Genomic DNA, 230686 nt, shown 5'->3' with positions numbered 1-230686 from the left:
GCTGGCCGGAACCGCGCGTCATTGTGCGCTTCTGGATTATTTCGCTAATGCTGGTGCTGATTGGCCTGGCCACGCTGAAGGTGCGTTAATCATGGCTGACTATCGGGGTAGAAAAGTCGTCATCATCGGGCTGGGCCTCACCGGGCTCTCCTGTGTTGATTTCTTTTTAGCGCAGGGCGTAACGCCTCGCGTGATGGACACCCGTGTCTCGCCGCCGGGGCTGGATAAATTGCCCGGGCAGGTTGAACGCCATCTGGGCGGCATCAACGGTGACTGGCTGCTGGCGGCCGATCTGATTGTTGCCAGCCCTGGCGTCGCGCTGGCGCATCCGATTCTCAGCGAAGCTGTCGAAGCCGGCATCGAAATTGTCGGTGACATTGAGCTCTTTTGCCGCGAGGCGCAGGCGCCGATCGTGGCGATCACCGGCTCCAACGGTAAAAGCACGGTGACTACGCTGGTGGGTGAAATGGCGAAAGCCGCAGGCTGGCAGGTGGGCGTCGGCGGCAATATTGGTCTGCCCGCGCTGAGTCTGCTGCAGTCACCGGCGCAACTCTATGTACTGGAACTCTCCAGTTTTCAGCTGGAGACCACGCACAGTCTGAAAGCCGCGGCGGCAACCATACTTAACGTCAGCGAAGATCATATGGATCGCTATCCGCTGGGTATGCAGCAGTATCGCGCTGCTAAGCTGCGGGTCTATGAGAATGCACAGGTCTGCATCGTTAACGCCGATGATGCCCTGACGATGCCGGTACGCGGCGCGGACACCCGCTGCGTCAGCTTTGGTGTCGATTTCGGGGACTACCACCTTAACAAGCAGCAGGGCAGTATCTGGTTGCGGGTGAAAGGCGAGAAGGTCCTGAACACGGCTGAAATGAAGATGGTGGGACAGCACAACTACACCAATGCGCTGGCTGCGCTGGCGCTGGCCGATGCGGTGGGACTGCCGCGCGCCTCCAGCCTGGCTGCCTTAACGCACTTTAACGGTCTGGCGCATCGCTTCCAGCTGGTCCATGAGCATCAGGGCGTGCGCTGGATCAATGACTCCAAAGCGACCAACGTCGGCAGCACCGAAGCAGCGCTGAATGGCCTGCAGGTGAAGGGAACGCTGTGGCTGCTGATGGGCGGTGATGGCAAGTCGGCCGATTTTACGCCGCTGATCCCCTGGCTGCAGGGCGACAATGTGCGCCTTTACTGCTTTGGTCGCGATGGCGATGCGCTGGCGGTGCTGCGTCCGGAGATCGCCGTGCGCACTGAGACCATGCGCCAGGCGATGGAGCAGATTGCGCCGCAGGTTAAAGCAGGCGATATGGTTCTGCTGTCGCCAGCCTGTGCCAGCCTTGACCAGTTCCGAAACTTTGAGCAGCGCGGTGAGCAGTTCGCGCAACTGGCGAAGGAGCTGAGCTGATGCGTATTCCTGGCGCCGGACTGGCGGGATATTTCTCAGGACGCCTGAAAGACTGGGTCATGGGCGCACGCGAAAGTGATCACTCTTCGCTGGTGCTCTATGACCGCACACTGCTATGGCTGACGCTGGGCCTGGCGGTGATTGGTTTCGTGATGGTGACGTCGGCTTCAATGCCGGTGGGTCAGCGTCTGAATGACGATCTCTTTTATTTCGCCAAGCGCGATGCCTTCTACATCGTGCTGGCTGTATGTATGGCGCTGGTCACGCTGCGGGTGCCGATGGATTTCTGGCAGCGCTACAGCAACGTGATGCTGATGGTCACGGTCGCGATGCTGCTGATTGTTCTGGTAGTCGGTAGCTCGGTTAACGGTGCATCGCGCTGGATCGCGCTGGGTCCGCTGCGTATTCAGCCTGCAGAGCTGTCGAAGCTCTCTCTGTTCTGCTATCTCGCCAGTTATCTGGTGCGCAAAGTGGAAGAGGTGCGTAACAACTTCTGGGGCTTCTGTAAGCCGATGGGCGTGATGGTGGTGCTGGCCGTGTTACTGCTGGCGCAGCCGGATCTCGGTACGGTGGTTGTGCTGTTTGTGACGACCCTGGCGATGCTGTTCCTGGCGGGGGCCAAACTGTGGCAGTTTCTGGCAATCATCGGTTCCGGCATCTTTGCGGTGATCCTGCTGATTATTGCAGAACCCTACCGTATGCGCCGTGTGACCTCGTTCTGGAACCCGTGGGAAGATCCCTTTGGTAGCGGCTACCAGCTGACCCAGTCACTGATGGCATTTGGTCGCGGGGAATTCTGGGGCCAGGGGCTCGGTAACTCCGTGCAAAAGCTGGAATATCTGCCCGAAGCGCATACCGACTTTATTTTCGCCATCATCGGGGAAGAACTCGGCTACGTCGGTGTGGTAATGGCACTTTTAATGGTATTCTTCGTCGCTTTTCGTGCGATGTCGATTGGCCGTCGTGCTCTGGAACTGGATCAGCGTTTTTCCGGCTTTTTAGCCTGTTCAATCGGAGTCTGGTTCAGCTTCCAGGCGCTGGTTAACGTCGGTGCGGCAGCCGGTATGTTACCGACCAAAGGTCTGACCTTACCGCTGATCAGTTACGGTGGGTCAAGTCTGATCATTATGTCGACTGCCATCGTCTTTTTATTACGCATAGATTATGAAACGCGCCTGGCGAAAGCGCAGGCGTTTACCCGAGGTGGTCGATGAGCGGTAAGCGATTGATGGTGATGGCAGGTGGAACCGGCGGACATGTCTTTCCCGGTCTGGCTGTCGCCCATCATCTGATGGAACAGGGCTGGCAGGTCCGCTGGTTAGGCACTGCTGACCGTATGGAAGCCGATCTGGTGCCAAAGCACGGCATCGACATCGACTTCATCCGCATCAGCGGATTACGTGGTAAAGGCATGAAGGCGTTGCTGCTGGCACCGCTGCGCATCTTTAATGCATGGCGTCAGGCCCGTCGCATCATGAAAGCCTGGCAGCCGGATGTCGTGCTGGGCATGGGTGGCTACGTTTCCGGTCCTGGCGGCTTAGCGGCCTGGAGTTGCGGTATTCCGGTGGTGCTGCATGAGCAGAACGGTATTGCCGGGCTGACCAATAAATGGCTGGCGAAAATCGCTACGAAAGTATTGCAGGCGTTTCCGGGCGCGTTTCCCGCCGCCGATGTGGTGGGAAATCCGGTTCGCACTGATGTACTGGCACTGCCTTTACCCGCGCAACGTCTGGCAGATCGTCATGGCCCGATACGGGTGCTGGTGATCGGTGGCAGTCAGGGGGCGCGGATACTGAACCAGACGCTGCCGCAGGTTGCCGCGCTGGTGGGTGATGAGATCACCCTGTGGCATCAGACCGGTAAAGGGTCGTTGCCCGAAACAGAGAAAGCTTATCAGCAGGTCGGGCAGACGCAGCACAAGGTGACCGAGTTTATTGATGACATGGCTGCCGCCTACGCCTGGGCTGATGTGGTGGTGTGCCGCTCCGGCGCGTTAACCGTGAGCGAAGTCGCTGCCGCTGGCTTACCGGCGATTTTCGTGCCATTTCAGCACAAAGATCGCCAGCAGTACTGGAACGCGCTGCCGCTGGAGAAAGCGGGCGCCGCCAGAATTTTTGAGCAGCCGCAATTTACTGCGGAGGCTGTAGCGGATCAGCTACGCCACTGGGATCGCGCAACACTGCTGACGATGGCTGATCAGGCCCGTCAGGTGGCGATCCCCGATGCGACTGAACGGGTCGCTCAGGAAGTGGCTCGCGCCGCAAAGTAATCATTCCGGTCAGCGCGTCTGACCTGTACCCGGACTGGGTACGAACTGAAATAGCAGGTAACTGAGAGCGATGAATACACAACAATTGGCAAAACTGCGTTCTATCGTGCCCGAGATGCGTCGCGTCCGGCACATCCACTTTGTCGGCATCGGCGGTGCTGGCATGGGCGGTATTGCCGAAGTGTTAGCAAATGAAGGCTACCATATCAGCGGTTCAGATCTGGCCCCTAACCCGGTGACGCAGAACCTGATTGCGCTGGGTGCCACCATTTATTTTAACCATCGCCCCGAAAACGTGACCGATGCCAGCGTCGTGGTGGTTTCCAGCGCCGTTTCGCAGGATAACCCAGAACTGGTGGCGGCACGTGAACAGCGTATCCCGGTGATCCGTCGCGCGGAGATGCTGGCTGAGCTGATGCGTTTTCGTCACGGCATCGCCGTTGCGGGTACCCATGGCAAAACGACCACCACGGCGATGGTGTCGAGTATTTATGCGGAAGCGGGTCTCGATCCGACCTTTGTTAACGGCGGACTGGTCAAAGCTGCAGGCACTCATGCCCGTCTGGGCCACAGCCGGTATCTGATTGCTGAAGCGGATGAGAGCGATGCGTCGTTCCTGCATCTGCAGCCGATGGTGGCGATTGTGACCAACATTGAAGCTGACCATATGGACACTTATCAGGGCGATTTTGAGAACCTGAAGCAGACGTTTATTAACTTCCTGCACAACCTGCCGTTTTACGGCCGTGCGGTGATGTGTGTGGACGATGCGGTTATTCGTGACCTGATCCCACGCGTGGGACGCCATATCACCACGTACGGTTTCAGTGATGATGCTGACCTGCGCATTGAAAATTATGAACAGAGTGGCGCGCAGGGGCATTTCACCTTGATCCGTCAGGATAAAGCACCGCTGCAGATTACGCTGAACGCGCCGGGACGCCACAACGCCCTGAATGCGGCAGCCGCCGTCGCCGTCGCCAGTGAAGAGGGTATTGAAGACAATGCTATCCTGGCTGCGCTGGAGAGTTTCCAGGGCACGGGCCGTCGCTTTGATCTGCTGGGTGAATTCCCGACAGAGCCGGTCAACGGACAGCCGGGCACCGCGATGCTGGTTGATGATTACGGTCATCATCCCACCGAAGTGGACGCGACAATTAAAGCCGCGCGTGCAGGCTGGCCGGATAAAAAACTGGTGATGGTGTTTCAGCCGCACCGTTACAGCCGTACCCGCGATCTGTTTGATGATTTCGCCAACGTACTGTCGCATGTGGATGTGTTGCTGATGCTGGATGTTTACTCTGCCGGTGAAACCGCTATTCCGGGTGCTGACAGCCGGTCGCTGTGCCGTGCGATTCGTAATCGCGGCAAGGTGGATCCGATTCTGGTGCCGGAACATGACGCGCTGCCAGAGATGCTGGCACCGCTGCTGTCAGGCAATGACCTGATTCTGGTGCAGGGAGCCGGTAACGTCGGCAAGGTTGCCCGCAAGCTGGCTGACACTAAGCTCCAGCCGGAACGCAAAGCGGAGGATCGTCATGGCGGATAAAGTTGCAGTATTAATGGGTGGCACCTCGGCAGAGCGCGAGGTTTCGCTGAACTCAGGTCAGGCCGTGCTCGCCGGATTACGGGAAATGGGCATTGATGCGCATGGCATCGATACCCGTGATGTCTCTGTGCTGATGCTGAAAGAGCAGGGCTTTACCAAAGCCTTTATCGCACTGCATGGCCGGGGCGGAGAAGATGGCACGCTGCAGGCGGTGCTGGAGTTCCTGCAACTGCCGTACACCGGCAGCGGCGTGATGGCATCGGCCGTGACTATGGATAAGCTGCGCACCAAGCTGCTGTGGCAGGGACGTGGTTTACCGTCAGGAAAGTTTGTCTGGCTGACGCGTCAGCAGTTTGATGCCGGTCTGGACGCAGAAAACAACGCGGCAATTGCGGCACTTGGCCTGCCGTTGTTCGTCAAGCCAGCCTGTGAAGGCTCCAGCGTGGGCATCAGTCGGGTTAACGATCTGAGCGCGCTGCCGGCGGCACTGGACATGGCGTTTAAGCACGACAATGACGTGCTGGTCGAAGCGTTTCTCAGCGGCGCGGAGTACACCGTCGCGATTGTGGGCGATCGTATTCTGCCCTCGATTGAAATAAAGAGCGCCAGCGAGTTCTATGACTATGAAGCTAAATACATTTCTGACGATACTCAGTACGTCTGTCCGGCCGATTTAAGCGCTGAACGTGAAGCGGAATTACAGCAGCTGGTACTGGCGGCCTGGCGTGCGCTGGGATGTCGCGGCTGGGGACGGGTTGATGTAATGACCGATGGGGAAGGGCGCTTTCAGTTACTGGAAGCCAATACCTCACCGGGCATGACCAGCCACAGTCTGGTACCAATGGCAGCGAAACAGGCGGGCATGAGCTTCCCGCAGCTGGTTGCCCATATTCTGGAGCTGGCCGACTGATATGTCACAGGCGGCGATGAGAGTTCGAAACCGTGAACCGCAGGAGCGTATTCGCACCGGGCGCAGTAACGGTGCCCGACTGTTCGGCATTGTTTTTCTGCTGATCGTCATCGGGATTATGGTTGCCGGCGGGCTGGTGGTACTGAAGTGGATGAACGATGCGTCCCGGCTGCCCTTGTCAAAACTGGTGGTGACAGGACAGACGCACTACACCACACACGATGATATTCGTCAGGCGATTTTGTCGCTGGGTCCGCCTGGTACGTTTATGTCTCAGGACGTGGACATCCTGCAGCAGCAGATTGAGCGGCTGCCCTGGATTAAGCAGGTCAGCGTACGTAAGCAGTGGCCGGACGAACTGAAGATCCACCTTGTGGAGTACACACCGGTGGCGCGCTGGAACGATTTGCACATGGTGGATGCTGAGGGTGTCTCCTTCAGCGTACCCGCCAGTCATGTCGGCAAAGAGACAATGCCGATGTTGTACGGGCCGGAAGGGAGTGAGAAAGAGGTCCTGGCGGGCTATCACAGCATGGATGATGTGCTGAAAGCCCGGAAGTTTACTCTGAAGGTGGCGTCGATGACGGCGCGGCGTTCATGGCAGCTGGTCACCAGCGACGATGTTCGTATCGAACTGGGCCGCAGCGACACCATGAAACGACTGAATCGCTTTATTGAGCTCTACCCGGTGCTGCAACAGCAAGGTCAGAACGAGAGCAAACGTATCAGCTACGTGGATTTACGATACGACTCTGGCGCTTCTGTTGGCTGGACACCGATCGTGATGGAGCCACAGGACAGTAATCAGCAACAGAACCAGGCACAGGCTAAACAACAATGATCAAGGCAACGGACAGAAAACTGGTAGTTGGACTCGAAATCGGCACTGCGAAGGTTGCCGCCCTGGTTGGGGAAGTTCTGCCCGATGGTATGGTCAACATTATTGGGGTGGGCAGCTGCCCTTCCCGCGGTATGGATAAAGGTGGCGTAAACGATCTTGAGTCGGTGGTGAAATGCGTTCAGCGCGCCATCGATCAGGCTGAACTGATGGCAGATTGCCAGATCTCCTCCGTCTACCTTGCTTTATCGGGCAAACATATTAGTTGTCAGAACGAAATCGGGATGGTTCCGATTTCCGAAGAGGAAGTGACTCAGGATGATGTAGAGAACGTCGTACATACCGCCAAATCGGTGAGAGTACGTGACGAGCATCGCATCCTGCACGTCATTCCTCAGGAGTACGCCATTGACTATCAGGAAGGGATTAAAAATCCGGTCGGGCTTTCCGGCGTGCGTATGCAGGCGAAAGTGCATCTGATCACCTGCCACAACGACATGGCGAAAAACATCGTTAAAGCCGTTGAACGTTGCGGGCTGAAAGTGGATCAGCTGATTTTTGCCGGTCTCGCCTCCAGTTTTGCCGTTCTGACTGAAGACGAACGTGAGCTGGGCGTGTGTGTTGTCGATATTGGTGGCGGTACAATGGACATAGCCGTATATACCGGCGGCGCTTTACGGCACACTAAGGTTATTCCGTATGCAGGCAACGTCGTTACCAGCGACATCGCCTATGCGTTTGGCACACCACCAACGGATGCTGAGGCGATCAAAGTGCGCCATGGTTGCGCGCTGGGCTCGATTGTCGGCAAAGATGAGAACGTTGAGGTGCCGAGTGTGGGCGGACGTCCACCACGTAGCCTGCAACGTCAGACGCTGGCTGAAGTGATTGAGCCGCGTTACACCGAACTTTTGAATCTGGTCAATGACGAGATTCTGCAGTTACAGGAACAACTGCGTCAGCAGGGCGTGAAGCATCACTTAGCCGCAGGTATTGTCCTGACCGGTGGTGCAGCGCAAATCGAAGGACTGGCGGCCTGTGCGCAACGCGTATTCCATACGCAGGTGCGTATCGGACAGCCGCTGAATATTACCGGCCTGACTGACTATGCGCAGGAATCGTACTACTCCACTGCCGTGGGACTGTTGCATTACGGCAAAGAGTCGCACATGAACGGTGATGCAGAGATCGAAAAACGGGTCTCAGTAGGTAACTGGTTCAAGCGTATTAACAGTTGGTTAAAAAAAGAGTTTTAATTTTTGTGAAAGGGGATCATGCTGTTTTCTTTAGTGATCTCCAGGCGACAGGCACATAACGGAGAGAAATCATGTTTGAACCTATGGAATTAACCAACGACGCGGTGATTAAAGTCATCGGCGTCGGTGGCGGCGGCGGTAACGCCGTAGAGCACATGGTACGCGAGCGTATCGAAGGTGTGGAATTCTTTGCTGTGAATACCGACGCGCAAGCGCTGCGTAAAACAGCTGTCGGCCAGACCATTCAGATCGGTAATAACATTACCAAAGGTCTGGGTGCGGGTGCGAACCCGGAAGTGGGCCGTAACTCTGCAGAAGAAGATCGCGAAGCACTGCGTTCTGCGCTGGAAGGGGCAGACATGGTCTTCATCGCAGCAGGTATGGGCGGCGGTACCGGTACCGGTGCAGCGCCTGTCGTGGCTGAAGTGGCTAAGGAGTTGGGTATCCTGACGGTGGCGGTTGTCACCAAGCCGTTCAACTTCGAAGGCAAAAAGCGCATGGCGTTTGCCGAGCAGGGCATCGCCGAACTCTCTAAGCATGTCGATTCACTGATCACCATTCCAAACGACAAGCTGCTGAAAGTGCTGGGCCGTGGTATCTCTCTGCTGGATGCGTTTGGTGCAGCTAATGACGTGCTGAAAGGCGCCGTTCAGGGTATCGCTGAGCTGATTACCCGTCCTGGCCTGATGAACGTCGACTTTGCTGACGTGCGTACCGTCATGTCCGAAATGGGCTATGCGATGATGGGTTCAGGCGTCGCGTGCGGTGAAGATCGTGCGGAAGAAGCGGCTGAAATGGCGATCTCCAGCCCACTGCTGGAAGATATCGACCTTTCTGGTGCGCGTGGCGTGCTGGTCAACATTACGGCGGGCTTCGACCTGCGTCTGGATGAGTTCGAGACCGTGGGTAACACTATCCGCGCCTTCGCCTCTGACAACGCGACCGTCGTGATCGGTACTTCACTGGATCCGGAAATGAATGACGAACTGCGCGTCACCGTGGTGGCAACCGGTATCGGCATGGACAAGCGTCCTGAAATCACCCTGGTAACCAACAAGCCAGCCAGTCAGCCAGTGATGGATCATCGCTATCAGCAGCACGGTATGTCACCGCTGCCGCAGGAGCAGAAACCTGCTGCCAAAGTCGTTAACGACCAGGCTGCGCAGTCGAACAAAGAGCCCGATTATCTTGATATTCCGGCCTTTTTACGTAAGCAGGCCGATTAGGATTAACCCTATAATTGGGATTCTCCGCTCTTTGTGCTAAAGTCTCTGTCCGCTGGTAAAGTATACTGGCGGTCGGACAGGTGATATTGCGAGATAATACGATGATCAAACAAAGGACATTAAAACGTATTGTTCAGGCGACTGGTGTCGGTTTACATACCGGCAAAAAAGTCACCCTGACATTACGCCCTGCGTCGGCTAATACCGGGGTCATCTATCGTCGCACCGACTTGAATCCACCGGTAGATTTTCCGGCTGATGCAAAATACGTGCGCGACACCATGCTGAGTACCTGCCTGGTGAATGATGAAGGCGTGCGTATTTCCACGGTTGAACACCTCAATGCCGCCCTGGCGGGTCTGGGTATCGACAACATTATTGTTGAAGTCGATGCGCCAGAAATCCCGATCATGGATGGCAGCGCAGCACCGTTTATCTATCTGCTGATGGATGCGGGCATCGAGCAGCTCAACAGCGCGAAGAAATTTGTGCGTGTTAAGCAGACCGTGCGTGTGGAAGAGGGTGACAAATGGGCCGAGATCAAACCGTTTAACGGCTTCTCGCTTGATTTCACCATCGACTTCAAACACCCGGCTATCGATTCCAGCTCACAGCGTTATGCGATGAACTTCTCTGCTGACGCCTTTGTTCGTCAAATCAGCCGGGCGCGTACATTTGGCTTTATGCGTGAAATCGAATATCTGCAGTCTAAAGGCCTGTGCCTGGGCGGTAGCTTAGATTGTGCGATAGGTCTGGATGATTTCCGCGTACTGAATGAAGAAGGCCTGCGTTTTGAGGACGAGTTTGTCCGTCACAAAATGCTGGACGCGATTGGCGACTTGTTTATGTGTGGTCACAACATCATTGGCGCATTCACTGCGTTCAAATCGGGCCACGCGCTGAACAATAAGCTGCTGCAAGCGGTTCTGGCTAAGCAGGAAGCCTGGGAATGGGCAACCTTCGAAGACGAAGCTGAACTGCCGCTGGCATTCAAAGCACCGAATCTGGTTCTGGCTTAATTACCCCGGAACGTGAAACGGCTGGTTATGCTGACACCCTCTCCGGTCAGCGGCGCCAGCCGTTTTTTTATTGCCTCTTATCACACGCCTGATGACTGCGACCTCGCTCGCAAAGCGTTGTCTGTTCTGCTGATTTGCTGAACAATCACACGCGTTTTCTCTCGCCATCACTTTAATCCCAGGTGTGGATGCCCCACATTAATGATACTATCTGTTGCGCTTTTACAGGCCGAAATCCGTTGCGGCTCGCGGCGGGTACCAGAAAACAAGAGCGCAACAGAGCATGCGCGATGGAAAGGTTGTGATCGGGATTCTTCTGCGCTGGCGACAATTAGGTAGACGCTACTTCTGGCCTCATCTCCTGTTAGGGATGGTAGCGGCCAGCTTTGGCCTGCCAGCCTGTGCGCAAAGCTCCGAACTCAACGCGTCGTCTGAATCTCCGGCCAGCAGTCTCTTTCTTGGCAATGCCACACGCTTTGATCACCTGATCCGGCTGCAGGAAGCATCCCGACGCCCGAGCTTCAGCGTGGATTACTGGCATCAGCACGCCATCCGTACCGTTATTCGTCATCTCTCTTTCACGCTGGCGCCCCAGGCGCAGGCGGAGCAACAGACATTACCGCTGGCGGCACAAAAGCTGGCGCTGATCGACTCACTGCATAGTTTACTGACATCACATTCTGCGCTGCACACTGCACCGCAGCAGATCTCTACGCCGCCTCTTTTCACGGCCGTTACCCGTTCATGGGTAGAGTGGCATGCCAGCGTGCATGGCATTCGCGCCGGACCTGCCCGATTGTTCTGCTAATATTTTTGGTTTTATTCACTCTGTTAAGATTTCGCAGTCCGGAATGCTCCGGCTGAATTGAGAATATATTTACTATGTTAAGCAAAATTTTAACCAAGGTTTTTGGTAGCAGTAACGATCGTACCCTGCGTCGTATGCGTAAAGTGGTGGATGTCATCAATAAGATGGAGCCCGATTTTGAGAAGCTCTCTGATGATGAACTGAAAGCGAAAACTGATCTGTTCCGCGAACGCCTGAAAAAAGGTGAATCGCTGGAAAGCCTGATCCCGGAAGCGTTCGCAACCGTGCGTGAAGCGAGTAAACGCGTGTTCGGGATGCGTCACTTCGACGTGCAGCTGATCGGCGGTATGGTGCTGAACGATCGCTGCATTGCTGAGATGCGAACCGGTGAAGGTAAAACGCTGACCGCAACGCTGCCAGCCTACCTGAATGCGCTGTCCGGCAAAGGCGTTCACGTGGTTACCGTCAACGACTATCTGGCACAGCGTGATGCGGAAAACAACCGTCCGCTGTTTGAGTTCCTGGGTTTAACCATTGGTATCAACATGTCGGGCCTGCCGGCGGTGGCAAAGCGTGAAGCTTACGCAGCAGACATCACCTACGGCACCAACAACGAATATGGCTTCGACTACCTGCGCGACAACATGGCTTTCAGCCCGGAAGAGCGTGTACAGCGTAAACTGCACTATGCGCTGGTGGATGAGGTCGACTCCATCCTGATCGATGAAGCGCGTACGCCGCTGATCATCTCTGGTCCGGCAGAAGACAGTTCTGAGCTTTACACCAAAGTGAACAAGATCATCCCTCATCTGGTTCGCCAGGATAAAGAAGATACCGAAACCCATCAGGGTGAAGGCGACTTCTGGGTCGATGAAAAAGCGCGTCAGGCTCACATGTCTGAGCGCGGTCTGGTCAAAGTGGAAGAGTTGCTGGTCAGCGAGGGCATCATGGAAGCGGGCGAGTCACTCTACTCTCCGACCAACATCATGCTGATGCACCACGTCACTGCGGCGCTGCGTGCGCACGCACTCTTTACCCGCGATGTGGATTACATCGTGAAAGATGGCGAAGTGGTGATTGTTGATGAACACACCGGCCGTACCATGCAGGGTCGTCGCTGGTCTGATGGTCTGCATCAGGCGATTGAAGCGAAAGAAGGCGTGGAGATCCAGAACGAGAACCAGACGCTGGCCTCTATCACCTTCCAGAACTACTTCCGTATTTACGAGAAGCTGGCCGGTATGACAGGTACCGCAGATACCGAAGCATTTGAATTCAGCTCCATTTATAAGCTCGACACCATTGTCGTGCCGACTAACCGTCCGATGGTGCGTAAAGATCTGGCTGACCTGGTCTACATGACCGAGAAAGAGAAGATCGATGCCATTATCGAAGATATCCGTGAGCGCACCGCCAATGGTCAGCCGGTGCTGGTGGGAACCATCTCGATTGAGAAATCAGAAGTGGTCTCTAACGAACTGACCCGTGCCGGTATCAAACATAACGTTCTGAACGCCAAATTCCACGCCCGCGAAGCGGATATCGTTGCGCAGGCCGGTCAGCCGGGGGCGGTCACTATCGCCACCAACATGGCCGGACGTGGTACAGATATTATGCTGGGCGGCAGCTGGCACGCTGAAGTGGCCGAACTGGAAGAGCCAACTGAAGCGCAAATCGAAGAGATTAAAGCGGCATGGCAGATTCGTCATGATGCGGTTCTGGCGTCAGGTGGTTTACACATCGTCGGTACTGAGCGTCACGAATCGCGTCGTATCGACAACCAGCTGCGTGGTCGTGCAGGTCGTCAGGGTGACGCCGGTTCTTCTCGCTTCTACCTGTCGATGGAAGATGCGCTGATGCGTATTTTTGCCTCAGACCGCGTCTCGAATATGATGCGTAAACTGGGCATGAAGCCAGGCGAAGCGATTGAGCATCCGTGGGTCACCAAAGCGATTGCCAATGCACAGCGCAAAGTTGAAAGCCGTAACTTCGATATTCGTAAGCAGCTGCTGGAATATGATGATGTGGCTAATGACCAGCGTCGCGCGATCTACAGTCAGCGTAATGAGCTACTGGATGTGTCTGACGTTAGCGAAACCATCAACAGCATTCGCCATGATGTCTACAAAGTTACTATTGATACTTACATTCCGCCACAGTCGCTGGAGGAGATGTGGGATGTGCCAGGCCTGGAAGAGCGTCTGCGCACTGACTTCGATCTGAACCTGCCGATTGCAGAGTGGCTGGATAAAGAGCCTGACCTGCATGAAGAAGTGCTGCGTGAGCGCATCATGACCCATGCTATGGAAAGCTACGCTGAGAAAGAAGAGATCGTTGGCGCAGAAATGATGCGCAACTTCGAAAAAGGCGTGATGCTTCAGACGCTGGATTCGCTGTGGAAAGAGCATCTGGCAGCGATGGACTATCTGCGTCAGGGCATCCATCTGCGCGGCTATGCGCAGAAAGATCCGAAGCAGGAGTACAAACGTGAATCCTTCGCCATGTTTGCTGCGATGCTTGAATCACTGAAATATGAAGTGATCAGTACGCTGAGCAAAGTCCAGGTGCGCATGCCAGAAGAAGTTGAAGCGATGGAGCAACAACGTCGCGAAGAAGCTGAACGTCTGGCACAGCAACAGCAGCTGAGCCATGTTGAAGAGGATCTGCTGGCAGCAGCAGAGCCTGTGGCGGAGCAGAGTGGCGAACGCAAAGTCGGCCGCAACGATCCCTGCCCATGTGGTTCCGGTAAAAAGTACAAGCAGTGTCATGGCCGTATCGCCTGAGACTGAATGCTAATAAAAAAGGAGCCGCTGGCTCCTTTTTTTATGGTCTCTGCCACCCAGGCAACAGCGACTCCGCTGAGCTAAAGCGGTTAACATCCGCTACGGCATGCTCTAAAATCAGGCTTCATTCACCCATTACTACCGGATAGTCTCCATGAAGCACCTGCAGGTTGCAGTTGGCATCATTCGCAATGCCAGTAAACAAATTTTCCTTGCCCAGCGCGCGGCGACCTCTTACATGGCGAACAAGTGGGAGTTTCCTGGCGGTAAGATTGAAGCGGGCGAAAGCGCCGAACAGGGATTGATAAGGGAACTTCAGGAAGAGACCGGGATTGAGGTCACCGAGGCACGCCCGATTGGTCATGCAGACCACAGTTATGACGATCTGCGCGTGACGCTGCATTTCTTTCTGGTTGAAGGGTGGAAAGGAGAGCCGTGGGGCAAAGAGGGTCAGCCACAGCGTTGGGTTGATCAGCATGCATTGGTCGCGGAGGAGTTTCCGCCCGCGAATCATCAGCTGATTGCGCGTCTGATCGCCGGCGAACTCTGAGCGGATGGGGCAGCGCGCCCCATCCGGTTCGGCTGTCAGCGATCTTCTTCACTCCAGTTGTCACTGTCGTTCATATCGTCGCGGCTGGGAATGCGTTTCTCTTCTGCGGCCCACTCACCTAAATCAATGAGCTGGCAGCGCTTACTGCAAAAGGGGCGCCACGGGCTGAGTTCATCCCAGATCACATCTTTGCCGCACTGCGGACAGGCAACGGTCATCACTTCTTGCTGCATTTTTACCTCTAACAACAGGCCAGTTGAAAATTAAGGCGGGCCGGAACTTCACCACGCTCACTATCAAGCGGCATAAAACGAATGGCGTAGCGGCTTTTATGTCCGGACACCTGTGGATAGAGCGCATCCTCCAGCGACAATTGCAGCCGCAGCAGATCGGCGCCTTCGGCATTATCCTGATAAAAACCATTAAGGCTGGTCTGCACATGAAACGCGCCGGACTGGCGGATCAGATCCAGTACCATCGCCAGCGCATGATACAGTGGCTCCAGCGTCAGCATCCAGGCTTCGACCTGCGCATCGCGTGCTTCCTGCGGCAGATGGAGCCAGATGTGCAGGCCTGGCAAATCAAAGCTGCAGCATCCACCAGGGATGCTCAGGCGCTGCCGCACCAGGGCAATCAGACGATCCTCGCGGAGTTGCTGGCCCATACGTGGGGCATTCATCAACTGCGTCGACTGGATTTTAAGTTTATCGCGCAGGGCATTAACCAGCGTCATATCAACACCTGGCACATCAGCCCATGCACGTAACTTTTGCTGCTGACGCTCCAGCTCTTTTAACAATTCAGTACGCATATCGCCACGCTCAAAAATGTCGAGCAGTTCGCTAATCAGGCGAAAAAAGGTCAGCGCATTAACGGTTTTATCCAGTGGGACAATTTCATCTAACTGATTGATCAAAAACTCAACCCGTAACCAGGTTCGCATTTTTTCATTCAGAGGGTGTTCAAACAGAACGGGTGTGCTCATGGTATTAATCCTGTTTCGTTGCCGCCAGCCTGAGATAGCGCTGATGGAGTTCGGCAACCTGCGGCAAGGCGTCGTCGGGCTCGCCACTGTTATCAATAATGTCATCGGCACAGGCGAGGCGCTGCTGGCGCGTCGCCTGTGCGGCAAGAATGCGTTTCGCCTGCGCGACGGAAAGATGATCACGCTGCCGGGTGCGCGCTAACTGCGTTGCCTCATCAACATCCACCACCAGTACCCGATCAGCCTGGTGCTGTAACTGATTTTCCACCAGTAGCGGCACCACCCAGAGCACATAAGGTGTGGTGGCTTCGGCGATCAATTGACGCGTCCGGGCATTAATCAGTGGATGCAGCAGCGCGTTTAACCAGCTTTTTTCTTCCGGCTGCTGAAAAATAATGTCGCGAAGCCGGCTACGATCAAGCTTCCCCTCATCAGTCACTATCGACGTGCCATAGCGCGCCTGAATGGCCTGCAAAGCGGGTGTGCCGGGTTCGACAACTTCACGTGCTATCAGGTCAGCATCAATAATTTCCACACCAGACGCTGCGAATGCCTGGGCAATCGTACTTTTACCACTGCCGATCCCCCCTGTAAGCGCGACGATATAGGGCATGTTTCTCACCTGACTTCTCTTTTCGACAGGGCTTCAGGGTAATGATCTGAATTAAAAACGCAAAAATGCGCGTCAGATCACACCGATAAAGCACAATTAAATTTAACGGATTGTAGCGTAAATAAAGTGAAATTCGCAGTCTTGTCGCGCAGCGAGAGGCGCGTATCATAACGTCACTGGAGCTGTGCTTACTTCGTGAACGACGATTCATTGCCACTTACCAGGACACTGTTTATGCGTATTGAAGAAGATTTAAAACTGGGCTTTAAAGATGTCTTAATCCGCCCCAAACGCTCCACGCTGCAAAGTCGCTCACAGGTTGAGCTGGAACGCAGCTTTACCTTCAGACATTCGGGCCTGAGCTGGAGCGGCGTACCGATTATCGCCGCCAACATGGATACCGTCGGCACATTTTCAATGGCTGAGGCGCTGGCCAGCTTCAATATCCTTACAGCAGTCCATAAGCATTACAGCGTAGATGAGTGGCGCGCGTTTATTCAGCGCGTCCCCGCGACGGTATTGAAACATGTGATGGTTTCAACCGGCACCTCGGAGGCCGATCTCAATAAACTGGTCGCGATTATGGCGCTGTCAGACGATCTGCAGTTTATCTGTATCGACGTGGCCAACGGTTACTCTCAGCATTTTGTTGATTTTCTGCAGCGCGCCCGTGAAACCTTCCCGGCTAAAACCATCTGTGCCGGTAACGTGGTAACGGGCGAAATGGTGGAAGAGCTGATTCTCTCTGGCGCGGATATCGTTAAGGTCGGCATTGGCCCGGGTTCGGTCTGTACAACCCGGGTGAAAACCGGCGTGGGTTATCCGCAGCTTTCCGCTGTCATTGAATGTGCCGATGCGGCGCATGGCTTAAGCGGACAGATTGTCAGTGATGGCGGCTGTTCAGTGCCTGGCGATATTGCGAAAGCGTTTGGCGGCGGTGCCGACTTTGTGATGCTGGGTGGCATGCTGGCGGCACATGATGAGTGTGAAGGGCAGGTGGTCGAAGAGAATGGCGAAAGCTTTATGCTGTTTTACGGCATGAGTTCCGAATCGGCGATGAAGCGTCACGTTGGCGGTGTCGCGCAATATCGCGCAGCAGAAGGTAAAACGGTGAAGCTGCCATTACGTGGCCCGGTTGCTGACACCGCGCGCGATATCCTGGGTGGATTGCGTTCTGCCTGCACTTATGTGGGGGCGGAGCGGCTGAAAGAGCTGACCAAGCGCACCACCTTTATTCGGGTTAATGAGCAGGAAAACCGCGTTTTCAACCGATAGTCATCCGGGGCGCAGCCTGCGCCCCTTAATGCATCGCATCACCCAGCCCGAACACCGGCAGATACATCGCAATCACCAGCGTGCCGACAATGCCGCCAATCACCATCATCATCATCGGTTCCAGCGAAGCAGCCAGCGTGTCAGCGCGCTCACGGGTTTCTGCCTCATGCCATTCCGCCAGACGAGCCAGCATTAAATCCAGCGCGCCCGCCTCTTCGCCGACGCGAACCAGCTGACCGCATAATGGTGTGAACAGCGGATGATGCATCAGCGCCTGATGCAGAGGATTCCCCTGAGCAATGTGCTGCTGCAGTCCGGCCATTGCTTCCCGCCATAGCAATGATGAGAGCGTCACTTCAACGGCAGCCAGTCCCTGTAGCAAAGTTAACCCGGCACGCTGTGTCAGATTCAGAATGGTGTAGATCTGCGTCAGCTGCGTGCCACGCCATAACCCGGAAAGCAGCGGGATGCGCAGGAAAATCGCCTGCTCACGGCGCTGCCAGCCCGCAGAGCGTCGTCGTAACTGATGCCATGCCACCAGCATCAGCGATACGCCGATGGCTAACATCGCTCCCCACTCCTGAAGCGCGGCAGATAACTGCATTACCGCTGCCGTAAAGGCGGGCAGAGGGGCATCAAAGGAGTCATAGACGGCAACGAACTCTGGCAGAACGAACAGGAGCATGCCGCAGGTGACCGCAATCGCCACCAGCAGAATGAACAGAGGATAACGCAGCGCCTTCGTCACCTGATGCCATAACTGCTGTTGCCGGATCTGCTGCCGGGCCAGCTCACTGCAACAGGTATCCAGCTGACCTGTCAGTTCGCCCACCTCCATCAGGGCCGGATAGAGTGCCGGAAAAATCTGCGGCCATTCACGTAAAGCCTGAGAAAAAGGGGCGCCGCTGAGTACCCGATGATGCAGGACAAGCATCAGAGCACGCCAGCCTGCATGCGGATGGCCCTCAGCCAGTAAAGCCAGACTCTCTGCCAGCGGCAGTCCCGCTTTGAGCAGGGTTGCCAGCTGACGAATCAGATCGGTTTTGTGCTGCCACTTGCACTCCCTCTGACGCCACACTTTTTCTCGTTTCCAGCTCACCGGCAGAAGATCGCGCTGCGCCAGCATCAGCAGCAGGTTATCACTGTCGATAGCCAGTAGCTGGCCACTGACTAACTGGCCCTGGCTATCGACCGCCTGCCAGCGAAATAAAGACGCATCAGCCATCGTCCAGCCCAATCACCCGTTGCATCTCTTCCAGCGAGGTATCGCCCCGGCTTACCGCTTCCAGGCCAGAAACCAGCAGGGTGCGTAATCCCTGCTGTTTCGCCAGGCTGAGCAAATTCTCCAGCGGCATTTCGGCGGCGATCGCATTTTGCAGCCTGGCATTGATCGGCAGCAGTTCAAACAGCGCCAGCCGGCCAAAATAGCCGGAAAAACAGTGGTCGCAGCCGGGAGCTCGCCAGGTTTGCAAGGTACCGGGCCAGAGTTCCGCAGGATAGTGCGCCACCGCCTGAGCGGGCTGACGGCAGTGGGGACAGAGGCGTCGAACCAGGCGCTGAGCAACAATCAGTTTCAGCGCCGACCCCAGAAGATAACCGGGAATACCCATCTGTCGTAGCCGGGTCAGGGTCTCGGCGGTGGAGTTGGTGTGCAGCGTTGACAGCACCAGATGTCCGGTCTGTGCCGCTTTAACCGCAATCTCCGCCGTTTCAGCATCGCGGATCTCTCCTACCATGATTACATCCGGATCCTGTCTCAGCAGCGCCCGCAGCACGCGGTTAAAATCGAGGCCATTTTTAGCATGGATCTGCGTCTGATTAACGCCGGGCAGGGGGATCTCAATCGGATCTTCAACGCTGCACAGATTTTTTTCCGGCGTATTCAGGGCACTGAGTCCGCTATAGAGCGTAAACGTCTTGCCGCTGCCGGTAGGCCCGGTGACCAGAATCAGCCCCTGCGGCTGCGCCAGCGCGGCGCAGAACAGGCGCAACTGCGCGGCGGGTAAGCCGAGCTTATCCAGCGACAGCGCCGCGCTTTCACTCTGCAACAGCCGGACCACCGCTTTCTCACCACCGTAGATGGGTAAGGTGGCCAGGCGAAAAGAGGCGGGTTTACCGGCGATCTCCAGACTGAACTGACCATCCTGCGGTAACCGGCGTTCGGCGATATCCAGTCCGCCGAGGATCTTCAGTCGCGCCAGTAGCGCAGCAGGCTGGGTGACGGGCAGGGAAGATAGAGGGTGCAATACGCCATCGATACGCAAACGCACCCGCAGGCCATCACGGCCGGGTTCGATATGGACATCAGAGGCGCGACGCTCCAGCGCCTGACGCAGGATCAGCTGTGTCGCTTCGATCGCTGATTCTGTGGGCGCCTCTTCGCGCGCCACCAGCGGTGTGTCAGCGTGCTGAAGCTGGTCGAGCCGGGCCTGCGGCCAGCATTCAATTTCAATCTGACACTGGCTGGCAAAATGGAGGGCTTCAGCCAGCCCTGGCGGCACGCTCTCCGCGACGGCAACACGCAGCTGGCTGGCATCATGGTGCAAAACCAGGGCGCGATAGCGCTGACATAATGCCGCGATCGCCTCATCAGGCTTGCTCATCGCTGGCTCCTTTATCCGCAAAGCGGAACTGCTGCAGGCAATTGTCACGCAGGCTATTGTTGCTGCTGGTGCAGCTGCGTTGCCAGCTGATGCCGCCCTCGGTGCTGTCCCAGAGAGGCAGCATTTCAACGCTCAGCCCATTCAGGCTCTCCTGGCCGGTCAGCGTAATGACCCCGTTGGTCACGCTCAGTGCTGAGACATAGCGCGATCCCCTGGCAGCAGGAATACCCGCTTCTCCGGCCTGGCACTGCGTCGGGCCGCCGCGCTCCATGGCGCAAAGCTCAACAGCGGTTTTATAGGGCACCATGGTTTGCAGCATGTCGGTAAGGGCAGCACGCTGCAGATAATTTTGATAAGCGGGCAGGCCGATGGCACTTAAGATTGCCACAATACCCACCACAATCATCAGTTCAACCAGCGTAAATCCACGTTGATAATTCATCACATCGTCTCCGTATTAAGAAGGCGACAGGTTAAAAATCGGGGGCAGTAAAAGACAGGCAGAGATGGGCAAACTGGAAAGCGTGATGTGAACAGATTTCAGACTTACAGCGCAGTCGAAACTGCGCCGGAAGCAGGGTCGCAAAATCACCGTGTTGAGTGACGGCGAGGCAGGCTATTTTTGTTTAAAGCGCATCGAGAGATCCAGCGCCCGCACATGCTTGGTCAGCGCGCCAACCGAAACATAGTCCACGCCGGTCAGGGCGATCTGTGGCAGGGTGGTTTCGGTGACGTTACCGGAGACCTCCAGCAACGCCCGACCCTGATTAAGTTCGACGGCGGCACGCATCGCTTCCAGGCTGAAGTTATCCAGCATCACGATATCGGCTTCCGCTTCCAGCGCCTGACGTAACTCCTCCAGCGATTCCACCTCAACTTCAACCGGCACATCGGGCTGCAACCATTGCGCTCTTTCCACTGCCTGCCGAATCGAACCGCTGGCAATAATATGGTTCTCTTTGATGAGATAAGCGTCAGAGAGGCCCAGCCGATGATTACTGCCACCGCCGCACAACACGGCATATTTCAGCGCAGTCCGCAGTCCGGGCAGGGTTTTACGCGTGTCCAGCAGTTGCGTCTGGCTTCCCGCCAGCAGCGCGACATAGCGGCTGACTTCGGTAGCAACGCCTGAGAGCGTCTGCACAAAATTAAGCGCCGTTCGCTCGGCGGTCAGCAGTAGCCGGGCAGGTCCCTCGATTTCAAACAGCAGCTGGTCAGCCTCGATCTGATCACCATCTTCGACATGCCAGATCAGGGTCGCGTGTGAGCCGAGCTGAATGAACACCTCTTCAACCCAGCGTTTACCACAGAAAACACCGGCTTCGCGGGTGATGACCTGCGCATCGGCCTGGGTATCGGCGGGTAACAGCTGCGCGGTGATATCGCGGTCAGCGTCGATCTCGCCCCCGAGATCCTCTTTTAACGCCAGCGCAACACTATCCGGAATGTCACTTTCAATGCGTTTAATCAGCGCCTGACGACGGCTGTCGGGATCATAACCACGGGATGACATAGGCGTTTTACTCCTGAAAGGGGAAATGACAGAGGCGGTCACAATAGCCTGAACCGCCATTCGGTTCCAGCAACTGATAGTATTTTGTTTAGTATCCTTAACACGCAGTGCGTGAATGTCATCAGACCGGCACACTAAGAAGCAAGAATCCTTTATTATTCATGCTATTCTCAGCCAGGTGAAATAAGGAAAACCGCTATGAAAATCAAACAGGGCTGGCTGACCCGCGTGCGTCATGTGCCGTCGCCGCATTGCAACGAACGCCCTGATAATGAGGCACCTTCACTGCTGGTGATCCACAATATCAGCCTGCCACCCGGTGAATTTGGCGGGCCATGGATCGATAAACTGTTCACCGGCACCTTACCGCCCGATGCCCATCCCTATTTTGCGGATATCGCCGCGCTGAAAGTGGCGGCACACTGCCTGATTCGCCGTGACGGGGAGATCGTGCAGTATGTCCCCTTTGATAAACGCGCCTGGCATGCAGGCATTTCGCAGTTCGAAGGACGTGAGAACTGCAACGACTTCTCCATAGGCATCGAACTGGAAGGGACAGACAGTGAGCCTTATAGCGAGGCGCAATATCGGGCCTTGCAGCAGGTGACGCAATTACTGCTGCAACACTACCCGTTAACGCCTGCACGTATCACGGGGCACAGTGACATCGCACCGGTACGCAAAACCGATCCCGGACCTGCTTTTGACTGGGACTACTACAAACAGCTGTTAACGCAGCAAAAATCCTGATTTTTGCGGAGTCAGTATGACGTTGTTTACCTTGTTGTTGGTTTTAGGCTGGGAGCGCCTGTTTAAACTGGGCGAGCACTGGCAGCTCGAACACCGGCTGGAGCCGATCTTTCGCCAGCGCCACCATTTCTCAATGATGCGTACCCTGCTGATGACCGTGCTGGCGATGGCGCTGACCGCGCTGGTGATCTGGAGTCTGAAAGGGCTGCTGTTTGGCGTGCTGCAACTGCTCTTCTGGATTGTTGCCGGACTGCTCTGTATCGGTGCCGGGTCGGTGCGACAGCACTACCACAGCTACCTTAAAGCAGCCAGTCATGATGACGACGCTGCGCATCAGGCGATGGCGGCTGAACTGACGCTGATTCATGGCGTGCCGGTGGAATGCAGCGAGCGCGAGTTCCTGCGTGAGCTGCAGAATGCCCTGATCTGGATAAACTTCCGTTTCTACCTTGCGCCAATGTTCTGGCTGGTGGTAGGCGGTCCGTGGGGGCCGGTGCTGCTGGTGGGTTACGCTTTTCTGCGGGCCTGGCAAGGCTGGCTGGCAAAGCATGGAACACCGATGGCGCGTTCACAATCTGGCGTGGATGCCATTCTGCATCTTCTCGACTGGATCCCGGCGCGGCTGGCGGGTGTGGCTTACGCCCTGCTGGGTCATGGCGAGAAAGCGCTGCCCGCCTGGTTTGCTTCGCTGACCGATCGGCATCGTTCTCAGTATCAGGTGCTGACGACCCTGGCGCAGTTCTCACTGTCACGCGATCCGCACACCGATAAAGTCGAAACGCCACGGGTTGCCGTGGCGTTAGCGAAACGTACCTCACTGGTACTGGTGGTCGCTGTCGCGTTGCTGACGATTTACGGCACGCTGGTGTAATCGGCAGGCGGCACGCCGAAATCAGGCGTGCCATCTTCCCGCCAGCTGAAATATTTCAGTCGGGTATGGCGGTTCGGATCCCATAACGGATCGCCTTCAATTTCAGTGTAGTTACGCGCGTGGTATACCAGCACGTCGCGTCCCGCCTCATCCTGGGTAAAACTGTTGTGACCCGGTCCATACTGATGGTTGTCCCAGCTGGAGACAAATACCGGCCGTGCAGACTTTTGCCATGCGGCGACATCAAGCGGGTCGGCATCAACGTCAATCGACAGTATCCCCAGACAGTAATTCTCATCGGTGGCGCTGGCAGAGTAGGTCACAAACAGCCGATCCCCGTGACGAATAACCGCCGGTCCTTCATTAACGCTAAAGCCTGCGCACTCCCACTCATATTCTGGCCGGCTCAGCATCACCGGCGTGCCTTTCAGCGTCCAGGGATTAAGCAACTCAGCCAGATAGAGGTTAGAGTTGCCGGGAATCAATGGATCTTTCTGCGCCCAGAGATACCAGTTTTTACCCTGATGCACGAAGTGGGTGGCATCCAGTGAGAAGCTGTCGAACTGGCTGAAGACCCGGCGGCAGGGCTGCCATTCCCCCTGCAGCGGATCTTCCGCCTCACACACCAGCGCATACATCCGGTGCTGAAACAGTCCCTCTTTGATTTCACGCGTCGGTGCTGCCGCGAAATAGATGACCCACTGTCCGTCAATGTAGTGCAGCTCAGGTGCCCAGATTAACTCGCTAAAGGGGCCGCTCTCGGGCTTGCGCCAGACGACTACCGGCTCGGCGCTGCGCAGGCCAGCCAGCGTCGTGGCGCGACGGATCTCCAGCCGGTCATACTCTGGCACCGATGCTACAAAGTAATAGAACTGTTCATGGCGCAGGATAAAGGGGTCGGCACGCTGCTCGATAAAAGGATTCGGCAAGATTGCGGTCATTTAACATCTCCGGTTGGCGTGACAACACCGTCGCGCAGGCGAACGGTGTGTAACTCATGGAAGTTTTCGCGGCGCAGCGCGAGATCCTGCTGGATGGTAATCATCATTTTGCGGTCGACCTTCATCAGTCGTACCACACCGGCGGTAATCAGATAGCCGACACCCGGAATAATGGTGAACAGCAGCATGATGCCGTTAATCGCCTCAGGTGACTGCTGCTTAGCACCTGCATTGTAGCCATAGATCGACAGCAGAAAGCCGACCATCGCACCGGCAACCGCCAGTCCCACCTTGAGGAAGAACAGGTTGCCGGAGAAGCTGATGCCGGTGATGCGTTTGCCGGTTTTCCATTCGCCGTAGTCATCCACATCGGCCATCAGTGACCAGTGCAGCGGAGAGGGGATCTGATGCAGGATATTCAGCACAAAGTAGGCGACCACGACCATCACGGTGGCGTGGGGATCGATCCAGTAAAAACCGCTGGAGAAGAGTGCCAGCGCGACATTGGTCCAGAAGAAGACTTTGAGTTTGCACCAGCGATCGGTGAGTAGTTTCGCCAGCGTGCTGCCGACCATCATGCCAATCACACCCAGGCTGATAAACAGCGTGGCGAAGTGCGTCGACTGGCCCATGACCCAGGTCACGTAATACATGGTGGCCGCCATGCGGATGAAGCCGGGACAGACGTTACAGAAGGTCAGCAGCAGAATGCGTACCCACTGATCATTCTTCCAGACGTCACGCAGATCTTTTTTCAGGTCATCATTGCTCGGCACGGCAGGGCGGATACGTTCACGTACCGTGGCAAAGCAGAACAGAAACATCGCCAGGCCAATGGTTGCCAGTACCGCCATCGCCATCTGGTAGCCGCGCGCTTTGTCTTCGCCACCGAACCACTCTGCCATCGGCAGCAGGGACAGAGAGAGTATCAGCGTAGCGATGCCGACCATGACAAAGCGGTATGACTGGCAGGAGACGCGCTCACCGGGATCGTTAGTAATCACGCCGCCCAGAGAGCAGTAAGGAATGTTAATCGCCGTATAGGTCAGCGACATCAGGAAGTAGGTGACGAAGGCCCAGATCACCTTGTTGTGATAGGTCCAGTCTGGCGTGGTGAACATCAATACGCTGAACACGACGTAAGGTACGGAAACCCACAGCAGCCAGGGACGAAAACGACCCCAGCGACTCTGGGTGCGATCGGCGATCGCGCCCATAATCGGATCGGTTACCGCATCGAGCACTCTGACCGAGAGCAGCAGGGTCCCCACCAGCGCCGGGGCCAGGCCGAAAACGTCGGTATAGAAGTAGTTCAGGAACAGCATGATGGCACCGCCAATCATGTTGCATCCGGCATCGCCTATGCCATATCCCAGTTTTTCCCGAAACGGGAGGGCTGTACCTTTCATGGTTTTCTCCTGCGCATCCAGTGTGAACAGGAATTATTGGCAGGAAATCAGCGAGATGAACGGGAGTAATTCGTTATGAAGATGGACAAAACAGTTGCGGGGAGAGAAGTGTGAACTGGATCGGGACAGTTGAGACGGTCAGAGAGGCGCGGGTGACGTGCTGCAACCCCGCAGGAGGTCGCAGCACGTGGTAAAGCATCAGGCTTTCTGTGTCTGGTTCTTGATAAAGTAACCCACGCCCAGAATCACCAGCCAGACCGGAATCAGCCAGACAGAGATCGCCATGCCCGGCGTGGTCGCCATCAGTACCAGAATCGCCGCCAGGAAAATCAGGCAAATCCAGTTACCGGCCGGATAGAGCAGCGCTTTAAAGCGCGTGGTTACGCCCTGCTTATCTTTCTTACGACGGAACTTAAGGTGCGCCAGGCTGATCATCGCCCAGTTGATCACCAGCGCAGAGACGACCAGCGACATCAGCAGACCAAACGCTTCACCCGGCATCAGATAGTTGATCAGCACACAGAGCGCAGTGGCGACAGCAGAGACCAGAATCGTTAACACCGGCACACCGCGACGATCGACTTTCAGCAGCGCTTTTGGCGCATTACCCTGCTGTGCCAGACCAAACAGCATACGGCTGTTACAGTAAACGCAGCTGTTATAGACCGACAGCGCCGCTGTCAGGATGACCACGTTGAGCGCATTCGCTACCATGGCATCGCCCAGCTCGTGGAAGATAAAGACAAACGGGCTGACTTCTGACGTGACACGCGTCCACGGCATCAGTGACAGCAGCACCGCCAGCGAACCAATATAGAAAATCAGAATACGCCACAGCACCTGGTTGGTCGCTTTTGGAATGCTCACTTCCGGGTTATCGGCTTCAGCGGCGGTGATACCCACCAGCTCCAGGCCACCAAAGGAGAACATGATAATCGCCATGACCATCACCAGACCGCCGATGCCATGCGGGAAAAATCCGCCCTGTTCCCACAGGTTGCGCACGGTAGCCTGCGGACCCGCGTGACCGCTGAACAGCAACCAGCCTCCGAACAGGATCATGCCAATCACCGCAACCACTTTAACGATGGCGAACCAGAACTCCATCTCACCAAACACTTTCACGTTGGTCAGGTTGATAGCGTTAATCATCACGAAGAAGATGGCAGCCGAAGCCCAGGTCGGAAAGTCTGGCCACCAGAACTGGACATATTTGCCAACGGCGGTGAGTTCCGCCATGGCGACCAGCACATAGAGCACCCAGTAGTTCCAGCCCGAAGCGAAGCCTGCAAAGTTGCCCCAGTATTTATACGCGAAGTGGCTGAAGCTGCCGGCGACCGGCTCTTCCACGACCATTTCGCCTAACTGACGCATGATTAAAAAGGCAATAAAACCGGCAATCGCATAGCCCAGAATTACGGCCGGTCCGGCGGATTCAATGACCGATGCACTGCCCAGAAACAGGCCGGTTCCCACTGCACCACCCAGCGCGATGAGCTGAATATGGCGGTTCTTGAGACCACGTTTCAGCGCTTCGCCTTGCTGTTGTTCCATACAAACCTCGTGATGTTTTTATTCTTCGTTCGCAGCGCAGGACGCTGTAATGAAGTAGTTACAATAACGTATTGATTATTTTACGGTATCTGGCGTGCTGAATAGTGCCATCTGCTACCCTGGCGACAAGAATAGTGATAAGCGAATCGCTTTGCACCTGCTTTCGCCTTTCGTGCTGAGAGTTGACTGAAAAAACGCCGTCCTGGTCACGTCTGTCCACAGCAACTTCTGCCATGAAATTCCGTTAATGACGAATAGCTTTCACTTATGTCTGCCGCTGCGCTAACGCGCTAAGCGGGTGTAAGGTTTGGTAAAAGTGAAATTATTTAACATTTGCGGTAACGCGAATTTTTCATTTTTTTAACCGCAAGTTAGCGCCAGCACAGGCTTTGGGGGCAGGTGAATGTCGCAGACACCATATAGACACAAGGTGAATACTTTGTTACTTTACCGGCACCTCTTTGCAATTGGTATTACCAATTTACTCCGGACGATTGGCTTAATAAGAAGGGATGATGGCTTACAGTAAGATTCGCCAACCTAAGCTCTCCGACGCTATCGAGCAACAGCTCGAATCGCTGATTATGGAAGGGACCCTGCGTCCGGGAGAGAAGCTGCTGCCTGAGCGCGAACTCGCCAAACAATTCGATGTCTCACGTCCGTCTCTCCGCGAAGCGATCCAGCGCTTAGAAGCCAAAGGATTATTGCTGCGCCGACAGGGTGGCGGAACGTTCGTGCAGGAGAATCTCTGGCAAAGCTTAAGCGATCCACTCGTTGAGCTTCTCGCCGACCATCCGGAATCACAGTTTGATCTGCTGGAAACGCGCCATGCCTTAGAAGGCATCGCCGCCTATTACGCGGCGCTGCGCGGCACAGAGGAAGACCTGCTGCGCATTCGCGACTGCCATGTGAATATCCAGCAGGCGCAGGACAGCGGCGATTTAGACGCCGAAGCGGACGCAGTGATGCAGTATCAGATTGCTGTCACAGAAGCGGCCCATAATGTTGTGCTTTTACATTTGCTACGCTCAATGGGCCCTATGCTGGAACAAAACGTTCGCCAGAATTTCGAATTGCTCTACTCGCGCCGGGAAATGCTGGCAAAAGTGAGCGGTCACCGCGCCAGAATCTTTGAGGCGATTGTGGCTCGTGAGCCAGAAAAAGCGCGCGAGGCTTCACACCGTCACCTGGCGTTCATAGAGGAAATCTTGCTGGACAGAAGTCGGGAGCAGAGCCGTCGAGAACGCTCCCTGCGTCGTTTACAGCAACGTAAGGAATAACGTGCGACAAAGATCGTACGGACATGTGCGACGAGCCTGCCTGCATCTGCTTTAACAGGCTCCCGATTATTCAACGTATTAGACACAGATAAGGAACACACCCATGTCAGAACGTTTACACAATGACGTGGATCCGATTGAAACTCGTGACTGGCTACAGGCGATCGAATCGGTCATCCGTGAAGAAGGTGTTGAACGTGCACAGTATCTGATTGATCAGGTACTGGGTGCAGCCCGCAAAGGCGGCGTAAACGTGGCTGCAGGATCTTCTGCAATCAGCAACTACATCAACTCTATTGCCGTTGAAGATGAACCCGATTATCCGGGCAATACCTCTCTTGAACGTCGTATCCGTTCCGCAATTCGCTGGAACGCCATCATGTCGGTGCTGCGCGCATCGAAGAAAGATCTGGAACTCGGCGGCCACATGTCCTCCTTCCAGTCTTCTGCGACGATTTATGAAGTGTGCTTCAACCACTTCTTCCGCGCGCGCAGTGAGAAGGATGGCGGCGATCTGGTCTATTTCCAGGGCCACATCTCTCCCGGCATTTATGCCCGTGCGTTCCTTGAAGGTCGTCTGACCGAAGACCAGATGAATAACTTCCGTCAGGAAGTTGACGGTAAAGGCCTCTCTTCTTATCCGCACCCGAAATTAATGCCGGAATTCTGGCAGTTCCCGACCGTATCAATGGGTCTGGGTCCGCTGTCGGCTATCTACCAGGCGAAGTTCCTGAAGTATCTGGAACACCGTGGCCTGAAAGATACCTCTGCTCAGACCGTTTACGCCTTCCTGGGTGACGGTGAGATGGATGAGCCAGAATCCAAAGGCGCGATCACCATCGCGACCCGTGAAAAACTGGATAACCTGGTCTTCATCATCAACTGCAACCTGCAGCGTCTGGATGGCCCGGTGACCGGTAATGGCAAGATCATCAACGAGCTGGAAGGCATCTTTGCCGGCGCTGGCTGGGAAGTGATCAAGGTCATCTGGGGCGGTCGCTGGGATGAGCTGCTGCGCAAAGATACCAGCGGCAAGCTGATTCAGCTGATGAACGAAACCGTCGACGGCGATTACCAGACCTTCAAATCCCGTGATGGTGCCTATGTGCGTGAGCACTTCTTTGGTAAATATCCGGAAACCGCCGCGCTGGTTAAAGATCTGTCCGATGATGAAATCTGGGCATTGAACCGTGGCGGCCACGATCCGAAGAAAATCTACGCGGCACTGAAAAAAGCGCAGGACACCAAAGGCAAGCCAGTACTGATCCTGGCGCATACCATCAAAGGTTATGGTATGGGCGACACCGCGGAAGGCAAAAACATTGCCCACCAGGTGAAGAAGATGAACATGGATGGCGTGCGCTATATCCGTGATCGCTTCAACGTGCCAGTTGCAGATGACAAAATTGAATCACTGCCGTACGTGACCTTTGAAAAGGGCTCTGAAGAGCACACGTATCTGCACGGTCAGCGTGAGAAGTTAGGCGGCTACCTGCCAACACGTCAGCCGAAGTTCACTGAAAAGCTGGAAATGCCAGCACTCGAAGAGTTCAGTGCGCTGCTGGATGAGCAGAACAAAGAGATCTCAACCACCATCGCCTTTGTACGTGCCCTGAACGTGATGCTGAAGAACAAGTCGATCAAAGATCGCCTGGTTCCGATCCTCGCCGATGAAGCGCGCACCTTTGGTATGGAAGGTCTGTTCCGTCAGATTGGTATCTACAGCCCGAACGGTCAGCAGTACACCCCGCAGGACCGCGAGCAGGTTGCTTACTACAAAGAAGACGAGAAAGGCCAGATTCTGCAGGAAGGGATCAACGAGCTGGGCGCAGGTTCATCCTGGCTGGCTGCGGCGACCTCTTACAGCACCAACAACCTGCCGATGATCCCGTTCTACATCTATTACTCGATGTTCGGCTTCCAGCGTATCGGCGATCTGATGTGGCTGGCGGGCGACCAACAGGCGCGCGGCTTCCTGGTCGGCGGCACCTCAGGTCGTACTACCCTGAACGGCGAAGGTCTGCAGCATGAAGATGGTCACAGCCACATTCAGTCGCTGACTATCCCGAACTGTATCTCCTACGATCCTTCTTACGCCTATGAAGTGGCTGTCATCATGCATGACGGTCTGGTGCGTATGTATGGCGAAGCGCAGGAGAACGTTTACTACTACATCACCACGCTGAACGAAAACTACCATATGCCAGCAATGCCCGCTGGTGCAGAAGAGGGTATCCGTAAGGGTATCTACAAACTGGAAACGGTAGACGGCAGCAAAGGCAAAGTGCAGCTGCTGGGCTCAGGTTCTATCCTGCGTCATGTGCGTGAAGCTGCGCAGATCCTGGCGAAAGATTACGGTATCGGCTCTGATGTCTACAGCGTCACCTCGTTCACTGAACTGGCACGTGATGGCCAGGATTGTGAGCGCTGGAACATGCTGCATCCGACAGAAGAAGCGCGCGTACCTTACATCGCTCAGGTGATGAACGACGCACCTGCTGTCGCCTCAACCGACTACATGAAACTGTTCGCTGAGCAGGTTCGTAGCTATGTCCCGGCCAGCGATTATCGCGTGCTGGGTACCGATGGCTTTGGTCGCTCTGACAGCCGTGAGAACCTGCGTCATCACTTTGAAGTTGATGCATCTTATGTGGTGGTTGCCGCGCTGGGTGAGCTGGCTAAACGCGGCGAGATCGAGAAGAAAGTGGTGGCCGACGCGATCACCCGATTCAATATCGATGCCGATAAAGTTAACCCGCGTCTGGCTTAAGAGGTAATAGAGTAATGGCTATCGAAATTAAGGTACCGGATATCGGGTCTGACGAAGTTGAAGTCACCGAGATTCTGGTGAAAGTTGGCGACAAGGTGGAAGCCGAGCAGTCGCTGATCACCGTGGAAGGCGACAAAGCCTCAATGGAAGTGCCGTCGCCGCAGGCTGGCGTAGTGAAAGAGATCAAAATCTCTACCGGTGACAAAGTTGAAACCGGCTCACTGATCATGGTGTTTGATGCTGAAGGCGCTGCGGAAGCAGCACCTGCCGCCGCCGAAGAGAAAAAAGCGGACGCGGCGCCAGCGCCAGCCGCTGCTGCGGCCACTGCCAGCAAAGAAGTGGCTGTGCCGGATATCGGCAGTGACGAAGTTGAAGTCACTGAGATTCTGGTTAAGGTTGGCGACAAAGTCGAAGCCGAGCAGTCACTGATTGTGGTGGAAGGCGATAAAGCGTCGATGGAAGTCCCGGCTCCGTTCGCGGGCGTGGTCAAAGAGATCACTATTTCCACCGGCGACAAAGTCAGCACCGGTTCAGCCATCATGGTCTTTGAAGCAGAAGGCGCAGCACCGGCCTCTGACGCGAAGCCAGAAGTGAAAGAAGAAGCGGCATCGGCACCTGCCGCGGCTGCAGGCGCCAAAGACGTTAACGTTCCGGATATCGGCGGTGATGAAGTTGAAGTTACCGAGATCCTGGTCAAAGTTGGCGACAAAGTTGAAGCTGAGCAGTCACTGATTGTGGTTGAAGGCGACAAAGCCTCTATGGAAGTGCCTGCGCCGTTTGCAGGTATCGTCAAAGAGCTGAAAGTGGCGACCGGCGATAAAGTCAGCACCGGCTCACTGATCATGGTGTTCGAAGTCGAAGGTGCTGCTCCGGCTGCCCCTGCGGCCGCGAAACAGGAAGCTGCACCGGCTCCTGCTGCCAAATCTGACGCTAAAGCCGCGGCACCCGCTCCAGCTAAAGCGGAAAGCAAAGGTGAGTTCGCAGAGAACGACGCTTACGTTCACGCTACCCCGGTGATCCGTCGCCTGGCGCGCGAGTTCGGTGTTAACCTGGCGAAAGTCAAAGGCACCGGCCGTAAAGGTCGCATTCTGAAAGAAGACGTGCAGGCTTACGTGAAAGAGGCCGTGAAACGCGCTGAAGCGGCACCAGCTGCGGCCAGCGGCGGCGGTCTGCCAGGCATGCTGCCATGGCCGAAAGTTGATTTCAGTAAATTTGGCGAAATCGAAGAAGTCGAACTGGGTCGTATTCAGAAAATTTCTGGCGCGAATCTGAGCCGTAACTGGGTAATGATCCCGCACGTTACGCATTTCGACAAAACCGATATCACCGATCTGGAAGCCTTCCGTAAGCAGCAGAATGCTGAAGCAGAGAAGCGTAAGCTGGATGTGAAGTACACCCCGGTGGTGTTCATCATGAAAGCGGTCGCGGCGGCGCTTGAGCAGATGCCACGCTTCAACAGCTCGCTGTCTGAAGATGCGCAGAAACTGACGCTGAAAAAATATATCAACATCGGTGTGGCGGTTGATACGCCAAATGGCCTGGTAGTTCCGGTCTTTAAAGACGTGAACAAGAAAGGCATCACCGAGCTGTCGCGTGAACTGATGGCGATTTCGAAGAAAGCGCGTGACGGTAAGCTGACAGCGGGCGACATGCAGGGCGGATGTTTCACCATCTCCAGCCTGGGCGGCCTGGGCACTACGCACTTCGCGCCGATCGTGAACGCGCCGGAAGTTGCTATCCTGGGTGTCTCTAAATCGGCGATGGAGCCGGTGTGGAACGGTAAAGAGTTTACTCCGCGTCTGATGATGCCGATTTCTCTCTCCTTCGACCACCGCGTAATCGACGGTGCTGATGGTGCGCGATTCATCACCATCATCGGCAATATGTTGTCTGACATTCGTCGTTTAGTTATGTAAATGTAAAGAAGGCCGGCGGAAGCCGGCCTTCCTGTAACGATTCGTCGCGCCGCGGTTGGCAGTTTGTTAACAATTCTGTAAACTCTTGCGGTGAAAGTCCCGGTGGAACAAGGGCATTATAAGAAAGTCTGACCCGCCGGATATCAATTAAGAGGTCATGATGAGTACAGAGATTAAAACCCAGGTCGTAGTACTTGGGGCAGGTCCTGCAGGTTACTCTGCAGCCTTCCGTTGTGCGGATTTAGGTCTGGAAACCGTACTGGTAGAGCGTTACAGCACCTTGGGTGGTGTTTGTCTGAACGTCGGTTGTATCCCATCTAAAGCGCTGCTGCACGTTGCTAAAGTGATTGAAGAGGCGAAAGCCCTTGAAGAGCACGGCATTGTGTTTGGCCAGCCATCTACTGATATCAACAAGATTCGCAGCTGGAAAGAGAAGGTTATCAACCAGTTGACTGGCGGCCTGTCAGGAATGGCAAAAGGTCGTAAAGTCACCGTGGTTAACGGCCTTGGCAAATTCACCGGTGCTAACACCCTGGTGGTTGAAGGAGAAGGCGGCGCGACCACCATCAACTTCGATAATGCCATTATCGCTGCGGGTTCACGTCCAATCGAACTGCCATTCATTCCACATGAAGATCCACGCGTCTGGGACTCTACCGATGCGCTGGAACTGAAAGAAGTGCCGAAGCGCTTGCTGGTCATGGGCGGCGGCATCATCGGTCTGGAAATGGCGACGGTTTATCATGCGCTGGGTTCAGAGATTGATGTGGTTGAGATGTTCGACCAGGTTATCCCGGCTGCGGATAAAGACGTGGTGAAAGTCTTTACCAAGAAAATCAGCAAGAAATTTAACCTGATGCTGGAAACCAAAGTGACCGCCGTTGAAGCAAAAGACGATGGCATTTACGTTTCAATGGAAGGTAAAAAAGCACCAGGCGAAGCGCAGCGTTACGACGCAGTGCTGGTGGCGATCGGCCGTGTGCCGAACGGTAAAGGTCTGGATGCCGGTAAAGCGGGCGTGGAAGTGGACGATCGCGGCTTCATTCGCGTCGACAAGCAGATGCGCACCAACGTGCCACACATCTATGCTATCGGCGACATCGTCGGTCAGCCAATGCTGGCGCACAAAGGCGTGCACGAAGGCCACGTGGCGGCAGAAGTGATCTCTGGTCTGAAGCACTACTTCGATCCGAAAGTGATCCCTTCAATTGCCTATACTGAGCCAGAAGTTGCCTGGGTCGGTCTGACCGAGAAAGAAGCGAAAGAGAAGGGCATCAGCTACGAGACCTCCACCTTCCCGTGGGCAGCCTCAGGCCGTGCTATCGCTTCTGATTGTGCAGACGGTATGACCAAACTGATTTTCGACAAAGAGACGCACCGGATTATTGGTGGCGCGATTGTCGGTACTAACGGCGGCGAGCTGTTAGGCGAAATCGGTCTGGCGATTGAGATGGGTTGTGATGCGGAAGATATTGCGCTGACCATCCACGCTCACCCGACCCTGCATGAGTCAGTCGGTCTGGCGGCAGAAATCTTCGAAGGCAGCATCACCGATCTGCCTAACGCGAAAGCGAAGAAGAAATAAGTTTCTGCTACTAAAGAAGAAAGCTCCCGTTATGGGGGCTTTTTTTTCGCCTGGATTCTGGTGCTGTATGGCAAGAATCGATTTGGGTTAAGACTAAAGGTAACCCCAATAACCCTGAAAACGTTGCCTGTGAGAGTTATTAGAGTTATCGTGCTTTCATCGGGACGCGACAGGACACAGGGATGGATAGCAGCACGTTAATTTCCGAAATGAAGGCTGATGGCTGGGTTCTGACAGGGATAGACGGTAGCCATCACCATTTCACACATCCGACAAAACCGGGGCTGGTTACAGTACCCCATCCTAAAAAAGACTTACCGATCGGTACGGTAAAGAGCATCAGGAAACAAGCGAGAATTTAATCCCGCTTGCCCGTAGAGGTATAAATATGTTTTATCCAATCGCGATTGAAGCGGGTGATCACGAACACGCATACGGCGTAATCGTTCCCGATTTACCAGGGTGTTTCTCTGCCGGGGATACTCTTGATGAAGCCATTAAAAACGCCAAAGAGGCTATCACAGGGCATATCGAATTATGTGTAGAGCTCGGTCATGAGATCCCTGCCGTGTCCACCATTGAGACTCTGGCCACGAATCCTGACTATCAGGGTTATATCTGGGCATTGGTTGATGTAGATGTCATTCGTTTGCTGGGCGGCTCTGAAAAAATCAATGTCACTTTACCCAGGTCGTTAATTGATCGGATTGATCGTTGTGTGGCTTCACACCCCGAATACAAAAGTCGCTCGGGCTTTCTGGCTCAGGTAGCGCTTGAGCGTATTACTGCTCCGATTAACAGGCCTCAAAAGTAAGTCCGCGTGATAGCTAAATTTATTGGTGGCAGAGGAATCAAAAGGCACCGTTTATGAGTTTTTACCCCTTAAGCCGTTGCCATGATCTTTCTCACGTATGGTCAGGTTGATGTCTTTGATGATGCTTTTATCCAGATTGATAAAACCGGCGTAAGAATGCATATTCCGGTGAATCTGGATGGACTGCAGCTGATTCTCTTCCTGACTCTTACAAATCAGTGAGTTACTGATCTTTAAATACGTGAATTTAGTGGTGATTTTTTTATGAGGGTAAAATCATCATATTTTACAGCCACATACATTAAGAGTGTTCCCCGCGCTAGCGGGGATAAACCGCATTGATGATGGAGGTGGCCAGACATCTGGCCTGTAATCCCCTACGAATGTGAATATCAGAGTCAGGCCCGATGAAAAAAAAGAACAGCACTCCCACACCTCACGATGCCACTTTCCGGCAGTTTCTCTCACAGCCGGACATTGCCCGCGACTTCATGGAACTGCATCTGCCCGCCGAACTGCGCGCTATATGCGACCTCAGCACCCTGAAACTTGAATCCGGTTCGTTCGTTGAAGACGATCTTCGCCAGTATTTCAGCGATATCCTCTACAGCCTGAAGACCAGTAACGGGGATGGGTACATACACGTCCTGGTTGAGCATCAGTCTACGCCGGACAGGCATATGGCATTCAGGCTGATGCGATACGCTGTGGCGGCTATGCACCGCCACCTTGAAGCGGGCCATAAGCAGCTGCCGCTGGTTATACCGGTACTGTTCTATACCGGCAAACGCAGCCCTTATCCGTATTCAACACGCTGGCTCGACGAATTTGAAGACCCTTCGCTGGCGGAAAACCTCTATGGCAGTACCTTTCCACTGGTGGATGTCACGGTGATCCCGGATGAGGAAATCATGGAGCACCGCAGCATGGCGGCGCTGACGCTGTTACAGAAGCACATACATCAGCGTGACATTGCGACTCTTACCGATCGGCTGGCCACGTTACTGATGGCCGATTATCTTTCTTCACCCCAGGTAACAGCGCTGATACACTATTTACTGCAGGCAGGCGAGTCGGCTGACTCCGAAGCCTTCGTGCGCGAACTGGCACAGCGTGTGCCGCAACACGGAGACGCACTTATGACCATCGCACAGCAGCTGGAGCAGAAGGGCATCGAGAAAGGTATTCAGCTTGGTGAACAGCGTGGAATCGAGAAAGGCCGAAATGAAGGCAAACTCGAGGTTGCCCGCACTATGCTGCAGAACGGCATTGACCGTAACACTGTCATGAAAATGACCGGTCTCTCAGAAGATGAACTTTCACAGATCCGTCACTGATTTTGCTGTCAGAAAACGGCTCGGCAACGTAAAGCCCTGCACTACAGGGCTTAACAAATTTAATGGAACGCAGGCGCTGCTCATCAGACAGTGCGCTGAAGCAGTCTCCCGGGTTAACTGACTATAAGTTCGAGCGTGCTTTTCTGCCATTCCCGAAACTCATCACAAAGCAATTCGACTGTTATGACAAAATTACCGGGTCTCTCAGGTATCACATAGATATTGGATATGAGCCTTTCGGTTGTAGCTTGCCGTACTGAATGCTTTCGTCCGGATATTGAACCATCTTTTGCTATCCACAGTTCTGAGGACGGGGCATTCAATTGGAGAGCGCTAAACATCCGCGGCTGGCTTACCGAAAGGTTGCGCAAATCGGAGAGGATTCCAAAATCACTCAACCTGGGCATAGTCAGGTTTGCAGTCCTTTTAGCTTCAATTATATTGACAGGAACTTTCAGATAAGGCTTTTCAAGCTTTTCGAATTCGTACTCAGACATCAACCTGATGCCAGGTGGTAACACAATCCGGACAGATACATTATTCGCTTTCACAGCAGAAGCATTCTTTATGGAAAACTCCATCTTTCCATTTAGTCCTGCATAGTAAAATCGCAGTTTTTCATTATGCTCATCAACCTGCTCCGCGGTGGGCTTCGAAGCGTTAAATTCTTGCAGTTCCTGAGCACTTATCCTTCCTTTAAGAAATAAAGGAATCTCATCTATATGTATATCAGGCGTATAGGTGACCAGCTCTTCTGGCTCTGGTAAGTCAATTACTAATGGATCTGAGCCTATCTCGTGGCCGTTAATGAGCAGAGACAGTAAGGGTGACTCTTTTTTGTTCAGTTCTTCCAAGCGCTGAATGTTTTTTCTGAGCTGATTATTCTCTTCCATTACGTGAACAAGCTTCGTTAATGCTTCGGGATCAGCTGAATTACCCCGTATCCATCCCGTTCCTGGCTCTTCAGTAAATATTTTGTAAAGCGCAGCAGAAACCTTACTCACCAGCTCATCAGGACTTTCCCAGAAATCGCACAACTGAAGTTTGACTTTATGTTTGAATGCTTCAAGTTTCTCGGTAAATACAGGGCTCGTTTCACGATGTTCACGACTTGTAGAAAAATTCCTACCAGGAAGAAAACATAAAGTTGGAATCTTTTTTGATACAGCGTAATTAAATTCTTTTTCGGTATAGCTGATCCCATCCTCCTCAGAAATGCTGCCGTAGCGTTCACCAACAATCAGAACATAGTAGTCACTATTGTCGATAGCTTTCTGTATGGTATTCCATTGCTGCCGCCCACTGGCACTGAACATTTCCATGCCGGCGGGTATATGATTCATACTAAGAATATGTTCAGTAACCTTTCTACGTACCGGGTAAAGATCGTCATAAGTTGAACTGACAAAAATTTGGTAACGCACGTCTCTAGCCATCTTTACTCCTATATGATCCACTGACACTATCCGGCAGGGTGGGGAATACGGAATATATTATCATCTGCATAAAAGATTGGCATTTTCAGAAAATCCTTTACACAAGAACCATTAATCTACAAATGATAAAATTTATCATTATCGTAATTCTGTTTTGATTAAGTTGCTGAAGGAAATGGGTCAGAATGAACAGGAAACGGGTTAAAGCCGCGGTGATAGTTTTAGCTGTCGTCATTTGTCTGCTGGTTGTCGGCATTTGGGCTTTGGCCTACTTAAAAACGGGCAGGCAGTTTTACGATACTAAAAATCTGGATAAGTGCCTGCACTACAGTAACGAACAGGCTAAGGAAAAAGTTTTACAGGCATGGCTGAAACATCAGGATAGGTGGCGTTCCTGGGAGGAAGCGAAGAGGGCTGCAGATCAGCAGGGCATAACCTTCATGGATGCTAAAATTCAGGGGCCGGCTAAGGTCTGGCTTATCCCTTTCACTGTTTCCAGTAAACCCGATAAAACACAATATGGGATGCTGGACTGTGGCACTGTGGCAGTCGAATTCTCAGAAGATTAGGCAGCAAGCTACTCCTTCATCTAACCACGCATCTCCCATGCAGCCACCCGTTCAATAAACATCTGTGCCAGTGCAGCAATGGCGCTGTTGCCGGGCAGTCTCTCTTCATTGATATACATCACCAGCGAACTATTGCGTCGGCGGCCCTGAAGCAGCGGCAGGGGACGGAGCTCACCGCTCTCTAAGAGCGCGGCAATATTCTGTTCCGGCAGCCAGCCATAACCTAACTGATGCTGGACCGCTTCAATGGCTGCCGACAGCGTCGTGAATGACCAGTTCTCCGCCTGATCGCCATTGACCTCTGACTGCTGCTGTTGCTGACGATCCAGAATGGTAATGCAGGGCCAGCGTGCCAGCGTAGCAGCATTAAGCGGGGCGGATTCGCGGTGCAGCGGGTGGTCGCGATGGGCGACGGCGACGAAATCGACACTCATCAGGCTTTCGCCTGCTAAAGGCGTGTCGCCATATTGCGCCACCAGCCAGAGATCAGCCTGATGCTCCGCCAGTCTGTCCGGCGTCTCGCTTCGGACGATTTCGCTGAACCAGATGCGGACATGCGGATAGCGTTGCTGAAAGGTCTGAAGCACATCGAACAGCAAGGGTTTGGGCAGCGTCGCATCGACCATCAGATCGATGCGCGAACGCTCGCCGCGTTGCAGTGCACTGGCCTGCGCCTCAAGCGCGCCGAATCCCTCCAGCAGCGGACGCACCTGCGCGAGCAACTGATGTCCCTCTGCACTCAGGACAGCGCGGCGGCCCTCCTGCTGTAGCAGAGTCAAACCCAGCCGCTGCTGTAACAGGCTCAGTTGATAACTCAGTGAGGACTGGCTGCGATTGTTCTTCTCCGCTGCCAGCGCAAAACTCCCCTCATTCACTACTGCATCAAGCAGATACCACTGTTCTAGTGTTGTCTTGTACATGATAACTCATCTAAAAATTAAATGATTTAGTGCTAAAAATAGCGTTATTAATCGGTTTTGTAACGCGCAATAATCTCCTCAAGGAAAACAAATGAGGAATTAACCATGAGCACTTTCGATAAACATGACCTGTCTGGCATCGTCGGCAAACATCTGGTTTACACCTATGACAACGGCTGGAATTACGAGCTCTACATTAAAAATGCCAGCACCATCGACTATCGCATTCACAGCGGTATGGTCGGTAATCGCTGGGTTAAAAATCAGCATGTCTATGTCGTTCGTCTGGCGCAGGATGTCTATAAAGTTTCCTGGACTGAACCAACAGGTACCGATGTCAGCCTGGCCGTTAATCTGGCTGATAAAATTTTCCACGGCACCATCTTCTTCCCTCGCTGGGTAATGAACAACCCGGAAAAAACCGTCTGCTTCCAGAATGATCATCTGGAAGAGATGGCAAAATTCCGCGAAGCGGGACCGGCTTATCCAACCGAAGTGATTGATGAGTTCGCGACGCTGACCGTAATCCGCGATGTGGGTGAAAATAACGAAAGCGTGATCGACTGTCCGCCAGACCAGCTGCCCGCCAATTTTCCGGACAATCTGAAAAATTAAGCATGCACAGAAGAGGTCATGACGACCTCTTCTGAATAGCAGTTTCTGTCTTGTAGCTTCTGACGTGTAACTTGCGAGGACGAAAAATGGATTTATCGACGAAGGTTTTTATCAGTAGTGACCAGCACGACGGTTTCGGTGTCAGTTCCACCCTCATCATGGGCGAGAAAGAGGCGATGTTAGTTGATGCCCAGTTTACGCTGGCGAATGCGCATCGGTTAGTCGCTGAAATTATCGAAACTGGTCTCGACCTGAAACGCATTTTTATTACGCATCTGCACCCCGATCATTTTCTGGGTCTTGAAGTGATTAAATCCGTCTTTCCGGATGCCGAAATTTTCTCTTATAAGCAGGTCGCCGAAGACGTTAATGATGCCTTCGACTTCAAAATTGATTACTGGGGTAAGCAGGTATTAAAAGAGAATGGTGCCCGCACTACCTTTCCGATTACTGAACTGGAGGAGGACACAATCTGGCTGGAAGGGCAGCAGATTAAAATTCTGAGCGATCTCAGCGGTGATTGTATCCGGGTTACACCGCTCTGGATCCCCTCGACTAAAACGCTGATTGCCTCAGATGTGGTCTTCGCTGACGCACACGTCTGGATTGCCGATATGCGTACGCCGGAGCGTATGGCGAAATGGATGGAAAGTCTGGATACGCTCGAAGCGCTGGAGCCGAAAGTGCTGATCCCCGGGCACTCGCGAACCACGCCAACCCTTAGCCCGTCGGCGATAGGCTTTACCCGCACCTATATCAAAGATTTCATTAAGACGCTGCATAAGGTCAACAACAGCGAAGAGCTGGTGCAGGAGATGGAGCGAATTTATCCCAACCTGCCAGTGAAAATCTGTCTCGACTACAGCGCCCGGATTCTGAAAGATCACTACGTCTGGCCGGGTGACTGGCCGGAATCCCTGCGGGAAATGAAAACGACGCTGTAATCCTCTTAAGCGCAAAACAGACCAGGCTGATTTCCGGCCTGGTGTTGTTATCCTTCTGAGCTCACCTCCGCTGTATCCCATAAACACGCCGGCTTCTATTCCTGCCAGTTATCTATTTCCTTGAATCACTTCGCTAAAGCCACGGCAAAACTGACATAAACCTGCAGCCATTTGTGTGGAATGCGGTACGCTGCAGAGAGACCCATTCAGCCGACTCAGCTGGCTGATGCGGGAAGTGAAGCGGGCAGAATGGCCGTAGTGGATTATGTTGTATTTTTGTAAACAGATTAACAAACAGACGAAATACTGCTATTCTGCCCTCCGCGAAACCGGGCACCTCAACCTGGACGAGAAAGGGAAGATTGTTCTCCATAAGTGAGCAAGGTGGTCGGAAAGCCCTACATAATGAGAGCGAGGATAACGTCGTGCTAGAAGAATACCGTAAGCACGTTGCCGAGCGTGCTGCCCAGGGAATTGTACCTAAGCCTTTAGAGGCTTCCCAAATGGCCGCGCTGGTTGAACTGCTAAAAAATCCACCTGCGGGTGAAGAAGAATTTTTGATCGATTTATTGGTCAACCGCGTCCCACCTGGCGTCGATGAAGCGGCGTATGTCAAAGCTGGTTTCCTGGCGGCTGTCGCCAAAGGCGAAGCAACCTCTCCTCTGATATCTTCTGAAAAAGCGGTTGAACTGCTTGGCACCATGCAGGGCGGTTACAATATTCATCCGCTGATTGAGGCGCTGGACAATAGCAAACTGGCTCCGATTGCCGCGAAAGCCCTTTCACACACGCTGCTGATGTTCGACAACTTCTATGATGTCGAAGAGAAAGCGAAAGCGGGTAATGAATACGCGAAGCAGGTGATGCAATCCTGGGCAGATGCGGAATGGTATCTGTCACGGCCTGAACTGGCAGAGAAGATCACGGTTACCGTGTTTAAAGTCACTGGCGAAACCAACACCGACGATCTCTCTCCGGCCCAGGATGCCTGGTCACGTCCAGACATTCCTCTGCACGCCCTGGCGATGCTGAAAAATGCCCGTGAAGGCATTGAGCCTGATGAAGCGGGCAATATCGGCCCTATTAAACAGATCGAAGCTTTGAAGACCAAAGGCTTCCCGCTGGCGTATGTCGGTGATGTTGTCGGAACCGGTTCTTCACGTAAATCCGCCACCAACTCGGTGCTGTGGTTTATGGGCGACGACATCCCGAACGTGCCAAATAAAAAAGGCGGCGGCGTGGTGCTGGGCAGCAAAATTGCACCCATCTTCTTCAACACCATGGAAGATGCGGGCGCACTGCCCATTGAAGTGGACGTAAATAACCTGAACATGGGCGAAGTGATCGACATCTATCCATTCAAAGGCGAAGTCCGCAACCACGAAACCAATGAGCTGCTGGCCAGCTTCGAGCTCAAAACCGAAGTAGTGATTGACGAAGTGCGCGCCGGTGGCCGTATTCCACTGATCATCGGTCGCGGTCTGACCACCAAAGCGCGCGAGTCGCTGGGTCTGCCGCACAGCACCGTATTCCGTCAGGCGAAAGATGTCGCGGAGAGCACCCGTGGTTTCTCGCTGGCGCAGAAAATGGTTGGCCGCGCCTGTGGCGTAACCGGCGTTCGTCCGGGTGCCTATTGCGAACCTAAAATGACCTCGGTTGGCTCGCAGGATACCACCGGCCCGATGACCCGTGACGAGCTGAAAGATCTGGCTTGCCTGGGCTTCTCTACCGATCTGGTGATGCAGTCGTTCTGCCACACCGCCGCGTATCCGAAGCCGGTGGATGTGAGCACGCACCATACGCTGCCAGACTTCATCATGAACCGCGGTGGTGTGTCACTGCGTCCGGGTGACGGCATTATCCACAGCTGGCTGAACCGTATGCTGCTGCCGGATACCGTCGGTACCGGTGGTGACTCGCACACCCGTTTCCCTATCGGCATCTCTTTCCCGGCGGGTTCAGGCCTGGTGGCGTTTGCCGCCGCGACTGGCGTAATGCCGCTCGACATGCCGGAATCGGTTCTGGTGCGCTTCAAAGGTAAGATGGAGCCAGGCATTACCCTGCGCGATCTGGTTCACGCCATTCCGCTATATGCCATCAAACAGGGTCTGCTGACCGTTGAGAAGAAAGGTAAGAAAAACATCTTCTCTGGTCGCATCCTGGAGATTGAAGGTCTGCCGGATCTGAAAGTCGAGCAGGCGTTTGAGCTGTCCGATGCGTCAGCAGAACGTTCCGCTGCGGGCTGTACTATCAAGCTGGATAAAGCGCCGATTATCGAATACCTCAGCTCTAACATCGTGCTGCTGAAGTGGATGATCGCAGAAGGCTACGGCGATCGTCGTACGCTGGAGCGTCGCATTGAAGGTATGGAGAAATGGCTGGCCGATCCTCAGTTGCTTGAGCCGGATGCCGATGCTGAATATGCCGCCGTGATCGAAATCGATCTGGCTGAAATCAAAGAGCCAATCCTCTGTGCGCCAAACGATCCGGACGATGCACGTCTGCTCTCTGACGTTCAGGGTGAGAAGATCGACGAAGTGTTTATCGGCTCATGCATGACCAACATTGGTCACTTCCGTGCTGCGGGTAAACTGCTGGATAGCCACAAAGGCCAGCTGCCAACCCGTCTGTGGGTGGCACCGCCAACCAAGATGGATGCGGCACAGCTGACCGAAGAAGGCTACTACAGCGTATTCGGCAAAAGCGGTGCGCGTATCGAGATCCCGGGCTGTTCACTCTGCATGGGTAACCAGGCACGTGTTGCAGATGGTTCGACGGTGGTCTCTACCTCGACCCGTAACTTCCCGAACCGTCTGGGTAACGGCGCTAACGTCTACCTGGCGTCAGCGGAGCTGGCTGCGGTCGCGTCTCTGCTTGGCAAACTGCCAACGCCGGATGAGTATCAGCAATTCATGGCGCAGGTCGATAAAACGGCCAGCGACACGTATCGCTATCTCAACTTCGACCAGCTGACGCAGTACACCGACAAAGCTGATGGTGTGATTTTCCAGACCGCGGTCTGATTCTTCACCTTGCAGGCATGAATAAGGGGCGATGATTCGCCCCTTTTTTTCGTCTCAGCATGGGGTAGAGAGACGATCAAAAGCTGGCTTTCGGCAGACAGCCTGTAATAATGCGCGACGTGTCACACTTTGCCGCGAGAGCAGCACGGACACTTACCAGGTGAGACGACGACGTTGAGAGGAACGGGCGATGGAATATGAATTTTTACGCGATGTGACCGGACAGATTAAGGTTCGCATGTCGATGGATCATGAAGCGGTCGGCCACTGGTTCAACGAAGAGGTCAAAAACGATCCGGGATTGCTGGATGAAGTTGAAGCCGCCATTGAAGATGTCAAAGGCAGCGTACGTCAGTGGCAGCGGATCGGCAGCGAGTACACCATTCTGCTGGATGAAGAGGAGGTGATGATCCGCGCCAACCTGCTGGCTCTGGAAGATGACGGTATGGAAGAGGGGATGAACTACTACGACGAAGAGAGCCTCTCGTTCTGCGGCATTGAAGATTTTCAGCTGGTGATCGCTGCTTATCGCCAGTTTATGAACCAGTACGGCAAACCCGTACGGTAATACAGAAAGGCAATCTTTTACGGTTATAAGGCCGGGCGAACTCAGCAGCCCGGCCTGTTAACTAACTCAGCGATGCACCGCCACACATTACCAGCTGCTGGCCGGTGATCGCCGCCGCCGCAGGGGAGAGCAGGAAATCGACCAGCCCGGCCACTTCCTGCGGCTGAATATAGCGGCCAATGGGAGGCAGACGGGGCGGTGAACTGGCACGGCCCGGCTGTTGCAGCATCGGCGTTTCGGTGGCGCCTGGCGCCACAATATTGGCGGTAATGCCGCGCGGAGCGAGTTCCGCCGCCCAGCTGCGCACCATACCGATCATCGCCGATTTGGTGGCGACATACTGACTGCGGCCCGCCGCACCGCCTGATGTCCGGCTGCCCAGCAGCACAATTCTGCCGCCCACAAGCATCCGCGGTGCAAAATGATTCGCCAGCTGCTCAGCAGCGGCAACGTGCAGTTGCCATAAGCGTGTACTGGCTCTCAGATCCAGCTCCCCAAGCGGCGCGGCCTGCATCATACCGGCTGCATGGATCACCGCCTGCGGCACCGGTAGCGCGTCCAGTAAAGCCTGCAATGCCGCGCTGTCGCTGATATCGATCTGATGACTCTGCCAGCCCGCTTCTGCCCGGCTTATCGCCGAGCGGCTCAGGCCGATAACCTGCCAGCCCTCATCGAGTAAACGGTCAGCAATCGCCTGACCGATACCGGAGCTGGCCCCGGTCACCAGCGCCATCCGTTCAATCACGCATCACCTCCCTTCACCCATGACTCCGCGACCCGCACATACTTAATCGCCTGACGATACCAGGTGTAGGCGATATGCAGTTCGCCATCCAGGCCCTGTTTAATGCTGGGATAGGAGAACTCACGGTTTAATTTCTGCTGGGAGTTATTGGTCATGCAGTAGCCATCGCCCTCGTCCAGATTGCGCTGCAGCGGCCAGCTTTTACCGCCATCCGTTGAGATAGCTAGCGTCATCGGCGCACGTGGCGCACCCCAGAAAGCGGTGCGACTACTGTGCATCACCGGCTCAGCGGCGACGGCAACATCACTTTCCTCTTCATCATCTTCAATTTCGTCATACAGCGACAACCGGCGTTCGCTGGCACCTTCGGCGCTCATGGCATTGAACACCAGCGCCAGATGACCATTGCGCAGCGTCGTGACCTGAATTGAGGAGTTATTGTTGGGCAGCGACAACGGCTGTGGCGCGCTCCAGCTTTCACCCTGATCAAGTGAGCGGCTCTGATAGATGTGGTCGGCCCAGCGGCTGCGGTAGAGCGCCAGCAGCGAGCCATCATCCAGCAGGGTTACGTTCATATGGACGCAGCCGGTGCTGTCAGGCACGCTGACGTCGCGCCAGCTCTGGCCTTTATCTTCTGAGATTTTTACCGCGCTCACGTCATAGCTGCCGACCCACTTTTCGCCAGGCTGCGTCAGGCAGTAAAACACCGGCAGCAACCAGTTACCGTTGGGCAGCACCACAATCGGCTGGCGAATAAAGGTGCCAGGCTTATCCAGCAGCGTTTTGATCTCCCCCCAGCTCTGGCCCAGATCGTGAGACTGGCGATAGCGAACAATCGCGGTGTCCTGATTGCCCGATTTCTGCGCCGTCCACAGCAGCCACAGTACCTGGTCGGGATCGAGAAACAGCACCGGATTCTGTTCTGAACGGCCCGGATCGTCAGAGAGTTTTTGTGCTTCACTCCAGCGATCGCTGCCTTTTCGCAGCCGTGAACACCAGACAGAGATATCGGCAATCCCTTCCTGCGTGCCGCCAAACCAGACGCAAAGCAGATCGCCATCGGGCAGCGGCAGCAGGTTAGCCGCGTGGTTTTGCGGGCAGGAGGAGGGCAGCATCGCAACCTGCTGCGCGCTATCCTGCGGGTGAGGCGCAAGCAGGCCGGTGCGTTCTGCGGTGACGGTTTCCTGAGTCATTTTAGGCTCCACTGTTTTGTGCATTGTGTTGCGATTGAGGCTGAGACTGGCGTGACGGGATACAGCGGTCAATCACCATAATAATTGCCGGGGTGATCAGCGCCACGTACATATTGTCGATACCAAACGGGTTACCCATCAGGAACCAGACGGAAGTGACAACGCAGGCGCCAATCAGACCGGCATTGGCGCCGCGTGTGCTCTTAAACCACGGCAGGTAGAACGCCATGATCGCCACAACGGTAATCGACAGACGAATCGCACGGGTAAAGAACGAGAGCTTCAGCACTTCCGGGAAGAACAGAACAAACAGCAGCGGGAAGAAGCCGATGCCAATCGAGATCCAGCGTGTCATTTTAAATTCGCGCTCTGGCGTAGGATTACGATAAGGCACGTAAAAGTCCTTCACCACCAGCGAGGCGATGGCCAGCGCCACGGTACCGACACTGACGAAAATCGAGGCCACCAGCGAGGTGGTGACAATGCCCGCCAGCCACGGCGACATATCCTGCAGAAACACCGGCAGCGCATAGAGGCTCTTGATATCCGGGTGAGCAAACTTCGCTGCCACGCCAATCAGCGCCATCGCCAGACCAATCGGCAGGCAGAAGAAGAAGGCGACCCAGGTGGCGCGCTTCGCTGACTTCACATCTTTGGTGGAGGAGATCGCCTGAATCACAAACTGGGTACAGAAGATCGAACCCACGGTCCCGATCAGCCAGGCCACAATGGTACTGGCACCGACGTGACCATCCCATGTCCAGTAGAATGCCGGCATTTTCTCCATCATCGGGGCGACGCCGCCGGTCATTTTCAGCGCCACATAGAGGATAATCAGGATCCCCATATACTTGATGGCGCTGTGCAGCAGCGTGACCCAGGCCACGCCTTTCATGCCGCCAAACGCAAAGTAGAAGGTGCTGACCACCGCAGTGATAAAAGCCGCCTGGGTCAGGTCGATCTTGAGTACGGTGGAGATTGCCGCCGCGCCGCTGATGTAGTTACCGACGTTCACCAGCAGCAGCGCATAGATCATGATCAGCGAGATAATATTTTTGGTCGAACTGCCATATTTCTCGGCGATAGCACCGGAGATAGTGATCTTTCCGGTGTTGTAGATGCGCTTAACCAGAATCAGGCCAAACAGCGGGAAGCCAATTGCCGCACCAATCACCGACCATGAGGCGGCGAAGCCATCTTCAAAGGCCGCCTGCGCGGTGCCGATGGTGGATTTTGCCCCGATATATTCAGACATCAGCATAATGCCGACGATAAAAGCAGGCATGGCGCGCGAGCCTTCCATAAAGTCGCCGCTGGTTTTACTGCGCAGCCGCCAGGTGAGCCAGGTGGTGAACAGGATATAGGCGACCACCATGCCGACGATCAGTAAGGTGCTCTCAGTTGAAAATGCTTTCATCATGACCTCGATTGTTCTGGCAGATGGCGACCATCAGGTTCGTTCTCATCTGACCGGTAGGGTGCAAAGGTGATGGACGTTATTGCAGGTAGTGGTTCACGATTTGGCGAATCTGCTGCTGCTCTTCGGCGCTGAACTGCACCGCATAGCGGCTTTCACCCACCTCAAAGCCCTGCAGGCTGACCGCTTTTTTCACGGCGGCCGGTGAGAAACCGATGCTGTAAAGCGCGGTGCGCAGGCCGGTGACGTTCTCCTGTGCCTGATGCGAACCGGCAATATCGCCCGCATGGAAGCGCGCCCAGATGGCGTTAATCGCCTCCGGTGCCACGTTTGCCAGCCCGGAAATTGAGGCGGAGCAGCCATCCACAAAACCCTGGTGGATCAGCGAATCCGGGCCGTTCAGCACAGCAAAGTCCTGACAGTCGGCGGTAGCCTGCAGAAAGCCGCTCAGACTTTCATAGCTGCCTGCTGAATCTTTAATGCCGATGATGTTCGGATGCGCGGCCAGCGTACGAACGGTCTCTGGCTGCAAAGTATTGCCGGTACGCGCCGGGATGTTGTAGAGGAACAGCGGTACCGTAAGCGCATCAGCCACGCGCTGATAGTGGTCGATCAGCTCCTGCTGCTTAAGCGGAACAAACCACGGCGTGATCGCGGAAACAGCATCTACGCCAAGGCGGGCAATCTGTTTGCCGAGCCGGATAGTTTCACGGGTCGAAATCTCCCCGATATGCGCCACCACCGATGCCCGGCCGTTAACTTCATCGACGCAGGTGGTGGTAACCGCGATCTTCTCCTGCTCGTTCAGCACAAAGAATTCGCCGTTGGTTCCGCCGCAGAAGATGCCGTTACCAGCGTTGATCTGGCGTCTGACCTGTTCGCGCTGCCTTTCTGGATCAAAGGCACCTTCCCGGTCAAAAGTGGTGACGATGGCGGTCAGTACGCCGTTTATTTTCTTATTCATGACAATCCTCATTACGCCTGGCAGGAAGGGAAAAGCGTCAGGTAGACGGCGCGCACATCGTCGGCGGTGACCGCCATCGGCACGTTGTTCATCAGACGCTGGACGTCGAGCGCGGCTTCCACTAACCAGGGCAGGTGATCCGGGCTGATGCCCAGGGCTTCCAGGCTGGCAGGCAGCTGCAGCCGCGCCACCAGCGCGGTGAAGTAGTCGACCAGCGCGTGTGATTTCTCTTCATCGCTTAAACGGACGTCGGCGTCGGGCAGCAGATCATAGGCCTGAGCGAATTTGCTCACCGCCGCCGGACGGACAAAGCGCATGCAGGGAGCCAGCAGGATGGCGTTGGCAACGCCGTGTGGCAGATGATATCTGCCCCCGAGCGGGTAAGAGAGGGCATGCACCAGATGTGTCCCGGCATGGGCAATCGATGCACCGCCATAATAAGAGGCCCAGAGCATCTCCAGGCGTGCCTGCAAATTTTCTGGCTCGCGCAGGGTGGTTTCGAGATTAGCGAACAGTTTCTTCATCCCAATCAGCGCATAGTTGTCGCTGACCGGGTTGGCGACATTGGCGGTAAAGCACTCAATCAGATGGCAGAGGGCGTCAATACCGGTTGAAGAGGCAATATGTGGCGGCATGCTGGTGGTCAGTTCCGGCACCAGGGCCACCACATCGGGCAGCATCACCGGTGAAATAATGCCGACTTTGGTCTCTTTCTCCGGGATCGCCAGGATCGCATTGGGCGTCGCCTCAGAACCCGTGCCTGCGGTGGTAGGGATCAGTATTGAACGGGTACGGCGCTGCGGTTTTTCGCCTGCCAGCAGGGCGTCCAGCGAAGGCGCGGCGTCAATGCACAGCACTGAGAGTAGCTTCGCCACATCCAGCACGCTGCCGCCGCCGATGCCAATCACCATATCGACATGGGACCGGGAGAGCGTCGCGATAATCGCTGCCACATCATGCTGGCTTGGTTCTGGCGGGACGCTGTTGACCACGCTGATACCCGGAATCTGATCCCGAAGTTGACCCATCAGCGCCTGCACTGCCGGAATCGCCTCAATGTTCCGGTCAGTGACCACGACTGCTGTCGATATCCCCTTCAGCAGATAGCGCATGTCGTTTAACGCCTGATAACCGCTAATCACCGTGCTGTTAATGTTCATTTCATACCCTTATTTCTGTCCTGTCTGAGCGGATGATTAATCTTGCTCAGCGCAATGCGAAGTCAGTCACTCTCTGTGGCTAATTTTATAAGGCATATCGATTTCGATTAATTTGAACTTGCTCACATATAATCAATCATGATTGAATATAATCAAATGCAGCGGCAATCGCCTGACAGGAGTGAGGATGGGCTCATCATTATGGAAAACCCCGGTGCTGGTCATCGCCGATGACTTTACCGGTGCCAACGATGCGGGTAGCGGACTGGCGCAGGCTGGCGCCCGCGTACATGTGCTGTTTGGTACTGAGGCGCCGTTGCCAGAGGACGCTGCGGATGTGCTGGTTATCAGCACCGACAGCCGGGCAGTCAGCGCCAGCCAGGCCGCAGAGCGCGTCGCTCAGGTGGTGCAGCACTTCGCCGCACAGCTTCGGCAGGGCTGGCTGTTTAAAAAGATCGACTCCACGCTGCGCGGCAACGTCGGTGCTGAAACCGCGGCTGCGCTGCGAGCCAGCGGCAAAAGGCTGGCGCTGGTTGCGCCGGCCGTGCCACGACTGGGCCGCACCACACGCGAAGGTAAAGTGTGGGTCAATCAGCGGTTACTGACAGACACCGAATTTGCCAGCGATCCTAAAACCCCGATCCTCAGCGCCCGCGTACTCGATCAGATGCAGATCGACGGCACGGAGATCGATCTCCCGACGCTGCGCAGCGATCGGCTTGATGCGGTGTTAGCGGCGGCGCACGGCGTGGTGGTGGTGGATGCCGAAAATGAAGCCGATCTGGCGCGACTGATAATCGCTGCGGCGCGGCTGACAGAGAAGCCGCTGCTGGTGGGAGCAGCCGGGTTAAGCGATGCGCTGGGCGCAGCGCTCTCTGTTCGCCCGTCGCGGCCCGTGCTGGCGGTAGTGGGATCGATGAGCAGCAGCGCGCAGCAGCAGATCGCCACGCTGCTTAACCAGCGGGCAGTTGAGATCGTAGATGTCGATATCCGCCAGCTGTTTCAGCAGCCCGCCTGGCCCGACCGGAATCGCTGGATCGAACAGGCTGCCGCCGCACTGCGTGCCGGTCGCCATACGGTGATCCGCACCTGCCAGCATGAATCCCAGCGTCACGACATTGAGCATCTCAGCCAGCAGCACAGCGTGACCCGCCAGCAGCTGGGCGAAGCGATCAGTCTGTTGCTGGGCGAAATGACTCACAGCCTGTGCCGGACACAGCTGCCGCATGCGCTCTATCTGTCGGGAGGCGACGTGGCGATTGCCGTTGCCCAGGCACTGGGGGCCAGCGGCTTTAAAATTCAGGGTCTGGTGGCGGGCTGTGTGCCGCACGGGGTTCTGCTTAACAGTGAATTTACTCTGCCGGTGATGACCAAAGCGGGTGGCTTTGGTGATGAAAATACCCTGGTAGCAGCCATTGGTTTTATTGAGGAGAAGTCGAGTGAGTAAAATTATTGCGATCACCATGGGCGATCCAGCGGGCATCAGCCCGGAAATCATCATTAAGTCACTCTCTGAAGGTGAGCTGAATGGCATCCCTGCGGTGGTGATTGGCTGTGCCAGTACGCTGCGCCGCATTATGGCAATGAACATTACGCCACAGGCCGAGCTGCGGGTGCTGGACCGGGTGCAGGATGCGCGGTTTGCGCCCGGCATCATCAACGTCATCGATGAGCCTCTGGCCGATCCCGACGCGCTGAAACCTGGCGTGGTGCAGAAAGAGGCGGGAGATCTGGCGTGGCGTTGCGTGAAGCGTGCTACAGAGCTGGCACTGGCGGGCGACGTGCATGCCATTGCCACCGCGCCGCTGAACAAAGAGGCGCTGCATGCGGCGGGCCATCTGTATCCTGGTCACACCGAACTGCTGGCGCATCTTACCGGGACCAAAGATTACGCCATGGTCCTCTACACCGATAAGCTGAAAGTGATTCATGTCACGACCCACATTGCGCTGCGTAAGTTCCTCGATACGCTGAACCAGACGCGCATCAAAACCGTGATTGGTATGGCGGACACTTTCCTGCGTCGTGTCGGTTACAACGCCCCGCGTATCGCCGTGGCGGGCGTTAATCCGCACGCCGGAGAGAACGGCCTGTTTGGCGATGAGGAGATCACCACCGTGGCGCCCGCTATTGAGGCGATGAAAGCGCAGGGGATTGATGTCTACGGGCCTTGTCCGCCGGACACGGTGTTCCTGCAGTGCCAGGATGGACGGTATGACATGGTGGTCGCGATGTACCACGATCAGGGGCATATTCCGCTTAAACTGCTGGGCTTTTATGATGGCGTCAACATCACCGCAGGCCTGCCGTTTATCCGTACCTCTGCTGACCATGGCACCGCATTTGATATCGCCTGGACAGGTAAAGCGAAGTCTGACAGCATGGCGATCTCTATTAAACTCGCGATGCAGCTCGCATAGGGATATATGAAGGGACAGAGCCGTCTTGACCAGATTATGGATTACCTGAAAAGCCATAATCTGGTGACTGTTGAGCAACTGGTCAGTGCGATTTCCGCCTCACCCGCCACGATTCGCCGTGATTTGATTAAGCTGGATAAAGAGGGCGTGATCAGCCGCAGTCATGGCGGCGTTACCCTGAATCGTTTTATTCCTGCCCAGCCGACCACGCTGGAGAAGATGCAGCGTAACCTGGCCGAGAAGCAGGCGATTGCAGAATGTGCCGCCAGCTTTGTCCGGGCGGGCGATGCGGTCGTGCTGGATGCGGGCACCACTATGCTGGAGCTGGCGCGGCAGCTCACGCATCTGCCGCTGCGGGTGATCACTGCCGATCTGCACATTGCACTGTTTTTGTCTGAGTTTAAGCAGATCGAAGTGACGATTATTGGCGGACGTATCGACGACTCCAGTCAGTCCTGTGTGGGCGAACATGGACGGCGGTTGCTGCGCAGCATCAATCCCGATATCGCCTTTGTCAGCTGTAACTCCTGGAGCCTTGAGCGCGGCATTACCACGCCGACTGAGGAGAAAGCGGGGCTGAAACACGATCTTCTGGCCAATGCGGCTCGCCGGGTCTTGCTGGCGGACAGCAGTAAATATGGCTCCTGGTCGCTATTCTGCGCTTCTCCGGTGGATGACCTGACGGATGTGGTGACCGACAGCCGGTTAGATGAGGCTGTCTGCCGCACGCTGCGCGAGCGCGGGATTACGCTGGCGCTGACCTCCGCCTGAACAGAATGCGCCGTGTTGCTCTGACCTGATCAGCAGGACGAGAGCAGCACCGCGCGTTTATTTTTATCTCTCGCCGTTAAAACGCGCCGTTAACGCGCGTACGCATCATTCTCTTCGCGCGTAGTCGCGGGTGCGTCCACCGAAACCCGCTCAAACCTCATTCCGGCGGTTGCCGTGATGAAAAAGCAGGGGGAACAAGGAGGGCAGACGCGCAGGTTATGGGCTATAACGCTGCGCGCCTGATAATCAGAGGGTCTTCAGGCCCACTGAGGGGATATTTCTGCCGTAGTAGATCTCGCGCATCTCTTTCCAGAGCAGATCGGTAATGCGCTTGTGCTCCTGCGGAGTGAGATCTTCCGGGCGGGTGTTAAACAGGTAGTGTTTAAGGTCGAACTCTTTCAGCAACATCTTGGTATGGAAGATGTTTTCCTGATAGACATTCACATCCACCATGTCATACATCGCTTTCATATCTTCAGACATGAAGTTCTGAATCGAATTGATCTCGTGATCGATGAAGTGCTTCATCCCTTTCACGTCACGGGTAAAACCGCGCACCCGGTAATCGACGGTGACAATATCTGACTCCAGCTGGTGGATCAGATAGTTCAGCGCTTTCAGTGGCGAAATGACGCCACAGGTTGAGACTTCAATGTCCGCACGGAAGGTGCACAGGCCGCCCGCCGGATGGCTCTCCGGATAGGTGTGCACGCAGATATGACTTTTATCGAGATGAGCCACCACCGAGTTGGGCAGCGGACCGGGGTGCTCTGAGTTATCGATATCTTTCGGATCGATCGGCTCCTCGCTGACCAGAATCGTGACGCTGGCCCCCTGCGGTTCATAATCCTGGCGCGCAATGTTGAGCACGTTAGCCCCGATAATCGAGCAGGTCTCAGTCAGAATTTCCGTCAGACGGTTAGCGTTATATTGTTCGTCAATGTAGGCGATGTAACCATCGCGTTCAGCTTCAGTATTCGCATAGCAAATATCGTAAATACAAAAACTCAGGCTTTTCGTCAGGTTGTTGAAGCCATGTAGTTTTAGCTTTTGCAATTTCGTTCACCCCCTTAGAAATGCACTATCAGCACGCGGCGGATAACGCATTCAACAGATATTGCGGCAGGGCAAAGCTGCCGGTATGGATTGCTGGCGTGTAATAACGGCAGGTCAGGCCAGCGGCCTCGAAACGCGCCTTTAAGGTCGCGGTGTCGAGCTGGCGCAGCGCCGGATTATCACTCGCCCAGGCAAAGGTCATAATGCCGCCGTAGTAGGTCGGAATCGCCGCCTGATAGAAACTGACGTCCGCAAAGTAATGTCCCAGCTTGCGATGGCTGTTAACGGCCTCATCCTGCTGCAGGAAGCAGACGCCATTCTGCGCCACAAAGATGCCATTTTCATTAAGGGCCGCTTTGCATCCGGCATAAAATTCCGAGGTAAACAGACTCTCGCCCGGACCAATCGGATCGGTGCAGTCGGAGATAATGACATCAAACTTTTCCTGCGTCTGATTAACGAAGTTCACCCCGTCATCAATTACCAGCGTAAAGCGCGGATCGTCATAGGCACCCGCGCTGTGGTTCGGCAGATACTGGCGACAAAAGGTCACCACGCCTGCATCGATCTCCACCATGGTAATCTTTTCGATCCCGGGATGACGTGACACTTCACGCAGCATTGCGCCGTCACCGCCGCCGATAATCAGAACGCTCTTCGCCGCGCCGTGCGCCAGCAGCGGAACGTGGGTCATCATTTCATGGTAGATAAATTCGTCGCGTTCGGTGGTCTGAACGACGCCGTCCAGCGCCATTACGCGGCCCATCGCGGCATTTTCGAAAATGATTAAATCCTGATGCGCAGTCTTCTCACGGTACAGCTCTTTATCAACCGTGAAATACTGGCCAAAACCGGCATGAAGGGTTTCATACCACGTTTCATTGTGGGCCATGGTGCTCTCCTCTGATGACATCGCCATGAAGATGGGCGGCATATGATAGCTAACACTGACCGTGGTTGCACGGTCAATGTCCGGCTGCAGAGGGAAGAATCGTTACCTGACGTAGGCCAGCAGGCTCAGCGAATCGCGGGCCAGTGACTTGCACTTTTTATCGTTGGTGATGGCGATGCCGCTGAGATCGCGATAGCTATCTTCACCCAGCGCTTTCATGTTGTAGTTGCTGTAGTTGCTTAAATCCCAGCTGTTCTGCTGAGCAAAAAAGACCAGCGCTTTGCGAATCTGCGCGTCCGGTAAATCCTGATAGCCACAATCATTTTTCAGATAGACGAAAACCGCCGTGAGATCGGCCAGATCTTCCGCTTCGGATTCGCTCAGGGCAAAACTGGTGGAGGAGAAGCCAAGGAGTCCCGTCAGCAGCAGGATCCTGATACTTTGCTTCATAGTCGTTCTCTTCAATGGATATTGCTAATGACGTTAGCACAGTTGCTCTCAGGTTTTCGATTAATTTGCCGCTGTGGGCTGCTGCACCGCCTTTTTTCGTCAGATTCGCACGGGTAAGACTTGACCTTCCCATAAGGTCAGGGTTTAGGCTGTGCGCTCTGATGCCACAAGGATGATCACCATGCAACGTCGCCATTTCCTGAAACTCACTGCCGCACTGAGTGCAGCCGGAGCATTACCGCTCTGGAGCCGTTCGCTGATGGCAGCCACCCGTCCGCTGCTGCCGATTCCGTCTCTGCTGGAACCCGATGCCAGGGGCAGCTACAGCCTCACCGCGATGCAGGGTACCACCCAGTGGAACGGCAAAGCGGTGCCGACCTGGGGCTATAACGGCAGCCTGCTGGGGCCGGTGCTGAAGATGCAGAGTGGCAAACCGGTGACGGTGAACATTCATAACCGGCTCAGCGAAGCGACCACACTGCACTGGCACGGGCTGGAAATCCCCGGTGCAGTGGATGGCGGCCCGCAGGCGGTGATTGCGCCTGGCGGCTCGCGTCAGGTCTCTTTTACGCCCGATCAACCCGCCGCAACCTGCTGGTATCACCCGCATCTGCATGGCAAAACCGGGCATCAGGTGGCTCAGGGGCTGGCGGGACTGATCCTGCTGGAAGATAAAGAGAGCGGAACGCTGCGATTGCCCTCGCAGTGGGGGGTGGATGATGTGCCGCTGATTTTTCAGGATAAGCAACTGACCAAAGAGGGCAGCCGCATTGATTATCAGCTCGACGTGATGCGCGCCGCGGTGGGCTGGTTTGGCGACATGATGCTGACCAACGGCGTGCACTATCCGCAGCATGCGGTGCCGCGCGGCTGGCTGCGTCTGCGCCTGCTCAACGGCTGCAATGCCCGTTCGCTGCATGTTGCCGCCAGTGATAAACGTCCTCTCTACGTGATCGCCAGCGATGGTGGCCTGCTGGCCGAGCCGGTAAAGCTCGACTCGCTGCCGATCCTGCCGGGCGAGCGTTTTGAGGTGATGATCGATACTTCTGACGGTAACAGCTTCGATCTGGTGACGCTGCCGACAGAGCAGATGGGCATGACGCTGCCGCCGTTTGACCAGCCGCTGCCGCTGGTGCAGATCCTGCCGCTGCGGGTGATGGCCAGCGCCACGCTGCCGGATCAGCTGGCGACGCTGCCAGCGCTACCCTCAACCGACGGCCTGACGACACGCTGGCTGCAGTTGATGATGGACCCGCAGCTGGACCAGCAGGGCATGCAGGCGCTGATGCAGCGCTACGGCGAGAAAGCGATGGGCAAGGGCGGTCATCACACGATGTCGCAGACGCCGGAGGAGAAAACGACGGCAGAGCCGATGCCGCCTATGGAAAGCATGGATCACAGCATGCACGGCAATACGCCGCCCGCCGGTTACGATTTCCGCAACGGCAATAAGATTAATGGCCAGGCCTTTGATATGACGAAGCCGTCGTTTGCGGTGAAGCTGGGTGATTACGAGAAGTGGACGATTTCAGGTGAAGGCGATGCGATGCTGCACCCGTTCCACATTCACGGCACCCAGTTCCGTATTCTTTCAGAAAACGGCAAACCGCCAGCCCCGCACCGGCAGGGCTGGAAAGATATGGTGAATGTCGACGGCTGGCGCAGTGAAGTGCTGGTACGCTTCAACTATGTCGCCGCCGCAGAACACGCTTACATGGCCCACTGCCATCTGCTGGAGCATGAAGACACCGGCATGATGCTGGGCTTTACCGTCAGTTGATTACGCCTGATCCAGCGCCAGCTTCACATCTTCAATCAGGTCGCCGGCGTTTTCGATGCCAATCGACAGCCGCACCGTGGCGTCAGTGATCCCAATACGCTGACGCACCGCCTGCGGCACGCCGGAGTGGGTGGTGCTGCCAGGATGGCTGGCCAGCGACTCGGTCCCGCCCAGGCTTACCGCCTGCTTAAACAGTGACAGCGCATTAAGAAAACGGAACGCAGCGGGCTGATCGCCGACGATATCAAATGAGAAGGTCGAACCGGCACCGCTGCACTGCTCGCGATAGGTTTTCCCTTCGGCGCTCTCCGCATCCAGATAGGGCAGCCAGTGCAGCTTCGCCACTTTCGGGTGATCGCGCAGAAACGCCGCGACCGCTTCCGCATTCTGCCAGGCTTTCTCCATGCGTAGCGACAGCGTTTCCAGCGAGCGGCTGAGCATCCAGCTGGAGTGTGGATCCAGCTGCGTGCCGATTGCGCTGCGCAGGGCGCGCACTTTCGCCATCAGCGCTTTACTGCCCATCGCCGCGCCTGCAATCAGGTCAGAGTGACCGCCAACATACTTGGTCAGCGAGTAGAGCGACAGATCAGCGCCCAGCGTCAGCGGCTGCTGGAACAGCGGGCCGAGCAGCGTGTTGTCACAGGCGATAATCGGTCGTGAACCCTGCTGCTGATCAATCTCATCAGCGATACGCGCCATCAGACGGATATTGACCAGGCTGTTGGTGGGATTCGCTGGCGTTTCAATCAGGATCACCGCTACCCGGCCCTGGGCCATCGCCTGCTGAGCGGCTTCACGCACTTTGACTTCATCATTGCCGTCGCTGAAACCCACTGCTTTGATGTCCAGATTGTGCAGCGTCTTGCTAAGCAGGGTTTCGGTGCCGCCATACAGCGGCTGGGAATGCAGGATCACCTCGCCCGGACGGGCAAACGTCAGCAGGGCAGTGGAGATGGCGGCCATACCGGAAGAGAAGAGCGAACAGCTCTCCGCCTGCTCATAGACCGCCAGCCGATCTTCTACAATTTCGCTGTTAGGGTGGTTAAAGCGGGAATAGACCAGCCCACCCGATTTGCCTTCCGGCGGCTCACGTCGGCCAGAGACGTAATCAAAGAAATCCCGTCCCTCTTCGGCGCTGTCAAAGACAAAGGTCGAGGTCAGAAACACCGGCGGCTTCACCGCACCTTCAGAGAGGCGGGGATCATAGCCATAGTTCAGCATCTGGGTTTCAGGGTGCAGCGGCCTGTCGCCGATATGCGTTTTTTTGCTTGAAGATGAAGTCATTGTGATCTCCGGCCAGCGGCGCGAGTAGGGTAACGATCTGTTGGATAAAGGCTACCATGCAGCGAATCATGCTGGTAAATGCCAGAATGTTCTAAGGTAATGCGCATTTCAGCGAGCCGCAGGCGGCGGGTAATAATTTTCGCGACGTAATCGTTTGCTTATAGGGCCGCGCAGCCGTCGCTGCTGCGTCTGTGATAGACTCCGGGGCTTTTCTGACGTAACCGGGCTGAACGCAATGAAACACACTGTTGAAGTGATGATCCCTGAACAGGCAATCGCCACGCGCATCGCTGAACTGGGCAAAGAGATTAACGACCACTACCGCGACAGCGGCAGCGATATGGTGCTGGTGGGGCTGCTGCGCGGCTCCTTTATGTTCATGGCTGATCTCTGTCGCGCCATCGATGTGCCGCATGAAGTCGACTTTATGACGGCTTCCAGTTACGGCAGCGGGATGTCCAGCACGCGTGATGTGAAAATCCTGAAAGATCTGGATGAAGACATCCGTGGCAAGGATGTGCTGATCGTCGAAGATATCATCGACTCCGGCAACACCCTGAGCAAAGTGCGTGAGATTCTGCAACTGCGTCAGCCAAAATCCCTGGCGATCTGTACGCTGCTGGATAAGCCAGAGCGCCGTGAAGTCGAAGTGAACGTCGAATATGTCGGCTTTGCGATTCCGGACGAGTTCGTGGTGGGCTTTGGTATCGACTATGCTCAGCACTATCGCCATCTGCCTTATATTGGCAAAGTGGTGCCGCTGGAATCCTGATACCGCTCTACCGCACATTCTTCCAAGGCCTGCACCTGTTGCCTGGTGTAGGCTATGCCGCGCTTTACGCTGCGATCGGCTCAGGCCTCGCCGTTCTTCCGCAGATTTGCAATGCCGTGGCGGTAGCGCTGTTCGAGGATCTCCCGGCTGTTTGCCGTCACATCAAGGTTACGCAGACAGCCGTCCTGAATGCCGTATACCCAGCCGTGCAGGGAGACATCCTTTCCGCGTTTCCAGGCAGATTGCAGTACGGTGGAGTGCCCCAGGTTATAGACTTGTTCAATAACGTTGATTTCGCACAGTTTGTCCAGGCGCTTATCCGGCGGGAGTTCCCCCAGCAACACGCTATGCTTGTACCAGAGGTCGCGGATGTGCAGCAGCCAGTTATCGATTAATCCCAGTTCCGGGTTATCCATCGCCGCCTGCACGCCGCCGCAGCCGTAATGGCCGCAGACGATAACGTGTTCCACTTCCAGCACTTCGATAGCGTACTGCACCACGGACAGACAGTTCAGGTCGGTGTGGATTACCAGATTGGCCACGTTGCGGTGAACGAAGAGTTCGCCGGGTTCGAGCCCGGTCAGACGTTCGGCAGGAACCCGGCTGTCAGAACAGCCAATCCACAGGAAGCGCGGTTTTTGTGCCTGGGCGAGCCGCTCAAAAAAGCTGGGATCTTCTTCAACCAGTAATTTTGACCATTTGCGGTTGTTTCTGATCAGGGTGTTGATGTCTGTCATGGTGTTGAGCGACCGGTTACTGCGCAGAGTGCGCGCGCGTACTATATGACAGGGCCTGATAAATTTAAACGGCATTGCAATGCCATCAAAACAGGGTATGGATGCAGAATGACTTATGCACTGGAACTTTCCCGGCTGACCAAGACCTATCCCGGCGGCGTGCAGGCGCTGAAGGGCATCGATCTTAACGTTGAAGCGGGTGACTTTTATGCGCTGCTGGGGCCAAACGGTGCCGGTAAATCGACCACCATCGGAATTATCAGTTCGCTGGTTAACAAATCCGAGGGCAGCGTGCGGGTGTTTGGCTACGATCTCGAAAAAGATGTGGTGAATGCCAAGCGCCAGCTCGGCCTGGTGCCGCAGGAGTTTAACTTCAACCCGTTTGAGACGGTGATGCAAATCGTTGTTAATCAGGCGGGTTACTACGGCGTTGAGCGTCGTGAAGCCAATGAGCGGGCAGAAAAGTATCTGAAGCAGCTCGATCTGTGGGGAAAACGCGCTGAACGTGCACGCATGCTTTCCGGCGGGATGAAGCGTCGCCTGATGATCGCCCGTGCGCTGATGCATGAGCCTAAGCTGCTGATTCTGGATGAACCCACCGCTGGCGTGGATATCGAACTGCGACGCTCAATGTGGGTGTTCCTGAAAGATCTCAATGCCAAAGGCACGACCATTATTCTCACTACCCACTATCTGGAAGAGGCGGAGATGCTGTGCCGCAACATCGGCATCATCCAGAGCGGTGAGCTGGTGGAGAACACCTCAATGAAAGGGCTGCTCTCCAAGCTCAAATCAGAAACCTTTATCCTGGATCTGGCACCCCGCAGTCCGCTGCCCACGCTGGAAGGGTTCCAGTACCGGCTGACCGATACCTCAACGCTCGAAGTGGAAGTGCTGCGTGAGCAGGGGCTCAACAGCGTCTTCAGCCAGCTTAGCGCGCAGGGTGTGCAGGTGCTGAGTATGCGCAATAAAGCCAACCGTCTTGAAGAGCTGTTTGTGGGTCTGACGACGCAGGGAAAAACAGGAGCAAAAGCATGACACATCTCTACTGGGTGGCGCTGAAGAGCATCTGGGCCAAAGAGGTTAACCGTTTCGCCCGCATCTGGATCCAGACGCTGGTACCGCCGGTCATCACCATGACGCTCTATTTCATCATTTTTGGCAACCTGATCGGGTCGCGCATCGGTGAAATGCACGGCTTCAGCTATATGCAGTTCATCGTGCCGGGATTGATCATGATGGCGGTCATCACTAACGCCTATGCCAACGTGGCGTCGTCGTTCTTCAGCGCCAAGTTCCAGCGCAACATTGAAGAGCTGCTGGTCGCGCCGGTGCCGACCCACATCATCATTGCCGGCTATGTTGGCGGCGGCGTGGCGCGTGGTGTCTGCGTGGGTATTCTGGTGACGGCCATCTCGCTGTTCTTTGTGCCGTTCCACGTGCATTCCTGGACGATGGTGGCGGTCACGCTGCTGCTGACCGCGATTCTGTTTTCACTGGCAGGTCTGCTGAACGCTGTCTTTGCGCGCACGTTTGACGATATCAGCCTGATCCCGACCTTTGTGCTGACGCCACTGACTTATCTGGGCGGCGTATTCTATTCACTGAGTTTGCTGCCGCCGATCTGGCAGGCTGTCTCTAAACTCAATCCAATCGTTTATATGATTAGCGGATTCCGTTATGGCTTCCTCGGCATTAATGATGTGCCGCTGGTGTTTACCCTCTCGGTGCTGGTGGCCTTTATTCTGGTGTTCTACTGGCTGGTCTATGCGCTGATACAGCGCGGACGCGGATTACGCACCTGACGTTAAGCTGAATGGTAAGGGCCACGCTGCGATAAGGGCGTGGCTTTTTTTTGGGTGGAGAGCAAATCACGCTGACTACGGTTCTGCCTGGCCTTAAAAATCACCTTAAAACCCGCCTCATTCGTTATATTTTGTCTCTGAAGCCGCCCGACGCCTCGCTTACATCCTTACTCACAAAAAATAACCCTAAGTATTATCTGATAATACTCTGACATCTTTCGCTATCTGAATGATTTTTAACTATTAAATATTTTTTAAGAATAGCCTTAAAGTCTGGCTGTTGTTTATTTGATTATGAATTATCAGAATAGCGCCGGAATAAGGTTATTCCTCTGCTCAGGGACGAATGAGTAGGCTAAGAGTCTTCTTAATAAGAAAAATGGCAACCGAATCAGGGCCAGTTTTTAATCAAAGGCAGGAAAAGATGAATCGTATAACGTGGATCGATAATCTGCGGGGATTGAGTATTCTCGCAATCATTTTTTTGCACAGCACTATTGCCGTACATAATAACGCCGGACATTTTACCGCCTTCAGCGGCCTGTTAAATGAGATGCTGGCACCGGTAAGGCTGGGGCTGATGTTCTTTGTTTCAGGTTTATTTGTCGATGCCGGGTTAAGAAAAGGCCTGGGTCCTTTTTTTAATAACAAGGTGCGCAGTATTCTCTATCCATTTGTGGTCTGGGTTGCCGTCTACGGCGGGTTGAAAATCCTGTTCAGCTCAATGGCTAATACGCCGCAATCACCGATGAATATTATTCTCTCCCACCTGACCGGTGGCGGTGATATGACCTGGTTCCTGCATTCGCTGTTTATCTTCTTTATTGTGATTATCTTTGCCCGTCACTTGCCGTTCCTGCTGGTGTTTGCCATCTGTATGACGCTGAGCTGGGCGCTGCCAGCGATTGAGGCGGATGGCGTGTTTGCCAGCTTCGACAATACCCACATCAATAAATCGCTTTATCTGTTTGTATTCTTCTATCTCGGCGATTACGTCGTGAGGAAGCAGGTGGATATCGCAGAGAAAGTGCAGCATGGCCCGACGCTGTTTATCTCGGTAATTAGTTTTGTGCTGCTCTCCTGCCTGAATATCTTTGTACTGGAACGTCATTCCCAGGCGTTATTGTCACCGCTGGCACTATTATCGGTTCCGTTCTTTGTCTGGATTGCGCTGAAACTGAAGTCTGAACTGGTTTACTACATAGGCGTCAATTCTATCGTCTTCTACCTGTCGCATTATCTGGCGATTCAGTTCTTCAGTAAGATTGTGAAGTTTGAAAGCCCGTCAGCCTGGGTAAATGACCTGAAGTTTATTTCGGCGTTCCTGGTGGCGCTGGCGTTACCGTGGACATTATGTCTGATGAGAAAACGCGGCTGGTTTAATTTCCTCTTTACGATGAAAAAGTCATCGAAGCCGATGACAACCAAACCGGTTTAATTACTGCAGCAGAAATAAAAAGGGCCGCCCGTTTTAACGGCGGCCCTTTTTTAATCAGGTTTTAATCAGGCAATCTGCACCGGCAGCGCTTTCGCCAGACGCTTCATCTGGTTGTCACCTTCAAAATAGGCGACCTTAGGCTGCCACTGACGCGCCTCGGCATCGTCTACCTGCACATAGGAGCAGATAATTAAAATATCGCCTTCGCAGGCGCAGCGGGCGGCCGCACCGTTGACCGAGATGATTTTCGAGCCACGCTCAGCCGCGATAGCGTAGGTGGAAAAGCGCTGACCGTTGGTGACGTTATAAATATCGATCGCTTCATATTGCAGAATGCCGGAAGCATCCAGGAAATCCTGATCGATAGCGCAGGAACCTTCATAATTGAGGTCCGCCTGCGTCACCTTCACGCGGTGCAATTTGCCTTGCAGAACTGTGCGAATCATAGCCAGAAACCTTGTCAGAGAAATAAAATAACCTGCAGCGGGATGAATTACTGCGTCAGGTCAACGGTTTGATTATCAATCAGGCGGGCCTTGCCCAGCCAGGCGGCCATCAGCACCACCGCGCGCTGGCTGTCCACCGTCAGCGGTTGCAGCGTTTCCGCATCACAGATCGCCAGGCCATCAGGACGCAATCCCTGCGCCAGCAGTGCCTCACTGGCTGCCTCAATGATCTCGTCAACATGACGCTCGCCATTCTCCAGCTGCGTCGCCATCTGATGCATCACCTGGCTCAGGACCGGTGCCAGCTTACGCTCATCTGCCGTCAGGTAGCCGTTGCGCGAACTCAGCGCCAGGCCATCTTTAGCGCGCACCGTAGGCACACCAACAATCTCAATGTCGAAGCCCATATCGGCCACCATCTTACGAATGATAGCCAGCTGCTGAAAATCCTTTTCACCGAAACAGGCAATATCGGGCTGTACCAGATTAAACAGTTTGCTGACGATAGTGGCCACACCGCGAAAATGACCTGGACGTGTGGCCCCTTCCAGCAGGGAAGAGAGCACCGGCACCTCAACAAAGGTCTGATTCTGCGCGCCCTGCGGATAGACTTCAGCAGGTGAGGGGGCGAAGACCACGTCAACCTGGTGGCGATTCAGCTTTTCACAATCTTCCTGCAGCGTGCGCGGGTAGCGCGCTAAATCATCGGCGCGATCGAACTGCATCGGATTGACAAAGATCGAGACAATCACGATGTCGCCGCGCGCCCGTGCTTCATCCACCAGTGTCAGATGGCCTTCATGCAGGTTGCCCATGGTCGGCACCAGCGCAATGCGTTTACCCTGCTGGCGCCAGCGACGGACTTCCTGGCGCAGCATCAGCAGCGTTTCAATGATCAACACGGTGACTCTCCTGGATTACTGGAAACTGTGCTCTGCCGCCGGATAGGTTCCGGCCTCGACTTCGGCGATATAGTGGCGAATCGCCGCGCGAACATCGCCGGTCTCCGCCAGGAAATTTTTGGCAAACTTGGGAATGTGGCCGCCGGTTACGCCCAGCGCGTCATGCATCACCAGAATCTGACCATCGGTGACATTGCCGGCACCGATGCCGATCACCGGGATGGTGAGCGCGTCGGTAATCCGCTGCGCTACCGACACCGGCACACACTCCAGCACCATCAGCTGTGCGCCTGCGGCTTCCAGCGCCAGCGCATCGGCCAGCAGCTGCTCTGCACCGGCTTCATCCCGGCCCTGTACTTTATAGCCGCCAAAGATATTGACCGACTGCGGTGTCAGGCCCAGATGACCACACACCGGAACGGCGCGCTCGGTCAGCATCTGCACGGTCTCAGCCAGCCAGCTGCCGCCTTCCAGTTTCACCATGTTAGCACCGGCACGCATCAGCTGCGCGGCGTTGTCAAAGGTCTGCTGTGGTGTGGCATAACTCATAAACGGCAGGTCGGCGAGCAGCAGTGCCTGTGGTGCGCCACGGCGCACGGCGGCGGTGTGATAGGCGATGTCGCTGACCGTGACCGGCAGGGTGGAATCATGCCCCTGCACCGTCATCCCTAAAGAATCACCAACCAGCAGCACCTGAATGCCTTCATCGGCAAACAAGCGGGCAAAACTGAAATCGTAGGCGGTCAGGGTCGCGAATTTTTTACCGCTGGCTTTCGCCTGACGCAGATGTGAAATCGTGGTGGGTTTCATGGCGCTCTCAACTCAGGAATTCTGATGGGCGCAGTTTACTGGATAGCGTGAAAGAGCGGAATCAGAGATGTGCGTTTGTCTGCTCAGCCGTGCCACAGCACGATGCTGCTGCTGTCGAGGTTAGCCAGGATTGTGCTGAGTGCGCGGCCGTCGGGCAGGCGGGCGTCTGGCGCAATCGCCAGCAGGGGCACCAGCATAAACGCACGATTCAGCAGATCATAGTGCGGCACAATCAGCCGCTCCGTGTTGATGTGCGCCTCGCCAAACAGCATCAGATCGATATCCAGCGTGCGCGGACCCCAGCGTTCTGCCTTGCGCACCCGGCCATGCTCCCGCTCGATCCGCTGGGTATGGTCAAGCAGCGCTTCGGCACTGAGATCGGTCTCCAGCGCCACGGCGGCATTGAGAAAATCGGGCTGATCGGGCGGGCCATAAGGCGGCGTGCGGTAGAACGGCGAGGTAGCGATGCGTTGCGTCTGCGGCAACGCATCCAGTGCGGTCAGCGCTGCATCAACCTGATGCAGCGGATCGGCCAGGTTACTGCCTAACGCGAGGTAAACCCGTGTCATGAGACGTTCTGGTTGTCACGACGCGGTGCGGAAGGACGGCGGCGCGGACGACGCGATTTATTACGCGGCACCGGATCGTCACCCAGGTTATTGAGCATGTTTTTCTGATGCGGCGGCGCAGCCACCTGGAATTCACCCCACCACTGGCTCAGGCGCAGCAGTTCCGGGTTATTTTCCACTTCTGCACGCAGTGCCAGCAGATCGTAAGCGGCGCGGAATTTCGGATGCTCCATCAGTTTCCAGGCGCGTTTACCGTGACGGCGGGACATACGTAACTGCAGCAGCCAGATATCGCGAATTAGCGACGTAATACGTTTCGGAATCGCCAGCGCACGGCAGGCTTCGTCCAGCGTATCGTTCATCGCCATCGCAAAAGCTTCGAAGTAGGTCAGGCCACTCTCCTGCGCAATGCGTTCTGCCGTTTCAAGCTGCGGATACCAGAACATCGCGGCAAACAGGAACGCCGGATTAACGCGCATGTCGTTGTGAATGCGGTTATCGGTGTTTTTCAGCACCTGCGCCAGCATCCGCTCCATGTGGCTGTCGCTGTTTTCGGTGAAGTTGCGCGCCAGCGTCGGGAACAGGGGCTGGAACAGCTGATATTCACACAGCTTGAGATATGTGCTGTAGCCGTAGCCAGCCTGCAACATCTTCAGCGACTCTTCAAACAGGCGAGCAGGCGGAATATCACGCAACAGCGAGGCCAGACGTGGAATCGGCTCGGCGGTTTCCGGCGCAATGCTCATATTGAGTTTGGCAGCAAAGCGTGCGACGCGCAGCATGCGGACCGGATCTTCGCGGTAGCGGGTTTCCGGATCGCCAATCAGGCGAATGATGCCCTGTTCGAGATCGCTGATGCCGCCGACATAGTCACGCACGCTGAAATCAGCCACGCTGTAGTAGAGGCTGTTGATGGTGAGATCGCGTCGCTGGGCATCATCTTCGATTGAGCCGAAGATGTTGTCGCGCAGCAGCATACCGCTCTGGGCACGCTGCGAGCTGTTGCGATCCTCTTCCGGCTCTTCCGCCTGATGATGTCCACGGAAGGTGGCGACTTCGATCACTTCCGGGCCAAACATCACGTGCGCCAGACGGAAACGACGGCCAACCAGGCGACAGTTGCGGAACAACTTACGCATCTGCTCAGGCGTGGCATTGGTGGTCACGTCGAAATCTTTGGGTTTTTGCCCCAGTAGCAAATCGCGCACGCCACCGCCTACCAGATAGGCTTCATAACCGGCTTTGTTCAGGCGATAGAGCACTTTGAGGGCATTTTCGCTGATGTCTTTACGTGAGATGGTATGGCTTTCACGAGGAATGATGGTCATCAGACGCTCTGGTTCAACCTCTGCTGGGGCTTCCTCTTCATCACGCTTCAGGACTTTCCGGCAAAAATTAGCTACTCGGGTAAAAATGGGACACCTCGACAGTGGCAATTAGGGTGTAGGTAAAATCAGCGGCTAATCATAGCCTGTTGAGAACCGTTTGAGAATGCTGTTGTCTATGCATCCGGTTTCAGGGCGTTCTCTTGCGGCATCAAAGCGATATTCCACTGCGCCACCGCATCAGACAGCAGTTTGTCCTGCGTTAAGTCCTGCCAGCCGCCTGAAACCGGCTGTCCGAGGAAGCGTAACGCCGCCACCAACAGGGGTCTGGCATCGCCATTCGGCAGCGCAGGTGCATGATTCTGCTTCGACAACTTATGGCCATCGTGGTTAAGCGCCAGCGGCAGATGCAGCCAGTCAGGCACCGGCCAGCCAAATTGCTGGTAGAGCGCAATCTGTCGCACCGTCGGCTCAATCAAATCTGCGCCGCGAACCACTTCGGTAATGCCCTGAAAATGATCATCGACAACGACCGCCAGGTTATAGGCAAACAGGCCATCACGGCGGTGAATAATAAAATCTTCCTGTGCCAGACGCCTGTCCGCCTCCACACGGCCACGCAGACGATCGTCAAACGCAAAGACCGGCGCATGCTGGCGTAAACGCAGCGCGGCATTCTCCGGTCCGCGTTGCCGTTCACGGCAGTAACCATCATAGAAACCGCCAATCTGCTGAATGCGACGCCGGGGGCAGGTGCAGTAATAGCTTTGACGATGCTGCTGCAGCCAGGCCAGCGCGTCACGGTAGGCCTCATGACGTTGTGACTGCCACAGAACCTCGCCATCCCACTCTAAACCGTAGTGCTCCAGCTGATGCAGGATACGGCTGGCGGCACCCGGCACTTCCCGTGGCGGATCGATATCTTCAATCCTCACCCGCCAGACGCCGTTTTGCGCACGCGCGCTCAGGTAACTGCCCAGGGCAGCAATCAGCGATCCGAAGTGGAGTTCACCAGAGGGAGAAGGGGCGAAGCGACCGATACAGGAGGATGACATAGGTTTCAGAAGTGACCACGCAGCGGACAAAACAGCAGTTGTTCCACTGCGTGGTAACAGGCTGGACGCGGCATCAGCCGGCCATTTGTTTCTCACGAATTTCTGCTAACGTCTTACAGTCGATGCAGAGATCGGCAGTAGGACGGGCTTCGAGACGGCGGATACCAATCTCAACGCCACAGGAATCGCAATAGCCGAAGTCGTCATCTTCAACTTTCTTCAGCGTCTTCTCGATCTTTTTGATCAGTTTACGTTCGCGATCGCGGTTACGCAGCTCCAGGCTGAACTCCTCTTCCTGCGCGGCACGGTCAACCGGGTCCGGGAAGTTAGCGGCTTCATCCTGCATATGAGAAACGGTACGATCGACTTCGTCCCGTAATTGATTACGCCAGGCTTCCAGAATCTTGCGAAAATGGGTCAGCTGCGCATCATTCATATACTCTTCGCCAGGCTTCACCTGATAAGGTTCGACGCCAGCAATAGAGAGAATACTCAGGGACGATGTTTTACGGTTTTGACCTTCTTGCATGTTGCTTCTCCTGGATAACACGCACTATACCCTTCGAATTTCGTCTCGCAGGGGCCTTGCTGCCAGCCTGCATTTGACGTCTGCGGGGTACATCGATCCCCCATTGGGGAAAAAAACAGGCCGCTATAAATAACAGAAGCAGTCAGGGTTGGCAATTCTTCATGAACACACCTTGACAAGCCTGTGAGGAACAGCGTAATTGGCCCTTAGCTCAGAACATTCTTAACACATAAAATTGCAAAAGATATTACAAGGTTACGTTGATCGGCGATTTAAGAAACATTCCCTCCGCCGATAAGTCTGCCTGATACGCTAAAACCTCTACGCCCTCCTGCTGCGCCTGAGCCAGTTGTTCTGCATACGCCACATCAATGTGACGTGCCGGAGAAACGTCCTCAATCCCCGAGTGCAAAACGGCAAACAACAAAACGGCCCGATGACCCTCTGCCGCAACTGTTGCCAGTTCACGCAGGTGTTTCTGTCCTCGAATCGTCACCGCATCCGGAAAATACCCTTTTCCTTCATGTAGAAGGGTTACGGATTTCACCTCAATATAGCAGTTGCGCCGGGCCTCTGCTTTGAGCAGGAAATCAATTCTGCTTTTTTCAGTGCCATATCTCACTTCCGCCTGACGATGCGTATAACCGGCCAGCGCCGGCAGCCGATCCTGCTCCAGCGCCTCAGCCACCAGCTGGTTGGCGCGCAGCGTATTCACGCAGATCCAGTGGCCCTGTTGTGTTTCGGTCAGTTCCCAGCTGTGGGGGTATTTGCGCGTCAGGCTGTCGGACGTCGAGTACCAGACCCGATCGCCCGGCGTGGCGCAGCCGGTCATGGCGCCGGTATTGGCGCAGTGAATTGTCAGAACGTCGCCCTCTGGCGTCACCACATCGGCCAAAAAACGTTTGTAACGGACGATCAGACGGGCGGGTTTAAGGGGCGGAGAGAAGTGCATGTGGATCCTGAGAATGTAATGGCCAGCTAGCCAGGGCGCGATAGCGGGTGCGGCCCCGGGCATATTCAGAGGCGAACAGAGAAAAGGTGGAGACGCGAAAACGCCAGTGAAAGCCGCGCGGCGGTAACGTCACCGGCTGCGTGGCGTGGCGTAACAGCGTGATGTGCGGATGAAACGGCTGGGGGCTCTGGTAACAGCCATGCCGGGCGGCCTGGGCCCGCAGCAGGCTGGCGAGCTGCAACAGACCGCGTGGTGCGCGCTGGCAGCCGAGCCAGACCACGCCGGGGCGCGGCCAGTGTCCGGCATCATCCAGGTCGAGATCAAAACCGGGCTGTACAATACGCGAGGCCAGCGTCTGCAGGCGCTGTGAGGTTTCCGGCGCAACTTCACCCAGAAACGCCAGCGTCAGGTGCAGATTCGCCGCGACCACCGGCTGGCCCGCCTCCGCAGGAAAGGTATCGGCCCGCCAGTGCACCAGCTCTTGCTGCATCTCGTCAGGCAGGCTGATGGCAAAAAATAAGCGTTGTGTCGCCATGGCGCTCTCCGGCAAATATCACGGATGGATGCTACAATGCGCGCCATCTTAGCACAGGCAGAAGCGGAGTTTGCTGTGAGCGATTTACCGGTCAGCGCGGTGCTGCCTGACATCCTGGCGGCGCTGAGTGACGCCCCACAAATCCTGCTGGCCGCACCAACCGGCGCGGGCAAATCGACCTGGCTGCCGCTGCAGTTGTTACAGCAGGCGGCGCTGCCGGGACGGATCATCATGCTGGAGCCACGTCGGCTGGCGGCGCGTAATGTGGCGCAGCGGCTGGCGGAGCAACTCGGCGAGCAGCCGGGTGGCACGGTGGGATTCCGGATGCGTGGCGAAAGCTGCGTCGGGCCACAGACCCGGCTGGAAGTGGTGACCGAAGGCATGCTCACGCGCATGCTTCAGCACGACCCGATGCTGGAAGGCGTGTCGCTGGTGATCCTCGATGAATTTCACGAGCGCAGCCTGCAGGCCGATCTGGCGCTGGCGCTGCTGCTTGATGTGCAGCAGGGGCTGCGCGACGACCTTAAAATCATGCTGATGTCCGCCACGCTGGACAATGCCCGGCTGGCGGCGCTGCTGCCGGATGCGCCACTGATCGTCTCAGAAGGGCGCAGCTATCCGGTTGAGCGACGTTACGCGTCACTGAATCAGAATGTGCGTTTTGAAGAGGCGGTCGCGCGTGAAGTCGCCCAGCTGCTGCGGGATGAGAGCGGTTCGCTGCTGCTGTTTCTGCCGGGTGTGGCGGAGATCGAACGGGTGAAGCGCGAGCTGGAATCACGCATCAGTGACGACGTTGATCTGACGCCGCTCTATGGCGCACTGCCGCTGGCGGCGCAGCGCCGGGCAATTCTGCCTGCCGCCGACGGCCGCCGCAAAGTGGTGCTTGCCACCAATATCGCCGAAACCAGCCTGACCATTGAGGGGATTCGGCTGGTGGTCGACAGTGCGCTGGAACGCTGCGCGCTGTTTGACGCCCGCAGCGGCGTGACGCGTCTGCAGACCCAGCGAATCAGCCAGGCATCGATGATCCAGCGAGCGGGTCGCGCCGGGCGACTGATGCCGGGGCTCTGCCTGCATCTGGTGCCGCAGGAGCAGGCATCACGAGCGGCGGCGCAGAGTGAACCGGAAATCGTTAACAGCGATCTCTCGTCGCTGTGGCTGGATCTGCTGCAGTGGGGCTGTACCCAGCCGCAACAGCTGCAGTGGCTGGATCTGCCGCCCGCCAGAAATCTGGATGCGGCGCAGCAGCAGCTGACCCGACTGGGAGCACTGGACAACAACGGCCTGCTCAACACGCTGGGACGGCGCATGGCGCAGCTGGGATGCGATCCCCGACTCGCCGCCATACTGTGTGCCGCAGGCGATGAGCCGGATGCGGTCGCCAGCGCCGCGCTGCTGGTGGCGATTCTGGAAGATCCTCCCCGCAGCGGCAGCGCCGACCTGCGTGATGCGCTGCATCGGCCGCAGGCGCAATGGCAGCGGCGGGCGCAGCAGTGGCAGCAGCGGCTTAAAATCCGTGGCGGGCGCATCGATGAAGATCGTTTCGCCGGATTGCTGGCGGTGGGCTTTGGCGATCGGCTGGCGCGGCGACGCGATCAGAGCGGTCGCTATCAGCTGGCCAACGGGCTGGGGGCCAGACTCGATGAGCAGGATGGCCTGACGCGTAATGAGTGGCTGATTGCGCCTGCTCTGTTGCAGGGCAGTGCCACACCGGATGCCCGGATGTTGCTGGCACTGCCGGTCGATATTGAAACGCTGTGCCAGCAGCAGCCCGCCCTGATTGAGCGCCGGACCGAAGTGGAATGGGACGAAGAGAAAGGCACGTTGCGTGCTTTCAGACGTGAGCAGATTGGCGCGCTGATACTGAAAACCCAGCCGATGGCGCGCCCGGAACCAGAGGTGCTGCACGCGGCCATGCTGCGCTGGATCGCCGAAAAAGGTCTGTCGGTACTGGGCTGGACGCCGGAGGCCGAACAGCTGCGTCTGCGCATCCAGTGTGCGGCCCGGTGGCTGCCGGAAGAGAGCTGGCCCGCGACCGACGATGAAACCCTGCTTGAGAGCCTGCCGCAGTGGCTGTTGCCGCAGATGTCAGCGGTACGCGATCTCCGCAGCCTGCAGGCGGTGAACCTGACCACGGCACTCTTACATTTACTCACATGGTCACAGCGTCAGCGGCTGGATACTGTGCTGCCAACTCATTACACTGTGCCCACCGGAAGCCGGCTGCCAATCCGCTACGATGCGGAGAAGCCGCCCGCGCTGGCGGTAAGGATTCAGGAGATGTTTGGCGAAGCGCAGAATCCCACCGTAGCGGAAGGACGTATTCCGCTGGTGCTGGAGCTGTTATCGCCCGCCCAGCGCCCGTTGCAGATCACCCGCGATCTGGCGGCGTTCTGGCGCGGTGCCTGGCCGGAGGTCAGGAAAGAGATGAAGGGACGTTATCCTAAACATCCCTGGCCCGAGGATCCGGCCACCGCCTTGCCAACAAGGCGAACCAAAAAAATGTCCCCGCAGGGTTGAGTCCGCTGGATCGAATTCAGAGGGTTCTGCCATGCGGCACGCGAGAAAGCAGTTAGAGTAGCGGCGCTGCCGTAAGCACTGCCTGGAGAAGAAAAGTAATGTCTGGGAACGATCGCGAACCAATAGGGCGCAAAGGTAAACCGTTGCCGCCGCGCAGCAGTGCGGGCCGGGGACGACGCAGGGATATCGAACAGGATATCGATCAGGACGATTTTAATGATGACGAGGAGGAAGCGCCGGTGCCACGTAAAGGTAAAGGTGGAAAACCGCCGCGCGGCAAACGCCGTTGGCTGGGATGGGTAATCAAACTGTTCCTGGTGTTTGTGGTGGTCATGGCCGCGTGGGGCATCTACCTCGACTCGGAAATTCGCAGCCGGATTGACGGTAAAGTGTGGCAACTGCCCGCCACCGTCTATGGCCGCATGGTCAGCCTGGAACCCGGCATGGCCTACAACAAAAGTGAAATGGTGGCGCTGCTGGAAGGTACTCAGTATCGCGAAGTCTCCCGTATTACCCGCCCTGGCGAGTTTTCGGTGAAGGGCAACACCATCGATCTGCTGCGTCGCCCGTTTGATTTCCCCGACAGTAAAGAGGGGCAGATCCACGCGCGCATGAGCTTCAGTAAAGATGAGCTGAGCGAGATTAAAAACCTTGAAACCGGTCGTGATTTTGGCTTTTTCCGCCTCGATCCTCGCCTGATCACCATGCTGCAGTCGCCGAACGGTGAACAGCGACTCTTCGTACCGCGCGCCGGTTTCCCGGATCTGCTGGTCGATACGCTGATCGCCACCGAAGATCGCCATTTCTATGAGCATGATGGCATCAGCCCTTACTCCATTGGCCGCGCCTTCCTGGCGAACATCACGGCCGGGAAAGCGGTGCAGGGCGGCAGTACGCTGACGCAGCAGCTGGTGAAGAACCTGTTCCTCACCAACGAGCGTTCGCTGTGGCGTAAAGCGCGTGAAGCCTACATGGCGGTGATCATGGATGCGCGCTACAGCAAAGATCGCATCCTGGAGCTCTACCTGAACGAGGTCTATCTCGGTCAGGCTGGCAGCGATCAGATCCGCGGTTTCCCGCTGGCCAGCCTCTACTACTTTGGCCGTCCGGTTGATGAGCTGAGTCTGGATCAGCAGGCGATGCTGGTCGGCATGGTGAAAGGCGCGTCGCTCTATAATCCGTGGCGTAACCCGAAACTGGCGCTGGAACGACGCAACCTCGTGCTGCGCCTGTTGCAGCAGCAGAAAGTGATCGACCAGGAGCTGTATGACATGCTGTCGGCCCGTCCGCTGGGCGTGCAGCCGAAAGGCGGCGTGATTACGCCGCAGCCGGCCTTTATGCAGATGGTGCGTAACGAGCTTCAGGCAAAACTGGGCGACAAGGTGAAAGATCTCTCAGGGGTGAAAATCTTCACCACGCTGGATCCGGTGTCGCAGGATGCGGCCGAAAAAGCGGTGATCGATGGCATTCCGACGCTGAAAAAACAGCGTGGTCTGAAAGATCTGGAAACCGCGATGGTGGTGGTTGACCGTTTCAGCGGCGAAGTCCGCGCTATGGTCGGCGGTGCCGATCCGCAGTATGCCGGTTACAACCGTGCGCTGCAGGCACGCCGCTCTATCGGCTCACTGGCGAAACCGGCGACTTACCTGACCGCGCTGAGTCAGCCAAACAGCTACCGGCTGAACAGCTGGATCGCCGATGAGCCGATTGCGCTGAAGCAGCCAAACGGCAGCATCTGGAAACCGATGAACGACGATCGTCGCTTCAGCGGCAAAGTGATGCTGGTGGATGCGCTGACCAACTCAATGAACGTGCCGACCGTAAACCTCGGCATGACGCTGGGGCTGGATGCGGTAGTGGATACCTGGAATAAGCTGGGCGTGCCGAAAGAGCAGCTGCATCCGGTGCCATCGATGCTGCTGGGTGCCTTAAACCTGACGCCGGTTGAAGTGGCTCAGGCGTTCCAGTCGATTGCCAGCGGCGGCAACCGCGCGTCGCTGTCAGCGGTGCGTTCGGTGATTGCGGAAGATGGCAGCGTGCTCTATCAGAGCTATCCGCAGGCGCAGCGTGTTGAGCCGGCGCAGGCCGCTTATCTGACGCTCTACACCATGCAACAGGTGGCTGACCACGGTACCGCCCGTGCGCTGGGCGCGCGTTTCCCGAATGCGCATCTGGCGGGCAAAACCGGTACCACCAACGATCTGGTGGACAGCTGGTTTGCCGGTATTGATGGCAAAGAAGTGGCGATCACCTGGGTGGGACGCGATAACAACCAGCCGACCAAACTCTATGGTGCCAGCGGCGCGATGCAGCTCTACCGTCGCTACCTGGACATTCAGGCCCCGATGCCGTTACAGCTGACGCCGCCGGAAGATGTGTCGCTGATGAATGTGGATTCTGCCGGTAACTTTGTCTGCGGCACGGGCAGCAGTACCTGGCGTTCTCTGCCGGTGTGGGCGCTGGATCCGAATGCGCTGTGTCAGCAACAGCAGCAGCAGGTTCAGCAGCAACAACAGCTCTTCGATCAGCAGCAGCAACAACAGCAGCAGCCGCAACAACCGGCCCAGCAGCAACAGCAGGAGCAGAAAGATAGCGACGGCGTAGCAGGGTGGATAAAAGATATGTTTGGCAAATAAATCAGTCAGACAGGTTAAAAAGGGCGCTTCGGCGCCCTTTTTTTGTTCCTGATCAATACGCGTCAATCGGCCTGCAAACGGCGTCACTACTGGGATTTCTTCTTGCAGTACCTGCTGAATTTCGCATATTATCTAAGCGTTATAATAATCATAATCGTTTCGATTCGCCTGCCTGAGCCTATTGTTAAGAGACACTTTTATGAATGCGCGAACGACTTTTTCTGACAACACCAAAAAAACATTTTCCCGACCGCTTCTGGGCATCATGATCTCACTGAGCCTGAGCTCCTCTCTTTACGCCGCGCAGACGGAGACGATGGTCGTCTCGGCTGATGGCGGCAGCGGCGTCGAGGCGGAAAGCGCCTGGGGACCAGCACCCACCGTGGCAGCGAAACGCAGCGCCACCGGGACCAAAACTGATACCCCCATTGAAAAAAATCCGCAGTCCATCTCCGTGGTCACCCGTGAAGAGATGGAGATGCGTAACGTAACCAGTGTGAAAGGGGCGTTTAACTACACGCCTGGCGTGCTGACCGGTAACCGGGGCAGCTCAGACGTGATTGATGCGTTGTCGATTCGCGGTTTCAGCGAAACCAACACCAATCAGTATCTGGATGGTCTGAAACTGCAGGGTGACAACTACTCTGAGTTTGCCATCGATCCTTACTTCCTGGAACGCGCTGAACTGCTGCGCGGCCCGGTTTCGGTGCTTTACGGTAAGAGCAATCCCGGCGGCGTGGTCTCGCTGGTGAGTAAGCGTCCGACCCAGGAAACCCTGCGCGAAGTGCAGTTCCAGATGGGTAACGACAACCTCTTCTCGACCGGCTTTGACTTTGGCGGCGCGCTGGACGACGACGGCGTCTACAGCTATCGCCTGACCGGCCAGGCGCGCAGTCAGGATGCGCAGCAGGCGATGAACAAAGAGAAGCGCTACACCATCGCACCGGCTTTCAGCTGGCGTCCCGACGATCGCACCCGCATTGACCTGCTGACCTATTTCCAGAACGAGCCAGAAACCGGTTATTACGGCTGGCTGCCGCGTCAGGGCACGGTGGTACCGATCACCCGCGCCGATGGCAGCCAGTACAAACTGCCAACCAACTTTGATGAAGGCGAGCAGAGCAACAAGATTTCACGCAACACCAAAATGGTCGGTTATAACGCCGAGCACAGCTTTAACGACACCTGGACGCTGCGCCAGAACCTGCGTTATGCCGACCTGCGCACCGATTACCGCAGCATTTATGGCAATGGTTTCCTGCCGGCGACTCAGGAAATCACGCGCGGTTCGGCGGTTTCAGAAGAGAAACTCAACCAACTGGCGGTCGATACCCAGGCGCAGGCGAAATTCGCCACCGGCCAGGTTGATCATACGCTGCTGCTGGGCGTGGACTTCCAGCGTACCCGCAATGATATCGACGCACAGTTTGGCACTGCCTCCAGCCTGAATGCGGTTAATCCGCAATATGGCGATAACAGCGTAACGCCATTTGCCGATTCCTATCAGCATCTCAACAAACAGCGTCAGACCGGCCTCTATGCTCAGGACCAGATGGAGTGGAACCGCTGGGTGCTGACGCTGGGTGGCCGCTACGACTATGCCATGAACTCGGTTTACGATCGGGTAGCGGATAGCGTTGATCGCCAGAACGATCAGGCCTTTACCTGGCGCGGCGGCCTGAACTATGTGTTTGATAATGGCATCGCGCCTTACTTCAGCTACAGCGAAGCCTTTATTCCGAATGCAGGTTCGACCTATGACGGTCAGGCATTTGATCCGTCACGCGCTAAGCAGTATGAAGCGGGCGTGAAATATGTACCGAAAGATCGTCCGGTGGTGCTCACCGCAGCGCTTTATCAGCTGACCAAAACCAAAAACCTGACTGCGGACCCTGATACGTTTAATCATCCGTTTGCCAGCGTGCAGAGCGGTGAAATCCGGTCACGGGGCGTAGAGCTGGAAGCTAAAGCGGCGCTGAATGCCAACGTTAACCTGACGGCGTCCTACACCTACACCGATGCGGAATATACCGAAGACACCCAGCTCAAAGGCAAAACGCCGGTACAGGTGCCGAAACACATGGCCTCACTGTGGAGCGACTACACCTTCCACGAAACCGCTTTGTCAGGCGTGACGATCGGCGCGGGTGTGCGTTATGTCGGTGAGAGCCAGGGGCTTTACAGCACTGGCACTGAGCAGAACCAGAACTTTAAAGTTGCCGGTTACACCACGGTGGATGCGGCGCTGAAATATGATCTGGGTCGTTTCGGTTTGCCGGGTTCGACAGTGGGCGTCAACGTCAACAATCTGTTTGACCGCGACTACGTCGCCAGCTGCTACCGTGAATACGCCTGCTACTGGGGTGCGGAACGCCAGATTGTCGGCACCGCGACCTTCAGATTCTGATTTAACCGGGCGCTTCGGCGCCCGTTCACAGGGATAACCATGCCGCATCCGCACGCAGAAGAGGCGACCTTTACGCTGAAAAACGCCAGTTTTGAAGTGCCGGGCCGGGCTCTCCTTCAGCCACTGTCGCTGACCTTTCCGCCGGGAAAAGTGACCGGGCTGATCGGTCACAACGGCTCGGGCAAATCAACACTGTTAAAAATGCTGGGTCGTCACCACGCGGCCAGCAGCGGAGAGGTGCTGTTGAATCAGCGGCCCGTCGGGCGCTGGAACAGCAAAGCCTTTGCCCGTCAGGTAGCCTATCTTCCGCAGCAGTTACCGGCAGCCGAAGGGATGACGGTGCGTGAACTGGTGGCGATTGGCCGCTATCCCTGGCACGGCGCGCTGGGGCGCTTTGGTCAGGAAGATCGCGACCGGGTAGAGGATGCGATTGCCCAGGTCGGACTTAACGCCTTTGCCGGACGGCTGGTAGATAGCCTCTCGGGCGGCGAGCGTCAGCGCGCCTGGCTGGCGATGATGGTGGCGCAGAACAGCCGCTGTCTGCTGCTGGATGAACCGACGTCGGCGCTGGATATTGCCCATCAGGTTGAGGTGCTGGCGCTGATAAAAGCGCTGAGCCAGCAGCGCGGCTTAACCGTGATTGCGGTGCTGCACGATATTAATATGGCAGCACGCTACTGCGATCATCTGGTGGCGCTGCGTCAGGGCGCGATGATTGCCGAAGGTGACGCAGAGGCGATTATGCAGCCTGAGGTGCTCGGTGCGATTTATGGCATTCCGATGGGCATTTTACCGCACCCGCAGGGCGGCGCGCCGGTCAGTTTTGTCTGTTAAGGAGAGGATGATGCCCGATCTTAATCGCCGCCGACTGATGCTGGCGCTGGCAGTCTCTCCGCTGTTTTGTGCGCTTCCCCTGCGTGCCGCCACGCCAAATCCGGGTCGGATTATTGCACTGGAGTGGTTACCCACCGAACTGCTGATAGCACTAGGCGTCACGCCCTGGGGCGTGGCCGATCTGCACAACTACAATATCTGGGTAGGGGAGCCGCCGCTTCCTCAGGGTGTGATCGATGTAGGTCTGCGCACCGAACCCAATCTTGAGCTGATGGCGCAAATGCAGCCGTCGCTGATCCTCTGCTCCAACGGCTACGGCCCGCCTAAAGAGAAACTGACGCGCATCGCGCCCATTATGGGCTTCGACCTCCACAGCGGCGACGGGAAACCTCTCACTGCCGCGCGCGCATCGCTGCGTCAGCTGGCGGCGCGCCTTGGATTAAGCGCGCGAGCGGAACAGCATCTGCGCGAGGTCGATGATCAGCTGGCGGCGGCGCGCCAGCGGCTGGCGCCCTATGCCGGACGCACTATCCTGCTGATGTCGCTGCTCGACAGTCGTCACGCCATTACCTTCGGCAAAAACAGTCTGTTTCTGGAAGTGATGACTCTGCTGGGCCTGAAAAATGGCTGGCAGGGCGAAACAAATTTCTGGGGCAGCGCGGTGATCGGCATTGAAAAGCTGGCGCAGGTCGGGGATGTGGATGTCATCTGCTTTGATCATGATAACGATGCGGAGATGCAGCAACTGATGCGCAGCCCGCTGTGGCAGTCGCTGCCGTTTGTACGCACCGGACGCTTTCAGCGCGTCCCGGCCGTCTGGTATTACGGTGCGACGCTCTCGGCGCTGCACTTTGTTCGCGTGCTGGAACGCGCGCTGGAGACGCACTGATGCGCCATGCTCTGTTTCCCGCAGGCCTCCTCAGCCTGCTGTTTCTGCTGGCGCTCAGCCTGACGCTGGTCAATCTGCATCAGGCGTTGCCACAGACTGAATGGTGGCAGGCACTCTGGTCACCGGTGGTCGATAGCCTGCCGCAGATGGTGTTTCACTACAGCCTGCTGCCGCGCACGGTACTGGCGCTGCTGGTGGGTGCCGGGCTGGGCTTAGCCGGTCTGCTGTTTCAGCAGATATTGCGTAATCCGCTGGCGGAGCCAACCACGCTGGGCGTCTCTTCCGGTGCACAGCTGGGCATTACCGTGGCAACACTGTGGCATCTGCCGGGCGGGGCGCTGACACAGCAGTTTGCCGCGCTCAGTGGCGCGCTGCTGGTGGGCGCGCTGGTGTTTGGTGTGGCCTGGGGCAAACGTCTGTCGCCGGTAACGCTGATTCTGGCCGGGCTGGTGCTGAGCCTCTACAGCGGCGCGGTGAATCAAATCTTCGCTATCTTCAATCACGATCAGCTGCAGAGCATGTTTCTGTGGAGCACCGGCGCGCTGAATCAGATGAGCTGGGAAAATGTGCAGCAACTCTGGCCGCGCCTGCTGCTGGCGTTTGTGCTGGCGCTGGCGCTGCTGCGTCCGCTGACGCTGATGGGGCTGGATGATGGCGTAGCGAAAAACCTTGGCCTTGCGCTTTCCGTGGCGCGTGTCGGTGGCCTCGGGCTGGCGATCCTGCTCAGCGCGCAGCTGGTCAACGTCGCCGGTATCATCGGCTTTATCGGGCTGTTTGCGCCGCTGCTGGCGAAGCTGCTGGGTGGACGACGGCTCATCACCCGGATGCTGCTGGCTCCGCTGACTGGCGCGCTGCTGCTGTGGCTGGCGGACAGTTGCGTGTTGTGGCTCAGCACCCACTGGCGCGATATCCCGACCGGCACCGCCACGGCGCTGCTCGGCGTCCCGATTCTGCTGTGGCTGCTGCCGCGACTGCGCACCGGTTCGGTGCCGCCCGCGCTGAATCAGGGTGATAAGGTGCCCGCCGAGCGACAGAACCTGCTGCGCTGGGCGCTGACCGGACTTGCCATCCTGGCGCTGCTGGGGTGGGGTGGTCTGGCGTTTGGCCGTGATGCGCAGGGCTGGGTCTGGTCTGCGGGTGAGATGCTGCAATCGCTGCTGCCATGGCGCGCACCGCGCGTGCTGGCCGCGCTGGTGACCGGCCTGATGCTGGGCGTGGCGGGGAGTCTGATTCAGCGGCTGACCGGCAATCCCATGGCCAGCCCGGAAGTGCTGGGCATCAGTTCGGGTGCCGCTTTTGGCGTGGTGATGATGATGTTCTTTGTGCCGGGCGATGCGCTGGCCTGGCTGCTGCCCGCCGGTGCGCTGGGCGCGGCGCTGACGTTGCTGGTGATCATGGCGGTAGCCAGTCGGGGCGGCTTTTCGCCGGAACGAATGCTGCTGGCGGGCATGGCGCTTAACAGCGCCTTTGTCACCCTGCTGATGCTACTGCTGGCGAGTGGCGATCCGCGTATGGGCGGGCTGCTGAGCTGGATCTCCGGCTCGACCTATAACATCAGCGGCACTCAGGCGATTCAGAGCGCAGTCTGCGCGCTGGTGCTGGTGTCGCTGGCACCGCTGGCCAGTCGCTGGCTGACGTTGCTGCCGCTGGGAAGCGCTACCGCACGCTCGGCCGGTATGGCGTTGACGCCTGCGCGGCTGAGTCTGCTGCTGCTGGCGGCCGCGCTGACCGCCAGCGCGACACTGACTATCGGTCCGCTGAGTTTTGTCGGACTAATGGCACCCCATATGGCGCGCATGCTGGGATTCCGGCGGGCGTTACCGCAACTGCTGCTGTCAGGATTACTGGGGGCGGGATTGATGGTGCTGGCTGACTGGTGCGGACGAATGCTGGCATTCCCGGATCAGATCCCAGCCGGGCTGATGGCGACCTTTTTAGGCGCGCCTTACTTTATCTGGCTGCTGCGGCGTTCAGGTTAAGAGGAAAAAGCAGGCTGGTTTCAGACGCCGGCCAGATCCAAAGTAGGGTGAATCTGACAACAACGAAGAAGCTCAATGCGCAGGAAATTGGGTCAGAGGAGGAAAGCGTCCCGCGGCAGGGACAAAAACGCCGGGAGCGTTTTTGAACAACGCGAAGCGTTGGCCCGGCAACGGGCGCACCTCATGGATGAGGTGCGTAATCGCGCGGGCCGAGCGAGTCAAGGATGACGGCTTTCGCGCCTTTCCGATCTGACCCTGTTTCCTGTGCGTGCACCCTCTCACAACAGAGCGGGGCAAGCCTCATCAATAACAAAAGACCGGCTGCTGCCGGTCTTTGCCTCTAACGCTGCCGCAATTACAGCTTCGCGAAACAACGACGCGCGGCGTCGACAGTGCGCTGAATATCCTCTTCGCTGTGCGCCAGCGACATAAAGCCCGCTTCATAGGCTGAAGGCGCAAAGTAAACGCCCTCTTCAAGCATCAGGTGGAAGAAGGTTTTAAAGCGCTCCACATCGCAGCGGGTCACATCGGCGTAACAGGTCACACTGTCAGCATCGGTGAAGAAGAGACCGAACATCCCGCCAACATGGTTAATCACCAGCGGGATATTTTGCTGTTGTGCTGCTTCGCGCAGACCCTCTGCCAGCTTGCGGGTCAGGGCATCAAGCTTCTCATGGGTGCCCGGCTGCGCGATCTGCGTCAGGCAGGCGAAACCCGCCGCCATGGCGATCGGGTTACCAGAGAGCGTTCCTGCCTGATAAACCGGACCGGTCGGGGCCAGCGCTGCCATCACTTCGCGACGGCCACCGAACGCACCGACGGGCATGCCGCCACCAATGATTTTCCCAAGGCAGGTCAAATCAGGGCGCACATTGTAATGAGCCTGCGCGCCACCCAGCGCGACACGGAAACCGGTCATCACTTCATCAATAATCAGCAGTGCGCCGAACTCATCACACAGTGAACGCAGACCCGGCAGGAACTCCGGCTGCGGTGGGATGCAGTTCATGTTGCCAGCCACCGGCTCAACGATGATGGCCGCAATCGACTCGGGATATTGCTCAAAAGCGCTGCGCACTGAGTCGAGATCGTTAAAGGTGCAGGTCAGAGTATGTTTAGCGAAATCGGCCGGTACGCCCGGCGAGTTCGGCTGACCCAGTGTTAACGCACCGGAGCCGGCTTTCACCAGCAGATGATCGGCGTGGCCGTGGTAGCAGCCTTCAAACTTGATGATTTTATCGCGGCCGGTAAAGCCACGCGCCAGACGGATAGCGCTCATGGTCGCTTCGGTGCCGGAGTTGACCATCCGCACCATCTCCATGCTCGGCACCAGCTCACACACCAGCTGTGCCATGGTCACTTCCATTTCGGTCGGTGCGCCAAAACTTAAGCCGCGCTGTGCCGCTTCAATCACGGCGTTACGAATCGCCGCGTTGTTATGACCCAGCACCATCGGACCCCATGAGCCGACATAGTCGATATAGGCTTTGCCGTCAGCGTCATAGAGATAGGCGCCATCAGCGTGTTCAATAAACAGCGGAACGCCGCCCACACCGGTAAATGCGCGTACTGGCGAGTTTACCCCACCCGGGATCAGGCGTTGTGCCTCGGCAAACAGTTGTTCGGACTTACTCATTTTCGGCTCCAGCGGTTCATAAAAATATTGCGCCATTCTACGGAAGAGGGGCAGCAGACGAAAGGTGGATTCGCCCCCTGTGCCCTTAACAGGAGTGAAAGCGGCACAGAGTGCGAAGGGCAGAGCTTGATTGCGCTGAGGTGCTGGCTGATAATAGTGTAATTAAGGTCGTTTTCTGACCTGGGCGTTTACCGGAGTAAAACATGAGTGATGAAGTAGTAGCACTGCCGTTGCAGTTTACCGACGCCGCAGCCACCAAGGTGAAGAACCTGATTGCCGACGAAGAGAACCCGGCGCTGAAACTTCGCGTCTATATCACCGGTGGCGGTTGCAGTGGTTTCCAGTACGGCTTCACCTTTGATGACCAGATGAATGATGGCGACATGACGATTGAAAAGCAGGGCGTCTCACTGGTGGTTGATCCGATGAGCCTGCAATATCTGGTGGGCGGTTCAGTGGATTACACGGAAGGTCTGGAAGGCTCACGCTTTATCGTGACCAACCCGAATGCCAAAACCACCTGTGGCTGTGGCTCTTCCTTCAGTATCTGATAATGCAGGCCGTCATACAGACGGCCTCGTTTACCATTCTATTGTGACCAGCCGGTTACTTTGCTTCACACTTCCCTGCGATTGAATCTGGCCGTTTGTTACGCGCGGCTGCGCGCTTGCCTGTCTGCCGCAGTTGATCTGCGGCGCGGGCTGGCCGTTAGCCGTGTTGATTTCACAGCGTGAATAGATGACAAGTCTGGCGCCAATAGAGCCATTTATCGATCCTGCAAAGGCAGAACCGGCGATCGACAGCCCTATGGCCAGCAGCAGTGCTCTGGTCATATAAGGTTCCTGGTGTTTTAAAAAAGCGCCGGAGCGCTAAAAGGACGGCGAGCATACGTGGCGCGTTCGTCTCTGGTATTGATCAACGGCAAAAATCGCAGTGACTTTAATCAATTCGCTGATTTATTCATCGGGATGCAGGGCCGCACAGAGTTGCTGCGCGGCCAGCAGCAGTCGCGGGCCTGGCCGGCTAAGCCAGTCCTCGTTGATGGCAATCACCGGTACATCCAGCTGCGGTCGCCAGAACACCCGGATGTTTTCCGCCTGCTGCGCACTGCCACCCGTCACAACGGCCTGAGGATGGCGCATCAGCACCTGCTCACGGCTGACCTGCGGCCAGCTGACGCGGCTGTCAGCAAAGATGTTCCTGCCGCCACATAACGTAATAATTTCATTCTGCAGCGTGGCTCTGGCGGCGGTAAACAGGGGCTGCTGACCAAATTGCAAAAAAAGCGGAACCGCAGTCAGATGAGCATAGCGCTGACGCAGCGCGGCTTCCTGCTGACGTAACTGGCGGGCAGCGCGAGTTGCCTGCTCCGGTCTGGGACTCCAGTGGCCCAGATCGGCCAGCGCCGTGAACATCTCATCCAGCGTCAGCGGATCAATCCATTTAACCGGCACGCCGAGCTGCTGTAGCTGGTTAATCTGCCGCTGCGGATTACCGCCTCGCCAGGCTAATACCAGATTCGGCTTAAGCTGCAGAATACGTTCAGCCTTGATGCCCTGCCAGTTTGCGACCTGCTCAATCTGTTTCGCCTGCGGCGGATAGTCGGACCAGGCGCTGACCGCAATCGGGGTAATCCCGGCAGCAAAGGCGAGTTCGGTAAGATGGGGGGAGAGGGTAATCACGCGTGGCGGTGAAGCCAGCAGGCTGCCGCTTAACAGCAGCAGCCAGCAGAGGAGTAGCGTTTTAGCCACGCGCCAGATGCGCCAGCAGGTTCTCCACCATCAGCGAAGATTGCTTCGCCGCAACGCTTAAGAACTCATCAAAGCTGAGGTGAGATTGCTTATCGGCCACGTCGGAAATGGCGCGGACTACTACAAAAGGCACCTGGAATTGATGACAGACATGGCCGATAGCGGTGGCTTCCATCTCAACGGCAATCGCCTGCGGGAACAGATTACGAATGCGCGCCAGCGGTTCGGCACCATTGATAAAGGCATCACCGCTGACTACCAGACCGCGTACGGCTTTCAGATCCAGCTGCTGAATACAGGCTTCTGCAGCGGCGATAAGCTTGCTGTCTGCCACAAACGCGGCCGGACAACCCGCCATCTGACCCGGCTCATAACCAAAAGCGGTGACGTCAGCATCGTGATAACGCACTTCTTCTGACACCACGATATCGCCGACGCTGAGCGACGGCGCTAAACCGCCAGCCGAACCGGTGTTGATCACCACATCCGGCTTGCAGAGCTGCAGCAGCAGCGTGGTACCCAGCGCGGCAGAGGTTTTACCAATGCCCGATTTCAGCAGAGCCACCTCAACGCCCTGCAGGGTGCCGGTATAAATTTCACAACCCGCCAGCGACAGCGTTTGACGGTTTTCAATTTTGTCGCGCAGCAGTGTGACTTCCTGCTCCATCGCGCCAATAATGCCTGCTTTCATAGTGAGTCCCGCTAATGTAAAGAATCAAAATTTAGGGCATAGTCTACCATGGCATTCAGGGGATTAATTCACGAAAAAATAAGGGGTAATCCATGTCAGCGATCAATTTCAGGAAGAAGATCAGCTTCTCGCGCCCTTATAACAGCCGCAAGGAACCGGAAGGCGAATATTACATTACGCGCCATTTTGAGAGCGATCGCGGACGGATTATAAACTCCGCCGCTATCCGGCGTTTGCAGCAAAAAACGCAGGTGTTTCCGCTGGAGCGTAACGCTGCCGTTCGTTCCCGCCTGACGCATTCGCTGGAGGTGCAGCAGACCGGGCGTTACATCACCAAAGAGATCCTGCAAACCCTGAAGATGCAGGGCGGGCTGGCGCAGTATGGTCTTGATGAGCTGGAAGGCGCGTTTGAAAGTCTGATTGAGATGGCCTGTCTGATGCATGATGTCGGTAATCCACCTTTTGGCCATTTTGGCGAGGCGGCGATTAACGACTGGTTTGAAGAGAACCTCTCAGCCGAGCTGGTGGATCCGCTGGTGGCCGGCGTGGAAGGAGAAGCACAGCGTAAAGCCTTTGATCAACTCAATGCCATGATCCGCCAGGATCTCTGTCACTTTGAAGGCAATGCGCAGGCGATCCGGATGGTGCATACGCTGCTGCAACTGAATCTCAGTTATTCTCAGGTCGCCTGCATCCTGAAATATACCGCGCCTGCCTGGTGGCAGGGGGAAAAGCCCGCCGAATTTAGCGTACTCATGAAGAAGCCTGGGTTTTATCTCTCTGAGCAGGATTATATTGCCGACCTGCGTGCTGCCACCAATATGGAAGAACACCACCGTTTTCCGCTGACTTATATAATGGAAGCTGCGGATGATATCTCCTATTGTATTGCCGATTTGGACGACGCTGTAGAAAAAGATATCTTTAATGTTGAAAGTTTGTATGAGTTTCTCAATAAAGCCTGGGGGCCGGTTAAAAATAATGACGCTTTCAGCCGGACTATTGGCGAAGCCTGGCGTGAAGCCTGCAGTAAAAAACGCCGAAGCCGCAGCGATCAATTTTTTATGTCACTCCGCGTAAATGTTCAGAGCGTGCTGGTAAGCTATGCGGTGAAACGTTTTGTTGATAATCTTCCTGCTATATTCGATGGAAGTTTTAACCATGCGCTACTGGAAGATGAGGGTGAAGAGGGCCGCTTACTGCAATTGTTTAAAACCGTTGCGCGCCAGCAGGTCTTTAATCATTCTGAAGTAGAGCAGCTGGAGTTGCAGGGTTACCGGGTGATTAAAGGGCTGCTGGAGATCTATCAGCCGCTGATGCGCCTTAATTACGAAGCCTTTACCACGCTGATAAATGAAGATTTCCTGCGTCAGCATCCGATCGAAACCCGGCTTTTTCATAAGCTCTCGGGTAAACACCGTAAAGCCTATTTGCATAAGATGCGTAATCTGGTTGTCGAACATAAATATCAGCGTCTGTTGTGGGAACGTTATTATCGCTTCCGGCTCATTCAGGATTATATCAGTGGTATGACCGATCTCTATGCCTGGGATGAGTACCGACGACTGATGGCGGTAGAATAAGCCGCCAATTGTAAAGAGCGCGAATAAATTTTTACTTTTGCCTTAAACTTTTAAAGGAACTTCGCGCTAAAACATTTATCTCACCTTTCGACCACAGCAATGGTCTGAACAGTAATCTTATTGAGAAACGAAAAATGAAAAAAAAGACCTTAATGTTAAGTGCGCTGGCGTTGAGCCTGAGCATGGCGCTCGCCCCTGTTACTGTTTCTGCTGCGCAAACGGCCTCTTCCGATAGCCTGCAACAGCCAAGTCTGGCACCGATGCTGGAGAAGGTGATGCCGTCTGTGGTCAGTATCAGCGTCGAGGGGACCACCACGGTGAAAACCCCGCGTATGCCGCAGCAATTTCAGCAATTCTTTGGCGACAATTCGCCATTCTGCCAGGATGGTTCCCCGTTCCAGGGTTCACCGATGTGCCAGAACGGCGACGGTGCAGGCGGTAACGGCGGCGCGCCAGTGCCTGATACACAGCAGGAAAAATTCCGTGCTCTGGGATCGGGTGTCATCATTAACGCTGACAAAGGCTATGTGGTAACTAATAACCACGTCGTGAATAATGCCACCAAAATTCAGGTACAGCTCAGCGACGGTCGTCGCTATGACGCCAAAGTCATCGGTAAAGATCCCAGCTCTGACATTGCCCTGATTCAGCTGCAGGAAGCCAAAAATCTTACCGCAGTCAAAATCGCTGACTCTGACAACCTGCGCGTCGGCGATTATACCGTGGCGATCGGCAACCCTTATGGTCTGGGTGAAACGGTCACCTCAGGTATCGTCTCCGCGCTGGGACGCAGTGGCCTGAACGTGGAAAACTACGAAAACTTTATCCAGACAGATGCGGCCATTAACCGGGGCAACTCCGGTGGTGCGCTGGTTAACCTCAACGGTGAACTGATTGGGATTAACACCGCCATTCTGGCGCCCGATGGCGGCAACATCGGTATCGGCTTTGCTATCCCCAGCAACATGGTGAAAAACCTGACGGCACAGATGGTCGAGTTTGGTCAGGTGAAACGCGGCGAGCTGGGCGTGCAGGGGACTGAGCTGAACTCTGAGCTGGCAAAAGCGATGAAGGTCGACGCACAACGTGGTGCCTTTGTCAGCCAGGTGCTGCCAGACTCAGCGGCCGCCAAAGCCGGTATTAAGGCGGGCGACGTCATTGTGTCGATGAACGGTAAACCGCTGAGCAGCTTTGCTTCGCTGCGTGCGGAAGTGGGCTCACTGCCGGTTGGCACCACCCTGAAACTGGGGCTGCTGCGTGACGGCAAACCGGTCGATGTCTCTGTTAAGTTGCAGCAGAGCAGCCAGTCAAAAGTGCAGTCCGCGACCATCTACACTGGCATTGAAGGCGCCGATCTCAGCAATATCGAAGCGGGTACCAAAGGTGTCCGGGTTGATAACGTGAAACCGGGCAGTGCTGCGGCGCGTATCGGCCTGAAAAAGGGCGATGTGATCCAGGGCGTTAACCAGCAGGTAGTGACCAACCTGGGTGAGCTGCGCAAAGTTCTCGACAGCAAGCCGTCCGTTCTGGCGCTGAATGTGAAACGCGGCGACAGTAGTATCTATCTGCTGATGCAGTAAGCGAACAGCAACGGATGAAGAGGCGGACTGCGGTCCGCCTTTTTTATGTCCACTCTCTGCCTCCTCAGAGTGTGATGCTCACCGCAAATTCGGCAAATGACGGCCTGGCTCTGTGCAATTGCACAATGTTCTGCGTGCTGTGCATGCGTATTCTGTTTCTCCCCCTCTTTTTCAGGAGTAATGGATGGCTACCTATCACCTTGATGCCCGGCTGGCACAGGATATCGTGGCGCGCACCATGAAAATTATTGACAGCAATGTCAACGTGATGGATGCGCGGGGCCGGATTATCGGCAGCGGTGACCGGGAACGTATTGGGGAGTTGCACGAAGGTGCATTGCTGGTGCTCTCTCAGGGGCGCGTTGTCGACATCGATGAGGCCGTGGCTAAACATCTCCATGGCGTGCGGCCTGGCATTAACCTGCCGCTGCGCATTGATGGTGACATCGTCGGGGTGATCGGCCTGACCGGCGAGCCGCTGGCGCTGCGGCATTATGGCGAGCTGGTCTGCATGACCGCGGAGATGATGCTGGAGCAAGCCCGGCTGCTGCATATGCTGGCGCAGGACAGCCGTCTGCGTGAAGAGCTGGTGCTGAACCTGATCCGCAGCGATACCCTGTCGCCACAGCTGACCGAATGGGCGCAGCGGCTCGGGATCGATCTCAATCAGCCGCGTGTGGTCGCCGTGGTGGAAGTGGATAGTGGTCAGCTCGGTGTCGACAGCGCGATGTCAGAGCTACAGCAGCTGCAAACGCTGCTGACCACGCCGGAGCGGGACAATCTGATCGCGATTGTGTCACTGACCGAAATGGTGGTGCTGAAACCGGCCCTTAATGGGCATGGGCGTCACGATCAGGAAGATCATCGCCGCCGCGTAGAGCAGTTACTACAGCGGATGAAAGAGAGCGGTCATCTTCGGATGCGTATCGCGCTGGGCAACTTCTTTACCGGACCCGGCAGCATCGCACGCTCTTACCGGACGGCGCGCACCACGATGATGGTGGGCAAGCAACGTATGCCCGAGGTGCGCAGCTATTTTTATCAGGATCTGGTGCTGCCCGTGCTGCTCGACAGCCTGCGGGGTGGCTGGCAGGCCAATGAGCTCGCCCGGCCACTGGCGAAGCTCAAGAGCATGGATAACAACGGCTTGCTGCGCCGTACGCTGATCGCCTGGTTCACCCACAACGTCCAGCCGAGCGCCACCGCGCGTGCGCTGTTCATTCATCGTAATACGCTGGAATACCGGCTGAACCGGATTTCTGAACTGACCGGACTGAATCTTGGCCATTTTGATGACAGGCTGTTGCTCTATGTCGCTTTGCAACTGGATGAGCAGGGCTGAAGTGCAGATTTGCGGCATAAAAAAGGCCAGCAATGCTGGCCTCTCTGGTCGGGCAGGAAATTAACGACCGTTACGGGTTAATTTTTCCAGATCCGATTCAATTTCAGTGATCTTGTGAGAAACCACGCTTTCCAGGTGACGCAGGTCATCCAGAATTTTGCGTTTCAGATCCACTTCAACCTGATCGCGCTGGCAAATCTGGTCCAGTTCATCGATGACATAACGCAGATTCGGGCTGATTTCCTGAACTTCTTTGTAGCCCTGGGTCGCGTGATCGGCAACAACCGTTTTGCGCTGGCGCGGATATTTGAATTTGACGCTCTTCGCGAAAAACTCACCTTTATCTTTGCGGAAGTAGATTTTCAGAATGTCGTTATTGGCTTCCTGACGCAGGCTATAGCGGTCAATGTCGTCCGGGTTACTGATACCTAAGCTTTTCAGATTGTCATACATAGCGTTGTTTCCATCGAAAGTGAGAAGCGCGCAGACTTGTTCATGACGTCCGTCAACTGTAGACATAAATAAGCGGGATGAACATTGCGCGACAGGATTTAACTGGCGCGGATTATGACCTGGATAAAAACTAAACGCACCAGTTAATTCGCGACGCGAAGCATGTTATTTGGGAATCACTGTAAAGAAAAGATGACGGGCTGGAAACCAGCCCGTCGCTTAAATCATTCGATGGTGCGCAGCAGCTCGTTAATACCTGTTTTGCCAAGCGTTTTCGCATCCACTTTCTTCACGATCACGGCACAGTAGAGGCTGTAGCTGCCATCTTTAGAGGGCAGGTTACCTGAGACCACCACGGATCCCGCAGGAACACGGCCGTAATGCACTTCGCCGGTCTCGCGGTCATAGATTTTGGTGCTCTGACCGATGTAAACGCCCATTGAGATCACGGAACCTTCTTCAACAATCACGCCTTCAACGATTTCAGAGCGCGCGCCAATGAAGCAGTTATCTTCGATGATTGTCGGGTTCGCCTGCAGCGGCTCCAGCACGCCACCGATACCCACGCCGCCAGAAAGGTGAACGTTTTTACCAATCTGCGCACAGGAGCCAACGGTCGCCCAGGTGTCCACCATGGTGCCTTCATCCACAAAGGCGCCAATGTTGACGTAAGAAGGCATCAGCACCGTGTTGCGGGCGATATAGGCACCCTGACGCACAGCCGCAGGCGGCACGACGCGGAAACCGGCTTCTTTGAAACGTGCTTCATCCCAGCCAGCAAACTTCATCGGCACTTTGTCGTAAAAGCGGGTTTCTGCACCTTCCATCACCTGATTGTCATTGATGCGGAAAGAGAGCAGTACGGCTTTCTTCAGCCACTGATGCGTTACCCACTCGCCGTCGATCTTCTCAGAAACGCGCAGTGCACCGCTGTCCAGCAGGGCGATCACCTGGTTGATGGCATCACGGGTTTCGCTGTCGACGCTGGCGGGTGTGATGTCAGCGCGACGTTCGAAGGCGGATTCAATAACGCTCTGTAACTGTTGCATATTTTTTTCCTGATCTGTCATGTGCGATGCCGGGCAATACCCCGACACAAGTAAAGAGATTAATGTTTACAAATCGAGTCTGGTCACACTTTATCGTTTGGATTAAGGGCCTCTGTCAACCGTTGTCGCAACGCTTTTCGCATTTCTTCGTCCAGCGCCTGACGTTCACTGTTGGCCAGAATAAACAAATCTTCGACCCGCTCGCCGATAGTGCTGATGCGTGCGCCATGCAGTGAAACCCCGAGATCGGCAAAGACTTCACCGACCCGCGCCAGCAGGCCTGGCTGATCCAGCGCCACCAGTTCCAGATAGCTGCGACGATCGGTATGCGTCGGCAGGAAATTGACCTCGGTATCGACGCTGAAATGCCTGAGTTTGGCCGACGGACGGCGGGTACGCGGCGGCGCCCACTCTGACTGGGTTATCGCCTGCTCCAGCGCCTGAATGATCATCGGATGGCGATCCGGAGAGAGCGGGCTGCCATCCGGCTCCAGCACAATAAAGGTATCCATCGCCATGCCGTCGCGGCTGGTAAAGATTTGCGCATCGTGCACGCTGAGATTACGGCGATCGAGTTCACCCGCTACGGCGGCAAACAGGTGTGGGCGATCGGGACTCCAGATAAAGATTTCGGTCCCGCCGCGCGTGGCCTGCGGACTGACCAGCACCAGCGGTTTTTTCAGGTCGTGAACCAGCAGGTGGCGGGCATGCCAGGCGATCTGATTCGGCGTATGGCGCAGGAAGTAGTCAGCGCGGCAGCGATTCCAGATCTGGTGCAGACGCTCTTCATCGATGTTGTCCATCCGCAGCAGCGCCAGCGCCTGCAGGCGATGATGACGCACCCGCTCACGCAGATCCGGACTGTTTTCCATGCCGCGTCGCAACTGCTTCTCGGTGGCGAAAAAGAGCTCACGTAACAGGCTCTGCTTCCAGCTGTTCCACAGACTTTCATTGGTGGCGCAGATATCGGCTACGGTCAGGCAAACCAGATAGCGCAGCCGGTTCTCATTCTGCATCACCTCGGCGAACTGCTGTATCACCGTCGGGTCCTGAATATCGCGCCGCTGTGCTGTCACCGACATCAGCAGATGATGACGCACCAGCCAGGCCACCAGCTGGGTTTCACGTGAGTTGAGGCCGTGCATTTCAGCAAAGTCGAGCGCATCCTGCGCGCCGAGAATAGAGTGATCGCCGCCGCGCCCTTTGGCGATGTCATGCAGCAGCGCGGCCATCAGCAACAGCTCCTGCTGCGGCAGGCGCGGCCATAACTCGACGCACAGTGGATGCTGCGGACGAGTGCTTTCATTGGCAAAACTTTCCAGCTTCTGCAACACCCGAATGGTGTGCTCATCTACGGTGTAGGCGTGAAACAGATCGAACTGCATCTGTCCGACGATATGGCCCCACAGCGGCGTATAAGCCCACAGCACGCTGTAGCGATGCATCGGCACCAGCGCCCGGCTGACCGCGCCGGGATGGCGCAGAATCGACATAAAGGTGCGGCGCGCTTCCGGGATCTGACACAGCGGCTGTTTAAGATGACGACGCGCATGGCGCAGGTGACGCAGAGTGGTGGAGTAGATCCCTTTGATGCTGTCGTTACGCACCATGACGTAGAACATGCGCAGAATCGCCTGCGGCTCTCGCCGGAACAGCGTTTCGTCGCGCAGGTCGATCAAATCGCCACGCAGCTGAAAATCGTCATCGATAGGCCTGGGCTTTTCGCTGGTGGAGAGCGCCAGAATCGCCTCATCAAACAGCTGCAGCAGCATCTGATTCAGTTCGCCGATACGCCGCGTGACCCGATAGAAATCTTTCATCATCCGCTCGACCGGCTCATTGCCCTCGCCCTGATAATTCAGGCGTTGTGCCACGCTGAGCTGGCGATCAAACAGCAGGCGATTATCGTAGCGGGGCAGGGAGAGGTGCAGGGCAAAGCGGATGCGCCAGAGAAATGCCTGACATTCGTTGAGTTCGCTGCGCTCCGCGTCGGTGAGGAAACCAAAGCCGACCATCTCATCCAGCGTGGTGGCGCCAAAATGGCGTCGGGCGACCCACTGCAGCGTATGAATGTCCCGCAGGCCACCGGGGCTGCTTTTAATGTCCGGTTCAAGGTTATAGCTGGTGCCGTGGTAACGCTTGTGGCGCTCCTGCTGCTCTTCAATTTTGGCGGCGAAAAAGCAGGATGAGGGCCAGAAACCGTCGCTGAAGATGTTTTTCTGTAATTCCAGAAACAGCGCCACATCGCCGGTCAGCATGCGTGACTCAATCAGATTAGTGGCAACGGTCAGGTCAGATAACCCCTCCAGCAGGCACTCTTCCAGCGTGCGCACGCTGTGGCCCACTTCCAGCTTAAGGTCCCACATCAGCGTTAACAGGTCGCTGGTGCGCTGCGCAGCCTGTTCATCCAGCGGCTGGCGGCTCAGGATCAGGACATCAATATCAGAGAGCGGATGCAGTTCGGCACGGCCATAGCCGCCAACGGCGACCAGTGCGATAGCCGGCATCTCATCAAAGCCAAAGAAGCGCCACAGGCGACGCAGCAGCCGATCGATAAACAGCGTGCGGGCATCAATCAGCGGCTCAACGGGTTCACCGGCATCAAACGCGGCGGCCAGATGTTGCTGAAATTGCTCCAGCCGCGGCTTCAGAATGTCACGTGTCAGCTGGTCGTCACCCCATTCGCCTGGCGAATCGACCAGACCGTTTTTCACATCTTCTGACAGACTCACGCTCATGCAGCTCTTCTCTTTTTTAGCCAAAAAAAAGCCGGCTCAGCGCCGGCTTGATCTGTAATGGGGGAATTACCCTTCGGCGACAAGCATAGCGGGCAGCGTGTCGTCTTTGCGCAGGGTTAAAATCTCACAGCCGTTCTCCGTCACCACAATAGTATGCTCATACTGCGCGGACAAGCTGCGATCTTTGGTTTTTACCGTCCAGCCATCTTTCATGGTGCGGATGCGGTAATCCCCGGCATTGACCATCGGTTCTACCGTAAAGGTCATGCCCGCCTGGAGTACCACGCCGCCATCATCGGCATCGTAATGCAGCACCTGAGGCTCTTCATGGAAACCCTTGCCGATACCGTGGCCGCAATATTCGCGCACCACAGAGAAATCGTTGGCTTCAACATATTTCTGGATGGCGCGGCCCAGTTCGCGCAGGCGGATGCCGGGCTTGATCAGACGCAGTGAGAGATAGAGGCTCTCCTGCGTGACACGGCACAGGCGTTCGCCCTGAATGGTCGGCTTGCCGACGATAAACATCTTTGAGGTATCGCCGTGGTATTCATCTTTAATTACGGTGACATCGATATTCACTACATCGCCATCTTTTAACGGACGATCATCGCTGGGGATCCCGTGGCACACCACTTCATTCACCGAGATGCAGACCGACTTCGGAAAGCCGTGATAGCCGAGGCAGGCGGAGACAGCCTGTTGCTTTTGAGTAATGTGATCGTGGCAGATGCGGTCCAGTTCACCGGTGGTCACACCCGGTTTTACGTAAGGCTCGATCATCTCCAGCACTTCGGCGGCCAGTCGGCCCGCGACGCGCATTTTTTCGATTTCTTCAGGGGTTTTAATTGAAATTGCCATTAAATTAATCCGCAGTTGTCGAAATTTTCGACAATAATAAGTTCTGTGCTGTCATGTTAGCAGCCAGCAAATGGGCTGCCAAATAGAGAACGCGCTGACCTCCGTCAGCGATCATTTATTGGCGTCCCTGGGCTGGTTGTGGTATAAAGCGCGCCGACGATTCTCTGTATGGCCGTTTCGGTCAGCAGGAAACGCATAACTCTCATTATGTGTAATAAAACACACATGTATCGACACATACGCCGGGGTGCCTTGAAAGAGGTCGGTCGTATGGGATACATGGAGGCCCAACCCCAATCAAACTTTAGAGGTTTTATCATGGCAACTGTTTCCATGCGCGACATGCTCCAGGCTGGTGTTCACTTCGGTCACCAGACCCGTTACTGGAACCCAAAAATGAAGCCATTCATCTTTGGTGCTCGTAACAAGGTTCACATCATCAACCTGGAAAAAACTGTACCTATGTTCAACGAAGCTCTGGCTGAACTGAACAAGATCTCTTCCCGTAAAGGTAAGATCCTGATCGTAGGTACTAAGCGTGCTGCTGCTCAGGCGGTAAAAGAGTCTGCACTGAGCTGCGACCAGTTCTTCGTAAACCACCGCTGGTTGGGTGGCATGCTGACTAACTGGAAAACCGTGCGTCAGTCAATCAAGCGTCTGAAAGATCTGGAGATTCAGTCTCAGGATGGTACTTTCGACAAACTGACCAAAAAAGAAGCGCTGATGCGTGCGCGTGAGCTGGCCAAGCTGGAAAACAGCCTGGGCGGTATCAAAGATATGGGCGGTCTGCCAGACGCGCTGTTTGTTGTCGATGCTGACCACGAACACATCGCAATCAAAGAAGCAAACAACCTGGGTATCCCGGTATTTGCTATCGTTGATACCAACTCAGATCCAGATGGCGTTGATTTCGTTATCCCAGGTAACGACGATGCAATCCGTGCTGTAAACCTGTACCTGACTGCCGTTGCGACCACCGTTCGCGAAGGCCGCTCTCAGGACCTGGCTGAGCAAGCTGAAGAAGCGTCTTTAGAAAACGCTTAATAAGGTTTGCTCTGCATAAGAGCCCTTAGCATTCAGATGTGATCTGTAAGGGGCCTATACTGGCCCCTTTATTTTATCTAAGTCTGTCACGCCCCCAACCGGACGGCGGGACAGAGTAAATTTTCCGCAAATAAGTGTCTGCTGGTGCAAACGTACACAGGCACGAACCGAGGATTCTGGAATGGCTGACATTACCGCTGCATTGGTAAAAGAACTGCGTGAGCGTACTGGCGCTGGCATGATGGATTGCAAAAAAGCGCTGACTGAAGCGAACGGCGACATTGAGCTGGCGATTGAGAACATGCGTAAGTCTGGCGCAATCAAAGCAGCGAAAAAAGCAGGCAACGTTGCTGCTGATGGCGTAATCAAAACCAAGATCGTTGGCGACTACGGCGTGATTCTGGAAGTAAACTGCCAGACTGACTTCGTTGCAAAAGATGGCGGTTTCCAGGCGTTCGCAGACAAAGTTCTGGATGTGGCTGCAGCTGATCGCGTTACCGACGTTGAAGTTCTGAAAGCGCAGTTCGAAGAAGAGCGCGTTGCACTGGTTGCTAAAATCGGTGAGAACATCAACATCCGTCGCGTTGCTATCCTGGAAGGCGCAGAGCTGGGCAGCTACCTGCACGGCGCACGTATCGGCGTTCTGGTTTCAACCAAAGGCGCTAACGAAGATCTGATCAAACAGATCGCGATGCACGTTGCGGCAAGCAAGCCTGAATTCGTTAAGCCAGAAGACGTTTCTGCTGACGTGGTTGATAAAGAGTACCAGGTTCAGCTGGACATCGCGATGCAGTCTGGCAAGCCAAAAGAGATCGCAGAGAAGATGGTTGAAGGCCGTATGAAGAAATTCACCGGCGAAGTCTCTCTGACTGGTCAGGCTTTCGTTATCGACCCAAGCAAAACCGTTGGCCAGGCTCTGAAAGAGCAGGGCGCTGACGTTATCAACTTCATCCGCTTCGAAGTTGGTGAAGGCATCGAGAAAGTTGAGTCTGACTTCGCTGCAGAAGTTGCAGCAATGTCCAAACAGTCTTAATGCTCTGAAAGAACCGCCAGATGGCGGTTCTTTTTTGTCTGTGAATCGCAACAGATACGTTTTCAGTTTCATCCCAATAGCAATTTCATTGCGGTAAGCGGATGATCGATCAGAATTTACTTCTCCTTTACACCCAATCTTCCAGGAAGAACTGACCATGGCGACCAACGCAAAACCTGTTTATCAACGTATCCTGCTTAAACTCAGCGGCGAAGCCCTGCAAGGCGCTGAAGGTTTTGGTATCGACGCGAGTGTGCTTGACCGCATGGCACAAGAGGTAAAAGAGCTGGTTGAACTGGGCATCCAGGTTGGCGTGGTGATTGGCGGAGGGAACCTGTTCCGTGGAGCGAGCCTGCAGCAGGCCGGCATGAACCGCGTTGTGGGTGACCACATGGGTATGCTGGCAACCGTGATGAACGGCCTGGCGATGCGTGATGCACTGCACCGCGCCTATGTGAATGCACGCCTGATGTCAGCGATTCCACTGAATGGCGTCTGTGACAACTACAGCTGGGCAGAAGCAATCAGCCTGCTGCGTAACAACCGCGTGGTGATCTTCTCCGCCGGTACCGGTAACCCGTTCTTCACCACTGACTCTGCAGCGTGTCTGCGCGGCATTGAGATTGAAGCGGACGTCGTGCTGAAAGCGACCAAAGTGGACGGCGTCTACTCTGCGGATCCGGTGAAAAGCCCGGACGCAACGCTGTATGAGCAACTGACCTATGCTGAAGTGCTGGATCAGGAGCTGAAAGTGATGGATCTTGCGGCCTTTACCCTGGCGCGTGACCACAAATTACCTATCCGTGTTTTCAACATGAATAAGCCTGGCGCACTGCGTCGCGTAGTGATGGGTGAAAAAGAAGGCACCCTGATTACGCATTAATACCCGAGGCGAGATAAAATAAGGTATATTCTGTCAGCGCGATGATAATGCATCGCGCACCAGTCAGGATTATCGATGATTATCGATCCCGCTTCCGGTTACGCCGGAACTGGCCAGGTCAAACCGAATCCAAGGGTTTCAACGTGATTAACGACATCAAAAAAGATGCTGACACGCGCATGGAAAAATGCGTTGAAGCATTCAAAACCACCATCAGCAAAGTGCGCACCGGTCGTGCTTCACCTTCGCTGCTCGACGGCATCGTCGTCGAATATTACGGCACGCCGACGCCACTGCGTCAGCTGGCTTCTGTCACTGTGGAAGATTCACGCACGCTGAAAATCAACGTGTTTGATCGTTCACTGAGTCCGGCAGTCGAAAAAGCGATCATGAAGTCCGATCTCGGTCTGAACCCAAGTTCAGCCGGTACCGACATCCGTGTTCCGCTGCCTGCGCTGACAGAAGAGCGTCGTAAAGATCTGATTAAAATCGTGCGCGGCGAAGCCGAGCAGGGCCGTGTGTCGGTACGTAACGTCCGTCGCGATGCCAACGATAAAATCAAAGCGCTGCTGAAAGATAAAGAGATCAGCGAAGACGACGAACGTCGTGCGCAGGATGAAGTGCAAAAAATGACCGATGCGTACATCAAGAAAGTTGATGCTGCACTGTCAGAAAAAGAGACGGAGCTGATGGATTTCTAATCCCATCACTGCCGGACAAAACGCCGTACAGAGAGGTATTCGTATGAATGCGACATCTGGCGGCGTTTTACATTGTGCCTGTGGGCACGCTGACTTCACACGGATAGCTTCATGAAGCGATTAACTCTGCTGGGATCCACCGGATCAATCGGCACCAGTACGCTGGCGGTGGTGCGCGCCAACCCGGCGCTTTATCAGATTACGGCGCTGGTTGCCGGCCATAACGTGGCGCTGATGGCCGAGCAGTGTGCGGCCTTTACACCGCGCTACGCCTGCATGGCAGACGAGGCATCCGCCGCTGCGTTGCGTGAGCGACTGAGAGCAATCAGGGTCAATACTGAAGTGCTCTCCGGCGTTCAGGCAGCCTGTGAGCTGGCCGCGCTGGATGAGGTGGATCAGGTGATGGCGGCGATCGTTGGCGCATCGGGTTTGCTGCCGACGCTGGCGGCCATTCGCGCCGGAAAAACGGTGCTGCTGGCCAACAAAGAATCGCTTGTCACCTGCGGCCGTTTGTTTATGGAGGCCGTGCGTCATCATAACGCACAGTTACTACCGGTCGACAGCGAGCATAACGCCATTTTTCAGAGTTTACCGGCTACCATCCAGCATCAGTTAGGTTACGCTGACCTGCGGGATAATGGCATTGAGTCGATTATCCTTACGGGATCGGGTGGTCCTTTTCGTGACACAGATTTAGCGGATCTCAGCGCCATGTCGCCAGATCAGGCCTGTGCACATCCGAACTGGTCGATGGGGAGAAAAATCTCTGTCGATTCGGCCACCATGATGAATAAAGGTCTTGAGTACATTGAAGCCCGTTGGTTGTTTAATGCCAGCGCAGCGCAGATGGAAGTGATACTCCACCCACAGTCGGTGATTCACTCCATGGTGCGATACTGCGATGGCAGCGTGCTGGCTCAATTAGGTTCTCCTGATATGCGTACGCCGATTGCCCACAGCATGGCCTGGCCTTCGCGCATCAATGCAGGCGTGACGCCGCTGGATTTTACCCGCATGTCGGCGCTCTCCTTTGCAGAACCTGATTTTAGTCGCTACCCCTGTCTGAAACTGGCCATTGATGCCTGTGATGCAGGACAGGCGGCGACCACCACGCTGAATGCAGCCAACGAGGTTGCCGTCGCGGCTTTCCTGAATCACCAGATCCGCTTCACCGACATTGCCGCGCTAAATAGTGAGGTGATGGCGGCACAAGTGTGTCCGGAGCCGGATTCGGTGGACGCTGTCCTTGAAATCGATCGCACTGCGCGTGCGCTGGCGACAGAAATGTTGCCGCGTTTCACGTCGTGATGCCGATCGTTATGAGGCCATTTGTTCGCTTCAGGTGAAAATGATATAGTCGCTGGCTCGCGTTTCACGGTCTGTCACCGAATTCGGTGTGGCCCGGCACTGAGAGTGTGTCGGGATTTGAATCGGGCGCAATGTATTCAGAAACCACAGCATTTCTGATGAAAGGAATTGGTTAAGCGTTATGTCGTCTAACAATCACAACAACACTGATGACCAGCAGGGAAACGGTCCGCGCCACGTCGCTATCATCATGGATGGCAATGGCCGCTGGGCCAAAAATCAGGGAAAATTGCGCATTTCAGGCCACAAAGCTGGCGTTAAATCGGTACGCCGTGCCGTCAGCTTTGCGGTCAGTAACAATCTTGAAGCCCTGACGCTTTACGCCTTCAGCAGTGAAAACTGGAGTCGTCCGCCGCAGGAAGTCACCGCGTTAATGGAACTCTTTGTCTGGGCGCTTGATAGTGAAGTGAAGAGCCTGCACAAACACAATGTTCGCTTACGCGTCATTGGCGATACCAGCCGTTTCAGCCCGCGTATTCAGGAACGTATTCGCCGTTCTGAGACGCTGACCGCAAATAATAGTGGCCTGACGCTCAACATTGCTGCCAACTATGGCGGCCGTTGGGATATTATCGAAGGCGTGAAAAAACTGGCTGAACAGGTTCAGGAAGGATTACTGCGACCTGACCAGATTACCGAAGAGAGCCTGACGTCGCAGCTCTGTATGCAGGAGCTGGCGCCAGTGGATTTAGTGATAAGGACCGGGGGAGAGCATCGGATTAGCAACTTCCTGCTGTGGCAGATTGCCTATGCTGAATTCTATTTTACCGATGTGCTCTGGCCGGATTTCGATGAACACGTTTTTGAAGGTGCACTGAATGCATTCTCTCTGCGGGAGCGTCGTTTTGGCGGCGCTGCACCAGGCGGCGCCTGAGCAATCTGGGGGTAACCTTTGCTGAAGTCTCGTCTGATTACCGCGTTGATATTAATTCCGCTGGTAATAGCTGCACTGTTCTGGTTACCGCCTGTTGGCTTCGCCCTGACAACCATCGTTATCTGCATGCTGGCAGCCTGGGAATGGGGTCAGTTTGCAGGGATGGCATCACGGCAACAGCGCGTCTGGCTGGCTGTACTTTGTGGTCTGCTGCTGGCGCTGATGCAGTTTACGCTGCCACCTTATCAACACACGGTGCATCTGCCACAGATCGCGACATCGCTTTGGGCGTCGCTGGTGTGGTGGGTCGTTGCACTGCTGCTGGTGCTCTCCTATCCCGCTTCTGCGGCCTTCTGGCGCCATTCGCGTCCCCTTCGCTTACTGTTTGGCGTGTTAACGCTGGTCCCTTTTTTCTGGGGCATGGTGGCGCTGCGCCAGTATCACTATGACACCGACCACTTCGCCGGTGCCTGGTGGTTGCTGTTTGTGTTGCTGCTGGTATGGGGAGCGGATTCAGGTGCTTATATGTTTGGCAAGATGTTCGGCAAGCACAAGCTGGCGCCAAAGGTCTCACCAGGCAAAACCTGGGAAGGCTTCCTGGGCGGTCTGGTCACCTCGGCGCTGATTGCAGTGCTGTTTGCGACGCTGGCGCCACTGACGGTTTCCACCGGTACGCTGGTGATTTGCGCGATTATCGCGACGCTGGCCTCTGTGCTGGGCGACCTCACTGAGAGCATGTTTAAACGTGAAGCGGGCATCAAAGACAGTGGTAATCTGATTCCTGGTCACGGCGGCATTCTTGATCGTATTGATAGTCTGACTGCGGCGGTGCCGGTGTTTGCCTGTTTATTGCTGCTGGTGTTTCGCACCCTTTAAGGACAGGCAAAGATGTTGAGCATACTCTGGAGTTTCGTCGCCTTTATCGTTGCGCTGGGCGTATTAATTACCGTTCATGAGTTTGGCCATTTCTGGGTCGCTCGTCGCTGTGGCGTCAAAGTTGAGCGCTTTTCCATTGGTTTTGGTAAGTCGCTCTGGCAGCGCCGTGATCGCCACGGCACCGAATTTGTCATCGCGCTGATTCCCCTTGGCGGCTACGTTAAAATGCTCGACGAGCGTGTTGAAAGCGTGCCAGCCGAATTTCGTCATCAGGCTTTTAACAACAAAGCCGTCTGGCAACGCGCCTCCATCATTGCGGCAGGTCCTGTCGCTAATTTCATCTTTGCCATCTTTGCCTACTGGGTTGTGTTTATTCACGGCGTGCCCGGCGTGCGCCCGGTAATCGGTGAAATTTTAAACGGTTCGGTGGCTGCGGAAGCTCAAATTACGCCCGGCATGGAACTTAAGGCTGTTGACGGTATCGAAACGCCTGACTGGGATGCTGTGCGTATGGCGCTGGTGGGTAAAATCGGCGACAGCAGCACCACCTTAACGGTGGCTCGATTTGGCGAGGACGCGACCCAGCAGAAACAGCTGGATTTGCGTAACTGGCAGTTTGAGCCTGATAAGCAGGATCCGGTCGTCGCGTTAGGGATTCAGCCACGCGGTCCGCAGATTGAGACCACGCTGGCAGAAGTGCAGGCGAACTCGCCAGCCAGTGAAGCCGGTTTGCAAGCAGGCGACAGGATCGTTAAAGTCGATGGTCAGCCATTATCGCAGTGGCAGACTTTTGTCACGCAGGTCCGGGATAACCCCGGCAAAAGCATGGCGCTTGAGGTGGATCGCGGCGGTGAGTCTATTGCGCTGACGATGACGCCAGAAGCGAAATCTGGCAGTAAAGCGGGATTTGCGGGTGTCATTCCGCGCATTGTTCCTCTGCCAGAAGAGTACAAGACGGTAAGACAGTATGGCGCGTTTGCGGCTATCGGTGAGGCTAGTGTAAAAACCTGGCAACTGATGAAGCTCACCGTCTCCATGCTGGGCAAGTTAATAACCGGTGATGTGAAGCTGAACAACCTGAGCGGGCCAATTTCGATTGCGCAGGGTGCAGGGTTGTCAGCAGAGTATGGGTTGATTTACTACCTGATGTTCCTGGCGTTGATTAGCGTCAACCTGGGCATCATCAACCTGTTCCCTCTGCCGGTTTTAGATGGTGGGCACTTGCTCTTCCTGGCGATCGAAAAGATCAAGGGTGGACCGGTGTCCGAGCGAGTTCAGGACTTTAGTTATCGCATCGGTTCAATTTTACTGGTGCTGTTAATGGGGCTTGCACTTTTCAATGATTTCTCACGTTTGTAACCGCTGGAACGCGAACATTCGAGGGATGTGTTAGGAAAACGCATAACAACGATGGCGATGAAAAAGTTGCTCATAGCGTCGCTGCTGTTTAGCAGCGCCACCGTTTACGGTGCAGACGATTTCGTAGTGAAGGATATTCATTTCGAAGGGCTGCAGCGAGTCGCCGTCGGCGCGGCTCTGCTGAGCATGCCAGTACGGGTTGGCGATACGGTGAATGACGATGATGTCAGAAATACCATTCGCTCGCTGTTCGCTACTGGCAACTTTGAGGATGTTCAGGTCCTGCGAGACGGTACAACGCTGATTGTCCAGGTCAAAGAACGTCCTACCATTGCCAGCATTACCTTCACCGGTAACAAAGCGGTGAAAGAGGATCAGCTCAAACAAAATCTGGAAGCCTCAGGTGTCCGTGTCGGCGAAGCGCTGGACCGTACCACCATCTCCTCTATCGAGAAGGGACTTGAGGATTTCTACTACAGCGTAGGTAAATATACCGCCAACGTGAAAGCCGTGGTCACGCCACTGCCGCGTAATCGTGTGGATCTGAAGCTGGTCTTTACTGAAGGTGTCTCTGCAAAAATTCAGCAGATCAACATCGTCGGTAATAAAGCCTTTAGCTCCGATGAGCTGATTTCCCGCTTCCAGCTGCGCGATGAAGTGCCATGGTGGAACGTGGTCGGCGATCGTAAATATCAGAAGCAGAAACTGGCGGGTGACCTTGAAACCCTGCGCAGCTTCTATCTGGATCGTGGCTATGCACGCTTTAACATCGATTCAACGCAGGTCAGCCTGACGCCTGATAAAAAAGGCATCTACATCACGGTGAACATCACCGAAGGTGACCAGTACAAAATCGCAGGCGTGATCGTCAATGGCAGCATGGCGGGCCATTCAGCAGAAATTGAACATCTGACCAAGATTCCGGCGGGCGAGCTTTATAACGGCGCCAAAGTCACGAAAATGGAAGATGACATCAAGAAACTGCTGGGCCGCTACGGCTATGCTTATCCGCGCGTGGCAACACAGCCAGAAATCAACGACGCCGACAAAACCGTAAAACTGCATATCAATGTGGATGCGGGTAACCGTTATTATGTCCGTAACGTCCGTTTCGAAGGCAATGACACGTCGAAAGACTCCGTGTTACGTCGCGAAATGCGTCAGATGGAAGGCGCGTGGCTGGGCAGCGATCTGGTTGAACAGGGTAAAGAGCGTCTGAACCGTACCGGTTACTTTGAAACCGTTGATGTGGATACTCAGCGTGTGCCAGGTTCGCCAGACCAGGTTGACGTGGTCTACAAGGTTAAAGAGCGTAACACCGGTACCTTTAACTTCGGCGTCGGCTACGGCACCGAAAGTGGTGTGAGCTTCCAGGTCGGCGTCACGCAGGATAACTGGCTGGGCACCGGTAATACCGTGGGCATCAGCGGGACCAAGAACGATTACCAGACCTATGCTGAATTCTCGCTGACTGACCCTTACTTCACCGTTGATGGTGTCAGTCTGGGTGGTCGTCTGTTCTACAACGACTTTAAAGCAGATAACGCGGACCTTTCTGACTATACCAACAAAAGTTATGGTCTGGATGGCACGCTTGGCTTCCCGGTTAACGAAAACAACACCCTTCGTGTCGGTCTGGGCTATGTCCACAATGACCTGTCAAACATGCAGCCTCAGGTGGCGATGTGGCGTTATCTTGACTCGGTCGGCAAGCCGCAGCAGCTCAATGATGAAGGTGATTTCTCAGCAGATGACTTCACCTTTAACTACGGCTGGACTTATAACACCCTGGACCGCGGCTTCTTCCCGACGTCCGGTAACCGTACCAACCTGAACGGTAAGGTGACGATTCCGGGCTCGGATAACAGCTTCTATAAGGCCACGCTGGATACTCAGCAGTATGTGCCGATTAACCAGGATCGTACCTGGGTGCTGTTAGGCCGTGGTCGCGTAGGTTATGGCGATGGTCTCGACGGCAAAGAGATGCCGTTCTACGAGAACTTCTACGCCGGTGGTTCAAGCACCGTGCGCGGCTTCCAGTCCAACACCATTGGACCGAAAGCAGCCTACTTAAATAACAACTCGTCGAACTGCCGAATCGCCGATCCAAATGGCGTCTGTAAGTCTGACGATGCGGTGGGCGGTAACGCCATGGCGATTGCCAGCCTTGAGCTGATTACGCCAACGCCGTTCCTGAGCGAGAAGTATGCTAACTCGGTTCGTACCTCGGTGTTTGTCGATGCCGGTACAGCGTGGGATACCCATTGGGAAAATACCGCGGAAACGCGTGCGGCGGGCATTCCTGACTACAGCGATCCAAACAATATCCGTGTATCCAGCGGTGTTGCGCTACAGTGGATGTCACCGCTCGGCCCGCTGGTGTTCTCTTACGCCCAGCCGATGAAGAAAGTCGATGGAGACAAGTCAGAGCAGTTCCAGTTTAACATTGGTAAAACCTGGTAATGTTCTGAGCATGGATGCATAGCTGAAGTATTGCTGCCGGACAGCACCTGTTGCTGTTCCGGGGCAAACACTGTGTCGCTGACACAAACGTTGATGGTAAGGAGTTTATAGTGAAAAAGTTGTTGTGTGCCGCAGGTCTGGGTCTTGCTTTAGCGGTCTCCGCTGGTGTTCAGGCTGCCGACAAAATTGCAGTGGTAAACGTGTCCAGCATTTTCCAACAGTTACCGCAACGTGCGACTGTTGCTAAACAGCTGGAAAACGAGTTCAAAGGCCGTGCAACTGAGTTGCAGAGCCAGGAGCGCGATCTGCAAACCAAAATGCAGCGTCTGCAGCGTGACGGTTCTACCATGAAGGCGAGCGAACGCAGCCGTATGGAAAAAGATGTCATGTCTCAGCGTGAAGCTTTCTCTACAAAAGCCCAGTCTTTTGAGCAGGATAATCGCCGTCGTCAGATGGAAGAGCGTAACAAGCTGCTGAGCCGTATTCAGGATGCCGTGAAGAAAGTCGCTGACAGCGATGGTTACGACGTCGTGATCGACGCTAACGCGGTGGCTTATGCGTCAAACGCAAAAGACATCACTGCTGACGTGCTGAAACAGGTTAAATAATTCATGTCATCTATTCGACTGGCTGATTTAGCCCAGCAGTTGGATGCAGAATTGCACGGAGATGGCGATATCGTCATCTCCGGCATTGCTTCTATGCAATCCGCCACAACTGGCCAAATCACTTTTCTTGCAAACAGCCGTTACCGCGAGCAACTCGCCCTGATTAAGGCCTCAGCCGTGGTGCTGACGGAAGCGGATCTGGAGTGGTGCAATACCGCAGCGCTGGTGGTGAAAGATCCCTACCTGACCTATGCGCGTATGGCACAAATACTCGATACCACGCCACAGCCAGCGCAAAATATTGCCCCCAGTGCAGTGATCGATCCCTTAGCCCGACTCGGGAGCAACGTCGCCATTGGCGCCAATGCGGTGATCGAAGCGGATGTTGAGCTGGGCGATAACGTGGTCATTGGTGCAGGATGTTTTGTTGGCAAAAAAACCCGTATCGGCAGCGGTACCCGTCTCTGGGCCAACGTCTCTGTTTATCACGAAATTGAAATCGGTCAGGATTGCCTGATTCAGTCAGGTACCGTCATCGGTTCTGATGGTTTCGGCTATGCCAACGATCGTGGTAACTGGGTGAAAATCCCGCAGTTAGGCGCGGTGATAATCGGCGATCGCGTAGAAATAGGTGCCTGCACCACTATCGATCGCGGTGCGCTGGATAACACTCTGATCGGCAATGGTGTTATCATAGACAACCAGTGCCAGATCGCTCACAACGTAGTTATTGGCGACAATACTGCGGTTGCAGGCGGTGTGATCATGGCGGGTAGTTTGAAAATTGGGCGTTACTGTATGATTGGCGGTGCCAGCGTCATTAACGGCCATATGGAAATCTGTGACAAAGTAACGGTGACCGGTATGGGTATGGTCATGCGTCCTATCACAGAGCCTGGTGTCTATTCATCAGGCATTCCGCTGCAACCCAACAAAACCTGGCGCAAAACTGCAGCGCTGGTGATGAACATCGATGACATGAGCAAACGCTTAAAAGCCATCGAGCGCAAGGTCGGCAAAGACGACTAACCGCCATCCCAAAACTGACCGGCTTTCATAATAAAAATGTTAAGCAGGGAAGCCCGGCGCCACAGAACCTATTTGCGGCCTGCGGAAGATCATTTTGATCTGTGCAGGCCGTGTTATTGATGTCATCAGATTTTTAGGACAGGAAGAGTATTTTGACTACTGAAACTCATACTCTGAAAATTGAAGAGATTTTAGAGCTGCTGCCGCACCGCTATCCGTTTCTGCTGGTAGACCGCGTGCTGGAATTTGAAGAGCACAAATACCTGCGTGCAGTGAAGAACGTTTCTGTTAATGAACCGTTTTTCCAGGGGCATTTCCCTGGTAAACCGATTTTTCCTGGCGTTCTGATCCTGGAAGCGATGGCGCAGGCTACCGGTATTCTGGCGTTTAAAAGCGTAGGTAAACTGGAGCCAGGCGAACTCTACTACTTTGCCGGTATCGACAGTGCCCGTTTCAAGCGCCCTGTGGTACCTGGCGACCAAATGATCATGGAAGTCACTTTCGAGAAAACCCGCCGTGGTCTGACCCGCTTTAAAGGCGTGGCGACTGTCGACGGTAAAATCGTTTGTGAAGCGACCATGATGTGTGCCCGCAGCCGGGAGGCATAATTCGTGATTGATCCAACAGCCACTATCCATCCCAGTTCTGTCATCGAAGAGGGCGCTATTATTGGCGCCCGCGTTCACATTGGCCCGTTTTGCTTTATTGGTGCGAATGTTGAGATCGGTGAAGGAACGGTACTGAAGTCACATGTTGTGGTGAACGGCCACACGCGCATCGGTAAAGATAATCAGATTTATCAGTTCGCCTCAATTGGCGAAGTGAATCAGGATCTGAAATATGCCGGTGAGCCAACACGGGTTGAGATCGGTGATCGTAACCGTATCCGTGAAAGCGTGACGATTCATCGCGGCACCACGCAGGGTGGCCAGGTCACCACAGTGGGCAGCGATAATCTGCTGATGGTTAATGCTCACATCGCGCATGACTGCGTGATTGGCAACCGCTGTATCTTCGCCAACAACGCCACCCTGGGTGGTCACGTGACGGTCGATGATTTCGCCATTATTGGCGGCATGACAGCGGTACATCAGTGGTGCATCATCGGTGCTCACGTGATGGTTGGCGGCTGTTCGGGCGTGGCGCAGGATGTGCCGCCTTACGTTATTGCGCAGGGCAACCACGCTACGCCGTTCGGGATCAATATCGAAGGTCTCAAGCGTCGCGGCTTCAGCAAAGAGTCGTTGCACGCTATCCGCAACGCCTATAAGTTGCTCTATCGCAGCGGCAGAACGCTGGAGGAAGTGAAACCGGAGATCGAAGCCATCGCACAGCAGCACAGCGAAGTGCAACCTTTCTACGATTTCTTCACCCGTTCAACCCGTGGATTAATTCGTTAATCCATGTCAGCGCGTCCCTTAACGATTGCCCTGGTCGCCGGAGAAACCTCCGGCGATATTCTTGGTGCAGGTCTGATCCGTGCCCTGAAAGCCCGTCATCCGGATGCACGCTTTGTCGGCGTGGCGGGTCCTCTGATGCAGGCAGAAGGGTGTGAAGCCTGGTATGAGATGGAAGAGCTGGCGGTGATGGGCATTGTCGAGGTGCTCGGTCGCCTGCGACGCCTGCTGACAATCCGTCGCGATCTCACCCGGCGTTTTACCGAACTCAGACCCGATGTCTTTGTCGGGATTGATGCGCCCGATTTCAATATCACGCTGGAAGGCAATCTTAAACGCACTGGCATTCGCACTATCCACTATGTCAGCCCCTCGGTGTGGGCATGGCGGCAAAAGCGTGTCTTTAAGATTGGTCGTAACACCGATCTGGTGCTGGCGTTCCTGCCATTTGAAAAAGCTTTTTACGATCGCTATAACGTTCCCTGTCGTTTTATCGGTCACACCATGGCGGATGCCATGCCGCTGCAACCCGATAAGCTGGCTGCACGCCGTCATCTGGGCATTGCCGATGATGCGCTCTGCCTGGCCTTGCTGCCCGGCAGCCGGGGTGCGGAAGTGGAAATGCTCAGCGCCGATTTTCTGAAAACCGCTCAGTTGCTGCGTCGTCACTATCCGGCACTGGAAATCGTGGTGCCGCTGGTCAACGCCCGTCGCCGCGAACAGTTTGAGAAGATTAAAGCCGAAACCGCCCCCGAACTGCCGATGCATCTGCTTGATGGTCAGGGACGTGAGGCGATGATTGCGAGCGATGCCGCACTCCTGGCGTCAGGCACTGCCGCACTGGAGTGCATGCTGGCAAAATGCCCAATGGTCGTCGGTTATCGCATGAAGCCGGCCACCTTCTGGCTGGCGAAACGGCTGGTCAAAACCCCTTACGTCTCGCTGCCAAACCTGCTGGCAGGGCGTGAGCTGGTCAAAGAGTTACTGCAGGATGAGTGTCAGCCTGAAGCCCTGGCCGCAGCGTTAGCTCCGCTGCTGCATGCCGGGCCTGAGCGAGAAACACTCCTGCAGACGTTTCATGAATTACATCAACAGATCCGCTGGAACGCCGATGAGCAGGCAGCGGATGCGGTACTGGAGCTGGTGAATGCCTGATTTTATCTATCCTGTCGCCAGACTGATTGCCGGTGTGGACGAAGTGGGGCGCGGTCCGCTGGTTGGCGCGGTCGTTACTGCCGCGGTGATCCTCGATCCGGCAAACCCGATTACCGGCCTGGCCGACTCGAAGAAACTGTCTGAAAAGCGCCGCCTGGCGTTGTATGACGAAATCAAAGAGAAAGCGCTGGCATGGAGTCTGGGACGCGCAGAGCCTGAAGAGATCGATCAGCTCAACATTCTGCATGCCACTATGCTGGCGATGCAGCGCGCCGTAGCTGGCCTCGGCATTCAGCCCGATTATGTGCTGATTGATGGCAATCGTTGCCCTGCACTGCCAATGCCTTCACAGGCGGTAGTTAAAGGGGATAGTCTGGTTGCCGAAATCAGTGCAGCATCGATCATCGCCAAAGTGTCGCGTGACCAGGAGATGACCGAACTCGATCTGCTGTTCCCGCAGTATGGTTTTGCGCAGCACAAAGGTTATCCGACGGCGCTGCATATAGAAAAACTGACGCAGTATGGCGTCACGCCGCACCACCGTCGCAGTTTTGCGCCCGTACGCAATGCGCTGCTCGATGCTGAAGTACTGGCTGCACGCCAGACCCTTACGCTTTAATAGCCTGACGCTGTTTTAACCGGAAACTGATATGGCTGAACCCCGTTTTATACATCTGCGTGTCCACAGTGACTATTCGATGGTTGATGGCCTGGCGAAAACCGGGCCGTTAATCAAGAAGGCGGCTGCCCTTGGCATGCCGGCTATCGCGATTACCGACTTCACTAACCTCTGTGGCCTGGTGAAATTTTACGGTGGCGCACATAGCGCAGGGATAAAGCCGGTCATTGGTGCCGATTTCAACGTTGCCAGTGAGCTGATGGGGGATGAACTGACTCAGCTTACCGTGCTGGCGTCCAGTAATACCGGATACCAGAACCTGACGCTGCTGATCTCCCGTGCCTATCAGCGTGGGTATGGCGTGGACGGACCGATCATCGACCGCGACTGGCTGATTGAATTGCAGGAAGGATTAATCCTGCTGTCTGGCGGACGGCGTGGCGATGTGGGTCGCAGCCTGCTGCGCGGCAACAATGCCCTGGTTTCGCAATGCCTGTCGTTTTACCAGCAACATTTCCCCGATCGCTACTACCTGGAGCTGATTCGTACCGGCCGTCAGGACGAAGAGAGCTACCTGCATGCGGCAGTTGAACTGGCGATTGCAGAGGGAATACCGGTGGTTGCCACCAATGAAGTCTGCTTTATCAATGCAGAAGATTTCGATGCGCACGAAATTCGCGTTGCCATTCATGACGGCTATACGCTGGATGATCCCAAGCGTCCGCGCAACTACAGTCCTCAGCAATATATGCGCAGCGAAGAGGAGATGTGCGAGCTCTTCTCGGACATCCCGGAAGCGCTGGAAAACAGCGTAGAGATTGCTAAGCGTTGTAACGTCACGGTCCGGCTGGGCGAATACTTCCTGCCGCAGTTCCCGACCGGTGATATGACCACCGAAGATTATCTGGTGGTGAAATCCCGTGAGGGTCTGGAAGAGCGTCTTGAGTTCCTGTTCCCGGACGAAGCCGAACGCCTTGAGAAACGCCCGGAATATGATGAACGTCTGGAGATTGAACTCAACGTTATTAACCAGATGGGTTTCCCCGGCTACTTCCTGATCGTAATGGAGTTCATCCAGTGGTCCAAGGACAACGGCGTGCCGGTCGGGCCGGGGCGTGGTTCCGGTGCCGGTTCGCTGGTGGCCTATGCGCTGAAAATCACCGATATCGATCCGCTGGAATTTGACCTGCTGTTCGAACGCTTCCTGAACCCGGAACGCGTCTCGATGCCCGATTTCGACGTCGACTTCTGCATGGAGAAGCGCGATCAGGTGATCGAACACGTTGCAGATATGTACGGACGTGAAGCGGTTTCCCAGATTATTACCTTCGGCACCATGGCGGCGAAAGCGGTCATTCGCGATGTGGGCCGCGTGCTGGGACATCCTTACGGCTTCGTTGACCGCATTTCAAAACTGATCCCGCCCGATCCCGGCATGACGCTGGAAAAAGCTTTTATTGCTGAACCGCAGCTTCCCGCCATGTATGACGCGGACGAAGAGGTTAAAGCGCTGATCGACATGGCGCGCAAGCTGGAAGGGGTCACGCGTAACGCCGGTAAACATGCGGGCGGCGTGGTCATTGCGCCAACGAAGATCACCGATTTTGCGCCGCTCTATTGTGATGAGCATGGGCAGTTCCCGGTAACTCAGTTCGATAAAAATGATGTGGAATATGCCGGCCTGGTGAAGTTCGACTTCCTGGGTCTGCGTACGCTGACCATCATCGACTGGGCGCTGAAGATGATCAACCCGCGCCGGGAAAAGCAGGGGCTGGAGCCGATCGATATCGCCTCTATCCCGCTGGACGATAAGAAAAGCTTCGATATGCTGCAGCGCTCGGAAACCACTGCGGTGTTCCAGCTTGAATCGCGCGGCATGAAAGATCTGATTAAGCGTCTGAAGCCCGACTGCTTCGAAGATATGATCGCACTGGTGGCGCTGTTCCGTCCTGGCCCACTGCAGTCCGGCATGGTGGATAACTTCATTGACCGTAAGCATGGCCGTGAAGCGATCTCCTATCCCGACATTCAGTGGCAGCACGAAAGCCTGAAACCGGTGCTGGAACCGACCTACGGCATCATCCTCTATCAGGAACAGGTGATGCAGATCGCCCAGGTTCTCTCCGGTTACACGCTGGGCGGTGCGGATATGCTGCGTCGCGCCATGGGTAAAAAGAAACCCGAGGAGATGGCCAAACAGCGTTCTGTATTCCGCGACGGTGCCGAAAGTATGGGCATCGACGGGGAACTGTCGATGAAGATCTTCGATCTGGTAGAAAAATTTGCAGGTTATGGCTTTAACAAGTCACACTCTGCGGCCTACGCACTCGTCTCCTACCAGACGTTGTGGCTGAAGGCGCACTATCCGGCTGAGTTTATGGCTGCGGTCATGACCGCCGATATGGATAACACCGAGAAAGTGGTTGGCCTGGTCGATGAGTGCTGGCGGATGGGACTGAAAGTCCTGCCGCCTGATATCAACTCCGGTCTCTATCAGTTCCATGTTAATGACGCGGGCGAGATCGTTTACGGTATCGGCGCGATCAAAGGCGTCGGTGAAGGCCCGATCGAAGCGATCATCGACGCCCGTAACGAAGGCGGTTATTTCCGCGAGTTGTTTGATCTCTGCGCCCGTACCGACACCAAAAAGATCAACCGTCGGGTAATGGAAAAATTGATCATGTCCGGGGCCTTTGATCGCCTTGGACCGCATCGCGCTGCGCTGATGAGTTCACTCAGTGACGCGTTAAAAGCGGCCGATCAGCACGCGAAAGCGGAAGCGATTGGCCAGGCTGATATGTTTGGCGTACTGGCGGAAGAGCCGGAGCAGGTTGAGAAATCGTACGCCAGCGTCACGCCGTGGCCTGAGCAGGTGCAGCTGGATGGCGAACGGGAAACGCTGGGGCTTTACCTTACCGGCCACCCGATTAATCAGTACCTGAAAGAAATTGAGCGTTACGTTGGCGGGGTGCGGCTGAAAGATATGCATCCTACCGATCGGGGTAAAATTACCGTGGCGGCCGGTCTGGTGATCGCGGCACGGGTAATGGTCACCAAACGCGGCAACCGAATTGGTATCTGTACTCTGGACGATCGCTCCGGTCGTCTTGAGGTGATGTTATTTACCGATGCGTTAGATAAATACCAGCAGTTGCTGGAGAAAGACCGAATTCTGATCGTCAGCGGACAGGTCAGCTTTGATGACTTCAGTGGTGGCCTTAAAATGACCGCTCGTGAAGTCATGGACATCGACGAAGCTCGCGAAAAATACGCGCGCGGACTTGCTATCTCGCTGACGGACAGGCAAATTGATGACCAGCTATTAAACCGACTCCGTCAGTCTCTGGAACCTCATCGATCAGGGACTATTCCGGTGCATCTCTACTATCAGAGAGCCGACGCGCGAGCGAAGCTGCGCTTTGGTGCAGCGTGGCGAATTTCGCCCAGCGATCGTTTACTTAACGATCTGCGCTCGTTGATTGGATCGGAGCAGGTGGAACTGGAGTTTGACTAGAACAGGAACATTATGAGTCTTAATTACCTGGATTTTGAACAGCCAATTGCAGAACTGGAAGCGAAGATCGATTCGCTGACCTCAATTGGTCGTCAGGATGATAAACACGTTAATCTGGATGAAGAAGTTCAGCGTCTGCGTGAGAAAAGCGTTGAGCTGACCCGTAAGATCTTCGCCGATTTGGGCGCATGGCAAATCGCTCAGCTGGCGCGTCATCCTTTGCGTCCTTACACCTTTGACTACGTGCGCAACGCCTTCGACGATTTCGATGAGCTGGCGGGCGACCGTGCTTATGCCGATGACAAAGCGATTGTGGGCGGGATTGCACGTCTTGATGGACGTCCGGTGATGATCATCGGGCACCAGAAAGGCCGTGAAACCAAAGAGAAAATTCGCCGTAACTTCGGCATGCCAGCACCGGAAGGCTATCGCAAAGCGCTGCGCCTGATGGAGATGGCTGAGCGTTTCAAAATGCCAATCATCACCTTCATCGACACACCGGGTGCCTATCCGGGTGTGGGCGCGGAAGAGCGTGGGCAGTCTGAAGCGATTGCCCGCAACCTGCGTGAAATGTCTGGCCTGAAAGTGCCGGTGATCTGTACGGTCATCGGTGAGGGCGGTTCAGGCGGTGCGCTGGCGATTGGCGTGGGCGATAAAGTGAATATGCTGCAGTACAGCACCTATTCAGTGATATCGCCGGAAGGCTGTGCATCCATTCTGTGGAAAAGCGCTGACAAAGCGCCGCTGGCCGCTGAAGCGATGGGCATTACCGCTCACCGTCTGAAAGAGCTGAAGCTGATTGACTCCGTGATCCCTGAGCCACTGGGTGGCGCGCATCGCCGTCCGGTTGATATGGCGCAGTCACTGAAGCAGCAGCTGCTGGCCGATCTGGCCGATCTCGATGGATTTAGCACTGAAGAGCTGCTGGATCGTCGTTATCAGCGCCTGATGAGCTACGGCTACGCCTGATTTAGCCCCATCTGTAAAAGCGGACTCCGGTCCGCTTTTTTTATGCCGCCGGTTTATCTCCGCACGCTATTCCCCTCTCTTTCAGCGCCATCCGATAGCCGCCTTGCTACACCTTCCGCGGGTTAGCGGTTATGCTTGTCCGGTTCCACAATAATCAGGGAGATGGGCATTGAATATTCTGGCGATCATGGGCGCGCACGGCGTGTTTTATAAAGATGAACCGTTACGCGAACTCGACGCGGCGTTAAATCTGCAAGGCTTCAGGCTGCTTTACCCGAAAAACAGTGACGATCTGCTGAAACTGATCGAGCACAATCCGCGTATCAGCGGCGTCATCTTCGACTGGGACGCGCACAACAGTCCGGAACTCTGCCGTGAGATTAATCAGCTCAACGAATATCTGCCGCTGTACGCCTTTATCAACACCCACTCGCAGATGGACATCAGCGTCAATGAGATGCGCATGCCGCTGCACTTTTTTGAGTACGCGCTGAATGCCGCCGACGATATCGCGCTGCACATCCGGCAATATACCGATGACTATCTCGACCACATTACGCCGCCGCTGACTAAAGCGCTGTTCACCTATGTGAAAGAGGGCAAGTACACCTTCTGCACGCCGGGCCATATGGCGGGTACCGCGTTTCAGAAGAGCCCGGTGGGCTGCCTGTTCTACGATTTCTTCGGGGCCAATACCCTGAAATCGGACATCTCAATTTCCGTTACCGAACTGGGTTCGCTGCTTGATCACACCGGTCCGCACCTTGAAGCGGAGGAGTACATTGCACGCACTTTTGGTGCCGAGCAGAGTTACATGGTGACCAACGGGACCTCAACGTCGAACAAAATTGTCGGCATGTATGCCGCACCGGCGGGCAGCACCGTGCTGATCGATCGCAACTGCCACAAGTCACTGACCCATCTGCTGATGATGAGCGATCTTATCCCCATCTGGCTGAAGCCGACCCGCAATGCGTTGGGTATTCTCGGCGGTATCCCGAAGCAGGAGTTCACCCGCGAGAGTATTTCGCTCAAGGTGGCTGCCACCGACCGTGCCACGTGGCCGGTTCATGCGGTGATCACCAACTCCACCTATGATGGGCTGCTCTACAATACCCAGTACATCAAAGAGACACTGGATGTACCGTCGATTCATTTCGATTCAGCCTGGGTGCCTTACACTAATTTCCATCCGATCTACGCCGGTAAAAGTGGCATGAGTGGCGACCGCATCCCGGGAAAAGTGGTGTATGAGACGCAATCGACCCACAAACTGCTGGCGGCGTTTTCGCAGGCATCAATGATTCACATTAAGGGCGACTACGACGAACAGACGTTTAACGAAGCCTACATGATGCACACCACCACCTCGCCCAATTACGCCATCGTCTCCTCTATTGAAACTGCTGCTGCCATGCTGCGTGGCAATCCCGGTAAACGACTGATCAATCGCTCGGTGGAGCGCGCGCTGCACTTCCGTCGGGAGATCCAGCGCCTGCGCGAAGAGTCTGACAGCTGGTTCTTTGATATCTGGCAGCCGGAAGAAGTTGATGAAGCGCAATGCTGGCCGATCCAGCCCGGCGACGAAGAGTGGCACGGATTTACTCAGGCCGATCGCGATCACATGTACCTGGATCCGATCAAAGTCACCATTCTGACGCCGGGCATGAGCGAACTGGGGAAGATGGCGGAAGAGGGGATCCCGGCGGCGCTGGTGGCGAAGTTTCTGGATGAGCGCGGCATCGTGGTGGAGAAAACCGGTCCCTATAACCTGCTGTTCCTGTTCAGCATCGGTATCGACAAAACCAAAGCGATGAGCGTGCTGCGCGGACTGACCGAGTTCAAACGCGCCTACGATCTTAATCTGCGGGTGAAAAACATGCTGCCGGATCTCTATGCCGAAGATCCTGACTTCTATCGCAATATGCGCATCCAGACACTGGCGCAGGGGATCCATCAGCTGATCCGCCATCACGATCTGCCACGTCTGATGCTGCAGGCATTTGATGTCCTGCCCGAAATGAAGATGACGCCGCATCAGGCGTTTCAGCAGCAGGTGAAGGGCAACATCGAAACGGTGGATCTCAGCGAGCTGGTCGGGCGGGTGTCGGCCAATATGATTCTGCCTTATCCGCCAGGCGTTCCACTGGTGATGCCAGGCGAGATGATTACTGAGAAGAGCCGCGCGGTGCTCGATTTTCTGCTGATGCTGTGCAGCATTGGACGGCATTATCCGGGCTTCGAAACGGATATTCACGGTGCCAGCCTGACCGAAGAGGGCGAGTATCGCGTCCGCGTGCTGAAAAACGACCTCGCATAAAACTTTAAACAACTATCAGCGGCAGGGTGTCTGCGGACAGCCTGCCCGAATCAGGGAATTGAACATGTTGCAGTTAACCGCTATTCACCACATCGCCATCATCGCCTCTGACTATCAGCGCAGCAAAGCATTCTATTGTGACGTACTGGGTTTCCGTCTGATGGGCGAATATTACCGCGAAGCGCGGGACTCCTGGAAAGGCGACCTGGCCCTACAGGATCGCTATACCATTGAGCTGTTCTCTTTTCCTGAGCCGCCGGCGCGGGTCAGCCATCCCGAGGCGTGTGGCCTGCGTCATCTGGCCTTTACCGTGCCGGATGTTGCCGCTGCCGTCGCGACGCTGGCTGATAAAGGCGTTATCTGCGAGCCGATTCGCATTGATGACCTGACCGGTAAACAATGCACTTTCTTTGCCGATCCGGATGGTTTGCCGCTGGAGCTTTATCAGGCGTAAAATAGCGCGCTCAGCGGGCGACATTCAGTGGCCCGATTTTCTGGATTCTGCCATGTCTTTGCCCGCTTTTGACAACCTTTTGCAACCTGATGCCGCCCTGGTGGTCGCATTCAGCGGTGGACTGGATTCAACCGTGCTGCTGCATCAGCTTCGCGGCTGGCAGCAGCAGCATCCTCAGTTGCGCCTGCGGGCACTGCATGTTCACCATGGGCTTAGCCCGAATGCCGATCGCTGGGCAACCCATTGCCAGACGATTTGCGCGCAGTGGCAGCTGCCCTGTGAAGTGCTCCGCGTTAACGTTGATGGCCGGGAAAATGGCATTGAAGCGGCCGCCCGCACCGCCCGTTATCAGGCGCTGAGTGCGGCACTGCAGCCGGGCGAAGTGTTACTCACTGCGCAGCACCTCGACGATCAGTGCGAAACATTCCTGCTGGCGCTGAAGCGCGGCAGTGGTCCCGCCGGGCTGGCAGCGATGCCCGCTACACGCGCGCTGGGTTCTCATCAGCTGGTGCGTCCGCTGCTGAATCAGACGCGACAGTCGCTTGAAGCCTATGCCGACGCGCATCAGCTGGTGTGGATTGAAGATGAGAGCAATCAGGATCTTCGCTACGACCGCAACTTTCTGCGTCAGCGGCTGCTGCCTGAGCTTTACCAGCGCTGGCCCCATTTTGCCGGGGCAACGGCCCGTAGTGCGGCGTTATGCAGTGAGCAGGAGCAGTTGCTGGATGAACTGCTCGCCGGGCAACTGGCAGAGCTGATCCAGCCTGATGGCAGCCTGCACTTTCCACCCATAATGGCCATGAGTGAGCTGCGTGCTAATGCCTTATTGCGGCGCTGGATCGCCGGACAGGGTGGGGCGATGCCGTCCCGTGAAGCGCTGAAACGCATCCACGACGAAGTGATGGCGAGCCGGGAGGATGCGCAGCCCCGGCTGCGATTCGGTCAGGCTGAACTCCGTCGTTACCGTCAGCAGCTCTACTGGCTGCCGTTGTTCAGTTCACTGCGCGATACCGCGCTGGCATGGCCCGATCTCTGCCAGCCGCTGGCGTTACCGCAGAACCTTGGCACGCTGCGTGCCAGCCAGTCGCAGAGCCTGTTGCGCTATCCTGAGCCGGATGAGCAGGTCAGCGTGCGGTTTCACGCACAGGGTCATGTCCATCTGGTGGGCCGTCGTGGCGGAAGGGAAATGAAAAAACTGTGGCAGGAGTTGCAGATACCGCCGTGGCAGCGTGAACGGCTGCCGTTAATTTTTTATAACCAGACGCTGGTCTGCGTTCCGACTCTCTTTGTCACCCGTGATGGCGCGGCCCCTGATCAGCAGGGCTGGCAGATAGTCTGGGACGGGGCATCCGGCGCAGGAGAACAACAATAATGAAACAGTGGCTTATCGCCTGTTTAGCGGTCACCGTGTTACCGGCATGGGCAGCGGGTGATGCGCAGCGCGGCGCACAGAAAGCGGGCAGTTGCATGGCGTGTCATGGCGCAGCAGGAAAAGCGGCGGTGCCGCTCTATCCTGACCTGGCCGGGCAGCACGCACCTTATCTGGAACATGCGCTGCAGGCCTATAAAAAGGGCGAACGCAGTGGCGGTCAGGCTGAAGTCATGAAGGCGTTTGTGGCGGGATTGAGTGACAGCGATATGGCGGATTTAGCGGCGTACTACAGTTCGTTGCAGCCCTGAAGTTTAACAGGGCGGAAAGGTCCCGCCCTGAATGCGTAGGTTACTCTGCGCTGACAACCACCGTACCCAACTCGGGATGGGTGAAGCTGGCGATATGGTCGAGACGTAATTCGCGATGTTCACCGGAAAGATCGATAGCCAGATATTCAACGTTCTTACGTGAAAAGATCTCTTTGGCTTTTGCCTTAAGCTGCTCGCCATCTTTCATTTCCAGCGACAGCATCCAGTTGTTCTGGCAGGCGAGTTCCAGATTATCGTAATCATCGCAATTGATAGGTTGGTACGCTTCATTTATCAACATAGTCGCTCACCAATAAGTTAGCAGCGGCGTAGGCCGCCTGTTCCCTGACAGAAGAGTTTAGCTCAGTATTTGCGGCAACATCATTAAGTGCCTTCAATGCGCAGCCAATCGCATCCGGTATGTAACCTAAATCCCCGCTGCCGATTTCGGCATACTTCCGGCGAACTAACTCACAATAATTTTGCACGTGGCCCTCCTCGGCAGAGCGTAAATACTCTGGTTAACTGGCGACTATATCATAGCCATTTAGAGGAAATCAGCCTGCGTAAAGCAGGAACAGTGCGCGAATCACTGCTAAAGTGACAGATTCCGCTGTCTTAGGCGGAATAAATCAGAGCACAAAAGGTTAATTTGATGAACAGGTTATCGGAGGTCAACGTGGTTAAGGTGTGGGGAGCGAGCTTATGATTATGCTATCCCGTTCGGTTGAGATTCCGGAGAGTGAGATTGAGCTGACGGCGATTCGTGCTCAGGGCGCAGGCGGACAACATGTCAATAAAGCCAGCACCGCCATTCATCTGCGCTTCGATATCGCTGCCTCTTCACTGCCCGCGTTTTATAAAGAGCGGCTGCTCACCGCCACTCATCATTTGATTACCGGTGATGGCGTTGTGGTGATCAAGGCGCAGGAGTATCGCAGTCAGGAGATGAATCGTGAAGCGGCGCTGCAACGTCTGGTTAATCTGATCCAGGAGCTGAGTACCGTGGAAAAAGCCCGGCGCGCCACGCGGCCGACCCGCGCCTCAAAAGAGCGCCGTCTGGAAGGAAAAGCCCGCCGCAGTTCAACTAAATCGATGCGCGGCAAGGTGCAATAAAAAACGCCCCGCAGGCGGGGCGTTTGAGTACTTACAACGTCAGGGGCGAGCGGCGAAGAGATCGAGCCTGCTCAGGGAACGGGGTCAGATCGGAAAGTCGCTAAAGCCATCCATGGCCGCTCGGCCCGCACCGTCCCTGGCGCGGGACGCTTTCCTCTCCTGACCCGGTTCCCTTCGCGTTGAGCTCATCTGTTGCGGCCAGATTCAGCCCGCTATGATTAACGCTAAGAACTTACTTATTCAGAGCCTTCAGCAGGAATTCAACAATTTCATCCTGCTTAATCATCTGCTTCTCACCGGCACGACGTGATTTGTACTCAATCTCCTGATTATCGAGATTGCGATCACCAATGACGATGGTGTGTGGCACACCGATCAGTTCCATATCAGCGAACATCACGCCCGGACGCTCTTTACGGTCATCCAGAATAACCTCAACGCCTTTAGCACGCAGGGTGGCATACAGCTCTTCCGCCAGCTCTTTAACCCGGAACGATTTCTGCATATTCATTGGCAGAATCGCAACTTCGAAAGGTGCCAGTGCGGCGGGCCAGATAATGCCGCGGTCGTCATGGTTCTGCTCAATGGCTGCCGCAACAACGCGGGTGATGCCGATGCCGTAGCAGCCCATGCTCATCACCTGATTGCGGCCATCTTCGCCCTGAACAGACGCTTTCAGCGCGTCAGAATACTTGGTGCCGAGCTGGAAAATATGACCGACTTCGATGCCACGCTTAATCTGCAGCGTGCCTTTACCATCCGGGCTTAAATCGCCTTCGACCACGTTACGGATATCTGCAACGCTGGCCAGCGGCAGATCGCGCTCCCAGTTAATGCCGAAGTAGTGCTTACCATCGACGTTGGCACCGGCGCTGAAGTCGCTCATCTTCGCCACGGTACGGTCAGCAATCACAGGCATCTGCAGACCAACCGGGCCGATTGAACCCGGTCCGGCACCCACTGCGGCGCGAATCTCTTCTTCGGTCGCGAACACCAGCGGTGACGCAACGATCTCTGACTTCTCCGCTTTGATCTCATTAAGCTGATGATCGCCGCGTACCAGCAGGGCAACCAGCGCGTGGCCGCTCTCTTCGGCACCTTTAACAATCAGCGTTTTCACTGTTTTTTCAACAGGCACATTGAATTGCTCAACCAGCTCCGCGATGGTTTTTGCGTCTGGCGTCTCGACCAGTTGCATCTCCTGCGACGGCGCTGCGCGCTCACCGGCGGGTGCGACGGCTTCGGCCAGCTCAATATTGGCCGCGTAATCAGAATCGGTAGAGAAGATCACATCATCTTCACCGCTCTGCGCCAGAACCTGGAACTCATGGGAGGCGCTGCCGCCAATCGAGCCGGTGTCGGCCTGCACGGCGCGGAAATCCAGACCCATACGGCTGAAGATCTGGCTATAGGCGCGGTACATCGCGTCATACGTTTCCTGCAGCGACTCCTGCGAAACGTGGAACGAGTAAGCATCTTTCATGATGAATTCACGTGAACGCATCACGCCAAAGCGCGGACGGACTTCATCACGGAATTTGGTCTGGATCTGATAGAGGTTGAGCGGCAGTTGCTTATAAGAACTCAGCTCATTGCGGATCAGGTCAGTGACCACCTCTTCATGCGTCGGACCCAGCACGAACGGACGCTCGTGGCGATCTGCAATACGTAACAGTTCCGGGCCATACTCCTCCCAGCGACCGCTCTCCTGCCACAGGTCGGCGGGCTGCACAACCGGCATTAAAATCTCAACCGCGCCCGCGTTGTTCATCTCTTCGCGCACGATGTTTTCGACTTTTTTCAGCACGCGAACCCCGGTCGGTAACCAGGTGTACAAGCCAGAAGCCAGTTTGCGGATCATACCGGCGCGCAGCATCAGCTGGTGGCTGATCACTTCAGCGTCGGAAGGCGTCTCTTTCTGAGTAGAGAGCAGATATTGAGTAGTACGCATTGATTACGGTTCCAGTTGATCGGAAAGTCACAGACAGAATTTTGCTGGCGGCTAGTGTACCAGTGAGATCACCGGCTCAAAAGCGGGTTTTAACGCGGGTCGATAGCGATCACTTCAGTACCGGCATCATCAATGCGCCAGCGTACATTAAAATCCATCAGCCAGGCCGCATATTCCCGCGCCTGCGTTTCGCCCTGACGGTAAGCGGGACGGGGATCCTGTGCCAGCACTTCACTGATAAAGCGAGCCAGATTGGGGTAGCGCGACTGCTGGTGAAGCTGCTGTTGTGCCAGTGCGGAGAAGCGAACCGGCATATCAGCCGCAGGTGCCGCCTGAGCAAAACCCGCCTGGGCATGCGGCAATGCTTCGGCAAAAGGCAGATAAGGTTTGATATCCACCACCGGGGTGCCATCGACCAGATCCAGACTGCCAAGCTGCAGGATCACCTGCTGTTTTTCAATCCTGATACCTTTTAGCTCAACCAGCGACATGCCAATGGGATTGGGACGGAACGTTGAACGTGTCGCAAATACACCCATGCGCGCATTGCCGCCCAGCCGGGGAGGGCGAACCGTGGGACGCCAGCCGCCCTCCATCGTCTGATGGAAGACAAACAGCAGCCAGAGATGGCTGAACGCTTCCAGTCCACGCACCGCTTCCGGCTGATTGTAAGGTGGCTGCAGATGCAGTTCGCCGCCGCCATCCTGCACCAGCCCTGGCTGGCGCGGCACGGCAAACTTCTCCTTCCACGGTGAGCGGATTATCCCAATTTGCGCAAAGGCGAATTCACTCATTGATTGCTGACTTTCAGTGCCGAACCCTGACACACCGCCTGACGATAGCAGCCTGGCGTGCCGGTGACGATTTCACACTGATGCAGCAGCACTGCATTGGCTTTCATCTGTGACGCTTTGATCTGCAGACGTTTACGTGCAGTAGCGATGTTGGCTGGGGAGTTCTGATTACTCATCTGGCAATCTTCAGCGGAGACTTCACCCAGATCGCGGAATGGCTTGCTGACCAGATCGGCGGCATCGGTATAGAGCTTAACCGGTGCCGGTCGTGACACAGGCTTGCGGGTGGGTTCACTGGATTGCTGCGGCCGGGACGGTGCGCTGCTTATCGGGTGATACTCATGAACACACCCTGTCAGCATCAATGCTAACAAGCAGAGCGGTAAAAAACGCATGGCAACATCCTCAGGTTTCAAAAAGTGGCGTTATTGAAACAAGGACAAGAATAAATAACAAGTCGGGCAGGGCACCCAATAACAGAAAGGGCGGCATAGCGCCGCCCTTAAGGAGATGAACAGCTGAATTACCAGCCTTTAACCGCGCCGCCGTTAAAGACTTTGTTAGCGGCATCGTAGACTTCGTCAGACTGGTAAGCCTTGACAAATTTCTTCACGTTTTCCGCATCTTTATTATCTTCGCGCGCCACAATCAGGTTCACGTACGGTGAATCTTTATCTTCGACGAAAATGCCATCTTTGGCTGGTGTCAGGCCAATCTGGCTGGCGTAGGTGGTGTTGATAACCGCCAGCGCGATCTGCTGATCGTCCAGTGAGCGTGGCAGCTGCGGCGCTTCCAGCTCAACAATTTTCAGATGCTTAGGGTTTTCAGTGATATCCAGTGAGGTTGGCAGCAGGCCCACGCCATCTTTCAGCTTGATCAGACCCACTTTCTGCAGCAGCAGCAGCGTACGGCCCAGGTTGGTCGGGTCGTTTGGAATGGCAACCTGAGCGCCATCCTGCAGCTCATCCAGTGACTTGATCTTTTTCGAATAGCCCGCGATCGGGTAGACGAAGGAGTTACCCACTGAAACCAGCTTGTAGCCACGATCTTTGATCTGCTGATCCAGATACGGTTTGTGCTGGAAGGCGTTGACGTCGATATCGCCTTTGCTCAGCGCTTCATTCGGCAGTACGTAATCGTTGAAGGTGACCAGCTCAACGTCCAGACCATATTTCTCTTTGGCAACTTTCTGCGCTGCTTCAGCAACCTGCTGCTCAGCACCGACAATCACGCCCACTTTGATGTGGTTAGGGTCTTTCTCTTTTTGATCGCATCCTGCCAGCGCAATCGCGCCAATCAGTGCACCCACAGCGGCAATTTTCTTGAATCTGAAAGACATATCCTTTCCTTCTTAATAATGTGATATTGCTGGCTTATTTATGGGACACCGCATGCACGATGCGGTCGCCACAGAATTGAATGAGATACACCAAAACCACTAACAACACCAATACCGTATTCATCACAGTGGCGTTATATCCGATATAACCATACTGATAACCGATCTGGCCCAGACCACCGGCACCCACCGCGCCACCCATGGCGGAGTAACCAACCAGGGTAATCAGGGTGATGGTCGCAGCATTCACCAGGCCAGGCATCGCTTCCGGCAGCAGAACCTTACGGATGATCTGCATTGGCGTGGCGCCCATGGCACGTGATGCTTCAATCAGTCCGGTAGGCAGTTCCAGCAAGGCATTTTCAACCATACGTGCGATAAACGGCGCCGCGCCAACGGTCAATGGCACGATGGCCGCCTGCAGTCCGATTGAGGTGCCGACGATTACGCGAGTAAAAGGAATCATCCAGACCAGTAAGATAATGAAAGGAATGGAGCGGAAGATATTCACCAGCGCGGAGAGCACGCGATAAAGTCCCTGATTCTGCAGAATCTGGCCCGGACGGGTGACATAGAGTAAAACGCCGACCGGCAGACCCAGCACAAAACCGAAAAAGCCCGAGACGAAGGTCATCATCAGCGTTTCCCACACGCCCCGTCCCAGCAACCACATCATCGCTTCAGACATAACCTAACACCTCTACTTTCACATGATTCTCCTTCAGCCAGGCAATCGCCTCGCGGGTATCGCTTTCTGTGCCGTGCATTTCGGCCAGCATAATGCCGAACTTCACGCCACCGGCGTAATCCATCTGGGCACTGATAATGTTGTTATTCACGTTGTAACGGCGGGCAGCTTCAGACAGCAGCGGCGCATCAACCGATTTACCGGTGAATTCCAGCCGCAGCAGAGGCACGGTGCCTTCAGCGGCGGTGGCAGAAAGACGCTGCTGGTAATCATCCGGAATATCCAGATGCAGCGTAGACTGAATAAACTGCTGCGCCAGCGGTGTCTTAGGATGAGAGAAGACCTCACTGACGCTATCTTTCTCAATCAGCTCACCGTGACTGATGACCGCAACCTGATCGCAGATGCGTTTCACTACATCCATTTCATGGGTGATCAGCAGAATCGTCAGCCCAAGCCGGCGGTTAATGTCTTTAAGCAATTCCAGAATAGAGCGGGTCGTCGCGGGATCCAGTGCGCTGGTGGCTTCATCACAGAGCAGAACCTTGGGATTGCTGGCCAGGGCGCGGGCAATCGCGACACGCTGCTTCTGTCCGCCCGACAGATTGGCGGGCCAGGCATCATGCTTGTCTGATAATCCCACCAGTTCCAGCAGCTCAGTTACGCGAGCCGTGATCTGAGCGCGGGAGAGATTACCGAGTTCCAGTGGAAGAGAAACGTTGCCCGCGACGGTACGGGAGTTCATCAGATTAAAGTGCTGGAAGATCATGCCGATCTGGCGGCGCGCCTGAGTTAACTGACGTTCGTTGAGTGCGGTTAAATCAGCACCGTCTACCAGTACGCGGCCCGAAGTAGGGCGCTCCAGCAGGTTAACGCAACGAATCAACGTACTTTTACCGGCACCGGAAGCACCGATAACGCCATAAATCTGTCCGGCAGGCACGTGCAGGCTGACATCCGTTAACGCCGGAACAGACCGCGTGCCTTGCTGAAACACCTTGGTGATATTTTCTAGTTTAATCATTATGTTATTTATTATCGTGTTGCGTTGTCCGTGGTGTGGGAAGCCTCGTCGCTTTTATTCGGTATAAAAGCTGGATGGATGTTAAGGCATCCAGACGTCTAAATCAATGGAAGTGATTCAATCTGACATTCTCCCTTTTATAGCAATCATGCGATACTGATCGGCAATTTTTACAGCAGGAGTTTCTACGTGGCGAATAAAGTCCCCGCTATTTTTCTTGATCGTGATGGCACCCTTAATGTCGACAATGGCTATGTCCATGAGATCGATGACTTCCAGTTTATTGACGGCACGATTGAAGCGCTGCAACAACTAAAGGCAATGGGTTTTGCGCTGGTGGTCGTGACCAATCAGTCTGGCATCGCGCGCGGTATGTTTACTGAAGATACCTTTATGCGGCTGACAGAATGGATGGACTGGTCGCTGGCCGATCGCGATGTTGATCTTGATGGCATCTATTTCTGTCCTCACCATCCTGAAGCAACAGTAGCAGAGTTCCGTCAGGCCTGTGACTGCCGCAAGCCTCAGCCGGGTATGCTGCTGACGGCGCAGGAAGAACTGAATATTGATATGGCCGCTTCTTATATGGTAGGTGACAAGCTGGAAGACATGCTGGCAGGGCAGGCTGCCGGTGTCGGCAAGAAAGTACTGGTGCGCAGCGGCAAACCGGTCACTGCTGAAGGTGAAGCAGCAGCAGATTGGGTGATTAATAGCCTGGCAGAGCTTCCGGCGCGCATTAAAAAGGGGTAAAACGGCGCTTTTGTGCAAATTTCAGACGAACAGAAAAAAAGTCTCAATTTGCACTTGCGCTATCTGAGCCGTTCCCTATAATGCGCCTCCACTGACACGGCAAACCGGCAACGGAAAACGGGTCAGGAGGCACAGGAGACTGCGCCGCCGGAGAAAAACTTCTGAGAAAGAGGTTGACTCTGCAGGAGGAAAGCGTAATATACGCCACCTCGCGACAGGACGCTAACGCACTGTTCGCACTGCTCTTTAACAATTTATCAGACAATCTGTGTGGGCACTCGCAGGATTGATATCAGCGTCTCCGGACGTAAAAAATATCAAGCCTCACGAGTGAACACATAATGAAATTCATTATGACGTTTTACAGATGAGCACCGCTTAACTTGTTTAAGCAAATCAAACTTAAATTGAAGAGTTTGATCATGGCTCAGATTGAACGCTGGCGGCAGGCCTAACACATGCAAGTCGGACGGTAGCACAGAGAGCTTGCTCTTGGGTGACGAGTGGCGGACGGGTGAGTAATGTCTGGGGATCTGCCCGATAGAGGGGGATAACCACTGGAAACGGTGGCTAATACCGCATAACGTCGCAAGACCAAAGAGGGGGACCTTCGGGCCTCTCACTATCGGATGAACCCAGATGGGATTAGCTAGTAGGCGGGGTAATGGCCCACCTAGGCGACGATCCCTAGCTGGTCTGAGAGGATGACCAGCCACACTGGAACTGAGACACGGTCCAGACTCCTACGGGAGGCAGCAGTGGGGAATATTGCACAATGGGCGCAAGCCTGATGCAGCCATGCCGCGTGTATGAAGAAGGCCTTCGGGTTGTAAAGTACTTTCAGCGGGGAGGAAGGCGATGGGGTTAATAACCCTGTCGATTGACGTTACCCGCAGAAGAAGCACCGGCTAACTCCGTGCCAGCAGCCGCGGTAATACGGAGGGTGCAAGCGTTAATCGGAATTACTGGGCGTAAAGCGCACGCAGGCGGTCTGTTAAGTCAGATGTGAAATCCCCGGGCTTAACCTGGGAACTGCATTTGAAACTGGCAGGCTTGAGTCTTGTAGAGGGGGGTAGAATTCCAGGTGTAGCGGTGAAATGCGTAGAGATCTGGAGGAATACCGGTGGCGAAGGCGGCCCCCTGGACAAAGACTGACGCTCAGGTGCGAAAGCGTGGGGAGCAAACAGGATTAGATACCCTGGTAGTCCACGCCGTAAACGATGTCGACTTGGAGGTTGTTCCCTTGAGGAGTGGCTTCCGGAGCTAACGCGTTAAGTCGACCGCCTGGGGAGTACGGCCGCAAGGTTAAAACTCAAATGAATTGACGGGGGCCCGCACAAGCGGTGGAGCATGTGGTTTAATTCGATGCAACGCGAAGAACCTTACCTACTCTTGACATCCAGCGAACTTTCCAGAGATGGATTGGTGCCTTCGGGAACGCTGAGACAGGTGCTGCATGGCTGTCGTCAGCTCGTGTTGTGAAATGTTGGGTTAAGTCCCGCAACGAGCGCAACCCTTATCCTTTGTTGCCAGCGATTCGGTCGGGAACTCAAAGGAGACTGCCGGTGATAAACCGGAGGAAGGTGGGGATGACGTCAAGTCATCATGGCCCTTACGAGTAGGGCTACACACGTGCTACAATGGCGCATACAAAGAGAAGCAACCTCGCGAGAGCAAGCGGACCTCACAAAGTGCGTCGTAGTCCGGATCGGAGTCTGCAACTCGACTCCGTGAAGTCGGAATCGCTAGTAATCGTGGATCAGAATGCCACGGTGAATACGTTCCCGGGCCTTGTACACACCGCCCGTCACACCATGGGAGTGGGTTGCAAAAGAAGTAGGTAGCTTAACCTTCGGGAGGGCGCTTACCACTTTGTGATTCATGACTGGGGTGAAGTCGTAACAAGGTAACCGTAGGGGAACCTGCGGTTGGATCACCTCCTTACCTGAAGATACCTTCCCGCGCAGTGTCCACACAGATTGTCTGATAAAAAGTAATGAGCAGGACGGCTGCGAAGTCGTGACACTTTTGTGTCCCCTTCGTCTAGCGGTTAGGACTCCGCCCTTTCACGGCGGCAACAGGGGTTCGAATCCCCTAGGGGACGCCACCTGCTTGGTGACAGGTGAAAGGTGTCTCCATACAGTATCTCAAAACCGATTTGGTTGCGTAAGCAGCCGGGCCGCGTTTGAGATATTTGCTCTTTAACAATCCGGAACAAGCTGAAAATTGAAACGACGCAGCGCGTCATTCCTCCGTAATAAGGGATGACAAAGCGATGCGTTCGAGTCTCTCAAATGCTTGCAATACGCAGCGTTGAAAAACGCCTGTGGGTTGTGAGGTTAAGCGACTAAGCGTACACGGTGGATGCCCAGGCAGTCAGAGGCGATGAAGGACGTGCTAATCTGCGTAAAGCGACGGTAAGGTGATATGAACCGCTACAGCCGTCGATGTCCGAATGGGGAAACCCGGTGCACTCTGTGCATCATTGCAGCATGAATACATAGTGCTGCAAGGCGAACCGGGGGAACTGAAACATCTAAGTACCCCGAGGAAAAGAAATCAACCGAGATTCCCCCAGTAGCGGCGAGCGAACGGGGAGCAGCCCAGAGCCTGAATCAGCTTGTGTGTTAGTGGAAGCGTCTGGAAAGTCGCAGGGTACAGGGTGATACTCCCGTACACAAAAGCACACATGCTGTGAGCTCGATGAGTAAGGCGGGACACGTGGTATCCTGTCTGAATATGGGGGGACCATCCTCCAAGGCTAAATACTCCTGACTGACCGATAGTGAACCAGTACCGTGAGGGAAAGGCGAAAAGAACCCCGGCGAGGGGAGTGAAACAGAACCTGAAACCGTGTACGTACAAGCAGTGGGAGCCTTCTTTATGGGGGTGACTGCGTACCTTTTGTATAATGGGTCAGCGACTTATATTCTGTAGCAAGGTTAACCGTATAGGGGAGCCGCAGGGAAACCGAGTCTTAACTGGGCGTTAAGTTGCAGGGTATAGACCCGAAACCCGGTGATCTAGCCATGGGCAGGTTGAAGGTTGGGTAACACTAACTGGAGGACCGAACCGACTAATGTTGAAAAATTAGCGGATGACCTGTGGCTGGGGGTGAAAGGCCAATCAAACCGGGAGATAGCTGGTTCTCCCCGAAAGCTATTTAGGTAGCGCCTCGTGAACTCATCTTCGGGGGTAGAGCACTGTTTCGGCTAGGGGGCCATCCCGGCTTACCAACCCGATGCAAACTGCGAATACCGAAGAATGTTATCACGGGAGACACACGGCGGGTGCTAACGTCCGTCGTGAAGAGGGAAACAACCCAGACCGCCAGCTAAGGTCCCAAAGTCATGGTTAAGTGGGAAACGATGTGGGAAGGCACAGACAGCCAGGATGTTGGCTTAGAAGCAGCCATCATTTAAAGAAAGCGTAATAGCTCACTGGTCGAGTCGGCCTGCGCGGAAGATGTAACGGGGCTAAACCATGCACCGAAGCTGCGGCAGCGACACTATGTGTTGTTGGGTAGGGGAGCGTTCTGTAAGCCGTCGAAGGTGTGCTGTGAGGCATGCTGGAGGTATCAGAAGTGCGAATGCTGACATAAGTAACGATAAAGCGGGTGAAAAGCCCGCTCGCCGGAAGACTAAGGGTTCCTGTTCAACGTTAATCGGAGCAGGGTGAGTCGACCCCTAAGGCGAGGCCGAAAGGCGTAGTCGATGGGAAACAGGTTAATATTCCTGTACTCGGTGTTACTGCGAAGGGGGGACGGAGAAGGCTATATCGGCCGGGCGACGGTTGTCCCGGTTTAAGCGTGTAGGCGGAGTGTCCAGGTAAATCCGGACGCTTGTTAACGCTGAGGCGTGACGACGAGGCACTACGGTGCTGAAGTGATAAATGCCCAGCTTCCAGGAAAAGCCTCTAAGCATCAGGTAACACAGAATCGTACCCCAAACCGACACAGGTGGTCAGGTAGAGAATACCAAGGCGCTTGAGAGAACTCGGGTGAAGGAACTAGGCAAAATGGTGCCGTAACTTCGGGAGAAGGCACGCTGGCGCGTAGGTGGAGGGACTAGCTCCCCGAGCCGAAGCCAGTCGAAGATACCAGCTGGCTGCAACTGTTTATTAAAAACACAGCACTGTGCAAACACGAAAGTGGACGTATACGGTGTGACGCCTGCCCGGTGCCGGAAGGTTAATTGATGGGGTTATCCGCAAGGAGAAGCTCTTGATCGAAGCCCCGGTAAACGGCGGCCGTAACTATAACGGTCCTAAGGTAGCGAAATTCCTTGTCGGGTAAGTTCCGACCTGCACGAATGGCGTAATGATGGCCAGGCTGTCTCCACCCGAGACTCAGTGAAATTGAACTCGCTGTGAAGATGCAGTGTACCCGCGGCAAGACGGAAAGACCCCGTGAACCTTTACTACAGCTTGACACTGAACATTGAGCCTTGATGTGTAGGATAGGTGGGAGGCTTTGAAGCGCGGACGCCAGTCTGCGTGGAGCCAACCTTGAAATACCACCCTTTAATGTTTGATGTTCTAACGTAGGCCCGTAATCCGGGCTGCGGACAGTGTCTGGTGGGTAGTTTGACTGGGGCGGTCTCCTCCTAAAGAGTAACGGAGGAGCACGAAGGTCAGCTAATCACGGTCGGACATCGTGAGGTTAGTGCAATGGCATAAGCTGGCTTGACTGCGAGAGTGACGGCTCGAGCAGGTGCGAAAGCAGGTCATAGTGATCCGGTGGTTCTGAATGGAAGGGCCATCGCTCAACGGATAAAAGGTACTCCGGGGATAACAGGCTGATACCGCCCAAGAGTTCATATCGACGGCGGTGTTTGGCACCTCGATGTCGGCTCATCACATCCTGGGGCTGAAGTAGGTCCCAAGGGTACGGCTGTTCGCCGTTTAAAGTGGTACGCGAGCTGGGTTTAGAACGTCGTGAGACAGTTCGGTCCCTATCTGCCGTGGGCGCTGGAGAATTGAGGGGGGTTGCTCCTAGTACGAGAGGACCGGAGTGAACGCACCACTGGTGTTCGGGTTGTCATGCCAATGGCATTGCCCGGTAGCTAAGTGCGGAAAAGATAAGTGCTGAAAGCATCTAAGCACGAAACTTGCCCCGAGATGAGTTCTCCCTGACTCCTTGAGAGTCCTGAAGGGACGTTGAAGACTACGACGTTGATAGGCCGGGTGTGTAAGCGCAGCGATGCGTTGAGCTAACCGGTACTAATGACCCGTGAGGCTTAACCTTACAACGCCAGAGGCGTTTTTGAGAGACACGATTTTCAGCTTGTTACCGGATACAGTTGTGTCCTGCGGACTGAAGTCCGAAGGATTTTGCGCTGAGGCAAGGCGGCAACCGGGCGATACGAAGGAGCATACTGAAGTATGTGACGGAGTAGCGCGAGGGCGGCCAACGCAGCATCAGCACAAAAGACACAGGACAGAGCACAAAGAATTTGCCTGGCGGCTTTAGCGCGGTGGTCCCACCTGACCCCATGCCGAACTCAGAAGTGAAACGCCGTAGCGCCGATGGTAGTGTGGGGTCTCCCCATGCGAGAGTAGGGAACTGCCAGGCATTAAATTCGTTCCTTTTCCCCTGACAAGGAAAATAACAGGAACAGACGGCCATCAGCCCGTTGCTGACAGCTGTGAAAGAATCGGTGGAGCGGTAGTTCAGTTGGTTAGAATACCTGCCTGTCACGCAGGGGGTCGCGGGTTCGAGCCCCGTCCGTTCCGCCACTTAATTGGAAAGCCCTGACTTAACGGTCAGGGCTTTTTCCATTGCAGCAAATTCAACACGGAAAAATACACCGCGCTGATTCTCTTCGATCTCCCGGATCATTTTAACGATCGCTAATTCTTTGAATCTGAAGCGATAATCGCGTAATCGATCCCACCCCTTCCAAATTGTGTGCGGGCAGACCCCGATCAGACCTGCCCCTGTAGACTTCAGGTACGCCACGGCTGGTCAGCTGTCCACTCACTCAGAAAATCGATAAAAGCGCGCACACGCTGGCTTACGCCAATATCACTGTAGTAAACAGCATGGAAGGGCATCTCGACCGGCAGACGCTGATCGGCCAACACTTCCACCAGTTTTCCCTCAGCAACTTCACGATCGATCATATAGTCCGACAGGCAGGCAATACCATTACCGGTAAGACAGAGCTGCTTAATCGTCTCTCCGCTGTTAGAGGAGATAGCCCAGCTAATATCATAGAGTTCGCCGCTTTCACGGGAGACGGGCCAGCGATTGAGTCGTGGGGAATCATCAAAGCCGAGACAGTGGTGGTTATCCAGCTCAGCCACCGTTTGCGGTGTCCCATGCTCACGGAGATAGGCGGGTGAAGCAACCATCTTGCGAAAGCTCCTGAACAGCAGCCGGGCGCGCAGCGTTGAGTCGGTGAGATTGCCGGCGCGAATGGCGATATCCACTTTCCGCTCAATCAGATTGATAAAACTTTCTGAGGAGATCAAAGAAAGAGTCACGTCAGGATAGCGCAGACGAAAGGGTTTAATCATCGGCATCAGCAAATGCAGAATGACCGGCGTCGCGGCATCAACGCGCAGTAGTCCTTTAGGCGCCTGTAAACTCTCGATCAAATCGCTTTCTGCCGTGGTCATCTCCTGCAAAAAACGTTGAACATGGCGAAAATAGCGTTCGCCCTCCTGAGTAAGCGCCAGCTGCCGTGTTGTGCGGGTCAGCAGGGCAATACCCAGCTTGCTCTCCAGCTTTTTAACTGTCCTGCTGACGGCAGAGTTAGCCATCTTCAGCTGTTCAGCAGCGCGACTGAAACTTCCATTTTCTACTACGCTGACAAACACTTTTAGTTCATCAGAAGATGCCTTCATTCTTCCTCCCTGCAGTCACATGGCCATTAAGCCAGTTTATGACTGATAATGCTGTTATAACCAGTACAGGAGCCGTTAACGATGACATCGGGGATGTCACCGCCTGATCTGCCTCGTTTTGCTTAGCGAACGTAAAAGGGCTGCTTTATTCTGGAAAAGGTGATGAATTCTGACATTCACCTGCATCCATTGAAACCCCGGTCTAAAATCCCTATAACAGACAGGTGTTAACTGTATTTTGAATCATCAGCCAGGCGGGAAAGTGCGCAAAAAAACTTATGCAATGCGATATGTAGCAGGACAACCAGTGGAACAGATCTTTCCACCTGGCGCGATGCTCCATCTCGGTCAGGCACTGCCACCCGGCGCACCCTTGCCCGCGCACCCAAACCTCAAAGTTCTGGTATGGAACATCTTCAAGCAGCAACGCGCAGACTGGATGTCGGTACTGGAAGGATTTGGTAAAGATGCGCACCTGGTATTACTGCAGGAAGCGCAGACCACACCTGAACTGGTAGAGTTTGCCACCAGTAATTATCTCGCTGCCGATCAGGTACCTGCCTTTGTGCTGCCTCAGCATCCCTCTGGGGTGATGACGCTCGCCTCTGCGCACCCGGTCTATTGCTGCCCGTTGCGTGAGCGTGAGCCTCTGCTGAGGCTGTCAAAATCGGCACTGGTCACGGCGTATCCGCTGCCCACGGGTGAAATGCTGATGGTCGTGAACATCCATGCGGTAAATTTCAGCCTGGGCGTCGACGTCTACAGTAAACAGCTGGGGCCAATCGGGGAGCAGATCATGCATCACCAGGGGCCGGTGATTATGGCCGGGGATTTCAATGCCTGGAGCCGTCAGCGCATCAATGCCCTCTACCGTTTTGCACAGCGAATGAAGCTGGAAGAGGTGATGTTCACTGCCGATCACCGCCGTAAAGCCTTTGGTCGCCCGCTGGATTTCGTCTTCTATCGCGATCTCAGGGTGAGTGAGGCATCCGTACTGGTGACGCGCGCGTCCGACCATAACCCCTTACTGGTGGAGTTCAGTTCAGGAAGCTAGTCCGGTGCATTAAGCTTACCTGCAGAAGGGGGAGGGAAGTCCGGCAGATGAGTAAACGGTGGCGGATGAATAAAAGAAAAAGGCTGACAAATGTCAGCCTTTTCAACGTATCAGGTATCAGGTGTTGCGTTATTATTCACAAACAGCGTTAAGTTATCGCCGGGTTGAATATCTTTCGCACTGTCCAGCACACTGTTCCAGCGCATCACGTCTTTGATGTTAACGCCGTGATGACGGGCAATACTGTCAAGAGAATCACCCTTACGAACACGATAGGTGATGCTGTTGCCGTTATCAGCCAGTCGGGTGCCATTCGAACCAATGGTCAGAGTCTGACCCGGTCGGATATCAGCACCGCGCAGGTTGTTATCCTGCTTCAGTGTCGAGACGCTAACGCCAAGTTTTGAGGCGATACCAGAGAGCGTATCACCCCGTCGCACTTTGTACCCGCCACTCGCACTGGCTTTCGCAAGCTGAGTAGGCTGTACCGCTGCGATGTCACCGGAAGCCAGTGAGTTACGCAGTTTCGCGACGTTCGACTTCGGCACCATAATATAGTGTGGGCCGTTTGGCGCTGTTGCACCGCCTTTATAACCGGTATTGAAGCTCTTCAGTTTCGTGAGCGACATACCCGCCATTTCGGCAGCCTGCGTCAGCTGTATCTGCTGACCCACTTCCACTCGCGCCAGAGCACGACTTTCATTAGGTGTCGGCAGTTTGATACCGTAACGCTTGTTATTTTTGAGCAGTTCACTCAGAGCTAACATTTTAGGCACATACACGGTCGTTTCGCGTGGCAGCGATAAATGCCAGAAGTCAGTCGGCTTACCGCGCGCCTTGTTCTGCTTTATCGCTTTGAGTACACGTCCTTCACCACTGTTGTACGCTGCGATGGTTAATAACCAGTCGCCGTCAAACATGGTGTTAAGACGCTGCATCATATCCAGCGCAACTTTCGTGGATGCGACCACATCGCGTCGCCCATCGTAATACTGGTTCTGTTTCAAACCATAGTTTCGACCTGTTGCAGCAACAATCTGCCAGATACCAGCGGCATTGGCGGATGAAGTTGCCCGGGGGTCAAAAGCGCTCTCCACTATGGGTAGCAGTACCAGTTCCATCGGCATTTTACGTTTCTGTATCTGCTCGACTATCCAGTACATGTACGGCTCTGCCCGTAATGTTACATCGTGGAGATAGCTCTTATTTTTTAAAAATTTACTTTTTTGTTCGCGGATTGCCGGGTTTTCCGGAATCCCCATCTTCAACTCGTCACTAATGAAACTCCAGAGATCTGCGTCTGCTGCGAGGCCAGTTCCATCTTCCTGCCATCGCGGCGACAAAAACTCGTCTCCGTACTTTCCATTTTCACCTTGACCAGCTGAAGACAGACTCTGTGCATGCTGTACCGGGATATTGGCATCGTTCCTGGACGCCTGACATCCTACCAGCAAGACTGAGGCGAGTAAGATCGCTTTAGCCTTCATGTGTGTGTCAATAGTTCGCTTAAAAGACGAGCAACTATACGTGACGACTTTTCACAACACAACCCGAAAAATCAAAAAGCGTCTTTCTTCTCGCGTAGAACGGCAAATGAACGCCATACGGGTTCATCAGTAACGTTAACGTTTAATGCCCTTTGTAAATCAACGTCTTGCGTGCGAAGAAATAAATTTATTGTCCGTTCGTGCGCCAGTTTTGTGGGCAAACTAATGCCATTTTCAGCGCGTAAGTCCTTAATTTTCTGATATTCGGCCGTTATTTGTGGGTCATGGGGCAGAATAGCCGCAGCAAACTTCAGATTGGATAAAGTATATTCATGTGCGCAGCAGACTAATGTTTCACCTGGAAGCTGGTTAAGCTTTTGAAAGGAATCATACATCTGCTCTGCCGTGCCCTCAAAAAGGCGCCCGCAGCCGCCCGAAAAGAGTGTGTCACCACAGAAAAGATAAGGTGAGCTGTAATATGAGATATGTCCTAAAGTGTGACCAGGGGTGTGGATCACCTCAAACGTCAGGCCCAGTACCGTGACCTTATCGCCTTCGCTGACTATCGTTCTGGCCCCTTTAGCCGCGGTTTCCTGGGGACCATAGACCTCAAGCTGAGGGAAATGCTCGCACAGTGTTTTCACTCCGCCCGTGTGGTCGTTATGGTGGTGAGTCAGCAGAATAGCGACCGGCTGCCAGCCGTTGGAGGCCATTTTTTCTAACACCGGTTGGGCTTCGCCGGGATCGACAATCAGGCATTTACCGTCATCATCAGTCAGCGTCCAGATGTAGTTGTCCTGCAACGCAGGAATACTGGTAAGATTCATCATCACCTCTCGCAGGTCGTAGGAAAAGGAAGAGCGTAAAGCATGAAGCCCGCTAAATCACGCCAGATTCTGAACGCACCGCTGTCATGGCGCGATATGCCGTGGGGAGATTATTTCCGCGACGCGCTAACGCAGCAGCTTCAGCCTTACCTTGGAAAGCTTTATGGCTTTCATATGCTTAAGCTTGGCAACCTCAGCGCAGAAATCAACACCGAAAACTGTGCTATTTCACATCAGGTCAATGTTGGCAGGGAAGGTGAGCTGTTACAGGTGCTGGCTGACCCGATGCAACTGCCGTTTGAGTCGAAGTCGATCGATGCCTGTTTGCTGGCCCATACGCTCGCCTGGAGCCAGGATCCTCACCGGGTGTTACGTGAAGTAGATAGGGTGTTAATTGATGATGGCTGGATGATTATCAGCGGCTTCAATCCATTCAGCCTGCTCGGCGTGAGTAAGATGGTGCCGGGCCTGAACCGCAAAGCCCCCTGGAGCGGACGGATGTTCAGCCAGGTGCGGTTAGTCGACTGGCTGGGACTGTTGAATTATGAGGTAGTCTATCGCACCCGCTTTCAGGTGCTGCCGTGGCATCGGCAGGGCGGAAAACTGATCAGCGCCCACTTACCGGCGCTGGGCTGTCTGAATATTGTGGTGGCACGTAAACGCACCTTCCCGCTGCTGCCGACCCGGGCTAAGAAGAGTATGAGCACCAGCAAGATCCGCCAGACGGTCAATGCCACACGCCAGTTCCGGCAGGCAGAGGATCAGGATTCGGTTTTATAACCGATATCCTCAAAAGCGGGATTTTCAGCCGCGCTGCGGGCCAGCACGTCGCAGCGCTCATTTTCCGGATGTCCGGCATGGCCTTTAACCCACTCCCACTGAATCTTATGGGTGCTGAGTGCTAAGTCGAGACGCTGCCAGAGATCGACATTCTTCACCGGCTTTTTGTCGGCGGTTTTCCAGCCACGCTTTTTCCAGTTATGGATCCAGCTGGTAATTCCCTGACGCACATACTGACTGTCGGTACTGAGCACCACATCGCACGGCTGGGTCAGCGCTTCCAGTGAGACAATCGCCGCCATCAGCTCCATCCGGTTATTGGTGGTAAGGTGATAGCCCGCGCTGAAGGTTTTCTCATGCTGACCGTAGCGTAAAATCGCCCCATAACCGCCGGGACCAGGATTTCCAAGACAGGATCCATCGGTGAATATTTCTACCTGTTTGCGCATCTCTGGTAGACTTCCTCTCAAAAACGCTAAGTCTGACATAAAACGGGTCTTATGAGCACTGCAAATAACCGCCAGATCGTTCTCGATACTGAAACCACCGGCATGAACATGATCGGGGTACATTATGAGGGGCACCGCATCATTGAGATTGGTGCGGTAGAGGTGATTAACCGTCGCCTGACCGGTAACAATTTCCATATGTATCTCAAGCCCGATCGGCTGGTCGATCCCGAAGCCTTTGGCGTACACGGCATTGCCGATGAGTTCCTGGCCGACAAGCCTGCATTCAGCGAGATTGCCGATGAGTTTCTCGACTACATTCGCGGTGCTGAATTAGTGATCCATAACGCCCCGTTTGATATCGGCTTTATGGACTACGAGTTTGCAAAGCTGAACCGCGGCATTGAGAAAACCGAAACCTTCTGCAAAATCACCGACAGTCTGGCGCTGGCGCGCCGTATGTTTCCCGGCAAGCGCAACAGCCTTGATGCGCTTTGCTCGCGTTACGAAATAGATAACAGCAAACGAACCCTGCACGGCGCACTGCTCGATGCCGAGATTCTGGCTGAAGTCTTCCTGACGATGACCGGCGGACAGACGTCACTCTCCTTTTTATCGGAAAGTGAAAGCGCCCGACAGGCGCAGGGAGAGAGCATCCAGCGCATCGTGCGTCCCACCTCTGCACTGCGCGTGGTCACGGCCAGCGATGAAGAAGTGGTTGCCCATGAGTCACGTCTGGATCTGGTGATGAAAAAGGGTGGCAGCTGCCTGTGGCGCGGCTGAATTACGCATTTTTGTGGATAAAATCAACGGCAAGCTGAAAAAAACAGCAAACGATTTGTTCGCCTGGAAAAAGCGTTGACGTCGCAACAGGCTGCCATTACTATGCGCCTCGTTCCCGACGGGGAACAAAGCGCGGAGCGGTAGTTCAGTTGGTTAGAATACCTGCCTGTCACGCAGGGGGTCGCGGGTTCGAGCCCCGTCCGTTCCGCCAATCTCTTTAAAAAAGCCGATTCAGAAATGAATCGGCTTTTTGCTGTCTGCTATTCAGCGGTGGCCTGGTTCTTCTGCGGCATCACCTCGCCTTGCCAGCGGGCACCATCCTCCGCCTCACGATCTTCACGGGCGATAAAGCGATAGCAGCCTGCCGCCAGACCGGCGCCAATAAACCAGCTGAAATTCGCCACCTGATGCAGGGAAGGGATAAAGCTAATCACCAGGCAAATCGCCACCGATGGCAGCAGTGCGCCAATCGCTTTAGGGTTAAAGCCACCGCGATACCAGTAACGGCCTGCTGGCGTATCGTTAAAAAGATCGTCGACCGAGATACGTCCACGTTTAATCAGATAGAAATCAGTTAGCAGAATCCCGAACAGCGGCCCGATAAACGATCCCAGCACATCCAGCGTATAGTGAATCAGCTCAGGAGACTGGAACAGATTCCACGGCGTTAACAGCACCGACCCCACCGCGGCGATCATCCCGCCGGTACGGAAACTGATTTTCTGCGGTGAACAGTTGGAGAAGTCAAAAGCGGGCGAGACGAAGTTCGCCACGATATTGATACCGATGGTAGCGGTAATCATGGTCAGCAATCCAATCGCGACCGCCAGATCGTTGCCGACCATGCTTACGGTTTCGATGGGATCGGTAATCATTTTGCCAAACAGCGACTGGGTGCCCGACACAATCACTACGGTCACCACCGAGAACAGCAGAAAGTTAAACGGCAGTCCCCAGCGGTTGCCGCGACGGATCTCTGACATGCTTTTGCCGTAGCGTGAAAAGTCACCGAAGTTCAGCAGCGGTCCGGAGAAGTAAGAGACCACCAGCGCCGTCGCCGTAATCATCTGCCACGTCTGCTCGCCTGCGGTAAGCGATTTGCTGGCGAGGGTAAACGAGATCCCATCGAAGCCGGTCTTGTATACAATCCAGCCCGCCAGCGCCACCATCACCACATAGACCGCCGGTCCGGCGACATCAATAAACCGTTTGATGGCGTTCATGCCATGCCAGAACACCATCGCCTGCAGTAACCACATAATGCCGAAGCAGCACCAGCCCAGCAGCGACAGACCAAGCCAGTGTGGCACGGTCATCGACGTCAGCGACGGCGCGAACTTCAGCAGCACCAGCATCAGCGCATTCGCCGCCAGATAGGTCTGGATGCCATACCAGGCGAACGCGATCAGACCGCGTATCACTGCCGGGATATTGGCACCAAACACCCCAAACGCCTGACGGCAGATCACCGCATAGGGGACGCCCGCCATCTGGCTCGGTTTCGCCACCAGATTCGCACAGATCTGCACGATGCAGATCCCCGCCAGCAGGCAGAGCAGCACCTGCCAGCTGGCTAATCCCAGCGTGAAGAAGCTGGCGGCCACCACATAGCCGCCCATGCTGTGCACATCCGACATCCAGAAAGAAAAAATGTTGTACCACGACCAGTTCTGATCGCGAGTCGGTGCCAGGTCGTCGTTACAGAGTCGTGGGCTGTAACGGGCGTTGGCTTCAGAGGCCGTGCTGGCCACCGTTGATTGATTTGGCATGAAACCTGCTCCTCTACCCGAGAGTGGAATGAATAATCTGGTAAAGCGGTATTGCAGGATCCAGGCCAGATCTCTTTTCTTGTATACAATATTTATTTTTCACGTATACGATATGTGGCGTACAGCAAGCGACCGGAGCGTGTAATGACGAGTAAAACAGGACAGCGAGACGCCACCAGGCTGCAGGATAAAGATGAAGGGATTTACCAGGCATTGATGAACGCCATTGTTGAGCATCAGCTGCCGCCGGGCAGTAAACTGCCGGAAGAGGCCCTTTCCGGGGTCTTCGGTGTGAGCCGCACCGGCATCCGCAAAGTGCTGCAACGCCTCGCGGCGGTGCAAATGGTCACTCTGACGCCCAAACGTGGTGCGCAGGTCTCCACACCCGGCGTTGAAGAGGCGCGGGATATCTTCTCAACCCGCAGTTTAATGGAGTGCGCTAATCTGCCAGTGGTCCTGGCCCATTTGCAGCCCCCGCATCTGGTGGCGCTGGAGCAGCTCATCGCGCAGGAGAACCAGGCGCACGCCGATCATGATGGCCCGGCAGCCATCCGGCTGTCAGCGGCCTTTCATATTCAGTTACAGGCGATCTCCGGGAATCAGGTGCTCACCGGCATGGTGACCAGTCTGACGCAGCGATCATCGCTGGTGATCGCCGCCTATGGCGCACCCTGGCAGCGTGGCTGCCGCTGTGACGATCATGCGAATCTGCTTCAGTTACTGCGCGCGCGTGCGCTGCAGCCGCTGACGCAGGCGCTACAGCATCACTTCGAGCACATCGTCTCCAGCCTGCACTTTGAGCGCAGCGGGGAAACGCTGCCCGACTTTTCCCGACTGTTTGCCGCAGGCTCTGGAGCTGCCTCATGAGCCTGATTCAGGTTATTAACCCTAATACCAGCCTGGCGATGACCGAAACTATCGGTCAGGCCGCGCGTGCGGTCGCCGCACCGGGCACCGAAATTCTGGCTGTTTCGCCGTCGCAGGGCGTGCCTTCCATTGAAGGGCACTTCGATGAGGCGATCGCCGCCATCGGAGTACTGGAGCAGATTAAACTGGGCAGAGCGAAGGGCGTCAGCGGCCACGTCATTGCCTGCTTTGGCGATCCGGGTTTGCTGGCGGCACGCGAGCTGGCCAGCGGACCGGTGATCGGCATTGCGGAAGCGGCGATGCATACCGCCACGCTGCTGGCGACGCGTTTCTCCATTGTCACCACGCTGCCGCGCACCCTGGTGATTGCGCGTCATCTGCTGCAGCAGTATGGCTTTACCCATCACTGTGCCGCGCTGCATGCCATCGATCTGCCGGTACTGGCGCTGGAAGATGGCAGCGGCCTGGCGCAGGAAAAAGTGCGGCAGCGCTGCATTCAGGCGAAGCGGGAAGATGGCAGCGGGGCGATTGTGCTGGGCTGTGGCGGAATGGCGACGCTGGCCGGGGAGCTGACCCGGGAGCTCGGCCTGCCGGTGATCGATGGCGTCAGCGCGGCGGTGAAGATGGTGGAGTCGCTGGTGGCGCTTGGTTTTGGCACCAGCAAACATGGTGATCTGGCCTGGCCTTTGCAGAAACCTCTCTCAGGTGCGTTTCAGCATCTAAACTAACGGAACTTTCCCGAATCAAAACAGGTGGAGTGATGACTGACGCTGCAGAGAAGAAAGAGTACAGCTTTAACAAAAACTATCCGCGCGATTTAATCGGTTATGGCGCTCATCCGCCGCACGCCGCCTGGCCCAACAACGCCCGTGTGGCGGTGCAGTTTGTTCTGAACTACGAAGAGGGCGCAGAAAACAGCGTGCTGCACGGCGACACCAGCTCAGAGCAGTTCCTCTCCGACATCATCGGGGCAGCCAGCTATCCCGATCGCCACATGTCGATGGAGTCGCTGTATGAGTACGGCTCACGCGCCGGTTTCTGGCGTATCCACAACGAATTCCAGAAACGCGGTCTGCCGTTAACGGTTTTCGGCGTGGCGATGGCGCTGGCGCGTCATCCGGAAGTCGTCGAGGCGATTAAACAGGCTGACTACGATGTGGTCAGTCACGGCTGGCGCTGGATCCACTATCAGGGCATGGATGCAAAAACCGAACGCCAGCATATGCAGCAGGCGGTCGATGTGCTGGTTGATCTGTTTGGTAAAGCGCCGACCGGCTGGTACACCGGCCGCGACAGCCCGAATACCCGGCGGCTGGTGGTGGAGCAGGGCGGTTTTAGCTATGACAGTGACTACTACGGCGACGATCTGCCTTTCTGGACCCAGGTCACCTGTCAGGATGGAACGGTTAAACCGCACCTGATTATCCCCTATACCCTGGAGTGCAATGACATGCGCTTTGCCTCGCCGCAGGGATTTAATACCGCCGAACAGTTCTTTACCTATCTGCGCGACAGCTTCGATGTGCTGTATGAAGAGGGCGAAACCGCACCGAAGATGATGTCGATCGGTATGCATTGCCGCCTGCTGGGTCGTCCTGGCAAATTCCGCGCGCTGCAGAATTTTCTCGATCACATCCAGCAGCATGAGGATGTCTGGATCTGCACCCGTCAGCAGATCGCTGACCACTGGATCAACACGCACCCGGCACCTTAAGCCGGTTCCGGCGCTCGCCCCGCGTTGATCGGGCGAAGCGCCGGACGATGTCAGCTCATCAGGCTGACCTGCGCCGCCACGATGCACCAGCCGTGGGGCATGCGTACCCAGGTCTGCTGCTGACGGCCAATTTTATCGCTGCCGGTGCGGGTAAATTCGGTGCTGCAGACCGCATAATCCTCGCCAAAGGTGGTGATCACGGTGTTTTGCAGCGTCCGGTTCAGCCCGGCTGAAGGACGCGCGGCGCGGAAGGCCCGAATCTCATCAATGCCATACAGATTCTCACCTGCGCCGAGGCGCACGGTTCGCGGGTCGTGCCAGAACAACGCATCCAGTTCGGCCACGTCATTGCTGACCAGCGCCTGCTCGTAGCGGTAAAACTGCGCCGTCACCTCGGTGACGACCTGCGGTAAATTAATCTCTCTGCTCATCAGGCTCCAGCCATATTGATTTGCGGTATCGTGATGCCGCGTTGTTCCAGTGCCCAGGCGGCACGTAACACCGCCTCTTCATTAAACGGACGGGCGATAAGCTGTAATCCAATCGGCAGACCGCTTCGGGTCGCCAGCGGCACGGTACAGACCGGCAATCCCAGGAAGGAGATCGGCTGCGTCAGCATACCCATGCTCGCCTTAGCGGGCAGCGATTCCCCCTGAATTGACAGGGTCTGCTGACCGATGGTGATCGCGCTGCAGGGTGTCGCCGGTGCTATCAGCACATCAAACCGATCAAAAAGCGGCAACACCTGCTGCTGGAAATGGCGGCGGAAACGCTGCGCCTGCACGTACCAGGCACCTGGCATCATGGCACCGGCCAGCAGACGCTCGCGTGAATTGGGTTCAAACTGCTCAGGCGTCTGGCGCAGGGCGGGCAGATAGTGATTGCCGCCTTCTGCCGCGGTCATGATAAATGCCGCCGAGCGTGCCAGCTCAGCGTCCGGCATCAGCACCTCTTCCTGTGCATCAAGTGCTGCCGCGACCACCGCGACGGCAGCGCGGGCATCCTCATCGCACCAGCGGGCAAAAAAGCCACCCAGTACGCCGCAGCGCAAGCCTTCGCTGCCCTGTGACAGCCCCGGTAGCGTCGCGGTCAGCGGGTGAGCGGCCTGAAACGTATCGGTGTGGTCTGCGCCCTGCAACAGATCATATACCAGCGCCAGGTCTTCAACCCGCCGCGCCAGAGGACCGATGTGATCGAGGCTGGCGACAAACGGATGGCTGCCGCTGCGTGACAACCGGCCAAAGGTCGGCTTAAGACCAAAAATACCGCACAGCGACGCGGGCACCCGAATCGAGCCGTTGGTGTCGGTGCCCAGTGAAAAGTGGACCAGACCGGCGGCCACGGCAGCCGCCGAACCGCCTGACGAGCCGCCAGCCACGCGGCTGAGATCGCGCGGATTGTGCGTCGCGCCGTAGTGGCTGTTTTCGGTGGTAAAACCATACGCGTAGGCATCCATGTTCAGCATGCCAGACAGCAGCGCACCAGAGCGACGCAGTTTATCGACAGCAAACGCATCTGCACGTGCCGCCGGCCGGTCGCTGAACAGGCTGGCACCGGCCAGGGTAGTGTGACCCGCCACATCAAACAGGTTTTTTACCGCATACGGGATGCCCGCCAGCGGTGGCAGGGTTTCGCCGCGCTGCCGCTGCGCATCAACATCCGCCGCTTCTTTTAACATGCGCGGCCCGGTCACTTCCGTCCAGGCATTCAGCGCCGGATTGTGCTGCTCAACCGCCTGCAGCGTGCGCTTTGCCACTTCCAGCGCACTGATTTCACCCTGCTGGATCGCCCGCTGCAGGGTCTGAATCGAAACGTCACCTAATCTCATGCCTGGTATACTCCTGCCACTTCAAGCCGGTCATCCAGCGGAAACGTCATCAGCGGCGCGGCCATCTCCGCGATACGCGACAGCTGGATCAGCAGTTCAGCGCGGCGGGCGTCATCCAGTTCCAGTTGCAGTATCTGCTCCATATGGCCGATGTAGCTGGCCCAGTCGTGTTGATTCATGATTCGCTCCTGTTAAAAACCGGCGGCGCTGCCGTTACTGCGTGGATCGCTTGCGCCCTCAAACATGCCGTTGCTGTGGCGCACAATGGCGCCCGCATGGCCCACGGATTCGCTGAAGTCCGGCAGCAGCTCCACCTCATGTCCCCACAGACGCAGCATCAATACCGTTTCGTCGTCAAAACGACCTTCCAGTTTCAGCGAGTCTGATGATTGCCCCCAGGTCCGGCCCAGCAGCCAGCGCGGCGCACTGACCGCCTGTTGTAACGGCAAGCCCTGAATCACATGGCGGGTAAAAATCGCCGCCTGAGTCTGCGGCTGTCCATCCCCACCCATCGCGCCATACACCAGCGTCCGGCCATCTTTCAGCCGTGCGGCGGCGGGATTCAGGGTATGAAACGGTTGCTTACCGGGTGCCAGGGCCAGCAGATGGTCAGGATCGAGGCTGAAAGCGGCGCCGCGGTTCTGCCAGGTGATACCCGTGCCGGGCAGCACCACACCACTGCCAAATTCGTGATAAATGCTCTGAATAAAGGAGACGGCCAGGCCGCTGCTGTCCATCACGCCCATCCAGACCGTATCGCCCGGCCCGCGTCCGTTTCCCCATGCCGCCGCCTCTCCATCGGTGATCTGGCTGGCGAGTGTGGCAAGGTGATCGCTGTCCAGCAGCGCCTGCAAATCTTCCGTGACGTGACGCGGATCGGTGATGTGTTTGTCGCGCAGTGCAAACGCTTTTTTGGTGGCTTCCACGATACGGTGCACCGTCTGCGCATCGTCAGCCTCCGCCATCTCCAGCCGATCGGTGATGCCCAGGATCGCCAGCGACACCATGCCCTGCGTTGGCGGGGTGATATTCCAGATGTCACCTTCGCTGTGGGAGAGATGCAGCGGCGTCGTGCGGCGGGCGCGATGCTGCTGCAGATCGGCCAGCGTCACCGGCATGCCCAGCGTGGCCATCTCATCGGCCATATGGTGAGCCAGCGTGCCGCGATAAAAGCTGTCGAGCCCCTCTTCAGTAAGCTGGCTGAGGGTGTTTGCCAGGGCGGGCTGGGTAAAACGGCTGCCTGGCTGCGGCACGTTGCCGTCAGGCATAAAGGTGGCGCTGAAGCCGGGCTGATGCTGCAATTCACTGCGGAACGTCGCGGTGGCGGCGCTCTGTGAGGTGGTCACCGGAATACCGTCGGCGGCGTAGCGAATCGCATCGCGCAGCAGACGTGCCAGCGGCAGCGGCGGGGTGCCCATCTCAGCCGAGAGATTCAGTGCCTCCTGCCAGCCGCTGACCGTACCGGCCACGGTCAGCGCCGCTTTCGGCCCGCGATGCGGAATCTTAGGGTGATCGGCGTAGAAATCGTGATGAGCCAGCGAACCGGCTGCGCCGCTGGCGTCGATAGCGACAGGATCGCCGCCGGGCGGCAGAATCAGCCAGAAACCATCACCGCCCAGTCCATTCATATGCGGGTAGACCACGGCGATGGTCGCGGCAGCGGCTACCATCGCTTCAATGGCATTACCGCCATCACGCAGTACCGCGAGCGCGCTCTCACTCGCCAGATGGTGTGGCGTCACCGCCATCCCCTGCGGGGCCATATTGCTTTGAATCATCTTTTTCTCGTTATCCGGGTGACAGAACCGATAACAAAGCAAGAGCTGTTCCAGTTTTCACCCTGAGCTGACGATGCGCCGGTTAACCTGGCGCAAATTGTGCTAGCTTCTGCTGAAACAAAAGTTACAGGACGGGTTATGAAACAGCTTGATGAACGACTCAGGAGTCACTATCCCCAGCTCTCCCCGCAGGAGCAGCGTATTGCCGACTTCGTGTTTGACCACTTCGATGACCTGATCAGCTACAACAGTGCCGAGCTGGCGCGGCTCAGTGGCGTGTCGAAAGCCACGGTCAGCCGGCTGTTTAAGCGTCTGGGCTATGAAAAATACAAGGATATGCGTGATGAGTTACGCATCCTGCGCCAGAGCGGCATGCCGCTGACCGATAATCGTGATGCGGTGCAGGGCAATACGCTGCTGGCGCGACACTACAAGCAGGAGATGGCTAACCTGACGCAGTGGGTGAACAGTCTGGATGCCCGGCACTTTAATGAGGTTATCCAGCAGCTGGCGCAGGCAAAACGCGTCTTTATCATCGGCATGCGCAACGCCTATCCGGTGGCACTGCATCTGCGACAGCAGCTGGTGCAGGCGCGTTCGCAGGTACATATCCTGCCGCAGCCGGGCCAGACGCTGGCTGAGGAGCTGGTGGATATTACGCCGGAGGATATGGTGGTCGTGATGGCCTTCCGTCGTCGTCCCCGCATCATTCGCCCGCTGATGCAGCAGTTGCAGGCGGCCGGTATCCCGCTGCTGGCGCTGTGTGAGCCGCAGGCGCAGACGGTGATTGCGCTGGCGCGCTGGCAGCTCTGTACGCCGCTGGACAGCGTTTCCGCCTTCGACAGTTATGGCTCCGCCATGAGTCTGGTTAACCTGATTGCCAATGCACTGCTACATGAAATGCTGGCACAGGGACGTCAGCGCATTCATCAGATCGCCGACCTTTACCAGCAGTTTGACGAGCTGGAGCACCGCTAACAGGCACCATTTTGGTGCTTTGCCCCATTTCAGAACAGACCTTCCCCCGGCGTAGTCGTCCCGATTACGCCAGATTTCAGCTGAATGCTTTGCCGCTTAACCCTTTTTCTGTGGCCGTCCGGGTTGGCACATTAGTTGCAGATTGCATCTCAAAGAATCTTTTGTTTCACGTTAATCTCACCGGGGTGCATAATGAAAAAAGTTTTGATGGCGGTTGCGACAGCGGCATTACTGATGGCACAAGCGGGAAGCGCGCTGGCCGATCAACTGCAGGACATCCAGAAACGCGGCGTCATTCGCATCGCCGTGCCGCAGGATTTCCCGCCGTTTGGCTCGGTTGGCACCGATCTGCAGCCGCAGGGGTATGACATCGACACGGCCAGATACCTGGCAAAGCAGATGAAACTTAAGTTGCAGCTGGTGCCGGTCAGCAGTGCCAACCGCGTGCCTTATCTGCAAACCGACAAGGTCGACCTGGTCATCTCCAGCATGGGTAAAAATGCCGAGCGGGAAAAAGTGATCGACTTCACCCGCGCCTATGCGCCGTTCTTCCTGGGTGTATTCGGGCCGAAAGGCGATGAAATAAAAGCGGCGTCTGCCCTGAGCGGCAAATCGATTGGCGTAACACGTGGTGCAGTAGAGGACATGGTGCTCAGTGACGTTGCGCCGAAAGATGCACAGGTGAAACGCTACGAAGATAACAACACTACCTTGTCTGCGTATCTCTCCGGTCAGGTGCAGTATGTGGCGACCGGCAACCTGGTAGTCGCCGCCATTGCCCGTCAGAATCCGGCTAAAGCGCCGGTGGCGCAGTTTATGCTGAAAGATTCTCCCTGCTATATCGGCCTGAAGAAAGATCAGCCGGCACTGAAAGCGAAAGTGAATGCGCTGATTGAGCAGGGCATCAAAGATGGCACCCTGAATAAACTGTCAGAAGAGTGGCTGAAAGCGCCGCTGCCCGCCAACCTCGGCGCCTGAGGAAAGATTCATGACCGGGCAACTTAACTTTCCCGCCCTGTGGCCCTACTGGCCGGAGCTGCTCTCCGGTCTTTGGGTCACCATTCAGCTGACGGTGCTGGCGACTACCGGTGGTGTGGCGCTCGGCATTGCGGGCGCGGCGCTGCGCAGTGGCAGACCCAGCTGGATGAGCCGCCTGTGGGGCATCTATGTCGAGCTGATCCGCAACACGCCGTTTGTGGTGCAACTGTTCTTTATCGTTTTCGGTCTGCCTGCGCTGGGGCTGAAACTCACTGCTGGCGAGGCGGCGCTGTTGGCGATGCTGATCAACCTCGGGGCATATAGCACCGAGATTATTCGTGCCGGAATACAGGTGACACCCAAAGGGCAGTGGGAAGCGGGACGGGTGCTGGGATTAACCCGCAGCCAGACGTTTCTGCGGGTGGTGTTGCCGCCCGCGCTGCAGCGCATTTATCCGGCGCTGGTGAGTCAGTGCATCATCGTGATGCTGGGTTCGTCGGTGGTGTCGCAGGTCTCCTACGAGGAGCTGACCTTCGCCGCCAACCTGATCCAGTCGCGCACCTTCTTAAGTTTTGAGGTCTATCTGGTGACCACGCTGATCTACCTGGCGTTGTCGATTGCAATGCGCCATCTGCTGCTGGCGATTGGCCGTAAATGGTTTGGAGTGCAGCCATCATGATGACGACCTTTACCGACTGGGACATCCTGCGCAACCTGCTGCTGGCGGCACGCTGGACCCTGTTGCTGTCGCTGGTGGCCTTTGTCGGCGGCACGCTGGTGACGCTGCCGCTGCTGTTTATGCGCCTGCTGCAACGCAAATGGTTAACGCGGCTGGTACGCGGTTACACCGCGCTGTTTCAGGGCACGCCGCTGCTAATGCAGCTGTTCCTGGCGTTTTTCGGCGTCGGCCTGTTCGGCATTGATGTTGCACCCTGGACGGCGGCCTCGCTGGCGCTGACCTTCTACACCAGCGCCTTTCTGGTCGATATCTGGTACGGCAGCATCCGCGCCCTGCCAAAAGGCCAGTGGGAAGCGTCGCGCTGTCTCGGCCTGACCTTTGGTCAGACGCTGTGGCGGGTCATTGCGCCGCAGGCGATCCGCATCGGTATTGCCCCGACGGTGGGGTTTGCTGTCCAGGTGATCAAGGGCACCGCGCTGGCGTCAATTATCGGTTTTATCGAGCTGACCAAAGCGGGCACCATTCTGAACAACGTGACCTATCAGCCGTTTAAAGTCTTTGGGCTGGTGGCGCTGGGCTACTTCCTGATGTGTTATCCGCTGTCTCGCTACAGCCAGTATCTGGAGAAAAAATTCAATGCCGCTCATCACCATTAATCAGGTGCAAAAATATTACGGCGACAACCATGTGTTGAAAGGCGTGGATCTGGATATCGACATGGGCGAGGTGATCTCAATCATCGGTCGCAGCGGATCGGGCAAAAGCACGCTGCTGCGCTGCATGAACGGGCTGGAAGGCTATCAGGAGGGCAGCATCAAGCTCGGCGGTATGACGATTACCGATCGCGACTCGCAGGCGCGTGAAATCAGCCGCTCGGTCGGGATGGTGTTTCAGAGCTTCAATCTGTTCCCGCACATGACGGCACTGGAGAACGTGATGCTGGCGCCGCGCCGGGTGCTGAAAAAAAGCGAGGCCGAGTGCCGGGCGCTGGCGGCGCAGATGCTGGAGAAGGTCGGGCTGGGCGAGCGTCTCAACTACTATCCTGCCAGCCTCTCCGGCGGTCAGCAGCAGCGCGTGGCGATCGCCCGTGCACTGGCGATGACGCCGAAAGTTTTACTCTGTGATGAGATCACCTCCGCGCTCGATCCCGAGCTGGTGGGCGAAGTGCTCAAAGTTCTGGAGCAGCTGGCGTCAGAAGGGATGACGCTGATCCTCGTCACGCATGAAATGAGCTTCGCCCGCGACGTGGGCGATCGTGTGGTCTTTATGCATCAGGGGCGCGTCTGGGAGCAGGGCGACAGTAAGACGCTGTTCGCTCAGCCGCAGTCACCGGAGCTGAAGCAGTTTATCTCTTCGGTTCGCCTCTGATTCTGAAAAAGGAAATTACGATGGATATCAATCACTACCCGCAACTTAACCCGCCACAGCGTCTGCTAATGGGGCCAGGACCGATCAATGCCGATCCACGTGTGCTGCGCGCCATGTCGAGTCAGCTGCTGGGGCAGTACGATCCCGCGATGACCCACTACATGAATGAAGTGATGGCGCTCTATCGCGGCGTGTTTCGCACAGAGAACCGCTGGACGCTGCTGATTGACGGCACCTCCCGCGCCGGTATCGAATCGATTCTGCTGTCATCGATCCGGCCTGGCGACAAAGTGCTGGTACCGGTGTTTGGCCGCTTTGGTCATCTGCTGTGCGAAATTGCCCGCCGCTGTCGTGCGGAAGTGCACACCATTGAAGTGCCGTGGGGCGAAGTCTTTACTCCCGACCAGATCGAAGATGCGATCAAAAAAGTGCGGCCGCGCCTGCTGCTGACCGTGCAGGGCGACACCTCAACCACCATGCTGCAGCCGCTTGAGCAGCTGGGTGCGATCTGCAAACAGTATGGCGTACTGTTCTACACCGATGCCACCGCGTCGCTGGCGGGTAACGCGCTGGAAACGGACGCCTGGGGACTTGATGCCGTATCCGCGGGGATGCAGAAATGCCTGGGCGGTCCATCGGGTACCTCGCCGATCACGCTGAGCGCAGAGATGGAGGCGGTGATCCGCAAACGCAAATGCGTAGAGCAGGGGATCCGCACCGAGGCGCATCAGGATGGCGAAGAGGAGATGATCTACTCCAACTATTTTGATCTCGGCATGATCATGGATTACTGGGGGCCGGAGCGGCTCAACCACCATACCGAAGCGACCAGTGCGCTGTTTGGCGCGCGCGAGTGCGCCCGTCTGATCCTGCAGGAGGGGCTGGACAACGGCATCGCCCGCCACAAGCTGCACGGTGAAGCATTGCTGAAAGGCATTCAGGGGATGGGGCTGGAGACCTTCGGCGACCTGAAACACAAAATGAACAACGTGCTGGGCGTGATGATCCCGTCCGGCGTAAACGGCGATCAGGTGCGCAAACTGATGCTGGAAGATTTCGGCATTGAGATTGGCACCTCGTTTGGCCCGCTGCATGGCAAGGTGTGGCGCATCGGCACCATGGGTTATAACGCGCGCAAAGATTGCGTGATGCAGACTCTCTCCGCGCTGGAAACGGTGCTGACCTATGTCGGCTATCGCACGCCGCAGGGTGCCGCGGCGCAGGCCGCCTGGGATCACTACGGGAGCCACGCATGATGATGAGCGCCAGCGAAGCCCAGGCCGCTGCACAGCGCGTTATGGCGCGCTGCGACGCGCTGGCGGCGATCAGCGAAACGGCCGAGGGGCTGACCCGCGTCTACCTCTCACCCGAACATCTGCGCGCCAACGCCTGTGTCGGTGAGTGGATGCAGGCGGCGGGGATGCAGGTGTGGCAGGATGAAGTCGGCAATATCTGTGGGCGCTACGAGGCGGCAGAAGCGGGTGCACCCGCGTTACTGCTTGGCTCGCATCTCGACACGGTGCGCAACGCCGGTCGCTACGACGGCATGCTGGGCGTGCTCAGCGCGATTGAAACCGTACAGTGGCTTAACGTACATCAGCGCCGCTTACCGCTGGCGATTGAAGTCATTGGCTTTGGTGACGAAGAGGGCACCCGTTTTGGCATTACGCTGCTCGGCAGTCGTGGCATTACCGGCAGCTGGCCGCAAAGCTGGGTGACGCATCCTGACGGCAACGGCATTACCGTGGCGCAGGCGATGGCGGATGTCGGGCTCGACAGCGACAGGATCGCATCTGCGGCGCGGCGGGTTGAGGATATCGTCGGTTATCTTGAGCTGCACATCGAGCAGGGCCCCTGCCTGGAGCAGGAGGATCTGGCGCTCGGTGTGGTCACGGCCATCAACGGTGCGCGCCGCCTCAACTGCCGTTTCACCGGTGAAGCGGGCCATGCGGGCACGGTGCCGATGACCCACCGCAAAGATGCGCTGGCTGCTGCTGCCGAGTGGATGGTGTTTATTGAGCAGACCACCCGTGAGCAGGATCCGCAACTGGTGGCTACCGTCGGTACGATTAACTGCGCGCCGGGAGCGGTCAATGTAATCCCTGGCGAGGTATCGCTGTCGCTGGACGTGCGCGGTCCGCTGGATAACCCACTGGAGACACTGCTCTCCAGTCTGTTAACCCAGGCGGAGGCGATTGCGCTGCGGCGTGGACTCCGCTTTGAGTCGAACGAATATTATCGCATCGGTGCCACCGCCTGTGACTCCGCGCTGCAGCAGGCGCTGAGTCATGCGGTGGAAACGGTGCAGGGTCGCAGCCTGTCACTGCCGAGCGGTGCCGGGCACGACGCCATCGCTATCGCTGAACGCTGGCCGGTCGGCATGCTATTTGTGCGTAACCATCGCGGTATCAGCCACCATCCGGCGGAGTCTGTCGCGGTGGCTGATGTGGCGCCCGCGCTGCAGGCTTATTTACAGGCGGTCTCGCTGATTGCTGAACGGAGCTGAACATGGAATTAGCCGCATTTAATCAGCTGACAGCTGATGAGGCGCAGGCGGCCATCCGGCATTGTGTCGCTATCCCGCACTGGCAGCAGTCGCTGGTGGCAGCGCGGCCTTTTGACACCCTGGATGCGCTACGGGAAACCGCCGATGCGCTGGCCCGCCAGTGGCAGCAGCCTGAGCTGGAGGCCGCACTGTCGGCGCATCCCCGCATTGGCGAACGCGCGAACCGCACGGATAAAGAAGCGGCACTTTCACGCGGAGAGCAGTCCGCCATGCAGCAGGCCGACAGCGCTTTGCAGCAGGCGATGCAGCAGGGGAATCAGGCGTATGAAGCCCGTTTTGGACGGGTGTTTCTGATTCGCGCCAAAGGGCGCAGCGGCGAGCAGATGCTGGCAGAGTTGCAGCGTCGGTTGCAGAATAGCGATCCTGCCGAGCAGCAGGAGGCGCTGGATCAGCTGCGTGAAATTACCCTGTTACGCCTGAAGGAGACGATTCAATGAGTACTGTTACCACCCATATTCTGGACACGGCGCTGGGCAAACCGGCCAGCGGTGTAGCGATTTCACTTGAGCAGAACAGCCCGGAAGGGTGGTTTCCGATTTCACAGGGTGAAACCGACAGCGATGGGCGTCTGAAAGATCTCACGCCCGAGCCGCTGACGCCGGGCCACTACCGTTTAACGGCAGAAATCGGCGACTATTTTGCCGCCGCCGGTCGGGATGCACTCTACGTCAGCGCGCAGATCGATTTTATGATTGCCGAAGCGGGCAGCCATTTTCATCTGCCGTTTCTGATTTCGCCCTGGTCGTGGTCAACCTATCGCGGCAGTTAATGGGCGGTCTGACTTCCCGCCCGCCATTCACAGCGAAAAGCGATCCGCATCCTGCCAGGCCGGGAAGCGCTCGCGATAAGCATTCAGTGCGTTCAGCGACAGCTCTGCGTCCAGCCTGGCGCGCTGGTGCGGCTCAGCCGCGCTGAGGATCTCGCCCTGCGGTGAAATAATCTGGCTGTCGCCGCTGTATTCATGCTGATTGCCGTCACTGCCGACGCGGTTACAGCCTGCTACATAAGCCTGATTTTCAATTGCCCGCGCCAGCAGCAGTGCCTGCCAGTGCAGTGCACGCGGTGCAGGCCAATTGGCGACATAGAGCGCCAGATCGTAATCGTTGCGGTTGCGCGAGAAGACCGGGAAACGCAGGTCGTAACAGATTTGCGGCAGGATGCGCCAGCCGCGCCACTCAAACACCTGACGCTGTTCGCCAGGCAGATAGTGGTGATGCTCGTCCGCCATGCGGAACAGGTGGCGCTTGTCATACTGATGCAGCGTGCCGTCCGGCTCCACCAGCAGAAAGCGGTTTACCGCGCCGTGTTCGGTCTGAATCGCCGCGCTACCGCCGACCAGGGCATCGTTGCGACGGGCATGCTGATGCAGCCACTCCACCACCTGCGCCTGAGGCAGCGAGCTTTTCGCCGCTTCCATTGCAAAGCCGGTGGTAAACATCTCTGGCAGTAAAATCAGATCGCGCCCGGTGAGTCCATCCAGTTGCTCGTCAAAATGGCGCAGGTTGGCCTCGCCATCCATCCAGCTCAGCGTCTCCTGCAGTAACGTGATTTTTAAAGCTGACATAAGCGCTCCGCGGCGGCATCTAATGTCGCCGGCTGTTTGGCAAAACAGAGGCGGATCAGTTTATGAGGAAAGGCATCGGCGCAGAACACCGACAGAGGAATCGCGGCAACGCCCACTTCGCGGGTCAGCCACTGGCAGAAACTGACATCATCCAGATCGGAGATGGCGCTGTAATCGACCAGCAAAAAGTAGGTACCTTCGCAGGGAAGCACCTTAAAGCGGCTGCTGCTTAGCGCCGTTGCCAGCCGATCGCGGCGGTCACGATAAAACGCTGGCAGCTCAAGATAGTGCTCCGGATGCTCACGCAGCATATCGGCAATCGCCAGCTGCGCCGGCGTATTCACCGAGAAGGTCAGATACTGATGCACCTTGCGCAGTTCCGCGCTGATCGCGGCAGGGGCAATGCAGTAGCCCACTTTCCAGCCGGTCATATGGAAGGTCTTACCAAACGACGACACCGCGATAGCGCGCTGGCGCAGTTCGGGATGTGCCAGCACGCTGGCGTGGCCTGCCTGATCGAAGCAGATGTGCTCATAGACTTCGTCGCTCAGTACATAGACCGGTCGCGCAGCAATCGCCTGCCATAGCGCGGTGAAATCCTGCTGCTGCCAGACGGTGGCGGAAGGATTGTGCGGCGTATTCAGGATCACCAGCCGGGTTTTATCACTCAGCAGCGCAGCAAACGCCTGCCAGTCCACCCGGAAAGCGGGCGGCTGCAGCGTAATGCGTTTCATCACGCCGCCCGACAACTCTACTGCAGGCGCATAGCTGTCGTAGCTGGGATCAAAGCAGATCACTTCATCGCCTGGCCGCACCAGCGCGGTAATCGCCGCATAGAGCGCTTCGGTTGCGCCCGCCGTCACCGTAATCTCCGTTTCGACATCAGGACGATAGTCATAAAGCCGCGCGGTTTTCTCTGCTATCGCCTCACGTAACGGCAGCGCACCGGTCATCGGCGCATACTGGTTCGCGCCCTGGCTGACATGATACGCCAGCCGCTGCTGCAGATAGTCCGGGCCGCTAAAATCGGGAAAGCCCTGAGAGAGATTGATAGCGTTATGCTGCTGCGCCAGCGCACTCATCTGGCTGAAAATGGTGGTGCCGAGCAAAGGGAGTTTACTCTCGGGGATCAGGTTGTGCTGCGTCATGATGTCAGGCCTTAAGCGCGAAGATTGATGCGGTGTCACCCGGTGTTTGTGCCACTATAAACAGGATGATAGTATTTGGCAATCAAGACGCTTAGATGGCTAAATGCGTCATACTCCACACCTCAGCTTCGTTAGCTTCGTTTGCTTACCCCGGTCACTGACAAGTGTCAGCTCCCGGGGATGCGCGCACTTGCTGCCTTGCTGAGATGCGGATCATTTAGCATTTACATGCGTCATGCTCCGGGCGTCAGCGCCGTTGGTTGCACTTACTTACCCCGGTCACTGACGAGTGTCAGCTCCCGGCGATAAGCGTTTGCCGCCTTGCTGAGATGCGGATCATCTGGCAGGACCCGGAGAGTATGGTTCAGCAGTCGGGCACGTTTGCTAACTGTTTAAGATTTTCAAACTGTTGTAATTTTATAGCCATTACCGTTATCTGAGCCACCCGAGATCACATTTCACCGCAAGGAACTTTTATGTCGCAGAGTCTTCCATTAGATCAGCTGGTCGCCGCCTGTCACTGGATTGGCGCGAAAGGCTGGGCACCGGCCACCGGCGGAAATATGTCGGTGCGCCGCGATGAACATGTCTGCCTGCTGAGTGAATCGGGCAAAGATAAAGGCACGCTGACGCGGGATGACTTTATCGAGGTCGATATTGCTACCAGCCAGTCGCTCTCTGGCCGTAAGCCGTCGGCAGAAACCGGTCTGCACACGATGATCTATCGACTCTTTCCCGAGGCGGGCGCGGTGCTGCATACCCACACCGTGAATGCGACGGTGCTGTCGAGGGTGGAGCAGGGCGCGGCGCTGCTGCTGCACGGCTATGAGATGCAAAAATCATTGAGCGGCCAGCACACCCATCTGGATACGCTCGCCATTCCTGTGTTCGACAACAGCCAGGACATTGCGGCGCTGGCGTCAGAAATTGAAGATTACGCCGCCCGCTTTCCGCTGCGTTACGGCTTTCTGCTGCGCGGCCACGGCTTAACCTGCTGGGGCCGGGATGTCAGCGAAGCACGCCGTCATCTGGAAGGTCTGGAATTTTTATTTGAATGTGAACGTCAACGTCGCCTGCTGGAGAGAGCATGATTCGCGCCATTGTTACTGATATCGAAGGCACCACCAGCGATATCCGTTTTGTACATAACATCCTGTTTCCCTACGCCCGCCAGCATCTGGCGAGTTTTTTGCGTGAAAATGCGCATCAGCCCGAGGTCGCCGCAGCGCTGCAGTCGGTACGTGAGGAGGCCGGTCAGCCGCAGGCCGACCTGAATGCGGTGACAGAGATTCTGCTGGGGTTTATGGACCAGGATCGCAAATCAACCGGCCTGAAGGCGCTGCAGGGCATGATCTGGCGCGATGGTTATGTTAACGGCAGTTTTACCGGCCATCTCTATCCTGACGTCCTGCCAGCACTAAGCCGCTGGAAGGCACAGGGCATTGAACTGTATGTATATTCCTCCGGCTCGGTTGCGGCGCAGAAATTGTTATTTGGCTACAGCGACGAAGGTGATATTACTGACCTCTTCAGCGGCTATTTTGATACGCACGTGGGTGCCAAACGCGAAGTCGCAGCCTATCGCGCTATCGCCGCTGAAATTGGTCAGCCAGCGGAGCAGCTGCTGTTTCTCTCCGATATTCATCAGGAGCTGGATGCCGCCGCTGAGGCGGGCTGGCAGACGCTGCAACTACTGCGTGGCGATGCAGACGGCGAAAGCCGCCATCGTCAGGTGACGGATTTTTCCCAGATTAACCCGGAGTCAATTTAGGATGAGCGCACTGACTATTTTTACCGACCGCGAAGCCAGCCAGCCGGTGTGGCACAGCACCGACGCGAAAGAGATTCGTGAACGCCTGAGCACCAAAGGCGTCCGTTTTGAGCGCTGGGAAGCCGATCGCGATCTGGGTGAAAATCCGGATCCCGAAACGGTGATCAACGCCTATCAGCATGCGATCGATCGGCTGGTGGCAGAGAAGGGCTATCAGAGCTGGGATGTGATCAGCATGCGCGCCGATAATCCGCAGAAAACCGTGCTGCGCGAGAAGTTCCTCTCTGAACATACACACGGCGAAGATGAGGTGCGTTTCTTTGTTGAGGGGGCCGGACTCTTCTGTCTGCACCTGGATGGCGAGATCCTGCAGATCCTCTGCGAAAAAAACGATCTGATCTCGGTACCAGCGGGAACACCACACTGGTTTGATATGGGATCGTCACCGCACTTCACGGCTATCCGTATTTTCGATAATCAGGAAGGCTGGGTAGCGAACTTTACCGGCGATAAGATTGCGGATGCCTATCCGCGTCTGGCGTAAACCGCCCGTCGTTTTCGCAAGGCGTTTGCCGCTCACGGTAAACGCCTTGCAGACCGTTATTGTGGCTGGAAAATGCCACCCTGAACCTGGTCAGGCGTGACTACCCCGGTGTCCAGTACCCAGCCGCTGATCAGGGTGGCGGGCGTGACATCAAACGCCGGGTTATAGACCTTCGCCGCTTCCGGCGCCCACTGCACGCTGCCAAAACTGCCGGCAACGCCCGTCACTTCACTGGCGGCGCGCTGTTCAATAGGAATCGCTGCGCCGTCCGGACAGCTGCGATCCAGCGTGGTATGCGGGGCCGCCACGTAAAACGGAATCTGATGATAATGGGCCAGCACCGCCAGGCTGTAGGTGCCGATTTTATTCGCCACATCGCCGTTGGCGGCAATGCGGTCAGCGCCTACCCATACGGCATCGACCTCTCCACGGGCCATCAGGCTGGCGGCCATGGAATCGGTAATCAGGATGTAAGGAATCGCCAGCTCACCCAGCTCCCAGGCGGTTAACCGGCCGCCCTGTAACAGTGGACGGGTTTCATCAACCCAGACATTCTTAATCAGCCCCTGCTGATGGGCGCGGGCAATCACGCCAAGGGCGGTGCCCACACCGGCGGTGGCCAGTCCGCCGGTATTACAGTGGGTCAGCAGCTGGCTGCCGGGTTCCACCCGCGTACAACCCGCGTCAGCAATGGCGTCACACAGCTGCTTATCTTCCTGCACCAGCCGCCAGGCTTCTTCTGCCAGCGCGGAGGCAAAGTCCGGCTGCGCCAGCGCCAGTTTCATCCGGTCCAGATTGTTCATCAGATTGACAGCGGTAGGGCGGGCGGCGCGCAGGGTCTCCAGTGCCTGCGTCAGTTCAGCGCGCGTCTGCCCCTGTTCTGCCAGCAACGCCAGCAGCAGCGAGGCGGAAAGGCCGATCAGCGGCGCACCGCGCACCCGCAGCGCATGAATATGTTCAATCAGCTGGGGCACGCTGTGCGCGGGCAGCCAGTTCTTTTGCTGCGGCAGTGCCTGCTGATCCAGAATCCAGAGCTGATTGTCACGAACCTGTAAGCTGGTGGTTTGAAGTGTCTGCATTGTGGGTGAAATCCATGTTGCGTTAATGATACCTATTGTGCCAACATGCTGAACGGATGTATAGACGTCTGAACGGCTTGTTACACCCAGGTTATCCCCCTTCGATTGATGAGGAACAGGCAATGTCGCAATACCGTACCTTTACTGCTGCTGATGCTGTGGAATATGCCCGACAATTTGGCGGCGTGGACAATCCTGCCGCGCTGAGCAGCGCAGAAGAGATTGGTGATGGCAACCTCAACCTGGTGTTTAAAATTTATGACGATCAGGGCAACAGCCGGGTGGTGGTCAAGCAGGCGCTGCCCTATGTGCGCTGTGTGGGTGAGTCGTGGCCGCTGACGCTGGATCGGGCGCGGCTGGAAGCGCAGACCCTGGTCGAACACTACAAATATTGTCCGCAGCACACGGTGAAGATCACCCATTACGATGCGGAGCTGGCGGTGATGGTAATGGAAGATCTCTCCAGTCATCGCATCTGGCGCGGCGAGCTGGTGAAGGGCGCTTACTACCCGGAAGCGGCTCAGCAGTTAGGCGACTATCTGGCACAAACCCTGTTTCATACCTCCGATTTCATCCTGCATCCGCACCAGAAAAAAGCGGAAGTGGCGCGTTTTATTAATCCGGAAATGTGTGAAATCACCGAAGATCTTTTCTTTAACGATCCCTATACCGACCATGAGCGCAATAGCTATCCCGAAGCGCTTGAACCGCTGGTCGCCAGCCTGCGTAATGACGATGCACTGCGCATTGCGGTGGGCGGTCTCAAGCATCGTTTCTTTGCCCACGCTGAAGCGCTGCTGCATGGTGATATTCACAGCGGATCGATTTTCGTTGCTGATGGCAGCCTGAAAGCGATTGATGCGGAATTTGGTTATTTTGGCCCTATCGGTTTTGATGTCGGCACCGCCATCGGCAACCTGCTGATTAACTACTGCGGCGTGCCGGGTCTGCTGCCACCGCGTGAGGCCGCCGATGCACGCGAGCAGCGTCTCAGCGATGTGCACACCCTCTGGACCACCTTTGCCTCGGGCTTTCTGGCACTGGCGGCTGAGAAAACCCGTGATGAGGCGCTGGCTTATCCAGGCTATGCGGAGGCGTTTCTGCGTAAAGTATGGGCCGATACCATCGGTTACTGCGGCACCGAACTGATTCGCCGCACGGTGGGGATGTCACACGTGGCGGATATGAAGCTGATTGCCGATCCGGCGATGCGAACCGACTGCATCCGTAATGCAATTAATCTGGGACGCACGCTGATTCTGGCGGCCGATCATGTAGAAGATGTGGATGCGCTGATTGCCCGCATCCGTCAGGCAGGATAAAAAAGCCGAGGTGATGTTTGATGCCAGTCAGTTAAGCGACAGGTGATAACGCAGTCTGGTGCCGCTCAGGGACTGGCGGTCCTCGCGCCGCTGCGCGGTTCCTTCACTTCATTCGCCTGCCTGACGGACCGTCGGGGATGGCACTTCCTGTGCCGCCCCGCCTTTCGCCCGCGTCCTGCGGGCTCTCCTGGCAGACTCATTCTGTTCAGCGCTGCGGATTGCCTGCTCCTGATCGCCACCAGCCTGCCCTGAAGCTTCTGGTGCGTGCTGTTAAAAAGGGCACGAGAGTGGAGGCCAGCGCACCTCTGCTGCTGAAAGGGCTATCCGCAGCGCTGAGGCGTGACGGTGGGCCAGAAGTCCACGCCGGGAAGCGTGGACAGTTCGGGGCCGGCCAGGGAGGGCCGATCCCCGAACGGTTCGGCGTCTGCTCCCTGAGCCGGTGCTGCAGGCTAACGCTAAACCTATGCTGCCTCACTCGCCCGTGACGCAGCCTGAGGGGCTTTCTCTGGCACCGGCACTGCCAGCGCATCCGCCTCAAACTCATCGACGTTAATCGAACGCAGGCGGCTGGCCTCAGCACGCTGCAACACTTCAGCCTCTTTAGCATCAATCCAGCCCTGCTCCAGCGCGCGCTTCGCCAGCGCATCCAGCCGGGTAAAGGAGAGGTGCTGCTTCGTCTGTTTGCACAGCCTGTCATGGATCACTTCTGCCGCCATCACATCCTGCAACGCCTGTTCCAGCTGACCGGCAGGGTTGTGCTCGCTGGGCGTCAGGTACATGCCACGGCCCAGACGGCTGCGGGTAGCTGACGGCTGTTGCAGCAGTTTTGCCAGCTGATGGTCCAGACGGTCAGACGGAGCAGGGCAGTGATGACCGCCTGCAAAAATAGTCATCCGCAATGCGCCCGCGACCAGACGGTTCGGGAAGTTACGCAGCAGGTCGTCCATCGCGACTTCCGCCTGATGTAACGCATCCTGCACGCCCCAGTGCACCAGCGGCAGATCGGCTTCGTTGCGGCCTTCATCGTCATAGCGTTTCAGCGTCGCCGAAGCGAGATAGAGCTGGCTCAGCACATCGCCCAGACGCGCCGAGATACGCTCACGACGTTTCAGGCTGCCGCCCAGCACCGCCATCGACACATCAGAGAGCAACGCCAGGTTGGCACTGATGCGGTTCAGATGCTGATAGTAACGACGGGTGCCATCGCGGGTCGGGGTGGCGCTGGTGCGTCCGGCGGTTAAGCCCAGCCACAGGCTGCGCATGGTGCTGCTGCCGACATGACCGATGTGGCTGAACAGCGCCTGATCAAACGCGTTAACATCGTTGCTGGCTGCCGCCGCCATCTCCTGCAGTACGTAAGGATGGCAGCGAATCGCACCCTGTCCGAAGATAATCATGCTGCGGGTCAGAATATTAGCGCCTTCTACCGTGATGGCGATAGGCGCACCCTGATAGGCGCGGGCCAGGAAGTTGCTGTTACCCAGCATAATGCCTTTACCGCCGGCAATATCCATGGCGTCGATAATGGCGCGCTGACCGCGATGGGTGCAGTGATATTTCACAATCGCCGACAGCACTGCCGGTTTTTCACCCTGCATAATACCGGCGGTAATCAGCGTGGCCGCCGCATCCATCACGTAGGCGTTACCGGCAATGCGCGCCAGCGGCTCTTCAATTCCTTCCATCTTACCGATTGAGACGCGGAACTGACGACGGATATGGGCATAGGCGCCTGTCGCCAGCGCCACACTTTTCAGGCTGCCGGTTGAGTTCGATGGCAGCGTAATGCCGCGACCCACAGACAGACACTCCACCAGCATCCGCCAGCCCTGACCGGCCATTTGTGGGCCGCCGATAATATAGTCAATCGGTACAAAGATATTATTGCCGCGTGTCGGCCCGTTCTGGAACGGCACGTTAAGCGGGAAGTGGCGATGGCCAATCTCCACGCCGGGCGTGTTGGTCGGGATCAGCGCACAGGTAATGCCAGGATTTTCGTTATCGCTGAGCAGATGATCCGGGTCGGAGAGTTTAAATGCCAGCCCCAGCACGGTGGCGATCGGCGCCAGCGTAATATAGCGCTTGTTCCAGGTCAGCCGCATGCCCAGCACCTGCTGACCCTGCCACTCGCCCATGCAGACCACGCCGGTATCGGGGATGGCTCCGGCATCTGAGCCCGCTTCCGGACTGGTCAGCGCAAAGCAGGGGATCTCATCGCCGCGTGCCAGCCGGGGTAAATAGTGATTTTTCTGCTCTTCAGTGCCGTAGTGTTGCAGCAGTTCGCCCGGACCTAATGAGTTAGGCACGCCCACGGTAATCGCCAGAATCCCTGAGACGCCCGACAGTTTTTGCAGCACGCAGGCCTGCGCATAGGCTGAGAAATCGAGTCCGCCATACTCTTTTTTGATAATCATCGCGAAGAAACGATGCTCTTTCAGATAAGCCCACAGTTCCGGCGGCATATCGGCCAGCTCATGGGTGATCTGGAAATCGTTGGCCATGCGGCATGCTTCTTCAACCGGACCATTGAGAAAAGCCTGCTCGTCGGCAGTCAGGCGCGGCTGCGGATAGTTGTGCAGCTTCTGCCAGTCTGGTTTGCCCTGAAACAGATCGCCTTCCCACCAGGTGGTGCCCGCATCGATCGCTTCTTTTTCGGTGCGTGACATCGGCGGCATCACCTGCTGGAAGCGCTGAAACATCGGCTTTGAAAACAGGCTGCGGCGCAGTGACGGCAGGTTGAACGGCAGCAGGATGATCGCCAGCGGCAACAGTAACCATGGCGTCCAGAGGTGAGCAAAAGCCATCGCAGCAGTCCACAACAGCAGAATCGCGCTGCTGAGCCGCAACGACAGGCGGTGATAGAACAGGGCGCCAATCAGCGCCACCGTGGCAAGTATCGAGACAACCATCATAATGAACCGCTCCAAGTAGTAAGAGGTCTGACCTGTTATGTAGAGAGGTTTAGAGCAGTTGGGTTGATTTATCAATTTGTTTACATCGCAATTACAACCTGCCTCACAAAAACCGATTTCTGTCCATTTTTGCATCACCCGCTGCAGCGATAATCGCCGCCACTGCCTGGCCAGCCATGGCATGACGCTTTGCGCTGACCGGCCATTCCGTTAAACTTGCTGCGATTAACCTCTCCTAAAAAAGGACATCCCTATGTACCAGGACATTATCCGCTCTGAGCTTAATGAAGCTGCTGATACGCTGAATAAATTCCTCAGCGACGAGGCCAATATCCATGCGATCCAGCGTGCGGCGGTGCTGCTGGCTGACAGCTTTAAGGCGGGCGGCAAGGTGCTTTCCTGCGGTAACGGCGGTTCACATTGCGATGCGATGCATTTCGCTGAAGAGCTGACCGGTCGCTACCGCGAAAATCGTCCTGGCTATCCGGCGATTGCCATCTCTGATGTCAGCCATCTCTCCTGCGTCAGTAATGACTTTGGTTATGACTATGTCTTTTCACGCTATGTGGAAGCAGTAGGGCGTCCGGGCGATGTGCTGCTGGGCCTCTCAACTTCCGGTAACTCTGCCAATATCATTAAAGCAATTGAAGCTGCCCGTGCGCAGGGGATGAAAGTGATCACCCTGACCGGTAAAGATGGCGGTAAGATGGCAGGCAGTGCCGACATTGAAATCCGGGTGCCACACTTTGGTTATGCCGATCGCATCCAGGAGATCCACATTAAAGTGATCCATATCCTGATGCTGCTGATCGAAAAAGAGATGGTGAAGTAACTGCGCTGGCCTCCCGCCTGACGGGAGGCCGCTTACTCTAAGGCGGTGGCTATGTGCGAATTGCTCGGGATGAGCGCCAATGTTCCCACGGATATCTGTTTCAGCTTTACCGGTCTGGTTCAGCGTGGCGGTGGAACCGGGCCTCACAAAGATGGCTGGGGCATTACCTTCTACGAAGATAAAGGTTGTCGTACGTTTAAAGATCCGCTGCCGAGCTTTAACTCGCCGATCGCGCGTCTGGTGCAGGAGTATCCGATCAAATCGCATTCGGTGGTGGCGCACATCCGCCAGGCGAATCGCGGGCAGGTGTCGCTGGAAAATACCCACCCGTTTACCCGCGAATTGTGGGGCCGTAACTGGACCTATGCGCACAACGGGCAGCTCAGGGGCTATCGGCAGCTGGAGACTGGCACATTCCGGCCGGTGGGCGAAACGGACAGTGAGAAGGCGTTCTGCTGGATCCTGCATCAGCTGGCGACGCGCTATCCGCGCACGCCAGGCAACTGGCCTGCGGTATTTCGTTTTATCGGGGAGCTTGCCGGCACGTTGCGGCAGAAGGGCGTGTTTAACATGCTGCTGTCAGACGGCCGTTATCTGATGGCCTTTTGCTCCACCAATCTTTACTGGATCACCCGCCGCGCACCCTTTGGCCGGGCGCAGTTACTGGATCAGGATGTGGAGGTCGATTTTCAGCAGCACACCACGCCGCATGACGTGGTGACGGTGATTGCTACGCAGCCACTGACGGCCAATGAAACCTGGCAGCGGATTGTGCCAGGTGAATGGGCGTTATTCTGCCTTGGAGAGCGCCAGGAATGAACGTGAAGCGGCTTCGGGACTGGCTAAAACCGGTGCCGGGCTGCTGTTCATCACATATTTACCGCTGGCGACATTAACCATCGGCGGCTGATGATATTTAGCAAAGTAAGCGTATCCCGGCTGCAGCTGCTGCCAGAAACTGGCATAGGTGGAGTAGCGGTGACGCTGCATATTGCTGTCGGTCATGCGGAATGGATAGATGCTGATGCTGATATCCTGCTGGCCGTTACGCAGTGCGGCATTCACATAGGTAAAAATCTCATCCATATAGGCGTTAGTCATGGCATAGCAGCCAATCGACTTACAGTCGCCATGAATCATCAGGTAATTGCCGCTGTAGCCCTGATTACGATCGTACTGATTCGGAAAGCCGATGTTGATCGCGCGATAAAACCGGCTATCCGGCTTCAGCTGATTCAGCTTCACGTTGTAAAAACCTTCCGGGCTTTTGAAATCGCCTTCACGGCGTTTCGGGCCAAGGCCGCCAGAAAAGTTACAGATGCGGTAGGTGTCCAGCAGGCGGTATTCGTTACCGATTTTGCCGTAGAGTTCGAGCGTGCGTTCTTCCTTGAAGATCTGGATATAGACCGGGGTGCCGAGTAACTGCTTCTTTAATTCTTTGCTGACCGGTGCCGTTGAGACGGGTTCGGGTGTCATTGCCATGCTGAGGGCTGGCAGTAAAATCATCGCAAACAGGAGTGCGATTTTGCCCATGCTGTGTGTACCTTGAGGTGAAGAGAACATGACGCAAAATGTGCGTCTCTGTTTGCATTATCGGAACTGTCCGCTACCGCAGCGCAACATTAAACATTGTCTGTTTTTTTAGCAAGACGGCGTCAGCCAAATTCGCGATTTACTGAAGGATATTCGACCAGAAATTTGTAAACTTTAATCGTCAGCGCGACAAATATTGCAGTTACCCCTGCCAACTGTATACTTATCCAGTGCCGGAGGGGGTATGCGTAAAATCATTCATGTCGATATGGACTGCTTCTATGCCGCGGTGGAGATGCGTGATAATCCCCAGCTGCGCGACATCCCGATCGCCATTGGTGGCAGCCGCGAACGTCGCGGCGTGATCAGCACCGCCAACTATCCGGCGCGCAAATTTGGCGTGCGCAGCGCGATGCCAACCGGCATGGCCCTCAAGTTATGCCCGCATCTGCGTCTGCTGCCAGGACGCTTCGACGCCTATAAAGAAGCCTCCGCGCAGATCCGCGACATCTTTACCCGCTATACGCCGCTGATTGAACCGCTCTCCCTTGATGAAGCTTACCTGGATGTCACCGACAGCCCCCACTGTCACGGCTCTGCCACACTGATGGCGCAGGCGATCCGTGCCACCATCTACCGTGAAACCGGGCTTACCGCCTCAGCGGGCATCGCCCCGATTAAATTTCTGGCGAAGATCGCCTCTGACCTGAATAAGCCGGACGGCCAGTTCGTGATTACCCCGCCGGAGATGTCCGGTTTTCTGCTGACTCTGCCGCTGGCGAAGATCCCTGGCGTCGGCAAGGTCTCGGCCAAAAAGCTGGAAGAGATGGGGCTGGTAACCTGTGGCGACGTGCAGAAGGCGGACTTAGCGCTGCTGTTAAAGCGCTTTGGCAAGTTTGGCCGGGTGCTGTGGGAGCGCAGTAATGGCATTGATGACCGCAGCGTGATCGTTGAGCGCGAGCGTAAATCGCTGGGGGTTGAACGGACGCTGGCGGAAGATATCAGCGACTGGGATGCCTGCCTGGAAATTATCGATTTTCTCTACGCCGAACTGGATCGCCGGCTGACGCAGATCCGACCTGACAAGCAGGTGGCGCGTCAGGGCGTCAAACTGAAGTTCAGTGATTTTCAGCAGACGACCCAGGAGCATATCTGGCCGGTGCTGAATAAAGAGGACATGATTGCCATCGCCCGTAAAACCTGGGATGAGCGTCGTGCCGGGCGCGGCGTGCGGCTGGTGGGATTACATGTGACTATGGTGGATCCCCAGCTGGAGCGTCAGCTGCTGCTGGGTCTGTAACCGTCAGCCTCACCGACCGGCAAGGCTGACATCCGATTACTTCTTATATTTCGCCGCCAGGGTCGCAAACCACGGGGCAACGAAATCCTCATTGCTGCCCCAGCCCGGAATGATCTTGTTCAGTGACGCGACGTTCACCGCGCCAGGCTGGCTGTTAAGCTGCTGCTGAGAGATTGATGCCGCTTTAAACTGATAAGTCGCTGGCGTCTCTTCACCGGCAATTTTCTTCGCCACCAGACGCATATTCACCGCGCCAATAGTTTTAGGATCCACCGCTACCGTCTGCACCCACGGGCTGTTTTTCTCGCGCATCAGCTGCAAATCCTGGTTCGAGACATCAATGCTATAGAGCTTGATCTCGGTACGGCCATTCTCCTGCAGCGCTTTGTAAGCGCCCTGGCTGAAGGCATCCCAGGCGCCCCAGATGGCGTCGATTTTGCCTTTCGGGTATTTCGCCAGAATCGCGCCAATTTTATTGGCGGTGTCGCCCTGAACGTCAGTTGAAACCGCACCAATCGACTCAAGCTGATGAATGCCCGGATTCTCTTTCAGCAGTTTTTCATACACCACCTGACGACGTTCCATCGGCGGGAAACCGGCAACCCATAGCTTGACGATGTTCGCCTTGCCGTTGAAATCATGGATGAGCTGGCCCAGCGACAGCTGCGCCAGTGAAGCGTCATCCTGCGCGGTGACGGTGACGCCCGGGATCGGGCTATCCACCGGCGTATCAAACACCGACAGCTTAATGCCTGCATCGGCAATGCGCTTCACCAGTCCGCTGGCGTAGGGCGCTTTACCGTGCGACAGCACGATGCCGTCATATTTCTGGCTGATCGCCTGATTCACGAAATCCTGGAAGCGCGCATCGTCGCCATTGCTGAGGAAGGTGCTGACCTTGAAGCCAAGCTGGCGACCCTGCTGAATGGCACCGGCAACAAACTGGGTGGTGTTGTCATCGGAGCCGAGATTGCGGATCACCGCAATACGGATCGGGCCATCATGACTGGCGATAGCCGCTGGCACCGGCGTGACGGTATCCGCGAAGGCGGCGCTGGCGTTCAGCAGGCTCAGGGCCAGCAGCGAGAGTGTTATTTTTTGCATTGTTATCAACTCCGGTAAACGCGCCTCAGCGGCGCTGGATATAGGTGATCGCCAGTGCTAAAGCCAGCACCAGCCCTTTAATAATGTCCATGGCGTAGTAGGGAACAGAGAGCATCACCAGACCGTTCTGCAGCACGCCGAGGATCACCGCGCCGACCAGCGTGCCCAGCGCATTCGGCTTGCCGGAACCCGCCAGTGAGAAGCCGATCCACGCCGCCGCGACCGCGTCCATCAGGTAGCCGCTACCGGCGTTCACCTGCGAGGAGCCGATACGCGAGGCGAGCAGAATGCCGCCCAGGCCGGCCAGCAGTGAGGCGATCATATAAGCCAGCACCCGATAGCGGGTGGTGCGGATGCCGGAGAGGCGCGCCGCTTCCGGATTGCCGCCCAGCGCATACATCCGGCGACCATGTTTAGTCAGGGAGAGCGCCAGCTGCGCGGCGACGGTGACGACCAGCATGATGATGACGATGGTGGGCACCTGGCCGAGCAGGCCAAACGCCGCCGGAATGGTGCCTTCCGCCATATCACCGCTCGGCAGCACCATGTTCTCGGTGATCGATCCGCCAAAGCTGTAGGTCATCGCCACACCCTGAATCACGAACAGTGTCGCCAGCGTTGCCAGCATGTCGGGGATGCGCAGGATCACAATCAGAAAGGCGTTAAACAGCCCGACCAGGGTGCAGAGCGCCAGGGTGAGCAGAATGGCGGTGGTAGTGCCGAAGCCGTACCAGACAAACAGTGAAATCACCAGTGCATTGGCCAGCGAGGCGGTCGATCCGACCGACAGATCAAAGCCGCCAACGGTCAGCGAGATCGAGACGCCGATAGCAATCACCGTGACAATGGCAATTGAGCGCAGAATATTGATGATGTTGTTGGGTTCAAGGAAGCTGTCGGAGGCGAGACCAAAGGCGGCGATCAGGATCACCACCGTGAGCAACATGCCCCATTTATAGAGAAAGTCGAACAACTGGTGACGCCACGGCGAGGCTGTCAGATTCAGGCTGGTTTCTTTGCTGCTCACGCAGGGGTTCCTCCGGTGGAATAGAGCAAAAGCGTCTCTTCGGTGACGTCGCGTGCAGCCAGTTCGGCCACAATGCGTCCATCCCAGAGCACGCAAATCCGGTCGCATAAACCGACCAGTTCAGAAAACTCTCCCGACGCGTAAATGATGCCTTTCCCCTCGCGCGCCAGGTTATCGATCAGGGTGAAGAGTTCGGTTTTGGCTTTGATATCGACGCCTTTCGTCGGCTCATCGAAAATCAGCACGTCGGCGTTGTTGCGCAGCCATTTGCCTATCGCCACTTTCTGCTGATTGCCGCCGGAGAGACGGCGCAGCGTCTGTGCCGGACCGGTGGTGCGCACCTGCAACTGCTGGATAACCTGCTCCGCCCAGCGCCATGCCTGGCGATGACCAAACAGGCTCCAGCGCGAAAAGCTGTCGTCTGCGCTGACGCTGAGGTTCATTGCCACCGACTCATCAATAAAGATCCCCTCTTTGCGCCGCTCCTCCGGCACCAGCGCCATGCGGCGACTGACGGAGTCATGCGGCGAACGGGGCTGCCACGGCTGGCCATGCAGTTCACCGCGACTGACGCGGCTTTTGCTGGCACCAAACAGCGCCTTACAGAGTTCGGTTTTACCGGCACCGGCCAGGCCTGCAATGCCCAGAATTTCCCCTTTGTGCAATCGTAGCGAGATATCCTGCAGCAGTTGCTCATCATGAAGACCGTCAATCGCCAGCAGCAGCGGCTGAGTCTGCTGCGCACGACGGGCCGGGAAGATATCGGTGAGCTGATGCCCCAGCATCTTCTCCACGATCTGCTCACCGCTCAGTGCCGCCATCGGGCCGGTTTCGATCAACCGGCCATCACGCAGCACCGTCAGCTGGTCACAGATTGCTTTCAGTTCATGGATGCGGTGAGAGATAAACACCACGCCGATGCCGCTGGCCTGCAGGCGACGCACCACAGCAAACAGCCGCTCACTTTCATGCTGATCCAGCGGGGCGGTGGGTTCATCCAGAATCAGAAAGCGGCAGTGGTGTGACAGCGCGCGCGCCAGCAGAATTTGCTGCTTTTCAGCCAGGGTACAGCGCTCCACCAGCCGGTTGACGTCCAGCGCCACGTCGAGCTGAGCCAGCAGCGCCCGCGCCTGACGCCGAACCTCGCCCCAGCGATAGCGGTGGCCAGGCTCTGCCAGCCGATCCAGCAGAATGTTTTCTGCGACGCTGAGCTGCGGCACCAGCGCCACGTCCACTTCCTGCTGAACCAGATGAATACCCAGCCGTTTCGCATCACGCGGCGTACGGATGGAGACCGGCTCACCATCCAGCAGGATCTCGCCGCTGTAGTGGCTGTGCGCACCGGAAAGGATCGCCATCAGCGTTGACTTGCCCGCGCCGTTAGCGCCGGTCAGTGCATGTACTGAATGGCCGTCACTGCGGAAATCCACCGACGATAGCGCGGCAAACCCGCCAAAAGCGATGGAGATGTTACGCATCTCAAGGCAGTTTAACCCTGGCATGTCATTACTCTCCTGAAGAATCACTGGCCGCATTTTTTCCTGAACCTTCAGGCGCGGCAACAGCCGAAAGCGCATAAGCTAGCACGAAATCTTATTAGCCATCCAGACATCTGGACATAATGGCGGCTACAACCAGCGAAGCGCGGGAAAGCGGCGGAATAGCGGGGTAAAGGGCGGAAAAGGCAGCGAATTATGCTGGGGGAAAGTCACAGGCATAAAAAAACCAGGCCGGAGCCTGGTTTACTTTTTTTGTGACAGAATTACTTTTCTGGCACCACATTCAGCAGGGTGGTCAGCAGTTTCCAGTAAAGGCCAACGCTTTCGATGTGAACCTGCTCATCCGGCGAGTGCGGCCCGGTGATGGTCGGCCCAATCGATACCATATCCATCTCCGGATACGGTTTTTTGAACAGACCACACTCCAGACCGGCGTGGATCACCTGAATGTTCGGGGTCTTATCAAACAGCGCGATATAGGTCTGACGGGTCAGCGCCATAATGGCGGAGTCCGCATCAGGCTGCCAGCCTGGGTAGCCGCCTTTCGCTTTGGTCTGTGCACCGGCCAGCTGGCCCAGTGAGGTCAGCATCTGCACCACATAATCGCGGCCGGTGTCGATCAGCGAACGGATCAGGCAGTTGATCTCTGCATGATCGGCTTCCATGGTCACCACACCGATATTCAGTGAGGTTTCTACCACGCCTTTCGCCACGTCGGAGTTGCGGATCACACCGTTTGGCATGCTGTTGAGCAGGTTCAGGAAGCGATCGCGGCTGTCAGCGTTCAGAGCATTACCCTGATGCGCCAGCGGCTCAGTGACCAGTGCGATGTTCGGCTCTTTGATGCCGTGCTCATTTTTGATGGCGCTCAGGAAGTGCGCCGCCGCTGATTTCAGCGCATCCGCTTTGTGGCTCTCGACCGCCACGGTAGCGAAGGCTTCACGCGGGATCGCGTTGCGCAGCGTACCGCCGCTGAAGGCCAGCAGACGCAGATCCAGTTCAGCAGCGTGTGCCGCCAGGAAGCGCGCCAGTAGTTTGTTGGCATTGCCGAGGCCCATATGAATATCGGCACCGGAGTGACCGCCACGCAGGCCTTTCAGCGTCAGCTTCAGGGTCTGGAATTCAGCAGGCACCGCTTCACGGGTCAGTGGCAGGGTGGTGACGAAGTCGATACCGCCCGCGCAGCCCATGTAGATCTCACCTTCTTCTTCGGAGTCGGTGTTGATCAGGATTTCTGCCTGCAGCCAGTTGGGTTGCAGACCGAATGCGCCATCCATACCGGTCTCTTCAGTCATGGTCAGCAGCACTTCCAGCGGGCCATGCGTCAGGCTGTTGTCAGCCAGTACTGCCAGCGCAGAAGCCATACCGATGCCGTTGTCCGCGCCCAGCGTGGTGCCGCGCGCTTTCACCCACTCACCGTCAACCCAGGGCTGAATCGGATCTTTGGTGAAGTCATGAACGGTGTCATTATTTTTCTGCGGCACCATATCCAGATGCGCCTGCAGCGCAACTGGGGTACGGTTTTCCATGCCTGCGGTGGCGGGCTTACGAATCAGGATGTTGCCGACCTGATCGCGCTCACACCAGAAGCCTTGCTCTTTGGCCCAGCCGACGATGTAACTCGCCAGCGCTTCTTCGTGAAAAGAGGGATGGGGAATAGAGCAGATCTTAGCGAAAATATCCCACAGCGGCTGTGGAGAGAGTTGAGACAATTCAGACACGACAGGTCTCCTGTGTCAGTGTACCGGCGAGGCCGGACATCGCGAGTTTCCAGTGAAAAATCGCCGTCAGAGAATCTGACGAGCCAGGCCCGAGAATATCACTGTTTTCTACCGGGTGCGCTCTCAGACGCGCTAAAAAGCCGCAACCAGTGCGCGGGTGCTGGTTTTTAGTGCGTCAACTCCTTATAATCTCGCGCAACCTTTTCCCCGTTGCACATTTTTACGCCACCTCGGTTGGCTGGGATTTCTATTCTATGAGCGAAAAATACGTCGTTACCTGGGACATGCTTCAGATTCATGCCCGTAAACTGGCCCAGCGGCTGCTTCCTGTTGAACAGTGGAAAGGCATTATCGCGGTGAGCCGCGGCGGTCTGGTACCGGCTTCGCTGCTGGCACGTGAACTGGGTATCCGCTACGTCGATACCGTCTGCATCTCCAGCTATGACCACGATCATCAGCGCGAAATGAAAGTTCTGAAGCGCGCAGAAGGCGACGGCGAAGGCTTTATCGTGATCGATGACCTGGTGGATACCGGCGGCACCGCCCAGGCGATTCGCGAGATGTACCCGAAAGCGCGTTTCTGCACCATTTTCGCTAAACCGGCCGGTCGCTCACTGGTTGATGATTATATTGTCGATATTCCGCAGGATACCTGGATCGAGCAGCCGTGGGATATGGGCGTGGTCTACATCCCGCCGATTGTTAAAAGCTGATTGATATGCATCAGACAACGCCCGGTTTTCCGGGCGTTGTGCTTTCTGTGCCTCGCACCCCGAATTGCCGTACAGTACACTTAGCCATCGCCGTTTCTGTTGCAGGAGAAGTGAGTATGTCGAGCAAAAATCTCAGCGAGGAGTTGTTCAAACCGCGCTTTAAACATCCTGAAACCTCAACCCTGGTTCGCCGCCACCATCATGCTACTTCGGATGTCCACTCAGCCCTGGATGGTGACAGCCAGCGTGGCTGGTATCGTATGCTGAATAAGCTGATGTGGACATGGCGTGGCCTGACGCCGCAGGAGATCAGCGAAGTGCTGGCTCGGATTGCCATCAGCAATGTTGAACATACTGATGAGACGCTGCTCGACACTGTAATCGGTTTTCGCGGCGGCAACTGGCATTTCGAATGGTGTAAACAGGCGGGTATCTGGCAGCAGAAAGCGCTGGAGGCCACCGACGACAGCGAGGCGGGCGACTACTGGTTACACGCGGCGCATCTCTACAGCGTTGCGGCCTATCCCTATATAAAAGGGGATGAGCTGGCCGACCAGGCGCAGACGCTGGCGAACCGCGCCTATGAAGAGGCGACTCAACGCCTGCCGGGCGAGCTGAAACCGCTGACGTTCGCCATTCAGGGTGGCAGCCCGGTTAACGGCTTTCTGCACATGCCGCCTGACGTTGAAGCGCCTTATCCCACCGTGCTGTTCTGTGGCGCGCTCGACTCATTACAGAGCGATCACTATCGCCTGTTCCATGATTACCTTGCACCGCGCGGCATCGCCATGCTGACCATTGATGTGCCGTCGGTAGGCAACTCGGTGAAATGGACGCTGAGTCAGGACACCAGCTTTCTGCATCAGCAGGTGCTGCGCGATCTGAAAAACGTGCCCTGGATCGACCATACCCGCGTGGCGGCGTTTGGTTATCGCTTTGGCGCTAACGTGGCCGTGCGACTGGCCTATCTGGAATCGCAGCGGCTGCGTGGGGTCGCCTGTCTTGGCCCGATTGTGCATGCGCTGCTGACGCAGACAGCGTTGCAGGATGAGATCCCGGATATGTATATGGATATGCTGGCGAGCCGGCTGGGCATGGCAACCGCTTCTGACAGTGCGCTGCGTACCGAACTCAATCGATATTCGCTGAAAACTCAGGGATTGCTGGGCCGCCGGACGCCGACACCCATGCTGTCGGGCTACTGGCAAAACGATCTTTTCAGCCCGGAAGAGGAGAGCAAGCTGATCGCTAACTCTTCGTCAGATGGCAAAGCGTTGCTGATTCCGGTGAAGCCGATGATGGCCAGTTTCGACAAGGCGCTGAATGAAATTTGCGACTGGCTGGAGAAGCGTTTAAAAAGGTAACTGGCAAAATTTACAGTATTTGCTACAACTAGTAGCGGAATTCTTCCGGGCTGCCGTTAAGCGAAACATGACATCCCCTGGCCGTCCGGAAAATCAAGGCTGTATAGCGGTCAAAATCTATGGAGATTCAGCATGACGTTACCAAGTGGTCATCCCCGCAGTCGCCTGCTTAAGCGCTTTACGGAGCTTGGGCCTTATATTCGCGATGGGAAATGTGGCGAAACCCGGTTCTTTTTCGACTGCCTGGCTGCCTGCGTTAATGTGAAACCGGCACCGGAACTGCGTGAGTTCTGGGGCTGGTGGATGGAGCTGGAAGCGCAGGCTGACCACTTTACCTATGTCTACCATATCGGTCTGTTCGATAAAGAGGGTGACTGGTCGGTGGCAACCATCAAAGGCAAAGAGAATACGGCGCGCGTGGAAGAGACCTTACGGAATTTCCATACCCGTCTGAAAGCGATGCTGAAAGAGTTCGAGCTGGATCTGATTCCGGCCAGCGATTTCGATGAGAAACCGGTGAAGCTGAGCGCCTGATTGGGCGGTTCGCTTATACAACAAGCAAAGGGCGCGTTGAAAAACGTGCCCTTTTTCATGCTCACACATTCTGTAGCTTATGCTGTGCGGCATTAGCCTGAAATCAGAACTGGTAAGTCACACCCATCGCGACCACGTCATCGTTGTTAATCGACAGCGCGTTGTCATCATCCAGCTGGTTGATTTTGTAATCAACGAAGGCGGACATATTTTTGTTGAAGTAGTAGGTCGCGCCCACGTCGATATATTTCACCAGATCCGCATCGCCGATACCGTTTTCGATATCTTTGCCTTTGGTCTGTACATAGCCAATGGAAGGACGCAGGCCGAAATCAAACTGATACTGCGCCACCAGTTCGATGTTCTGCGCTTTGTTGGCTGCGCCCGCGACGGTAGCACCGGTGTTACGGTTGGTGCCGCTGATTGGTGTCATGTTGCGGGTATCGGTATAGATCGCCGCCAGGTAGACGCTGTTGGCATCATACTTCACGCCTGCACCCCAGGAATCCGCACGGTCACCGCCGCCATAGGCGCGTGCCTGCTGCTGGTTGGTACGGTCAGAAGAGGTGATGGCACTCATCAGGCTCACACCGGAATCACCCAGGGCATAGCCCAGTGAGGCACCGTAGCCGTCGCCATTCTGACGGTTGATGTCGGTGCGGGTGTTGGCGCTGGTGGCGTCGTTTTTACCCTGATACTGCAACGCAAACTTCAGCCCATCGACCAGACCAAAGAAGTTGTTGTTACGGTAAGTCGCCACACCGGTAGCGCGCTGAGTCATAAAGTTATCGGAACGGGCTGTACCGTCACCGCCGAATTCCGGGAACACGTCGGTCCAGGCCTCAACGTCATACAGCACACCGTAGTTACGACCGTAATCGACCGAACCATACTGCGAGAATTTCAGACCAGCAAACCCAAGGCGGGTTTTGTTGCCGTTGTTGGCGTCGCTGCCTTCGGAGTTATTGACGTTGTACTGATATTCCCACTGACCATAACCGGTCATCAGGTCGTTAATCTGTGTCTGACCCTTAAAGCCGATACGGGTATAGGACTTGTCTCCATCCTGGCTGGCATTATCGCTGATGTAGTGCTCAGCTTTAACTTTGCCGTATAAGTCCAGTTTGTTGCCATCTTTGTTATAGATTTCGGCAGCCTGCGCGGCAGATGCCAGCGTCAGCGTGGAGAGGATCATGGCCAGTGTGCTTTTCTTCATTTGCTATCAATCCCAATGTGAACGCCGTAAAAAAATGAAAGTTTTTGTAAAGCACGGACTTTTTACCCGTCGGCGATGAACTTTTTATGACACTTTTCATGATTTCTTGTTAACCCTGAACTTTTGGTCTACGTCCTTGTCCGCGTAAATTCGTGCTTTTCCCCTGCTGGCTGTTGGCTTCCTTATCGACTCCTGTTAAAACGTCCTTTCGTAAAAATTTTTCACTACGGCAGGAAATATGAGTGGCAGTCAGACCTTAGTGGTCAAATTGGGTACCAGCGTTCTCACCGGCGGCTCCCGCCGGCTGAATCGGGCGCACATGGTGGAACTGGTTCGTCAGTGTGCGCAGCAGCACGCGGCGGGCCACCGCATTGTGATTGTGACCTCTGGCGCGATGGCCGCCGGACGCGAACATCTGGGTTACCCCGAACTGCCACCCACCATCGCCTCAAAGCAGCTGCTGGCTGCGGTGGGGCAGAGCCGTCTGATTCAGCTGTGGGAACAGCTGTTCTCAATCTACGGTATCCATATTGGTCAGATGTTGCTGACCCGTGCCGACATGGAAGATCGCGAGCGCTTCCTGAATGCCCGCGACACGCTGCGCGCGCTGCTGGATAACCACATTGTGCCGGTGATCAATGAGAACGATGCCGTCGCCACCGCTGAAATCAAAGTGGGCGATAATGACAATCTCTCAGCGCTGGCGGCGATGCTCGGCGGTGCCGACAAGCTGCTGCTGCTGACCGACCAGCAGGGACTGTTCACCGCCGATCCGCGTAACAATCCTGAGGCTGAGCTGATCAGTGATGTCCATGTGATTGATGATGCGTTGCGTGCCCTTGCGGGCGACAGCGTATCGGGTCTTGGCACTGGTGGCATGTCGACCAAGCTTCAGGCGGCGGATGTCGCCTGCCGCGCCGGTATCGATGTGATCATCGCCTCAGGCAGTCGCAGCGGCGTAATCAGCGATGTTATTGACGGCAAGCCGGTCGGTACGCACTTTCATGCGCAGCAATCGCCGCTGGAAAATCGTAAACGCTGGATTTTCGGTGCGCCTCCGGCAGGTGAACTCACCGTCGATGATGGTGCGCTGGCAGCAATTATTGAACGCGGCAGTTCGCTGCTACCGAAAGGGATCCGTGCTATCCAGGGGAATTTCTCGCGTGGAGAAGTGATCCGTATCCGCAGTTTGCAGGGCAGGGATATCGCGCATGGTGTTTCACGCTACAACAGCGACGCGATGCGGATGATTGCCGGTCATCACAGCCAGCAGATCAGCGAAATCCTGGGCTATGAATATGGCCCGGTGGCGGTTCACCGCGACGACATGATCGTCAGTTAAGGAGCGGACAATGCTTGAAGAGATGGGAAAAGCGGCGCGCGCCGCAGCTTACACCGTGGCCGATCTGTCGACTGCAGAGAAAAATCAGGTTCTGATGACCATTGCCGACCGTCTGGAGGCGGAAAGCGCAGACATTCTGGCGGCCAATGAGCTGGATTTAGCCGATGCGCGTCAGAACGGCATGAGCGCCGCGCTGCTGGACCGGCTGACACTCAATCCGCAACGCCTCGGCAGCATCGCCAGCGATGTGCGCCAGGTCTGTCAGCTGGCCGATCCGGTGGGGCAATTAATTGACGGCGGTCAGCTCGACAGCGGGCTGCGCATTGAGCGTCGTCGCGTGCCGCTGGGCGTGGTGGCCGTGATCTACGAGGCGCGTCCCAATGTCACGGTGGACGTCGCCACTCTGTGCCTGAAAACCGGTAACGCCGCCATTCTGCGCGGCGGTAAAGAGACCTGGCGCACCAATGCGGCTACGGTACGAGTGATCCAGAACGCGCTGAAACAGCACGGTCTGCCTGCGGCGATCGTTCAGGCGATCGAAAATCCGGATCGCGAGCTGGTGAATCAGCTACTGAAGCTGGATCGCTACGTCGATATGCTGATCCCGCGTGGCGGAGCCGGGCTGCATAAGCTGTGCCGGGAAAACTCCACTATTCCGGTGATCACCGGCGGCATCGGCGTTTGTCATATCTATATTGATGAGACGATGGAGATCGAACCTGCACTTGATCTGATCGTCAACGCCAAGAAACAGCGTCCCAGCGCCTGTAACTCCCTGGAGACGCTGCTGGTGGATCAGGCGATTGCCGATCGCTTCCTGCCCGCCTTCAGCGCGCGTATGGCACAGGAAGCGATTGCGTTGCATGCTGACAGCAACGTGCTGGCGCAGCTGCAGCACGGCCCGGCATCGGTCACGCAGGTGAATCCGCAGCAGTACAATGATGAGTGGCTGTCGCTGGATCTTAACGTCAAATTAGTGGCGGATATGGATGAGGCGATCGATCACATCCGTACGCACGGCACGCAGCACTCGGATGCCATCCTGACCCGTAATACCCGCAACGCCGCGCGTTTTGTCCGTCAGGTCGACTCCTCAGCGGTCTATGTCAACGCAAGCACCCGCTTCACCGATGGCGGACAGTTTGGCCTGGGTGCCGAAGTGGCGGTCAGTACACAGAAACTGCATGCTCGTGGCCCGATGGGATTAGAGGCGCTGACGACCTATAAATGGATAGCATGGGGCGACGATACGCTCCGGCCATAACTGCCATAATTTTTAACAAAGCGGGAGTCTTTCAGAGACTCCCGTTTTTTTTAGCTCCATTTTCCGGTCCAGTGAAAGATAGAGTTTTCTGCGCATCAGCTTAATTTCCGTTCCGGTCTCGTCACTACTGGCCATTATTCTGGCTGATATTCACGCAATTTTTTACGGAACATTCCTGAAAGCCGGGGCTGTACGCGGCCTGAGGCAATATTTTTTGTCCAGCCGCGGGCTGAAGCGGATAATGATTATCAGGAATGCTTGATAAAGCGGTTAGGTAGTAAACGAGCGGTAATATAAAATGAACTGGTAGCAATAATGAAAATAACATCCAGTATCTCTTCTATGGCTGATTATTAACTAATGGTTAAAAAAGAAAGTACAAGACAAGCTTTCACCGCCAGGCTGATAGCGGCCTGTGAGAGTGCCGGCATTGCCGGACATGGACGAAACAAACAGGTTGCCAGGGCTCTGCAGCAGCAAGGCTGTAAGATTTCAACGCCGGGAGTGTGGAAGTGGTTTAACGCGCAGTCAGTGCCGGATGGCGGCAATTTACTGGCTCTCAGCCAGCTGCTGGGCGTCAGGGTTGAGTGGCTGCAATACGGTATGGAACAACCTGCTGAACCGGTGACGCTAAGTGCGCTCACCGGTCAGAAGAATGTGTTTCGGATTGATAGCCTCGACATTGGTCAGCGAAGTGCTGCAGGCCTGCCCGCGCGTGATGAGTTTGTCGAGACTATCCAGGCGATCGAATATGGTCTGGATGAGGCGCGGGTGCTGTTCAACGGGCGCCCGGCGGAAAACATCCGGTTAATCGCTATCAACAGTGACTCCATGGCTGACACCTTTGCGCCGCGCGATCAGCTGTTTGTGGATATCAGCGTGCGGATGTTCGACGGCGACGGCATCTATATTTTCACCCTCGATGAGCAGCTCTATCTCAAGCGCCTGCAGCTGCAGCATAAGAAAATCGCTGTAATATCAGATAATAAGCGCTATGAAACCTGGTATCTCAATCATGATGACGTCACCAGCCTGAAGGTACTGGCCAAAGTGATCATGAGCCAGGCGCGACATTATCAAATCCTCGGTTAAGGCCACTTCTGCCGGTTTTTTCAGGAAGGCTGAAAAAAAAATAATCGGCATAAATTCATAAATTTAACCAGCGGTAAATAAAAAATTAACCAACAGTGTTTGATAAAGCATAAGAACCTGTTAATAATTTGGATATGGATGAACGAAGCAGTTCTTTCAGGGACGAGCCGCTCTTAAACAATTGAGGCGCTGCACAAGCGCGAATCATACCACCACAAAGTTAGTGAACTTTGGGATGGGGTGGATGCGCAAAATGCAGCGTCGTCAGATGCCGTTTATTTCCCCTCGCTTACTTTCCACCTGACTGCTGATGCAGCCGGGCGGCAAGCGTGCGACCGTGATACGCGACATTCGGGCCCGTTCGGTTCGCCGAAAGCTCGCGCCTGCCACCCCATCGCCAAAGACTCATTCACAGGAGGAGTTATGGCGATAATTCACTATGGCAAAAGCGTTTTTATAGGCAACGCACGTACTCGTCGCCACCGGCGGCGCCAACCTCTCAGCAGCCTGACACAGAGCATCGACGAGGCCCTGAACTTCCCAACTGAAACACCCACCCTGAGACGTGCAGAGCAAATCTGCCAGCGTCAGGTCGCCCCGCGCGTTGACCGCGCAATTACTGCACCCCGCGTCACCAGTCAGGAAACACCCAGTTTCGACAATTGCTGTCTTCCGCACGTTCATCTCTACGCCGTGAGCTGAAACGCGCAGAAAACGCATTTTTCCGTTCCGGCTAACTCTTCGCTTTCTCCAGTTCTCACTGGGCGCAATTTGCTGAATTACTGTTCAGTTTTGCTGCAGGGTCAGTAAGGCCTTCTGCTGCGCCGTGCTGAGCAATGATCAGCGAGCGTTATGTATTTCTTTTCACAAGGCTGAGTTGCTTTAACCCGTCATTGAGGAGTCGTTATGAGCCAGATAATCGCAGTACTGAATTTTGAAGAGGGGTATGTCGACACGCCTTATCTCGACACGCTGGGCTTTCCCACGGTGGCCGGCGGCATTCGCATTGGACCCAAGGGGGCGTCTCTGAGTAATTATGCTTTCCGCGTGCCACGGCGCGTCGGTGATGTCTGGAAGCAGTGCATTCTTGAAAACAAAATTCAGGAGATGCAGGGCAGGGAGCTGCTGCGTAATGCGCTGGCGAAGTGCAACGACGCCCGCACCGACGTGCTGCTGAGCATGGCTTATCAGCTGGGCGTCGAGGGCGTCCTGCAGTTCAAAAACATGCTCAGCGCGATCGTGGCTGAACAGTTTAATGATGCGGCTGACGCGATGATGAACAGCCTCTGGGCCCGTCAGACGCCGGGCCGCGCCAGACGTCACGCGGAGATGATGCGCAGCGGAACCTATGTGGTTTACAGGGGGTTGCTATGAGATGGCTCATGTTTCTCACCGCCGTGCTGACGGCAATCATCATTCTGCTGCTGCTGCAGCGCTTTACCACCCTCCAGTTTGTCTCTCATGCCCGTCTGCTTTTCAAAACCTGGTCTGTCTGGCTTGCGTCGCTGGGTTCCATGCTCAGCGCCTGGGCGCAGTCGTTTCCTTCGGCCGCCGTTGATGCCTGGAGCGCACTGCCCGAAGACGTTAAAGCGATTCTGCCGCACAACTACCTCGGGCTGGTGGGCGCCTTCATGGTGGCGATGGGGGTGATTGCACAATTTGTTCGTCAGAAAAACCTGCTCAATGCGAAGGAGCAGTCTGAAGGAGCGAAGCCATGACTCTGATTACCACCTTACTGGGCGGCAGCTGGCACTGGATCGCCGCGCTGGCTGCGGTCATCGCGGCGCTGGGCGCCAGTTATTTCGGCGGCAAGAAAATCGGCAAAGTGCAGCAAAAAGCGCGTTCTGACGTCGATAACGCGCAACAGGAGGCGTCCCGCGTCACCGCGGTAGCGCAACAGCAACAACATAACCGCGAGGAGGCTAACCGTGTGGCGACTGACAACCATAGCCTTGATGACGCTGCTGCTCGCGACAAGCTGCAGCAGTCGAAATACCACAAACCCTGAGCCGGTGGCGATCACCGACTCTGCCTGCGTACTTTTTTCCCCTCTTTATACCTACGGCGATGACGCGCAAAAAATGGACGTTCGTACGGTGCGCGCCATCAACACCCACAACGACATGTGGGACTCCCTTTGCGGCCATCCGGCTGCGGCTAAGTAGTGCGCTGATTTCAGCGCGATATCTCTATGATCCTGAGGAGGATTCTATGATCGAAGTTAACTCTTTTGCTGAACTGCGTACCACTGTTCCACCAAAATCAGGTGAAGTCGCGAGCCTTAAACGCTATTACGATAAGGACTCCAGCTTCCGTGGCGGCGCAGACTTTGTCGGTTTTCTCAGCACCACTCCGCTGAAAGATGATGGCGGTACGGTGGCGGTGGGTAACGGTTTCTACTGGAAGCGCACCATCAACGATCCCGCCGAAGTGAACATTCTGCACTTTGGCGCGAAAGGGGATGGCGTGACCGATGACACTGAAGCCTTTAAGCGGATGCTGGCATGGACACAATCCTACAACGCCTACGCGAAAGCGATTCCGGTGCGTTTTCCGGGGGGCCGCTTCCTGATTTCACCCATCGATATCAGCGATACGGAGTTGTCGTTTTTTGGTCTGGCAGGCGATGATATCGAGCTCGGCTCGGCACCGCGTACCACCATTGTTTCTGATAAAAGCGCGAAAACCGTGTTTAAGGTTAATGCGCGTCGAATCGTCATTAAAGGCATCTGCTGGCATGGACAGGCTAACGCCGGGACTGTCGACACCACGGCCAAAGTCACCGTCACGCCTGAACAGTGCAGTAACACGCAGCCGTTCTTTGAAAATACCATTGTCGGAGGCCAGATCGTCAATATCTTCTGCTTCAAGGCGCAAAGTACCGGGGGAACCGTCTTTAAGCTGCAGGATACGCTCGACAGTAAGTTCGATCAGATTTACAGCTCCAATACCTTTTCACGGGTATTTGATGTCGGCTGGTCAAACACGCCGAAGGGGAACTGGGACCACTCAACCGCCATTGAGCTGTGTAATGCCAACTTCCAGTCGGGCTATGGCGACGCCACGCTCTATATGCCGCGCGTCACTCAGGGGCTCATGCGTAACGTCTGGATTGAGCACACGACTAACCCGGGGGATCTGTCGGATGGCGGCTGGAACATCGAAACGCTCAACATTGAAGATTGCGCCACGCCGCTCAATCTCAATAATGCCCGCGTGGTGATGCGTCATATCAACCTGCAGGCGGGGGCGAAAATCACCAATGATCTGGCCGGAAGTAAGTGGTTATCGACCTTCGAATATGGCTATCGTCGGGATGAGAACTACGGCACGTTCATGACCGGTTCGCTGCGTGCCGGCTACTACAGCGGCTATAAAGTGGTGAACAACACTGATACCGACAACTGGTATCGGCTGGGGCAGCTCTATTTCCCGGCGCCTAACCAGCAATGGGTAATGGAGCTGATCGGGAAAGCGGATGCGACCACGCCCTCCGGCACCGCCGGTTCGCCGGTTAATGTGGTGGGCACCGGTAAAACCCTGATCAACCTCCAGCGACTGGAGACGGTCTGGGCCGATGCTTACCATATGGGTCAGCCTTCCGTACTGGACATTCGTTATGGCCGGGTAGGGACCACCTATGCCGTAATCTGGGTCAAGCTGAGAGCGAACAGCGGCGAGACCATGTTCAACCTGAAGACGACCGGTCCGACCCGCTTCGATACCGGTTCCTGCTCGCTGTTCCAGGCTGATATGTCGGTGGTTACGGACATCACCAAAATCAGCAACCTGAAACCCGCTGCACGTTTTGGCATGCACAACGGGCTGGCGGGCATCGGGGCCAACGAAAAAGGGGTGGTTACGCTGGCTACTGCTGCGGGTACGCCGACCAATAAGACCGCTCCGACCGGTTTTGTGCTGATCAATATCAACGGCGTTGACCGTAAGGTTCCTTACTACGATTGATGATCGGCATGTTTTGGGCGAGGCTCCGGCCTCGCCCTTTTTTGATCTGACATTATCTCCGCTTCTTTTTACGTCGCCAGAAAAGTCACCGCTGCACTGTGAAGCCAGACAGTCTCCCTGACACAGCCTTTCGCCTTCATCCTCGTCAGCGGGCTGATTGCGATTAATTTGAATTACGGCTTGCGTCACTTTAAGAAGTGTGGCCTAATGAATCGTCGGTTTGATTAACAGACACTATCAAAGTAAGTAACCAAAGCAGTTCTCATCTCTAAGTTTGTCGCGAGACATCCCTTCTTTTTGAGTCTTCTCTTACGTTCTGATTAAAATCTGTTCTCAGGCCATTATGTATGCCGGAAGGCTCGATATATTAAGGATTTAAGCATGTCTAACAAAATTCGCGGTACCGTTAAATGGTTTAACGCAGAGAAAGGCTTCGGTTTCATTTCTCCTGCAGACGGCAGCAAAGATGTATTCGTACATTTCTCTGCAATCCAGGGCACCGATTTCCGTTCATTAGATGAAGGTCAGCAAGTTGAATTCACAGTAGAAAATGGCGCCAAAGGCCCAGCTGCTGCGAACGTTGTTGGTCTCTAAGGACTGAAAATTACTTTTAAATGTCCTCACTGTAGTGGCTCACAGTTTCGTACATCACATTTTGATGTTACAAGAGCCAACCCGCATGGAGCGAAATGCATTTTCTGCAAATCTGTCGTGGTTCAGGTGAACCTGGCAAGGATTGCAATTCAGAGTCAGCTTCGCGCTCTCTGATTAAGGCTAGTGAGCTTTATAGCGTTGTTGCATTTACAGTAATAAAAGGCTGCCTCTGGCAGCCTTTTTTGTTTCTGCGTTTCCTCCTTCTCAAACCTCACGCTTTATTCTTGTAACCTGCCTGTTTACTTTCACTTTCCCTGTATATTTGCAATTCCCTTGTATAACGCTTACCACTTACCACTTACCACTAACCGCTAACCGCTTCCCGCTCTGTTGCCTGTAACCTATCCGCCCTTATCGTCACCATTCTTAAACTGGCCCGCCGAAGCAGGCCGTTGAGAGGGATTAACGCAGTACGGGTTGCAGTGAGAGCTTGCCGGTATTAAATACGCTCATCGCCTGCGCCATACGCTCTGCCTGATCCTGCAGCGCTTGTGAGGCGGCTGACGCTTCCTGTACCAGCGCGGCGTTCTGCTGCGTCACCGCTTCCATCTGGGTAATCGCCTGATTGATTTCATTGATGCCGCTGCTCTGCTCGCTGCTGGCAATGGTGATTTCGCTCATGATGTTTGCCACGCTCTGCACGCTGTTCACCACTTCGCCGATAGTTGAACCGGCGTGTGTCACCAGCTTGCTGCCTTCATCGACTTTAGCGACGGAATCTTCAATCAGTACCTTAATCTCTTTGGCCGCTGAGGCTGAGCGCTGCGCCAGATTACGCACCTCACTCGCCACCACCGCAAAGCCACGACCCTGTTCACCCGCGCGTGCCGCTTCAACGGCGGCGTTCAGGGAGAGAATATTGGTCTGGAAGGCGATGGAGTCGATAACGCTGATGATATCGACAATTTTTCGTGAGGAGAGGGCGATCGCTTCCATCTTCTCAATGACCTGCTCCATTACCACGCCACCTTCACGCGCCACGCTGGAAGTGGTTGAAACCAGGTGATTGGCTTCACGCGCGTTGTCGGCATTGTGTTTCACGGTCGACGTCATCTGCTCCATGGCAGAGGCGGTCTCTTCCAGCGAACTGGCCTGCTGTTCGGTTCGGGTCGAAAGATCAAGGTTCCCGCTGGAGATCTGATTAGAGGCCACCGCAATAGTGTCGGAGCCGGTACGCACTTCGGTCACAATCGACAGCAGATTATCGTTCATTCGTTGCAGCGCCTGCATCAGGACGCCGGTTTCATCGCGTGAGGTCACCTGCATCTGTGAACTCAGATCGCCTGCGGCAACGCGTTCAGCAACGTCAACCGCTGCAACCAGCGGACGCACAATAGAACGGGTCAGGAAGTAGCCCAGCAGAATAGACGCCAGAATCGCCAGCGCGGAGAAAATTAGCGTAATGGAGATAGCCGACTGACCATTTTCCACAATACCCTGACCTTCACTGCGCAGCTGTGCGTCCTGAGAGTTGGCAAAATCCACGGCATCCTGAAGGAATTTGTTCTGGGTGGCGGTCATCGATTTCAGGACATAGGTGCTGGCAGCCTCAAAATCGCCCGCTTTCACCAGGGTGATCAGCTCTGCTTTAACTTTCTCAAAAGCCTGGGAAGAGGCCAGCAGACCGGCGATCTTTTTCTTGCCGACCGGCGTGACCTGAATATCTTCGATCCTTTTCATTGCGCTGTTGGTGCGTTGCGTGGCTTCATCCAGCTGACCATAACGCTTCACATTCATTTCCGGACGTGTCGTATCGATCACCATGCCGCGCAGGTATTTGATCTGATCGTTGACGCCATCGCGCACATCAAATGCCAGTCGTACTTTCACATAACGATCGTCAACGATCGAGGCGATCGCCGTATTAATGCTGTTAATCCTGGTTATGGATGTCACGCCAATCACTATCAGTAACGTCACAATAATACCGAAGGCTGCTGCGAGCCGCATTCCCACCTTCATATTCTTGATACTGAACATGTTCTCTTCCCCGTTTTATTATTAATCAATTTGTTAGCAAAACTCAGGTTTCCTGCTGTTGTGCGCAGTGCCTTGCTGATGTCTGTGGTCACAGCCTCAGGCAAAAAGGTGATCTCGCGCATACTGTTATCGGAGCACGAAGTTGTACCTTTAATAATTTTTAAGTAATAACGCCGGGTGAATAAATAGTCAGTAAAAATCATCAGAAAAGGTTAAGTAATAACCAGAGGAAATTCAGACAAAAAAAGGGCTGTCAGCAGTGATGCTGACAGCCCGATCCAGACAAGGATGAATGGATTCAGAAAACTAAGAAGTAGAGGCCTGTCCAGAACGCGACGCTTAACGTGACGGCGCTAATCCAGGCCAGCTGGCGTAAACGGCCACGCAGCACCTTTTGACGGGAAGGCGTAACAGGTGCAGGCGTAACGGGTAAAGTTTCAATGTGCATAGTCGGTTCCTGATCAGGTCAGCCATTCTGCTGGCTAAAAAGTAAAAGCGTGCCGGGCATTCTTAGCGGCCCGCATTCGCTTAGCGGGCAGTGTCGAGAACGTTGAAAATCACGTCTGACAGCTCATTCAACTCAAACTTTGCCACATAGCCATCGGCACCCACTTTGCGCACGTGATCTTCGTTGGCGCTGCCAGAGAGTGAGGAGTGAATGACGACCGGCAGAGCCTTGAGGATCGGGTCACGTTTGATGTTGCGGGTCAGCGTAAAACCATCCATCTCTGGCATTTCCAGATCGGTCAGCACCAGGGCGATTTTGTCGTGAATCGATTCGCCTGCAGCCTGCGCTTCCTGGCTCATCAATTTAATTTTTTCCCAGGCATCCAGACCGGTGTTAAACATCAGCGCCGGAATGCCCATACTCTTCAGACCCTGCTCCAGCAGCTGACGCGCGACTTTGGAATCTTCTGCCACAATCGCCACCGCACCTGGGCGGTAGTTGAAGGCACGCGGTCTGGCCGCTTCCGGTTCGACGCCGCGCACCGATGGGATGATGTCATACAGGATTTGCTCAACGTCCAGCACCATCGCCAGCTCGTTGCTCTGCTTGTCACTGTCCAGGCAGGCGATGCTGGTAATGTTGCGGCCGCCGATACCGGCTTCGGCGGTATGCACCTGGCTCCAGTCGAGACGCACAATGTTCTCGACTGACTCTACGGCAAACGCCTGGGTGTTACGGGCATACTCGGTAACCAGCAGCAGGTTAAGACCGGTTTCCGGCACACAACCCGCCACGGCAGGCAGGTCGATGACCGGAATGAACTGGCCACGAATACTTGCCATACCCAGCAGCGGCGAACGCATGCCTGCGGCTTTGGTGATAGTTGGCATCGGCACAATTTCACGCAGCTTGAAGACGTTAATGCCAAACAGTTCAGACTTGCCTTTCAGCTGATCGGAACCTAAGCGAAACAGCAGCAGCTCAAACTTGTTCGATAACGCGAGGTTCGCTCTCTCATCGATCTCTTTCTGAAAATTATCCATGGTTGCCTCTGCATTAACGCAGCTGGTGAAATAGGGTGTGAACAGGTTATCGGCAGCAAACGGAAAAAGGTGAGAAGAGAAGGGTGAAATAAAACGGACGCCAATTAATGTGCCAGGATTAACCCTGAAGGTTCAACATGGACACCTTTCCAATAAAGGAGTGTGAAATGAAAAAAGTGATTTTGGCGTCGTTGCTGGTGATGATGAGTGCGGGTGTTTCGGCCGAAGAGGGCGGATACAAAGCGGGCGATACGCCACCACCGCAACACAAGCAGGATGCCGGCTATAAAGGTTCAGAAGATACCGGTCAGACGCATATTGATCAGATCCGCGATTTCCGTCAGGGCGGATATGTGACGCTGGAAGGTTACATCGTGAAGAAAGAGCAGGGCGAACGGTATCAGTTCCGTGACAACACCGGCACCTTACCGATTATCGCGCCGAAGAAGACCTTTGATGGTAAAACCTACACCGCAGAAGACAAAGTACGCGTCAGTGGCAAGGTACAGGGCAAAGGGGATAAAACCACGCTGCATGTGACCCAAATCGAAGAGCCGTAACAAACCGGGCGAGATAATCTTCTCGCCCGTTTTATTTAATCCTTCAGCAGAATCGCCCGGCAGGTTTTGCCTTTGATTTTGCCCTGCTTGAGTTTCACCAGCGCATTTTTGGCCTGATTCGCCTCAATCGCCACGTAGGCGTGGGTCGGCGTCAGGACAATTTTGCCGATCTGCTCGGCACGATAACCCGCTTCACCCGTCAGCGCGCCCAGAATATCTCCCGGACGTATCTTGGCTTTACGGCCACCATCAATGCACAAAGTCATCATAGCTGCAGGCAGCGGCTTGCTGCTGCCCTTTTTCAGCGTGCTGGCAGAGACCCACGGCAGCTTCTGCTGCAGGAAATCTTCCAGCGCATGCGCGCGAGCCATCTCATCGGCAGCAACCAGGCTGACCGCAACGCCATGTTCGCCCGCACGCGCCGTACGACCAATGCGGTGCAGGTGGATTTCAGGATCCCAGGCGAGCTGATAGTTAACCACCATCGCCAGCGATTTGATGTCGAGTCCGCGTGCAGCGACGTCGGTGGCGACCAGCACGCGACCACTGCCGTTAGCGAAGCGGATCAACACGCGTTCGCGATCGCGCTGCTCCAGATCGCCATGCAAAGGCAGGGCGCTGATATCACGCGCGTTAAGTGCCGCGGCGACATCATCACATTCACGTTTGGTGTTGCAGAAGACCACACAGGATGAGGGCTGACGATCGCTGAGCAGGGCTATCAGCAGACCCAGTTTTTCATTGTGGCTGGCTTCGAAAAACTGCTGATCGATTGAAGGCAGTTCGCTGACATCTTCTGTCACCACGCTCAGCGCATCACGCTGAAAGCGGGTGCTGATAGCCGTAATGCCGTCTGGCCAGGTGGCGGAAAAGAGCAGCGTCTGGCGCGAAGCGGGCGTCGCTTCAATGATCGTTTCCATATCATTCAGGAAACCCATCTCCAGCATCCGATCGGCTTCATCCAGGACCAGCGTGCTGAGCTGGTCCAGCTTGAGGTTTTCGCGGTTAATGTGGTCGAGGATACGACCCGGCGTGCCGACCACGATATGGGGCGGATGCACCAGCGAATCACGCTGTGCGCTCATCGGCTGTCCGCCACACAGAGTGAGAACTTTGATGTTGCGGGTGAAGCGCGCCAGCTGGCGCAGCACATTGCCTACCTGATCCGCCAGTTCACGGGTCGGACAGAGAATCAGTGCCTGGGTCTGAAAGCGGGCGCTGTCGATATGGTGCAGTAAACCAATACCAAAGGCAGCCGTTTTACCGCTGCCGGTTTTCGCCTGCGCGCGCACGTCGCGTCCCTGCAGAATGGCGGGCAGCGTGGCGGCCTGCACGGGCGTCATGCTGGTGTAGCCCATCTCGCGCAGGTTTTCGAGCTGGCTGTCGGGAAGCGAATTGAGGGTAGAAAAAGCGGTCACGGGCGCGGCCTCTGAGGCTGAAAGTGTAGGGCATTATTGCGGGGCAAGTCTGGCAGAAAGCACGCCTGACAGCAACGGGAACCTCGATGGTTAGCAGTATGAAACTATATCTGTCAGAGGGCTTAGGAATAGACTGAAGTTTACGGGAAAAAGGTGGTTTATTTTTATAGATTAACCCCGACTCAATGTGATTGTTCCAGGATGAGGATCTTTTGAGACCAGCGATTATTTGATAAGTAGCCGTTTTTAAATATTTATTTCATTGTTAATCAGATAAATCCTTAACTACTACTCCAGTAATAGAATTAATCATTAAAAAATATCACCACTGGTGCCGATAAAAATCCTGAGCTAATTGCTTTATATTTAGCGCGCCATATTCCTGGTACAACGACCGGTAGAGGGTATTTGCATTGAGTAATCGCATCCAGGGACCACATGAAAATGTGCTTAAAATAGTAGGCCGCGCCGTACTGACACTGCATGTTCATGGAGAGAGCTTATCGGCTGATAAGATCGCTTCGATGATTGCGTGTTATGCGGAAGATGAGCCCTGTGATCAGGAAGATCGTCGCTTATACGCGCTGGCAATGGAACTAATGTCGAATGATAAATGGGCCAAAAGCGCGTAACCCGCACTCCGCTCAGGTAAATGCAGAGCCTCCCTTGTGGAGGCTCTGTTGTTTTTGGGGGAGTGGGTTTGCGTTGTGGGGCAGGTACTGGCTCCCGGCGCTTTAGGTAAGGTGGTCGTCTGTAACCGGGCCGGAGCCGGCTCGATCTCTCCGCATTTGCTGAGAAGGCTCAGCGCGGGCGATTACGCACCTCATCCCTGAGGTGCGCCCGTAGCCGGGCCAACGCGTTGCGTTGTTCAAAAACGCTCCCGGCGTTTTTAGTACGCACCTCATCCCTGAGGTGCGCTCGTAGCCGTGCCAACGCGTTGCGTTGTTCAAAAACGCTCCCGGCGTTTTTGTCCGTGGCCCGTGATGCTTTGCTACAGGCATATGCTCCCTTCGCTTCACGTCCGGCAGATGCTTCCCGTTTCAGGACCGTCGCTGCTGGTAAACCACGGGTACTGAGAATCTATCAGCAATAAACAAGCTTAAAGCGCAGGGAAGCCGGTCAGAAGAGGAAAGCGTCCCGCGCCAGGGACGGCGCGGGCCGAGCGGCCATGGATGGCTTAAGCGCCTTTCCGATCTGACCGGTTTCCCTGAGCCGGCTCGATCTCTCCGCATTTGCTGAGAAGGCTCAGCATGGTCGATTACACACCTCATCCCTGAGGTGCGCCCGTAGCCGGGCCAACGCGTTGCGTTGTTCAAAAACGCTCCCGGCGTTTTTGTCCGCAGCCCTGCTGTTTCAGGCCGGGGCCAGCGCAAACACTGGTTTACCGCGTGAGAAGGTCGCGACGACTGGCGAAATTCGTGCCACGGCTTCGGCGGAACAGCTCGCCGCCACCAGCATCATGCTCGCTTCATCGCCCGGTACTGGCCACTGGCGTTCACCCTGGGCTGTCAGCGGCAGCCGATCGTCAGTGGCGATCGCCAGCGCCCGCGACAGCGAGAACTCATCCGATCCCCGATAGAGCTGCGCATAGAGATTCGCTTTTTCCAGCATGCTGCCGGTGCCAAACGGTGACCAGTGATCGATAACGCTGTCGGTGCCGGTCATCACCTTCACGCCCGCTGCCTGTAATTGCGGAATCGGCATGGTCAGCTTGCCGATCGGCAGCGTAGAGGCGACGCTGAACTGCTGCTCCGCCAGCTCTGCGATCATCTTATCCAGCGTACTGCCGGACAGGGTCGCCAGCGCAAAACCGTGGCTCAGCGTCACTTTGCCCTTCAGCGCCGGATTCTTTGCCACGGTGTCAATCATGTACTGAATCGCCGCCACGCCAGCAGGTGAGGTTTCATGCAGATGTATATCCACGCCGCGCTGATAGTCGAGCGCAATCTGGAACATCGCATCCAGTGACTTCTCCATGGCACCATCGACATTGGTGGGGTCCAGGCCGCCGACATACTCAACGCCGTGCTGCATCGCCTCGCGCATCAGCCCATCAACCTGCGAGTGCAGCAGGCCATGTTGGGGAAAGGCCACAATCTCGCAGGGAAAGGCGGGGTGACGGGCTAATGCCGCCTGCAGATGCTCCAGACTTTGCAGGCCGCTGACCGGATCGATATTGCAATGGCTGCGGGCGCGGGTGGTGCCTTTGGCGTGCAGCAGAGCGATCAACCCTTCGGCGCGCGCCTGAGAGTGCGGCAGCAGTTGCGGAATCAGCACCTGTTCACGCGCAATCATGTCCATGATAGTTTTGCCCTGACGGGGACGCGGAGCCTGCCACGGGCCGCCGTAGAAGGTTTTATCAAGGTGGATATGCATATCCTGGGTGGCGGGCAGCAGCAGGGCATCCTGTGCATCCCACGACGGCAGGGTGCTGTCACCCTGACCGGCGGGTGTCAGCTGGTCAATTTTACCGTCGCGCACGCTGATGTCGTAACGCCCGGTGCGGGTCGCAACGATCTCATCATCCTCACGGATAAAGCCCTCCTCCAGCCGCACATTGCGCAGCAGATAGTGATCCTGCCGGGGCAGGGCGGCGGGCTGGTCGGGATTGATGGAGGACAAAGGTGATGGCGTGGCGGCACTGGCCTGGCCGAGACCGGCGGCCAGCAAGCCGCCTGCGGCGGTCCAGCGGACGCTCTGCCCAAGGAAATCACGGCGGCTCTGCCCAAGGAAATCACGGCGGCTCGGCGAAGAGGAAATAGGCATCAGAGGCTCCTGCAAAGTGAACAAGGTCTTAATCTGACAAACGACGCTCCACCCTGCTGCGTTATTTTCCACTGACGACTATTCGATATCTCACTGCCAGCGCAGCTGGCTGAAGGTTGCCAGGGATTCCGCCAGCTCGCGCTGCAGCGGATCCTGCGGATGACGACAGAACAGCGCCAGTTCGAAGGTATCAATCACCGGCAGACCCTGTTCCGGGCCCAGTACCCGATGTTGCGGCAGGCGGCAGCTGGCGGGCAGTAATGTCAGCCCCAGACCCTGCGCACTGGCGGCGGCCAGCGCGACCAGGCTGGCGCTGCTGTAACTAATGCGCCAGCTACGGCCCAGTGCGTCGAGCGTCTGACACACCTCATCGCGATAGAGCCCCTGCTGGGGAAACAGCACCAGCGGTACCGGCGTCTGCTCAAAGCAGGGCCACTCTGCGCTATCGAGCCACAGCAGGGGTTCAGGACGCGACGCCAGCGGACGCTCGCCAGCGGGCTGTTTAATCAGCATGATGTCGAGCTCTTCACGCTGCCAGGCGCGACGCAGCTCCACCTGCATGCCGCTCATCACGTCCAGCCGAAGTTGCGGATGGTCGCGACTGAAGTGCGCCAGCAAACCGGCCGTGGGCGCGGCGAAATCTTCCGGCACGCCAAGACGCAGCACACCGTCGCGCCACTGGTCACTCAGCACATCGTGCGCTTCCCCATTCAGGGCGATGATCCGCCGGGCGTAGCCTAAAAGCTTCTCGCCCTCTTCGGTGATCTGCACCTGATGCGAGGAGCGGTTCAGCAGCTCTTTGCCGACCATTTCCTCCAGCCGTCGCACCTGCTGGCTGACGGTGGACTGCGACAGGTGCACCCGGTCAGCGGCGCGGGTAAAGCTGGCGGTTTCGCACACCGCGACAAAGCTGAGCAGCTGCTGCGGAGTAAACATCGGCTGACGATTCATATTTCCACTACCTGGCAGAGTAATATTTCATTTCCAGATAGTAGCGACTGCTGCCAGGCTGGCAACTTTTAACTGTGTGGATCTCAGATGAAGAGAGAGAACAACCTGCTGCTGGCGGCGCTGGTGCTGGCCGGGCTCAATATGCGACCGCTGATGACCTCGGTCAGTCCGTTACTCGGCGAGCTGCGGCAGAGCATCGGTCTGTCGCCGCTGGCGGCATCGCTGTTGCCTGCGGTGCCGATGATGATGATGGGTGCCATTGCGTTAGTCAGCGCCCCGCTGATGCAGCGCTTTGCGGTACGTAAACTGCTGCTGGGTGGCCTGTTGCTGTTGCTGCTGGCGCTGGTGAGTCGGCTGTTTGTGGCTGACGGAGGCTGGCTGGTACTGAGTACTGTGCCGGGAGGGGCGGGCATTGGCATTGTGCAGATGGCGATGCCGGGATTGATCCGTCAGCGATTTGGCAGCCGCAGTGCCGGCGTGACCGGACTGTGGGCAGCGGCGCTGATGGGCGGCGGCGGGATTGGCGCGGCGATCTCGCCGTGGCTGAATGGGCAGCTTGGCTGGCAGGGCGCGCTGAGCAGCTGGGCGCTGCCGGTGGTGCTGGCCATCCTGCTCTGGCTGTTTATCACCACCCCACGTGCAACCCGGACAGAGGCCGCCGCTCTGCCTTCGCTGTGGCGGAAAACCCGCGCCTGGACGCTGGCGTTGAGCTTCGGTCTGGTGAACGGCGGATATGCCATCTGTGTCGCCTGGCTGCCCGATTTTTATCATCAACTCGGCTGGAGCGCACAGGCGGGCGGGTCACTGCTTGGCATGATGATCGGCTGTCAGGTCACAGGTGCGCTGCTGCTGCCCTTGCTGGCGCGGGGCCGCGATCGCCGTCCGCTGCTGCTGCTGACACTGGCGATGCAGTTCAGCGGCATGCTCGGTTTCCTGTTTGCGCCACAACTGGCACCGTGGCTCTGGGCGGGGATTGCGGGCTTCGGGCTGGGCGGGGCATTTCCGCTGGCGCTGGTGCTGGCGCTGGATCATCTGGAGCAGCCGCAGGCTGGCGCGCGGCTGGTGGCTTTTATGCAGGGCGCCGGCTTTATTATCGCGGGCAGCATGCCGTTTATCGCCGGGCAGTTGCATGCGCTCACCGGTCACTTCACCAGCGTCTGGTTATTGCAGGCGGCGGTCACGCTGCTGTTAATCGTGCTTAATCTGCGTTTCCATCCGCGCAGCTATCAGCACGCCTTTCCTGAGGTGAATCGCTGATTTTGGTCCGACCAATCCCGGCAATATTTTTCTCTGGTTCACACTCCGGGAAAATTCGCGCATCTTCTGTTGCCACAGGTTAACAATGCGTTAACTATCTGTTGCCATAAGCCCCGATACAGCGGTTTGGTCTGACCAATCCGGGGCAGATGGCACCAGCGCTGCGGCTGCGTGCCACGTCACCTTTTCCTCTGGAGATACTGGCATGCAGATCTGGCAACAAAACTACGATCCGCTGGGTAATATCTGGCTTTCAAGCCTGATCGCACTGATCCCGATTCTCTTTTTCTTCTTTGCGCTGATTAAGCTGAAGATGAAAGGCTACCTGGCGGCCACCACCACCGTGGTGCTGGCGCTGCTGGTGGCGCTGTTTCTCTATCAGATGCCGGTTGCACAGGCGCTGGCCGCCGTGGTGTATGGCTTTCTCTATGGCTTGTGGCCGATTGCCTGGATTATTGTCGCCGCGGTGTTCGTCTACAAAATTTCGGTCAAAACCGGCCAGTTCGACATTATCCGCGCCTCTATCCTGTCGATTACTCCCGATCAGCGTCTGCAGATGCTGATTGTCGGCTTCTCGTTCGGAGCGTTTCTGGAAGGGGCTGCGGGCTTTGGTGCGCCGGTGGCGATTACCGCCGCGCTGCTGGTGGGACTCGGCTTTAATCCGCTCTACGCCGCCGGGCTCTGCCTGATTGTAAACACCGCGCCGGTGGCCTTTGGCGCGATGGGCATCCCGATTATTGTGGCGGGGCAGGTGACCGGGCTGGACAGTTTTGCCATCGGCCAGATGGCCGGACGCCAGCTGCCGCTGCTGACCCTGATTGTGCTGTTCTGGATTATGGCGATCATGGATGGCTGGCGCGGAGTGAAAGAGACCTGGCCGGCGGTGGTCGTGGCAGGGGGATCGTTTGCCATTGCCCAGTTCCTCAGCTCCAACTTCCTGGGTCCGGAGCTGCCCGATATTATCTCGTCGCTCGCCTCGCTGATTTCGCTGACGCTGTTCCTGCGGGTATGGAAGCCGGTGCGCATCTTCCGCTTTTCCGATGCAGAGGCGAAACAGGGCGATCCGTTGCTGCCACCGCAGAAGTATCGGCTGGGACAGGTGATCCGCGCCTGGATGCCTTTCCTGTTTCTCACCGCCACCGTCACGCTCTGGAGTATCCCGCCGTTTAAAGCGCTGTTCGCCAAAGGCGGTGCGCTCTATGAGTGGGTGCTGGCTATGCCGGTGCCGATGCTGAATGAGCTGGTGGCGCGGATGCCGCCCGTGGTCGGCACTGCAACCCCTTATCCGGCCATCTTTAAGCTGGATCTGGTGTCCGCCACCGGCACCGCTATTTTAATTGCGGCGATCATGGCGATGATTTTCCTGCGCATGAAGCCAAAGGCAGCATTGCAGACTTTTGGTGAAACGCTGAAAGAGCTGGCGCTGCCGATCTACTCTATCGGGATGGTACTGGCCTTTGCCTTTATCTCGAATTACTCCGGGCTGTCTGCGACGCTGGCACTGGCGCTGGCGCAAACCGGCCACGCTTTTACCTTCTTCTCACCGTTCCTGGGCTGGCTGGGCGTCTTCCTGACCGGATCAGACACCTCATCGAATGCGCTGTTTGCTGCTTTACAGGCCACGACCGCGCAGCAGATTGGCGTCTCCGATATTCTGCTGGTGGCGGCCAACACCACCGGTGGCGTGACCGGTAAGATGATCTCGCCGCAGTCGATCGCTATCGCCTGTGCGGCGGTCGGGCTGGTGGGTAAAGAGTCCGACCTGTTCCGGTTTACCGTTAAACACAGCCTGATTTTCACCTGTATGGTCGGTGTGATAACCACACTTCAGGCCTACGTCTTCCCCTGGATGATCCCATGAGCAGCAATGCCGATCCGCTGGTGACGCGCCTGCGGGCCTACATCACCGAACATCAGCTCGAGCCGGGCATGCGCCTGCCCGCCGAGCGGCAGCTCTCTGCGGAGCTTGGCGTCTCGCGCTCCTCGCTGCGTGAAGCCATACAACAGTTGATCAGCAACGGCATGCTGATTAGCCGACGCGGCGGCGGCACCTGGATCCGTCAGCAGCTGGCGCCCTGGTCGGAACAGCGCATCGTCGAGCCGATTCGCCAGCTACTGCGCGACGATCTCGACTACCGCTACGACATTCTGGAAGCGCGCCATGCCATCGAGGCCAGCACCGCCTGGCACGCCGCACTGCGCGCCACCGACGCCGACAAAGAGAAGCTGCAGTACGCTTTCGACGCCACCCTGAAGCTGAAAGAGAGTGACGATCCCGATCTCGCCGCCCAGGCTGATGTGCGCTTCCATCTGGCGATTGCCGAGGCGTCGCACAACGTAGTGCTGCTGCAGACCATGCGTGGTTTTTTTGAGCTGCTGCAATCATCGGTAATGCAGAGCCGTCAGCGCATGTATACCCAGCCCGCGATTTTTGCCCGCCTGACTGAACAGCATCAGGCGCTGCTCGATGCGATCCTCACGGGCGATGCCGACGCTGCGCGCCAGGCGGCGATGCAGCATCTGGGATTCGTGCACACCACCATGAAAAGCCTGCATGAAGATGAAGCGCGTCAGGCGCGCATCACCCGCTTACCGGATAACGATACACGCAACCCAAAGGAATCTGACTGATGATTATCTCCGCTGCCAGTGACTATCGCGCGGCCGCGCAACGTATCCTGCCGCCGTTCCTGTTTCACTATCTTGATGGCGGTGCCTATGCCGAGCACACCCTGCGTCGCAACGTAGAGGATCTCTCGGATGTGGCGCTGCGCCAGCGCATTCTTAAAAATATGTCGGAACTGAGTCTTGAAACCAAACTGTTCAATGAAACCCTGTCGATGCCGGTTGCGCTGGCACCGGTCGGCCTGTGCGGCATGTATGCCCGCCGGGGTGAAGTACAGGCGGCGCGCGCGGCAGACCTGAAAGGCATTCCGTTTACCCTGTCGACCGTCTCGGTCTGCCCGATCGAAGAGGTGGCCCCGCAGATTAAGCGTCCCATGTGGTTCCAGCTCTATGTGCTGCGTGACCGCGGCTTTATGCGCAACGCGCTGGAGCGCGCCAAAGCCGCCGGTTGCTCTACGCTGGTGTTTACCGTGGATATGCCCACGCCGGGCGCGCGCTATCGCGATGCGCACTCCGGTATGAGCGGCAATCACGCGGCGCTGCGTCGTTACTGGCAGGCGGTCACCCATCCACAGTGGGCGCTGGATGTGGGTCTGCAGGGGCGTCCTCACGATCTGGGGAATATCTCCACGTATCTGGGCAAGCCTACCGGGCTGGAAGATTACATCGGCTGGCTGGCGAATAATTTCGATCCCTCTATCTCGTGGCGCGATCTGGAGTGGATCCGCGAGTTCTGGGATGGACCGATGGTGATCAAGGGCATTCTCGATCCGGAAGATGCGCGTGATGCGGTGCGCTTTGGCGCCGATGGCATCGTGGTCTCTAATCACGGCGGACGCCAGCTGGATGGCGTGCTCTCCTCGGCGCGTGCGCTACCGGCCATTGCCGATGCGGTAAAAGGTGACATCGCCATTCTGGCGGACAGTGGCATTCGCAACGGGCTGGATGTGGTGCGGATGATTGCGCTGGGCGCAGACAGCGTGCTGCTGGGACGGGCATTTATCTATGCGCTGGCAACCCACGGTCAGCGCGGCGTAGAAAACCTGCTGACGCTGATTGAAAAAGAGATGCGCGTTGCCATGACCCTCACCGGCGCGAAGTCGATCGGTGAAATTACCCGCGATTCGCTGGTGCAGGCGGAAGCGTTACTGGCACCGCAGAGCACACCGCCACGTCCCCGCGCGGTGAGTTGAGCCTGCGAAAATGAATGTATTGTCTATACTTAGCTTCTTTACCAACAGGAGGAACGACATGACCATTCATAAGAAAGGTTCAGCGCATTGGGAAGGCGATATCAAAGGCAAAGGCACCGTCAGCACCGAGAGCGGCGTACTAAGCCAGCAGCCTTATGGCTTTAACACCCGTTTTGAAGGCGGCAAAGGCACCAACCCGGAAGAACTGATTGGTGCAGCGCATGCAGCCTGTTTCTCTATGGCGCTGTCGCTGATGCTGGGCAACGCAGGTCATCCACCGGAAAGCATTGATACCACGGCCGACGTGTCGCTGGACAAAAAAGGCGATGGCTTTGCCATCACCAAAGTGGCACTGACCAGCACCATCTCTCTGCCAGGCATTGATGAGTCGACCTTCGACGAGATCATCAATAAAGCCAAAGCGGGCTGCCCGGTTTCTCAGGTACTGAATGCGGAAATTACGCTGGATTACACCCTGAACAACTGATGCCGGTAACGGGTCGCCTTTTGGCGGCCCGGGCGTTATGCTATGCCTCACCGGTCCTGTTGCTGACCGGAACAGATGCGCCTTCTGGCGCATCTTCGCTTTCTGACCAGAGGAAACTGAGGTGACGAGATACCGGGCAGCCAAAAAGTACTGGAAGATGGTGCTGGTTCTGTTGTGCATCTGTGGCGCGCTGCTGCTGATTCGCTGGGCTGCCATGATCTGGGCCTGAACAGATGAAGGGGATTGGCCGCCACACGCTGGGCATATTATTGATGGTGATTATTGTGCTGGAAGCGGTTCACTATCTGCTTACTGCCTCATGGCTGCCGTGGCGATAAACGCGCTCAGACAAAGGCATCCTCGCGCCTTTTAGCCCGCACATCGCTGCGCGCAATGCGATAAGCCTTGCGCGGATCGCCTACCACAAACTCAAAGGTTGGCGTGTAGTAAAATGGCAGCCAGCCGCCATAGCTGCTCTCCCACTCCCAACGGACGGGGCAGGGCCACAGAATGCCATCATACAAAAGATAGTAAACCCAGCGTCCACCAGGACGACGGGGGCGTGATGTTTTCATGGGATTCACAACGATAATGGTTAACAACAGCTTATATTTTGTACGCTAAAGCGTCAGCTTGCAACGTTACAGCCCTGCTTTATTGAACCTGGCCCTGAATTAGCGATGTACTTCACCGCACAGCAGTACCACATTCGGTCTGACTTTATGAATGCGGTTCGCCATCGTTTCACAGTCGACCTTCGTCGGATAGATGCGCTCTGATACCGGCAGCGCCTCGCAGGCATCGTAGCCGCATGCGCTCACTAACAACACAAATCCTATCAACATAGATCCTCTCCTTTACACGGTCTGGTGGTCCGGACTGTGGTGCTTTTTATCCCTTTTTAACATCCAGTATAGACAAACGTGCCGGGGCGGCATTGTCAGTGTGAGCTATGGTCCGCCAGCCAGGGTGTGATGCGGCGGCCTGTAAGGTGTGTCAGAAGGGGCGGGCCTGGCGCTAGCCTGCGAAATACCAGGCGGGCAGCAGCGCAATCAGGTTATTCAGCGTGTGCAGGAAGATGGGCAGCGCCAGACTATTACTCCGCAGCCGGGCGTAACAGAGCAGTAGCGAAAACAGCGTCAGGGCGATAAGGGTCTGCCAGTGCACATACTGCGTATGCATCACCGCAAACAGCAGTGAGGTCAGCAGCATACAGGCAAAGCGGCTCCGTGGCGCCCACAGCAGAAAGCCCTGCAACAGAAAACCGCGGAACAGCACCTCTTCAAACACCGGTGCGAGCAGCACGGCGGTGAGCAGCAGAATTAGCAGCGAATTACGTCCCTGCTGGGCCTGCATCACCAGCCATCCTTCCGGCTGCATGAACTGCATCTGTGCGGCCATCAGAACAAATAGCGCGCCAGTAAACAGCAGAGTTTGCAGCGTGCAGAGTTCACCCAGCGGCAGGTCTGTACGGCGCTGGCAGTAAAAGCGGTAAAGCGGATAGATAACAGCAAATTCAAACAGGCAGAGCACCGGCACCAGCAGGCCGTCATTACGCAGCACGCTGTAATTAGGGAACAGCGTGATCAGCATAGTAACCAGGTAATAGACCACAAAGCTGCCGACGTAGAACAGCGTCAGTGTCACTCTGTCGGAATTGGTATTCATAGGCGACTCTGCCAGCGAAGGTTAGCGCATAGTAGCAATGCACCAGATCGCTGTCGAGTCAGCCTGTAACACAATATTTAAGCGCAAAATGTTTACCGCAGACTAAACACCCGCGCGCGTGAGCCGATAACTGAGGAAACTAATCTGGTCAGCACTGCATGTTGTATTGCAGGCCCGTCATCTCAAACTCTGACTGTGTAGTGAGCACTCTTAATGACTTCTAACCCTCCGGCGCCACCCTCGCCTCCATTCAGTCATGCCGCTGAAGACCGCACTGTCCGCTTTACGCGGCGCAGCCTGCGCACGCTTTCGCTGCTGCTGTTTGGCGTGCTGGTGCTCTCGATGCTGATGGTGCTGACGATTGCGCAGCGGCAAAACAGCGTATCGGTTGAGCATGACCAGTTGCTGATGCAGCAGGCGTGGAAAAATCGTCAGGAGGCGATGGTCACGGATATCCGGGATTATGCGTTCTGGGGCGAAGCCTGGCGCAATCTCCATGTCAGGGTCAACAAAGTCTGGGCTTATGACGAAGAGAACTTTGGTCCGGGCCTCTACGAAGAGTATCACTATGAGGGCGTATTCGTGGTCGACGGCAACGGTCACACCACGTACAGCGTCATTAATGGGCAACTGGTGGATACGCCGCTGGAAGCCTGGCTGGGAAAAGAGGCTCCAGCGCTGATTGCGGCGGCACGTCAGCGCAACGACGCGGCGATAACCCGTGATGCGCTGATTAATCATCTGCCCGCCATTGTGGTTGCCGCCCCCATCGGCAGCGGCAAACTGACGAATATGCCGCCGATAGCGGGGCCAGCGTCAGTCATGGTGTTTGTGAATCTGTTCACCCCTGCCAAATTACAGGCGCTGGGCGCCACGCTGGATGTGCGCGAACTGCGCCTGCCCGTCAGTGCAGGGGATGCCCTGCGTGAACCGCGGATGGTGCAACCGTTACCCGGCGGCGATCTGATTGTGCTGCGCTGGACGCCAAAGATGCCTGGCATGGGCCTGGTCTGGTTTCTGTTGCCACTGCTGATGCTCATGGCGATCATCATTGGCATAATCACCCATCGCGTCAGCCGCCATGCGCTCTCTAATGCGATTCTTTCTGACCGGCGCTTTGCCCTGCTGGCGATCAGTCAGCAGGAGCTGGCCAACAGCGAAGCGCGGTTTCGCGATCTCGCTGAGGCAGCGTCAGACTGGATCTGGGAAACGGACGAAGAGGGTCGCCTCATCTACCTGTCAGCGCGCTTTCAAACCGTGACCGGCCACGATATTACACACTGGCTGGGCCGTCACATCGATCACCTGCTGACGCATCCCAGCCATTCGCTGGTCGCCTGGCTGCAGCGTCAGGAGGAGGAGGGGCAACGGATGCCACTGCGCTGTCAGTTTATGTCGGCGCACGGCAACCGCCGTATCGGCCAGCTGGTCGCGAAAACAATCTGGCATGATGCGCGACGTATCGGGTTTCGCGGCACGGTGTCGGACATCACTCAGAGCATGGAAGCCGAGGCGCGCATTCATTTTTTGTCGCGTCATGACGTCTTAACCGGCCTGTCGAACCGCGTACAGCTGCAGGAGTTTCTGACGCTACACCTTGAGCTGCCTGATGGCGCTGCGCCGCTGACGCTGATTACCCTCGATCTCGATCAGTTCAGGCCGATTAATGAAACCTGGGGCCATGCGGCGGGCGATGAAGTGCTGAGCCAGATAGCGCAGCGTCTGAAGCGCTGTATCGGCCCGCAGGAGCTGGTGGCGCGGCTGAGTGGCGATGAGTTTGTGCTGGTGTTGCGTGAAACGAACCGTGAGCGGGTCGATCAGCGTTGTGCTCAGCTGGTGCATGAGGTTCAGCAGCCCATCAGCACTGGCCAGCATGTCCACTATCTCACCGTCAGCATGGGGATTGCCTGTGTACCGCAGGATGCCAGCCATCCGGAAGCGCTGCTGCAAATGGCGGATATCGCGCTGAATGAAGCGCGCGAAGCGGGACGCAATCAGTGGGTCTGGTATGCCAATGAGATGGCCAGTCAGCGTGAGGATAAGCGTGAAATGGCGCGGCGGATTGAGAAAGCGCTGAAGAACAATGAATTTCGCCTGCACTACCAGCCCCGCTATCAACTGCTGACGGGTCAGCTGGCAGGTGCTGAGGCGCTGATTCGCTGGCAGATTGCGCCGGATGAGTGGATTACCCCCGATCACTTTATTCCGCTGGCGGAAGAGAGCGGTCTCATCGCCACCATCAGCGACTGGGTGCTGATGCGGGCGTGTGAGGATGCGCTGGGATGGGGGGGCGATCGCTATGTTTCGGTTAATATTTCGCCCATGGAGTTCCGCACCAGCGATTTAGTGCAGCGGGTTGCGGATGTGCTGGCGAAAAGTGGCCTGCCGGCTACCCGGCTGGAGCTGGAGATCACGGAGAACGTGACCTTTGAACATCCGCAGCATGCGCTGGAGGTGATGCAGGGTTTACGGTCACTCGGGGTAAGGTTAACCGTTGATGATTTCGGCACCGGCTATGCGGCCCTGGGCTACCTGAAGACCTTCCCATTTAATGGGCTGAAGATCGATCGCTCCTGGATGAAAGATTTCCCGGAGTCGCAGCAGGCACAATCGGTGGTCGCGGGGATTATTGCGCTGGCACGCGCCTTTGCCCTGACAATTACGGCTGAAGGGATTGAGACAGAAGCGCAGCTGAATCAGCTAAAAGAGCTCTCGTGCGAAGAGGGGCAAGGCTACTTCCTCGGTCGACCGATGCCGCTGGCTGCATTCAGTACGCTTCTGGAAAGAACCGCGCAGAACCAGGCTGAACCCGTTTAACGGACTTTAACCGCCACGGCGGTCATCAGCATTGCGCAGACGACAAAAATAATCAGTTCCATCATGACCTCCACAGGGCTAAGACTATTCTTAATATTGCAGTGGTCCGCTGTGCTTTTTTTAGGCAATGAGTGCGATTAATCTTAAAAGATGACCTGTGCTGCGACCCGTTTAATGCTGCTGTAACAACTTTACTTTTTAGGGGTTCAGGTCAGCAGGTGCGCTTTGCTACTCTTGGGGCAGGGTTTTACACGTCCAACAGGAGAATAAACGTGAAATTTTATGGAAAAGGGCTGCTGGTAGTGGGGCTGTTTGCATTAACCGCCTGTCAATCTGCCTCTAAGCCCGATACCGCCAGTGTGGCGCAGGATCCCGAAGCTGACCGCTGTGGTGCCTCTCAGTTTCAGAATTATGTCGGTAAACCGTTAACCGCGCTGCAGGGTCAGCACTTCGAACAGAAGGTCCGCGCCATTCCCTATAATTCTGCCGTCACCATGGACTTCAACCTTAACCGGCTGAACTTCCTGGCTGACAAAAATGGCAATATCAGCTCAGTTTATTGTGGTTAACGGCAAAGATGTCATAGGTTTGTCATAACGGCAGGCGAGGATAGCAGCGCGTTTAAGAAACTTCCTCGTCACACAATAGATAGTGCTCGTCTTGTTTATTCCCGCCCCGGCGGGAATTTTTTTAGCGGCTTCAGGCCGTAACAGGAGCAGAGAAGATGAAACGCATAATCGGGGCACTTCTGCCCGCATTGTTACTCAGCAGCACACTGGCGCAGGCTTCCAGTGAAGAGGCCTGGCAAAAGAGCCGTCAGGTGATGGTGCAGGCCTGCATTAACGCCAGTCATCTGAGCAAAGTAAAGGTGCTGGGCGAGGCGATCGAGTATGACGACAATACGGGCTACAGCGCACTGTTGCTGGAGGGACGCTACCCCCAGCCGCAGATGAAAAATAAGCGTGGACGGGAGCTGTGCCTGTTTCAGCGCAGCAGCGGACGGGCCAGCATCAGCGAAGCGGATAAATTGCGCTGGGTGAAGTAGGTGGTGGGTTTACGCCTCCGGCTGCGTGTCGATTAACTGCGCCAGCAGGGTGCGATAACGCTGCAATTGCGTCTCGTCGCCTTCCACTTCCAGTTTATCGATAACCCGCGCAATAAGGGCTTTATTGGTGGCGGGTTCTCCCGCTTCCATTATTTCACGCAGAATCACCGCCAGCAGATCGGACTCAGGCGGTATTCGCCAGTCCGGGCTGTTAAAATAGTCGCTGATAGCACGGCTGGCGCTGTCAGGTTGTACTCTCATTACCCACCTCCGCTAAAACAAGACCCCCTCCCTTACACCTGAGCATAAGGGCGTTTAACCATGAAATAAGCTGGTTCGCCTCAGCGTAGCCGGACGGTCTGCACCGTTTTTTGCGGAGGATGTCGCGCCGATTAAAAAGATTGCCACACCGCCGCGGCTGGCGGTTTTTTAAACATAGAAGCGGGGGGAAGAGTTGTCAGTAACAGAATGACATATTTTTCTATATTGACGGGGCGGGTCAGGGAAGATTGCGTCCGGCCAGACCATCGCCCGCGTGCTTCGCGCTAAAAACCCGGCGGGCTGGAAAATTTGCGCCGGTGATTGCGCTGAATCAAAGAGGAATCCGATCTTTTGCCATTTGTGCCATGTTTTGTCGGTCACGCTGAGAATAGCCGCGTTAGACTGAGCATTCCCTCTCTTTAAAATATCTGCTCATGCCACGCACTATAGAACCCTGGAAGATAAACCTGATCTCGGTCTGGTTTGGCTGCTTTTTTACCGGCCTGGCCATCAGTCAGATCATCCCGTTTCTGCCGCTCTACCTTGAGCAGCTTGGCGTAACCGGTGGCGAATCACTGAGCCTCTGGTCGGGTCTTACCTTCAGTATCACCTTTGTGGTTTCGGCGGCCGTAGCCCCGCTGTGGGGCAGTCTTGCCGATCGCAAAGGCCGTAAGCTGATGCTGCTGCGCGCCGCTTTTGGCATGGGCGTGGTAATTCTGCTACAGGCTTTTGTCACCGAAGCCTGGCAGTTGCTGCTGCTGCGTGCCCTGATGGGGCTGACCTCCGGATATATTCCCAACGCCATGGCGTTGGTGGCCGCTCAGGTGCCGCGTGAACGCAGCGGCTGGGCGCTGAGCTGTGTCTCAACCGGCCAGATTGGCGGGGTGATTCTGGGACCGATGCTGGGCGGGCTGCTGGCAGACTGGGTCGGTTTGCGTACGGTGTTTATTGTCACCGCAGCGCTGCTGATGGTCAGCTTTCTGGTGACGCTGTTCCTGATCAAGGAGACCGGTTACACCCCGGTGAGTAAAAAGGAGAAGCTCAGCGGACGCGAGGTTTTCCGCTCGCTGGATAATCCAAAACTGATGCTCTGCCTCTTTTTCACCACCATGGTGATCCAGATGTGCAACGGATCGGTGAACCCGATCCTGACGCTCTTTGTGCGGGAACTGGCACCCACCGCTGAGAATATCGCTTTTCTTAGCGGGGTCATTGCCGCGCTGCCTGGCGTCTCTGCACTGCTGGCCGCGCCTCGTCTGGGACGACTCGGCGATCGCATCGGCACGCAACGTATCCTGCTGGCAACGATGGTCATCTCGCTGCTGCTGTTTATCGCCATGTCGTTTGTCACCAGCACGACACAGCTGGGGGTATTACGTTTTCTGCTGGGCTTTGCCGATGGCGCGATGATGCCCGCGGTGCAGACGCTGCTGGTGCGTCACTCGCGTGACAACATCACCGGCCGGATCTTCGGCTACAACCAGTCCTTTATGTATCTCGGCAATGTCGCGGGTCCGCTGCTGGGCGCCGCGGTGTCGGCGGTGGCCGGTTTCCGCTGGGTCTTTTTTGCCACCGCCGTGGTCGTGCTGATTAACGTGCTGTTTCTGAAGCGCTTTTACCGGCGTCCGAAGACAGATCTGCCCGCGTCGGCTGACAAATCGTCAGTTCAGCCTGCCAGCGCTGCTGAGTCAGTAAAAACTCAGGACTGACGCTGGGGCTCCAGGAGTCATCGCCGCCGACACCCATGTGGCAGGCATCCAGATGCAGCCAGCAGCCCGCTTCCGGACGCAGATGGTGGCGGTGTGATGCCTCCCGCAACTGCTCCAGGCTGAAACGGCTCAGTGAGAAAGCGAAATCGCCGCTGACCTGCCAGCTGCCGCTGTCGAGCTGACGGGTGCCGCAGCGCAGACCGTTCTCACCCGGGAAAACATAAGGCGTTGAGAGCTGATCCAGCGGCAGCTCCCAGCGGGAAAACTGCGCGGCCAGCTGGCGATCGGGATAGTTTTCATGCGGACCCAGGCCGAGCCAGCTCACCTGTTGTGGTATCTGCGTCAGCTCACAGCGTAATCCGATGCGCGCGGGCGGCGGCAATCCACGCGACTGCTCAACGGAAAGCTGCAACTGCAACTCACCCTGCGCATTGATCAGATAACGTTTACGGCTGATAAAGGCGATCTGGCCATGGGCGAGCCAGCTGTGCAGCGTCTCAATCTGCACCGCCTGTGGCAACGCATTCGCCGTCATCGACACCAGCTGGCTGCTCATCTGGTCATAACCCGCTGCTTTCCAGCGCTCGACCCAGGCATTGGGATCAACCCGTTCCGCTTCGCTGGTGCCGATGTCATTGTCCAGCGGGGCGCGAATAAAGCAGTCCTGAAGCGGTGAAAGCAGTGTGGGCTGTTCATCCACAAACCACTGCGTCAGTTCGCCGCTGTGGCGTGAAAAATGCCAGCATTGCTGCTGATGGGTGATGACAATCTCACGGGTATCATCGTGCAGGCCCGGTGCGTGGCCGCTCTCCGGCTTTGATGGCAGCGCCAGCGATGAGGGCAGCGCCCATTGGTGCCAGGCGACACGCCAGCCAGCGGTGCTCCATTGGGTCGGTTGAATCTGATGAACCGCGACGTTCAGCCAGCATTCGCCCTGTAATGCTGGCGGTGACGGCAGCGTGATCCGCTGCTGGCCCTGTGGAACGATATCCAGCGGCACTTCTCCTTCCGCCACCACACGACCCGCCTGTTCGATGCGCCAGCGCAGCACTTCGTTGTCACTGTGGCGGAACAGATAGTCGCTGCTGACCGTAAAGCTCAGCGGATCGCCGGGATCGACGGCAAACTGCCAGAACTGCTGGGCGCACTGCGCCTCATAAAGTGCCGGATGCGGCGTGCGATCGGCAAATACCAGCCCGTTCATACAGAACTGACGATCGTTGGGTTTATCGCCAAAATCGCCGCCGTAGGCCTGCCACGGTTCGCCCTGATCGTCATAGCGGGTCAGGCTCTGATCAACCCAGTCCCAGACGAAGCCGCCCTGCAGACGCGGGAACTGGCGGAAGGCCTGCCAGTACTTAGCAAAACCGCCAAAGCTGTTGCCCATGGCATGCGCGTACTCACACAGGATCAGCGGACGCGTCTCACCCGGCAGACCGATCCACTTTTTCAGCGACCATTTCGGCACAGCCGGGAAGGGCTGATCTTCATCAACCCTGGCATACATCGGGCAGATGATATCGGTAGCAGCGGTATCCGCACCGCCGCCTTCATACTGAACCGGACGGGTTGGATCGCTGCTTTTTACCCAGCGGTAGAGCGCATCGTGTGTGGCACCATGTCCTGACTCATTGCCCAGCGACCAGATAATAATGCTGCAGTGATTACGATCGCGCTGCACCATGCGCGTCACGCGTTCGCTATAGGCGGCAAACCAGCGGGGATCATCGGAGAGCCGGTTCATCGGCTGCATGCCGTGGGTTTCGATATTGGCCTCATCCACCACATAAAGCCCATACTGATCGCATAACCGGTACCAGAGCGGATGATTAGGATAGTGTGAACAGCGCACCGCATTAAAATTGTGCTGCTTCATCAGCTCGATGTCGCGGCGCATCGTCGCCTCATCCACCACCTGACCGCGCTCCGGATGATGTTCATGACGGTTGGTGCCGCGGATCAGCAGCGGCTTGCCGTTCAGACAGAGCAGTCCGTTGTCGATGGTGACCTGACGGAAGCCGACATCATAGGCTTCCACCTCGATCAGCTGCTGATTCTCATCCAGCAGCGCCAGCGTGGCGCGATAGAGGTGGGGTGTTTCGGCACTCCACAGCGCAGGCTGTTCCACCGGCAGGCTGAGCAGGGCGCGTTCGGGATAGTGACCCCGCTCGTCAATAATGGCACTGCCCAGCGGCTGCTGACATTGAGCAATCTGCTGGTCACCCTGCCACAGCGTCAGGCGCAGCTGATAGCGCGAGCTGACGTCAGCTGGCAGAGCAACACGAACCCGGGCACGCAATTCGGCACGGTAAAACTCCGGGCTGAGCCGGGTTTCCAGCTGAACATCGGCCAGATGCACCTGCGGTTTATGCAATAACGTGACGTCACGGAAAATACCGCTCATTCGCCACATATCCTGATCTTCCAGATAACTGCCGTCGCTCCAGCGCAGCACCATTACTGCCAGCCGGTTTTTGCCCGGCCGCAGATAAGGCGTCAGGTCGAATTCAGCGGGCAGACGACTGTCCTGAGAGTAGCCAATCCAGTGTCCGTTGCACCACAGGTGAAAGGCCGAGTTTACGCCGTCAAAAATGATGCGTGTCTGCCCATTATCCAGCCAGGCTGCGTCAGCACTGAATGTGAGCGAGTAACATCCGGTTGGATTCTCTGCGGGGACAAGTGGAGGAGTAACCGGAATCGGATACCGCACGTTGGTATAAATGGGGGCATCGAAGCCGTGCATCTGCCAGTTGGCCGGAACCGGAAGGGTCGTGGTGTCCGGCAGATCCTGCAGTAACCAGCTGGCCGGGACCGCTTCAGGCTGCGTAAAATAACGGAAACCCCACTCTCCGTTGAGGCTCTGCAGTGACGCCGAGGGGCTGTCATCCCGCGCGGCTACTTCATCTCGCCAGCTGGCGAATGGCGGGTGCGCATCCAGCCGATGCAGCGAGGTCACGACCGGATTTTCCCAGTCGCGCCGGGAGAGGATGTCACTAAAAGCAGCCTGAGAGAGAGTCATGTTTATATCCTGTAAATGTAATGCGCTCACAATGCGTAAAATTACGCCGCCTGTAAAGTGTTCACCCTCCCGATTTGCACAAATAATTTGCGCTGTAATCCAGCCGGGATGTTGAGATTGTGCCGCCTTAATGGTGGTAAATCGTTAAGTCTGGTCAGCAAAGATGAATAGTCGCCGGATGCGGAAGAATCTCACTTGTCGCCATGCAGGTGGCTCCATACACTCAGCCCGATTTCATCACCCTGAGGTAGATATGGTACGAATCTTTAAGCTGGCTGCCGTTGTGGCATTGGTTACTGCATTAAGCGGATGTATTTTCCCGCCTCCAGGCGGCGGTGGCGGTGGCGGTGGCTGGGGCGGACACGGCGGCGGACCAGGCCGCGGATTTGTCGATCCTCGCTAAGCAAAAGACCGATTTCGGGCGGGCGAAACGTTTAACCATAGCGTTGATTGCAGGGAAAACGTTTCGCTCGCAAGGTTAGCCGGAATCGTCTGAGCAGACGGTGAGGAATGCGGGCTAACTCACTGAAAAAAGTAGCGGTTACCCTCTGTTTTTTTAGCCAGCGTGGTGATAATTTCAGCTTTTCTCCACCGCTGAGATAACAGCATGAAAAATCTGATTGCTGAATTGCTGGTAAAGCTGGCTGAAAAGAGGCGACAGCCAAAGAGCAGATGGCGCAAATCGAAGCGCTGGAGATTGTTGTTACCGCACTGGTTCGCAAGCTGGAGCCGCAACAACATCTGGCTATAACCACCAGTATTGAAACCGCAATAGACAATGTGGCCGATGCCGGAGATGAAAATGCGCAACTGCTGCGCAATTACATCGAAAAGTTACTCCGCCATCCTCGTCAGTAACAATCCCAGTGCCAGACTGGAATGGGATCTTCACATCACTTTGACCTGAAACATTTTCCGCTTTGCTTATTCGCTGCCAGAATAACAAAGGACAATCCACTGTGGAGATAACAAGATGAAAGTCGGTTTAATGGCGATGATGATGGCGGGCCTGCTGGTCAGTGGACTGGCCGGTGCGGCGGAAAAGACCCCGCAGCAGGAGAAGATGACGATGTGTAACCAGCATGCTAAATCACAGGATCTTAAAGGGGATGCGCGCAAAACCTTTATGAGTGAATGCCTGAAAAAGGACAGCAAGCTGTCGCAGATGTCACCGCAGCAGATGAAAATGAAAAGCTGTAACGGCGAAGCTGGTGATAAAAAACTGGCGGGCGATGCGCGTAAAACCTTTATGAGCCAGTGCCTGAAAAAAAGCTGATTATCCCCACGGCCACGCAGGTGGCCGCTTCTCCTTCCCGCGCAATGCTGATTAAATTCCCTTCTATAACAGCATGTTAACCTTCTGATAAGCATTCATCGCCAGGCTTCCCGGTTCTTTTGCCACACTTACTGTTTGTGGGGATTTGCGCAGCACTCTGTTTTGCCGCGCAGCACAAGACAAGAACCGTTAAAGGAGCCATGTCGTGAACTATCAATTTACCGTCGACCTGAACGATCTGCCCCAGCGCCAGCCGGTTAAAAAAACGCTCGGCGAGGTGGAAGTGTTGCTGATCCGCGAAGGCGACAATGTACGTGCTTATCAGGCGAAATGCCCACACGCAGGCGCGCCGCTGGAGCAGGGCGCGATTTGTGGCGATCGGCTGGTCTGTCCGTGGCACAAAGCCGCGTTTAATCTGGCCAGTGGAAAAATGTGTGAACCGCTGGCGTTAGCCGATCTCAAACAGTATCCGCTGCGCATTGAAGAGGGCCGGGTGCTGGTGAATCCGAAAGCGATGTCGCCCGCGGCGCCGATTGGCAGTGGGGCAGCCGCACCGGTCTATGTGGTGCTCGGTGGTGGGGCGGCGGGCAGCGCGGCGCTGTGGCGTCTGCGCCATGAAGGCTTCAAAGGCCGTGTGATTCTGGTTGAGCGGGAAGCGGATGCGCCTTACGACCGCACCGCGCTGACCAAATTTGTGCCGTCGGGCAAAATGGATATCAGCGAGGTGCCGCAGCTGCTGAAAGCGGATGTGATGGACCACGTTGAACGGCTTCAGGCTACCGTGAGCCGCCTGGATGCCCAGCAGCAACGGCTGATCTTTGAGGATGGCGAGACGCTCGCCTTCGACAAACTGCTGATCGCCAGCGGCGCGACGCCAGTCCGCCCCGATTTGCCGGGCAGCGATCTCAATGGGGTTCATCTGCTGCGCAGCAAAGCGCAGACCGATGAGCTGCTTCAGTCGGTGGATGCCAGCCATAAAATCGTGATTATCGGCAACAGTTTTATCGGCACCGAACTGGCGTCGGCGCTGCGTAATCGTGACATTGACGTGACGATAATCGCCCGACAGGCGTTGCCCTTTGCTAAACAGTTTGGCGATCAGATTGGCCGCTATTTCTATCAGCTGCATGAGCAGAACGGTGTGAAGTGGGTGCAGGGCGAGATCGAAGCCTTACAGGGCGACCAGCGGGTGAGTGGCGTGCAGCTCAAGGGCGGACGGTTGCTGGACGCGACGGTGGTGCTGTTTGCCACCGGGGTTAAACCGGCTACCGACTTTATCCACGATCTCCCGCTGGCAGAGGATGGCAGCCTGCAGGCGGATGAGCAGTTGCGGGTCGCTGACAATATCTGGGTGGCGGGAGATATCGCCACGTATCCGTCGGCACAGGAGCCGCTGCGCATTGAGCACTATCGCGTCGCGCATCAGCAGGGACAAACCGCCGCATGGAATATGCTGGACCAGACCGTCGCGTTTGATCGTGTGCCGTTCTTCTGGACTACGCAGTATGGCACCCGTTATGAGTATCTGGGCCATGCCAAAGAATGGGATTCATTCCAGCTGCTCGGCTCGCTGGAGGATAAAAAGTTTATGGCGTTTTATGGCCAGCAGGGGAGGCTGGCGGCAATCTGCTCATGCGGCATGTATACGCTGACCGCTGAGCTGGTGGAGCGGATGCAGCAGCCGATGACGTTTGCCGACGCGGTGGCGCTCTGTCAGGAACAGATCCGTTAATATCTGTTAAGCTGGAGGCAAGGCGGGCCAGCGTGCGGGGCCGCCTTGCACATCCTTTGTTGAGCGGTTAGCTGCGGCTCAGTTTCTCTGACTTCGCCATGCACTGCAGCATCGCTTCCATCACCGCCGAGCGCATGCCTTTCTCTTCCAGCACTTTCACCGCTTCGATGGTGGTGCCGCCCGGAGAGCAGACCATATCTTTGAGTTCAGCCGGATGTTTTCCGGTGGTCAGCACCATCTGCGCCGCCCCTTTCACCGCCTGTGCAGCAAACTGATAGGCCTGAGCGCGTGGCATGCCGCCCAGTACGGCCGCATCGGCCATCGCTTCGATAAACATAAACACGTAGGCCGGCGCAGAACCGCTGACGCCGACCACGGAGTGAATCAGATATTCATCCACCACCGCCGCTTTGCCGAAGCTCTCAAAAATCGCTACCACCTCGTCGATTTCCGCCTGCTCAACCAGCACGTTGGGCGTCACCGAGGTCATGCCTTCGCTGACCAGCGAGGGTGTATTCGGCATCGCACGGACAATTTTACGATCGTAACCCAGCACCGATGAGAGCGAATCGAGCGTCACCCCAGCCGCAATCGACACCACCAGCGCCTCTTTTTTCAGGCTGCCTGTCAGCTCTTTTAAGACTTTCAGAATGACATTGGGTTTGACCGCGCCGAACAGGATGTCCACTTCACGCGCCAGCGCTTCAGCGCTTTCGGCTGCGTTGATGCCATACTGCTCTGCCATCGCCTGGTTGGTCTCTGCTTTGCGATCGTAAACGAAGATATCAGACGGGGCGATTTTGCCGCTGTTGACCAGTCCGCCGATAATGGCTTTCGCCATATTTCCCCCGCCGATAAACCCGATTTTCTTTGCCAGCATCGCCATCTCCTTAGGACATTATTCGTTTTTCTCAGTGAGCTAGCTTACTTCAGCCAGCCTGAATAACAAGTCAGCCGGGCGCAGGCTGGAAAGCACGCCGCAAATAAAATTTGCCATTTAGGGGGAACCCGGCAAGATCTTACTCTTCTCTGACTGTAAGGAATCATGATGTTTATCTGGGTCGATGCCGATGCCTGTCCGAATGTAATCAAAGAGGTGCTCTACCGCGCAGCCGACCGCACCGCAACTACCATCACTTTTGTGGCGAACCAGTTTCTGCGTGTGCCGCCCTCACCGTATCTGCGCACCCTGCAGGTGCCTGCCGGATTTGATGTGGCGGACAATGAGATCGTCAGACGTTGTCAGCCAGGCGATCTGGTGATCACCGCCGATATCCCGCTGGCAGCAGAGGTGATTGAGAAGGGTGCGGCGGCGCTGAATCCGCGCGGCGAGCGTTACTCACCGGCGACGATACGTGAACGCCTGACGATGCGGGATTTTATGGATACCCTGCGGTCAAGTGGGGTGCAGACCGGCGGCCCCGCGGCGATGAGTCCGCGTGACCGCCAGCAGTTTGCAAATGAGCTGGATAGCTGGCTCACCCAGCAGAAACGCTGAAGTTAAACGAAGCTGTCGTCGTCGTAATCGTTGCCGCCAAAATCATTGAGATCGCTGTTGTCGGCATAATTACTGTCCCAGCCTGTATTCTGGTCGAGGAAGGCGTTGTCGTTACCGCCGTTAAAGGTATCGGCATTGTCATCGCCACCGTTGAAGGTGTTGAGATTGTCATTCACATCGGGCAGGGGTGGCTCATTGATGATATTCACAATCTCTTCCGGCTGTGAATGGTGGAACATGCTGGTCAGCATATCGGCCATCACCACACCGCCCGCCACACCCACAGCTGTCTGCAGTGCGCCGCCGAGGAAACCGGTGCCGCGTGGTGCAGGCGCTTGTGCAGGCGCATATTGCGGCTGAGCCGGTTGCTGTGGCGCACTGTTCCACGGTGACGATTGCTGTTGCTGCTGCACAGGCGGCTGCTGACGCGAACCGCTGCCAAACAGCCCGGACAGAAAGCCGCCGCTGCTCTGTGCAGGTTGCTGCTGTTGCTGGGCCAGCTGGCTTTCCAGCGCCGATACTTTCTCATTGAGTTTTTTCAGCGCCGCTTCCTGAATCAGGATCGCCTGTGCCATGTAGTAAGGCGCGCCCGGCTGCGCCTGCAGATGCTGGTTAATCAGTTGTTCGGCAGCGGCATCGCGTGCCACGGTCTGGCTTTCAGCCTGTTTCAGACGGCTGAACAGCCCTTCGATCAGTTGTTGTTCTTCGCGTTGCATGATGACTCTCCTGTGGCGATTGTTACCAGTATATGTGGGCGCCAGCGTGAAAAGTAAAATCGGGGCAGTAAGCAAATATTGCCGACGCATTTTAGCCGCTCTTTTGCGGAGTTTTTATCGCTCTGTTACGGCCCTGATGCACAAAACGTGCATGCATTTCCCCTTGAAAACACAAAGATTGTCGCTGTTCAGGGGACGAAAATGCGTAAATCGTGCCTGACAGGTAGAGGCCATAATAATTTCCAGTTATTATGCGTCGCATTAATAAGCTCACCATGCAGCCGCATCGCGCGGTCAGGCGGAGGAACGGCCCTGATGTCACTACCCATCTTTTTGATTGGCGCTCGCGGTTGCGGCAAAACCACGGTCGGCGAGGCGTTGTCGCGGGCGCTGGGCTACGCCTTTACGGATACCGATCACCATCTGCAACTCAGCACGCAGCGGAGCGTGACGGAGATTGTGGCGGAGGAAGGCTGGGAAGGTTTCCGCGCCCGTGAAACGGAATCGCTTAAAGCGGTAACGGCGCCCAAAACCGTCATTGCCACCGGCGGCGGCATGATTCTGGCTGAAGAGAACTGCCGTTTTATGCAGGAGCAGGGCCAGGTGATCTGGCTTAGCGCGTCCCCCGAGGTGCTGGCAGAGCGGCTGGAAAGTGAACCTGAAGCGGCCCAGCGTCCGACCTTAACCGGCCGTCCGATTGCTGATGAGATGAGTGATGTGCTGCGTGAACGTGCGCATCTCTATCAGGCTGCGGCCCATCATCAGGTGAATGCGATGCAATCGCCCGAGTGCGTGGTAGAGGAAATTCTGCTGTCACTCTCTCTGGCGCGCGCCAGCTAACCCTCAGATTTTTCCCGCTTTGATCCCGCTTCAGACGGCATTGTCTATACTTATCCTATGACAGGCAGCGGCCTGTCCTGTGGAATGTTATTCAGACAAGAGGGACACAGTATGCCGACCAGACCACCGTATCCACGTGAAGCGAAAGTTGTGCCTGTTGAAAAGGGCACTGAAGGTAATAAAGTAACCTCTTACGAATTGCGTGCTGATCATCCCAAACCGAATTCATTAATCAGTGAGCACGAAACGGAAGAAGAAGCGCGTGACGCTAAAGCGCGCTACGAAGACGTTGAAAAAGAGTAAAGCTTCACTGCTGGCAGGGACGCCAGCCTGTTACACCGGATAACTGCTTATTACTGACCCGCCTGACGCTGTGCCTGAACCACGCCTCTTTTTACTCCCACCTGAAGTCGATCGGGTTATTTAAGAAGCGAAATTGACGCAGATTTACTGTCGAATGCACTCTGCGTATGCTTCTGTTCTGCACTCTCCTTGTCTCACCAGATAAAGCCCCGCTAATCATTTTTATCCCCTTATTTTCTCTGCTGCCGATCTCTGTGTGAGTCAAATTGTCGCTTGACCGATTCAGCGCCACGTTTTATTTTCATCAAACCAACAGAGGAACTTAGTTCCATATAGTGGAACACGTAACATGACCACACTTGAAAATGCTGCCGCCGTACTTCGATTGTTTCAGCACAAAGGTGTGACGCAGGGGCATGTTGGTCTCTCATTCAGTGAGGTGGTTGAGGCGTTAAACCTGCCAAAAAGCACCGTTTCGCGTCTGCTGGCCACCATGGAAAGTCAGGGGCTGCTGGAGCGGAATGCGGATACGCGCGGTTATCACATTGGTCGCGTATTGCTGGCTGCCGCCGGACATTATCTTTCGGCACCGCTGGTTGACAGCGTTTCAGCGGCGATGGTCAGGCTGGCTGCGAAGACCGGCTGCATGGGTTACGTGTCGAAGCTCGACGGGCGGGAAGTATTAGTGATGCGTATGTTTCATGGGCGTCACTTTACGCAGATGGTCACGCCGCCGGGCAGTCGGATGCCGGCTGCCGCGACCTCAACCGGCCGGGCGCTGTTAGCGCAGTTAAGTGATGTAGAGGTGCTGGCGCGCTTCCATGATCAATGGCAGGTCGCATCAGCGAACTCGCCGCAAAGTCCTGAGGCACTCTGTGCCAGACTGGCTGAGATCCGCCAGCAGGGCTGGTCACTGGCCCGAAATGAATCGCTGCCAGGCATCAGTTCGCTGTCAGTTATTGTTCATAACAAACATCATGGCGAAACGGTGGCACTCTGCCTGTCGTTTCCGTCTATGGAGTCTGAACCGGGTTTCCCGTCAGAGCTCCTTGAAGCATTACGCGCAACGGCCACTGAGATGACCGAAAAATATGGCGCGTAACTTCACACCGTTTTTATCGGCGTAGTACTTTCGCCACACCAGGGAAAACAAAGGCCTTCGGGCCTTTTTCTTTCAATCTGATCGCCACGCTTTACGCAGCACTCCGGTTGCCTGTGTCCGTCTCTCATTGCCTCCTGTATCGGTTCAGCATGCGGAGGGACGACCATCTGCAGTGGCTGTTGCAATCTCTGTGCGCATCAGAGCAGTGAAACTGATAACCGGCGTAAACCGGCCAGCAGGCGGGTAGACGTTATTTCATTTCTTCTGGACAAGGACTGGCGGGGACATATGGAACGGGTAAATCCGATTAAGCACGTTGGCGTGGCACTGGTTTTAATTCTTCTCTCCATCGCGGGTGCCATTATTGGCATTCAGCTGATTACCACCATTGGCGTAACGCCTAACACCTCTATTATCGGCGCGCTGTTTGCCATGCTGCTGGCGCGTATTCCGCTGCAGGCATTTCGCCGTTATCGTTCGATTGAAATCCAGAACCTGGCGCAGACCGCCATCTCTTCAGCCACCTTTGGGGCGGCGAACAGTCTGTTGATGCCGATTGCCGTGCCCTGGGCGCTGGGTGAACCGCAACTGGTCCTGCCGCTGTTCTGTGGCGTCAGCGCCGCGATGCTGCTGGATGCCTGGCTGCTCTATCGGCTGTTTGATACCCGCGTCTTTCCGGCCAGTAATGCCTGGCCACCGGGCGTTGCGGCAGCAGAAGCGATCAAAGCGGGAGATAAAGGCGGACGCCAGGCGTGGCTGCTTGTGCTGGGTATCGTAGGTGGCGTCGTCGGTGCCATGCTGAAGATCCCGATGTCCGCCTTCGGCACCGCGTTTATCGGCAATATCTGGGCGCTGTCGATGCTCGGCATCGGTTTTCTGCTGCGTGCCTATGCGCAGCCGGTGGCCGGTATTGATATTAATGCGCTCTATATTCCACATGGCGTGATGGTCGGTGCCGGTCTGGTGGCGCTGATTCAGGTCGTGATGGTGATCCGCAGCCGCAAAAATGATGCGCTGGTGGTGAGCCGCAATGGCAATGAAGTGCAGCGGGCGCTGGGTTTCGGCAGCGTGGGTTACATCGTGATTTCGGCGCTGCTGGCGCTGGCGGGCGGCCTGTGGAGTGAGATGGGCATCGCGATGCTGCTGCTGTTTGTTCTTTATGCCGCGTTTGCTGCTTTCGCCCATGAACTGATTGTCGGCATTGCCGCTATGCACTCCGGCTGGTTCCCGGCCTTTGCCGTGGCGCTGATTACGCTGATTATCGGCATTCTGATCGGCTTCCCACCGCTGGCGCTCTGCCTGCTGTGCGGCTTTACTGCTGCCACCGGTCCGGCGTTCGCCGATATGGGTTATGACCTGAAGGCGGGCTTTATCCTGCGCGGCAACGGTGCCGATCTGCAGCAGGAGCTCTGGGGACGTCGCATTCAGCTCATCGCAGCTATGATCGCCTTTATTGTGTCGATTCCGCTGGTCTGGTACGCCCATACCTTCTTCTTTGCTGACAACCTGCTGCCGCCTGTAGCGCGGGTGTATGCCAAAACCATTCAGGCGGGTGCTGAGCCAGGTATCGCCGGTAATCTGCTGATGTGGGCGATTCCGGGTGCGATTATTCAGTTGATCGGCGGGCCGAAACGCCAGCTGGGCGTGCTGCTCGCCACCGGTTTATTAATTAATAACGCCATGGCGGGCTGGGCAGTGGTGGTGGGGATCGCCTTACGCATCGTAATCATCCGGATCTGGGGCGATCGGGGCCGGTCGCCTATGGAGGTGATGGCGGCAGGCTTTATTGCCGGTGATGCCCTCTACAGCTTCTTTCATTCGCTGTTTGCCAGCAGCAGCAAGAAATAAAGGATAAAGCATGAGTTTGCAGCAGACCCTGGCGGTTTTTGAGTTACTGGATAGCGCCCACATTGACGGACAGCAGGTGGTGGATCTCTTCGCGGCGTATCCTGATGTTGATGCCCGCTTTACCCGTGTCTCCGGTCCCAAAGGCCGCACCGATTTTGTGCGCATTGATATTCCGGGGACGCAGGGCAAATCAGGCGGCGGCAGTGCACCGACGCTGGGGATTATTGGTCGCCTTGGTGGCATCGGCGCTCGTCCTGGTCGTATCGGCATGGTGTCAGATGCGGATGGCGCGATCGCGGCCGTTGCCAGCGCGCTTAAACTGGCGCAGATGCAGAGCAAAGGCGACAGGCTCGATGGCGACGTCATCATTACCACCCATATCTGCCCGGATGCGCCAACGCGGCCGCATCTGCCGGTCGATTTCATGGACTCGCCGATTGACGATGTCACCATGAATAATAATGAAGTGGTGGCGGGTGTGGATGCGATTCTGTCAATCGACACCACCAAAGGTAACCGCATTATCAACCACAAAGGCTTTGCCCTGTCGCCGACGGTGAAAGAGGGCTACATCCTGCGGGTTTCGGAGGATCTGCTGCGCATCATGGAGATGACCAGCGGCCGTCCGGCGGTGACCTTTCCCATTACCACGCAGGATATTACGCCTTACGGCAATGGGGTTTATCACCTCAACAGCATTCTGCAACCTTCTACCGCCACGGATGTGCCGGTGGTGGGGGTGGCGATCACTGCCGAGTCGGTGGTGCCGGGCTGCGGAACCGGCGCCAGCCATGAAGTGGACATTGCGGCAGCGGCGAAGTTTGCCATTGAGGTGGCCAAGGAGTTTGGTCGTGGAACCTGTCACTTCTACGACGCCGAAGAGTATGCGCGGCTGATTTCACTCTATGGCAGCCTGGCGCATCTGCGTCACCGGAATCACTAAGATGACGAAACCACTGGTAACGCTGACTATCGGCCAGTCTCCGCGCAGCGATATTCTGCCGCTGCTGCGGCAGCATCTGCCGGATGCGCTGACCGATCACGCCGGTTTACTGGATGGACTCAGCGCGGCAGAGATTGCCGCACGCTTCGCGCCAGCAGCGGGCGACCGGGTTCTGGTGTCGCGGCTGCAGAGTGGTGAACAGGTGCGGCTGGCGGCCTCGAAAGTGGAGCAGGGATTGCAGCGCAAAATCAGTGCGCTGGAGCAGGCGGGCTATGCGACCATTCTGCTGCTCTGCACCGGTGAATTCAGCCGGCTCCGCACCCAGCGTGCGCTACTGCTGGAGCCGGATCGCCTCATTCCACCGCTCATCTGCGCCATGGTGCAGCAGCAGCAGCGGGTCGGCATTGTCGTGCCGGTTGAGGAGCAGATTGTTGAGCAGGCAGGTAAGTGGCAGCAACTGCCTGCGCAGCCCTGCTTTGCGGTCGCCAGTCCCTATCAGGGCGATCAGGCAACCTTCGCCGATGCCGCAAACAGTCTGAAAGCGCAGGGCGCAGCGCTGGTGGTGCTCGACTGTATGGGGTATCACCAGCAGCATCGGATAGGGTTACAGCAGCGGCTGGGCGTACCGGTTCTGCTCTCTAATCAGCTGGTGGCGCGCCTGGCGGCGGAGTTGCTTCCCTGAGTGAAGAGATCACAAACGGCCATCATTTCGCGTGACAGATCAGCGGGTTCCCTTCTACACTGCCAGACACACAACATGTGCTCTGGAGAACTATTATGCTCAACGTAAGTGAGTATTTTGACGGAAAAGTTAAGTCTATCGGTTTTGACAGTGCGAGCACCGGACGTGCCAGCGTGGGCGTAATGGCTGAAGGCGAATACACATTCGGTACCGGCCAGCCGGAGGAGATGACCGTGGTCAGCGGCTCGCTTAAGGTATTACTGCCAGGTGAAACCGAGTGGAAATGGTTTGAAGCGGGTTCGGTGTTTAACGTGCCGGGTCACAGCGAATTTCATCTGCAGGTTGGCGAGCCAAGTTCCTATCTCTGCCGTTACCTGAAAGATTAAAACATGGCCGCTTAGCGGTAATGCCAGTCAGTTAAGCGACAGGTGATAACGCAGTCTGGTGCCGGGCAGGGGCTGGCGGTCCTCGCGCCGCTGCGCGGTTCCTTCACTCCATTCCTCTGCCTGACGGACCGCCGGGGATGGCACATCCTGTGCCGCCCCGCCTTTCGCCCGCGTCCTGCGGGCTCTCCTGGCAGACTCATTCTGTTCAGCGCTGCGGATTGCCTGCCCCTGCCCGGCCCCGGCCTGCTCTGAAACTTCAGTGTGTATTGTTAAAAAGGGCACGAGAGTGGAGGCCTGAGCGCCTCTGCTGCTGAAAGGGCTATCCGCAGCGCTGAGGCGTGACGCCGGGCCAGAAGTCCACGCCGGGAAGCGTGGACAGTTCGGGGCCGGCCAGGGAGGGCCGATCCCCGAACGGTTCGTCGGCACGACGTCAAAGCCGAAGGTACCGCGTGAGCGGCGCGAGGACGGCCCGGCAGCAGCAGAGGCGCGCTGGCCCGCACTGCGGCTGGCTCGCCCGGAAAAAAAGCTGCCACGTTTGAACGTGGCAGCCTTTACAAATCTAATCTTAACTGAGCAGCATTAACGCTTAGCGGCCATTTTTTTGGCGAATATCGTCTGTCAGGATGATTCTGCCGGTGACTGATTAACGCTGGGCTTCGCCGCCCAACGCTTCTACCAGATTGCTGGTCAGTGCGGCCAGTTCGCTGGTCATCAGAATAAAATCCGCATCAAAGCGCTGTGCAAAATCTTCGCGGTCAATATCGTCGTTCTGGTCGCGCAGCGTGTCGCTGAACTTCAGACGCTTCACTGAACCATCATCGGCCAGCACGAACTGAATGCGCTCCTGCCAGTCGAGCGCCAGTTTGGTTACCAGCTTGCCCGCTTCGATGTGGTTGGCGATCTCATCGCACACCAGATCCTGTTTCTTGCAGCGGATAACGCCGCCATCTTCCAGCAGCGCTTTCAGCTCCGCTTCATCCATCAGGGCGAATCCGGCAGGCAGCTCGCCTGAACGTACCCATTCGGTCAGGGTCAGTTCAATCGGGCTTTCCAGCGTCAGCGGCACCACCGGCAGTGAGCCCAGGCTTTTGCGCAGTAGCGCCAGGGTATCTTCCGCTTTTTTTGCGCTGGCACAGTCAACCATAATCAGGTTGTTGACCGTGTCGATCCACAGGTAGGTCTGGCTGAAACGGCTGAAGGCGCGCGGCAGCAGGCTGTGCAGCACTTCATCTTTCAGCGAATCTTTTTCGGTCTTTTTGAGCTTGCGGCTCTGCTCAGATTCCAGCTTGTCGATTTTCGCTTCCAGCGCCTGTTTCACCACCGGCGAAGGCAGGATTTTCTCTTCTTTGCGGGCGCAAATCACAATCTGGCCTTTGTTTTCATGGGTCAGCGCATCGCTGCGGTTGCCCATCGGCGAGACCCAGCCGGTCTTGCTCATATCCTGACTGCCACACGGTGAAAACGTGAAGGCGTCGAGCTGCTTTTCCATCTCATCTGCGGACAGCGGAATGTCACGATTCAGACGATAAACCATCATATTTTTAAACCACAACATCGGGATTCCTTACCGTGGCGCGATCGGGCGCACAAGTCTGCGAGAGTCAGCGCGCATGATAGCGAAACATCGGAGTGGTTTCATTGCCTTTCCGGCAGACGCCTTTTACTGTATCTCTCACCTGAACGAATAACGAGGACGTAATCTTGCGCATAGGCATAGATCTGGGTGGCACCAAGACAGAAGTGATCGCATTGTCGGATAAGGGAGAGGAGCTGTTCCGCCACCGGGTGAATACCCCGCGTGATGACTATCAGGCAACGGTGCAGGCGATTGTCGATCTGGTCACGCTGGCGGAGCAGAAAACCGGCGCAACCGGCACGGTCGGCCTCGGTATTCCCGGCACGCTTTCGCCCTATAGTAAGCGGGTAAAAAATGCCAACTCCACCTGGCTCAACGGTCAGCCGCTGGATAAAGATCTGGCGCAGGCGCTGAACCGGGAAGTGCGTATCGCCAACGACGCCAACTGCCTGGCGGTGTCGGAAGCGATCGACGGTGCCGGTGCCGGACAGTCGCTGGTGTTTGCCGTGATCATCGGCACCGGATCGGGCGCCGGTGTGGCGATCAACGGTGAGTCGCGTATCGGGGGCAACGGCAATGCCGGTGAGTGGGGCCACAATCCGCTGCCGTGGATGGATGAGGATGAGCTGCGCTACCGTCAGGAAGTGCCCTGTTATTGCGGGCAGCAGGGCTGTATTGAGACCTTTGTTTCAGGCACCGGTTTTGGTATCGACTATCAGCGGCTGAGCGGCGTACATCGCAAAGGTGCGGAGATCGCCTCGCTGCTGGCGCAGCAGGATCCGATCGCCGAACTGGCGATGAGCCGCTATGAGCTGCGGCTGGCAAAATCGCTGGCGCAGGTGGTGAACCTGATCGATCCCGATGTGATTGTACTGGGCGGTGGGATGAGCAATGTGGATCGTCTCTATCAGACCGTGCCGGTGCTGATGAAGAAGTGGGTATTTGGCGGGGAGTGTGAAACGCCGGTGCTGAAGGCGCAGCATGGCGACTCCAGCGGCGTACGCGGTGCGGCGTGGCTCTGGCCGCTTAACGGCTGAGTTACCCGAGCATCCGCTGACGATTCAGCGCCAGAGAGACCCGGCGCTGAATCGTTAACCCACGGCACTCACCCGCGCCGCTTTTATTCGCCGACCAGCATACTGTCCTGCGGCGCCCGATCGCGCTGCGCTTTGGTGGCGAGGAAGTAGAGATAGCCTGCCAGCATGATGGCGAAAAACAGCGCGCCTATCACCGGATTAAACCACAGCATCGCCAGCAGACAGACCACCGACAGCAGCAGGGCGATGCCCGGAACAATCGGATAGCCCGGCGCGCGGAAACTGCGGACCATCTCCGGCGCGCTGCGGCGCAGTTTAAACAGGCTCAGCATACTCATGATGTACATCACAATCGCGCCAAATACCGCCATGGTGATCATCGCCGCCGTCAGCGTCATCCCCTGCAGATTAATCACACCATCGCTGTAAATTGCCGCGATACCCAGCACGCCGCCGAGAATAATCGCCCGATGCGGGGTCTGGAAACGCGAAAGTTTGGCCAGAGAAGGCGGCAGATAGCCCGCGCGTGCCAGGGCAAAAAACTGCCGCGAATAGCCGAGGATGATGCCGTGGAAGCTGGCAATCAGGCCAAACAGTCCAATCCACACCAGCATATGCATCCAGTTAGAGTCTTCGCCGACAATCATTTTCATCGCCTGCGGCAGCGGATCGTTAATATCGGCAAGTTTGCGCCAGTCGCCCGCGCCGCCCGCCATCAGCATCACACCTATCGCCAGCACCACCAGCGTCAGAATTCCGCTGATGTAGGCGCGGGGAATGGTCCGGGTCGGATCTTTCGCCTCTTCGGCCGCCATCGCCGCGCCTTCAATGGCCAGGAAAAACCAGATGGCAAAAGGAATGGCAGCGAAAATGCCGGAGAAGGCGGGCAGTCCGAAGCTGTCACTGCCTGCCCAGCCGTGTGCGGCGAAGTTCGCCAGGCTGAAGCCGGGTGAAACCACACCCATAAACACCAGCAGTTCAATCACCGCCAGCACCGTCACAACCAGTTCAAACATCGCCGCCAGTTTTACGCCGAGAATATTCAGCGTCATAAACAGCAGATAGGCGCCGACCGCCGCAGTCTTCGGGTTCAGTTCGGGATACTGCACGTTGAGATAAGCCCCAATCGCCATGGCAATCGCCGGTGGCGCAAAGACAAACTCAATCAGCGTCGCCAGACCGGCAATCAGTCCGCCGGTTTCGCCAAAGGCGCGGCGACTATAGGCAAATGGCCCGCCTGCATGGGGGATCGCGGTGGTCAGTTCGGTGAAGCTAAAAATAAAGCAGGTATAGAGCGTGGCGATTAACGCGGTGGTGACCAGAAATCCCAGCGTGCCCGCCACGGCCCAGCCGTAACTCCAGCCAAAATATTCGCCTGAAATGACCAGGCCAACCGCAATCCCCCACAGATGCAGGGTGCCCAGAGTGGGCTTGAGTCTGTTTGTCATTCTGTTATCCCCGTCGTTGTTGGTCTCACGCGGCGTTACACCGCCATTACGCTACAGTAAGGGGATAATGCCGTTGCATTACTCGCCACGACTTGACGCGGGCGCAGTGAATTCTGTCCTCCACGGTCAACTCACAGGCAACAACCGGGCCAGCTGCACGCTGCGGTCAACTTTGTCTCTTCCGGAGTCAAGCAGCTCACCTTCTGGCAACGCATGCTGAGATAACGCAAGTGACAAGGAGCCGGACTGATGAGCGCTAAACAATATGACAACCTGACTGATTCCCAACTCACCCTGATGGCGCAGCAGGCGCTGGCCTGTTATCCCGCCGCGCTGCAGGGCCAGCTCAGCCTGCTGTGCCGCTCAGAGAACGCCACGTTTCTGCTGCAGGCGGCAGGCCGGCGTTATGCGCTGCGGCTGCATCGCGGCGATTACCATCAAAAAGCCGACATCGTCAGCGAACTGCTGTGGCTCGATGCACTGCGCGAAACCGGCATTATGGTGCCGGAAGCGGTGCCGGACAAAGAGGGCGAAACCGTGCTGACGCTGCGGCTGCCGGAGGGCGGTGAACGCTACGTGGTGCTGTTTCACTGGATCGACGGAGAGATGCCGACCACCGACGTCGATCCCCGCGCTTTTCAGCAGCTCGGCCAGATCACCGCGCGGCTGCATCAGCACAGTAAACAGTGGCAGCCGCCTGCGGGTTTCCAGCGCATCATCTGGGATCACCACACCATGACCAGCGCAGAGAGTCACTGGGGACGCTGGCAGGATGCGCCGAATCTGAATCCTGCCGATCATGGCGTGGTAGAGCAGGCGATAAGCCAGGTCGGCGCGGCGATGACGCAGTTCGGTAAAGGATCGGATCGCTATGGCCTGATCCACGCCGATCTGCGGCTGACCAATCTGCTGCTGCACAAGGGCGAAACGCGGGTGATCGATTTCGATGACTGCGGGCTCGGCTGGTATCTGCACGATCTGGCGGCGGCGATCAGTTTTGTTGAGCATCATCCGCGCGCGCCAGAGTGGATCGATCACTGGATCCGCGGCTATGAGCAGGTGGCGCATATCAGCGATGCGGAGATGGCCATGCTGCCCGCGCTGTTGATCCAGCGTCGTATCCAGCTCACCGCGTGGGTGGGATCACATGCCGAAACCGAAATGGCGCGCAGCCTGGGATCGGCGTGGGCCAGCCACTCGGTTCGCCTCTGCCGCCGCTATCTGGAAGGTGAGCAGCTGCCGGTCGGCGTCTGATGCACCAGCGGCGGGCGTCGCTGCGCCGCCGCAGTGCCCTGCGCGTAGCCCGCGCGCCGCCCGGACAGCCCGCAGGCGGCGCGTCGGGCATCAGGGACCTGGTATGGAAATTGCTCGGATAGGAGTAACGGGTGATCCACCTGAATTCTGACTGAGGCGACCATGAATCCGACACTGATAAAGCCCGATGCGTTTGCGGCCTGCTCGGCAGCGGCGGGGGCAGGCAATCACGGCGTGCTGGCAGCGGCGGCGACCGGCTTAGGCGACTTTATTCATACCCAGGGCGGCGATGTTGATCGTATCTTCGGCATCAGCGGCATCGATCCGGAGCGCCTGGCCAGTCCGACGCTCAGCCTGGGGCTGGTTAACTACTGTCGGGTGCTGGAAGAGGCGGCGCGTCACTCCGGTTTTGATAACTTCGGTTTGCACTACGGCAGGCAGTTTAAACCGCAGTCATTAGGCCTGATCGGCTACATCGGTTTGTGCTCCGCCACGCTGGAACAGGCGCTGCATAATGTGGTCAACGCGTTTCCCTGGCATCAGCACGACACCTTAACCCGGCTGGTGGATAAGGGAGAGTGCTGGCGGCTGGATTATCAGGTGCGACATGGCGCGATCCTGTCGCGCCGACAGGATGCAGAGCTGACGCTGGGGATGTTTATGAATCTGATCCGCCACGTGGCAGGCAGACACTGGGCGCCGCGCGAAGTCCACTTTGAGCATCCGCGTCCCGGCCAGTGGCACGATCACTGCAAAGTGTTTGATGCGCCGGTCTGGTTCGATCAGCCGTTTAATTCACTGGTGATCCCCAAGCGCGATCTGCTGCGCGCCATGCCGGAGAGCGATCCGATCCTGTTGATGGTGATGCAGGATGCGATCCGGCGGCTTAACCGTGGGACGTCGCAGCAGAGCATGATTGAGCAGGCGCGTTCGCAGGTTAATTTATCGCTGATGCAGGGTGAGCCGGTGCTGGAAGAGGTGGCGGATAAGCTCGGACTGTCGAGCTGGTCACTGCAGCGGCGGCTGCGCGAAGAGGGCAGCAGCTTTACCGCGCTGGTCGATCAGGTGCGCTGCGAAATGGCGACACACTATCTGCAGCAGAAGCAGCTGCCCATCTCTGAGATGGCGCTGCTGCTGGGCTACTCGGAAGTCAGCGCGTTTTCACGCGCGTTTCGTCGCTGGTTTGGCATCAGTCCGCGCCAGTGGCGTCAGGAAGGTCTGGCCAGCTAACCGCGCGGCGCAAAGCCGAACCACGCCGGTTGTCCAGGCTCCGGCGGCGGCGGCAGATCGCGGGTCTGCGCGACCAGCTGCCAGGCGCGCAGGCAGAGCGCTTCATCACCCTGCGTCTGGGTCACCGCATAATGTCTGCTGTGTGGTTGCCACTCCATCCGTACCAGACATTGCTGACCGGCGTAACGCGCCGCATCGCTGAACTGCCGGTTCAGTACTGGCTGCATTTGATTAGTCCAGTGACAGGATTGGCTGTCTGGATCTTTCGACGGCTGACAAAGGTTTGCCACGCTATCCCGTTGCTTTGCCACAGGATGCTGACAGGCGCTGAGCGACATTGCAATAATCACCCCCGGCAACATTCTCATCGTTATATTAATTAAATTCATTTAACTGGCCAACTTTCCTTAAAGATCTTCCGGTCTGCTGCCGACAGTCTACAGACCGGCATCATGAATGCTATGGCATTACTCCGACTGTCGACAGAACCAGAATTTACCGCCATGGCGCGGGTTACATCTCTTTCACTTCATGGATTAGAAATGCAGAAAAAATATGCCTTTGCGGCACTCTCCCTGTTAACGGCCTCGCTCATCAGCGGCTGCGCCACCGAATCTTCCCGCGCTATTCAGGCCCCGCAGGTTCGCGCGGCCAGCCAGCCGGTTTATCAGGGCGTGCGCAGCCCGATTGCGGTGGGTCAGTTTGATAACCGCTCCTCCTATATGAACGGCATTTTCTCTGATGGTGTCGATCGGCTGGGCAATCAGTCAAAAACCATTCTGATTACCCATCTGCAGCAGACCAACCGGTTCAGCGTGCTGGATCGCAGCAACCTGAAAGAGCTGCAGCAGGAGTCGGACTTCAAACGCAGCCAGCAGAATATCAAAGGCGCGAACTTCATCATCACCGGTGATATCACCGAGTTTGGCCGCAAAGAAGTGGGCGATCAGCAGCTGTGGGGCATTCTGGGCCGCGGCAAAACGCAGATCGCCTATGCCAAAGTGAATCTGAACGTAGTGGATGTCACCACCTCAGAGGTGGTCTACAGCACCCAGGGCGCGGGCGAGTATCAGCTCTCCGCACGTGAGGTCATCGGCTTTGGTGGCACCAGCAGCTATGACTCAACGCTGAACGGCAAAGTGATGGATCTGGCGATTCGCGAAGCGGTCGATCATTTAGTGGATGGAATCAACAACGGCGCATGGCGTCCGGCTAAATAAGGAAGCAGTAAATGAAGATGATGACACTGAGCAGCCTGCTGATTGCAGCGGCGTTGCTGGCAGGCTGTGCGCCAAAAGCGCCGAAAACGATCTATTACTGGGGCGATTATCAGCAGCAGGTTTACAGTTACTATCAGCCGGGCAGCGATCCGCTGAAGCAGATCGATGCGCTGAATCTGGACATTGAAAAAGCCCGTGCCGTTAACCAGCCGGTTGCGCCTG

General features: G+C 56.2%; 214 protein-coding genes, 3 tRNA genes, 3 rRNA genes and 2 pseudogenes (2 of these 222 only partly in view). 139 read left to right on the top strand and 83 right to left on the bottom strand.

The annotated features are described in order from the left end of the window. From mraY to mutT, 13 genes are all read left to right on the top strand, one after another. Positions 1–89 carry the 3' portion of a phospho-N-acetylmuramoyl-pentapeptide-transferase gene (gene mraY / locus ACX8ZY_RS16535; protein ID WP_003854755.1) on the top strand. It extends 994 nt beyond the left edge of the window, so the window shows 89 of its 1083 coding nt (coding positions 995–1083); the start codon falls outside the window, past its left edge; the stop codon is at positions 87–89. A gap of 2 nt (positions 90–91) precedes the next feature. Beyond that, positions 92–1408 (top strand): UDP-N-acetylmuramoyl-L-alanine--D-glutamate ligase, encoded by a 1317-nt coding sequence (gene murD / locus ACX8ZY_RS16530; protein WP_459260346.1) that lies wholly within the window; start codon positions 92–94, stop codon positions 1406–1408. Then, positions 1408–2622, top strand: coding sequence for a cell division protein FtsW (ftsW, locus tag ACX8ZY_RS16525; RefSeq protein WP_459260344.1), 1215 nt, complete (start codon positions 1408–1410; stop codon positions 2620–2622). Before murD ends, ftsW begins: the two co-directional genes overlap by 1 nt. Beyond that, positions 2619–3677 carry an undecaprenyldiphospho-muramoylpentapeptide beta-N-acetylglucosaminyltransferase gene (gene murG / locus ACX8ZY_RS16520; protein ID WP_158132002.1) on the top strand — a complete coding sequence of 353 codons (1059 nt, stop codon included), beginning with the start codon at positions 2619–2621 and terminating at the stop codon, positions 3675–3677. The genes ftsW and murG overlap by 4 nt, the downstream gene beginning before the upstream one ends. Positions 3678–3747: 70 nt before the next feature. Beyond that, the gene (murC, locus tag ACX8ZY_RS16515) at positions 3748–5226 is read left to right on the top strand and encodes a UDP-N-acetylmuramate--L-alanine ligase (protein WP_010253883.1); all 1479 of its coding nucleotides are present in this window, start codon (positions 3748–3750) and stop codon (positions 5224–5226) included. Then, positions 5216–6136, top strand: coding sequence for a D-alanine--D-alanine ligase (locus ACX8ZY_RS16510; protein ID WP_158132001.1), 921 nt, complete (start codon positions 5216–5218; stop codon positions 6134–6136). Before murC ends, ACX8ZY_RS16510 begins: the two co-directional genes overlap by 11 nt. A 1-nt stretch (position 6137) precedes the next feature. Beyond that, positions 6138–6977, top strand: coding sequence for a cell division protein FtsQ (ftsQ, locus tag ACX8ZY_RS16505; RefSeq protein ID WP_039386502.1), 840 nt, complete (start codon positions 6138–6140; stop codon positions 6975–6977). Then, complete coding sequence (gene ftsA, locus ACX8ZY_RS16500) at positions 6974–8230, top strand: cell division protein FtsA (protein ID WP_158132000.1); 1257 nt, start codon at positions 6974–6976, stop codon at positions 8228–8230. Before ftsQ ends, ftsA begins: the two co-directional genes overlap by 4 nt. Positions 8231–8301: 71 nt before the next feature. After that, a complete protein-coding gene (ftsZ, locus tag ACX8ZY_RS16495) occupies positions 8302–9456 on the top strand; it encodes a cell division protein FtsZ (protein ID WP_010253892.1) in 1155 nt (384 codons plus the stop codon). Positions 9457–9557: 101 nt separating this feature from the next. Beyond that, on the top strand, positions 9558–10475 hold the full coding sequence (gene lpxC / locus ACX8ZY_RS16490) for a UDP-3-O-acyl-N-acetylglucosamine deacetylase (protein WP_010253894.1): 918 nt from the start codon (positions 9558–9560) through the stop codon (positions 10473–10475). A gap of 301 nt (positions 10476–10776) precedes the next feature. Continuing rightward, a complete protein-coding gene (secM, locus tag ACX8ZY_RS16485) occupies positions 10777–11283 on the top strand; it encodes a secA translation cis-regulator SecM (protein WP_323054595.1) in 507 nt (168 codons plus the stop codon). Positions 11284–11357: 74 nt separating this feature from the next. Beyond that, complete coding sequence (gene secA, locus ACX8ZY_RS16480) at positions 11358–14066, top strand: preprotein translocase subunit SecA (protein WP_010671827.1); 2709 nt, start codon at positions 11358–11360, stop codon at positions 14064–14066. A 154-nt stretch (positions 14067–14220) separates the two neighbouring features. Continuing rightward, positions 14221–14616 (top strand): 8-oxo-dGTP diphosphatase MutT, encoded by a 396-nt coding sequence (gene mutT / locus ACX8ZY_RS16475; RefSeq protein WP_010253900.1) that lies wholly within the window; start codon positions 14221–14223, stop codon positions 14614–14616. 35 nt (positions 14617–14651) lie between these two features. Here mutT and yacG read toward each other — a convergent pair whose 3' ends face one another. Genes yacG through coaE form a run of 3 tightly spaced genes read right to left on the bottom strand, consistent with a single transcriptional unit; the run spans position 14652 to position 16214 of the window. After that, positions 14652–14849, bottom strand: coding sequence for a DNA gyrase inhibitor YacG (gene yacG, locus ACX8ZY_RS16470; protein WP_010253903.1), 198 nt, complete (start codon positions 14847–14849; stop codon positions 14652–14654). Positions 14850–14857: 8 nt separating this feature from the next. Beyond that, positions 14858–15601, bottom strand: a complete 744-nt coding sequence (gene zapD, locus ACX8ZY_RS16465; protein WP_187515488.1) for a cell division protein ZapD — start codon at positions 15599–15601, stop codon at positions 14858–14860. Between the two features lie 4 nt (positions 15602–15605). Then, complete coding sequence (coaE, locus tag ACX8ZY_RS16460) at positions 15606–16214, bottom strand: dephospho-CoA kinase (RefSeq protein WP_010253911.1); 609 nt, start codon at positions 16212–16214, stop codon at positions 15606–15608. Between the two features lie 234 nt (positions 16215–16448). Here coaE and ACX8ZY_RS16455 point away from each other — a divergent pair, with 234 nt between their 5' ends. After that, complete coding sequence (locus ACX8ZY_RS16455; RefSeq protein WP_010671832.1) at positions 16449–17489, top strand: GMP reductase; 1041 nt, start codon at positions 16449–16451, stop codon at positions 17487–17489. A gap of 25 nt (positions 17490–17514) precedes the next feature. Here the strand turns inward: ACX8ZY_RS16455 and hofC are convergent, their stop codons facing one another. The 4 genes from hofC to nadC form a co-directional block, all read right to left on the bottom strand. Then, entirely contained in the window at positions 17515–18714 is a 1200-nt protein-coding gene (hofC, locus tag ACX8ZY_RS16450) for a protein transport protein HofC (protein ID WP_258992777.1), read from the bottom strand. Further along, on the bottom strand, positions 18707–20092 hold the full coding sequence (gspE, locus tag ACX8ZY_RS16445) for a type II secretion system protein GspE (protein WP_158149560.1): 1386 nt from the start codon (positions 20090–20092) through the stop codon (positions 18707–18709). Before gspE ends, hofC begins: the two co-directional genes overlap by 8 nt. Next, positions 20079–20534, bottom strand: a complete 456-nt coding sequence (ppdD, locus tag ACX8ZY_RS16440; protein ID WP_010253922.1) for a prepilin peptidase-dependent pilin — start codon at positions 20532–20534, stop codon at positions 20079–20081. Before ppdD ends, gspE begins: the two co-directional genes overlap by 14 nt. A 174-nt stretch (positions 20535–20708) precedes the next feature. Next, positions 20709–21605, bottom strand: coding sequence for a carboxylating nicotinate-nucleotide diphosphorylase (gene nadC / locus ACX8ZY_RS16435; RefSeq protein WP_010671835.1), 897 nt, complete (start codon positions 21603–21605; stop codon positions 20709–20711). Positions 21606–21803: 198 nt separating this feature from the next. Here nadC and ampD point away from each other — a divergent pair, with 198 nt between their 5' ends. Together ampD and ampE are read left to right on the top strand one after the other, a co-directional pair. Beyond that, on the top strand, positions 21804–22355 hold the full coding sequence (ampD, locus tag ACX8ZY_RS16430; protein WP_010671836.1) for a 1,6-anhydro-N-acetylmuramyl-L-alanine amidase AmpD: 552 nt from the start codon (positions 21804–21806) through the stop codon (positions 22353–22355). Between the two features lie 16 nt (positions 22356–22371). Further along, positions 22372–23226, top strand: coding sequence for a beta-lactamase regulator AmpE (gene ampE, locus ACX8ZY_RS16425; RefSeq protein ID WP_022625416.1), 855 nt, complete (start codon positions 22372–22374; stop codon positions 23224–23226). Here the strand turns inward: ampE and ACX8ZY_RS16420 are convergent. From ACX8ZY_RS16420 to aroP, 3 genes are all read right to left on the bottom strand, one after another. Continuing rightward, on the bottom strand, positions 23208–24167 hold the full coding sequence (locus ACX8ZY_RS16420) for a glycoside hydrolase family 43 protein (RefSeq protein ID WP_167433375.1): 960 nt from the start codon (positions 24165–24167) through the stop codon (positions 23208–23210). The genes ampE and ACX8ZY_RS16420 overlap by 19 nt on opposite strands. Next, a complete protein-coding gene (locus tag ACX8ZY_RS16415) occupies positions 24164–25576 on the bottom strand; it encodes a glycoside-pentoside-hexuronide (GPH):cation symporter (protein WP_459260334.1) in 1413 nt (470 codons plus the stop codon). Before ACX8ZY_RS16415 ends, ACX8ZY_RS16420 begins: the two co-directional genes overlap by 4 nt. Positions 25577–25774: 198 nt before the next feature. Continuing rightward, positions 25775–27130, bottom strand: a complete 1356-nt coding sequence (gene aroP / locus ACX8ZY_RS16410) for an aromatic amino acid transporter AroP (protein WP_033756570.1) — start codon at positions 27128–27130, stop codon at positions 25775–25777. A gap of 515 nt (positions 27131–27645) precedes the next feature. Here aroP and pdhR point away from each other — a divergent pair. The 8 genes and pseudogenes from pdhR (at position 27646) to ACX8ZY_RS16370 (ending at position 36832) form a co-directional block, all read left to right on the top strand. Then, on the top strand, positions 27646–28410 hold the full coding sequence (gene pdhR, locus ACX8ZY_RS16405; RefSeq protein WP_010253942.1) for a pyruvate dehydrogenase complex transcriptional repressor PdhR: 765 nt from the start codon (positions 27646–27648) through the stop codon (positions 28408–28410). Positions 28411–28513: 103 nt separating this feature from the next. Beyond that, positions 28514–31180, top strand: coding sequence for a pyruvate dehydrogenase (acetyl-transferring), homodimeric type (gene aceE / locus ACX8ZY_RS16400; RefSeq protein ID WP_010253944.1), 2667 nt, complete (start codon positions 28514–28516; stop codon positions 31178–31180). A 14-nt stretch (positions 31181–31194) separates the two neighbouring features. Then, on the top strand, positions 31195–33096 hold the full coding sequence (aceF, locus tag ACX8ZY_RS16395; RefSeq protein WP_060679460.1) for a pyruvate dehydrogenase complex dihydrolipoyllysine-residue acetyltransferase: 1902 nt from the start codon (positions 31195–31197) through the stop codon (positions 33094–33096). A 160-nt stretch (positions 33097–33256) separates the two neighbouring features. Then, positions 33257–34681 carry a dihydrolipoyl dehydrogenase gene (gene lpdA, locus ACX8ZY_RS16390; protein ID WP_010253950.1) on the top strand — a complete coding sequence of 475 codons (1425 nt, stop codon included), beginning with the start codon at positions 33257–33259 and terminating at the stop codon, positions 34679–34681. Positions 34682–34863: 182 nt separating this feature from the next. Continuing rightward, positions 34864–35043, top strand: coding sequence for a type II toxin-antitoxin system HicA family toxin (locus ACX8ZY_RS16385; protein WP_191924198.1), 180 nt, complete (start codon positions 34864–34866; stop codon positions 35041–35043). A gap of 26 nt (positions 35044–35069) precedes the next feature. Continuing rightward, the gene (locus ACX8ZY_RS16380) at positions 35070–35495 is read left to right on the top strand and encodes a type II toxin-antitoxin system HicB family antitoxin (protein WP_010253955.1); all 426 of its coding nucleotides are present in this window, start codon (positions 35070–35072) and stop codon (positions 35493–35495) included. Positions 35496–35576: 81 nt separating this feature from the next. Further along, positions 35577–35666: pseudogene (locus ACX8ZY_RS16375) on the top strand (CRISPR-associated protein Cas1); the annotation flags it as partial. Between the two features lie 236 nt (positions 35667–35902). Beyond that, on the top strand, positions 35903–36832 hold the full coding sequence (locus tag ACX8ZY_RS16370) for an Rpn family recombination-promoting nuclease/putative transposase (RefSeq protein ID WP_425021096.1): 930 nt from the start codon (positions 35903–35905) through the stop codon (positions 36830–36832). Between the two features lie 113 nt (positions 36833–36945). On the opposite strand, the gene ACX8ZY_RS16365 is transcribed toward ACX8ZY_RS16370, so the two are convergent. After that, complete coding sequence (locus tag ACX8ZY_RS16365) at positions 36946–38268, bottom strand: DUF4062 domain-containing protein (RefSeq protein ID WP_179256891.1); 1323 nt, start codon at positions 38266–38268, stop codon at positions 36946–36948. Between the two features lie 185 nt (positions 38269–38453). Here ACX8ZY_RS16365 and ACX8ZY_RS16360 point away from each other — a divergent pair, with 185 nt between their 5' ends. Beyond that, positions 38454–38837 (top strand): hypothetical protein, encoded by a 384-nt coding sequence (locus tag ACX8ZY_RS16360; protein WP_115764296.1) that lies wholly within the window; start codon positions 38454–38456, stop codon positions 38835–38837. A 20-nt stretch (positions 38838–38857) separates the two neighbouring features. On the opposite strand, the gene ACX8ZY_RS16355 is transcribed toward ACX8ZY_RS16360, so the two are convergent. After that, positions 38858–39757 carry a LysR family transcriptional regulator gene (locus ACX8ZY_RS16355; protein WP_158149554.1) on the bottom strand — a complete coding sequence of 300 codons (900 nt, stop codon included), beginning with the start codon at positions 39755–39757 and terminating at the stop codon, positions 38858–38860. Positions 39758–39862: 105 nt separating this feature from the next. On the opposite strand from ACX8ZY_RS16355, the gene ACX8ZY_RS16350 reads away from it, so the two are divergent. The 4 genes from ACX8ZY_RS16350 (at position 39863) to yacL (ending at position 44907) form a co-directional block, all read left to right on the top strand. Next, the gene (locus ACX8ZY_RS16350; RefSeq protein WP_039391324.1) at positions 39863–40372 is read left to right on the top strand and encodes a phenolic acid decarboxylase; all 510 of its coding nucleotides are present in this window, start codon (positions 39863–39865) and stop codon (positions 40370–40372) included. An 86-nt stretch (positions 40373–40458) separates the two neighbouring features. Beyond that, positions 40459–41316, top strand: coding sequence for an MBL fold metallo-hydrolase (locus ACX8ZY_RS16345; RefSeq protein WP_158149553.1), 858 nt, complete (start codon positions 40459–40461; stop codon positions 41314–41316). A gap of 425 nt (positions 41317–41741) precedes the next feature. Then, positions 41742–44339 (top strand): bifunctional aconitate hydratase 2/2-methylisocitrate dehydratase, encoded by a 2598-nt coding sequence (gene acnB, locus ACX8ZY_RS16340; RefSeq protein ID WP_158149552.1) that lies wholly within the window; start codon positions 41742–41744, stop codon positions 44337–44339. Between the two features lie 190 nt (positions 44340–44529). After that, positions 44530–44907 carry a protein YacL gene (gene yacL, locus ACX8ZY_RS16335; RefSeq protein WP_010253973.1) on the top strand — a complete coding sequence of 126 codons (378 nt, stop codon included), beginning with the start codon at positions 44530–44532 and terminating at the stop codon, positions 44905–44907. A gap of 61 nt (positions 44908–44968) precedes the next feature. Here the strand turns inward: yacL and ACX8ZY_RS16330 are convergent, their stop codons facing one another. The 5 genes from ACX8ZY_RS16330 to ACX8ZY_RS16310 all read right to left on the bottom strand — a co-directional run bounded on the left by ACX8ZY_RS16330 (position 44969) and on the right by ACX8ZY_RS16310 (position 50386). After that, positions 44969–45640 (bottom strand): SDR family NAD(P)-dependent oxidoreductase, encoded by a 672-nt coding sequence (locus ACX8ZY_RS16330; protein WP_199252825.1) that lies wholly within the window; start codon positions 45638–45640, stop codon positions 44969–44971. An 8-nt stretch (positions 45641–45648) separates the two neighbouring features. After that, complete coding sequence (locus ACX8ZY_RS16325; RefSeq protein ID WP_258992761.1) at positions 45649–46845, bottom strand: sialidase family protein; 1197 nt, start codon at positions 46843–46845, stop codon at positions 45649–45651. A 1-nt stretch (position 46846) separates the two neighbouring features. Next, on the bottom strand, positions 46847–48262 hold the full coding sequence (locus ACX8ZY_RS16320) for a sodium:solute symporter family protein (protein ID WP_031292876.1): 1416 nt from the start codon (positions 48260–48262) through the stop codon (positions 46847–46849). 79 nt (positions 48263–48341) lie between these two features. Further along, complete coding sequence (locus ACX8ZY_RS16315; RefSeq protein ID WP_033770977.1) at positions 48342–49226, bottom strand: dihydrodipicolinate synthase family protein; 885 nt, start codon at positions 49224–49226, stop codon at positions 48342–48344. An 11-nt stretch (positions 49227–49237) separates the two neighbouring features. Further along, positions 49238–50386, bottom strand: coding sequence for an iron-containing alcohol dehydrogenase (locus ACX8ZY_RS16310; RefSeq protein ID WP_158149549.1), 1149 nt, complete (start codon positions 50384–50386; stop codon positions 49238–49240). A gap of 187 nt (positions 50387–50573) precedes the next feature. On the opposite strand from ACX8ZY_RS16310, the gene dtnK reads away from it, so the two are divergent. Genes dtnK through ACX8ZY_RS16295 form a run of 3 tightly spaced genes read left to right on the top strand, consistent with a single transcriptional unit; the run spans position 50574 to position 53577 of the window. Next, positions 50574–51833, top strand: coding sequence for a D-threonate kinase (dtnK, locus tag ACX8ZY_RS16305; protein ID WP_158149548.1), 1260 nt, complete (start codon positions 50574–50576; stop codon positions 51831–51833). Continuing rightward, complete coding sequence (locus tag ACX8ZY_RS16300) at positions 51826–52806, top strand: D-threonate 4-phosphate dehydrogenase (protein ID WP_158149547.1); 981 nt, start codon at positions 51826–51828, stop codon at positions 52804–52806. The genes dtnK and ACX8ZY_RS16300 overlap by 8 nt, the downstream gene beginning before the upstream one ends. A 6-nt stretch (positions 52807–52812) precedes the next feature. Continuing rightward, positions 52813–53577 carry a DeoR/GlpR family DNA-binding transcription regulator gene (locus tag ACX8ZY_RS16295; protein ID WP_033756597.1) on the top strand — a complete coding sequence of 255 codons (765 nt, stop codon included), beginning with the start codon at positions 52813–52815 and terminating at the stop codon, positions 53575–53577. A 246-nt stretch (positions 53578–53823) separates the two neighbouring features. Here the strand turns inward: ACX8ZY_RS16295 and speD are convergent, their stop codons facing one another. The 3 genes from speD to ACX8ZY_RS16280 form a co-directional block, all read right to left on the bottom strand. Further along, entirely contained in the window at positions 53824–54633 is an 810-nt protein-coding gene (speD, locus tag ACX8ZY_RS16290) for an adenosylmethionine decarboxylase (protein ID WP_010253978.1), read from the bottom strand. Between the two features lie 28 nt (positions 54634–54661). Next, positions 54662–55525: a polyamine aminopropyltransferase gene (gene speE, locus ACX8ZY_RS16285; protein WP_010253980.1), complete on the bottom strand. Its 864-nt coding sequence runs from the start codon at positions 55523–55525 to the stop codon at positions 54662–54664. 102 nt (positions 55526–55627) lie between these two features. After that, complete coding sequence (locus ACX8ZY_RS16280; RefSeq protein ID WP_421665089.1) at positions 55628–55975, bottom strand: YacC family pilotin-like protein; 348 nt, start codon at positions 55973–55975, stop codon at positions 55628–55630. Between the two features lie 181 nt (positions 55976–56156). On the opposite strand from ACX8ZY_RS16280, the gene cueO reads away from it, so the two are divergent. Next, complete coding sequence (cueO, locus tag ACX8ZY_RS16275) at positions 56157–57755, top strand: multicopper oxidase CueO (RefSeq protein ID WP_061703643.1); 1599 nt, start codon at positions 56157–56159, stop codon at positions 57753–57755. Here cueO and ACX8ZY_RS16270 read toward each other — a convergent pair whose 3' ends face one another. Beyond that, a complete protein-coding gene (locus tag ACX8ZY_RS16270; protein ID WP_022625436.1) occupies positions 57756–59039 on the bottom strand; it encodes a cystathionine gamma-synthase family protein in 1284 nt (427 codons plus the stop codon). A gap of 235 nt (positions 59040–59274) precedes the next feature. Here ACX8ZY_RS16270 and hpt point away from each other — a divergent pair, with 235 nt between their 5' ends. Beyond that, positions 59275–59811 carry a hypoxanthine phosphoribosyltransferase gene (gene hpt, locus ACX8ZY_RS16265; protein WP_010254010.1) on the top strand — a complete coding sequence of 179 codons (537 nt, stop codon included), beginning with the start codon at positions 59275–59277 and terminating at the stop codon, positions 59809–59811. Positions 59812–59891: 80 nt separating this feature from the next. Here hpt and can read toward each other — a convergent pair whose 3' ends face one another. Further along, positions 59892–60548, bottom strand: a complete 657-nt coding sequence (gene can, locus ACX8ZY_RS16260; protein ID WP_033756922.1) for a carbonate dehydratase — start codon at positions 60546–60548, stop codon at positions 59892–59894. A 108-nt stretch (positions 60549–60656) separates the two neighbouring features. Here can and ACX8ZY_RS16255 point away from each other — a divergent pair, with 108 nt between their 5' ends. The 3 genes from ACX8ZY_RS16255 (at position 60657) to ACX8ZY_RS16245 (ending at position 63791) form a co-directional block, all read left to right on the top strand. Further along, positions 60657–61586, top strand: coding sequence for an ABC transporter ATP-binding protein (locus ACX8ZY_RS16255; RefSeq protein WP_010254017.1), 930 nt, complete (start codon positions 60657–60659; stop codon positions 61584–61586). Then, positions 61583–62353: an ABC transporter permease gene (locus ACX8ZY_RS16250; RefSeq protein ID WP_010254018.1), complete on the top strand. Its 771-nt coding sequence runs from the start codon at positions 61583–61585 to the stop codon at positions 62351–62353. Before ACX8ZY_RS16255 ends, ACX8ZY_RS16250 begins: the two co-directional genes overlap by 4 nt. A 424-nt stretch (positions 62354–62777) precedes the next feature. Continuing rightward, positions 62778–63791 (top strand): acyltransferase family protein, encoded by a 1014-nt coding sequence (locus ACX8ZY_RS16245; protein ID WP_010671846.1) that lies wholly within the window; start codon positions 62778–62780, stop codon positions 63789–63791. 65 nt (positions 63792–63856) lie between these two features. Here the strand turns inward: ACX8ZY_RS16245 and panD are convergent, their stop codons facing one another. The 9 genes from panD to thpR all read right to left on the bottom strand — a co-directional run bounded on the left by panD (position 63857) and on the right by thpR (position 70914). Next, positions 63857–64237, bottom strand: a complete 381-nt coding sequence (panD, locus tag ACX8ZY_RS16240) for an aspartate 1-decarboxylase (RefSeq protein ID WP_010254022.1) — start codon at positions 64235–64237, stop codon at positions 63857–63859. A gap of 47 nt (positions 64238–64284) precedes the next feature. Further along, on the bottom strand, positions 64285–65139 hold the full coding sequence (panC, locus tag ACX8ZY_RS16235; protein ID WP_022625439.1) for a pantoate--beta-alanine ligase: 855 nt from the start codon (positions 65137–65139) through the stop codon (positions 64285–64287). A 15-nt stretch (positions 65140–65154) separates the two neighbouring features. Further along, positions 65155–65949, bottom strand: coding sequence for a 3-methyl-2-oxobutanoate hydroxymethyltransferase (gene panB, locus ACX8ZY_RS16230; RefSeq protein WP_010254026.1), 795 nt, complete (start codon positions 65947–65949; stop codon positions 65155–65157). Between the two features lie 83 nt (positions 65950–66032). Continuing rightward, entirely contained in the window at positions 66033–66518 is a 486-nt protein-coding gene (gene folK, locus ACX8ZY_RS16225) for a 2-amino-4-hydroxy-6-hydroxymethyldihydropteridine diphosphokinase (protein WP_158131992.1), read from the bottom strand. After that, positions 66515–67933 carry a polynucleotide adenylyltransferase PcnB gene (pcnB, locus tag ACX8ZY_RS16220; RefSeq protein WP_203583884.1) on the bottom strand — a complete coding sequence of 473 codons (1419 nt, stop codon included), beginning with the start codon at positions 67931–67933 and terminating at the stop codon, positions 66515–66517. Before pcnB ends, folK begins: the two co-directional genes overlap by 4 nt. Before the next feature lie 86 nt (positions 67934–68019). Next, complete coding sequence (gene gluQRS, locus ACX8ZY_RS16215) at positions 68020–68898, bottom strand: tRNA glutamyl-Q(34) synthetase GluQRS (RefSeq protein WP_158131991.1); 879 nt, start codon at positions 68896–68898, stop codon at positions 68020–68022. Positions 68899–68971: 73 nt separating this feature from the next. Then, positions 68972–69427 (bottom strand): RNA polymerase-binding protein DksA, encoded by a 456-nt coding sequence (gene dksA / locus ACX8ZY_RS16210; RefSeq protein WP_010254035.1) that lies wholly within the window; start codon positions 69425–69427, stop codon positions 68972–68974. A gap of 247 nt (positions 69428–69674) precedes the next feature. Beyond that, complete coding sequence (gene sfsA, locus ACX8ZY_RS16205) at positions 69675–70379, bottom strand: DNA/RNA nuclease SfsA (protein ID WP_022625441.1); 705 nt, start codon at positions 70377–70379, stop codon at positions 69675–69677. Next, a complete protein-coding gene (thpR, locus tag ACX8ZY_RS16200; RefSeq protein ID WP_122889287.1) occupies positions 70357–70914 on the bottom strand; it encodes an RNA 2',3'-cyclic phosphodiesterase in 558 nt (185 codons plus the stop codon). Before thpR ends, sfsA begins: the two co-directional genes overlap by 23 nt. A 36-nt stretch (positions 70915–70950) precedes the next feature. Here thpR and hrpB point away from each other — a divergent pair, with 36 nt between their 5' ends. The 6 genes from hrpB (at position 70951) to fhuB (ending at position 82179) form a co-directional block, all read left to right on the top strand. Next, positions 70951–73434 (top strand): ATP-dependent helicase HrpB, encoded by a 2484-nt coding sequence (hrpB, locus tag ACX8ZY_RS16195; RefSeq protein WP_258992743.1) that lies wholly within the window; start codon positions 70951–70953, stop codon positions 73432–73434. A gap of 98 nt (positions 73435–73532) precedes the next feature. After that, the gene (gene mrcB / locus ACX8ZY_RS16190) at positions 73533–76070 is read left to right on the top strand and encodes a bifunctional glycosyl transferase/transpeptidase (RefSeq protein ID WP_258992742.1); all 2538 of its coding nucleotides are present in this window, start codon (positions 73533–73535) and stop codon (positions 76068–76070) included. Positions 76071–76269: 199 nt separating this feature from the next. Continuing rightward, the gene (gene fhuA, locus ACX8ZY_RS16185) at positions 76270–78477 is read left to right on the top strand and encodes a ferrichrome porin FhuA (RefSeq protein ID WP_421665088.1); all 2208 of its coding nucleotides are present in this window, start codon (positions 76270–76272) and stop codon (positions 78475–78477) included. A 39-nt stretch (positions 78478–78516) separates the two neighbouring features. Then, positions 78517–79311, top strand: coding sequence for a Fe3+-hydroxamate ABC transporter ATP-binding protein FhuC (gene fhuC, locus ACX8ZY_RS16180; RefSeq protein ID WP_158131989.1), 795 nt, complete (start codon positions 78517–78519; stop codon positions 79309–79311). 10 nt (positions 79312–79321) lie between these two features. Beyond that, entirely contained in the window at positions 79322–80200 is an 879-nt protein-coding gene (fhuD, locus tag ACX8ZY_RS16175) for a Fe(3+)-hydroxamate ABC transporter substrate-binding protein FhuD (RefSeq protein ID WP_033770996.1), read from the top strand. Beyond that, complete coding sequence (gene fhuB / locus ACX8ZY_RS16170; protein WP_421665087.1) at positions 80200–82179, top strand: Fe(3+)-hydroxamate ABC transporter permease FhuB; 1980 nt, start codon at positions 80200–80202, stop codon at positions 82177–82179. The genes fhuD and fhuB overlap by 1 nt, the downstream gene beginning before the upstream one ends. A 355-nt stretch (positions 82180–82534) precedes the next feature. Here the strand turns inward: fhuB and hemL are convergent, their stop codons facing one another. Further along, the gene (gene hemL, locus ACX8ZY_RS16165; RefSeq protein WP_010254062.1) at positions 82535–83815 is read right to left on the bottom strand and encodes a glutamate-1-semialdehyde 2,1-aminomutase; all 1281 of its coding nucleotides are present in this window, start codon (positions 83813–83815) and stop codon (positions 82535–82537) included. Positions 83816–84018: 203 nt separating this feature from the next. On the opposite strand from hemL, the gene erpA reads away from it, so the two are divergent. After that, complete coding sequence (erpA, locus tag ACX8ZY_RS16160) at positions 84019–84366, top strand: iron-sulfur cluster insertion protein ErpA (RefSeq protein WP_010254064.1); 348 nt, start codon at positions 84019–84021, stop codon at positions 84364–84366. Positions 84367–84396: 30 nt separating this feature from the next. Here the strand turns inward: erpA and ACX8ZY_RS16155 are convergent, their stop codons facing one another. From ACX8ZY_RS16155 to mtnN, 3 genes are all read right to left on the bottom strand, one after another. Then, positions 84397–84648, bottom strand: coding sequence for a hypothetical protein (locus ACX8ZY_RS16155; RefSeq protein ID WP_010254068.1), 252 nt, complete (start codon positions 84646–84648; stop codon positions 84397–84399). A 123-nt stretch (positions 84649–84771) separates the two neighbouring features. After that, positions 84772–85566 (bottom strand): vitamin B12 ABC transporter substrate-binding protein BtuF, encoded by a 795-nt coding sequence (gene btuF, locus ACX8ZY_RS16150; RefSeq protein ID WP_158131987.1) that lies wholly within the window; start codon positions 85564–85566, stop codon positions 84772–84774. Continuing rightward, positions 85559–86257 carry a 5'-methylthioadenosine/S-adenosylhomocysteine nucleosidase gene (mtnN, locus tag ACX8ZY_RS16145; protein WP_033756625.1) on the bottom strand — a complete coding sequence of 233 codons (699 nt, stop codon included), beginning with the start codon at positions 86255–86257 and terminating at the stop codon, positions 85559–85561. The genes btuF and mtnN overlap by 8 nt, the downstream gene beginning before the upstream one ends. A gap of 92 nt (positions 86258–86349) precedes the next feature. On the opposite strand from mtnN, the gene dgt reads away from it, so the two are divergent. From dgt to ACX8ZY_RS16130, 3 genes are all read left to right on the top strand, one after another. Further along, positions 86350–87840 (top strand): dGTPase, encoded by a 1491-nt coding sequence (gene dgt, locus ACX8ZY_RS16140; protein ID WP_010254077.1) that lies wholly within the window; start codon positions 86350–86352, stop codon positions 87838–87840. 134 nt (positions 87841–87974) lie between these two features. Then, positions 87975–89420, top strand: coding sequence for a serine endoprotease DegP (degP, locus tag ACX8ZY_RS16135; RefSeq protein WP_010671858.1), 1446 nt, complete (start codon positions 87975–87977; stop codon positions 89418–89420). Between the two features lie 184 nt (positions 89421–89604). Beyond that, entirely contained in the window at positions 89605–90762 is a 1158-nt protein-coding gene (locus tag ACX8ZY_RS16130) for a CdaR family transcriptional regulator (RefSeq protein ID WP_010254083.1), read from the top strand. A gap of 60 nt (positions 90763–90822) precedes the next feature. Here the strand turns inward: ACX8ZY_RS16130 and ACX8ZY_RS16125 are convergent, their stop codons facing one another. The 4 genes from ACX8ZY_RS16125 to map all read right to left on the bottom strand — a co-directional run bounded on the left by ACX8ZY_RS16125 (position 90823) and on the right by map (position 95863). Then, positions 90823–91215 (bottom strand): DUF3461 family protein, encoded by a 393-nt coding sequence (locus tag ACX8ZY_RS16125; protein WP_010254085.1) that lies wholly within the window; start codon positions 91213–91215, stop codon positions 90823–90825. Between the two features lie 224 nt (positions 91216–91439). Continuing rightward, complete coding sequence (dapD, locus tag ACX8ZY_RS16120; protein ID WP_062759654.1) at positions 91440–92264, bottom strand: 2,3,4,5-tetrahydropyridine-2,6-dicarboxylate N-succinyltransferase; 825 nt, start codon at positions 92262–92264, stop codon at positions 91440–91442. A gap of 83 nt (positions 92265–92347) precedes the next feature. Next, positions 92348–95002: a bifunctional uridylyltransferase/uridylyl-removing protein GlnD gene (gene glnD / locus ACX8ZY_RS16115; protein ID WP_421665086.1), complete on the bottom strand. Its 2655-nt coding sequence runs from the start codon at positions 95000–95002 to the stop codon at positions 92348–92350. 66 nt (positions 95003–95068) lie between these two features. After that, positions 95069–95863: a type I methionyl aminopeptidase gene (gene map / locus ACX8ZY_RS16110; RefSeq protein ID WP_033767962.1), complete on the bottom strand. Its 795-nt coding sequence runs from the start codon at positions 95861–95863 to the stop codon at positions 95069–95071. Positions 95864–96181: 318 nt separating this feature from the next. Between map and rpsB the strand changes: the two genes are divergently transcribed. The 21 genes from rpsB to ACX8ZY_RS16005 all read left to right on the top strand — a co-directional run bounded on the left by rpsB (position 96182) and on the right by ACX8ZY_RS16005 (position 120209). Then, positions 96182–96907 carry a 30S ribosomal protein S2 gene (rpsB, locus tag ACX8ZY_RS16105; protein WP_008925636.1) on the top strand — a complete coding sequence of 242 codons (726 nt, stop codon included), beginning with the start codon at positions 96182–96184 and terminating at the stop codon, positions 96905–96907. Between the two features lie 181 nt (positions 96908–97088). After that, entirely contained in the window at positions 97089–97940 is an 852-nt protein-coding gene (tsf, locus tag ACX8ZY_RS16100; RefSeq protein WP_010254097.1) for a translation elongation factor Ts, read from the top strand. Positions 97941–98097: 157 nt separating this feature from the next. Continuing rightward, positions 98098–98823, top strand: coding sequence for a UMP kinase (gene pyrH / locus ACX8ZY_RS16095; protein WP_010254099.1), 726 nt, complete (start codon positions 98098–98100; stop codon positions 98821–98823). Positions 98824–98966: 143 nt separating this feature from the next. Next, the gene (gene frr, locus ACX8ZY_RS16090; RefSeq protein WP_010254103.1) at positions 98967–99524 is read left to right on the top strand and encodes a ribosome recycling factor; all 558 of its coding nucleotides are present in this window, start codon (positions 98967–98969) and stop codon (positions 99522–99524) included. A 111-nt stretch (positions 99525–99635) separates the two neighbouring features. Next, a complete protein-coding gene (gene ispC, locus ACX8ZY_RS16085) occupies positions 99636–100832 on the top strand; it encodes a 1-deoxy-D-xylulose-5-phosphate reductoisomerase (RefSeq protein WP_022625453.1) in 1197 nt (398 codons plus the stop codon). A 181-nt stretch (positions 100833–101013) separates the two neighbouring features. Next, on the top strand, positions 101014–101766 hold the full coding sequence (gene ispU / locus ACX8ZY_RS16080; RefSeq protein ID WP_010254107.1) for a (2E,6E)-farnesyl-diphosphate-specific ditrans,polycis-undecaprenyl-diphosphate synthase: 753 nt from the start codon (positions 101014–101016) through the stop codon (positions 101764–101766). Positions 101767–101784: 18 nt separating this feature from the next. Then, positions 101785–102642 (top strand): phosphatidate cytidylyltransferase, encoded by an 858-nt coding sequence (gene cdsA, locus ACX8ZY_RS16075; RefSeq protein ID WP_010254111.1) that lies wholly within the window; start codon positions 101785–101787, stop codon positions 102640–102642. 12 nt (positions 102643–102654) lie between these two features. Continuing rightward, the gene (gene rseP / locus ACX8ZY_RS16070) at positions 102655–104001 is read left to right on the top strand and encodes a sigma E protease regulator RseP (RefSeq protein WP_010671861.1); all 1347 of its coding nucleotides are present in this window, start codon (positions 102655–102657) and stop codon (positions 103999–104001) included. Positions 104002–104052: 51 nt separating this feature from the next. Continuing rightward, entirely contained in the window at positions 104053–106464 is a 2412-nt protein-coding gene (gene bamA / locus ACX8ZY_RS16065; protein ID WP_010254119.1) for an outer membrane protein assembly factor BamA, read from the top strand. Positions 106465–106574: 110 nt separating this feature from the next. Then, the gene (gene skp / locus ACX8ZY_RS16060; protein WP_010254125.1) at positions 106575–107072 is read left to right on the top strand and encodes a molecular chaperone Skp; all 498 of its coding nucleotides are present in this window, start codon (positions 106575–106577) and stop codon (positions 107070–107072) included. Between the two features lie 3 nt (positions 107073–107075). Then, a complete protein-coding gene (gene lpxD, locus ACX8ZY_RS16055) occupies positions 107076–108101 on the top strand; it encodes a UDP-3-O-(3-hydroxymyristoyl)glucosamine N-acyltransferase (RefSeq protein WP_421665085.1) in 1026 nt (341 codons plus the stop codon). Positions 108102–108253: 152 nt separating this feature from the next. Further along, complete coding sequence (fabZ, locus tag ACX8ZY_RS16050; protein WP_003852639.1) at positions 108254–108709, top strand: 3-hydroxyacyl-ACP dehydratase FabZ; 456 nt, start codon at positions 108254–108256, stop codon at positions 108707–108709. A gap of 3 nt (positions 108710–108712) precedes the next feature. Further along, positions 108713–109501 carry an acyl-ACP--UDP-N-acetylglucosamine O-acyltransferase gene (lpxA, locus tag ACX8ZY_RS16045; protein ID WP_010254134.1) on the top strand — a complete coding sequence of 263 codons (789 nt, stop codon included), beginning with the start codon at positions 108713–108715 and terminating at the stop codon, positions 109499–109501. 3 nt (positions 109502–109504) lie between these two features. Beyond that, the gene (gene lpxB / locus ACX8ZY_RS16040) at positions 109505–110653 is read left to right on the top strand and encodes a lipid-A-disaccharide synthase (RefSeq protein ID WP_421665084.1); all 1149 of its coding nucleotides are present in this window, start codon (positions 109505–109507) and stop codon (positions 110651–110653) included. Then, the gene (gene rnhB / locus ACX8ZY_RS16035) at positions 110646–111272 is read left to right on the top strand and encodes a ribonuclease HII (protein ID WP_010254141.1); all 627 of its coding nucleotides are present in this window, start codon (positions 110646–110648) and stop codon (positions 111270–111272) included. The genes lpxB and rnhB overlap by 8 nt, the downstream gene beginning before the upstream one ends. Positions 111273–111303: 31 nt before the next feature. Beyond that, entirely contained in the window at positions 111304–114786 is a 3483-nt protein-coding gene (gene dnaE, locus ACX8ZY_RS16030; RefSeq protein WP_010671865.1) for a DNA polymerase III subunit alpha, read from the top strand. Between the two features lie 12 nt (positions 114787–114798). Next, positions 114799–115755: an acetyl-CoA carboxylase carboxyl transferase subunit alpha gene (accA, locus tag ACX8ZY_RS16025; RefSeq protein ID WP_010254150.1), complete on the top strand. Its 957-nt coding sequence runs from the start codon at positions 114799–114801 to the stop codon at positions 115753–115755. 169 nt (positions 115756–115924) lie between these two features. Next, positions 115925–118075, top strand: coding sequence for a lysine decarboxylase LdcC (locus tag ACX8ZY_RS16020; RefSeq protein ID WP_158131985.1), 2151 nt, complete (start codon positions 115925–115927; stop codon positions 118073–118075). Positions 118076–118139: 64 nt separating this feature from the next. Beyond that, the gene (locus ACX8ZY_RS16015) at positions 118140–118529 is read left to right on the top strand and encodes a VOC family protein (protein WP_010671867.1); all 390 of its coding nucleotides are present in this window, start codon (positions 118140–118142) and stop codon (positions 118527–118529) included. 52 nt (positions 118530–118581) lie between these two features. Continuing rightward, positions 118582–119901 (top strand): tRNA lysidine(34) synthetase TilS, encoded by a 1320-nt coding sequence (tilS, locus tag ACX8ZY_RS16010; protein ID WP_158131984.1) that lies wholly within the window; start codon positions 118582–118584, stop codon positions 119899–119901. Further along, positions 119901–120209: a c-type cytochrome gene (locus tag ACX8ZY_RS16005; protein ID WP_010254164.1), complete on the top strand. Its 309-nt coding sequence runs from the start codon at positions 119901–119903 to the stop codon at positions 120207–120209. The genes tilS and ACX8ZY_RS16005 overlap by 1 nt, the downstream gene beginning before the upstream one ends. Positions 120210–120249: 40 nt before the next feature. Here the strand turns inward: ACX8ZY_RS16005 and rof are convergent, their stop codons facing one another. Together rof and ACX8ZY_RS15995 are read right to left on the bottom strand one after the other, a co-directional pair. Continuing rightward, positions 120250–120510 (bottom strand): Rho-binding antiterminator, encoded by a 261-nt coding sequence (gene rof, locus ACX8ZY_RS16000; RefSeq protein ID WP_010254167.1) that lies wholly within the window; start codon positions 120508–120510, stop codon positions 120250–120252. Continuing rightward, entirely contained in the window at positions 120497–120697 is a 201-nt protein-coding gene (locus ACX8ZY_RS15995) for a YaeP family protein (protein WP_010254172.1), read from the bottom strand. The genes rof and ACX8ZY_RS15995 overlap by 14 nt, the downstream gene beginning before the upstream one ends. Positions 120698–120914: 217 nt before the next feature. Between ACX8ZY_RS15995 and arfB the strand changes: the two genes are divergently transcribed. After that, entirely contained in the window at positions 120915–121325 is a 411-nt protein-coding gene (arfB, locus tag ACX8ZY_RS15990) for an alternative ribosome rescue aminoacyl-tRNA hydrolase ArfB (RefSeq protein ID WP_010254175.1), read from the top strand. A 232-nt stretch (positions 121326–121557) separates the two neighbouring features. On the opposite strand, the gene proS is transcribed toward arfB, so the two are convergent. The 6 genes from proS to metN all read right to left on the bottom strand — a co-directional run bounded on the left by proS (position 121558) and on the right by metN (position 127121). Further along, positions 121558–123276, bottom strand: a complete 1719-nt coding sequence (gene proS / locus ACX8ZY_RS15985; protein WP_022625458.1) for a proline--tRNA ligase — start codon at positions 123274–123276, stop codon at positions 121558–121560. Positions 123277–123365: 89 nt separating this feature from the next. Continuing rightward, on the bottom strand, positions 123366–124070 hold the full coding sequence (gene tsaA / locus ACX8ZY_RS15980; RefSeq protein ID WP_158131983.1) for a tRNA (N6-threonylcarbamoyladenosine(37)-N6)-methyltransferase TrmO: 705 nt from the start codon (positions 124068–124070) through the stop codon (positions 123366–123368). Then, positions 124067–124465, bottom strand: coding sequence for an Rcs stress response system protein RcsF (rcsF, locus tag ACX8ZY_RS15975; protein ID WP_010254182.1), 399 nt, complete (start codon positions 124463–124465; stop codon positions 124067–124069). The genes tsaA and rcsF overlap by 4 nt, the downstream gene beginning before the upstream one ends. Before the next feature lie 128 nt (positions 124466–124593). After that, positions 124594–125409, bottom strand: coding sequence for a MetQ/NlpA family lipoprotein (locus ACX8ZY_RS15970; RefSeq protein WP_010254184.1), 816 nt, complete (start codon positions 125407–125409; stop codon positions 124594–124596). Between the two features lie 34 nt (positions 125410–125443). Beyond that, on the bottom strand, positions 125444–126097 hold the full coding sequence (locus tag ACX8ZY_RS15965) for a methionine ABC transporter permease MetI (protein ID WP_003852613.1): 654 nt from the start codon (positions 126095–126097) through the stop codon (positions 125444–125446). Continuing rightward, on the bottom strand, positions 126090–127121 hold the full coding sequence (gene metN / locus ACX8ZY_RS15960; protein WP_010254188.1) for a methionine ABC transporter ATP-binding protein MetN: 1032 nt from the start codon (positions 127119–127121) through the stop codon (positions 126090–126092). The genes ACX8ZY_RS15965 and metN overlap by 8 nt, the downstream gene beginning before the upstream one ends. A 189-nt stretch (positions 127122–127310) precedes the next feature. Here metN and gmhB point away from each other — a divergent pair, with 189 nt between their 5' ends. The 6 genes from gmhB (at position 127311) to ACX8ZY_RS15930 (ending at position 133607) form a co-directional block, all read left to right on the top strand. Next, on the top strand, positions 127311–127871 hold the full coding sequence (gene gmhB, locus ACX8ZY_RS15955; RefSeq protein ID WP_010254191.1) for a D-glycero-beta-D-manno-heptose 1,7-bisphosphate 7-phosphatase: 561 nt from the start codon (positions 127311–127313) through the stop codon (positions 127869–127871). Between the two features lie 404 nt (positions 127872–128275). Next, positions 128276–129815, top strand: a 16S ribosomal RNA gene (locus ACX8ZY_RS15950). A gap of 88 nt (positions 129816–129903) precedes the next feature. Then, positions 129904–129978 (top strand) — tRNA-Glu (locus tag ACX8ZY_RS15945). Positions 129979–130208: 230 nt separating this feature from the next. Next, positions 130209–133116, top strand: a 23S ribosomal RNA gene (locus ACX8ZY_RS15940). Positions 133117–133327: 211 nt separating this feature from the next. Further along, positions 133328–133443, top strand: a 5S ribosomal RNA gene (rrf, locus tag ACX8ZY_RS15935). The 16S, 23S and 5S rRNA genes sit together here with 2 tRNA genes alongside, the layout of an rRNA operon. Before the next feature lie 87 nt (positions 133444–133530). Next, positions 133531–133607 (top strand) — tRNA-Asp (locus ACX8ZY_RS15930). A gap of 1 nt (position 133608) precedes the next feature. Here ACX8ZY_RS15930 and ACX8ZY_RS15925 read toward each other — a convergent pair. Together ACX8ZY_RS15925 and yafC are read right to left on the bottom strand one after the other, a co-directional pair. Beyond that, positions 133609–133830 carry a hypothetical protein gene (locus tag ACX8ZY_RS15925; protein WP_132500273.1) on the bottom strand — a complete coding sequence of 74 codons (222 nt, stop codon included), beginning with the start codon at positions 133828–133830 and terminating at the stop codon, positions 133609–133611. Continuing rightward, positions 133818–134720, bottom strand: coding sequence for a DNA-binding transcriptional regulator YafC (gene yafC / locus ACX8ZY_RS15920; protein WP_010255110.1), 903 nt, complete (start codon positions 134718–134720; stop codon positions 133818–133820). The genes ACX8ZY_RS15925 and yafC overlap by 13 nt, the downstream gene beginning before the upstream one ends. 262 nt (positions 134721–134982) lie before the next feature. Here yafC and ACX8ZY_RS15915 point away from each other — a divergent pair, with 262 nt between their 5' ends. Continuing rightward, complete coding sequence (locus tag ACX8ZY_RS15915) at positions 134983–135774, top strand: endonuclease/exonuclease/phosphatase family protein (protein WP_010255114.1); 792 nt, start codon at positions 134983–134985, stop codon at positions 135772–135774. A 110-nt stretch (positions 135775–135884) separates the two neighbouring features. On the opposite strand, the gene mltD is transcribed toward ACX8ZY_RS15915, so the two are convergent. Beyond that, entirely contained in the window at positions 135885–137261 is a 1377-nt protein-coding gene (mltD, locus tag ACX8ZY_RS15910) for a murein transglycosylase D (protein ID WP_022625195.1), read from the bottom strand. Positions 137262–137332: 71 nt separating this feature from the next. After that, positions 137333–138088: a hydroxyacylglutathione hydrolase gene (gene gloB, locus ACX8ZY_RS15905; protein ID WP_010255119.1), complete on the bottom strand. Its 756-nt coding sequence runs from the start codon at positions 138086–138088 to the stop codon at positions 137333–137335. 42 nt (positions 138089–138130) lie between these two features. Between gloB and ACX8ZY_RS15900 the strand changes: the two genes are divergently transcribed. Beyond that, positions 138131–138868: a class I SAM-dependent methyltransferase gene (locus ACX8ZY_RS15900; RefSeq protein WP_010671138.1), complete on the top strand. Its 738-nt coding sequence runs from the start codon at positions 138131–138133 to the stop codon at positions 138866–138868. Here ACX8ZY_RS15900 and rnhA read toward each other — a convergent pair. After that, positions 138850–139317: a ribonuclease HI gene (rnhA, locus tag ACX8ZY_RS15895; protein WP_010255125.1), complete on the bottom strand. Its 468-nt coding sequence runs from the start codon at positions 139315–139317 to the stop codon at positions 138850–138852. The two genes, ACX8ZY_RS15900 and rnhA, sit on opposite strands and share 19 nt — an antisense overlap. A gap of 51 nt (positions 139318–139368) precedes the next feature. Between rnhA and dnaQ the strand changes: the two genes are divergently transcribed. Together dnaQ and ACX8ZY_RS15885 are read left to right on the top strand one after the other, a co-directional pair. Beyond that, on the top strand, positions 139369–140100 hold the full coding sequence (dnaQ, locus tag ACX8ZY_RS15890) for a DNA polymerase III subunit epsilon (protein ID WP_010255127.1): 732 nt from the start codon (positions 139369–139371) through the stop codon (positions 140098–140100). A 134-nt stretch (positions 140101–140234) separates the two neighbouring features. Then, positions 140235–140311, top strand: a tRNA-Asp gene (locus ACX8ZY_RS15885). Positions 140312–140360: 49 nt separating this feature from the next. Here the strand turns inward: ACX8ZY_RS15885 and ACX8ZY_RS15880 are convergent. Next, positions 140361–141869, bottom strand: a complete 1509-nt coding sequence (locus ACX8ZY_RS15880) for an NCS1 family nucleobase:cation symporter-1 (protein WP_033756668.1) — start codon at positions 141867–141869, stop codon at positions 140361–140363. Positions 141870–142013: 144 nt separating this feature from the next. On the opposite strand from ACX8ZY_RS15880, the gene ACX8ZY_RS15875 reads away from it, so the two are divergent. Genes ACX8ZY_RS15875 through puuE form a run of 3 tightly spaced genes read left to right on the top strand, consistent with a single transcriptional unit; the run spans position 142014 to position 144450 of the window. Continuing rightward, a complete protein-coding gene (locus ACX8ZY_RS15875) occupies positions 142014–142736 on the top strand; it encodes a GntR family transcriptional regulator (RefSeq protein ID WP_010671140.1) in 723 nt (240 codons plus the stop codon). Beyond that, positions 142733–143464: an allantoin racemase gene (hpxA, locus tag ACX8ZY_RS15870; protein ID WP_122889169.1), complete on the top strand. Its 732-nt coding sequence runs from the start codon at positions 142733–142735 to the stop codon at positions 143462–143464. Before ACX8ZY_RS15875 ends, hpxA begins: the two co-directional genes overlap by 4 nt. Before the next feature lie 32 nt (positions 143465–143496). After that, positions 143497–144450: an allantoinase PuuE gene (gene puuE, locus ACX8ZY_RS15865; protein WP_158131981.1), complete on the top strand. Its 954-nt coding sequence runs from the start codon at positions 143497–143499 to the stop codon at positions 144448–144450. Between the two features lie 50 nt (positions 144451–144500). Here the strand turns inward: puuE and hpxZ are convergent, their stop codons facing one another. The 4 genes from hpxZ to ACX8ZY_RS15845 are packed head-to-tail and all read right to left on the bottom strand — an operon-like array spanning position 144501 to position 148056. Next, entirely contained in the window at positions 144501–144881 is a 381-nt protein-coding gene (hpxZ, locus tag ACX8ZY_RS15860; RefSeq protein WP_033766588.1) for an oxalurate catabolism protein HpxZ, read from the bottom strand. Next, positions 144881–146278, bottom strand: coding sequence for an AtzE family amidohydrolase (locus ACX8ZY_RS15855; protein WP_158131979.1), 1398 nt, complete (start codon positions 146276–146278; stop codon positions 144881–144883). The genes hpxZ and ACX8ZY_RS15855 overlap by 1 nt, the downstream gene beginning before the upstream one ends. Further along, positions 146275–146457 carry an oxalurate catabolism protein HpxX gene (gene hpxX, locus ACX8ZY_RS15850; protein ID WP_033766590.1) on the bottom strand — a complete coding sequence of 61 codons (183 nt, stop codon included), beginning with the start codon at positions 146455–146457 and terminating at the stop codon, positions 146275–146277. Before hpxX ends, ACX8ZY_RS15855 begins: the two co-directional genes overlap by 4 nt. Before the next feature lie 12 nt (positions 146458–146469). Further along, positions 146470–148056, bottom strand: coding sequence for a gamma-glutamyltransferase family protein (locus ACX8ZY_RS15845; protein ID WP_129062801.1), 1587 nt, complete (start codon positions 148054–148056; stop codon positions 146470–146472). Positions 148057–148194: 138 nt separating this feature from the next. Between ACX8ZY_RS15845 and hpxU the strand changes: the two genes are divergently transcribed. The 9 genes from hpxU (at position 148195) to uraH (ending at position 155394) form a co-directional block, all read left to right on the top strand. Further along, a complete protein-coding gene (gene hpxU / locus ACX8ZY_RS15840) occupies positions 148195–149034 on the top strand; it encodes a MurR/RpiR family transcriptional regulator HpxU (RefSeq protein ID WP_010255152.1) in 840 nt (279 codons plus the stop codon). Positions 149035–149226: 192 nt separating this feature from the next. Continuing rightward, positions 149227–150012, top strand: coding sequence for a transporter substrate-binding domain-containing protein (locus ACX8ZY_RS15835; RefSeq protein WP_010255154.1), 786 nt, complete (start codon positions 149227–149229; stop codon positions 150010–150012). A 10-nt stretch (positions 150013–150022) separates the two neighbouring features. Further along, on the top strand, positions 150023–150691 hold the full coding sequence (locus tag ACX8ZY_RS15830; protein WP_010255155.1) for an amino acid ABC transporter permease: 669 nt from the start codon (positions 150023–150025) through the stop codon (positions 150689–150691). Further along, complete coding sequence (locus ACX8ZY_RS15825) at positions 150691–151347, top strand: amino acid ABC transporter permease (protein WP_010255156.1); 657 nt, start codon at positions 150691–150693, stop codon at positions 151345–151347. Before ACX8ZY_RS15830 ends, ACX8ZY_RS15825 begins: the two co-directional genes overlap by 1 nt. Next, positions 151328–152059, top strand: coding sequence for an amino acid ABC transporter ATP-binding protein (locus tag ACX8ZY_RS15820; RefSeq protein ID WP_010671147.1), 732 nt, complete (start codon positions 151328–151330; stop codon positions 152057–152059). The genes ACX8ZY_RS15825 and ACX8ZY_RS15820 overlap by 20 nt, the downstream gene beginning before the upstream one ends. Before the next feature lie 20 nt (positions 152060–152079). Beyond that, complete coding sequence (locus ACX8ZY_RS15815) at positions 152080–153315, top strand: pyridoxal-phosphate-dependent aminotransferase family protein (protein WP_010671148.1); 1236 nt, start codon at positions 152080–152082, stop codon at positions 153313–153315. Further along, positions 153312–154565, top strand: coding sequence for an allantoate amidohydrolase (gene hpxK / locus ACX8ZY_RS15810; RefSeq protein ID WP_167432743.1), 1254 nt, complete (start codon positions 153312–153314; stop codon positions 154563–154565). The genes ACX8ZY_RS15815 and hpxK overlap by 4 nt, the downstream gene beginning before the upstream one ends. A 2-nt stretch (positions 154566–154567) precedes the next feature. Next, a complete protein-coding gene (uraD, locus tag ACX8ZY_RS15805) occupies positions 154568–155062 on the top strand; it encodes a 2-oxo-4-hydroxy-4-carboxy-5-ureidoimidazoline decarboxylase (protein WP_167432742.1) in 495 nt (164 codons plus the stop codon). Then, positions 155059–155394, top strand: coding sequence for a hydroxyisourate hydrolase (uraH, locus tag ACX8ZY_RS15800; protein ID WP_010671151.1), 336 nt, complete (start codon positions 155059–155061; stop codon positions 155392–155394). The genes uraD and uraH overlap by 4 nt, the downstream gene beginning before the upstream one ends. Positions 155395–155421: 27 nt before the next feature. Here uraH and ACX8ZY_RS15795 read toward each other — a convergent pair whose 3' ends face one another. Both ACX8ZY_RS15795 and ACX8ZY_RS15790 read right to left on the bottom strand, forming a co-directional pair. Further along, positions 155422–156189 (bottom strand): amidohydrolase, encoded by a 768-nt coding sequence (locus ACX8ZY_RS15795; protein ID WP_159227321.1) that lies wholly within the window; start codon positions 156187–156189, stop codon positions 155422–155424. Next, positions 156177–157337, bottom strand: a complete 1161-nt coding sequence (locus ACX8ZY_RS15790; protein WP_061704297.1) for a pyridoxal phosphate-dependent aminotransferase — start codon at positions 157335–157337, stop codon at positions 156177–156179. Before ACX8ZY_RS15790 ends, ACX8ZY_RS15795 begins: the two co-directional genes overlap by 13 nt. 476 nt (positions 157338–157813) lie before the next feature. Here ACX8ZY_RS15790 and ACX8ZY_RS15785 point away from each other — a divergent pair, with 476 nt between their 5' ends. The 3 genes from ACX8ZY_RS15785 to ACX8ZY_RS15775 are packed head-to-tail and all read left to right on the top strand — an operon-like array spanning position 157814 to position 159652. Further along, positions 157814–158428, top strand: a complete 615-nt coding sequence (locus ACX8ZY_RS15785; protein ID WP_010255165.1) for a methylthioribulose 1-phosphate dehydratase — start codon at positions 157814–157816, stop codon at positions 158426–158428. After that, positions 158425–159108 carry an acireductone synthase gene (gene mtnC, locus ACX8ZY_RS15780; protein ID WP_158131977.1) on the top strand — a complete coding sequence of 228 codons (684 nt, stop codon included), beginning with the start codon at positions 158425–158427 and terminating at the stop codon, positions 159106–159108. Before ACX8ZY_RS15785 ends, mtnC begins: the two co-directional genes overlap by 4 nt. A 1-nt stretch (position 159109) precedes the next feature. Continuing rightward, positions 159110–159652, top strand: coding sequence for a 1,2-dihydroxy-3-keto-5-methylthiopentene dioxygenase (locus ACX8ZY_RS15775; RefSeq protein WP_033756693.1), 543 nt, complete (start codon positions 159110–159112; stop codon positions 159650–159652). A gap of 56 nt (positions 159653–159708) precedes the next feature. Here ACX8ZY_RS15775 and mtnA read toward each other — a convergent pair whose 3' ends face one another. Then, a complete protein-coding gene (gene mtnA, locus ACX8ZY_RS15770) occupies positions 159709–160731 on the bottom strand; it encodes an S-methyl-5-thioribose-1-phosphate isomerase (protein WP_425021237.1) in 1023 nt (340 codons plus the stop codon). Positions 160732–160853: 122 nt separating this feature from the next. Here mtnA and mtnK point away from each other — a divergent pair, with 122 nt between their 5' ends. After that, positions 160854–162053, top strand: a complete 1200-nt coding sequence (gene mtnK, locus ACX8ZY_RS15765) for an S-methyl-5-thioribose kinase (RefSeq protein WP_033756697.1) — start codon at positions 160854–160856, stop codon at positions 162051–162053. Between the two features lie 461 nt (positions 162054–162514). On the opposite strand, the gene fadE is transcribed toward mtnK, so the two are convergent. After that, the gene (fadE, locus tag ACX8ZY_RS15760) at positions 162515–164965 is read right to left on the bottom strand and encodes an acyl-CoA dehydrogenase FadE (RefSeq protein ID WP_010255176.1); all 2451 of its coding nucleotides are present in this window, start codon (positions 164963–164965) and stop codon (positions 162515–162517) included. Between the two features lie 253 nt (positions 164966–165218). Between fadE and lpcA the strand changes: the two genes are divergently transcribed. Both lpcA and ACX8ZY_RS15750 read left to right on the top strand, forming a co-directional pair. Beyond that, complete coding sequence (gene lpcA / locus ACX8ZY_RS15755) at positions 165219–165797, top strand: D-sedoheptulose 7-phosphate isomerase (RefSeq protein WP_010255178.1); 579 nt, start codon at positions 165219–165221, stop codon at positions 165795–165797. A 51-nt stretch (positions 165798–165848) separates the two neighbouring features. Beyond that, on the top strand, positions 165849–166616 hold the full coding sequence (locus ACX8ZY_RS15750) for a class II glutamine amidotransferase (protein WP_010255181.1): 768 nt from the start codon (positions 165849–165851) through the stop codon (positions 166614–166616). Here the strand turns inward: ACX8ZY_RS15750 and dpaA are convergent. Continuing rightward, positions 166587–167330, bottom strand: coding sequence for a peptidoglycan meso-diaminopimelic acid protein amidase (gene dpaA, locus ACX8ZY_RS15745; RefSeq protein WP_010255183.1), 744 nt, complete (start codon positions 167328–167330; stop codon positions 166587–166589). The genes ACX8ZY_RS15750 and dpaA overlap by 30 nt on opposite strands. Before the next feature lie 244 nt (positions 167331–167574). Between dpaA and dinB the strand changes: the two genes are divergently transcribed. Further along, entirely contained in the window at positions 167575–168630 is a 1056-nt protein-coding gene (dinB, locus tag ACX8ZY_RS15740; protein WP_031590388.1) for a DNA polymerase IV, read from the top strand. Between the two features lie 36 nt (positions 168631–168666). On the opposite strand, the gene ACX8ZY_RS15735 is transcribed toward dinB, so the two are convergent. From ACX8ZY_RS15735 to pepD, 4 genes are all read right to left on the bottom strand, one after another. After that, a complete protein-coding gene (locus ACX8ZY_RS15735) occupies positions 168667–169734 on the bottom strand; it encodes a sugar ABC transporter substrate-binding protein (RefSeq protein ID WP_010255186.1) in 1068 nt (355 codons plus the stop codon). Between the two features lie 25 nt (positions 169735–169759). Beyond that, positions 169760–170761: an ABC transporter permease gene (locus tag ACX8ZY_RS15730; protein ID WP_158131974.1), complete on the bottom strand. Its 1002-nt coding sequence runs from the start codon at positions 170759–170761 to the stop codon at positions 169760–169762. Beyond that, positions 170758–172263, bottom strand: a complete 1506-nt coding sequence (locus tag ACX8ZY_RS15725; RefSeq protein ID WP_031292786.1) for a sugar ABC transporter ATP-binding protein — start codon at positions 172261–172263, stop codon at positions 170758–170760. Before ACX8ZY_RS15725 ends, ACX8ZY_RS15730 begins: the two co-directional genes overlap by 4 nt. A 260-nt stretch (positions 172264–172523) precedes the next feature. Then, positions 172524–173981, bottom strand: a complete 1458-nt coding sequence (pepD, locus tag ACX8ZY_RS15720) for a beta-Ala-His dipeptidase (RefSeq protein ID WP_158131972.1) — start codon at positions 173979–173981, stop codon at positions 172524–172526. A gap of 254 nt (positions 173982–174235) precedes the next feature. Between pepD and gpt the strand changes: the two genes are divergently transcribed. The 3 genes from gpt (at position 174236) to crl (ending at position 176592) form a co-directional block, all read left to right on the top strand. Next, the gene (gpt, locus tag ACX8ZY_RS15715) at positions 174236–174694 is read left to right on the top strand and encodes a xanthine phosphoribosyltransferase (protein WP_009091894.1); all 459 of its coding nucleotides are present in this window, start codon (positions 174236–174238) and stop codon (positions 174692–174694) included. 116 nt (positions 174695–174810) lie between these two features. After that, complete coding sequence (frsA, locus tag ACX8ZY_RS15710) at positions 174811–176058, top strand: esterase FrsA (protein WP_010255196.1); 1248 nt, start codon at positions 174811–174813, stop codon at positions 176056–176058. A 132-nt stretch (positions 176059–176190) separates the two neighbouring features. Continuing rightward, positions 176191–176592, top strand: a complete 402-nt coding sequence (gene crl / locus ACX8ZY_RS15705; RefSeq protein ID WP_003851176.1) for a sigma factor-binding protein Crl — start codon at positions 176191–176193, stop codon at positions 176590–176592. A 103-nt stretch (positions 176593–176695) separates the two neighbouring features. On the opposite strand, the gene ompC is transcribed toward crl, so the two are convergent. Continuing rightward, entirely contained in the window at positions 176696–177808 is a 1113-nt protein-coding gene (gene ompC, locus ACX8ZY_RS15700) for a porin OmpC (protein ID WP_010255197.1), read from the bottom strand. 238 nt (positions 177809–178046) lie between these two features. On the opposite strand from ompC, the gene proB reads away from it, so the two are divergent. The 10 genes from proB to ymcF all read left to right on the top strand — a co-directional run bounded on the left by proB (position 178047) and on the right by ymcF (position 186240). Beyond that, positions 178047–179150, top strand: coding sequence for a glutamate 5-kinase (gene proB / locus ACX8ZY_RS15695; RefSeq protein ID WP_191917238.1), 1104 nt, complete (start codon positions 178047–178049; stop codon positions 179148–179150). 10 nt (positions 179151–179160) lie between these two features. Beyond that, the gene (gene proA / locus ACX8ZY_RS15690) at positions 179161–180414 is read left to right on the top strand and encodes a glutamate-5-semialdehyde dehydrogenase (protein ID WP_010255199.1); all 1254 of its coding nucleotides are present in this window, start codon (positions 179161–179163) and stop codon (positions 180412–180414) included. A 360-nt stretch (positions 180415–180774) separates the two neighbouring features. Continuing rightward, positions 180775–181506 carry a S24 family peptidase gene (locus ACX8ZY_RS15685; protein ID WP_010255201.1) on the top strand — a complete coding sequence of 244 codons (732 nt, stop codon included), beginning with the start codon at positions 180775–180777 and terminating at the stop codon, positions 181504–181506. A gap of 423 nt (positions 181507–181929) precedes the next feature. Beyond that, positions 181930–182208, top strand: a complete 279-nt coding sequence (locus ACX8ZY_RS15680) for a transcriptional antitermination N peptide (RefSeq protein WP_071785064.1) — start codon at positions 181930–181932, stop codon at positions 182206–182208. Positions 182209–182412: 204 nt separating this feature from the next. Then, positions 182413–182880 carry a lysozyme family protein gene (locus ACX8ZY_RS15675; protein WP_421665082.1) on the top strand — a complete coding sequence of 156 codons (468 nt, stop codon included), beginning with the start codon at positions 182413–182415 and terminating at the stop codon, positions 182878–182880. Then, positions 182877–183224: a DUF7940 domain-containing protein gene (locus ACX8ZY_RS15670; RefSeq protein WP_010255205.1), complete on the top strand. Its 348-nt coding sequence runs from the start codon at positions 182877–182879 to the stop codon at positions 183222–183224. The genes ACX8ZY_RS15675 and ACX8ZY_RS15670 overlap by 4 nt, the downstream gene beginning before the upstream one ends. After that, positions 183221–183514, top strand: coding sequence for a hypothetical protein (locus ACX8ZY_RS15665; protein ID WP_010255207.1), 294 nt, complete (start codon positions 183221–183223; stop codon positions 183512–183514). Before ACX8ZY_RS15670 ends, ACX8ZY_RS15665 begins: the two co-directional genes overlap by 4 nt. Positions 183515–183717: 203 nt before the next feature. After that, positions 183718–185472: a glycosyl hydrolase family 28-related protein gene (locus ACX8ZY_RS15660; protein ID WP_010255209.1), complete on the top strand. Its 1755-nt coding sequence runs from the start codon at positions 183718–183720 to the stop codon at positions 185470–185472. 381 nt (positions 185473–185853) lie between these two features. After that, positions 185854–186066: a transcription antiterminator/RNA stability regulator CspE gene (cspE, locus tag ACX8ZY_RS15655; RefSeq protein ID WP_003854408.1), complete on the top strand. Its 213-nt coding sequence runs from the start codon at positions 185854–185856 to the stop codon at positions 186064–186066. 3 nt (positions 186067–186069) lie between these two features. Beyond that, a complete protein-coding gene (ymcF, locus tag ACX8ZY_RS15650; protein WP_085978710.1) occupies positions 186070–186240 on the top strand; it encodes a cold shock small protein YmcF in 171 nt (56 codons plus the stop codon). Positions 186241–186528: 288 nt separating this feature from the next. Here the strand turns inward: ymcF and ACX8ZY_RS15645 are convergent, their stop codons facing one another. The 3 genes from ACX8ZY_RS15645 to ACX8ZY_RS15635 all read right to left on the bottom strand — a co-directional run bounded on the left by ACX8ZY_RS15645 (position 186529) and on the right by ACX8ZY_RS15635 (position 189597). Then, positions 186529–188106: a methyl-accepting chemotaxis protein gene (locus ACX8ZY_RS15645; RefSeq protein WP_010255214.1), complete on the bottom strand. Its 1578-nt coding sequence runs from the start codon at positions 188104–188106 to the stop codon at positions 186529–186531. Between the two features lie 298 nt (positions 188107–188404). Next, a complete protein-coding gene (locus tag ACX8ZY_RS15640) occupies positions 188405–188554 on the bottom strand; it encodes a hypothetical protein (protein ID WP_186437059.1) in 150 nt (49 codons plus the stop codon). Positions 188555–188634: 80 nt separating this feature from the next. Beyond that, positions 188635–189597: a chemotaxis protein gene (locus ACX8ZY_RS15635; RefSeq protein ID WP_010255217.1), complete on the bottom strand. Its 963-nt coding sequence runs from the start codon at positions 189595–189597 to the stop codon at positions 188635–188637. A gap of 167 nt (positions 189598–189764) precedes the next feature. Between ACX8ZY_RS15635 and ACX8ZY_RS15630 the strand changes: the two genes are divergently transcribed. Beyond that, the gene (locus ACX8ZY_RS15630) at positions 189765–190157 is read left to right on the top strand and encodes a YgiW/YdeI family stress tolerance OB fold protein (RefSeq protein ID WP_010255219.1); all 393 of its coding nucleotides are present in this window, start codon (positions 189765–189767) and stop codon (positions 190155–190157) included. Positions 190158–190192: 35 nt separating this feature from the next. Here the strand turns inward: ACX8ZY_RS15630 and dbpA are convergent, their stop codons facing one another. The 3 genes from dbpA to ACX8ZY_RS15615 form a co-directional block, all read right to left on the bottom strand. Then, positions 190193–191575, bottom strand: a complete 1383-nt coding sequence (gene dbpA / locus ACX8ZY_RS15625; protein WP_010255222.1) for an ATP-dependent RNA helicase DbpA — start codon at positions 191573–191575, stop codon at positions 190193–190195. A gap of 1353 nt (positions 191576–192928) precedes the next feature. Beyond that, on the bottom strand, positions 192929–194341 hold the full coding sequence (locus ACX8ZY_RS15620) for an amidohydrolase family protein (protein ID WP_421665081.1): 1413 nt from the start codon (positions 194339–194341) through the stop codon (positions 192929–192931). A gap of 90 nt (positions 194342–194431) precedes the next feature. After that, on the bottom strand, positions 194432–195292 hold the full coding sequence (locus ACX8ZY_RS15615) for a LysR family transcriptional regulator (RefSeq protein WP_010255227.1): 861 nt from the start codon (positions 195290–195292) through the stop codon (positions 194432–194434). A gap of 87 nt (positions 195293–195379) precedes the next feature. Here ACX8ZY_RS15615 and ACX8ZY_RS15610 point away from each other — a divergent pair, with 87 nt between their 5' ends. The 6 genes from ACX8ZY_RS15610 (at position 195380) to yniD (ending at position 201083) form a co-directional block, all read left to right on the top strand. Further along, the gene (locus ACX8ZY_RS15610; RefSeq protein ID WP_192073403.1) at positions 195380–196549 is read left to right on the top strand and encodes a cyanate transporter; all 1170 of its coding nucleotides are present in this window, start codon (positions 195380–195382) and stop codon (positions 196547–196549) included. A 205-nt stretch (positions 196550–196754) separates the two neighbouring features. Then, entirely contained in the window at positions 196755–198410 is a 1656-nt protein-coding gene (gene lldP, locus ACX8ZY_RS15605) for an L-lactate permease (protein ID WP_459260276.1), read from the top strand. Continuing rightward, a complete protein-coding gene (gene lldR, locus ACX8ZY_RS15600; protein WP_459260274.1) occupies positions 198407–199180 on the top strand; it encodes a transcriptional regulator LldR in 774 nt (257 codons plus the stop codon). The genes lldP and lldR overlap by 4 nt, the downstream gene beginning before the upstream one ends. Then, positions 199180–200367, top strand: coding sequence for an FMN-dependent L-lactate dehydrogenase LldD (lldD, locus tag ACX8ZY_RS15595; RefSeq protein ID WP_022625165.1), 1188 nt, complete (start codon positions 199180–199182; stop codon positions 200365–200367). The genes lldR and lldD overlap by 1 nt, the downstream gene beginning before the upstream one ends. 58 nt (positions 200368–200425) lie before the next feature. Beyond that, a complete protein-coding gene (locus tag ACX8ZY_RS15590; RefSeq protein ID WP_022625164.1) occupies positions 200426–200854 on the top strand; it encodes an OsmC family protein in 429 nt (142 codons plus the stop codon). Positions 200855–200975: 121 nt separating this feature from the next. Next, positions 200976–201083 carry a small membrane protein YniD gene (gene yniD / locus ACX8ZY_RS15585; protein ID WP_022625163.1) on the top strand — a complete coding sequence of 36 codons (108 nt, stop codon included), beginning with the start codon at positions 200976–200978 and terminating at the stop codon, positions 201081–201083. A 115-nt stretch (positions 201084–201198) separates the two neighbouring features. Here yniD and ACX8ZY_RS15580 read toward each other — a convergent pair whose 3' ends face one another. From ACX8ZY_RS15580 to ACX8ZY_RS15570, 3 genes are all read right to left on the bottom strand, one after another. Continuing rightward, the gene (locus ACX8ZY_RS15580; RefSeq protein WP_029519422.1) at positions 201199–201429 is read right to left on the bottom strand and encodes a hypothetical protein; all 231 of its coding nucleotides are present in this window, start codon (positions 201427–201429) and stop codon (positions 201199–201201) included. A gap of 99 nt (positions 201430–201528) precedes the next feature. Continuing rightward, positions 201529–201699, bottom strand: a complete 171-nt coding sequence (locus tag ACX8ZY_RS15575) for a hypothetical protein (protein WP_003850083.1) — start codon at positions 201697–201699, stop codon at positions 201529–201531. Positions 201700–201871: 172 nt separating this feature from the next. Continuing rightward, positions 201872–202522 carry a CPBP family intramembrane glutamic endopeptidase gene (locus ACX8ZY_RS15570; RefSeq protein ID WP_010255238.1) on the bottom strand — a complete coding sequence of 217 codons (651 nt, stop codon included), beginning with the start codon at positions 202520–202522 and terminating at the stop codon, positions 201872–201874. A gap of 213 nt (positions 202523–202735) precedes the next feature. Between ACX8ZY_RS15570 and ACX8ZY_RS15565 the strand changes: the two genes are divergently transcribed. From ACX8ZY_RS15565 to ACX8ZY_RS15555, 3 genes are all read left to right on the top strand, one after another. Beyond that, on the top strand, positions 202736–205339 hold the full coding sequence (locus ACX8ZY_RS15565) for a bifunctional diguanylate cyclase/phosphodiesterase (RefSeq protein WP_258992669.1): 2604 nt from the start codon (positions 202736–202738) through the stop codon (positions 205337–205339). A gap of 272 nt (positions 205340–205611) precedes the next feature. Beyond that, positions 205612–205908, top strand: a complete 297-nt coding sequence (locus tag ACX8ZY_RS15560; protein WP_010255242.1) for an I78 family peptidase inhibitor — start codon at positions 205612–205614, stop codon at positions 205906–205908. 155 nt (positions 205909–206063) lie between these two features. Further along, a complete protein-coding gene (locus tag ACX8ZY_RS15555; RefSeq protein ID WP_010255244.1) occupies positions 206064–206384 on the top strand; it encodes a hypothetical protein in 321 nt (106 codons plus the stop codon). Positions 206385–206393: 9 nt separating this feature from the next. Here the strand turns inward: ACX8ZY_RS15555 and ACX8ZY_RS15550 are convergent, their stop codons facing one another. Then, entirely contained in the window at positions 206394–206645 is a 252-nt protein-coding gene (locus tag ACX8ZY_RS15550) for a biofilm development regulator YmgB/AriR family protein (protein ID WP_010255246.1), read from the bottom strand. A 434-nt stretch (positions 206646–207079) separates the two neighbouring features. Here ACX8ZY_RS15550 and ACX8ZY_RS15545 point away from each other — a divergent pair, with 434 nt between their 5' ends. Then, positions 207080–208354, top strand: a complete 1275-nt coding sequence (locus ACX8ZY_RS15545) for a multidrug efflux MFS transporter (RefSeq protein WP_022625160.1) — start codon at positions 207080–207082, stop codon at positions 208352–208354. Here the strand turns inward: ACX8ZY_RS15545 and ACX8ZY_RS15540 are convergent. Then, positions 208236–211373 (bottom strand): beta-galactosidase, encoded by a 3138-nt coding sequence (locus tag ACX8ZY_RS15540; RefSeq protein ID WP_421665078.1) that lies wholly within the window; start codon positions 211371–211373, stop codon positions 208236–208238. The two genes, ACX8ZY_RS15545 and ACX8ZY_RS15540, sit on opposite strands and share 119 nt — an antisense overlap. Positions 211374–211626: 253 nt before the next feature. On the opposite strand from ACX8ZY_RS15540, the gene ACX8ZY_RS15535 reads away from it, so the two are divergent. The 4 genes and pseudogenes from ACX8ZY_RS15535 (at position 211627) to ACX8ZY_RS15520 (ending at position 214381) form a co-directional block, all read left to right on the top strand. After that, on the top strand, positions 211627–211776 hold the full coding sequence (locus tag ACX8ZY_RS15535; RefSeq protein WP_192034246.1) for a hypothetical protein: 150 nt from the start codon (positions 211627–211629) through the stop codon (positions 211774–211776). A 204-nt stretch (positions 211777–211980) separates the two neighbouring features. Next, positions 211981–212231, top strand: a pseudogene (gene iraP, locus ACX8ZY_RS15530) (anti-adapter protein IraP). Between the two features lie 115 nt (positions 212232–212346). After that, positions 212347–212649: a PsiF family protein gene (locus ACX8ZY_RS15525; protein WP_010255256.1), complete on the top strand. Its 303-nt coding sequence runs from the start codon at positions 212347–212349 to the stop codon at positions 212647–212649. A gap of 205 nt (positions 212650–212854) precedes the next feature. After that, the gene (locus tag ACX8ZY_RS15520; RefSeq protein WP_258992663.1) at positions 212855–214381 is read left to right on the top strand and encodes an FAD-dependent oxidoreductase; all 1527 of its coding nucleotides are present in this window, start codon (positions 212855–212857) and stop codon (positions 214379–214381) included. Between the two features lie 67 nt (positions 214382–214448). Here the strand turns inward: ACX8ZY_RS15520 and proC are convergent, their stop codons facing one another. After that, positions 214449–215261: a pyrroline-5-carboxylate reductase gene (proC, locus tag ACX8ZY_RS15515; protein ID WP_031590347.1), complete on the bottom strand. Its 813-nt coding sequence runs from the start codon at positions 215259–215261 to the stop codon at positions 214449–214451. A gap of 168 nt (positions 215262–215429) precedes the next feature. On the opposite strand from proC, the gene ACX8ZY_RS15510 reads away from it, so the two are divergent. Next, positions 215430–215879 (top strand): YaiI/YqxD family protein, encoded by a 450-nt coding sequence (locus ACX8ZY_RS15510; protein WP_010255266.1) that lies wholly within the window; start codon positions 215430–215432, stop codon positions 215877–215879. A gap of 2 nt (positions 215880–215881) precedes the next feature. Here ACX8ZY_RS15510 and ACX8ZY_RS15505 read toward each other — a convergent pair whose 3' ends face one another. After that, positions 215882–216595, bottom strand: coding sequence for a DUF2076 domain-containing protein (locus tag ACX8ZY_RS15505; RefSeq protein WP_258992662.1), 714 nt, complete (start codon positions 216593–216595; stop codon positions 215882–215884). Positions 216596–216910: 315 nt separating this feature from the next. Between ACX8ZY_RS15505 and aroL the strand changes: the two genes are divergently transcribed. The 7 genes from aroL to ppnP all read left to right on the top strand — a co-directional run bounded on the left by aroL (position 216911) and on the right by ppnP (position 222699). Next, entirely contained in the window at positions 216911–217435 is a 525-nt protein-coding gene (gene aroL / locus ACX8ZY_RS15500; RefSeq protein ID WP_132500136.1) for a shikimate kinase AroL, read from the top strand. 111 nt (positions 217436–217546) lie between these two features. Continuing rightward, on the top strand, positions 217547–217738 hold the full coding sequence (locus ACX8ZY_RS15495; protein ID WP_010255272.1) for a YaiA family protein: 192 nt from the start codon (positions 217547–217549) through the stop codon (positions 217736–217738). 349 nt (positions 217739–218087) lie between these two features. Then, on the top strand, positions 218088–218840 hold the full coding sequence (locus tag ACX8ZY_RS15490; RefSeq protein ID WP_258992657.1) for an IclR family transcriptional regulator: 753 nt from the start codon (positions 218088–218090) through the stop codon (positions 218838–218840). Positions 218841–219128: 288 nt separating this feature from the next. After that, the gene (locus ACX8ZY_RS15485) at positions 219129–220688 is read left to right on the top strand and encodes an OPT/YSL family transporter (RefSeq protein WP_258992655.1); all 1560 of its coding nucleotides are present in this window, start codon (positions 219129–219131) and stop codon (positions 220686–220688) included. Positions 220689–220698: 10 nt separating this feature from the next. Continuing rightward, positions 220699–221631, top strand: a complete 933-nt coding sequence (locus ACX8ZY_RS15480) for a DUF1177 domain-containing protein (protein ID WP_060679554.1) — start codon at positions 220699–220701, stop codon at positions 221629–221631. Position 221632: 1 nt separating this feature from the next. Next, positions 221633–222313 carry an AroM family protein gene (locus ACX8ZY_RS15475; protein WP_010255292.1) on the top strand — a complete coding sequence of 227 codons (681 nt, stop codon included), beginning with the start codon at positions 221633–221635 and terminating at the stop codon, positions 222311–222313. A gap of 95 nt (positions 222314–222408) precedes the next feature. After that, positions 222409–222699: a pyrimidine/purine nucleoside phosphorylase gene (gene ppnP / locus ACX8ZY_RS15470; protein ID WP_009091800.1), complete on the top strand. Its 291-nt coding sequence runs from the start codon at positions 222409–222411 to the stop codon at positions 222697–222699. 643 nt (positions 222700–223342) lie between these two features. On the opposite strand, the gene rdgC is transcribed toward ppnP, so the two are convergent. Beyond that, a complete protein-coding gene (gene rdgC, locus ACX8ZY_RS15465) occupies positions 223343–224254 on the bottom strand; it encodes a recombination-associated protein RdgC (protein WP_022625153.1) in 912 nt (303 codons plus the stop codon). A 146-nt stretch (positions 224255–224400) separates the two neighbouring features. On the opposite strand from rdgC, the gene mak reads away from it, so the two are divergent. Then, positions 224401–225312 (top strand): fructokinase, encoded by a 912-nt coding sequence (gene mak / locus ACX8ZY_RS15460; RefSeq protein ID WP_010671180.1) that lies wholly within the window; start codon positions 224401–224403, stop codon positions 225310–225312. Positions 225313–225395: 83 nt separating this feature from the next. Here the strand turns inward: mak and eat are convergent, their stop codons facing one another. Further along, a complete protein-coding gene (eat, locus tag ACX8ZY_RS15455; protein WP_336998958.1) occupies positions 225396–226760 on the bottom strand; it encodes an ethanolamine permease in 1365 nt (454 codons plus the stop codon). 249 nt (positions 226761–227009) lie between these two features. Here eat and ACX8ZY_RS15450 point away from each other — a divergent pair, with 249 nt between their 5' ends. Together ACX8ZY_RS15450 and qhpR are read left to right on the top strand one after the other, a co-directional pair. Continuing rightward, positions 227010–228014 carry a phosphotransferase enzyme family protein gene (locus tag ACX8ZY_RS15450; protein ID WP_187484286.1) on the top strand — a complete coding sequence of 335 codons (1005 nt, stop codon included), beginning with the start codon at positions 227010–227012 and terminating at the stop codon, positions 228012–228014. A 162-nt stretch (positions 228015–228176) separates the two neighbouring features. Next, the gene (gene qhpR / locus ACX8ZY_RS15445; RefSeq protein ID WP_033766619.1) at positions 228177–229244 is read left to right on the top strand and encodes an AraC-like transcriptional regulator QhpR; all 1068 of its coding nucleotides are present in this window, start codon (positions 228177–228179) and stop codon (positions 229242–229244) included. Here qhpR and ACX8ZY_RS15440 read toward each other — a convergent pair. Continuing rightward, positions 229241–229471: a cell envelope integrity TolA C-terminal domain-containing protein gene (locus ACX8ZY_RS15440; protein WP_010255303.1), complete on the bottom strand. Its 231-nt coding sequence runs from the start codon at positions 229469–229471 to the stop codon at positions 229241–229243. The genes qhpR and ACX8ZY_RS15440 overlap by 4 nt on opposite strands. A 315-nt stretch (positions 229472–229786) precedes the next feature. On the opposite strand from ACX8ZY_RS15440, the gene ACX8ZY_RS15435 reads away from it, so the two are divergent. Further along, on the top strand, positions 229787–230464 hold the full coding sequence (locus ACX8ZY_RS15435) for a CsgG/HfaB family protein (RefSeq protein ID WP_033756751.1): 678 nt from the start codon (positions 229787–229789) through the stop codon (positions 230462–230464). 11 nt (positions 230465–230475) lie between these two features. After that, on the top strand, positions 230476–230686 hold the 5' portion of the coding sequence (locus ACX8ZY_RS15430) for a DUF4810 domain-containing protein (RefSeq protein ID WP_033766621.1). 149 nt of this gene lie beyond the right edge of the window; 211 of the gene's 360 nt are visible here — the first part of the coding sequence; it begins with the start codon at positions 230476–230478; its stop codon lies off the right edge, out of view.

Source organism: Pantoea sp. XAF26B01_ASV70 (genome assembly GCF_054512635.1).
The sequence above is the reverse complement of the archived record's forward strand: the minus strand, read 5'-3'. Positions and strand labels throughout refer to the sequence as shown.

Bases quoted from the DNA above. Each gene is read 5' to 3' on its own strand.
- ACX8ZY_RS15555 (WP_010255244.1), top strand. From the start codon at position 206,064: ATGAAACGCATAATCGGGGCACTTCTGCCCGCATTGTTACTCAGCAGC.
- gluQRS (WP_158131991.1), bottom strand. From the start codon at position 68,898: ATGTCATCCTCCTGTATCGGTCGCTTCGCCCCTTCTCCCTCTGGTGAA.
- ACX8ZY_RS15565 (WP_258992669.1), top strand. From the start codon at position 202,736: ATGACTTCTAACCCTCCGGCGCCACCCTCGCCTCCATTCAGTCATGCC.
- tsf (WP_010254097.1), top strand. From the start codon at position 97,089: ATGGCTGACATTACCGCTGCATTGGTAAAAGAACTGCGTGAGCGTACT.
- ACX8ZY_RS15965 (WP_003852613.1), bottom strand. From the start codon at position 126,097: ATGTCTGAAGCGATGATGTGGTTGCTGGGACGGGGCGTGTGGGAAACG.
- hpt (WP_010254010.1), top strand. From the start codon at position 59,275: ATGAAACACACTGTTGAAGTGATGATCCCTGAACAGGCAATCGCCACG.
- ACX8ZY_RS15855 (WP_158131979.1), bottom strand. From the start codon at position 146,278: ATGAGATTAGGTGACGTTTCGATTCAGACCCTGCAGCGGGCGATCCAG.
- ACX8ZY_RS15645 (WP_010255214.1), bottom strand. From the start codon at position 188,106: ATGTTCAGTATCAAGAATATGAAGGTGGGAATGCGGCTCGCAGCAGCC.
- ACX8ZY_RS16350 (WP_039391324.1), top strand. From the start codon at position 39,863: ATGAGCACTTTCGATAAACATGACCTGTCTGGCATCGTCGGCAAACAT.
- can (WP_033756922.1), bottom strand. From the start codon at position 60,548: ATGACAGACATCAACACCCTGATCAGAAACAACCGCAAATGGTCAAAA.
- ACX8ZY_RS15640 (WP_186437059.1), bottom strand. From the start codon at position 188,554: ATGCACATTGAAACTTTACCCGTTACGCCTGCACCTGTTACGCCTTCC.
- ACX8ZY_RS16280 (WP_421665089.1), bottom strand. From the start codon at position 55,975: ATGAAGCAAAGTATCAGGATCCTGCTGCTGACGGGACTCCTTGGCTTC.
- ACX8ZY_RS16365 (WP_179256891.1), bottom strand. From the start codon at position 38,268: ATGGCTAGAGACGTGCGTTACCAAATTTTTGTCAGTTCAACTTATGAC.
- ACX8ZY_RS16385 (WP_191924198.1), top strand. From the start codon at position 34,864: ATGGATAGCAGCACGTTAATTTCCGAAATGAAGGCTGATGGCTGGGTT.
- ACX8ZY_RS16455 (WP_010671832.1), top strand. From the start codon at position 16,449: ATGCGTATTGAAGAAGATTTAAAACTGGGCTTTAAAGATGTCTTAATC.
- accA (WP_010254150.1), top strand. From the start codon at position 114,799: ATGAGTCTTAATTACCTGGATTTTGAACAGCCAATTGCAGAACTGGAA.
- hemL (WP_010254062.1), bottom strand. From the start codon at position 83,815: ATGAGTAAGTCCGAACAACTGTTTGCCGAGGCACAACGCCTGATCCCG.
- ftsQ (WP_039386502.1), top strand. From the start codon at position 6,138: ATGTCACAGGCGGCGATGAGAGTTCGAAACCGTGAACCGCAGGAGCGT.
- zapD (WP_187515488.1), bottom strand. From the start codon at position 15,601: ATGAGCACACCCGTTCTGTTTGAACACCCTCTGAATGAAAAAATGCGA.
- yafC (WP_010255110.1), bottom strand. From the start codon at position 134,720: ATGAAGGCATCTTCTGATGAACTAAAAGTGTTTGTCAGCGTAGTAGAA.
- mutT (WP_010253900.1), top strand. From the start codon at position 14,221: ATGAAGCACCTGCAGGTTGCAGTTGGCATCATTCGCAATGCCAGTAAA.
- dgt (WP_010254077.1), top strand. From the start codon at position 86,350: ATGTCAGCGATCAATTTCAGGAAGAAGATCAGCTTCTCGCGCCCTTAT.
- ACX8ZY_RS15820 (WP_010671147.1), top strand. From the start codon at position 151,328: ATGCCGCTCATCACCATTAATCAGGTGCAAAAATATTACGGCGACAAC.
- ACX8ZY_RS15685 (WP_010255201.1), top strand. From the start codon at position 180,775: ATGGTTAAAAAAGAAAGTACAAGACAAGCTTTCACCGCCAGGCTGATA.
- mtnC (WP_158131977.1), top strand. From the start codon at position 158,425: ATGATTCGCGCCATTGTTACTGATATCGAAGGCACCACCAGCGATATC.
- ACX8ZY_RS15775 (WP_033756693.1), top strand. From the start codon at position 159,110: ATGAGCGCACTGACTATTTTTACCGACCGCGAAGCCAGCCAGCCGGTG.
- tsaA (WP_158131983.1), bottom strand. From the start codon at position 124,070: ATGAGTGAATTCGCCTTTGCGCAAATTGGGATAATCCGCTCACCGTGG.
- dapD (WP_062759654.1), bottom strand. From the start codon at position 92,264: ATGCAACAGTTACAGAGCGTTATTGAATCCGCCTTCGAACGTCGCGCT.
- mtnN (WP_033756625.1), bottom strand. From the start codon at position 86,257: ATGAAAGCAGGCATTATTGGCGCGATGGAGCAGGAAGTCACACTGCTG.
- rseP (WP_010671861.1), top strand. From the start codon at position 102,655: ATGTTGAGCATACTCTGGAGTTTCGTCGCCTTTATCGTTGCGCTGGGC.
- sfsA (WP_022625441.1), bottom strand. From the start codon at position 70,379: ATGCACTTCTCTCCGCCCCTTAAACCCGCCCGTCTGATCGTCCGTTAC.
- ACX8ZY_RS16255 (WP_010254017.1), top strand. From the start codon at position 60,657: ATGACTTATGCACTGGAACTTTCCCGGCTGACCAAGACCTATCCCGGC.
- ACX8ZY_RS16315 (WP_033770977.1), bottom strand. From the start codon at position 49,226: ATGAATAAGAAAATAAACGGCGTACTGACCGCCATCGTCACCACTTTT.
- lpcA (WP_010255178.1), top strand. From the start codon at position 165,219: ATGTACCAGGACATTATCCGCTCTGAGCTTAATGAAGCTGCTGATACG.
- murC (WP_010253883.1), top strand. From the start codon at position 3,748: ATGAATACACAACAATTGGCAAAACTGCGTTCTATCGTGCCCGAGATG.
- proS (WP_022625458.1), bottom strand. From the start codon at position 123,276: ATGCGTACTACTCAATATCTGCTCTCTACTCAGAAAGAGACGCCTTCC.
- fadE (WP_010255176.1), bottom strand. From the start codon at position 164,965: ATGATGGTTGTCTCGATACTTGCCACGGTGGCGCTGATTGGCGCCCTG.
- ACX8ZY_RS15845 (WP_129062801.1), bottom strand. From the start codon at position 148,056: ATGATTCAAAGCAATATGGCCCCGCAGGGGATGGCGGTGACGCCACAC.
- ACX8ZY_RS16415 (WP_459260334.1), bottom strand. From the start codon at position 25,576: ATGAAAGGTACAGCCCTCCCGTTTCGGGAAAAACTGGGATATGGCATA.
- mrcB (WP_258992742.1), top strand. From the start codon at position 73,533: ATGTCTGGGAACGATCGCGAACCAATAGGGCGCAAAGGTAAACCGTTG.
- metN (WP_010254188.1), bottom strand. From the start codon at position 127,121: ATGATTAAACTAGAAAATATCACCAAGGTGTTTCAGCAAGGCACGCGG.
- rdgC (WP_022625153.1), bottom strand. From the start codon at position 224,254: ATGTTGTGGTTTAAAAATATGATGGTTTATCGTCTGAATCGTGACATT.
- ACX8ZY_RS15475 (WP_010255292.1), top strand. From the start codon at position 221,633: ATGACGAAACCACTGGTAACGCTGACTATCGGCCAGTCTCCGCGCAGC.
- lldP (WP_459260276.1), top strand. From the start codon at position 196,755: ATGCAGATCTGGCAACAAAACTACGATCCGCTGGGTAATATCTGGCTT.
- ACX8ZY_RS15525 (WP_010255256.1), top strand. From the start codon at position 212,347: ATGAAAGTCGGTTTAATGGCGATGATGATGGCGGGCCTGCTGGTCAGT.
- ACX8ZY_RS15725 (WP_031292786.1), bottom strand. From the start codon at position 172,263: ATGCCAGGGTTAAACTGCCTTGAGATGCGTAACATCTCCATCGCTTTT.
- ACX8ZY_RS16370 (WP_425021096.1), top strand. From the start codon at position 35,903: ATGAAAAAAAAGAACAGCACTCCCACACCTCACGATGCCACTTTCCGG.
- ACX8ZY_RS15660 (WP_010255209.1), top strand. From the start codon at position 183,718: ATGATCGAAGTTAACTCTTTTGCTGAACTGCGTACCACTGTTCCACCA.
- coaE (WP_010253911.1), bottom strand. From the start codon at position 16,214: ATGCCCTATATCGTCGCGCTTACAGGGGGGATCGGCAGTGGTAAAAGT.
- ispC (WP_022625453.1), top strand. From the start codon at position 99,636: ATGAAGCGATTAACTCTGCTGGGATCCACCGGATCAATCGGCACCAGT.
- gpt (WP_009091894.1), top strand. From the start codon at position 174,236: ATGAGCGAAAAATACGTCGTTACCTGGGACATGCTTCAGATTCATGCC.
- ACX8ZY_RS15795 (WP_159227321.1), bottom strand. From the start codon at position 156,189: ATGTCAGCTTTAAAAATCACGTTACTGCAGGAGACGCTGAGCTGGATG.
- ACX8ZY_RS15630 (WP_010255219.1), top strand. From the start codon at position 189,765: ATGAAAAAAGTGATTTTGGCGTCGTTGCTGGTGATGATGAGTGCGGGT.
- ftsA (WP_158132000.1), top strand. From the start codon at position 6,974: ATGATCAAGGCAACGGACAGAAAACTGGTAGTTGGACTCGAAATCGGC.
- lldR (WP_459260274.1), top strand. From the start codon at position 198,407: ATGAGCAGCAATGCCGATCCGCTGGTGACGCGCCTGCGGGCCTACATC.
- mtnK (WP_033756697.1), top strand. From the start codon at position 160,854: ATGTCGCAATACCGTACCTTTACTGCTGCTGATGCTGTGGAATATGCC.
- ACX8ZY_RS15510 (WP_010255266.1), top strand. From the start codon at position 215,430: ATGTTTATCTGGGTCGATGCCGATGCCTGTCCGAATGTAATCAAAGAG.
- lldD (WP_022625165.1), top strand. From the start codon at position 199,180: ATGATTATCTCCGCTGCCAGTGACTATCGCGCGGCCGCGCAACGTATC.
- fhuA (WP_421665088.1), top strand. From the start codon at position 76,270: ATGAATGCGCGAACGACTTTTTCTGACAACACCAAAAAAACATTTTCC.
- ACX8ZY_RS15590 (WP_022625164.1), top strand. From the start codon at position 200,426: ATGACCATTCATAAGAAAGGTTCAGCGCATTGGGAAGGCGATATCAAA.
- fhuB (WP_421665087.1), top strand. From the start codon at position 80,200: ATGCGCCATGCTCTGTTTCCCGCAGGCCTCCTCAGCCTGCTGTTTCTG.
- panD (WP_010254022.1), bottom strand. From the start codon at position 64,237: ATGATTCGCACAGTTCTGCAAGGCAAATTGCACCGCGTGAAGGTGACG.
- ACX8ZY_RS16380 (WP_010253955.1), top strand. From the start codon at position 35,070: ATGTTTTATCCAATCGCGATTGAAGCGGGTGATCACGAACACGCATAC.
- rnhB (WP_010254141.1), top strand. From the start codon at position 110,646: ATGCCTGATTTTATCTATCCTGTCGCCAGACTGATTGCCGGTGTGGAC.
- ACX8ZY_RS16015 (WP_010671867.1), top strand. From the start codon at position 118,140: ATGTTGCAGTTAACCGCTATTCACCACATCGCCATCATCGCCTCTGAC.
- pyrH (WP_010254099.1), top strand. From the start codon at position 98,098: ATGGCGACCAACGCAAAACCTGTTTATCAACGTATCCTGCTTAAACTC.
- frsA (WP_010255196.1), top strand. From the start codon at position 174,811: ATGTCGAGCAAAAATCTCAGCGAGGAGTTGTTCAAACCGCGCTTTAAA.
- ACX8ZY_RS15615 (WP_010255227.1), bottom strand. From the start codon at position 195,292: ATGAATCGTCAGCCGATGTTTACTCCGCAGCAGCTGCTCAGCTTTGTC.
- ACX8ZY_RS15900 (WP_010671138.1), top strand. From the start codon at position 138,131: ATGAAGCCCGCTAAATCACGCCAGATTCTGAACGCACCGCTGTCATGG.
- puuE (WP_158131981.1), top strand. From the start codon at position 143,497: ATGACTGACGCTGCAGAGAAGAAAGAGTACAGCTTTAACAAAAACTAT.
- ACX8ZY_RS15550 (WP_010255246.1), bottom strand. From the start codon at position 206,645: ATGAGAGTACAACCTGACAGCGCCAGCCGTGCTATCAGCGACTATTTT.
- ampD (WP_010671836.1), top strand. From the start codon at position 21,804: ATGAAAATCAAACAGGGCTGGCTGACCCGCGTGCGTCATGTGCCGTCG.
- hpxX (WP_033766590.1), bottom strand. From the start codon at position 146,457: ATGAATCAACACGACTGGGCCAGCTACATCGGCCATATGGAGCAGATA.
- ompC (WP_010255197.1), bottom strand. From the start codon at position 177,808: ATGAAGAAAAGCACACTGGCCATGATCCTCTCCACGCTGACGCTGGCA.
- aroL (WP_132500136.1), top strand. From the start codon at position 216,911: ATGTCACTACCCATCTTTTTGATTGGCGCTCGCGGTTGCGGCAAAACC.
- lpxC (WP_010253894.1), top strand. From the start codon at position 9,558: ATGATCAAACAAAGGACATTAAAACGTATTGTTCAGGCGACTGGTGTC.
- ACX8ZY_RS15830 (WP_010255155.1), top strand. From the start codon at position 150,023: ATGACCGGGCAACTTAACTTTCCCGCCCTGTGGCCCTACTGGCCGGAG.
- rnhA (WP_010255125.1), bottom strand. From the start codon at position 139,317: ATGCGCAAACAGGTAGAAATATTCACCGATGGATCCTGTCTTGGAAAT.
- ACX8ZY_RS15835 (WP_010255154.1), top strand. From the start codon at position 149,227: ATGAAAAAAGTTTTGATGGCGGTTGCGACAGCGGCATTACTGATGGCA.
- ACX8ZY_RS15450 (WP_187484286.1), top strand. From the start codon at position 227,010: ATGAGCGCTAAACAATATGACAACCTGACTGATTCCCAACTCACCCTG.
- hrpB (WP_258992743.1), top strand. From the start codon at position 70,951: ATGCGCGCCATCTTAGCACAGGCAGAAGCGGAGTTTGCTGTGAGCGAT.
- murG (WP_158132002.1), top strand. From the start codon at position 2,619: ATGAGCGGTAAGCGATTGATGGTGATGGCAGGTGGAACCGGCGGACAT.
- ACX8ZY_RS15825 (WP_010255156.1), top strand. From the start codon at position 150,691: ATGACGACCTTTACCGACTGGGACATCCTGCGCAACCTGCTGCTGGCG.
- bamA (WP_010254119.1), top strand. From the start codon at position 104,053: ATGGCGATGAAAAAGTTGCTCATAGCGTCGCTGCTGTTTAGCAGCGCC.
- proA (WP_010255199.1), top strand. From the start codon at position 179,161: ATGCTTGAAGAGATGGGAAAAGCGGCGCGCGCCGCAGCTTACACCGTG.
- ACX8ZY_RS15610 (WP_192073403.1), top strand. From the start codon at position 195,380: ATGAAGAGAGAGAACAACCTGCTGCTGGCGGCGCTGGTGCTGGCCGGG.
- eat (WP_336998958.1), bottom strand. From the start codon at position 226,760: ATGACAAACAGACTCAAGCCCACTCTGGGCACCCTGCATCTGTGGGGG.
- speE (WP_010253980.1), bottom strand. From the start codon at position 55,525: ATGGCCCACAATGAAACGTGGTATGAAACCCTTCATGCCGGTTTTGGC.
- dpaA (WP_010255183.1), bottom strand. From the start codon at position 167,330: ATGGGCAAAATCGCACTCCTGTTTGCGATGATTTTACTGCCAGCCCTC.
- aceE (WP_010253944.1), top strand. From the start codon at position 28,514: ATGTCAGAACGTTTACACAATGACGTGGATCCGATTGAAACTCGTGAC.
- ACX8ZY_RS15815 (WP_010671148.1), top strand. From the start codon at position 152,080: ATGGATATCAATCACTACCCGCAACTTAACCCGCCACAGCGTCTGCTA.
- lpdA (WP_010253950.1), top strand. From the start codon at position 33,257: ATGAGTACAGAGATTAAAACCCAGGTCGTAGTACTTGGGGCAGGTCCT.
- ACX8ZY_RS16345 (WP_158149553.1), top strand. From the start codon at position 40,459: ATGGATTTATCGACGAAGGTTTTTATCAGTAGTGACCAGCACGACGGT.
- mtnA (WP_425021237.1), bottom strand. From the start codon at position 160,731: ATGCAGACACTTCAAACCACCAGCTTACAGGTTCGTGACAATCAGCTC.
- ACX8ZY_RS16270 (WP_022625436.1), bottom strand. From the start codon at position 59,039: ATGACTTCATCTTCAAGCAAAAAAACGCATATCGGCGACAGGCCGCTG.
- rcsF (WP_010254182.1), bottom strand. From the start codon at position 124,465: ATGCGTTTTTTACCGCTCTGCTTGTTAGCATTGATGCTGACAGGGTGT.
- lpxD (WP_421665085.1), top strand. From the start codon at position 107,076: ATGTCATCTATTCGACTGGCTGATTTAGCCCAGCAGTTGGATGCAGAA.
- uraH (WP_010671151.1), top strand. From the start codon at position 155,059: ATGAGTACTGTTACCACCCATATTCTGGACACGGCGCTGGGCAAACCG.
- ACX8ZY_RS15505 (WP_258992662.1), bottom strand. From the start codon at position 216,595: ATGCAACGCGAAGAACAACAACTGATCGAAGGGCTGTTCAGCCGTCTG.
- ACX8ZY_RS16125 (WP_010254085.1), bottom strand. From the start codon at position 91,215: ATGTATGACAATCTGAAAAGCTTAGGTATCAGTAACCCGGACGACATT.
- ACX8ZY_RS16295 (WP_033756597.1), top strand. From the start codon at position 52,813: ATGAAGGGACAGAGCCGTCTTGACCAGATTATGGATTACCTGAAAAGC.
- ACX8ZY_RS15665 (WP_010255207.1), top strand. From the start codon at position 183,221: ATGACTCTGATTACCACCTTACTGGGCGGCAGCTGGCACTGGATCGCC.
- ACX8ZY_RS16510 (WP_158132001.1), top strand. From the start codon at position 5,216: ATGGCGGATAAAGTTGCAGTATTAATGGGTGGCACCTCGGCAGAGCGC.
- map (WP_033767962.1), bottom strand. From the start codon at position 95,863: ATGGCAATTTCAATTAAAACCCCTGAAGAAATCGAAAAAATGCGCGTC.
- hofC (WP_258992777.1), bottom strand. From the start codon at position 18,714: ATGGCTGATGCGTCTTTATTTCGCTGGCAGGCGGTCGATAGCCAGGGC.
- rpsB (WP_008925636.1), top strand. From the start codon at position 96,182: ATGGCAACTGTTTCCATGCGCGACATGCTCCAGGCTGGTGTTCACTTC.
- gspE (WP_158149560.1), bottom strand. From the start codon at position 20,092: ATGAGCAAGCCTGATGAGGCGATCGCGGCATTATGTCAGCGCTATCGC.
- ACX8ZY_RS15580 (WP_029519422.1), bottom strand. From the start codon at position 201,429: ATGAAAACATCACGCCCCCGTCGTCCTGGTGGACGCTGGGTTTACTAT.
- folK (WP_158131992.1), bottom strand. From the start codon at position 66,518: ATGACACGGGTTTACCTCGCGTTAGGCAGTAACCTGGCCGATCCGCTG.
- ACX8ZY_RS15680 (WP_071785064.1), top strand. From the start codon at position 181,930: ATGGCGATAATTCACTATGGCAAAAGCGTTTTTATAGGCAACGCACGT.
- ACX8ZY_RS15790 (WP_061704297.1), bottom strand. From the start codon at position 157,337: ATGACGCAGCACAACCTGATCCCCGAGAGTAAACTCCCTTTGCTCGGC.
- ACX8ZY_RS15785 (WP_010255165.1), top strand. From the start codon at position 157,814: ATGTCGCAGAGTCTTCCATTAGATCAGCTGGTCGCCGCCTGTCACTGG.
- uraD (WP_167432742.1), top strand. From the start codon at position 154,568: ATGGAATTAGCCGCATTTAATCAGCTGACAGCTGATGAGGCGCAGGCG.
- ACX8ZY_RS15440 (WP_010255303.1), bottom strand. From the start codon at position 229,471: ATGCAGCCAGTACTGAACCGGCAGTTCAGCGATGCGGCGCGTTACGCC.
- ACX8ZY_RS15545 (WP_022625160.1), top strand. From the start codon at position 207,080: ATGCCACGCACTATAGAACCCTGGAAGATAAACCTGATCTCGGTCTGG.
- ppdD (WP_010253922.1), bottom strand. From the start codon at position 20,534: ATGAATTATCAACGTGGATTTACGCTGGTTGAACTGATGATTGTGGTG.
- qhpR (WP_033766619.1), top strand. From the start codon at position 228,177: ATGAATCCGACACTGATAAAGCCCGATGCGTTTGCGGCCTGCTCGGCA.
- hpxA (WP_122889169.1), top strand. From the start codon at position 142,733: ATGAGCCTGATTCAGGTTATTAACCCTAATACCAGCCTGGCGATGACC.
- yacG (WP_010253903.1), bottom strand. From the start codon at position 14,849: ATGCAGCAAGAAGTGATGACCGTTGCCTGTCCGCAGTGCGGCAAAGAT.
- ACX8ZY_RS16325 (WP_258992761.1), bottom strand. From the start codon at position 46,845: ATGACTCAGGAAACCGTCACCGCAGAACGCACCGGCCTGCTTGCGCCT.
- panB (WP_010254026.1), bottom strand. From the start codon at position 65,949: ATGAAACCCACCACGATTTCACATCTGCGTCAGGCGAAAGCCAGCGGT.
- ACX8ZY_RS16130 (WP_010254083.1), top strand. From the start codon at position 89,605: ATGGCTACCTATCACCTTGATGCCCGGCTGGCACAGGATATCGTGGCG.
- ACX8ZY_RS15570 (WP_010255238.1), bottom strand. From the start codon at position 202,522: ATGAATACCAATTCCGACAGAGTGACACTGACGCTGTTCTACGTCGGC.
- ACX8ZY_RS15485 (WP_258992655.1), top strand. From the start codon at position 219,129: ATGGAACGGGTAAATCCGATTAAGCACGTTGGCGTGGCACTGGTTTTA.
- ispU (WP_010254107.1), top strand. From the start codon at position 101,014: ATGTCGTCTAACAATCACAACAACACTGATGACCAGCAGGGAAACGGT.
- dtnK (WP_158149548.1), top strand. From the start codon at position 50,574: ATGGGCTCATCATTATGGAAAACCCCGGTGCTGGTCATCGCCGATGAC.
- murD (WP_459260346.1), top strand. From the start codon at position 92: ATGGCTGACTATCGGGGTAGAAAAGTCGTCATCATCGGGCTGGGCCTC.
- ACX8ZY_RS15575 (WP_003850083.1), bottom strand. From the start codon at position 201,699: ATGTTGATAGGATTTGTGTTGTTAGTGAGCGCATGCGGCTACGATGCC.
- hpxZ (WP_033766588.1), bottom strand. From the start codon at position 144,881: ATGAGCAGAGAGATTAATTTACCGCAGGTCGTCACCGAGGTGACGGCG.
- aroP (WP_033756570.1), bottom strand. From the start codon at position 27,130: ATGGAACAACAGCAAGGCGAAGCGCTGAAACGTGGTCTCAAGAACCGC.
- thpR (WP_122889287.1), bottom strand. From the start codon at position 70,914: ATGGCGACACAACGCTTATTTTTTGCCATCAGCCTGCCTGACGAGATG.
- gloB (WP_010255119.1), bottom strand. From the start codon at position 138,088: ATGAATCTTACCAGTATTCCTGCGTTGCAGGACAACTACATCTGGACG.
- lpxB (WP_421665084.1), top strand. From the start codon at position 109,505: ATGTCAGCGCGTCCCTTAACGATTGCCCTGGTCGCCGGAGAAACCTCC.
- aceF (WP_060679460.1), top strand. From the start codon at position 31,195: ATGGCTATCGAAATTAAGGTACCGGATATCGGGTCTGACGAAGTTGAA.
- ACX8ZY_RS16330 (WP_199252825.1), bottom strand. From the start codon at position 45,640: ATGGCGCTGGTGACCGGGGCCAGCTCCGGTATCGGTCAGGCGATTGCT.
- ACX8ZY_RS16005 (WP_010254164.1), top strand. From the start codon at position 119,901: ATGAAACAGTGGCTTATCGCCTGTTTAGCGGTCACCGTGTTACCGGCA.
- ppnP (WP_009091800.1), top strand. From the start codon at position 222,409: ATGCTCAACGTAAGTGAGTATTTTGACGGAAAAGTTAAGTCTATCGGT.
- ACX8ZY_RS15480 (WP_060679554.1), top strand. From the start codon at position 220,699: ATGAGTTTGCAGCAGACCCTGGCGGTTTTTGAGTTACTGGATAGCGCC.
- dnaE (WP_010671865.1), top strand. From the start codon at position 111,304: ATGGCTGAACCCCGTTTTATACATCTGCGTGTCCACAGTGACTATTCG.
- proB (WP_191917238.1), top strand. From the start codon at position 178,047: ATGAGTGGCAGTCAGACCTTAGTGGTCAAATTGGGTACCAGCGTTCTC.
- ACX8ZY_RS15535 (WP_192034246.1), top strand. From the start codon at position 211,627: ATGGTACGAATCTTTAAGCTGGCTGCCGTTGTGGCATTGGTTACTGCA.
- fhuD (WP_033770996.1), top strand. From the start codon at position 79,322: ATGCCCGATCTTAATCGCCGCCGACTGATGCTGGCGCTGGCAGTCTCT.
- cspE (WP_003854408.1), top strand. From the start codon at position 185,854: ATGTCTAACAAAATTCGCGGTACCGTTAAATGGTTTAACGCAGAGAAA.
- dksA (WP_010254035.1), bottom strand. From the start codon at position 69,427: ATGCAAGAAGGTCAAAACCGTAAAACATCGTCCCTGAGTATTCTCTCT.
- ACX8ZY_RS16155 (WP_010254068.1), bottom strand. From the start codon at position 84,648: ATGACCAGAGCACTGCTGCTGGCCATAGGGCTGTCGATCGCCGGTTCT.
- pdhR (WP_010253942.1), top strand. From the start codon at position 27,646: ATGGCTTACAGTAAGATTCGCCAACCTAAGCTCTCCGACGCTATCGAG.
- degP (WP_010671858.1), top strand. From the start codon at position 87,975: ATGAAAAAAAAGACCTTAATGTTAAGTGCGCTGGCGTTGAGCCTGAGC.
- proC (WP_031590347.1), bottom strand. From the start codon at position 215,261: ATGCTGGCAAAGAAAATCGGGTTTATCGGCGGGGGAAATATGGCGAAA.
- cueO (WP_061703643.1), top strand. From the start codon at position 56,157: ATGCAACGTCGCCATTTCCTGAAACTCACTGCCGCACTGAGTGCAGCC.
- erpA (WP_010254064.1), top strand. From the start codon at position 84,019: ATGAGTGATGAAGTAGTAGCACTGCCGTTGCAGTTTACCGACGCCGCA.
- ACX8ZY_RS15490 (WP_258992657.1), top strand. From the start codon at position 218,088: ATGACCACACTTGAAAATGCTGCCGCCGTACTTCGATTGTTTCAGCAC.
- ACX8ZY_RS16310 (WP_158149549.1), bottom strand. From the start codon at position 50,386: ATGAACATTAACAGCACGGTGATTAGCGGTTATCAGGCGTTAAACGAC.
- nadC (WP_010671835.1), bottom strand. From the start codon at position 21,605: ATGTCATCCCGTGGTTATGATCCCGACAGCCGTCGTCAGGCGCTGATT.
- hpxK (WP_167432743.1), top strand. From the start codon at position 153,312: ATGATGATGAGCGCCAGCGAAGCCCAGGCCGCTGCACAGCGCGTTATG.
- ACX8ZY_RS15750 (WP_010255181.1), top strand. From the start codon at position 165,849: ATGTGCGAATTGCTCGGGATGAGCGCCAATGTTCCCACGGATATCTGT.
- ACX8ZY_RS15735 (WP_010255186.1), bottom strand. From the start codon at position 169,734: ATGCAAAAAATAACACTCTCGCTGCTGGCCCTGAGCCTGCTGAACGCC.
- ACX8ZY_RS16250 (WP_010254018.1), top strand. From the start codon at position 61,583: ATGACACATCTCTACTGGGTGGCGCTGAAGAGCATCTGGGCCAAAGAG.
- yacL (WP_010253973.1), top strand. From the start codon at position 44,530: ATGGAATATGAATTTTTACGCGATGTGACCGGACAGATTAAGGTTCGC.
- ACX8ZY_RS15540 (WP_421665078.1), bottom strand. From the start codon at position 211,373: ATGACTCTCTCTCAGGCTGCTTTTAGTGACATCCTCTCCCGGCGCGAC.
- ACX8ZY_RS16360 (WP_115764296.1), top strand. From the start codon at position 38,454: ATGAACAGGAAACGGGTTAAAGCCGCGGTGATAGTTTTAGCTGTCGTC.
- ACX8ZY_RS15495 (WP_010255272.1), top strand. From the start codon at position 217,547: ATGCCGACCAGACCACCGTATCCACGTGAAGCGAAAGTTGTGCCTGTT.
- ACX8ZY_RS15675 (WP_421665082.1), top strand. From the start codon at position 182,413: ATGAGCCAGATAATCGCAGTACTGAATTTTGAAGAGGGGTATGTCGAC.
- ACX8ZY_RS15620 (WP_421665081.1), bottom strand. From the start codon at position 194,341: ATGCCTATTTCCTCTTCGCCGAGCCGCCGTGATTTCCTTGGGCAGAGC.
- ACX8ZY_RS16245 (WP_010671846.1), top strand. From the start codon at position 62,778: ATGAATCGTATAACGTGGATCGATAATCTGCGGGGATTGAGTATTCTC.
- mltD (WP_022625195.1), bottom strand. From the start codon at position 137,261: ATGAAGGCTAAAGCGATCTTACTCGCCTCAGTCTTGCTGGTAGGATGT.
- ACX8ZY_RS15880 (WP_033756668.1), bottom strand. From the start codon at position 141,869: ATGCCAAATCAATCAACGGTGGCCAGCACGGCCTCTGAAGCCAACGCC.
- hpxU (WP_010255152.1), top strand. From the start codon at position 148,195: ATGAAACAGCTTGATGAACGACTCAGGAGTCACTATCCCCAGCTCTCC.
- crl (WP_003851176.1), top strand. From the start codon at position 176,191: ATGACGTTACCAAGTGGTCATCCCCGCAGTCGCCTGCTTAAGCGCTTT.
- ampE (WP_022625416.1), top strand. From the start codon at position 22,372: ATGACGTTGTTTACCTTGTTGTTGGTTTTAGGCTGGGAGCGCCTGTTT.
- ACX8ZY_RS15435 (WP_033756751.1), top strand. From the start codon at position 229,787: ATGCAGAAAAAATATGCCTTTGCGGCACTCTCCCTGTTAACGGCCTCG.
- ACX8ZY_RS16320 (WP_031292876.1), bottom strand. From the start codon at position 48,262: ATGAAAGCATTTTCAACTGAGAGCACCTTACTGATCGTCGGCATGGTG.
- dinB (WP_031590388.1), top strand. From the start codon at position 167,575: ATGCGTAAAATCATTCATGTCGATATGGACTGCTTCTATGCCGCGGTG.
- ftsW (WP_459260344.1), top strand. From the start codon at position 1,408: ATGCGTATTCCTGGCGCCGGACTGGCGGGATATTTCTCAGGACGCCTG.
- ACX8ZY_RS15970 (WP_010254184.1), bottom strand. From the start codon at position 125,409: ATGTCTTTCAGATTCAAGAAAATTGCCGCTGTGGGTGCACTGATTGGC.
- ACX8ZY_RS16355 (WP_158149554.1), bottom strand. From the start codon at position 39,757: ATGTACAAGACAACACTAGAACAGTGGTATCTGCTTGATGCAGTAGTG.
- arfB (WP_010254175.1), top strand. From the start codon at position 120,915: ATGATTATGCTATCCCGTTCGGTTGAGATTCCGGAGAGTGAGATTGAG.
- rof (WP_010254167.1), bottom strand. From the start codon at position 120,510: ATGTTGATAAATGAAGCGTACCAACCTATCAATTGCGATGATTACGAT.
- dnaQ (WP_010255127.1), top strand. From the start codon at position 139,369: ATGAGCACTGCAAATAACCGCCAGATCGTTCTCGATACTGAAACCACC.
- ACX8ZY_RS15670 (WP_010255205.1), top strand. From the start codon at position 182,877: ATGAGATGGCTCATGTTTCTCACCGCCGTGCTGACGGCAATCATCATT.
- secA (WP_010671827.1), top strand. From the start codon at position 11,358: ATGTTAAGCAAAATTTTAACCAAGGTTTTTGGTAGCAGTAACGATCGT.
- ACX8ZY_RS15875 (WP_010671140.1), top strand. From the start codon at position 142,014: ATGACGAGTAAAACAGGACAGCGAGACGCCACCAGGCTGCAGGATAAA.
- ftsZ (WP_010253892.1), top strand. From the start codon at position 8,302: ATGTTTGAACCTATGGAATTAACCAACGACGCGGTGATTAAAGTCATC.
- tilS (WP_158131984.1), top strand. From the start codon at position 118,582: ATGTCTTTGCCCGCTTTTGACAACCTTTTGCAACCTGATGCCGCCCTG.
- fhuC (WP_158131989.1), top strand. From the start codon at position 78,517: ATGCCGCATCCGCACGCAGAAGAGGCGACCTTTACGCTGAAAAACGCC.
- ACX8ZY_RS16420 (WP_167433375.1), bottom strand. From the start codon at position 24,167: ATGACCGCAATCTTGCCGAATCCTTTTATCGAGCAGCGTGCCGACCCC.
- glnD (WP_421665086.1), bottom strand. From the start codon at position 95,002: ATGAGCGTGAGTCTGTCAGAAGATGTGAAAAACGGTCTGGTCGATTCG.
- ACX8ZY_RS15635 (WP_010255217.1), bottom strand. From the start codon at position 189,597: ATGGATAATTTTCAGAAAGAGATCGATGAGAGAGCGAACCTCGCGTTA.